We start from the raw sequence: 222,181 nt of genomic DNA, 5'->3' as shown, positions 1-222,181 counted from the left end.
TTGCGCCGGGATCGCCGTGCCGAATTCCGTCTGCGTCCGGTTGCTCAGGGACGTCAGGCTTCCCTTGTCCAGCCCGAGCGAGAACCCGCCCGAGAACACGAAATTGCCTGACACCCGCATCAGGCCCGAAAAGCCCGCGGCGTGCTGGCCATCGTAAGTCGCCCAATGGGTCGAGACTGCGTAGTTGGTGCCGGTCGGAAGCCACGGCGCGACGAGCGAGGCAGCCATCGCCGTTCCGGTCGAAGCGCGGGTCTGCGCACGCGCGAGATCGAACTGGTTCGTCGCGATCTGGTTGGCGTTGGTGCAGGTGTCGGTGCCCGGAATGTAAAAGAAGCCGGCGCCATACAAGGAGCAGATCTTGACGTACTCGACCGGAGCTGCGTGGCTCGGCGCGGCGATCATGGCGATGAGGCCGGCGGTGGCGATTGCAGCGATCGGCCGGGCGGCGCGGCGGTTCGTGAATGTGGTGGACATGCTGTTCTCCGAATTTGAATGCTGTTCGATGTACTGGGGTTAGCGCGGCAGGCTGCCGTCGCCGTTGAAGCGCACGTTGATGCCGGCCTTCACCACCTGGACGAAATGCTTGATCTCGGACGTCGTGTTCAGGCTCACCCAATGGAGCGTTTCCGTCGGCAGGAAGATCGCGTTGTATTCGACCTTGGCGGAGACGTTGCGCAGGAAGGCCACTTCCAGCCCGACCCCGCCGACAGCACCGAACAGTTCGCGGTTGTAGTTGGTGACTTCCGGGGTGAACCGCGACGAGAGCTCCATGCGGGCATAGGCGCCACCGCCCTTTGCGTAGGCGAACCATTGGCCCGACGCGTAACCGGCGCGCCCAGTTACGGTTGCAAGGGCGGTGTAGCCGACCCCGTTGTTGGTGCTCGCCGTGATGATGGGCGAGGTGCTGGTGTTGCCCCGCGTGAACGACCAGGAACCGTCCACCTCCGCGCCGAGCACGTAATTCCCCTGCTGCCAGTTGTAGCCGAGTTGCCCGCCTGCGAGCGGACCGTTGTAGTACGCAGAGAACGGGTTGTTGGCGGGGCTGTTGTTGGGATCGCGAAACTCCGACTTCCCCCATCCCCAGCCGCCATGGACGCCAGCATAGAAGCCGGTCCATGCGACGGCAGGCGAAGGCAGCGGACCGCCGGCGAGAACGGGTGAAGCAATGATCGCGCTGGTCGTTGCAACGGCGACTGCGAAACCACGGCGCCGAGCTACGGAGCGTCTCGAATGTGTATGCATGTTGAGGTCCATTTCCTTCTTCAGATTTAAAGATGTATCTTATGTTATAACTATTTTAGATTGTATTCGAGATTGCAGCATTTGGGTCGAGCTCCTGCTGGTTTTCGGACGAACGAAGCCGGCGATCACGCACCAGCGGATCGACGGGAAGACCTATTGGAGGTTGGAAGAGCCCGAGCGCGGCCTAGGGAAAATGCGCTCCGCGGCTGGTCAATGAGCGAACTAAAGGCGAGCTATTCGCAAGGGTGCGCGTCCATAGTCCCCTTCTCTTGTCATGATTGCAGCCCCCCGCTTCTAATTGAGGCCGATCTTAGGCGAGGCGCGTCGAATAGCTAGTATCGTGAAGGCAACAGTTGATGTTTGTTGCTGCTGGTTGTCCTGCCCGCTTCTCAATCGCGGCACGACGCAAGATTGCCTGTGAATGACCGTTAACATGGCAACGCGCCGGGTCGGCCCTGACGCAAGTTGCGGCTGACCGGCTGGTGAAGATGCGGGGCCGTCCCGAGCAATCTTGGCGCGATTCGGGGCCAACCTGCCCCGAACGCCGACTTGATCTACCTACAGGAGATCCAGATGCTCTACCCAATGTCGCCCGAGGTCGTCGAGCTCAAGTGCAAGCTCGAGAGTTTCATGGACCGGCACATCTATCCGAACGAGGAGCGGTTCTATCGAGAGGCCGAAGAGCTCGGGCCCTGGAAGGTCTATCCGGTCGTCGAGGAGCTGAAGCCGCGCGCTCGCGCCGAAGGTCTCTGGAATCTGTTCCTGCCGGAGTCGAGCCACGGCGCCGGCCTCACCAATCTCGAATATGCCCCGCTCTGCGAAGTCATGGGCCGCTCGCATCTGGCGCCCGAAGTGTTCAACTGCTCGGCGCCCGATACCGGCAACATGGAGGTGCTGGAGCGCTACGGCACGGAGGAGGACAAGGAGCGCTGGCTGAAGCCGCTGCTCGCCGGCGAGATCCGCTCATGCTTCGCCATGACCGAGCCCGCCGTCGCCTCGTCCGATGCGACCAACATCGAGAGCTCGATCGTGCGCGACGGCGACCATTACCTCATCAACGGCCGCAAATGGTACACGACGAATGCGACGGATCCGCGCTGCAAGATCTGCATCTTCATGGGCAAGACCGATCCGGACAATCCCGACCGCCACAAGCAGCAATCCATGATCCTGGTGCCGATGGATACACCCGGCATCGAGATCAAACGGCCCCTGCCCGTATTCGGCTTCTACGGCGTGCCCGACCGCGCCTCCGAAGTCGTCTTCACCAATGTGCGGGTGCCGAAGGAGAACATGCTGCTCGGCGAAGGCCGCGGCTTCGAGATCGCGCAGGGCCGTCTCGGCCCCGGCCGCATCCACCACTGCATGCGGCTGATCGGTTTATCCGAACGCACCCTGGAAAAGATGTGCCGCCGCGTCCGCAGCCGCATCGCCTTCGGCAAGCCGGTCTCCGAGCAGACCGTGACGCAGGAGCGCATCGCGGAGGCCCGCATCATGATCGAGCAGGCCCGGCTCTTGACGCTCAACGCCGCCTACGCGATGGACACGGTCGGCAACAAGGTCGCGAAAGCCGAGATCGCGATGATCAAGGTCGCGGTGCCCAACATGGCCTGCCAGGTCATCGACTGGGCAATCCAGGCGCATGGCGGCGGCGGCACGTCGAACGATTTTGGACTGACACGGGCGTACGCAACAGCGCGGCTGCTGCGGCTCGCCGATGGCCCAGACGAAGTTCACCGCAACCAGATCGCGCGGTTCGAGCTGAAGAAATATTCGAACGTTTAGAGGATTCGTCGCCGCAGTCCGGCGGGTGCATGCGATCGCAACCAATCCCTTCGCGCCCTCGCTTCAGTTCGCCAGGTAAACGTCCGGATCGGCGCTCGAGCTCGGCTTCTTGAAGGCATTGCGCAAGGCCGCCGACATCGGGACATTGTAGTTGAGGCCGTTCGGCGGTGTCGGGGATTCCAGCCACTTCCTGTAGAGGACCTCGATGTCGGGGCTCGCATAGAGCTCCGCCGTGGCGCGATCGGCCAGCGCCTTGAACGGTCCGTCCTCCCGGCGGAGCATGATCCCGTATGGCTCCGGCTTCGAGAACGTCTCCTCGCTGATCATGAAAAGCTGCGGCTCCTTCGAGCGCGCGATGGCGACCGCAAGCTGCACGTCATCGAGCGCATACGCCTGCGCGCGGTCGGTCTCCAGCAGCAGGAAGGCTTCGGCCTGGTCCTTGGCCGGCATGATGTTGATGCCGAGATTGCGCTCGGTGTTGACCTTGGCGAGCTGCGTCAGGTTGACCGAACCCGCCACCGCCGTGACAGCCTTGCCCTTGAGATCGTCGATGGTGTTGATCTTGGACGCCTTCTTGGCGGCGAAGCGAGTCGCGCTGACGAAGTGCGTGTTGGTGAAGGCCACCTGCTTCTGGCGGTCGGCGTTATTGGTGGTGGCCGAGCAGTGCAGGTCGAGCGTGCCGTTGACCATGAGGGGAATGCGGTTGGACGACGTCACTGCGAGGGTATCGACGGCGATGTCGGGCATGCCGAGTTGCTTCTTCACGGCATCCACGATCCTGAAGCAGATATCCATGGCAAAGCCGACCGGCTTCTGATTGCCGTCGAGATAGCTGAAGGGGACCGAGGCCTCCTGATAGCCCAGCGTGATCTTCCTGGTCTCCTTGACCTTCTGGAGCGTGCCCGAGAGGTCTTCGGCGGACGCTGCCGCCGCAACACAAGTGACGGCCAGGAGAACGGTGGGAAGTCGCATCGGGAGCTCCTTGAGAGGTCATCGACTGGTGTCGAGACGGGGTCGCGGAGGTGATAGCCCAGAGATGCGCCAGCCACCAGACGAGGCTGCGCCTACCAGCTATCGCGGGTGTCGATGTCCCGGTCGAGGACAGGGCGCCTCACTGACAGGTGAGTTGCTGCTCGAACCAGCCGCCCAACCGCTTCGCCAGCGGCGGCCATAGCCGCTGGAAGCCCTCGAGCTTGCCGACATTGGCGCGGTACATGCCGCGAAGCTCCTGCTCGACAGCCGGCAGGTCAACGCCCACACAGACGCCATTTTTCGCAATCGTCTTGCCGGCGACCACGACCTCCTTCACCAGCGAGGCGTTTCCTCGCGCAAACAGCAGCGCCATGGGGTCGACCGGCATGATCCGGTCTCGATCGAGCCGATCAAGGTCGATCACGACGTAGTCGGCGGGATTCCCGGCGGCCAATTCCCCGCTCCCGGGCGCACCGGTGGCGCGGCGTCCGTTGCCGATCGCGAGCGCGAACAGCTCGGCCGGGGTCCACGTCTGCTTGAAGCCGATGCCGCCATGGACCATCTGCACCAGCCGCATCTCGCGCAGGATGTCGTCGTCCTCGTCCAGCGCCAGCCCGTCGACGCCGACAGCGATGGCGCAGCCGCATTTGTGCGCGGCGGCGATCGGAGCGAGGCCCGAGCGCAGATGCATGTTCGAGCCGAAATTGGTGACGATGCGCGCGCCGGAAGCCGCGATCATCTCCAGCTCATCCGGCCTCGCGTGAATGCAGTGCGCCAGTGTCAGCCGCTCCGAGAGGAAGCCGATGTCGCGCAGCCATCGCACCATGCCCGGAAAGTTCTGGTCGGCCCAGGCGCGCTGGTACACGGTCTCCAGCAGATGCATGTGGATGCGGCGGCCGGTTCGCGCCGAGTTCTCCGCCACCGCCTCCAGCAGCGGCTTGGAGCACCATTGCACGCCGGCGGGCCCGAGCTGTACGTCAACCATCGGGCCGGCGATGGCTGCGGCAATCGCGTCGGTCAATTCGATATACGCCTTCGGCGACATCGGCGCGCGAACGAAGAGGTCTTCGACGGTCTTGCGGTCGTCGCGCGACAGACCCGAAAGCACCGGTTCGGCATCGCCATAGACGACCGGATTCTGGTCGCGCACGGCAAGCGCAAAGGCGATGCGAATTCCGACGTCGGATGCCGCCCTCGCGATCGCCTTGGCCTCATCGAGCAAGGGCATCGTTCCGCTCGGACGGGTGTAGTGCACCATCATCGCTGCGCAGCCGGCTTTGGCCGAACGCGCCAATGCGGAAGCCGCGGTCAGGTAGGGATCGACCGGCGTGCCAAGCGCGGTCCGCAGGATCCAGCTTTCCAGGGGCATGCCGACCGCACCGAAGGACGATGCGGTGGCGCGCGCATGGTCATGGGCGTTGACGAAGGCCGGAATCACGAAGGAGCGAGGACCGCCGGCTGGCCCCGCTCCTTCAAGAATGTCGGTGATGATACCGCCGTCGTGCCGTAGCACGACGTGGTCAGCGATGGCCTGGTCAGGGCTACGGAACAGGCTGCTTGCTGAAATCTCCGTGGCCATGACCGTCTCTCCAAGTCAGTTGGCGGTATAGACCAGCTCCCGCTCTGCTCTCGGCGGCAGGAATTCGCGCGAGAACACTTCTGCCGGAGTCGGCGCGCGGGCGAGCTGATAGCCCTCGACAACGATGCCGATGGCGCGCGTCATGCGGTCGTCCTTGATGTCGCCGATGCCGATCTCCTTCATCTCGGGCGAGACGATGAGCTTGTCGAAGGAGTATTGCAGCCGGCGCTTCTCGACAGCGACATCGATCAGATTGTCGTAGTTCAGCGCGGCCTTCATGCCGGCATTCTGGTCCTTGGCGACCGCAATCGCGCCCTTGTTGATGGCGCGCACGAGGCCCGCCACCGCCTTCGGATTCGACGCGATCAGCTTCTTCGAGACCATCACGCCGTTGGAATAGAGATCGAGACCGTAATCACCGAACGAGAACCATTTGAAATCCTTGTCGGGGTCCTGGCGGTTGAGCACCAGGTTGAAGTAGCTGGTGATGTTGAAGACGAGGGCTGCGTCGATGTCGCCCTTGATCAGCATCGGCTCCTGGAGGTTCGGCGCCATGTTGGAGATCTTGATCTTCTCGCCGTCGAGGCCGTTCTTGCGGGTGAACACCGGCAACAGCCGCGTCGTCGGCGTGCCCTGCGCGCCGCCGAGGGTGTGGCCTTCAAAGTCCTTGATGGTATTGATGCCGCTGCTCTTCTTGGCGACGATCGCGAAAGGCGGCTGGTTCCACATCATGTAGACCATGACGGGCGCCTCCTGCGGCTTGGTCGAGGCGTTCTGGATGATGGCGTTGATGTCGCCGAAGCCGGCGTCATAGGCACCCGACATCACGCGCGTGACGGTGGCACCCGACCCCTCGCCCTGGTCGATGACGACGTTGAGGCCTTCCTCTTTGAAGAAGCCGTTGTCCTTGGCGTAGAAGAACGCGGCGTCGCTGCCTTGCGTCTTCCAGCCCAGCGTGAACTTGATCGTGGTCTCCTGGGCCATTGCGGCGCCCGTGGACAGGACCAATCCCAGCAGTGCAGCAGTTGCTTTTCTCAACATCGAGACCTCCTCAAGCTTCGTTGCGTGACGGTGTGAAAATCAGGTGGCAATCACGTCATTCTTGCGCGTGGCCCAGCCGGTGACCCGCCCCTCGATCAGCGAGAACACGACGTAGAGCGCGACGCCGAGAGCTGCGAGCACGAACAGGCTGGCGAACACCAGCGGCACGTTGAAATTGGAGGACGCGGTCATCATGACGTTGCCGAGCCCGCGGTTGGAGGCGACCGTCTCCGACAGCACCGCGCCGACGAATGCGTAGGAGATCGCGACCTTCAGCGAGGCGAAGAAGAACGGCATGGTCCTGGGCAGGCCGACGTTCCAGAGGATGTCGAACTTGCTGGCGCCGAGCGCCTTCAACACGTCTTCGAGCTCGGGCTCGGTGGTCGCAAGGCCCGTCGCGATGTTGACGACGATCGGGAAGAAACAGATCGACAGCGCCGTCAGCACCGCCGGCACCGTGCCGGAGCCGAACCACAGCACGAAGATCGGCACCACCGCCACCTTGGGGATCGAGGAGAAGCCGATCAGCAGCGGATAGCAGGTGTCGTAGGCCGTTTTGGAAACGCCGATGATCGCACCGAGGGCGACGCCGAGCGCGACACCGAGGACGAAGCCGAACATGGTGGTCGCGAGTGTCTGCACGATATGCGGCCACAGCACCGGGAAGCGCTGGTACAAGGTCACGAACACCTGCGAGGGCCGCGGCAGCACCAGGTCGGACATGCCCGTCGCGAGACAGAATAGCTCCCAGGCGACGAAGAACAGCACGATCAGCCCTGCCGACCACGCCTTCTGCCTGATATAAATTGCGGACATCTCAGCCTGTCCCCTGCTCAGCCGCGGTGCGCGCATCCTCGATGAAGGCGCGCAGCTTCTGGTTCAGCGCGACGAAATCCGGCTCGAAGGTCATGGGCACCGTGCGCGGCCGTGCGAACGCGACGCGGCTGTCGTCGAGAATGCGGCCGGGGCGCGCGCTCATCGCGCAGATGCGGCTGGCGAGGAAACCGGCCTCGCGCAGATCGTGCGTGACCAGCAGCACCGTCGGCTTGTGCGTCATCCAGAGGTTTTGGAGGATCGCCCACAGCTCTTCGCGGGTGAACTGGTCGAGAGCGCCGAAGGGCTCATCGAGCAGCAGCATGCGCGGTTCGTGGATCAGCGCGCGGCAGAGATTGGCGCGCTGAAGCATGCCGCCGGAGAGCTGCCAGGGATAGCGGCTGCCGAAGCCCTTGAGGCCGACCTGCTCCAGCAGCGTGTTGGCCTTGTCGCGAAACTCGGTCTTGCGCAGCCTGCGGAAGTTCGAGCGGAACGGCTCGACGATCTTGAGCGGCAACATGATATTCCGCTCGATCGTCATCCACGGCAGCATGGTCGGGTTCTGGAAGGCCATGCCGACCCGCAGCGCGCGCGCTGCGACCTCGCGGCCGCCGACGATGACGACACCGCTGGTCGGCTGCACCAGACCGCTGACGAGACGCAAAATGGTCGATTTGCCACATCCGGACGGACCGACCAGTGCGACAAACTCGCCGTCGGTGATCCGCAAGCTGGTCTTCGACAGAGCGGGCACGGCGCGGTCCCCGCGTCCGAAGGTCACGGAGGCCTCGGACAGCTCGATGGCGGTCGCAGCAGCGCCTTCGGGAACGGGCTGGCCGTCAAATTGGGCGTTGGGTTGCATGCGCATCACAACCAAAGTGCATGCAAGCTGGATGCCAGCAGGCATCACCCGCAAAATCAAGGACCTGGCTGAACGGCCCGTCCGATCGCCGGCCTCGCTTTAGGCAATCCAGGCAGTGAACTGCATGCAATTGGAGCGATGGATTGTGCTGGTGCTGTGCTAAAGAGAGGGTTCGACCCTCCCCGCAAGGATTCGCCGATGGCGGCGCGCCCCACCAGCAAGACTTCTGAATCATCCGACAAGGTCAGCGTGATCTGCCGCGCGCTGCGGCGCGCGATCATCGAGCAGGCGCTCGAACCCGGCGCCAAGCTGCCGGAGGATTCGCTTGGCGAGCGGTTCGGCGTCAGCCGCACCATTGCGCGCCACGCGCTGGGGCAACTCGCGGCCGAAGGCCTCGTCGAGCTCCGCCGCAACCGGATCGCGGTAGTGGCGACGCCGAGCTGGCAGGAGGCGCGCGACGCCTTCGACATTCGCATCCAGCTCGAACGCCTCGTCGTCCGCCAACTCGCGGGCAAGCTGACCAAGAGCCAGATCGCCGAGCTGAACGCCCATGTCGACGCCGAGGACCGCGCGCGCGGCGGCACGGACGCGGCCTCGATCCGGCTCGCCACCGAATTCCACATCCTGCTCGCGCATATGACCAATAGCCCGATCCTGGTGCGCTATGTCAGTGAGGTCGCCTATCGCTGCTGCCTGACGCTGTCGCTCTACAGCCGGCCGCATTCGACGGAATGCGCGATCAACGAGCACCGCGCCCTCATTGCTGCGCTCGCCAAGGGCGACGAGGCCAAGGTGATGGACTTGATGCACCATCACCTCGATTCCGTGGCCAATCGCGCGCTGGTCGCCCCCACTCCGCAGCGCGGCCGCGACCTGCTCGATATTCTCGCGCCCTATGCCGACGAAGTGACGAGCGACCGCGTCGTCAAGCTGCCGAAAGTGGCTCGCCGCGGTTAAGCTTCGATGCCGCGCTGGACGAGGATGCGCTCCGCGCTGTCGTTCCAGACGTCCATCTTCACAATCTGCCCTCCCTTGACGACGAAGCGATCGACGTAGCGGTTGCCCTCGAACGGCGTGCCGTCGATCCACTCGCCGTAGAGCGTGCCGACGCTGTAGACGACGGTCTCGTCGGCGCCCGGACAGACGTCGAACCGGTCCATCTTCTTCTTGACCCAGCGATAGCGCCTGGCGTTGAAGCCGGTCGGCCCGCGCGGATGGTCGAACTCGCGCCCGCCGGTGAACGTGATCACCGTGCCCGGCTTCATATAGGCCGCGGCAGCGTCGGGATCGGGTATCATCGACGCCGTGAGATAGGCCTTGACGATCTCGGCGTCGGTCATCGGGCGTTCGGATTTAACGGGGGCGGACATGGCGGGTTCTCCGGGACGAGGATATCCTACAATTCGCGCATTAAACTGCATGCATCTTTTTTGAACATTTTGATGGCAAACTGCACACAATCTGGAGCTGCCTGCTTCCCGAGCTTCCGCTAGGCTATCACAGCTGAATTCGATGCCATGATCACGCAGACCGCCTTCGACCTGATCTTCCGTAACGCGCTGTTGCGCTCATCCGCCGCACCCGTCGATATCGGCGTGAAAGGCGGCCGCATCGCCGCGATCGAGCCGAAGCTTGCCTGCGAGGCCGTCGAGGTCGATCTCAGTGGACACCTTGCCCTGCCCGGCTTCGTCGATACCCACATCCATCTCGACAAGGCCTGCCTGCTCGGACGCTGCGGACACAACCACACCAGCGTCTCGGAAGCGATCCGCGCCGTCGCCGGGATGAAGAAGGATTTTACGGTCGAGGACGTCCACGCGCGCGGCGCAAAAGTGCTCGAGCGCGCCATCGTGCACGGCACGACCCGCATGCGCACCCATGTCGAGATCGATCCGCGCATCGGATTGCGCGGCTTCGAGGGGGTCAAGGCACTCAAGCGCGACTATGCCTGGGCGATCGACCTCTCGCTCTGCGTCTTTCCGCAGGAGGGCCTGACCAACGATCCCGGAGCTGAGGAGTTGCTGATCCAGGCGCTGCGCGACGGCGGCGAGGCGATCGGCGGCTGTCCCTATATGGACACCGATCCGAACGCCCATCTCGGACGCATCTTCGATCTCGCGCAGGAATTCAACGTCGACGTCGATCTCCATCTCGACTTCGACCTCGATCCCTCCTGGTGGCATCTCGACGAAGTCTGCCGGCAGACCGAGCGGCGTAACTATCAAGGACGCGTCGCGATCGGCCATGCCACCAAACTCTCGGCATTGCCGCCGGAGCGGCTGAAGGCGGCCACCGCTCAACTGGCGAAATCAGGCGTTGCCGTCACCGTGCTGCCCGCGACCGATCTCTATTTGATGGGGCGCGAGGCCACCCACAACGCGCCGCGCGGACTGACGCTCGCGCACAAGCTCGCCGCCGACGGCGTGCTGTGCTCGGTCGCGACCAACAACGTGCTCAATCCTTTCACGCCGTTCGGCGATGCCTCGCTGCTGCGGATGGCGAACTTCTATGCCAATGTCGCGCACGCTTCGGTCAGCGACTTCGACATCTGTCTCGATCTGGTCACCGAACTGCCGGCGCGGCTGATGAATCTTGGCGATTACGGCATCAAGGTCGGTAACCCCGCCGATCTCATCGTCCTCGACACCAAAGACAGCCGTTTTGCCATTGCCGAACTGCCGGACATCGTGATGGGCTTCAAAGGCGGCCGGCAGACGTTTGAGCGGCAACGACCCACGCTGTTCTCACCTCGGAACTGAGCGGCGCCGATCTCCAACGGTAAGATGGTCGGGAGTCACCGCTGACCATCGGGCCGATCCAGTCCAATGATACCTCCGATCCCGAAACTGCGAGTCCGGTAGAATCCCGGTCCGTAGCTGCAACGCATTGCGGCAAGGGTTGGGTAATCTTACTAAGACCCTGCACTGACCATCTGCGTTTAGTGGAGTTGGATATGTTCAGCGCATTCAGCAGCATCGATTATTCCTCCATCCGGGCACGCACGCCCGCCGAAACGGCCCTCAAGCGATTGAATGGCATCGGCGAGGTTCTGTCGGACCTCGATATCTCGGCGATCCACACCCAGAACGACATGACCCGCGCGCTCTGGACGCTTGATACCGCCGACAAGTGCGTCCGCTTGATTCTCACCGAGTTCCGGAGCGAGCGGACAACGGACGTCGTGCGGGAAGCCGACAGCCTGATCGACATGATTGAGGCCGCCCGCGACGAAGTCGCGGCTTATAGAGACAGCGGCAGGGTCTTGAGCTGACGCGCGTCAGCGCTTGATCTTCGCCAGGATCCGATCCGCCTCGGTCCGCCAGTCCGCACTGCGGGCGAACTCCTTGGTGCCCCTCGTTCCGAACAGGCCCTCATCGGCGAGATCGGCGACCCAGGCCTGACGCTCGGCGGTGCCTTGCGCCGACCACGGCGTCAGTCCCGCCTCGCGCACGGTCTCGGCGACCTCGCGTACTTCCTCGGCGCGGCGGCGGCCGTGCTCGATCACGCGCTGGAAGAAATAGGCGCCCTGCTTCTCCCAATCGATGGCCGGAAAGGTTTCGGTGAGCGAGGCCAGCACGGCGTCCTCGACGCCATAGGCGCGCGCAGTGGTGAAGCTTTCGATGACCATGGCCTCCAGGCCCTTGATCATGATGCTGCGGCACATCTTCACGGCCGAGGACACGCCGAGCTTGTCGCTCGTGACCTTGGCCGCAAAACCGATCGCGTTCAGAAGCGGCTCCAGCTCCCTCGCGCCTGGACCGCCGAGCAGCAGCGGCACCTTGGTGCGATACGGCGGCACCGAGGTCATCACGGCACCCTCGACGTAGCGTCCCTCCGCGCCGTCGATCAGTGCGGCGGCGCGCTGCTTGGCGCCTGGAGACGCCGAGTTGAAATCGAGAAACCAGGTCCCTTGATTGATCGCAGCCGCGCAGGCCTCTGCGACCGGAACGGCCTGGCTTGCCGTGACCGCGGAGATGACGAAATCGGATTTCGCGGTCAGCTCGACGTGAGACGCTGCGAGCGTCACGCCAAATTTGGCCGCATGCTCCTTCAACGTAGCGCCATGCTCGCCACCGAGCTTGATATCGAAGGCCGAGACCTTGATGTCCTGCTGGCGCAAATCCTCGGCCAGAATCCTGCCGACCTCGCCATAGCCGACCAGCCCGATCTGCCAGCGCCTCGGATCACCCGCCATCAGTTCAATCCTCGTATCGTCTCGTCGAACAGTTCCTCGACCGCATAGCGGCGCGGGATCAGCGCCTGCTGGAACGCATAGTCGATGATCAGCTCCAGCGGTTTCCTGTTGGCCTCGATCCCGAACGGGACGAGATCGGGCGCGCCCGCCGGGCCCGTCTGCACCTTGTTCCGCTTGAGGAGATCGTAAACGCCTGCAACCACATCCGGACGCGATTTTGCAAGCTGCGCAGTCACGACCACGAGATGATTGACGGGGACGACGCCGCGTCGCTCATACCATTTGGCGGCTTCCGCGGCTGGATCGTGAAACAGCGGTTTCAGCTTGGGATTGTCAGAGGTCTCGCCGAGGACGGCATCGAGCTCGCCGTCGAGCAGCATCTGCAATATCTTCTTGTCCCTTGGCGCGCGCTCGGTGGTGTCGACATATTCAGCGACGTGCGGGTCCTCGAACGTGACCCATTTGATCTTTTCGAGATTGACGCCGTAATCGTTGGCGAGGATGCCTCTGATCCACGCGCCGGTCGTCGTGGTGAACGACCGGATGCCGACGCGCTTGCCTTCCAGGTCCCCCGGCCCGAGCGTTCCCCTTTCCGGGTTGCAGAGCGCGTAAGCGTGCTGGAAGCGGCCGAGCATGGCCGCCGGCAACAGCACCAGCGGCTTGCCGTGCGCTCTTGCCATCAGATAGGTGACGATCGCCATCTCGCAGACGTCGAAGGCCTGTTCGCGCACCATCGGCTTGAATGCGGTGTTGGTCGGCGTGTATTCGATGAAATCGAGGTCGAAGCGGTCTGAGTGTAGCGCGCCGCTCTTCACCGCCAGCACATGGGGGTGACTGCCGAGCACAGCCTTCAGCTTGAGACGTTCCATCTCCCGCTCCGCTTCTTGTCGCTTCACACGTCCTCGGGATTGTCGACATAGACGAGCCCGGCCTTCGCCAGCGTCTCGCGCATGCTGTACATGTCGAGGCCCAGTTCACCCGAGGCGAGGCGCTTGCGCTTGCCGCCTTCATCCGCGTTGCGCTTCTTCGCCTTCTCGGCAACCTCGGCGGCATAGCGCTTCGGCACGACCACGACGCCGTCGTCATCGGCCACGATGATGTCACCGGGATCGACGTTGACGCCAGCGCAGACCACGGGAATGTTGACCGAGCCGAGCGTGGCCTTCACCGTGCCCTTGGCCGAGACGGCGCGCGACCACACCGGAAAGGTCATCTCGTGCAACGCTTTGACGTCGCGGCAGCCGGCATCGATGATCAGCCCCTGCACGCCGCGCGCCTGCAGCGAGGTTGCGAGCAGTTCGCCGAACATGCCGTCGGTATTGTCGGTGGTGCAGCCGACCACGAGGATGTCGCCCTTCCTGCACTGCTCGACCGCGACATGGATCATCCAGTTGTCGCCGGGCTGCGCCAGCACGGTGACGGCGGGGCCGGCAATCGACGCGCCTGCCCATACCGGGCGCAGATATGGCTTCATCAGGCCGGTGCGGCCATAGGCCTCGTGCACGGTCGAGACACCATACTCCGCCATGCCCGCGGGATCGGCGCGCTCAATATTGCGAACGACGACCGGCTTCATGCCAATTCCTCCGCAACGGTCGGGAACAGACGCTGATAGGCCTCGCCGTAAGTCATGGGCACGCCGGTGTTGCGGCTGCCCTGGATGCCGCGGTTGAGCGCGACGCGCTCGTAATAGCCCCAGAGGTGCCTTTGCGCGGCGAGAATCTGGAACGCCTCGTATTTCTCCTTCCAGACCTCGTCGATCTTGAGGAGCAGGTCCGGCTTGTAATTGCATTGCTCCGGCTGGTGCGGCTCGAACAGGAATACCGGCGGAGCCGAATATTTGTACTGCGCGCCTGGCTTGTGGCCCATTGCCTGCGCGACCACGCGGGTCTCCTGCGCGAAATGCGCGGCATTCGGATGGTCGAAATTATAGGGGTCTTCCAGCGCATGCGTCAGCACGAAGCTCGGATTGAGCTCGCGGTAGATGTCGACCATGCGGTCGAAATGCGCGTCGGTGAGCTTCAGCGGATAGTCGCCGCAATCGAAGAACTCGATCTCGGCGCCGAGCAGCTTTGCGGCGCGCTCCGCCTCGTCCTTGCGTCCGGCCTTGACCGATTCCAGCGTCGCGCCCTTTTCCTTCCAGGCGAATTGGCTCTCGCCACGCTCGCCGAAGGACATGCACACGATCTTCATGCGATAGCCCCTCTTCGCATGCAGCGCGATGGCGCCGCCGGCGCGCCAGACGAAATCGCCGGGGTGGGCGGTAATCACGAGACCTGTTTTCATGGGAAGGCTCCCCTCTTTTCGTTGATGAGCAACGTATCGATCACGGATACCGTCATGCCTCGAACTCGAACAGCCGCGCCGGGTTGTCGACGAGAATCTTTTGCTGATATTCCGGCTCCGGCGCGAACAGCGGGATCAGATCGACGAGATCGCCGTCATTGGGCATCGCCTTGACGTTGGGATGCGGCCAATCGGTGCCCCAGATGACGCGGTCGATCACGGTCTCGACGATCTTGCGCGCGAACGGCACGGCGTCGGTGAAGGGCGGACCAGCTGAGGACACCCGCTCGGAGCCGCAGATCTTGACCCAGCACTTCTCGTCGCGCTGCATCAGCTCGATCAAAATCCTGAACGGCAACTGGTCGAGCCCCTCCGACGCTTTCACCCGTCCCATATGGTCGATGGTGTAGCTCAGCGGCAGCTTCGTCAGCATGTCGGCATACTCAGGCAGGTCGATCGCATCGAAATGCAGATCGATGTGCCAGCCGAGCGGCGCGACCATCGCGATGATGCGGTCGAACACGCGCTTGTCGGGCACGCCGCCGAGATGGCGGACGAAATTGAACCGGCAGCCGCGGAAGCCGCCCTCATGCAGCACACGAAGCTCGTGCTCGGTGATGGTGCCGTCGATATTGGCGACGGCGCGGTAGGCGCCGTTGCTTTGCGCGATGGCATCGAGCGCCACCGTGTTGTCGGTGCCGTGCACGCTGGCATTGACGATGACCGCCCGCCCCACGCCCAGCTTCGCATGCAGCGCGCGGAAATCCTCCAGCGGTGCATCCGGCGGCGTATAGGAGCGGTCAGGCGCATAAGGGTATTTCGCGCCCGGACCAAAGATGTGGCAATGCGCGTCGCAGGACAGCTTCGGCAGCTTGAACTTCGGCGTGCGCGTGTTCGGATCGGGCGGCGGAATCGTGGGCGTGTACATCATGGTCATCACTTGAACCGCCGGACGCGACCGTTTCAAGTCTTGCTGCTGACGACGGGCCGCCGCTTCGCCGGTACGGCCTGATCGAGCGCCGGCGCCTGGAACGCGGCAACGGTCGCCTGCACCAGTTGCTCGATCGCGCTGGCGGCATCGCTGCCATCCGCCTCGTCGCGCGACAAGCGCGAGACGCGATCCGGCGTCACCAGCGAATAATAGAGTGCGCCGAGCAGGAAGTGGCTGCGCCAGACGATGTCGGTGCGCGGAATGTGCGGCAGGCTCTCATGGATCGCATCGATGAAAGCGTGGCTGGTGTCGTCAAAAGTCTGCGCGATGATTTTTCGCGCGACCTCGTTGCCTTCCGCCGACATCACGGCGCGAAGCCGCGTGAAGCGCGCCCCGCCGCCGGCGAGGTCGCTGCCGGAGGTGAAGGCCGGCACCACATAGGCCCGCACCACCGCCTCCAGCCGGTCCTGGAGATCGCGCACGCGCCTGGCGGCGGCGAGCAGCTCGGAGCGGCGCAGATTCATCGGTCCGCAATGACGCCGGTAGATTTCCAGCAGCAGGCCGTCCTTGGTCTTGAAATGATAGGTGACGCTGCCGGGATTGGCCCCGGCCGCGTGTGCGATATCGCGCACCGAGACGGCATTGAAGCCGTTGGTGGCGAACAGCTCCTCGGCCGCAACGAGGATCGCCTCGCGCATGTTCGGCTTGCGGACCGTTTCCTTGCTGGCGGGCTTGCGTACCATGTGATTTGTACTATCGTACAAAAGATCAGGTCTCGTCAACAAAAACCAGGGGCGGCGCCCGGGACGGCTTCGAGACCGCCCTATACGTGCAAACGCCTCAAGGAGTGCTGGGAAATGCTGGGCTTGAACAAGACGATCGGCGGATTGATGCTGGGGGCCGGTCTGCTGGCGGGCGACGGCGCGCACGCCGCCGAGACTTATCCAAGCAAGCCGGTTCACATCCTGGTGCCCTACGCCGCCGGCGGCGCGGTCGACGTGCTGGCGCGAACGCTCGCCCAGGCGCTGGCGAAGACCTGGGGCCAGCAGCCGGTGATCGACAACCGTCCCGGCGCCGGCGGGATCGTCGCCTCGCAGGCGCTGACACAGGCCGCGCCCGACGGCTATACGCTGATCCTGGTCGCGAGCGGGCATCCGCTCAACCAGTTCATCTATCCGAGCGTGCCCTACGACACGTTCAAGGACTTCACCGCGATCACCGAAGTCGCCTCCTCGCCGCTCGCGATCGTCGTCGCCAAGGACAGTCCCTACAAGACGCTCGGCGATCTCCTCGCCGCTGCGAAGAAGGAGCCGGACAAGCTCTCCTATGGCATGTCGGGCAACGGCACCTCGGCACATCTCGCCGGCGAATTGTTGAAATATGTGTCCGGCACCAGGATCGTCGCGATCCCCTACAAGGGCGGCGCGCCGGCGCTGACCGCGGTGATCGCCGGCGACATCCCGCTGAGCATCAATCCGCTTGCGGAAGCCATCAGCCAGCTCGAAGGCGGCCCGGTGCGCGCGCTCGCCGTGACCTCGGCCGAGCGCTCCAAGGCGCTGCCGAATGTTCCGACTGTCGCCGAATCCGGCGTCCCCGGCTACGACGTCTCGGTCTGGTGGGGCATTCTTGGACCTGCAAAAATGCCGCCGGAAATCGTGGCGAAGCTCGAGACCGATCTGAAGGCGGCGCTGCAGGATGCCAACGTGCTTGCGACGCTCGGCAAGATCGGCGCAGCGCCGCTCGGCTCGTCCGCAAAGGACTTTGACGCCTATATGCGCGCCGAGGCGAACAAATGGGAGCCGGTTCTGAAGGCCGCAGACATCCGCGCGCAATGAGGCTCGCCACATGTGCACCCCCTTCCGGGCGCCTTGCGCCCACCGCCCTGCTCGCATGTGCGGGTCATCGGGCTTGCGCGGCGCGACCAAGGCGACGCGCGAGTAAACTCCGCTCGCAAGCCAAGGCCCCGAAACCGGGGCCGCCCGATCAGTTATGCGCGCCCGCCCGCATCTTTTCCGGCGCGGCGGGGCGCAGGAAATCGGCGTCGTCGTTGCCCGACGGAATCAGGATCGCACGCTCGCGCGGCAGCGCGTCCGGCATCTCGTCGCGGATGAAGGCGACCAGCTTCTCCCGTATCTCGCAGCGCAGGTCCCAGGATTGCGGCGCATTGCGCGCGCTGACAAGCGCGCGCAGCTCGATGGTGCGCGAATCCGCATCGATCACCTGGAGATTGACCACGGCGCCATCCCACAGTTGGGACTCCTTCACCGCCTCCTCCAGCCAGCGCCGGATGCGCGGCACGTCGGCGCGGTAGTCGACATGGAGGGCGATGACACCGATCAGGGACGCGGTGTCGCGCGTCCAGTTCTGGAACGGCTTTTCGATGAAGTAAGACAGCGGCACCACCATGCGGCGCCAGTCCCACAGCCGGATCACGACATAGGTCGCAGCGATGTCCTCGACCCAGCCCCACTCGTTCTCGATGATCACCGCATCCTCGATGCGGATCGGCTGGGTGATCGCGATCTGCAAGCCCGCGATCAGATTGCTGAGCAGCGGCCGCGCGGCAAGACCGACGATGATACCGGCAGCACCAGCTGAAGCGAACAGGCTGACGCCATATTGCCTGACCGAGTCGAACGTCATCAGCGCGGTCGAGACCGTGATGATCACGATGATGGTGTCGGTGACGCGCTTGAACACGCGCACTTGCGTGACATGCTTGCGCGCGACGAAATTCTCGGTGACGTCGCGAAAATTCTGCAAGTAGCGCGCAGCACTCATGTCCACGATCCGGATCGAGATCCAGCCGATCAGGGCGATGACGGCGACGACGAACAGGCGCATCAACGGCGTCCGGAACACGTCGTCCAGTGGCGCGAGCGGGAGGACCAGCGCAACGGCGGCCAGACACAGCGCCAGCTGAGCCGGGCCGGACGTGCGCTCGATGAACATGCTCAGAAGCGGAAAACGGGTTCCGAAGGTGCGATTAAGCAGCCAAACGGCGAACCAATAGAGGGACAGCGCAAGCATCATCGCCCCTGCGACCAGGACGAGACCGATGAACCACGACGGTATCCATCCGAACATCTTGTCGATGTCGGCCATGAGGGCCTGCCAATTCATCTATGTCCCCGGAGTTGCATTCGCTGCTGCGCCAACGCGTTCCGGCGCGCTTCGCTCCCCACTCTCGTGCAACGCAGCATCCCCCTGGTGCAATCGTCGCTGAATTGCGCTATTTCTGTGCAGTCATGACTCGACGTACCGGCAGCGCCGATCTTCCTCTCCACACCGGGCGGGTTCCACCGTGGCTTGCGAGCCGCATGGCCTCGCTGGGTGCGATCGTCACGCAGGCGATCGTGCACCATTACGGACGCGATGCGTTTATTCAGCGTCTGTCTCATCCGTTCTGGTTCCAGTCGTTTGGCGCGGTGATGGGGATGGACTGGCACTCCTCCGGCATCACCACCTCCGTGATCGGCGCGCTGAAGCGCGGGCTTGGCCCGCTCCAGGACGAGCTTGGCATCTATGTCTGCGGCGGCCGCGGCCAGCATTCGCGCAAGACCCCGGACGAGCTATTGCAGCTCGGCGAGCGCGTCGGCTTCGACGGCGCAAAGCTCACCCGCGCCAGCCGTCTCGTGGCGAAGGTAGACAGCGCGGCCGTGCAAGACGGCTTCGATCTCTATCTCCACGGCTTCTTCGTCACCGCCGATGCGAAATGGACGGTGGTGCAACAGGGCATGAATGGCGACAAGCGCCAGGCCCGCCGCTATCACTGGCATTCCGAGACGCTGAAGAGTTTCGTCGACGCGCCGCATTGCGCGATCGACGGGCCGCAGCAGGGCGAGATCGTCAATCTCACCGACCACCGTGCGGATGTCTCGCGCACCGCGCAGCTCGACCTCCTCAGCCGTCTCGGCCCCGATCGCATCCTCACCGAATTCGAACGGCTCACCGGGGCTGCGCCCGAGCCGACGCAGGCGATGCTGCCGCACCTGATCATGCCGGCGCATCACGACGTGCGGCCGAAGGACGTGTTCGCGCGCCGCCTGCACGGCACGCTCGCGGCCGCGGCGGAACGTGGCCCGGTCGACTTTCCGGAACTGCTGCTGACGCCCGGCGTCGGCGCGCGCACCGTGCGCTCGCTCGCCATGGTTGCCGAAGTCGTGCACGGCGCGCCCTACCGCTTCAGCGATCCCGCGCGCTTCTCGCTCGCCCATGGCGGCAAGGACCGGCATCCCTACCCCGTGCCGATCAAGGTCTATGACGAGACCATTCGCGTCTTGAAGAGTGCGATCCAGAACGCGAAGCTCGGCCGCGAGGAGGAATTGCAGGCAGTCAGGCGCCTCGACGACCAGGCACGGCGCCTGGAGCGCGTCGCGGACGGCCCGTCGGTCGAGACCTATATCGCTACCGAGCGCGCGGCCTCGCCCGATCTCGACGGCCGCTCTGTGTTCGGCTGGGAGCGCGATCTGGTGCCGACAAAAAACCGGACCGGCTGACACCGGTCCGCGAGTTGGTCGGGAGGAACGCCTCTCTCAGGACTCGTCGGTCTCCGGCTTCTGGTCGAGCCGGTTGGCCGCGTGGTCTTGATATTGTTCGGTCTGGATGGACTTACCGTCCATGCCGCGAATGTCCGAATGCTGCTTCTTGTCACGGTTGGACAGGACCATGTTGTCGCCGATCTTGTCCTTGGGGATGTCCGCCATGGCGCCGGTCCCGTCGCCCTTGCCATGCATGCCCGATCTAAAATGCGTCTTGCTGCCGTGCCCAGCTGGCATCGGTTTCTCCTCTTGCAGTGATGTCCCCCTAAAGGCTCAGTGCTTCTGCTCCGCCGGCGTCGGCTTCGGCGGCTTGTGGCCGCTCTGGCCGGGATTGTTGTGCTTGTTGTGATCGCTCTCCTGGTTGAGGCCGCCGCGGCTCACCGGAAATTCGCTCTGGCGCGCCTCCGGCCTGGCACGACGGGCGGACGTGTCCAGCTCGTGACCGGCGGCTTGCTCGAGTTCTCGCGCATCCGGAACATCAGGTTTTCGCTCGAGAATACGCTTTTGCTGTTCATGCGTCTTTCTGCCTTGCATCCTGCGTCTCCCAGGCTTACCGCCGGCCCCTTCGCGGCGCGCCACTGTGCGCGACGTCCTTGTCGATTCCGCCGCCCACATTCACATCGTTCTCGACGTCGCCTTCGATCGTGTTCTCGCCGAGGGCATCCTCGATGTCGTCGGGCGAAGCGTGCGCTATCCTCGCTCCCTTCGACCCGCCGATCAGGGGATTGTCATGCAGGTCCTTCTCCGTTGGCGCATACAGTTTTGGTTGCTTGCTGGTCATTCTCACCTGCCTCCGCCCTTTCCGGCCTCGTCGTGGGTATGATGGGAATCGCGTTCGCCACCGCCCCCGGAGATCCGGCTGTGGCTTCGATGCGGATCGTCGGCGGGCGGCTTCTTCACCTCCAGCGGCGCTTTCGCATTCTCATGCGATGCGCCGGGTCCGCCCTGACGAATGCTGTTCGGTGTCTTGGTGGATGTCGACATCGCTGCCGCCTCCTCAACGGTCTTGCTGGTAGCCTTGATTGGTCGTGTTCTGCTTGGTGTTGCCCTGCTGCCCCTGCTGGTCCGGATTCTGCACGCGCTGCTGGCCGTGCGGGGTCTCGTCTGCACGCGCCTGCTTGCTGTCGCCGGTACCTTTCGGACTCTGGCTGGCATTCGGGACGGGTGGCATCTTACTGGCCATGGAACCTCCTCGTGGATAAGTGACGTCCTCCTGGATAAGTGACGTCGCGAGTCTATCAGTGCCGCTCCCGGTCAGCGGGTGCGGAGATGTCCTTTAGCGCGTCCTGCGCGCACTCATCATCGGCCCTGCTGATATCCGCGAGAGCAACGACGCCGACCAGGCGCTTCTGCCGGTTGAGCACTGGAAGACGCCGGATCTGATGCGTCGCCATCACCTGTGATGCGCCCTCGACGTCGTCGTCCTCGAAGCAATAACAGACACCCTCGGACATCACCTCCCGCACCGACGTGTTCCCCGGCGGCAACGCCTCGGCGACCGCACGTGTGACGATGTCCCTGTCGGTGACCATGGCGACAAGGCGATCATTCTCGCCCACCGGCAGGGCTCCGACATTATCGGCGCGCATCCAGCGAGAGGCCTCCCGGATGGTCATGTTGGGATTTGCGATGTGGACCGATGGTGTCATGATCTCGTGAACTTGCATGGCTGACTCTCCGGTGATCTTTTGAGATGTCGATCAGTTAACGCGGGTGTCGCGACGAAGGTTTCTGTCGGTTTGGTGCGACATTTGCCGCTCATCCAGCTTGCCGGGTTCCGCGCTCCAGATCGCACCCATCTCGGCATCGTGACGGCTGGAACTGATCGTGTACGTGCCACGAACCTGCCAGCTGTGATCCGACCAGCGAGTTCGAGGTGGCCACGTGTTGCGTGCAGCACGGCCGCCGCCACCAGCTTTCGATCACAACAAGGTGCGATCACGCCCCGTTCCAGATCGTGGCGCAAGCGCAGATTAAATTTTCACTCGGAAACAGCGCGGTCTTGCGAGCGCCGGGTTTCGTCAGGCGGCACGCTGCATTGAGATTGTCGATGCGGCATCGTGCAGAACCGGAAGCCGGTCGAGCGCGCGCATGCCCGGCCTGCGGCGCCACCGAATCTGCGAAGGATCGACAGCCAGCCGAAGATTCGGCCAGCGCCGGAACAGCGCCTCCAGCGCACAAGCCGCCTCGATCCGTGCGAGCTGGTGGCCGAGGCAGAAATGGATTCCGGTGCCGAAGGAGATGTGGCGATTGGGCTTGCGTTCGAGATCGAGACTTTCGGGACAGTCGTGCATCGCCGGATCCATATTCGCGGCGGCGAGCATCACCATGACGCGGTCGCCCTTCTTCAGGCGCACGCCCTCGATCTCGACGTCCCGCCGCACATAGCGCGGCTTGGAAAATTGCACTGGTGACACGAAGCGCAGGAACTCCTCCACCGCAAGTCCGACGCGGCTCCAGTCCTGTTCCAGCCAGTCGCGCAGGCTCGGATTCCTGAGCAGCTCGTAGACGGAACCGCTGACGAGATGCGTGGTGGTCTCCGAGCCTGCCGCGAGCAGCAGAAACACCATGGAAACCATTTCGTCCGGCGTGATCTGGCGGCCCTCGCGCTCGACCTGCACCAGCTCGGCAATCAGCCCTTCGCCGCCGTGCACGCGCGCGAGCTGCAACTGCTCCGCGAGATAGGCGCGCATCTTGCGGAACGCGAACAGCAAGCGAAGGAAGCTGACTACATTCGTCAGCGACGACATCTTGTTGGCCCAGGCGATGAATCTCGGACGATCGGCCAGAGGCAGGCCCAGGAGCTCGGAGATCACCGCGAGCGGCAGGATGCGGGCGTAACGCTGGACGAGATCGGCTGGGCTTCCATTCGCAAAAAGCTCATCGGCAAGGCCGTCGGCAATGGCCCGGATGCGCGGCTCCATCGCCACGATCGCGCGGCGGCGAAACGCCTCGTCCACGATGCTGCGCAGCCTCGTGTGATCAGGCTCGTCCATCGTCAGCATGCTGTTGGCGATGGTCGTGACGAGCTTAGGCATCCACCAGCGCAGGCCTGCGGCTTTGCCGTCCTCCTTGCGCAGCGTGAAGGTTCTGCTGTCCTTCAGGACCTGCGCCGTGGCGTCATGGGTCGTCGTGATCCAGACGTCGCCAACCAGAGGAAATCTCGCCGCCACCACGGGGCCGGACATACGTAAGGTCGCGATCGCCTTGGGTGGATCGCGAAAGAAAGCCTCGCTGGTGAAATCGAGGCGCGGTGCCATGGGATCACCGGATTGGTTGGTGGCGCCTCAACCAGATGGTGTGCGCGAGGCAACGTGGAAGGGCTGGAACCCGCGACGAGAAGAGAGCCTATCCGCGCCCCGGTGAGCGCTGGCCGGCCTTGCGTTGCTGCTGCGTGTAGGCGTCCCAATGACTCCAGCTGCCGCTGCTGAGGCTTTGCTGGTCAGTCGCGAGCGGACGTCGGGTGCGTTTGTCATAATCGGCGATGGCACGCTCGGACTGCGCGATCTTACGCTTGAGCTCCCCGATCGCCTTCTGGGTCTGGCCCTCGCGCTTCGACGAAGCGATCTCGCCCATCGTGAAGCGCGCGGTCTCCAGCGCCTTCAACTCGGCGCGGTTCTTCTTCACCTGGACCCGGTGCCAGGCGATGTTGCTGTCGCTATCCGCAACCATGTGGGAACTCCGCTGATTCGCTCCCGCAGTGTATCGTGCGCCGAATCGTCGCCGCAACGGGCGCCTCGCGGCGAAAATGCGGTCTTGTTGAGCAGGAATTCCGGACTTAGCGCTCGGCAAAGGCCTTTTCGACCACGAACTGGGCCGGCTCGCCGTGGTTGCCTTCATTGAGGCCCCGCTCGCCAAGGAGCACGCGGGTGTCCGCCACCAGCGCCGGGCTACCACAGATCATGACGCGGTCATGGGCGGCTTCCAGTGCCGGCAGGCCGATATCGGCGAACAGCTTACCCGAGGTGATGAGGTCGGTAATGCGGCCGCGATTGCGGAAAGGATCGCGCGTCACGGTCGGATAGTAGATCAGCTGATTGCGGATGTACTCGCCGATCAGTTCGTCCTTCGGCAGCGTCTCGGTGATCATCTCGCCATAGGCGAGCTCCTTCACATGCCGGCAGCCATGCAGCAGCACGACCTTCTCGAACCGCTCATAGGTCTCGGGATCCTTGATCACGCTCAGGAACGGGGCGAGGCCCGTGCCGGTGCCGATCAAATAGAGGTTGCGGCCCCCTTCCAGATTGTCGATCACTAGCGTCCCGGTGGCCTTGCGGCTGACAATGATCTCGTCGCCCTGCTTCAGGTGCTGGAGACGGGAGGTCAAGGGGCCGTCCGGCACTTTGATCGAGAAGAATTCGAGCGTGTCCTCGTAGTTGGCGCTGGCGACGCTGTAGGCCCGCAGCAGCGGCTTCTCGCCGACCTTGAGCCCGATCATCGTGAACTCGCCGTTGCGGAAGCGGAAGGTGGGGCTGCGGGTGGTCTTGAAGGAGAACAGCGTATCGGTCCAGTGGTGGACGCTCAAAACGCTTTCCTGATTGAAATTGCTCATCTCACCTTCCCTGTCGCGTCCAACGGTATTCAGGCGGGCAGCTATGCGTCGTTTGTACACGAACATTCGTATACTAATGAATAATCCGGCTTGATCCCGCGGTCAAGGCTGCCCAAGATCGGAAGCGTTGCAGTTAAGGACAAGGACCCATTCCATGGCGCATGACGCACCCCAGGCCGCCGGACCCTCGAAGCTCGTGATCCGGAATATCGGCCTGATCCTGTCCGGCGCGCTGGAAAAGCCGATCCTGGACGGCGACACCATCGTCGCCGAGAACGGCAAGATCACCGCGATCGGCCGCTTCAAGGACCTCGACACCGAAGGCGCGACCACCATCGTCGAGGCCAACGGCACCACGGTGGCGCCCGGCCTGATCGACAGCCACGTCCACCCTGTTGCGGGCGACTGGACGCCGCGGCAGAACCAGATCGGCTGGATCGACAGCAATTTGCACGGCGGTGTCACCACCATGATCTCCGCCGGCGAGGTGCACATGCCCGGCAGGCCGCGCGACGTCGTCGGGCTGAAGGCGATGGCGATCTTTGCGCAGCGCGCATTCTGGAATCTGCGTCCCGGCGGCGTGAAGGTTCACGCCGGCGCGCCGGTGATCGAATGCGAGATGGTCGAGGAAGACTTCAAGGAGCTGGCCGCAGCCGGCGTCAAGCTGCTCGGCGAAGTCGGCCTTGGCGGCGTCAAGGACGGTCCGACCGCGCGAAAGATGGTCGGCTGGGCCCGCAAATACGGCATCCAGAGCACGATCCACACCGGCGGCCCGTCGATCCCCGGCTCCGGCCTGATCGACAAGGACGTGGTGCTGGAGGCCGACACCGACGTGGTCGGCCACATCAATGGCGGCCACACGGCGCTCCCCGACGACCAGATCCGTTGCATCTGCGAGGGCTGCAAGCGCGGCCTCGAGATCGTGCACAACGGCAATGAGCGCTCCGCCCTGTTCACGCTGCGCCTTGCGCGCGAGATGGGCGATCTGCACAGGGTGATCCTCGGCACCGACGCGCCGGCCGGCTCCGGCGTGCAGCCGCTCGGAATCCTGCGCATGGTCTCGATGCTGTCCTCGCTCGGCGACCTTCCAGCCGAGCTCGCCTTTTGCCTCGCCACCGGCAACACGGCGCGGATGCGGCAACTCGACTGCGGGCTGATCGAGGTCGGCCGCTCCGCCGATTTCGTCATCATGGACAAGGCGCAACACTCGCCCGGCAAGACCATCCTCGAAAGCGTCCAGCTCGGCGATCTCCCCGGCATCGGCATGACCATCATCGACGGTATCGTGCGGACGCAGAGGAGCCGGAATACGCCGCCGGCGGGCAAAGTGCCGGAGGTGATGGCGAAGTGACGCAGCCAGAGCGGTTCGCCGCTCCGCATGGCTCCTCGAACGCGTTGAACAAGTCTCAAGTCTGCTGCGTCTAACGCAGGCAGCCCTGGGCGGCGGCACTTCTTTGCTGGACGATCGGGGGAGACATGAAGAATTCGTCGCGAATTGCCGTCGGCGTTGCTGGTGCGATGGCGGGCTATGTCGCGACCTTTCTGTTGTTTTCACTGGCCGATTTCGGCGACCAAGCGGACCCGATCACATCGGGCCTGTTGGCCCTGTTCGTCTACTCACCCATCGGCGCGATCGCCGGCGTGGTGCTTGCCAGCTGGCTGGTGACGCGTTCAGGCAAGGATGCAAGCAATAGCGGTCTCGCGCGCAACAGCCTGAAATCGCTCGGTGTCGTCGTCCTGCTTTGCGTTGCCGCCGTCGCCACTTACATGGGCGTCGCGTACATGACGGCCACGCCCTGGCTCAATCGGAACGGCGCCAATCCCCTGTTCGTATTCGAGGTGCGTTTTCCCGCGGGCATGAAGGTGCCCGCGTCGCCGCAGGGCATTGCCATTGAATTGCAAACCGACCTCAACACCATGCCGGGCGAACTGACCCCGGCGGGCTTCTATCGCGATGGCGACCAACCCGTCATCGCGGGCGAGGTCGAGCTGGCGTTTCGCACCTCGCACCGGCAGCTCGCCGTCACCATCCAGGGCCAGCCGAGCCGGACCTATCCGATTGGACCATCGGCCTGGGCACCGCATACCCTGGAGTTCGGAACATGGCAGCGGCTCAGCGATGGCAGTGAAATCCGCTACCGCGCCAAATGGCCGGGAAAGACGTGAGGGATCAACGCGACCTGGGTATCTCACAGCGTACATAGGTCTGGCGCTTGTCGCGTCCGACCGGGCCGTTATCCATCACGAGCTTGCCGTCCGCAGCGATGGACACCCGGGGATTGGACCTGAACTTCTCACCCTCGCCTTCGCAGGCGAGCTTCATTTTCCAGCCGAGCTTCCCGTCGGCGATGATCTCGCGGGCCCGGCACCGCGTCTCATACCAATAGAGGCGGTTGCCGCCTTCGATGCTCATGCGGTCGGCACTGTCCTGATCGCGGCAATCCTTTTTGGTCGACGCCCAGAAGCCTTCATAGGGCTGCGCCGCCCAGGCAGAAGTGCACTCACCCACCAGCGCCGCGCCAAGGCTCAAAACCATTGCGAACCGTGTCGCACCATTCATGCCGTAAACCTCGATGACGTCTTCACCGAGTTAGTCGCGCTTCACTGCAGGTCGTTCAACAGTGCGATCGGCGTCAAGCTCTTGGCATCGAGCGCGGCGCGGGCTGACGGTGCGCCATAGCGCAAGCCAGCTCCCGTCGATAGCCTTGGTGCTTGTCGGCATTCCGCAGCAGGAGCGTGCGAAACTGCCCGGGCTCAGTACTTGGCAACCACCGGGCTGCCGCCGAACCTGTAGTTCAATCCAACGCGGGCGACATGGTCCCGGACATCGCTGACCAACGTGCTGGCGGTGAAGCCCGGAGCAATGACGGTCTGTGAGATCGAGCCAAGATCCAAGTAGAGATACTCGGCCCTGGCGCTCCAATTGCCCATGAGCGCGGCCTCGATGCCACCACCAATGGTCCAACCGGCTTTCCTGTTGGTGAACTGCGAGGTCTCGTTCAGCGGAGGCGACTGCTGGTTCACTGTGGTTTTGATTTCGCCGAAAGCGGCGCCACCTGTAACGTAGAACAAGGCTGGACCCGCCGCGTATCCAAGTCGGCCACGCACGGTGGCGAATCAGGACAATTCCTGGGTGAAATTCTGATTCAAGAAACCGGCCGTGGGTTGGCACAACCGGCAAATAGTGTCGTGCTGGTCGGTCCCCTGGATGTCGCCTTCGAGACCGATCACGGCGGCTCCCGATTGCCAATTATACCCAATCTGGCCGCCACCGATCACCCCGTCAGGCCCGATGGTGAGGTGGTCCGTGAGGACCCCGGCGAACGCCTGAGTCGTGGCATTGCGCCCGACGCCATACCCCAAATTCCCGCCGAGATAGACACCTGTCCAGTTGTAAGCCGACGCGCTCGCCGCTCCGCCCGACGGGACGTAGCCCGGCACTCCGAAGCGATAGTTCAAGCCTACGCGTCCGACATGATTGCGTACATCACCCGATGCGACCTGTGTGGCCGGTCCGCCAAACGCGACCGGGATAAGCTGGACGTTCGAAACATTGCCGAAGTCCGTGTATAGGTACTCCGCTTTCGCGGTCCAGTTGCCCGCCAACGCAGCTTCGATGCCGCCGCCTGCGACCCAACCGGTTTTCGTGTTGTTGACGATGGCGGTCGGAGCTCCAAAGCAGCAATCGATGATCTGTCTGATCTGGCCGTAGGCGACACCGCCCGTCGCGTAAAACAGCACCGGCCCTGCGGCATAGCCGAGGCGACCGCGCAGCGTCCCAAACCACGGAAGTTCCTGGCCGACCCCACGGCCGATCGTCACCGAGCAGGTGAAGCAGTAGGTATCGCGCTCATAGGTCCATTGCCAGTCGGCCTCAACGCCCAAGACGAGACTATTGACCTGCCAATTATAGCCGCCCTGAACGCCGGCCAGCACGCCTCGGGGCGCGAGTGTCGCACGATCTGTTGGCGGAATCCCAATGAATGGCTCGCTCGAATTGTGGCCGACGCCATATCCGACGTTGCCGCCGACGTAGAATCCGGTCCAATTGTAGAGGGTCGCCGTTACCGGCGCCTTGACGGGCATTCTCGCCAAATCAGCCGCCTCGGCCGCCCCGACCAAAGCCATGGACAGCGCCGCGCCGGTTAGTAGGCCCCTCATTATTCACCGCTCCGTGTTTGCGGAATTATAATCAGGATTTGCGCCAACGCGTGTAACCGCAGAGCAACACCCGAAAGGAGAAACATTGAGTTCTGGAATGCGCCATTTCGGTCACAGAGGCCGCACCGAAGCACCGGCGGCAGTCGAGAGCTGATGCGCGGCTCACCGCAGCTTGTTCAACAGCGCCATCAGCATCTCGCGCTCCCTGGGCTCGAGCGGCGCCAGCGTTTCGCGGGTGATCGCGAGCGCATTCGGCGCGACCTTCTCGGCAAGCTGCTGACCCGCGCGGGTCAGGCTGACCAGTAGCCGGCGACCATCTTCGGGATCCTGGCTGGTCTCGGTCAGGCCGCGTGCCGTCAACCGGTCGATCACGCCCTTGATGGTCGCGACGTCCATCGCCGTCAGCCGCCCGAGCTGGTTCTGCGAGCATGGCCCGGCCTCGGCAAGCTTCGACAGCGCCGCCCATTGCGTCGGCGTGATATTGGTGCCGATCTCACGGGAGAAGATCGCGCTGTGGCGCTGCCAGACCTGGCGCAGGACGAAGCCGACCTGCTCGTCCAGCACGTAAGACGGCTTTACGGGTTTGACGCCCTTCTTCACCGCAACGCTTCTCGCCATCCGCTCCCGCCTCTCACAACGACAGATGCGCGTCGCGGATGTCCGGACGCGCGTCGAGCTCGGCCATGGTGCCGCCGAAGCAGACGCGGCCGCGCTCGATGATGTAGGCGCGATCGGAGATCAACCGCGCGAAATGCAAATTCTGCTCGGAGACGACGATGCTGACGCCCTCCTTCTTCATGGTCAGGATGGCATCGACCATCTGCTCCACGATCTTCGGCGACAGGCCTTCCGAGGGCTCGTCGAGCAGCACCAGTGACGGGTTACCCATCAGCGTGCGCGCGATCGTCAGCATCTGCTGCTCGCCGCCGCTCATGCGGCCGCCGGGGCGGTTTTTCATTTCGCCGAGGTTTGGAAACAGCGTGAACAATTTGTCGCGCGTCCAGTAGGGCGCGTTCGGCCGCTTCGGCTGCCGGCCGACCTCGAGATTCTCCTCCACCGTCAAATCGGTGAAGATGCGCCGCTCCTCCGGCACATAGCCGAGCCCCTCGCGCACGATCTCGTGCGTCGGACGCACCGAGACGTCTTTGCCCTCGAACATGATGCGGCCGGTCCGCTGCGCGACGAGGCCGACGATCGAGCGGAACGTCGTCGACTTGCCAGCGCCGTTGCGCCCCAGCAGCGCCACCACCTCGCCCTCCCCGACTTCGAAGCCGATATCGAACAGGATATGCGCCGGGCCGTAATGGCTGTTGAGATCCTGCACCGTGAGCTTCATGCCGAGGCTCCCTCGCGATGCTGGGCATCGTACAGCAGACCCTCACCGAGATAGACCGCCTGCACCTGTGGATTGGCGCGGACCTCGGCCGGCGATCCCTCGGCAATCAGCGTGCCGCGGTTGAGCACGATGATGCGGTCGGCATGCTCGAACACCACGTCCATGTCATGCTCGGTAAAGAGCACCCCGATCGATTTCTCGCGCGCGATCTGCGCGGTCAGCCGCATCAGGTCGACGCGCTCGCGCGGTGCCATGCCGGCGGTCGGCTCGTCCATCAACAGGAGTTTCGGCTGGTTGGCGAGCGCAACCGCAAGCTCGAGCCGCTTGAGGTCGCCATAGGCGAGCTCGCCGCAGGGACGATCGGCATACCCGCCCATGCCGACCAGCTCGAGCAGCCGGCCGGCCTCCCCGCGGTCGAAGTTCGGCGCTGAGCCCCAGAGATTGAACAACTGCTTGCCATGCGAGATCAGCGCGACTTGGACATTCTCGCGCACGGTCATGGTGGCGAAGGTCGCGGTGATCTGGAAGGTTCGCCCGACCCCGAGCCTCCAGATCTCGCGCGGCTTCTTGCCAATGGTCTCCTCGCCGAGCAAACGGACCTGGCCGGTATCAGGCTTGTTCTGGCCGTTGAGCATGTCGAAACAGGTGCTCTTGCCGGCGCCGTTCGGACCGATCAGCGCCAGGATCTCGCCGGCGCGCAGCGAGAACGAGACACCGCGCACGGCGTGGATGCCGCCATAGGATTTGGTCAGGCCCTCGACCGCGAGAAGTGGGGGTACGATGCTCATTCGGCGGACTCGATCGGCTTGGCAAGCAAGGGAGATCCCGGCGGCGATGCTTTCTTCCGGCGTTGCGCCAGCATCTCCAGCATGCCGACAATGCCCTTGGGGAAGACGACGACGATCAGCACGATGAAGCCGCCGAGCACGAGCTTCGATAGATCGGTCTGGCTGATCAGCCAGATGCTGAGCGCCTTGTACACGATGGCGCCGATCACGGCGCCCGATACTGTCTCGACTCCGCCGAGCAGCACCATGACCAGCGCATCGACCGACAACGAGATGCCGAGATTGTCCGGGAAGACGCTGCCCTTGAGGTAGGCGAACAGCGCGCCGCCGATTCCCGCGGTCGTGCCCGCGATCACGAAGGCCGTCCACTGAATGCGCTTGGCATTGATGCCGATCGCTTCGGTGCGCAGCAGCGAGTCCCGCGTCGCCCGAAGCGCGTAGCCGAACGGCGAGAACACCATGGCCCGCAGCGCAATCGTCACGAGCGTCGCGACGCCGAGTGCCAGCCAATAGAAGTTCGACGGGCTCGCCGCCCATTTTTCCGGCCAGATGCCCAAAATGCCGTTGTCGCCGCCTGTTACGCTCACCCATTGGAACGCGATCGACCAGACGATCTGCGCAAAGGCGAGCGTCAGCATCGCAAAATAGACGCCGGAAAGTTGCACCGCGAAGAAGCCGAATACGGCAGCGCCCATGCAGCCGAGCAGCGGTCCGAGCAACAGGCACACGATCATCGGCAGCCCCGCCATCTTGGCGAGGAAGGCGACGCCGTAAGTGCCAAGCCCGAAATAGGCGGCGTGGCCGAACGACGCGAGCCCGCCGACCGACATCAGGAAATGCAGGCTGACGGCGAAGATCACGAAGATCGCGATTTCCGAGCCCACCGTCAGCGCGTAGTTGCCGGCGAACAACGGCAGCATCGCTGCGATGACCAGTGCCGCCAGCGAGGCGAGTCGCTCGTTCGACGTCAGCGGACGCCACGGATTGACGGTGAGACCCGGCGTCTTGCGCGCGGGCGCCTCGGGCTTGCCGAACAGGCCCCAGGGCCGCACGATCAGCACCACCGCCATCACCAGGAAGACCAGGATGATGGAGATTTTCGGAAAGATCAGGATGCCGAAGGCGTTCAGCTCGGACACCAGCACGGCCGCCACGAAGGCGCCGACGATGCTGCCGAGGCCGCCGATCACGACGACGACGAAGACCTCGACGATGATGCGCAGATCCATCGCATGATGCACGGCATCGCGCGGGATCTGGAGCGCCCCGCCGAGCGCGGCGAGGAAGACGCCGACCGCGAAGACCGATGTGAAGAGCCATTTCTGGTTGACGCCGAGCGCTGCGACCATGTCGCGGTCCTGCGTCGCCGCGCGCACCAGCACGCCCCAGCGCGTGCGCTGGAACAGCAACCAGAGAATGCCGAGCACGACGGGGCTGAGCACGATCAGGAACAGATCGTAGCTCGGGATGTTCTGACCGAAGAAATCGACCGCGCCCCGAAAGCCCGGCGCGCGGCGGCCAACGAGATCATCGGGCCCCCAGATCAGCACCACGAGATCCTCAACCATCAGGGTCAAGCCGAAGGTCGCGAGCAGCTGGAACAGCTCGGGCGCGTGATAGATGCGGCGGAGCAGCACCATCTCGACAATGATTCCGATCACCGCCACCGCCAGCGCCGCAAGCACGATCGCGCCCCAGAAGCCGAACGCGCCCGACAGGCGCTCGGTCAGCGTGAAGGCGATGTAGGCGCCGATCATGTAGAAGGCGCCGTGTGCGAAATTCACGATCCGCGTCACGCCGAAGATGATCGACAGGCCCGACGCCACCAGGAACAGCGACGCTGCGCTGGCGAGACCGGTCAGAAACTGTACGACGTAAAAGGCCATCGGCGGTCCGGGTTGATTAGGTCTCAGTGCGGGGCATCATCCTTCGAGACGGCGCTATGCGCCTCCTCGGGATGAGGTCCGGGACCCTCATGGTGAGGAGCGCGGCAACGCCGCGCGTCTCGAACCACGAGGCCCCGTCTCTCTTCGATCAATCCTTCGGTCGCAGCTTCTCGACTTCCGCATCGCTCGGCAGATAGTCGGCGCCCTTCTTGTAGGACGATTCGACCATCACGCCCTTGCCGTCCTTCAGCGCCGTCTTGCCGACATAGGCCCCGAGCGTCGACTGGTGGTCGATCTTGCGGAAGGTGATCTCGCCGAACGGCGACGGCATGGAGAGCCCCTCCGCCGCAGCGATCAGCTTCTCCGGATCGGTCGAGCCGGCCTTGGCCAGAATCGCGGCGGCCGCCTTGATGGTCTGGTAGCCGACGATCGAGCCGAGGCGCGGATAGTCGTTGTACTTGCCCTGATAGGCCTTCAGGAACGCGTCGTGCTCGGGGGTCTTGATCGCGTACCAGGGATAGCCGGTGACGATCCAGCCCTCGGGCGTTTCCTCCTTGAGCGGGTCGAGATATTCGGGCTCGCCGGTGAGGAACGAGACGACCTCGCGCCCCTTGAACAGGCCGCGGGTGTTGCCTTCACGCACGAGTTTTACGAGATCGGCGCCGAAGGTGACGTTGAGGATCGCTTCGGGATTGGCCGCGGCAACCGCCTGCACCACCGGACCCGCGTCGATCTTGCCCTGCGGCGGCCACTGCTCGTCGACCCACTGGATGTCCGGGCGCTTCTCCGACATCAGCTTCTTGAACACGGCAACCGCCGACTGGCCGTACTCATAGTTCGGCGCGATCGTCGCCCACCGTTTGGCCGGCAGCTTGCTGGCCGCTTCCACCAGCATCGCCGCCTGCATGTAGTTCGAGGGGCGCAGGCGGAAGGTGTACTTGTTGCCCTTCGACCACGTCACGGCATCCGTCAGCGGCTCGGCTGCGAGGAAGAACACTTTCTTCTGGTTGGCGAAGTCGCTGACCGCAAGACCGATGTTCGACAGGAACGTGCCGGTGAGCATGGCGACGCCTTCGCTCGAGACGAGCTCGTTGGCCGCGGTCTGCGCATCCGCCGGCTTGCCGCCGTCGTCCTTGGAGACGACCACGAGCTTCTTGCCGTTGATGCCGCCGGCCGCGTTGATCTCCTCGACCGCGAGCTGCCATCCCTTGCGATAGGGCTCGGTGAACGCCGGCAGCAGCGAGTAGCTGTTGATCTCGCCGATCTTGATCTCCTGCGCCAGGGCCGAATGAGCCATGCCGCTTGCCAGCAGCGCGAACGCCGCGCCGACGAAGTAATTCTTTGCTCGCATCCCAACCTCCACTTTTTGAAAGATTATCTCAGACCGTCTTCGCCCTTGATCTCGGCGACCGTCAACCCGCCGACACGCGGCAGCGGCCGGCCGCTGTCGGTGACGGCGACCGCGACCATGATCTCGTTGGCGCGCGGTGCGTCGTTGATCTGCACCTCCATGCCGTCGAAATGACTGCGCACGAACGCGGCGTCCTTGTGCCCGAGCGGAATGTCGAGCGTCGTGCCGGGGCCGCTGCGCTTCTTCGACGACGGGATCAGCGCCGCGCCCTTGCCCAGGACTTTTCGCACCGGCGCACCCATCTTCGGGTGAAGTATCGCGGCTGCATGCTCCAGCTCGCCGTTCTCGCCGACTGCAGCCGCCTTGCCGTAGCTCTGGGCCTTCGCGCCGTCGATGCCGAGCGCCGCCACCGCGCGTTTCGACAAGAGCTCACCGAGCTCCTCGCCGATTGCGATCAGCGGCGAGAGATCCTCGACGTATTTCCCGGCAAAAGGATTTTCGATCACGGCGATCGCCGCCGCGCGCCGGGTCGGCGGCGAGACCTGGCGGCCCATCTCCATCTGGGTCTCTTCGACGACGGTGACGATCTTGCGGATGATCGCGCTCATGTTGCGCTTCCCTGGTCAGACATGAACCGCATCCTCGAGGACAGCCGGGCGCGGTCGTTGCCGTTCAATATCTTTCGGTCCGATGACAAGCATATCACCACAGAGCTGCAACACGGCACCCTCTATCAGTCCGCGATCGAACAATCGCCGTGCACATTCCGCGCCAGATTCCAGCGCTGTCGCAATCTCAATCTGCGACAATCGGCCAACCTCGCGGGTGACGAGACGCGCACCGAGATCGCTATCAGGCTGAAGCTCGTTAGCGGGTTGCCGGACAATGGCGGGATGTCCGGGCAGATCGACGGCATTGGCGATGATCGTCGCCGCGGCATCGGCTTGCGACGCCGTCGCCGCGAGCACTGTCACGGCATCGGCGATGCCGAGTGAAAAGCTGCGGCCGTGGCGGCCACTGGTCGCGATGCCCCGCACGGGACCGTCTGCATCGACCCGCATCGTTCGCATCACGCCGTCACGATCTGGCCGATCCATCAGGCCGACTGAAAAATGCTCGCCTTCGCCAAGATGAAGCGCGATGTCGCCGCCATTGTTGACATAAGCCTGATCAAGCGGCGCAGCGACCAGCATGGCGCCGAGAATCTCCTCAGCCACGCTGCCGGCCACCGCGGCCATTGGCGTGATGAAGCAATCGGAAACATAGAGCGAGACGGCGGCGTGCATCCGACGCCCCACGACGCCCTTCAGCGCAGTCTGCTTTGCGGCGGCCGTGCGCAGTTCCGGCAATTCCGCGCAGAGTTCGTCGAGCAGCCCGGTGAACCGGCGTGCCGCCGCTTCATAGGCCGCTCGCACCGCATTCGCGGGCCCCTTCGCCTCAACGATCAGGTCAATCGGTCCATCCTGCAAATGCAGCCGCCGGCCATCAGACAGCAATGCGATTTGCGGGAGCCTCGTCATGCCCGCGGTCCCGGAATCGGGTTCTGCCAGGGCAACTGGCGGATGTCCTCGCCGTTCTGCACTTCGGAGAGCGGCCTCACGTAATCCATGTGCCCGCCGAGCGCGGCGTAGTCGGACAGCTTCATCGTGAACTCGATCGGCGCGACCAGCGCTGGCGTCGGAACATAGCCGAATGCGCCGGAAGGCATCTGCGTCACGTCGACCATGTAGGTGATACCGCCGCCCGGCCAGACATAGACCGGCGCGCCGCCGCTGGTGACGCGGGTCAGCGCATCCTTCACCGAGCGCGTCAGCCGCACCGGATTGTCGGTGACACCGGCGCGCAGCGAGCCGCCGGCGCCCGCCATGAACAGCACCGTGCACAGCGCCGGCTCGCAATTCTCCTGGATGCGTTCGACCGAAAATTTCAAGTCGGCAGGCATCTCGGTCTCGACCGGCCTCAGGGCCTGGTCGAGCACGTAATAGGACGAATGCTCGCCGGTCGTGGAGACCATCAGCATCGACAGGCCAGGCTTCGCCTCCTTGGCGTCGAACGGCCCGAGGATCGCCAGTGGATCGGAGATGTTGGTGCCGCCCCATCCGGTGCCGGGATCGGCGACCTGGAAATAGCGGCCGGGCGTCGAGCGGCGCCCCTTCATCTTGATGCCGGTGTCGGCGATGTCGAGCAGCTTGCCGGCCTGGTGCTCCGAGAGCACGCCGGTAATGTGGTCGTCGACCACGACGACCTCATCGACCTTGCCGTGCCACTGTTTTGCGAACATGCCGATCGTCGCCGAGCCGCAGCCGACGCGCATGCGCTCTTCTTTCACGCCGTTGACGATCGGCGACTGGCCAGCCTGCACCACCACGCTCGCGCCGCCGTCGATGGTGAGCTCGACCGCCTTGCAATTGGCGAGATCCATCAGCGTGTCGCAGGTGACGCGGCCCTCCTTCTTGGAGCCGCCGGTCAAATGATGCACGCCGCCGAGCGACAGCATCTGCGAACCGTATTCGCTGGTCGTGACGTGCCCGATCGCCTCGCCCTGCGCCCGAACCGTCGCAGTCTCCGGGCCGAGATAGCGGTCGGTGTCGATCTTCACCTTGATTCCGCAATAGGAGAAGATGCCTTCGGTGACCACCGTCACCATGTCGACGCCGTCAATCTCGGACGACACGATGAAAGGCGCCGGCTTGTAATCGGGATAGGTCGTGCCCGCGCCGATCGCCGTCACGAAGGTCGAGGGCTCGTGGACGATCTTGCCGTCCCAGTCTTCGGTGCGACTGAACGGAACGAGCTTGCCGCCGTGCGAAACGGTGCGCTCCAGGATCACATGCGGATCGACGCGAACGAGCTTGCCGTCATGGTTGGCATAGCGGTCGCAGGCGCCCGCGGCGCCCGGCTTGATGTAGCACATCACCGGACAAGCATCGCAGCGGATCTTGTCGATGGCAGCGCTCGTCGTTTCCATCACCATGCCAGAGCCAGCGGACAACGCGGGTATCATTCGTATACGAACGATGTTTGCGCGCGCTCCCGATTGCTGTCAAGCGGCCGGGCGCCGCAAAAGATGCACCTGCCGCATAAAACCTCATCTGCCTAGCGGCATTGTCCACAAAGAGGGCAGTCGCGCTGCAGTGCGGCATGCACGGCTTGCACGTTTGTGTACAAACGGTATCGTCGCAACGTGGATTTGGCAGCACTTGGATTTGACGCACTTGGCCGCGGGCTTGGGAACAGGGATGACGCAGACACCGATCCGCCTCACCGTGAACGGCAGGATCCACGAGGTCACTGCGGAGCGCGCAACGCCGCTGCTCTATGTGCTGCGCAACGACCTCGCGCTCAACGGCCCGAAATTTGGCTGCGGCCTCGGCGAGTGCGGCACCTGTACTGTCCTGATCGACGGCGCCGCCGCCCGTTCCTGCGTAATTCCCGTGAGTGGCTGCATCGACCGCGACATCGTGACGCTCGAGGGCCTCGGCACGAGCGACAAGCCTGACGTTGTGCAGCAGGCTTTTATCGACGAGCAGGCCGCGCAATGCGGCTACTGCCTCAACGGCATGATCATGACCACCAGGGCGCTGCTCGCGATCAACCCGCGACCGACCGAGCAGGAGGCGCTGGCGGCGCTGCGCTACAATCTCTGCCGCTGCGGCACCCATGTCGAAATCCTGCGCGCGGTCATGCGTGCTTCGGGTCAGCTCACCGAGGCAGCGGATTGATGGCCTCTCCTGCCTCGAACGGAGCTGAGCGGTCATCGGGCTCGCTCGTCGTTGTCCGCACCGTGGACGAGTGCACATCCGAGACCTTCGTGCGCATCACTGCGGATGGGTCCGTCACGGCCTATAACGGCCATGTCGATCTCGGCACCGGCATCCGCACTGCGCTCGGCCAGATCGTCGCCGAAGAGCTGGATGTGTCCTTTGCCCGCATCGTCGTCGTGCTGGGTGATACCGCCGTCGTGCCGAACCAGGGCGCGACGATCGCGAGCGAAACCATCCAGATCACCGCCGTTCCCTTGCGCAAGGCCGCGGCGCAGGCACGACACTTTTTGATCGCATGCGCAGCCGAGCGGCTGGAGTCGCCGGCGAGCGACCTCAGGATCGAGGACGGCCTCGTGCGCGGACGCGACAATCGCAGCGTCAGCTATGGCGAACTGATCGGCGGCGAGACGATCCGTATCGAGCTTGACGAGGACGTCGCGGTCAAGCCCGTCGGCGATTACGCGATTGTCGGCCGGTCGGTGCCGCGCGTCGACCTGCCGGCCAAGGCCACCGGCGAGCTGACCTTCGTGCACGACGTCCGCCTGCCCGGCATGCTGCACGGCCGCGTGGTGCGTCCGCCCTATGCCGGCGTCGATGCCGGGCCGTTCGTCGGCACCAGCCTGCTCGCGGTGGACGAGGCCTCCGTGCGCGACATTCCCGGCCTCGTGGCCGTGGTGCGCATCGGCGATTTCGTCGGGGTGGTCGCTGAGCGCGAGGAGAATGCGATCCGCGCGGCGGAGCAGCTCGCAGTCAGCTGGAAGCCGACGCCTGATCTGACCGACCTCGCCGATGTCGAGACGGCGCTGCGCGCCAATCCATCGACGCCGCGCACGCTGATCGACAAGGGCGACGTCGATGCGGCGATATCAGGCGCGGCCAAGCCGATGCCGCGCACTTACGTCTGGCCGTACCAGATGCACGCCTCGATCGGCCCATCCTGTGCCGTTGCGGACGTCCAGGACGGCAACATCCGCGTTTGGTCGGGTACGCAGAACCCGCACATTCTGCGCGGCGACCTCGCGCTCCTCATCGCGCGTCCCGAGAGCGAGATCGAGGTGATCCGGCTGGAGGCCGCCGGCTGCTACGGCCGCAACTGTGCCGACGACGTCAGCGCGGACGCGCTGCTGCTGTCGCGCGCGGTCGGCCGGCCCGTGCGCGTGCAGTTGACGCGCGAGCAGGAGCACGCCTGGGAGCCCAAAGGAGCCGCGCAGCTTATCGACGTCAATGGCGGCCTGAATGCCGACGGCAGCGTTGCCGGTTACGATCTCGCCACGCGCTATCCCTCGAACGCCGCCCCGACGCTGGCGCTGCTGCTGACGGGGCGGATATCGCCAAAGCCCGACGTCCTCCAGATGGGCGACCGCACCGCGATCCCGCCTTACGACTACGACAACATGCGCGTCGTCGCGCACGATATGGCGCCGATCGTGCGCGCGTCCTGGTTTCGCGGGGTCTCGGCGCTGCCGAACACCTTTGCGCATGAATCCTATATCGACGAGGCCGCGACCGAGGCCGGCGTCGACCCGATCGAATACCGCCTGCGTTACCTGAAGGACCAGCGCGCGGTCGATCTCGTCAACGCGGTCGCCGAGCGCGCCGGCTGGACGCCGCGGCCGGTGCGCGAAGAGAAGGACGGCGAAATCGTGCACGGGCGCGGCTTTGCCTACGCGCTCTATGTCCACAGCAAGTTTCCCGGCTATGGCGCGGCCTGGTCGGCGTGGATCGCGGACGTCGCCGTGAACAAGGCCACCGGCGACGTCAGCGTCACGCGCGTCGTCGCGGGACAGGACTCCGGGTTGATGATCAATCCGGACGGCGTGCGCCACCAGATCCACGGCAACGTCATCCAGTCCACCAGCCGCGCGCTGATGGAGGAGGTCTCGTTCGAACGCGGCGCGGTGGCGGCGCGGGAATGGGGCGCCTATCCGATCATCCCCTTCCCCGATATCCCCAAGATCGACGTGCTGATGCTGCCGCGGCAGGACCAGCCGCCGCTCGGCGTCGGCGAGTCCGCCTCGGTCCCGAGCGCAGCGGCGATTGCCAATGCGATCTTCGACGCAACGGGCGTACGCTTTCGCGAGCCGCCGTTCACGCCCGAGCGCATTCTGAAAGGCCTAAACGGCGATGCATCGCCGGTGCCGCAGGCTCTGCCCGCGCCCGCTGCGCCGCAGCCCTCTCGCATCTGGCAAAATCCGTTCGTCAGGCGCGCCGGCATCTTCGCGACGATTGCGGCGATCTGCACCGCTGCTATCGGCGTCGGCGCGGCTTTGCTGCCGGGACGTGCGATTGCACCGATCGCGCGGCCCGATGCGTCGGTTTATTCCGCCGCGACGATCGCACGCGGCCAGCAGCTTGCCGCGCTCGGCAATTGCGCGGAGTGCCACACCACCATCGGCGGCACGGTGAACGCCGGCGGCCGCCCGCTGGAGACGCCGTTCGGCACGATCTATTCGACCAACATCACGCCCGACGTCGAGACCGGCATCGGCGCCTGGTCCTATCCCGCCTTCGAGCGCGCGATGCGGGACGGGCTGCATCGCGACGGACGCCAGCTCTATCCCGCCTTCCCCTACACGCATTTTTCGAAGATCAGCGACGCCGACCTTCAGGCGCTCTATGCCTACCTGATGGCACAGCCCGCGGTCCGCGCCACGGTGCCGGCGAACACGCTAGCGTTCCCGTTCAACCTCCGCCCGCTGCTGGCGGGCTGGAATGCGCTGTTTCACCAGACGCGAGAGTTCAAACCCGATCCCGCCAAATCCGAGGCTTGGAATCGCGGTGCCTATCTGGTCGAGAGCCTTGGCCATTGCAGCGGCTGTCATTCGCCGCGCAACGCACTCGGTGCCGAGCAGCGCGAGGCCTATCTCGCCGGTGGCGTTGCCGAGGGCTGGGAAGCGCCGCCGCTGACTTCGCTCTCGCACGCGCCGATCCCGTGGAGCGAGGACGAGCTTTTCGCATATTTGAGCACCGGCCATTCGCGCTATCACGGTGTGGCGGCAGGTCCCATGGCGCCCATCGCCAGGGATCTCAAAGCCGTTCCCGACCAGGACATCCGCGCGATGGCCGTCTATCTCAACTCGTTCAACGACACCGCGATCGACCGACAAACACTGGACGCACTCGCCACAAGGCTCGAGCGCGCAACGCAAGTCACCGTCACCTCGTCTACCGGTGCGCGGCTCTATCAGGGCGCCTGCGCCGTCTGCCACGAGGTCGGCGGCCTGCCGCTGTTCGGCACCCGGCCCTCGCTGGCCCTCAACAGCAACCTGCACAGCGCGACATCGGACAATCTCGTGCAGGTGATCCTGCACGGCATCACCGATCCGGTCTCCAGCGACCTCGGCTACATGCCGGCGTTCAGGCACGGCATGAGCGACGCGCAGATCGAGGAGCTCGTCACCTTCTTGCGCCAGCAGTTCGCGCCCGACAAGCCGGCATGGACCGGCGTGCGCGAGACGATCGCGCGTGTGCGAGGTTCCGCACACTAAGTCAGGCGTGCGTCTTCACTTCCACCGGCGGCGTGCCGTGGGTATGGAACGACTCGATGGTCTTCAGGCCCCACGCCTGGCCCTTCTTGCGCTCCTCCTCGGTCCACACGATCGGCTTCCAGTCGGGCGCGAGGATGAGGCGCGCGCCGGCGTTGGCGACTTCGACACGGTTGCCGCCGGGCTCGTAGACATAGAGGAAGAAGGTCTGCTGGATCGCGTGCTTGTGCGGACCGGTTTCGATGTGCACGCCATTCTCCAAAAAGATGTCGGCGGCGCGAAGAATCTCCTCGCGGCTGTCGAGCGCGTAGGTGACGTGGTGGAAGCGGCCGGGTGTGCCGGAGTGGTCGAGCGAGTAGGCAAAATCGTAGCTCTTGTTCGACATCGTCAGCCACATCGCGGCCTCGCGGCCGTCGTTGAGGACGATCTGCTCGGTCAGCCGGCAGCCGAGATAGTGCTCGAAGAACTCGCGGTTGGCCTTGATGTCGACGGCAAGGCAGTTGAGATGATCGAGCCGGCGGACATTGACGCCTCGCGCCGGAAAACGCTGCGCCTGGTTCTTCAGCGCGGGCTTCAGCTCCGGCGGCGCCTGGTACCATTCGGTCTCGTAATAGAGCTCGACGATGTGGCCGTCGGGGTCGCGGCAGCGGAAGGTCGGCCCCTGCCCCATGTCGCCGTCGATCCAGCCGATGTCGAAGCCGGAGCCTTTGAGCGCGGCGACGCGGCGCTCCAGCGCCTGCTGGCTGCGCGCGCGCAGCGCCATGTGCTCCATCCCTGACGTCTTCGACGCCGTCAGCTTGAGCGAGTAGCGCTCGTAATCGTCCCAGCCGCGCAAATAGACCGATTCGCCCTTCTGCCCGCTGACGGTCATGCCCATGACGTCGACGAAGAATTTCAGGCTCTCATCGGGCTTCGGCGTCAGCAGTTCCATGTGGCCGAGATGAGCGAGATCGAGGATCGGTTCGGGCTGCATGGTTCCTCCAAGGCATGGCTGCAATCCAAATCACCGGATCGCGCAATTGGCACGGCGGGCAGCGGCAATGCGTCCGCAAAATATCCAGCCCGCCACCGACGGCCGCCGTTCATTTGTACTAATGTACAAATAGTTAGGCCAGGTCAACAAACCAAAACGACCCTGTTCCGCTGCCCGCGCCTCGGTTGGCGTCTACTTTGCCCGCCCGGAAGCGCGGGCCAGCTGCCCGGATGGTAAATCCTTCATTAAGGGCACTTTCGGCCGATTGACCAGAAACGCAGCTTTTCCCCGCCATTTCCGCCTGCAAGTATGCACCGGGAACAAATTTTACCGGCGGAATTCTCGCGGATTTAACGAAGCACCCGCGCCCGCCGTTTAACCGTTTGTGCAGCGACGGCCGGGCATAGTCTGCAAGCAAATCTCCTCGTTCTTGCCAGGTTCATCCATCGTGACATCCTTTGGACGCGTGATTTCGGTTCGCGGATCGCTCGCCCGGGTCGGCCTTCTGGCGGAAAGCCGGATGCCGGTCTCGGAGGTTCGGGCGACCGTCGGCCGCTTCGTCAGCATCCGCTGCGCCAGCTCAGTCATCGTCGCGATGATCACCGAAGTGTCCTGCGAAAACCTGTCGAGCGCCGACAATTACATCGCCATCGCGTCTGTCGACCTGCTCGGCGAAATCCACAACGCCGCCGACAAGGCCAAATTCCAGCGCGGCGTCACCAACTATCCGACCATCGGCGATTCCGTCGACCTGATCACGAGCCAGGAGCTGCGCACGATCTACGCGCCGACCGGGTCGGACCAGATCAATGTCGGCTTCCTCCAGCAGGATCGTTCCGTCGTCGCCTATGTCGACATCGAGGAGATGCTGTCCAAGCATTTCGCGGTGCTAGGATCGACCGGCGTCGGCAAATCGACCGGCGTGTCGCTGCTGCTCAACGAGATTCTCAAGGCACGGCCGAACCTTCGCATCTTCCTGCTCGACGTGCACAACGAATATGGCCGCTGCTTCGGCGACCGCGCGCTGGTGCTCAATCCGCGAAACCTCAAGCTGCCGTTCTGGCTGTTCAACTTCGAGGAAATCGTCGACGTGCTGTTCGGCGGCCGCGCCGGCGTGCCGGAGGAGCTCGACGTCCTCGCCGAGGTGATCCCGCTCGCCAAGGGCGTCTACACCCAGTATCAGAACGCCGATCGCATCGGCCTCAAGCGCATCGATCCCAAACAGATCGGCTACACCATCGACACGCCGGTGCCCTATCGCCTGGTCGACCTGATGTCGCTGATCGACGAGCGCATGGGCAAGCTGGAAAACCGCTCCTCGCGCATCATCTATCACAAGCTGATCTCGCGCATTGAGGCCGTGCGCAACGATCCGCGCTACGCTTTCATGTTCGACAACGCCAATGTCGGCGGCGACACCATGGCCGAGGTGATCAGCCATCTATTCCGACTGCCGGCGAACGGCAAGCCGATGACGGTGATGCAGCTCGCCGGCTTCCCGGCCGAGGTCATCGATTCCGTCGTCTCGGTGCTGTGCCGCATGGCCTTCGATTTCGGCCTGTGGAGCGATGGCGTCTCGCCGATGCTGTTCGTCTGCGAGGAGGCGCACCGCTATGCCTCCGCAGACCGCAATGTCGGCTTCGGCCCGACCCGCAAGGCGGTGTCGCGCATCGCCAAGGAGGGCCGCAAATACGGCGTCTATCTCGGCCTCATCACCCAGCGCCCGGCCGAGCTCGACGCCACCATCATCTCCCAGTGCAACACGCTGTTCACGATGCGTCTTGCCAACGAGCGCGACCAGGCGCTGCTGCGGGCCGCGGTGTCGGATGCCGCTGCGAACCTTTTGTCCTTCGTGCCGTCGCTCGGCACCCGCGAGGTGCTGGCGTTCGGGGAAGGCGTCGCGCTGCCGACGCGCTTGCGCTTCAAGGAAGTGCCGCCGCATCAATTGCCGCGCGGCGAAGCCACCATCAGCAGCGTCCCGTCCGTCACCTCCGGCCATGACATGCATTTCGTCGGAGCCGTGCTCGAGCGCTGGCGCGGCGCCACCTCGCAGCGCGACGTGCCGAACGATCCGGTGTTCTCGGCCCCGCCCGCAAAGACGGTGTCCAGCCTCGAAGCCCCGATGCTGCAACCCTCGATGGGACTGGATCCGGACCGCTTCTCTCTGCTGAAGAAGCCGCTGCGGTAAAAATGCTCTCGTGTCCCGGACGCGCCGCAGCGTGCAACGCTGCTGCGCAGAGCCGGGACCCACGCCACACGCACCACACTCTCGGAAACATGGACCCCGGCTCTGCAGCGCACCGCTGAAGAAGCGCTGCGTTGCGTCCGGGGCACCAGAGCCGCACGTTGAGCCTGCCGCCCGCATCGACTATGGTTGCCGGCCCCAAGCCGGAACCATGCTCATGACAAAAACCGCAGCACAACGCTTTCCCGCCCCCGCAATCGACACGCTCCCTGAGGACATGCGCACGCGCCTGCTCGCCGTGCAGGAGAAGAGCGGCTTCGTGCCGAACGTCTTCCTGACGCTGGCCTACCGGCCCGACGAATTCCGTGCGTTCTTCGCCTATCACGACGCGCTGATGGAGAAGGACGGCGGCCTCACCAAGGCCGAGCGCGAGATGATCGTGGTGGCGACCTCGGCGGCCAACCAGTGCCAGTATTGCGTGATCGCGCACGGCGCGATCCTGCGCATCCGCGCCAAGAACCCGCTGATCGCCGATCAGGTCGCGGTGAACTACCGCAAGGCCGACATCACGCCGCGGCAGAAGGCGATGCTCGATTTCGCGATGAAGGTCTCGGCCGATGCACAGCGTATCTGCGAGGATGATTTCACGGCGCTCGCGCCGCACGGCTTCAGCGACGACGAGGTCTGGGACATCGCCGCGATCTCCGCCTTCTTCGCGCTGTCGAACCGGCTGGCGAACTTCACGGGCATGCGCCCGAACGAGGAGTTCTACCTGATGGGACGGCTGCCGAAGACGTGACCGACACGCAATGACCTAACGGGACTGGCCCGAAATCCCGCTTCGCCTGGAGCCCGGTCCTCCGTGCTTACGTCTTTCGCCGCAGACTCCAGAAGCTTACCGCACCGACGATGGCGGTGACGAGCAGAACGGCGACGAACGTCTGGATGATGGTAAAATTCAGGGCATCACGCGCGACGAACAAAGCGGTGATGGCGCCCGCAGCGACAAAGACAATGCGAAAGATAGCGTTCACGGTGAGGTCTCCGGTCAGCATGACCCGAGCGGCCTGACGACACGCGCCGTCTCGGCAATCATGCCGGCAGACCTTAGCAATCCGCACCTGCGGGGGTTTGCGACAGATCAAGCCTCTTCGCGCCAACGGGCAGACATCGAGCGCCTCAAAGTGTTGGCGACTGGTGCAGATAACGGTCGTCGAAATCGGCCAGCTCCAAAAATTTCCGTTCGTCGAGCACGGTGACGCGGCCGCGGTGAAGCTCGACGACTCCTTCCTGGCGCAATTGCTTGATGACGCGGTTGGCGTGGACCGCGGTAATGCCCAGCGCGTCGCCGATCTGCTCCTGGGTCAGCGGCATCTCGAAATTGCTGCCGTCGACCCGCCCGATGATCCTGAGTCGTTCACGCAATTCGATCATGACATGGGCGAGCCGCGAGGGTGCGGGACGCTGGCCGACATTGACGATCCATTCGCGAAACATCGCGGCGTCGATCAGCGTGTCCCGCCAGAACACCTCCGCGATATTCGGGCTGCGCCGGTGCAGCTTCTGCAGCGTCTCGTGGCTGATGAAGCCCAGCGTCGACGGCGTCAGCGTCGACAGCTCGTGATCCATCACGCGCAGGAACAGGCTCATCAGATCCGGGATTTCGCCGGGTATGTGGATCGAGAGGATTTGACGCTTGCCGCTCGCAATCGTCTTGGAGCGCACGCAGAAGCCGTCGGCGATAAGGCAGCAATCGGTCGCCCGCTCGCCGTCGCGAACGACGGGCGTTTCGGCGGGAAATTGTCGCGCAGAGATGGGAAGGGCTTCGATCTCCCTGATGTCGTCCTCCGAGATAGTGGAGGAGATGCGCAGGCGACTGACTAGCGCCGCGCGGATCGCGTCGCCGGGCACAGGGAATCTCCGCGTTGTTGGTGAAAAATTCGCGGCGTCGCGGCGCCGCTGCAATGAAAACCCGCGATGGGCTCGTTCGGTTCCAACAAAAGTTAAGGACGCGACTTGCCCACGCGTGATTGTCTATGCGCTGGAAAGGGCAACTCATGATCAAGAAGCGCAATCGTAGGCGACCGGCCCTGACGCTCCAGGAGCGTCTGGACAAGTTCACGCGGGAGGCCCGCGCCGCCGCCGAGAAGACGCCGGCCGGCGCCGAGCGCCACGCGCTGTTGCAGAAGGTCCGCGACGGCAAGGCCGCCGCGGAGATGGAGCGCCTGCTGTCCTCACCGGGCCCGCAACATCCGAAGTGACCTGCCCCGCGAAGCGCTAGGCCGCTAGCGCTTCGCCATCAATTCCAGGGCTGGAGCAAAACGTTCGGAAAACGTCAGCGTCTTCGCGTGGTGAACCGCGGCAAATGAGGCCGATATCCCTGCTACGGCGACCGCGAGCAAGGCAATTACGAAAACCAGACGGCGCATTCATGCCTCCTGTGTGAGCTCGACCAATCCATATAAATGGGACGGCTCTGTTTCAGGACCGCTTCATGGATGCGGAAAATGATGTCGCTCAAGCAGCCGTGATAAGATCCGGCTCGTGGCCCGCGGGGCATCTGGACGCAAGCGCCTGCGCCTAGTCGTCCGACGCCGGCCCGCACCAGCCGGGCAGATAGATCGCATCCTTGCTCTTGGCTGCCACCAGCGCCTTCTCCAGCGCTTCGTCGAAATCGGCGTCCACCGGCTTGCGCGACAGTTTTCGGCGCAGAAAATCGGCCCACAGGAATTCCGAGAACGGCGTGGTATCCTTGGCAAAGCCCCCGATGCGGCGCAGTTCGCCGGCAAGGCTGCGGAAGGGATCGTCTTTGAGATCGACCACCGATTTCGGCAAATCGCGGAACGGCCGCCGCTCGCCCTTGGCGTCGTAAGGATAGACCCAGCGCTTGTTGTCCATCACGCCCCAAAAGGCCTCGCGCTCGACCATCCTGAGATTGCCGACCACTGTCACCAGCACCTCCTTGACGCCCTCGTCATGCAGCGCGCGGCCGAGATGATGATGGTCGATCACGTAATAGCGCTGGTCGGGTCCGTAGACGACCGGGATCATGTGGCTGCCGAGCAGCTCGGACTGCTTCTTCTTGCCGTGCTCGCGCCATCGTTGGCGCTTCTCCTTGACCTCGCGCATGCCGACCGTCATCTGCGTCGGCCGCAGCGACAGGATCGGCACCGGATGCACTCTCGGCTCGCGCGCGTTGGTCGTGGTCATGGTCGAAGGCCTCTCACGTGGATGCAGCCGGTGGTCCGGTTCCCTCGATTATGCCACGGCCCCTGTGGCGGCAAAATGCGTTCTACGCGCTCCAATGACGGTTGTCGCGACGCAACCCATGAGAGATAGTGCTAAAGCGCAATGCACGTGCGCGTTGAGAAGATTTCCTGCACCGCGTTTACGACCTATGCTATCTAAAATCGCTGCTTCGGAGTGATCCCCGCACCATGAAGACCCAGCGGCCCATCAGCTCGGATGACGAGCACCGGGTGCTCCAGTTCAGGCCGCGCAACTCGCCTTCGCCGGCGGCGCCACGGGGCAGCGGCAGCGTGAAGCCGCTGCGCGTCGCACCCGAGCCGCTCGACTTGTCGCGCTACGAGCAGCCCCGCGCTGAACCGGACCATTTCCGCCACCGCATGCTCGCCAATATCGCCGCGCTCGCCTTCACCATCGCGCTGACCGCGGTCGGGATCTGGCTCGCGGTGAGCATCGCCGACCTGCGCCGGACCCAGGATTGCGTGCTGATGGGCCGCCGGGACTGCGCCAGGATCGCGACGCCGCAGATTTAGTCGAGACCTGCCACCGGCCAGCCGGCGGAAGCCCTGCCGACGGCATCCCCGGCGCCGTCCCTTGCTGTCCCCTTGGCCCGCCCGGCTCCATTGAACTCGGGGCGGCGCTCCGATATACGGGCTTTCAACCCGGCCAGAGGGGGTTTGAGGGCGTCATCAGGGGCGCGATTGCCCACCCACCACGCCGCTCTGGAACATCTGACAATATCCGCAATATATCAAAGGCTTAGTGATGTCCTCCACATTCGATCAGGTCGCTACGATCATCGCTGAAACCTGCGACATCCCGCGCGACACGATCACGCCGGATAGCCACGCCATCGATGACCTCGGCATCGACAGCCTCGATTTCCTGGACATCGCGTTCGCGATCGACAAGCAGTTCGGCATCAAACTGCCGCTGGAAAAGTGGACCCAGGAGGTCAACGACGGCAAGGCAACCACGGAACAGTATTTCGTGCTGAAGAATCTGTGCGCCCGCATCGACGAACTGGTTGCGGCCAAGGGCGCGAGCGCCTAAGCGCGCAGTCATGCAACTCGAATATTTCCACATGATCGATCGCGTCGTCGACCTCAACGTCGACGCGAAGACGATCGTCGTCGAGGCTCAGGTCCCGAAGGAGAGCACCATCTTCGAGGGGCACTTCCCGGGCTATCCCCTGATGCCCGGCGTACTCCTGATCGAATCGATGGCGCAGGCCTCCGGCTGGCTTCAGCTCGGCGTGCTCAAGTTCGAGCGCATGCCGATCCTGGCTGCCGTCAAGGAGGCCAAGATCCGCGGGTCGGTTCTGCCCGGCGACCTCATGACCATCGAGGCGACCCTGTCGCATCAAGGCTCCGGCTACGCTGTGACTGACGCCAAGATCAAGGTCGGCGGCAAGCTGCGCGCGAATTCAACGCTCACCTTCACGCAGATCCCGTTCCCCAATGCGGATATGCGCGGCTTCATGGACGCGGTCGCAAAACGCGTCGGCTTTCCGCAACAGGCCGTATCGCCATGACTGAGACTGCTTCGAAGCCCGGCCAGACGGAAGTCTGGATCACCGGCATTGGCCTTGCCACCTCGCTCGGCGAAGGCCTGGACGCCAACTGGGCCGCGCTTCAGGAGAAGCGCATCAATGTCGACGAGAAGGGCTTTGCGCCCTACATCGTGCATCCCCTGATGCCCGTTACGTTCGACAGCCAGATCCCGAAGAAGGGCGACCAGCGCCAGATGGAAGCCTGGCAGCGCATCGGCACCTACGCCGCGGGCCTTGCGCTCGATTCCGCCGGGATCAAGGGCAACAAGGACATCCTGTCGAAGATCGACATGGTGGTCGCGGCCGGCGGCGGCGAGCGCGACCTCAATGTCGACACCGGCGTGCTCACGGCCGAGGCCAAGGGCGCCAATGCGCCCGGCTTCCTCAACGAACGGCTGATGAGCGACCTTCGGCCGACGCTGTTTCTGGCCCAGCTCTCCAATCTCCTCGCCGGCAACATCGCCATCGTGCACGGTCTTGGCGGCACCTCGCGCACCTTCATGGGCGAAGAGGTCGCGGGCGCCGATGCGGCGCGCATAGCATTGTCGCGCATCGCCTCGGGCGAGAGCGACATTGCGCTGATCGGAGGCTCGCATAATGGCGAGCGCAAGGATCTAATGGTCCTTTACGAATTCGGCGACTTCAATCTGAAGAACAAGTTCGCCCCGGTCTGGGCGCGCAAGGACCATGCCGGCTTCGCGCTCGGCTCGGCCGGTGCGTTCCTGGTGCTGGAGTCGAAGGCGCATGCGGAAGCGCGCGGCGCAAAGCCGTTCGCAAAACTGTCGAGTGTCGTCGCCGACCTCGCCCGGCGCAAGCAGCCCGGCGACATGGCCGCGACGCTGGAGAAGCTGTGGGCCAAGCTGCCGAAGCGCGAAGGCAGGGGCGCGATCATCACGGGTGCGACCGGCGCGGAGCCCGCGACCTCCGAGGAGCGCGGCTTCCTGAAGGGCCATGCCGACCTCCCGGTGCGCTCGACCGGCACGATGTTCGGCCACACCATGGAAACCCAATTCCCGCTCGGCATTGCGCTCGCTGCGCTCTCGATCTCACGCGCCGCGCTGTTCCCGCCGAACGATTCCACCGGGACCGAGATTGAAATGCAGGGGGCGCCCACCCAGATTGTAGTGGTGGGAGCCGGACACTGGCGCGGCGAAGGCATGGCGCTGGTCGAGGCCGTGAGCTGAAGCGCGTCGCGCTTTAACTGGATGATGCTTTAGCTTGGTCGGGGGATCGACATGACTGCACCACGCGACAAACTCGGACGTCCCGTCGTCGTCGTCACCGGCATGGGCATCATGACCTCGCTCGGCGCGGGCAAGGCCGACAATTGGGCGAAGCTCGTCGCCGGCGAATCCGGTATCCGCACCATCACGCGCTTTCCGGTCGATGGCCTGAAGACGACGATGGCCGGCACGGTGGATTTCGTCAGCGTCGATCCGTTCTCGTCCACCGGCCTGTCCGAGCGGATGGCTGAGATCGTGACCGAGGAAGCGCTCGAGCAGGCCGGCATCGGCGCCAAGGCTGATTTCCCGGGTCCCCTTTTCCTTGCGGTTGCGCCGGTCGAGGTGGAATGGCCGCAACGCCGCGAGCTCGGCCGCGCGGTCGGCGCGCCCGACTTCACCTATGACGATCTCTTGCGTATCTCCGGCGGCGGCAAGTACAGCGCCTATCATCACCGCTTCATGTTCGGCTCTGTCGCAGCCTACCTTGCCGAGACCTTCGGCACCAAGGGCTCGCCGATCTCGCTGTCGACGGCCTGCGCCTCGGGCGCGACTTCGATCCAGCTCGGCGTGGAGGCGATCCGCCGTGGCGAGACCGATGCGGCGCTATGCGTTGCGACTGACGGCACCGTGAATCCGGAAGCGCTGGTGCGCTTCTCGCTACTGTCGGCACTGTCGACCCAGAACGATCCGCCGCAGGCGGCCTCCCGCCCCTTCTCCAAGAACCGCGACGGCTTCGTCATGGCCGAAGGCGCCGGCGCCCTGGTGCTGGAGAGCTATGAGGCGGCGACCGCCCGCGGCGCAAGAATCCTCGGCGTGATCGCCGGCTGCGGCGAGCTCACCGATTCCTTCCATCGCACCCGCTCCTCGCCCGACGGCAAGCCGATCATCGGCTGCATGAACAAGACGCTGGCCGACGCCGGCATGACGCCGGACCAGATCGACCACATCAACGCCCACGGCACCGCGACGCCCGAGAACGACAAGATGGAATTCAACACGACGTCCGCCGTGTTCGGCGAACTCGCGCAGAAGATCCCGGTCACCTCCAACAAGTCGATGGTCGGCCACACCATCTCGGCCGCCGGCGCGGTCGAGGCGATCTTCTCGCTGCTGACGCTCGAGCATCAGCGCATTCCGCCGACCATCAACTACGAGACTCCGGATCCCACGATCCTGTTCGACGTCGTCGGCAACAAGGCGCGCGACGCACGCGTCACCGCGGTGATGTCGAACTCGTTCGGCTTCGGCGGCCAGAACGCCTCGCTGATCCTCACCCGCGAACCGGCCTGACCGGACGCATGGCGCTGCTTCCTGCGAGCATAAAGGCCCGCGCGCGGGAGGCAGCCAAATCGCTCGGCGGAAGCCTGATCGGGGCCGCCACCGTCGGCATGCTGCGCACCACGCGCTATTTCGATCCGATCAAGACCTCGGATTTCTTCGCGCGCGCGACGAAGCTGATCGGCCCGCGCCTGCGCGAGCACCGCATCGGCCGCGCCAACCTTGCCGCGGCTTTTCCGGAGAAGTCGCCGGACGAGATCGAAAACATCCTGATGGGCGTCTGGGACAATCTCGGCCGCGTCGGCGCCGAATTCGCCCATATGGACCAGGTCTGGGACTATGACCGCGACAATCCGGACAACAGCCGGATCGAACTGTCGCCGCGCAGCATCGAGCTGTTCGACCAGATCCGCGACGACGGCAAGCCGGCGCTGATCTTCGCCGCGCATCTTGCCAACTGGGAATTGCCTGCGCTCGCCGCGGTGGCGCATGAGCTGGATACCGCCATCCTCTATCGCCGGCCGAACATCGCCTCAGCCGATCGCATCATCCAGGAGATGCGGCAGGTCAACATGGGCACGCTGATCCCCGCGGGCCGCGACGCGCCGCTGCGGCTCGCGCAGGCGCTGAAGGACGGCAAGCACGTCGCCATGCTGATCGACCAGTATCTGACCGGCGGCGTCGAGGTCACCTTCTTCGGCCGCAAGACCCGCGCCAACCCGATGCTGGCGCGCCTGCTCCGCCAAGTCGAATGCCCGATCCACGGCGTCCGCATCATCCGCCTGCCCGGCGGCCGCTTCCGCGGCGAGCTGACCGAGGAAGTCAAGCCGGTGCGCGACGCCGACGGCAAGATCGACATCCAGGGCACGACGCAGGCGATCACGAGCGTGGTGGAAAGCTGGGTGCGCGAGCATCCGGAGCAGTGGTTGTGGCTGCACCGCAGGTGGCGGTAGGGACGCAACTCTTTCCGTCATGCCGGGGCTTGTCCCGGCCATCCACGCATCGCCACACGGCACGAAAGACGTGGACGCCCGGGACAAGCCCGGGCATGACGATTGAGCAAGATGCGCGTCCGCTTCCTCTCAGCGTCTCACCGCCCCGTCTTCACCTTCGTCCAAAGCCGGTTGATAACCCGCTGGGTCGCCGGCTCACGCGCCGTGATCACGAACAGCTTTGCGAGCGTCGCCTCGTCCGGATAGATGTTCTTGTCGCCCAGTATCTTCGGATCGACCAGCTTCTGGCTGGCGAGGTTGCCGCTCGCGTAGGACAGAAAGTCCGAGTTCTTGGCGGCGACGTCGGGGCGGTAGAGGTAGTTGATCAGCTCGTAGGCTTCCTTGACGTTCTTCGCGTCGGCGGGGATCGCGAGATTGTCGAAGAACATCTGCGCGCCCTCTTTCGGAATCGCATAGCCGATCTCGATACCGTTTTTGGCCTCGGCCGCCCGCGCGCGGGCCTGCATGATGTCGCCGGACCAGCCGACCACGAAGCAGATCTCGCCGGTGGCGAGCGCGCTGAGATATTCGGACGAGTGGAATTTTCGCACCGACGGGCGAACCTTGGCGACGACGTCAGCGGCCTTCTCGAGGTCCGCCTGCCTGGTCGAGTTCGGATCGAGCCCGAGCCAGCTCAGTGCCGCCGGAAAGATGTCGTCGGCGGAGTCGAGCATGTGGACGCCGCAGTCCTTGAATTTTGCGAGGTTCTCCGGCTTGAAGACGATGTCCCAGCTGTCGATCTTGGCGTCAGGTCCCAGGATCTGCTTCACCTTGGCGACGTTGTAGCCGATGCCGGTCGTGCCCCACATGTAATTGGCGGCGTAGACATTGCCGGGATCGTAGATGGCCAGGCGCTGCGTCACCACCGGCCAAGCATGGCTAAGGTTCGGCAACTTCGCCTTGTCGAGCTTCTGAAAGATGTTGGCCTTGATCTGGCGCTGGAGGAAATAAGCCGTGGGCACCACCACGTCGTAACCGGACTTGCCGGCCATCAGGCGGGTCTCCAGCGTCTCGTTGGCGTCGAAGGTGTCGTAGACCACCTTGATGCCGGTTTCCCTGGTGAAGGTTTCAAGGACATCCGGCGCCATGTAGTTGGACCAGTTGTAGAAATTGACGACCCGCTCCTCGGCCCCGGCGGGGGCGGACAGCAACGTCAGCGTCGCGGCCACCACGAGACCAAGGCGAACCCATGAGCGGCTGACGGTCGTCATCTCAAATCTACCCTCTTGCGCCCGCGTACCGCGTCCGACAGCCGCTCCAGCGCGGTGTCGAGGGTCTCGTCCTTCTTGGCAAAGCAGAAGCGGACCACCGAGGTCACCGGATCCTGCTCGTAGAACGCCGAGACCGGGATCGCCGCCACTTTGTAATCCTTCACGATCCGCCAGCAGAACTCGGTGTCGCTCTCGTTGAGCCCGAGCGGCGACAGGTCGACGGTGAGGAAGTAGGTGCCCTGCGACTTCAAGACGGGGAAGCCCAGGCTTTCGAGGCCCTTGGTCAAACGGTCCCTGCTCCGCGCTAGGTCCTTGCGCATCGACAGGAAGTAGTCGTCGGGCTTGCCGAGGCCGTAGGCGACGGCCGCCTGGAGGTTCGGCGCGGTGGTGAAGGTCAGGAACTGATGCACCTTGGCCGCAACACGCAAGAGCGGCGGCGCGGCGCAGACGAAGCCGATCTTCCAGCCCGTCAGCGAGAAGATCTTGCCGGCCGAGCCGACCTTGATGGTGCGCTCGCGCATGCCGGGGATGGTGATCAGCGGGATGTGCTTGTGCTCGTCGAAGGTAACGTGCTCCCAGACCTCGTCGCAGATCGCGATGACGTCGAACTCCTGGCAGTAGCGCGCGAGCAACTCGAGGTCCTCGCGCGGATAGACCACCGCCGAGGGATTCAAGGGATTGTTGAACAGCACCGCCTTGGTCTTTGAATTAAAGACGCTTTTCAGCATGTCCTCGTTCAGCCGCCAGTGCGGCGGCTCGAGACGGACGAGGCGCGGGATGCCGCCGGCCTGGCGGATGATCGGCAGGTAGGAATCATAGACCGGCTGGAAACAGACCACCTCGTCGCCGGGCTGGACCACCGCGAGGATAGCCGAGGTCAGGGCCTCGGTGCCGCCGGAGGTCACCATCACCTCGCTCATCGGATCGAGCTTGAGGCCGTGCCAATGGCCGTAATGAGTCGCGATCGCCTGGCGCAGCTCCGGCAGGCCCATCATCGACGGATATTGGTTGTAGCCGTTCAGGGAGGCATCGGCCGCGGCGCGGCGGATGTCCTCGGGGCCGGGATCGTCAGGAAAGCCCTGGCCGAGATTGATGGCGGCATTGTCGCGCGCGGCCTGCGACATCGCCTCGAAGATGGTGACGGGAAGGTCGGCGAAGACCTTGTTCAGGGACGAGCTCTTGGACATCGGCCGGATCAGCCGCCGACCTTGCTGGGAAGACCCGCCGCCTTCCATCCCAGCATGCCGCCGGCCAGATGCTTGTCGTAAGGCAGGCCCGCTTCCTGCGCCGCGAGCGAAGCCGTCACCGAGCGCTTGCCCGAGCGGCAGGCGAACACGACCTCCTTGCCGGCGGGATCGGGGATCGCCTTGGGATCGAAGGTCGAGAGCGGCACCACGACGCCGTAAGGATAGGCCTCGGCCTCGGCCTCGTTCGGCTCCCGAACGTCGACGAGCAGATACCGCCCTTCCGCGACACCCTTGGAGACCTCGTCCGGGGTCAGATCCTGCACTTGATTTGCCACATCATCCTCCAACGTCGCGGGCCGCTTCCCGGGGCGATCCCGGCGGGCGGCAACCTCGCCTCTCGGCCAGTGAAAATCAAGCGCTACAAAGGCTTGAGCCGCGCAGCGCAAGCTAAGGCTAAATTGCAGCGACTTGAAGTGCGCTCTGAATCCCGGCCTTAGATCGTCACCTGGGTTCCGACCTCGACCACGCGGCCGCTCGGGATCTGGAAATAGTCGGTGGCGTCGTTGGCGGAGCGGCTGAGCGAGATGAACAGCCGGTCCTGCCAGCGCGGCATGCCGGAATGGGCGGCGGGCTTCAGCGCCCGCCGCGACAGGAAGAACGAGGTCGACATGATGTCGAACTGCCAGCCGAGCTTGCGGGCGATCGCCAGCGCCTTCGGCACGTTGGGCGATTCCATGAAGCCGAACTTCAGCGTCACCTTGGAGAAGGTCGGGGAGATCTGCTCCAGCTTGACGTGCTCGGCCGGATCGATGCGCGGGGTCTGTGCGGTCTCGATGGTGAGAATGACGTTCTTCTCGTGCAGCACCTTGTAGTGTTTCAGACTATGCATCAGCGCGGTCGGCGCGCTGAGCGGGTCCGAGGTCAGGAACACCGCGGTGCCGGGCACCCGCTGCGGCGGCCGCTTCTCCAGCATCGCCACGAGGTCGGCGAGCGGGAATTCGAGCTTGCGCGACTTCTCGAACAGCAGCCGGCTGCCACGCCGCCACGTGTACATCAGGATGATCATGAGCGCGCCGAGCGCCAGCGGCACCCAGCCGCCCTCGAACACCTTGAGGAGATTGGCGGCGAGGAAAGTCAGGTCGAGGAACAGAAACGGCGCGATCAGGGCGGCGGCCGTGAACGGCGACCATTTCCAGATCTTCCAGATCACCACGAAACCCATCATCGCCGTGACCACCATGGTGCCGGTGACGGAGATGCCGTAGGCCGACGCCAGCGCGCTGGACGAGCGGAACAGCAGCACCAGCAGGACCACGGCAACCAGCAGAAGCTGGTTGATACGCGGGATGAAGATCTGGCCCGAATGGGCTTCAGAGGTATGGCGAATTTCAAAGCGGGGCAGCAGACCGAGCTGAATCGCCTGGCGCGTCAGCGAATAGGCGCCGGTGATGACCGCCTGGCTCGCGATGACCGTGGCGGCGGTGGCGAGGACGACCATGCAGCCGCGGAAAAACCCTTGCGGGAAGAGCTGGAAGAACGGGCTGACGATCGCGCCGGGATCGCCGAGGACGAGAGCGCCCTGCCCCAGATAGTTCAGCGCCAGCGACGGCAGCACGATGAACAGCCAGGCGGTCTGGATCGGCCGCTTGCCGAAATGGCCAAGGTCGGCATAGAGCGCCTCGGCGCCGGTGACCGCCAGGAACACCGCACCCAGCGTCACGAAGCCGATGATCCCGTGGTGGAGCATGAACGACACGGCGTAGAGCGGGTTCAGCGCGTACAGCACCTGCGGCTGCTGGATGATCGGATGGATCGCCGCCGCCGCGATCACCGCGAACCAGACGCACATGATCGGGCCGAAAAACGCAGCGACACGGGCGGTGCCGCGCGACTGCACGGCGAACAGGCAGACCAGGATGATCACCGTCAGGGGCACGATGTAGGGCTCGAAGTGCAGCGTGACGTCCTTCATGCCTTCGATGGCCGACAGCACGGAGAGCGCCGGCGTGATCACCGCGTCGCCGTAGAACAGGGCGCCGGAGATGATGCCGAGCAGGACGATTGCGGGAGCTCGGCTGCCGACGGCGCGCTGAGCCAGCGCCATCAGCGCCAGCGTGCCGCCCTCGCCATTGTTGTCGGCGCGGAGCAGGATCACGACGTATTTGAGCGTCACCACGACGATCAGCGCCCACAGGATCAGCGAGAGCACACCAAGCACGGCGGCCGGCGTCGGAAGCCCCTCCGCGCCGGATGCCGCCATCACCGCCTCGCGGAACGCGTAGAGCGGGCTGGTACCGATATCGCCGTAGACAACCCCGATGCTGCCGAGCGTCAGCGCACCGGATCGGGCGGTCCTGTGAGTATCGCCATGCCCATTGGCCGCCGCCGTTTCCGGGGCGGAAATCGCTACGTCACTTGTCATGGGAGAGCCCGATGGCCTCTAAAAATGCTTCACTGCACAACGGCGGAAGAGCGCGCGGCTTATAGGCCTGCGCTGATGGCATAGCCTAGCCCTATTCTGGTCCGCCGCTATGCAAATTTGCATAGCTCTGCCAATTGCGTTCAGATGGTGACCTGCGTGCCGACTTCGACCACCCGTCCGGTGGGAATCTGGAAGTAGTCGGTGGCATCATTGGCGGATCGGCTCAGCGCGATGAAGAGATGGTCCTGCCACAGCGGCATGCCCGACTGGGCCGAGGCCTTCAACGAGCGGCGGGACACGAAGAACGACGTCGACATGATATCGAACTGCCAGCCCTGCTTGCGAGCGATCGCGAGCGCCTTGGGCACGTTCGGCTGCTCCATGTAGCCGAAGCGCAGCCGGACCTTTGAGAACTTGTCGCTGATCTTCTCCATCCGGAATCGCTCCGACAGGTCGACGCGCGGCGTATGCGCGGTCTCGATGGTCAGGACCACGTTGTGCTCGTGCAGCACCTTGTTGTGCTTCAGATTGTGCAACAGCGCGGTGGGTACGAAGGAGGGATCGCTGGTCAGGAACACCGCCGTGCCCTTGACGATGTGTGGCGGCCGCTTCTCCAGGCTGCGGATCAGGTCATCCAGCGGCACCTCGATCCGGCGCGTCTTCTGGATCAGGATTCCCGAGCCCTTCCGCCACGTCCAGATTGTTCCCGCCATGGCGACACCGAACAGCAGCGGCACCCAGGCGCCTTCGAGGAGCTTCAACAAATTGGCGCTGAAGAAGGCCATGTCGACCACGACGAACGGCAAGATCACGACCGCGGCCGTTGCGGCGCGCCAGTTCCATAGTTTCCAGATCACGATGAAGCCCATGATGCCGTCGGCAACCATGGTGGTGGAGACCGCGATGCCGTAGGCCGAGGCAAGATTGCTGGGGGTGCGGAACAACAGTACCAGCAACATCACGCCGATCAGGAGCAGCCGATTGACGCGCGGCAGATAGATCTGACCGGCGTGAGTTTCCGAGGTGAAGCGCACCTCGAAGCGCGGCAGGAGGCCGAGTTGCACAGCCTGATAGACCAGCGAATAGGCGCCGGTGATCACCGCCTGGCTCGCGATCACGGTCGCGGCGGTCGCCAGCCCAACCAGCGGCAGCACGAGGCTCTCCGGCACCATACGGTAGAACGAATGCTCGACCGCGCTGGGATCGGACAGCACCAGTGCGCCCTGTCCGAAATAGTTGATCAGCAGCGCGGGCAGCACGAAGAACATCCAGGCCGACTGGATCGGCTTGCGGCCGAAATGGCCGAGATCGGCATAGAGCGCCTCGCCGCCGGTCACCGCGAGGAATACGGCGCCCAACGTCACCAGGCCGATCGTGCCGTGCGAGAGCAGGAATTGCACCGCGTAATAGGGGTTGATCGCAGCGAGCACCGAGGGATCGTCGGCGATGTGAACGGCGCCCATCACCGCAAGAACGGTAAACCAGACCACCATCACCGGCCCGAAGGCCGAGGCCACCAGCGCCGTCCCCTTGCTCTGCACCGCGAACAGCAACACCAGGATGATGACTGTGAGCGGTACGACATAATGTTCGAAGGCGGGGGTTACGAGCTTCAGGCCTTCGACCGCCGACAACACCGAGATCGCGGGCGTGATCATGGAATCGCCGATGAACATGGAGGCGCCAACCACGCCGAGCGCCATCAGGAACCAGCTCCGCCGCCCGAGTGCGCGCTGGCCCAGTGCCATCAGCGAGAGCGTACCGCCCTCCCCGTTATTGTCGGCGCGCAGCAGCAGCAGGACGTATTTGGCGGTGACGACGACGAAGAGCGCCCAGAGGATCAGCGAGAGCACGCCGAGCACCATGACCCGCGAGACGGGCTCACCATGGGCCGCGCCCCTGACCGCCTCGTGGAATGCGTAGAGCGGCGATGTCCCGATATCGCCGAAGACGACGCCGATGCTCCCAAGCGTGAGGGACCAAAAACCCGAGGTGACCGGCCCTTCCTGGGTCTCGGTCGATGTGATGCTCGCCGTCATGTGAAACTAGAAACGCTTGTTCCCGAGAATTGATCCGGCGCCTTTCGACGTTTCCGGCGCGCCTGTCAATCGGCGCACCACCATAGCAGGCGCCGGGGCCGATGCTGTGACGGCGCAGCAACGGTCGTCGCCGCGCGACGACATGCCTCAGGTAAGATGGTAGAGCAAGTGCCCGATGCCTTCCGTTCCCGTCGGATCGGAACGCTCGCCATCGCTTTACGGCTTCAGGTTCGGCGGCAGCGGCGGATCTTCGCGCATCAGGGTGATGGTCACCCGCCGGTTGGCGGCAAGCGAGGGATCGTCCGGAAACAGCGGCTGGGTGTCCGCCTTGCCGGCGACGGCGAAGATGTGCGAGGCCGGCAGCCCCTCACGCTCGAGGATCTGGCGCACGGCATTGGCGCGGTCGGCCGATAGGTCGAAGCCGCCGTAGTCGCTGCGGGTCGGCACGAATCCGGCAGCGGTATGGCCGGCGATGGAGACGCGGAGCGGCGTGGCCTTGAGCGGAATCGCGAGCTTCTCGATCAGGCGGCGGGTGCGGTCATAGGGCACCCTGGAGCCGTCGGCGAACATCGAGCGGCCGTCCTGGTCGACGATCTCCAGATTGAGGCCCTGCTTGGTCTCCTCGAACATGATGTGCTTGGACATCTCGGTCAGTTCCGGCATGTCCTGCAGCGCCTGGCGCAGCGAGGCCGCCGCAAGCGCGAAGTTGCGATCGACCTTGATCTTCGCGCCGGAGGTCTTGTTGCGGTCCTCCTGGTCCGGGGTCGGCGTGTTGGAGGCGTCCTCGGGCTGGATATGGTCGACGTTCTTCAGGCGCGGACGGGTCGGCAGCCCGTCGGATTCGACGATGCCGGCGTAGCGCGCTTCGCTTTGTACGCCGAAGGCGTCGCGCATCGAGCCGGCGACGATCTTCAGCTTGTTGGCGTCCTGCGTCGAGAACGCGACGAGCATCACGAAGAAGCTCATCATCAGCCCCATGAGATCGGCGAAGGTCACGAACCAGCCGTGACCGCCGCCGTGAGCATCGCCGCGCTTCTTCTTGGCCATCTCTCAAATCCCGGCCGGCGGCCTTAGGCCGGCACCGGCTCGCCCTCGGCGTGACGATGCTTCTCCGGCAGGTAGGCCAGCAGCATTTCGCGCACGAGCGTCGGGCTCTTGGAGTCGCGGATCATCAGGATGCCGTCGATGATCAGCGTGCGGTTGGTCTCCTCGTCGAGCAGCTTGCCGTGCAGCTTGTCGGCGATCGGCAGACAGAACAGGTTGGCGACCAGCGCGCCGTACAGCGTTGCAAGCAGCGCGGTCGCCATGAACGGGCCGAGCTTGGAGGGGTCGGTCATGTTGGCGAACATCTGCACCATGCCGATCAGCGTGCCAATCATGCCGAAGGCCGGGGCGCAGTCGCCGATGGCACGGTAGATCTTGCTGCCCTCGTCGAGGTGCATCAGGAAGTTGTCGCGGTCGCGCTCGAGATTGTCGCGGATGAAGTCGAGATCGTAGCCGTCGGCGACGTAGCGGATGCCCTTGGCCAGGAACGGCTCGTCGGTCTCGACCTTTTCGAGTCCGACCGGGCCCTGCTTGCGGGCGATCTCGGCGATGCGGGCGAGCTCGTCGACGAGGTCGTGGGCCGACAGCCGGCTCATGGTGAAGGCGAACTTGGCGCCGAGGGGGAGGCCATGCAGGAGCGCCGAAAGCGGAAAGCGGATCATGGTGGCGGAGATCGAGCCGCCGAAGATGATGATCATCGCATGTTCGGAGATGAACATGTGGAGATCGCCGCCCATGAAGATCATCAACGTAATGACGATGATGCCCGCAATGAGGCCAACGCTCGTCATGATATCCATGGGAGACTCCAACGCGAACGCAACAACGGCCGTCCTGGCCGGTGGCGCAGTTCAACCCCGAACCGCATCGAAAACCCTAATGGGCCGCGATTAAAGACGCGTAAAGGTTAAGTTGAGCCGGCGCGCCGGATCGGTGCAATACACTGAAGGCGTGGCGGCTTGGCCGCCAGCCGGCAGGAATCTCAACACTTCGCTAACCATAATCGAGCCACGCCCGGGACGACCGCCTACAACAACCGTCCCGTCAGCTCGAGGCTGAGCGCGCGCAGGTGCCGGCGCGCATCGGCATCGTAGGCCTGCGGATTGGCGCGTGCCTCGTTCATGCCGTTGAAGAACCGGCCGCTCTTGTCGGCGACATCGTTGCCCTCGATGAGGTGCAGGATCGCCGCGCCGCCCTGCTCCACCGTCGAGATCGGCGTGATGCCGCCGGCCCGCACCATCGTGGTGTTCATGTAGGTCGCGGGATGCAGCGCGTTGACCGTGACACCGGCGCTTTTCAGTTCGTCCGCAAGGTCGATGGTGAACATGATTTGCGCGAGCTTGCTCTGCGCATAGGCGCGCGAACCGCTGTAGCCCTCCGTGATCATGACGTCGTCGAAATCGATCGGATGCTGGCCCAGCGAAGCGACGTTGACGATGCGCGACGGTGCCGCTGCCTTCAGCAGCGGCAGCAACAGATGGGCAAGCAGGAAGCCCGAGAGATAGTTGACTGCAAACCGCAGCTCGTGGCCGTCCGCACTGACCTGCCGCTGCGGTCCGTCGTTCTGGGAGCCGATGCCGGCGTTGCTGACGAAGACGTCGAGACGCTGGTGATCGCGCATGACGGATTCGGCGAGCGCGCGTGTGCCTGACATCGACGACAGATCGGCCTGATAGAAGGTCGGCGCGACACCGCCGGTCTTCACAATCTCGTCGGTCAGCGCCTTCGCGCGCGCTGCGTCGCGGCCATGGATCAGAACCTTCGCACCTGCTTCGGCCAGTCGGCGCGCGACGTAGCGGCCGACACCGTCGGTGGAACCGGTGATCAAAACCGTCTTGCCATTCATCTTCATCGTGCGTCCTCCGACTGCGGCCCTGGGTCACATCCGCGGTGAGAAATCATGCGTTATTCTACAGCTCTGCGGCAGGCTCCATCGCAGGAGCGACTTGCAATGTTGACGCTGTTCAGTCTTCTCACCGCGCTGCCAGCGGTGCTGGCGCTCCATCTGCTCGAGCCGGAGCTGGTTCTGCCGGTATTCAGCCTCCTGCTTTTTGCCGAGGCCGCCTTTGCCGTGATCGCGGCGCGCCTGATTCACGTTTCCGAAGACGCGGACCACATCACCCTGTGGGATCTTGCCGGCGGCTTCACGCTGATCGGATGCGCCGCCGCAGTCTTCGGCGAGCCGGATCAGGCCGCCCTATTCCTGACGGAGCAAGGCGGCCCGCGGCCGTCGTCGCGGCCGTAGATCGTTCAGTCGTGCGTTAGTGGATTTCCGCCGAGCGCTTCAGCGCGGCCTTCAGCTTCTCCAGCGAGAAGTCGGGGCTGCGGGCGATCTCGAGGATCGGCGTCTCGCGGCGGCCGCAGAGCTCGGCGGCTTCCGGCAGCTTGGCCGCGATGTCGAGCGGAATCACGATGGCGCCGTGCTGGTCGGCATGGATGAGGTCGTCGGATTTCACGGTCATGCCGGCGACGCGCACCTCGCCACCGAAGCTTTCCGCATGCACCCAGGCATGCGACGGGCCGATCGAGCCGGCCAGCGCCTGGAAGCCGGGAGCCCATTGCGGGATGTCGCGGATCGAGCCGTCGGTGATGACGCCGAGGCAGCCGAGCGCCTTGTGCACGTTGCTCTGCACCTCGCCCCAGAACGCGCCGTAGCCGACATCGGGGCCGTCGATGTCCTGGATCACCGAGATGCGCGGGCCAAAGCCGGTGCCGACATATTCGTAATAGTCGATGCGGCGTCTGGACTGCTCCTCCGCCGGAAGCGAGGACTTCAGCACCGAGCGGATCGCGACCGTACGGGCATAGCCGACGATCGGCGGCAGGTCGGGGAACGGGCAGACCAGTTGCTTGGTGGTGTAGCCGATCAGCCGGCGCTCGGGCGCCACAATCTCCATGCCGTTGCAGATCGTCGGGGTGTCATAGCGGCCCAGCGCTTCGAGGACGGAAGCGGGCAGCGGCCCGGTCGCGGTATCAGTCACGGCGTTCTCTCCCAGATTGGCGGCCGCTGTTGGCGCGGTGCCGCCGACACTGGGCGATATAGCCGAGATCGGGTCTCAACCCAACTCGGACGCCCTCATGGCAGATATCCGCTGGAAACGCTCAGTGCAGCCGTCCGGGCCGGTCGTCGTCCTGCGGCGGCTCCGACAGGTTTGCCTGCGTCGGCGCCGAAGGCGGCGAGACGATCTCGCCTCCCGACGGCGCGGAGGCTTCCATCGCGCGCGCCTGGTCGCGATAGGATTTGTAGCCAAGCGGCAGGGCGAGCAGATACAGCACCGTGCCGATCGACAGCACGTGCCAGGGATAGGCGATCAGCAGCGCGATGAAGACGATCACCGCGACGAACGCCGGCAGCACCAGCTCGGGCGGCACGCGCATGCGCTTGGTCTTGCCGGAGAACACCGGCAGGCGCGACACCATCAGGAAGGCGATCAGCAGCGTATAGGCCGCCGTTACCGCCGCGGGCAGCCGGCCGAGTTCGAGGAAGGCGATATAGATCGGCAGCAGCACCGTGATCGCGCCGGCCGGCGCCGGCACGCCGGTGAAGAAATTGGCGGCGAAGGCCGGCTTGTTCGGATCGTCCATGGTGGCGTTGAAACGCGCCAAACGGAGGCCCCCGGAGATCGCGAACACCATGGCGGCGATCCAGCCGGCATTGCCGAGTTCGTGCAATTGCCAGAAATACAGCATCAGGCCGGGCGCGACGCCGAAATTGACGAAGTCGGCCAAGCTGTCGAGCTCCGCGCCGAATTTCGACTGGCCCTTGATCATGCGCGCGATGCGGCCGTCGATGCCGTCGAGCGCGGCTGCGAACACGATGGCGTAGACCGCGAGCGACATCCGCCCCTCGATCGACAGCCGGATCGAGGTCAGGCCGGCGCAGATCGCCAGCAGCGTGATGACGTTGGGCACCAGCATGCGCACCGGGATCGGGCGGAACCGCCGGCGGCGAACGTCAGGGTCTTTAAACTCATAGGGCGTCATGGCTTACCTCAAGCGAGATATAGCAAGCCGCGTTCCGCTCCGCCATTGCGGCGGAAGGCCCTCATGCACCGACCTAATGGTTAATTGGCGCGGTAGGCGCGGCTCGGGTCGTCCCCGGCGAGATCGGCCAAAATCGTCTCGCCGGCGATCGCGGTCTGCCCTTCCGACACCAGCGCCTTCGTGCCCAGCGGCAGGTAGACGTCGAGCCGCGAACCGAAGCGGATCAGGCCGAAGCGCTCGCCGGCGCCGATGGCCTGCCCTTCCTTGACGAAGCAGACGATGCGCTTGGCGACGAGCCCTGCGATCTGGATCACGCCGATCCGCGCCGTCGGCGTCGTGATCACCAGCGAGTTGCGCTCGTTGTCCTCGCTCGCCTTGTCGAGCTCGGCATTGATGAACAGGCCGGGCCGGTAGGCGATGCGGTCCACCCTGCCCGCGATCGGGCTGCGGTTCACATGGCAGTTGAACACGCTCATGAACACCGAGATGCGCGGCAGCGGCCGGTCGCCGAGCCCGAGTTCGGCCGGCGGCAGCGCCATGGTGATCATCGAGACGCGGCCGTCGGCCGGCGATACCACAAGGCCCTCGCGCACCGGCGTCACACGGACGGGGTCGCGGAAGAACAGGGCGCACCACACGGTCAGGATCGTGCCGATCCACCCCAGCGGCGACCACAGCCAGAACAGGATCAGGCTTGCCAGCGCAAAGCCGCCGATGAAGGGATAGCCCTCCTTGTGGATCGGCGGGATCTGACGCTGGATCGAATCGAGAATGGACATCGCTATCTGCCGCTCAGGGTTGTTGGCACGCGGGTCGTCCCCGCGCGGTGGAGTTGTTTAGGCCAGAGTTGGGACCGGAGACAAGGTCACTCCGCGGCCGCGGGCGTCGTCAGGATGTCATCGACCGGCGGCGGCTCCCGGTTGGGCGCCTCTTCGCTGTCGGCCATTTTGGCCAGTTTCTCGCGCGCTTCCTCGGCCTCGCGCTGCCTGTTCCACATGCTGGCATAGAGGCCGCCCTGGGCGAGCAGCTTGGCGTGGGTGCCGCGCTCGGCGATCCGGCCCTGATCCAGCACGATGATCTCGTCGGCACCGACGATGGTCGAGAGCCGGTGAGCAATCACCAGCGAGGTGCGATTCTTCGCCACGCGGTCGAGCGAGCCCTGGATCTCGTGCTCGGTGTGGGTGTCGAGTGCCGAGGTCGCCTCGTCCAGCACCAGGATCGGCGGCGCCTTCAGCACGGTGCGCGCGATGGCGACGCGCTGCTTCTCGCCGCCCGACAGCTTCAGGCCGCGTTCGCCGACCTGGGTCTCGTAGCCCATCGGCGCCATCCGGATGAAATGGTCGATCTGCGCCAGCCGTGCCGCCTCCTCAACCTCGGCGTCGCTGGCGTCCCAGCGGCCGTAGCGGATGTTGTAGCGGATGGTGTCGTTGAACAGCACGGTATCCTGCGGCACCATGCCGATCGAGGCGCGCAAGCTGGCTTGCGTGACCTCACGGATGTCCTGGCCGTCGATCAGGATCCTGCCGCCGGAGATGTCGTAAAGGCGGAACAGAAGGCGCGAGATGGTCGACTTGCCGGCGCCAGAGGGGCCGACGATCGCGACCGTCTTGCCGGCCGGCACCTCGAAGCTGATGCCTTTGAGGATCGGGCGCGCCGGCTCATAGGCAAAGCGCACGTCCTCGAAGCGCACTGCGCCGGCGGAGACGGCCAGCGGCTGCGCACCGAGCGCGTCCTTGATCTCGGCCTCGCGCCCCAGCACGCCAAACATCTTCTCGATGTCGATGATCGCCTGCTTGATCTCGCGATAGACCATGCCCATGAAATTCAGCGGCTGGTAGAGCTGGATCATCATGGCGTTGACCAGCACGAAATCGCCGACCGTGTTGGTGCCGTTGCGCACCCCGATCGCGCACATCAGCATGGTCGCGGTCAGCCCCATCGTGAAGATCACGGCCTGGCCGGTGTTGAGCACGGCGAGCGAGGTATAGGCTTGGATACTCGACTCCTCGTAGCGCGCGACCGACCGGTCGTAGCGCTGCGCCTCGCGCGCCTCGGCGCTGAAATATTTGACGGTCTCGTAGTTGAGCAGAGAGTCGATCGCCTTGGTGTTCGCCTCGGTGTCGGAATCGTTCATCTTGCGGCGGATGCCGATCCGCCACTCGGTCGCGATGTAGGTGTAGTACATGTAGACCGCGACCGTGATCAGGGTCGCGACCACGTAGCGCCAGTCGAATTGCCAGAGCAGCACCGCCATCAGCAGCGAGACCTCGACGATGGTCGGGATCAGCTGCAGGATCACCATGCGCACGATGACCTCGATGCCTTCGCGGCCGCGCTCGAGCACGCGCGTCAGGCCGCCGGTCTTGCGCTCGAGGTGAAAGCGCAGCGACATCTCATGCATGTGGACGAAGGTGATGGTGGCAAGCTTGCGCACCGCATGCATGGCGACGCGGGCGAAGATGCCGTCGCGCCATTGCGTCAGCACCGCCATCACGATGCGCATCACGCCGTAGCTCGCGGTAAGCAGCAGCGGCGAGGCGATCACCCAGAGCTGCCAGTTGTCGGCCTGCACCGGCGCGGTGTTGGCGCCGGTCAGCGCATCCGTCGCCCATTTGAAGCTGAACGGCACCGTCAGCGTGATCAGCTTGGCGGCGAGCAGCAGCACCATCGACCAGACCACCCGCATCTTCAGATCGAAGCGGTCGCCCGGCCAGATATATGGCCACAGATGCGCCAGCGTGCCCATCAGCGTGGCCCCGGCCAGCGGCCCCCCTGCGGGAGGATCAGAAACGTCGGCGCCATCGAACGATTGAGGTTGGTCCATCAAGAAGCCTGAAAGCCCGCCGGATGCGGGCAGCGTCACGATTTGCGATTTTCGCCCGTCATATAAAGCCTTCCGCATGCCAGCGCACCCCGCCAGATGGCGAATCTTGATTGTTCGTCGCCATTTACCGGTAGATTTCCGGGTGAGCCGAATCACCGATTGGGCTTGACGCCCTTTCGCTGCAATGCATCATGACACCAATGAGCACCATCAAAACCGTCTGCGTCTATTGCGGCTCCGGCCCCGGAACCAATCCCCGCTTCACCGAAGGCGCCCAAGCGTTCGGCAAGGCCCTCGCCGAGAACAACATCCGCCTCGTCTATGGCGGCGGCTCGCTTGGCCTGATGGGCGCGGTCGCGACCTCCGTGCTCGATCACGGCGGCACCGTCACCGGCATCATCCCCGACTTCCTGCGGCTGCGCGAGAACGCGCTGACGCGCGTGCAGGAGATGATCGTCACCCCCGACATGCACGAGCGCAAGCGGCTGATGTTCGAACGCTCCGACGCCTTCGTCGCACTGCCGGGCGGCGTCGGCACGCTGGAAGAGCTGGTCGAGCAATTGACCTGGAAGCAGCTCGGCCGTCACGCCAAGCCGGTGCTGCTCGCCAACATCGACAATTTCTGGGAGCCGCTGTTCTCGCTGCTGTCGCACATGCGCCAGACCGAATTCATCCGCGCCGGCCTTTCGGTCGACATCATCAAGGCCGATCGAGTCGAGGAAATCCTGCCGAAGCTGAAGTCAGCCGTGGCACAGCTCGCCGACGCGGAAAAGCAGATGTCGCCGGAAGTGGCGCGCAAGCTTTAATCAGCCGGGAACGTCACCGCCTCGATCCGGTTGCCGTCGGGATCGACGACGAAGGCTGCGTAATAACGCACGCGGTCGTGCGGGCGGATACCCGGCTCGCCGTCCGATACGCCGCCGGCCGCAAGGGCCGCGGCGTGAAACGCATCGACCTCGGTCGTCGTCCTCGCCCGCAGGCAGATGTGCACACCGCTCTCCGGCGCCACAGCCGGCATGCCCTCGCGCAGATTGATCCAGAACTCCGGATAGGTCTTGCCGAAGCCGACCGTCCGCGGCCGCGTGACAAGGCGCGTCAGGCCGAGGGCGGTGAGTGTCGCCTCGTAGAATTTTGCCGAGCGGTCGAGATCGCTGACGCCGACGGAGATGTGGTCGATCATGGGTCGCTTTCTCCTCCCGCAGTCATTCCGGGGCACGCAAAGCGTGAACCCGGAATCTCGAGATTCCGGGTTCGGTCCTGTGGACCGCCCCGGAATGACAACGCGAAGCCCTACGCCGGCGCGCCCGACTTCACGAGCTTGTAGATCACCGAATCCATCAGCGCCTGGAACGAGGCGTCGATGATGTTCGGGGACACGCCGACCGTGGTCCAGCGGTCGCCAGTCTCGTCCTCGCTCTCGATCAGGACGCGCGTGACCGCGCCGGTGCCACCGTTGAGGATGCGCACGCGATAGTCGATCAGCGTCAGGCCCTCGATGTATTTCTGGTACTTGCCGAGGTCCTTGCGCAGCGCGACGTCGAGCGCGTTGACCGGGCCGTTGCCTTCGGCGGCCGAGATCAGATGCTCGCCGGCAACGTCGACCTTGACGACCGCGAGCGCCACGGTGACGCGCTCGCCGTGCGAATTATAGCGCTGCTCGACATTGACGTCGAACTGCTCGACCTCGAAATATTGCGGCACCTTGCCGAGCGTGCGGCGCGCCAGCAGGTCGAACGAGGCGTTGGCGGATTCATAGGCGTAGCCCTGCGCCTCGCGCTCCTTCAACTCCTCGACCAGCCGCGTCAGCTTCGGATCGCTTTTCTCATAGGCGATGCCGGCCCGGTCGAGCTCGGCGATGACGTTGGAGCGGCCGGCCTGATCGGACACCAGCACCTTGCGGTGGTTGCCGACCAGCTCCGGCAGGACGTGCTCGTAGGTCTGCGGGTCCTTCAGTACGGCGGAGGCGTGAATGCCGGTCTTGGTGACGAAGGCGCTCTCGCCGACATAGGCCGCATGCCGGTTCGGCACGCGGTTGAGCATGTCGTCGAGCGTGCGCGAGACTTTTACGAGAGTCGCCAGCTTCTCCGCGGTGACGCCGATTTCGAAGCGGTCCGCAAACTGCTTCTTCAATTTCAGCGTCGGGATCAGCGAGCAGAGATTGGCGTTGCCGCAACGCTCGCCGAGGCCGTTCAGCGTGCCCTGGATCTGCCGCGCGCCGGCGCGCACCGCGGCGAGCGAATTCGCCACCGCCTGCTCGGTGTCGTTATGGGCGTGGATGCCGACATGATCACCGGGGATATGCTTGGTCACCTCGGTGACGATGGCCTCGATCTCATCCGGCATGGTGCCGCCATTGGTGTCGCACAGCACCACCCAGCGCGCGCCGGCCTCATAGGCGGCCGTCGCACAGGCGAGCGCGAAGCCCGAATCTTCCTTGTAGCCGTCGAAAAAGTGTTCGCAGTCGAGCATGACCTCGCGGCCGGCGGCCTTGGCAGCCGCAACGCTGTCACGGATGGAGGCGAGGTTCTCCTCCTTCGTCGTCTCCAGCGCGACGCGCACTTGGTAGGCCGAGGACTTCGCCACGAAGCAGATCGCATCGGCTTTCGCTTCAAGCAGCCCGGCCACGCCGGGATCGTTTGAAACCGAGCGCCCTGCCCGCCGCGTCATGCCGAAGGCGGTGAAGCGCGCATGATTAAGCTTCGGCCTGGTCGCGAAAAATTCGGTGTCGGTCGGATTGGCTCCGGGATAGCCGCCCTCGACATAGTCGATGCCGAGATCGTCGAGCATCGCCGCGATGACCTGCTTGTCGGTCAGCGTGAAATCGACGCCGTTGGTCTGCGCGCCATCCCGCAAGGTGGTGTCGAACAGATAGAGACGCTCCTTGCTCATTGCGGTGCTCCGAGCGCCTTCTGCATGGTGGTGTTGGCGAGCCACTCGCCATTGACGGTGACGGTGTTGCGCTGCTTGGCCGTGTAACCGCGCTTGGCGAAAAAGCCCTGCGCGGTGTCGCTGGCATCGACCGTGAGGTCCTTGGCACCGCGGCCGCCCGCGAGCTTTTCCAGCGCATCGATCAGCATCGTGGCGATGCCCTGCCCGGTCATCGCCGGGTGAACGTAGAGCATGCGGATGTGATCGGCGCCGCGCAGCGAGGCGAAGCCGACCGGCGAGCCCTCCAGCGTCGCGATCAGGGTCAGGTCGGCAGCGAGATTTCGGCCGAACTCCTCGTCCTCCGCCGCCGCCATCCAGGCCTCCTGCTGCGCCTCGCTGTAATCGTCGCCGGTCAGTTCCTCGATGCTGGCGGTGAAGATCGCAGCGAGCAACGGCACGTCATCCGCCAGGAACGGCCGCAGGCCGGGCTTTGGCAACGTCTGTCCCATCGTCTTCACCACATCCCATAGAGTTTCAGCGCCAGCGCCACGGCAGCCGCGAGCAGCAGGATCTTCAGCGCGATGTAATAGAGCCAGTGCCGGGGAAAAGGCGTGTCGGGCCGCTTCATCGCACGACCTCCCAGGTGGTCCCGTCCTTGGAGTCCTTGATGGCAACGCCCATCCCGGCGAGCAGATCGCGGATGCGGTCCGACTCTTTGAAGTCCCTGCGGCTGCGGGCCGCCGTCCGCTCCGAGAGCAGGCGCTCGACTTCCTTGGCGTCGACCCCGCTCGCCTGCTGCTTGCGGCCCTCCCACTGCGCCGCGCTCTCGGACAGGAATCCGAGCAGCCGCAAGGAGCCCGCAAGCGCGCTCACATCGCTGTTGCGGAGACCATGCAGCGCCGCGATCGCCAGCGACGTGTTGAGATCGTCGAGCAGCGGCTCGACCACCGATGCAGCCGGCTTGCCGGGCTCGACGTCGGCCGCGACGCGATACCAGTCGTCGAGCGTCTTGGCGCTCTCCTCCAGCGACTTCATGGTCCAGTCGATCGGCGAGCGATAATGCGTCTTCAACATGTTCAGACGCAGCACCTCGCCCGGCCAGTCCGCGAGCAGTTCGTGGATGGTGACGAAGTTGCCGAGGCTCTTCGACATCTTTTCGCTCTCGACCTGGAGGAAGCCGTTGTGCATCCAGTAGTTCGCCATGCGCTCCCGGTGGAAGGCGCAGCAGGTCTGCGCGACCTCGTTCTCGTGATGCGGAAACACGAGATCGATACCGCCGCCATGGATGTCGAAGTGCTCGCCGAGATGTTTCCAGGCCATGGCCGAACATTCGACGTGCCAGCCCGGACGCCCCTGCGCCGCAATGCCGGCCGGTGACGGCCAGGACGGCTCGCCCGGCTTGGACGGTTTCCACAGCACGAAGTCGGTGTTGCCTTTCTTGTAAGGCGCGACGTCGACGCGGGCACCGGCGATCATCTCGTCCAGCGAGCGATTGGACAGCGCGCCGTAACGCGGCAGGCCGGCATTGGCGGCGTTCATCGCCTGCGGTGAGAACAGCACGTGGTCCTCGGCGGCGTAGGCGAAGCCGCCCTTGACCAGTCGTTCGATGATCTCGCGCATCTCGCCGATATGTTCGGTCGCGCGCGGCTCGACGCTCGGCCGAAGCGCGCCGAGCGCATCGACGTCGGCGTGAAACTGCTTGCCTGTCTGCTCGGTGACTTTCCGGATCGCCTCGTTCAGCGGGAGCCCTGGAAAATCCCGCGCGGCGCGGTCGTTGATCTTGTCGTCGACGTCGGTGATGTTGCGGACATATTTCACGTGCGCCTCGCCATAGAGATGGCGCAGCAGCCGAAACAGCACGTCGAACACGATCACCGGCCGCGCATTGCCGATATGGGCAAAGTCGTAGACGGTCGGTCCGCAGACATACATGCGGACGTTGTTGGGATCGAGCGGCACGAAGGTGCGCTTCTCCTTCGTCAGCGTATCGTAAAGGCGCAATTCCATATGGATACCCGTCGGCTGTTGGCCGGGCGTCCAAGGCTCTCAATGGTTTTTGAGAAAAGACGGCTCCAGCCAGCGAATCGCTAGCTCGTAATCTCGCGGCAAATGGCGCAAATGGCGAGGAGACCGTTCATCCGGCGACATATGGGCTATGAGGCCGCCCCGCGTCAAGAGAGCCGCGGAAATGCCGCTATATTTCCGCAAAGCGCAGCCGCGCTGCCTTGATGGTTCATCATCCTTAACCATTTGAGCCCATTCTGGAACTGGCAGTTCCTTCTTTTTTGCCCCCGGTGTTTTCATGCGATCATTGCTTGCGCTCATTTCCTGCGCCGCCATCATTGCGGCATCCAGCGCTCTCGCCGAGACCCGCGTGTTCATCATCCCCAGTCAGGCGGATGGCTATGGCGTCGATCAGTGCCTGGCCAAGGGCGACAAATGCGGCGCGCAGGTCGCACGCAACTACTGCCAGTCACGCGATTTTGCCCAGGCATCAAGCTATCGCCGGGTCGATCCCGACGAAATTACCGGCTCTGTCCCCAAAACCGGCGCAAACTGCTCCCATGGCCATTGCGACGAAGAATATGTCGCAATCACCTGCCAGCGCTGAATTCGCTCGGAACTGGCGGACCTTAGGCCCAATCTTTGGCCCCTGAAACGACGTGACGATGCCGCAGGAAGCGGCTATTGGAGGGCGCGCTTCGGCCCCCAAGTCACCTTGGAAAGTCACGCTGGGCCGTGACCTCGCTAGAATGGCGGATATGCCTGAATTTTTGTCTTTCTCCCGTGCCCGCTCCATCCTTGCCTGCACCGTGCTCCTCGGCACCGTCGTGCTCGCCAACGGCGCTTTCGCACAGGCCGGCCCGCCCGCACCGCCGCCTCAGCCCGGCCAGAACGGACTTGGGCCAAACCCGATGTGCTCGCGACTGGAAGGCCAGCTCGCGGCGCTCGATCGTGGCGGCGGCGGTGACCCCGCGCGCGAGGACCAGATCCGCCGCTACCAGGATTCCCAGGCCAAACAGCAGGCCGAACTCGACCGCGTCACCATGCAGGCCAAGCGCATGGGCTGCGATTCCTCCGGCTTCTTCTCGCTGTTCAACGGCCAATCGGCGCAATGCGGCCCGGTCAACACCCAGATCCAGCAGATGCGCGCCAATCTGGACCAGATCACCGGCAATCTCGAACGCCTGCGCGGCGGTGCCGGCGGCTTCAGCCCGGAGCGCGACAACCAGCGCCGCTCGGTGCTGGCGGCGCTGGCGCAGAACAACTGCGGCCCGCAATATGCCAACGCCGCGCAATCGCAAGGCGGTGGCAACTTCCTGAGCAATCTGTTCGGCGGCAACAACGCGGGCAATCCGCAAGGCGTGCCGCCCTCCGATCTCGGCCCGCAATCCGGCACTTACCGCACCGTATGCGTGCGCACCTGCGACGGCGCCTATTTCCCGGTCTCGTTCGCGACAGTGCCCGCGCGCTTCCCCGACGACGAGAAGACCTGCAAGGCGCTGTGCCCGGCCGCGGAAGCCTCGCTCTACACCTATCGCAATCCCGGCGAGGACATGAACTCCGCGGTCTCCGTCGGCGGCCAGCCCTATACGGCGCTGCCGACCGCGTTCAAATTCCGCAGCGAGTTCAACCCGTCGTGCTCCTGCAAGGCCGCCGGTCAGAGCTGGGCCGACGCGCTGAAATCGGTCGACGACAAGGCTGCCGCCGAACAGCAGGGCGACATCATCGTCACCGAGGAGAGCGCCAGGAAGATGCAGCAGCAGCGGCTCAGCAAGGGCGCGCCTGCAACGACGGCGAAGAAGGGCGCGGCTCCGGCGCCGACGACAGCCACTGCACCGGCTGCGACGCCGCCTGCGGATACCGGCACGCCTGCGACCTCATCCGAGAACAAGCCGATCCGCTCGGTCGGGCCGAGCTTCCTGCCGCAGCAGCAGAAGTAAGGCGCATCCTCCGCCGTCATGCCCCGCGAAGGTGGGGCATCCAGCACTCCGGGGCAGCAGTTGTGTGCAAAAGCACCGCCGCGGCGTACTGGATCATCCGCCTTCGCGATGATGACAGCGCGTTGAATGGAGAAAGTCCGCTTCGCCACACAACGCGCCGCCCTACCCCTCGAACGCGTCGATCGACGCTTTGCTCCCGCGCGACACCAGCGTCTCGTCCGGCGCAGCCAGCGGCTCGCCCTTGTCGCGAAAGCGGTTGGTGATGGGATAGCGGCGGTCGCGGCCGAAGTTCCTGGCCGTCACCTTCACGCCCGGTGCGGCCTGGCGGCGCTTGTATTCGGCGACGTTGAGCAGATGGTCGATGCGGGTGACCGTCTCGCGGTCGAAGCCGGCGGCAATGATCCTGTCCAGCGGCTCCTCGCGTTCGATGAGACGCTGCAGAATAGCATCGAGCACGTCGTAAGGCGGCAACGAATCCTGATCGGTCTGGTTCTCGCGCAGCTCCGCCGTCGGCGGACGCGTGATGATGTCGGGCGGGATCACCTCGCCCGCAGGCCCGAGCGCACCAACCGGCTTCCAGCTATTGCGCAGCGCCGCGAGCCGAAACACCTGCGTCTTGTAGATGTCCTTGATCGGGTTGAAGCCGCCGTTCATGTCGCCATAGAGCGTGGCGTAGCCGACCGACATTTCCGATTTGTTGCCGGTCGTCACCACCATCAACCCGGTCTTGTTGGAGATCGCCATCAGCAGCGTGCCGCGGGTGCGGGCCTGGAGGTTTTCCTCGGTGATATCGGGCGGCAGATTCCTGAAGATGCCTTCGAGGATCGTCTCGAAGCCGGTCACGGCTTCCGCGATCGGCAGCACCTCGTAGCGGATGCCGAGATGGCCGGCGAGTTCGCCGGCGTCCGCGATCGAACTCGCTGCGGTGTAGCGGTAAGGCAGCATCACGCCATGCACCTGATCAGCGCCGAGCGCATCGACCGCAATCGCCGCGCACAGCGCGGAATCGATGCCGCCGGAGATGCCGAGCAGCACGCCGGGAAAGGCGTTCTTGGCGACGTAGTCGCGCAAGGCCAGCACGCAGGCGGCGTAGTCGGCCTTGTCGTCCTCGGGCTGCGCGGCGGTCGGCCCCGTGCAACGCCAATCGTCGCCATTCCTGCTGAAGCGCAGCGTGGTGATACTCTCCTCGAATGCCGGCAACTGCGCCGCGAGCGAGAGATCGCCGTTGAGCGCGAAGGAGGCGCCGTCGAACACCAGCTCATCCTGGCCGCCGACCTGGTTGAGATAGACCAGCGGCAGCCCGCTCTCGGTGACGCGGGCGACCGCGACCGACAGGCGCACGTCGTTCTTGCCGCGGGCATAGGGCGAGCCGTTCGGCACCAGGATGATCTCGGCGCCGGTCTCGGCCAGCGTTTCGACCACGTTCTCGTAGTCCTCGGACTCCTCCAGCCAGATGTCCTCGCAGATCGGCACGCCGATGCGCAACCCGCGCACGGTCACTGGCCCCGCGGCGGGGCCGCGCGAAAACAGCCGCTTCTCGTCGAACACGCCGTAATTCGGCAGATTGCATTTGAAGCGCAACGCGGCGATGCGGCCGCCCTCGAGCAGCGCGCAGGCATTGTAGAGCTTGCCCGCCTCGACCCAGGGCGTGCCGACCAGCATGGCCGGGCCGCCATCGGCGGTCTCGCGCGCAAGACTCTCGATCGCCGCGCGGCAAGCGGCCTGGAACGCGGGCTTCTGCACTAGGTCCTCCGGCGGGTAGCCGGCGATGAACAATTCCGGAAACAGCACGAGATCGGCGCCCTCGGCGACAGCCTGCGCGCGCGCAGCCCGCGCCTTGGCCGCATTGCCGTCGATGTCGCCAATGGTCGGATTGAGCTGCGCGAGCGTGACCGCGAATGCGTTGAGACGTTCGGTCATGCCTGTGTCCGATGCTGTCGCTAGACGAAACCCAGCCGTTCGACGATCGCAAGAATCCAGAAGGCGCCCGCCATCAGCAGCGCGACGCCCACCGCGGCCGAGCCCATGTCCTTGACCCGCCCGATCTGCTTGTCGTGATCCATGGTCAGCCGGTCGGCAAGCTTCTCGATCGCGGTGTTGAGCAATTCGACCACCAGCACGAAGGCGACGGCACACACCAGCTCGACTGCGCGCGTCGCGGTCGAGCCGATCAGCCAGGCGAGCGGCAGCGACAAGAGCAGCGCGAAAATCTCCTCGCGAACGGCCTGCTCCGAACGGAACGCAAACGCCAGTCCGTTGCGGGAATTGATCGTGGCCTTCCAAATTCGCAGCAAGGTCTTAGAGCCCCGCTGCGACCGGCATCGGCCTGCTCTTGCCGGCGCGCTCCTGCTTGAGCAGCTCCGCGATCAGGAAAGCCATGTCGATGGACTGCTCGGCGTTGAGGCGGGGGTCGCAGACCGTATGATAGCGGTCGTTGAGATCCTCGTCGGTGATCGCGCGGGCGCCGCCGAGACACTCGGTCACGTCCTGGCCGGTCATCTCCAGATGCACGCCGCCGGCATGGGTGCCTTCCGCGGCATGGATCGTGAAGAACGACTTCACCTCCGACAGGACGCGGTCGAACGGGCGCGTCTTGTAGCCTGACGTGGAGGTGATCGTGTTGCCGTGCATGGGATCGCACGACCAGACCACGACCCTGCCCTCGCGCTTCACGGCCCGGATCAGTCCCGGCAGATGGTCGGCGATCTTGTCGGAGCCGAAGCGGTTGATCAGCGTCAGCCGGCCGGGCTCGTTGTCGGGATTGAGCACGTCGATCAGCTTCAGCAGCTCGTCGGGCTTGAGCGACGGGCCGCACTTCAGGCCGATCGGGTTCCTGATGCCGCGGAAATATTCGACATGGCCGTGATCGAGCTGGCGGGTGCGGTCGCCGATCCAGATCATGTGGCCCGAAGTCGCGTACCAGTCGCCGGTGGTGGAATCGACCCGCGTCATGGCCTGCTCGTAGCCGAGCAGCAGCGCCTCGTGGCTGGTGTAGAAATCGGTGGCACGCAGCTCCGGATGGCTCTCGAGGTCGAGGCCGCAGGCCTGCATGAAGTTGAGCGCGTCGGAGATGCGGTCAGCCAGCTCCTTGTAGCGGCGGGATTGCGGCGAATCCTTGAGGAAGCCGAGCATCCACTGATGCACGCTGCCGAGATTGGCAAAGCCGCCGGTCGCGAAGGCGCGGAGCAGGTTCAATGTCGCGGCGGACTGGCGATAGGCCATCAGCTGGCGCTGCGGATCCGGCACGCGCGCTTCCTTGGTGAAGGCGATGTCGTTGACGATGTCGCCGCGATAGCTCGGCAGCTCGACGCCGTTCAGCTTCTCGGTCGACGACGACCGTGGTTTTGCAAATTGGCCGGCAATGCGCCCGACCTTCACCACCGGCACCGCGCCGGCATAGGTCAGCACCACCGCCATCTGGAGCAGAACGCGGAAGAAATCGCGGATGTTATTGGCGCCGTGCTCGGCAAAGCTCTCGGCGCAGTCGCCGCCCTGGAGCAGGAAGGCCTCGCCGGCCGCAACGCGCGCCAGCGCCTTCTTCAGATTGCGTGCCTCGCCCGCGAACACCAGGGGCGGAAATGTCGCAAGCTGCGCCTCGACGTCGGCCAAAGCCTTGGCGTCGGGATAATCGGGCACCTGTAGCACCGGCTTGCTGCGCCAGGACTCGGGCGTCCACCGCTCGGACATCGCAATCTCTCCGTGAAGCAAAAAGCACAACCTGATCTGTAGGTTGCGAGGGCCGCCTTATACACAGCCCGGTCCTCCGCCGCCAGTTGTAAATCCATTTCGCACTGCAAACCCTTGCGGGGAAAGCCGAATTCGCATTTGCTGTGGCTGGCGAGGAAACTGGCAGGACATTGGGCTGCCCATGGATGCGGCGCGCGACGACGTTTTCATCGACGAGATCAGCTTCCCGGCGACCGACGGGTATGCGCTCACCGGCAATTTGTTCCTGCCGCGCGGGACCAAACGCCATGCCGTGCTGATCAACTCCGCCACCGCCGTCCCGCGCAAAATCTATAAGGGCTTTGCTTCCTACCTCGCCCATCGCGGCTGCGCGGTCATGACCTACGACTACCGCGGCATCGGCGACTCCCGGCTGCCCGCGATGGTCGGCTACAACCGGCCGAAATCGCTGGTCGGCTTCAAGGCCTCGATGTCGGACTGGGCCGCGCAAGATGTCACCGCCGCGGTGCGCTGGATGCGCGAGCGTTACAATACCCTCCCCCTTGCCTATGTCGGACACTCCTTCGGCGGCCAGGCGCTCGGGCTGATCGCGAACAACAGCGAAATTTCGCGGGCCGCCTTGGTGGCCTCGCAGGCCGCGACCTGGCGGCTGATGACGTCGCCGGAAAAATACCGCGTCTATGCTTTCATGAATTTTGTCGGTGTCCCGCTCGCCCACGCGCTCGGCTACGCCCCGGGTTGGGCCGGCATCGGCGAGGATTTGCCCAAAGGCGTCTTCCTGCAATGGGCGGAATGGGTCTCCAGCCCGCGCTATCTGTTCGATTCAAAGCTGCCGGCACTCGAGAATTTTGCGAACTTCAAGGGCGAGCTGCGCGCGCTGTGCTTCTCCGACGACCCCTGGGCGACGCGCCCCGCGGTCGAGCTGCTCGCTGAAGGATTCACCGCGATCAGGCCGGAGGTGCTGACGGTGAAGCCGTCCGAAATCGGCGCCAAGGCAATCGGTCATTTCGGCTTCTTCCGCGCCGAGCACCGCGACACGCTGTGGCGCGGCGTCGCGGAATGGATCCAGGGCGAGTGAAGTCGCTTAGCGGATGATCGTCGTCAGAGACGAGTAACGCTTGTTCGGCTTCGGCTCGCCCGGTGCGAACTGCGCAAACGCTTCGCTGACGCGCTTCGCCGGCGGCGTATCGCCTGCGAATCGAAATTCCTTCGGCCGCGGCGCGTAGAGGCTGGCGCTGTAATAGGCGTCGTCGAAACGCGCCTCGCCGACGCCGAACAATGCGTCGCAGACGAACAGGAGCGCGTAGACTCCCGCAACCGCCGCAACGATCTCCCTGAGAACTGACATGGTGATGCCCCAACCTTTTGCAGGCAGGATGCAGGCTTGTTCCAAAGCCGAGGTTTAAGGCTGCAGCCTTCTTGTCGGCAGGGTTTGCCGCCCCTGAGCGGATTGCAGACAATTTTATCGATCGCAAAAAGAGAGCCCGCCTGACCAGGCGATCAGGCGGGCTCCAGGGTTGGCCGCTCGGGAGGTATCAGACGGCCAAATTCATCCACACCGCCTTCGGCTCGGTGAAATTGTCGACCGCGGCGGTGCCGTGCTCGCGGCCGAGGCCGGAGTCCCGCTCGCCGCCCCAGGGCAGCCGCACGTCGGTGTAGCCATAGGTGTTCATCCAGACCGTGCCCGCGCGCGCCCGCTTGGCGAAGCGCTGCAGCTTGCCGTTATCGCGGCTCCAGACGCCGGCGGCCAGGCTATAGGCTGTGCCGTTGGCGATCCTGAGCGCGTCGGCCTCGTCCTTGAACTTGATGACGCTGACGACGGGACCGAATATCTCCTCCTGCGAGATCCGCATCTCGTGCGCGACATTTGCGAACACTGCCGGGCTGATGAAATAGCCGCGGTCGCCGACCTTCTCACCGCCGGTGACGAGGCTCGCGCCTTCCTTCTGGCCGATGTCGACATAGTCGAGGATCGACTTCATCTGCTTCTCCGAGATGACCGGCCCGAGCACGGTCTTGCGATCGAGCGGATCGCCGATTCTCAGTGACTTCGCTCGCGCCGCCAGCCGCTCGACGACCTCGTCATAAGCCTTCTCCTGCACCAGCACGCGGGAGCCGGCCGAGCAGACCTGGCCGGCGTTGAAGAAGATTCCGGAAGCCGCCGCCTTGCTCGCTGCTTCAAGATCGGCGTCGTCGAAAATGACATTGGCCGACTTGCCGCCAAGTTCGAGCGAGACGCGCTTGAAGTTGCCGGCAGCGCCCTTCATGATTCCGCGGCCGACGCCGGGCGAGCCGGTGAAGGTGACCTTGTCGACGTCGGGATGATTGACCAGCGCGTCACCGACGACACGGCCCGGCCCCGTCACGACGTTGAAGACGCCCGCCGGTAGGCCCGCTTCAAGCGCGAGTTCGGCGATGCGCAGTGCCGAGAGCGAAGTCAGCTCGGCCGGCTTCATCACCACCGTGCAGCCGCAGGCCAGCGCCGGCGCCAGCTTCCACATCCCGATCATCAGCGGGAAATTCCAGGGCACGATCGCCGCGCCCACGCCGACCGGCTCGCGCATGGTGTAGGTCAACGCGTCATCGCGCACCGGCACGACGTCACCGCTGATCTTGTCAGCCCAGCCGGCGTAGTAGATCAGCGTGTCGATGGCGGCCGGAAAATCCTGGCGCAGCGTCGCGGAGATCGGCTTGCCCGCATCGATGGACTCGATTTCGGCGATCTCATCGGCGTGCGCCTTGAGCAGCTCCGCCCAGCGCAGCAGGATCAGGCCGCGCTCGGAGGCGCGCATTGTGCGCCATGGGCCTTCGAAGGCCCGGCGCGCGGCCGCGACCGCATGCTCGACATCGGCCTCGTTACCCTCGGCGACGACAGCGATGACCTGCCCGGTGGCGGGATTGAGGGATTTGAAGCTGCGGCCGGAACTCGCGGGGACGCGGCGGCCGTCGATGAGCAGATGCTGCGGCCGGCTCATGAATTCGGTGGCCGGCGAATGCGCAAAGTCATATGCAACAGACATCATATTTCCTCCTGTTCTGGTATGCCAGACTAGATGCTGTTTTAAGGGAGTAAATATGATATGGCCTGCAATTGGATGCCCCACAAATGAAGCGTAGTTCATAAGGAAGTCCAAATGCTTCAGATCGAGATCGAGGCCGTGTGGCGGTTTCGCCGCGAGGGCAATCCGCGCAGCGCCGTCATCATGCTCGGCGTCCTCAACGAAATCCGAAGGACCGGGAAGATCACCAGCGCGGCCAGCGACGCGCACCTCTCCTATCGCCATGTCTGGAATCTGATCGAGCAGTGGTCGGAGTTCTTCGGCACGCCGCTGGTCGAGACCCAGCGCGGCAAGGGCTCGAAGCTCACGCCGTTCGGCGAGCGGCTGGTATGGGCCGGCGAGCGCATGCAGGCGCGGCTGGGGCCGCAGCTCGAGAATCTGGCGCAGGAGCTCGCGAGCGAGATCAAGCCGTTCCTCGAGCAGCGCCCCGCGGTGATCCGCGTGCATGCGAGCCACGGTTTTGCGGTCGCCAAACTACGCGAATTTCTCGACCGCGAGCCCGGCATCGGCGTCGATTTGCGCTATGTCAGCAACCAGCATTCGCTGGTCTCGCTGGCGCAAGGGGCGTGCGATCTCTCCGGCCTGCATCTGCCGCATGGCGCATTGCGAGCGCAAGGCATCAAGGCGGCGCGCGAATGGCTCGATCCGCGCGAGGATCGCATCATCAGCTTCGTCACGCGCGAGATGGGGCTGATGGTCGCGCGCGGCAATCCGCTGCGCATTTCCTCTCTGAGCGGCCTCACCAATCCAAGGGTCCGCTTCGTCAACCGCGATCATGATTCCGGCACGCGTCTCTTGTTCGACCAGTTGCTCGCCGCAAACGGTATCGACGAAAGCAGGATCAACGGCGCGCAGCAGATCGAGTTCACCCACGCCGCGGTCGCGGCCTATGTCGCAAGCGGCATGGCCGATGCGAGTTTCGGCGTCGAAGCCGCGGCCCGGCATTTCGGCCTCGATTTCATCAGGCTCCTGACCGAAGATTACTTCTTCGTCTGCAAGCGCGCGTTTCTTGATACCAAGCCGATGCAGCGCATTCTCGAAATCATCCGCAGCGCCGACTTTCGCGCCGCTATCGCCACCCTGCCCGGCTACGTGCCGTCGGATACGGGCGCGGTAACCGGCGTGAAGGCATTTCTGGAGATGCATGCCGTGCGATGAAGCCTCATGATGCCCTTGTGTCGTGCGCGCCGCTCATATCACCGGCTCGTCCTTCAGTGCCGAGATCACCTGCTCGCCCTGCGCGGTCAACCGGTACGTCACCAAGGGACGGCTCGATGGCGGTTTTCGCGCGGTCTCGACGATGTAGCCCCGGACCATCAAGGCTTCGAAACTGCCGTAATAGCCGAACATGCTGATCTGGCTCTGCTTGAGCAGCTTGAACTCGCGCAACAGACGGATCTCGTTGCCTGACAGAAGCGACCTGCGCACGCGCTGAACGAACCGCGCACGCTGCTCAAACCAGGCCTGGTCGGGCAATTCGTGCGAGACCGGCGCCGGGTCGCGTTCGCAGGGGCGCGCCTCGACGACGGCATCAATGGCGAGCTGCGGCAGGCCTGGCATGCCGCTGACGACCGCGTCCTTTGCGCCGTCGAGCAGCGCGAGCGGCCAGCGCCGCTTGTTGTCCACCATCACCGGCGGCGGCACGACACTGTCGCGCACCAGTTGCTCGAACCGGCCGGCGGTCACGCCGACATAGGCGGCTGCGCGGCGCCGATCGACCAGACGCGTGTCCCGCGCGATCTCGGGCTCGCAAACAATGTTCTCGTCCACCCCGGAATCCCCTGGCGCCTCGTTGCGCAAGACATGGCGGTCCCGGCGGGACCGGCCAAGCCGGCGGCGAACCTAGGTGCGGCGAGCGTGCTCGAAAAGCAGAGAATTTCGCACATGTTGATGCCGTTTCGGCAACGGCTATAGTCGGCCCGGGGGTCCCATGCGATTTCACTCACCGGCCATCCAGTACTTCCACGCCGTCCGCCGCACCGGCTCGATCCGGGCCGCCGCACGTGTTTTGAACGTTGCCTCGTCGGCCGTCAGCCGTCAGATTCTCAAGCTTGAACAAGAGGTTGGATCGCCTTTATTCGAGCGCAATGCGCGCGGCCTGACGTTGACCACGGTCGGCGAGATGCTGGCCCGGCATGTCATGAACGTGCTCCAGGACCTCGACCGCTTCCGCTCGGACGTTGCGTCCCTGTCCGGCGCCTGGCACGGCACCGTCAGCATCGCCTGCATCGAGTCGCTCACGGAATCGGTGCTGCCGGACCTGATCGCCGCGCATCGCGGCCGGGCCCGGCGCGTCAGCTTCTCCGCCGAGGTGAAGGGATCGTCGGACGTGCTGGAGGCCCTCAGCCGCGGCGAGGCCGACATCGGCATCGCCATGGCGCTCCGCCATCCACCGGATCTGCGCCAGGTCGCATTGAAACGGTTTCGCCTCGGCGCGGTGGTCGCGCGCGAGCATCCGCTGGCGCGCCGCAAGACGGTCACGCTGGCGCAATGCCTCGCCTTCCCCGTCATCCACGCGCTTCCGGAGCTGTCGATCTATCATTTGCTCCAGCCGCTGATCGCGCAGCTGCCGGCGACACCGGAGCCGGCGATCCAGGCCAACTCGATCGACCTGATGCGCGAGCTCGCCGCGCGCGGCGTCGGCGTCGCGTTCCAGACCCAGCTCGGCATCAGCAGGCTGTCGCGCGACGGCCAGCTCGTCTTCCTGCCGCTCGACAATGCCGGCAGCCCGGTCTGGTCCGACCTCGGCATCTATATCCGCGCCGAGCGCACCCTGCCCGCTTACACCGAGTCCTTTCTTCAAGAGCTGGTGCGTGAGCTCGGTGAGCGCGAGCGGCAAGAGAACGCGGCGTATCCGCAGATCGCGTGAGGAATCCCGGCAGCAGTATCCCGACGCCAGTTTCGTCCGGACATCGGCGCCTGAGAGAGCAGATTGCCGCTCAGCCGTGGCCGTTTTTCTTGCGATGCCCACTCTCGCTGAGATGGTCGACCCAGGCGATGCCGATCGCGGAGATGATGAAGGTCAGATGGATCAGCACCTGCCACATCACGCCGCTCTCGGTGAAATTGCTGCGCGTCGTGCCGAGATTGCCGGCCTCGATGAAGGTCCGCAGCAGCGAGATCGAGGAGATGCCGATGATCGCCATCGCCAGCTTGATCTTGAGGACGCTGGCATTGACGTGGCTGAGCCATTCCGGCTCGTCCGGATGGCCGCTCAGGTTCAGGCGCGAGACGAAGGTCTCGTAACCGCCGACGATCACCATCACCAGCAGGTTCGAGATCATGACGACGTCGATCAGCCCGAGCACGACCAGCATGATCTGCTGCTCGCTGGCGTCGAACGAGTGCACGACCAGGTGCCAGAGCTCCTTCAGGAACAGCAGCACATACACGCCCTGCGCGATGATCAGGCCGACATAGAGCGGCACTTGCAGCCAGCGCGAGCCGAAGATGAGCTGGGCAAACGGGCCGATTTGCGGCTCCCGCGCCGAGAGCGCCGAAGGTGCTTTGGGTTCAGAGGTCATTGATCACTCCGGATTGGGGGCGGACTTTCCGCCTCAGAGACTCGCGATGACAGGCGCGAGTTCCAGCGAGCCGCGATAGATCATTTCAAAGGCGACGTAAACGATGATGGCGAGACCGATATAGGCGATCCAGCGCTGCCTCTGGAGCACGCGGCCGAGCAGATCAGCCGCAACGCCCATCATCGCGACCGACAGCAACAGCCCGAACGCAAGAATGTAAGGATGCTCGCGCGCGGCGCCCGCGACCGCGAGCACGTTGTCCAGCGACATCGAGACGTCGGCCGCGACGATCTGCACCGCCGCCTGACCGAAGGTCTTCCGCTGTGCCGGCGCAGCTCCCGGGCCGCCGCCATGGTTGAACGCGAGCTGGCGTGAATGCGCAGACTGCTCGCGCAGCTCGCGCCACATCTTCCAGCAGACCCAGAGCAACAGCACGCCGCCGGCGAGCAGGAGGCCGATCACCTGCAGCAGCTGGGTCGCAATACCGGCAAAGAGGATACGCAGGGCAGTCGCGGCGACGATCCCGACGACAATGGCACGGCGGCGCTGCTCGGCCGGCAGGCCGGCGGCGGCAAGGCCGATGACCACGGCGTTGTCGCCGGCGAGCACGAGGTCGATCAGGATAACCTGGAGCAGCGCAGTGAGCGCGTCGGCAGTGATGAGTTCAGTCATGATTGATCATTTTTTCGATGCGGACGGATCGAGCCAATGCGGCTTCTTTCGCTCGACCCAATCCAGGACCTTGGAGCGCGAGGCGCGCAGTGCGGGCACGTCCTCGGCGAGCAATGCGAGGCCGAGCGGCAGCATCCAGACGCCGAGCACCGGCAGGAAGGAGAACACGCCGCCGACCACGAGCAGCAGGCCGGAGGGGATTCTCACCCAGCGGCTGGACGGCTTGAGCAGGTAGGTGACGGCATCGCCCATGCGCGGCGGCAGACGATGGACGAGCTTGTCAAGACGCGGATCACCGCCGGCCAACTGGCCGGTGGTGCCCTCGGCTGCTGTCGTACGCTCGTCCGATGCTGCGCTCATGATCGCTCCTGTGCAGCGGCGCGCTGCTCAACGCCTGCACGGGCCGATGCGACCGGCTTTGCGCGTGGCAGCACCAGCGTGAGCAGGCGCAACAGCTTGATTGCCTGCACCTCGTGGGGATGCACGTCCTCGTCGGCGGCCGCGACGCGCTCCGAGAGTTCCATCAGATGGGCCGACAGCGGCATGTTGGAAACCGGACGAAGCGTGTCGATCACCACATTGGCAAAGTCCGGCTCTTCGAGTCGTTCCGCCAGCACGTCGAATATCGCGAACAGCCGCTCGTCGCTGATGTGCGGCGCCAATCCGCGATCCCGGATGAAGCGGATCACCTCGTCGCGCTCGACCGGCGACACGCACCGGTCGGCGACCGCGACCAGCGCACCGGCAATGACCAGCGCCGCCGCGGCCTGCTCGTTCAGACTGGACGGCTCGGTGATCTCGATTTCGATCGGATTGGAAGTGGTGGCGTCAGACATCATAGCTCCTCAAGCTTGCGAAATGACCGCGCGGAGCTGCGATGGGGACGACTGGTCGGAGAGAACTCGAGAGGGCCCGACGATCGGCCGATCCATCGCATTCGCGCGGGACAGGTGATCCGACATCACGAGGTTTGCCGACATTCGTCGGTGTCCTCGCCAGAGGGGCCCGGATTCTTGTTCCTCCGAGAAATAAAGACAGGCCCGCCGGAATCAAGGCGGCGCGCGTGCGACCAGCCGCCGCACGGAGTTCCGTGTTGCTCCCATGTCCCGGACGCACTGCGCTGCATCCGAGGTGCGCAACGACTGTTCGGGCCGAACTCGCATCAACCTCGTCATTGCCGGCCGGATTGGGACATCACGGCGCCCGGGTTCGGGGCACTCTGGGATCAGGGCCGCGAGGAGCATTTTTATCCCTACGGCAAGCCTACATCGCAACTCTCGGCGAACGGGATTAGAACCACGTTCGGGCACCGTCCGTTCGGACGAATGCCGGCCTGGATTGTGGATGATCGAGATGACGACGAAGACCGGCCGCATGGGCGCGCGCGAGATCTACGAGGCGCTGAGGGATCAGATCATGTCGCTGGTGTACGGGACGGACGGGCTGCTGCCGTCCTCGCGCGCGCTTGCCGGTGAGATGGGCGTGGCGCGGTCGACCGTCACCGTCGCCTACGAGCAGCTCGCCGCCGAAGGGTTCATCGAGACCCGCCACGGTGCCCGGCCGCGTGTGGCTCGCGCCGTCGTTGCGCAGGGCCGCACGCGCGCAATATCCCGCACGCCGGCGCACAAGATGCGGCTGTCGGCATTCGGCGAGCGCCTGCGGCAGGACCCGCCGCGCTGGACCGAGCCGCCGCGCGGCCTCATCGCGAATTTCCGCTATGGCGAGCTCTCGCCCTCGGACTTCCCGGTGCTGGTCTGGAAGAAAGCTGTGACCGCGGCGATGGCGCGCAAGCCCGAGCGGCTGGCCTATGACGATCCCTGCGGCGCGCTGCGGCTGCGCACCGCACTTCAGGGCTATCTGTGGCGATCGCGCAGCGTCCGCTGCGAGCTCGACCAGATCGTCGTGGTGAACGGCTCGCAGCAGGGTCTCGATATCTGCGCACGGTTGCTGCTCGATGCCGGCGACCGCTTCGTGATGGAGGATCCCGGCTACCAGATGGCGCACCATGCCTTTGCGGTGACGGGCGCAATCGCGGTGCCGATCCCGGTCGACGCGGAGGGCCTTCAGACCGAACGCCTCGACGGCATCGAGGCCCGACTCGCCTATGTGACGCCGTCGCATCAATATCCACTCGGCGGCGTCATGCCGGTCGGACGCCGGCACCAATTGCTCGCCTGGGCGCGCAAGACGGATGCCTATGTGATCGAGGACGACTACGATAGCGAGTATCGCTACGACACAAAACCGATCCCCCCGCTGCATGCGCTGGAGGGAAGCGACAACGTGATCTATCTCGGTACCGTCTCCAAGACGCTCTCGCCGACCTTGCGGATCGGCTATCTGGTCGTGCCCGCAGGCCTGCGATCCCTGTTCGCCGCCGCCAAGCAGATCATGGACCGGCACACGCCCCTCGTCGAACAGGACGCGCTGGCCGCGATGCTCGAAAGCGGCGCCTATGACAGACACGTCAGGCGCGTGCGCCGGCGCAACGCCGAGCGCCAGCAGGCGCTGCTCGGCGCGCTGCGCCGCCGGTTCGGCGATCGTATCAGGATCGAGGGCACGGCCGCTGGCCTGCACGTGGTGGCGTGGTTCGATGGTCTGCCGCAAAAACGTGAGGATGCGTTGATCCGGGCGGCCCGCGCAAAGGGCGTTGGCATCTATGCCGTCTCCGCTCTGTTCGACGGCCGCTCGACCGGCCGCGCTCGATCGCGCAAGACGATCGGCCTCGTCATGGGCTATTCGGCCCTGGAACCGGCCCAGATCGAACGCGGCTGCAAGCTTCTCGCGCAGGCGGCCGGCGAACTGGACTAGTAAAATCACCAGAAACTGGCAGTTTCTAACAGGCCAGATTCCGGCTATCTCCGACCCTGACACGGAGAGATGCCATGTACATTCCACCCGCCTTCAGAGACGACGACATCGAGAGCATCCGGGCGACCATTCGCGGTGCCCGCCTCGCCAGCCTGGTGACAGCCACATCCGAGGGCCCGGTCGCCACGCCGCTGCCGCTCTTCCTCGACGAGAACGAAGGCGAACATGGCGTACTGTACGGGCATATGGCGAAGGCCAACCCGCAATGGACGTTGCCGCCGATCGGCGACGCTCTCGCGATCTTCAGCGGTCCCGACGCCTATGTGACGCCGTCCTGGTACGAGGCCAAGCAGGAGACCGGCAAGGTCGTGCCGACTTGGAACTACGTCGCTGTGCATGCCTATGGGCCGGTCGAGTTCTTCCACGAGCCCGAGCGCCTGCTCGAGGCGGTGACACGCCTCACCAACAGGCACGAAGGCGCGCGCGCAAAACCCTGGGCCGTCGGTGACGCGCCGGCAGATTTCATCGCCGCGCAGCTGCGCGGAATCGTGGGCTTACGGATTCCCGTCGTCCGGTTCGAGGGCAAGCGCAAGATGAACCAGAACCGCCCAGAGGCGGACCGCGTCCGCGTCGCCGCTGGGCTCGCAGCGAGCGATGCCCCCAGCGATCGCGAGGTTGCGCCCCTGATTCCGGTTCCGGTCTAGTCTCCGTTCTCCTTGCGTTGGCGCTGGGCATATTCAGCCCCCCAACCAAGGCCGAGCGTCACGGAGATGAGCGAGCCGAAGAGAACGCCGAGCTTCGCGGCATCCAGCAGCTTGTCATCGGCGAAGGCGAGCATGGCGATGAAGATTGACATGGTGAAGCCGATGCCGGCCAGAAGGCCGATGAGACAGACGCCGGCCCATGACACGCCGGGCGCCAGCCGGCACCAGCCGGTCCGCACCGCGAGCCACGTCGCCCCGAACACGCCGATCGGCTTGCCCGCGCACAGCGCAAGGGCAATCCCGAGCGTCACGAGCTGAGCGTCCCCCGCGAGTCCCATGCTCGTGAAGCTCACGCCCGCATTCGCCAATGCGAAGATCGGCATGATCCCGTAGGCGACCCAGGGGTGCAGCGCCGTCTCGACGCGGATGACGGGCGGCACGATCTCCGGACGGTCCGATCGCACCGGTGTGATCAAGCCAAGCACGACGCCCGCAAGTGTCGGATGCACCCCGGCCATGAGGAAGCCCGCCCAGACGATGAACGCCGGCACGATATAAGCATACGCGGAGCCAAGTCCGACCCGCTGTAAGCCGAGCGCCATCACAACGCCGAACGATGCGACGATGAAGCCGTTGAAATCGAGCCCGCTGGTGTAGAACAGCGCGATGATGAGCACCGCAATGACGTCGTCGATGATCGCAAGCGCCAGAAGAAAGACCCTGACATTGGCGGGAATTGATTTTCCGAGCAGCGCCAGCACGCCGACGGCAAACGCGATGTCGGTTGCGGTCGGTATCGCCCAGCCATCGCTGCGACCCGCGACGGCGTTGAAGCCGAGATAAATCAGCGCGGGGACGGCGACACCTCCGAAGGCGGCCAGCACCGGCAGAATGGCCTGATCGATCTTGCTGAGCGCCCCCTCGTGGATTTCGCGGCGGATCTCCATGCCGACGACGAGAAAGAACACCGTCATCAGCCCGTCATTGATCCAGAAATGCAGCGGCCGGACGAAAGCGAACTCGCCGAGGCGAAGCGGAATCGTCAGGTTCCAGACCTCGTGATAGGAATGGGCAAAGGGTGAGTTCGCCCACAGCAATGCGACTGCCGCGGCCGTGAGCAGCACGATGCCGCTGATGGCCTCGACATGCAGAAAATGCTGAAGTGTCGTGAGCGCACGCTCGACGAGACCCTGGGGTTTGGAAAGCTCTTTGCCGGGCAGCTGATCGTTCATGGGCGCACGCTCTCAGCGTGGCGGCCCGACCATCGCTTGACCTGTCGCTGCCACATGCAGCGAGCACCCGGGCTCGTTCTACAGGGCCCGGGATTTAACGCAAGTCACTGCGCGTCTGCGTTGGGAACCACCGTCCCATCAGGTGTGTTGATGCATCTCAGCACGCATCCTTTGCCTGACAGGAACCCGCATGTGCCGCTGGATCGCATACCGGGGCGAGACCACCTCGTTCGAACCCTACGTCACTGAGCCCGAGCATTCGCTGATCGCGCAAAGCATCCGCTCGCTTCAATCCACGGCAGGTTCGAACGGCGACGGCTTCGGGCTCGGCTGGTATGGCGAGCATCCGGAGCCCGGCCTCTATCGAGAGACGCGCCCGGCCTGGTCAGATGAGAACCTGCGCTACCTCTGCCGACATCTGCGCTCGCATCTGTTCTTCGCCCATGTCCGCGCGGCCACCGGCACGGCCGTGACGCGGCAGAATTGTCATCCCTTCGCCTGCGGCCAATGGATGTTCATGCACAACGGCTTTGTCGGGAGCTGGAATCGGCTGCGCCGCAAGGTCGAGGCGCTGATCCCCGATGCTTATTATCCCTCGCGGCTGGGGACGACCGATTCCGAAGCCGTGTTCCTCGCCATGATGGGCGCCGGCCTCGAGGGCGATCCGCTTGGCGCAACGCGCGCCGTGCTGCAATCGCTCGTCGGCCTCGTCAACGAAGGCGGGCTCCGCGAGCGACTGCGCTTCACCAGCGCAATCGCGAATGGCCGTGATCTCTATGCCTTCCGCGTTGCGGTCAACGACGCCGCCAACACGCTCTATTATCGCGAAGCCGGCGGCGAGATCGTCGTCGTGTCCGAGCCGTTCGACAAGGAAACGGACTGGATTGAGGTGCCGCCGAACCACGCCCTGATCGCGCGCGCATCCGATAGCGTCAAGATTGTTCCCTTCGACCTTGCGATTTCCGGTAGCGACGAGGCGGAACCCGCCCCTCTCAGGCGGATTATTGCCCGCAGGTAATACGCACTGCCGGGTGGCCCAATGAGCGTTGCTTCAGACGTTTTGAAACTGCTGCGCCTCGATTCCTCAGGCGACAAGCAGCACCTCGTCATTCGCTCTGCCGGCGGACGCGGTAGGGCGGCCGAGTATTCCTTCGGCATCGAAGAAGAATATTTTCTGGCCGATCGCCGAACCTTCGAGGTTGCGATCGAAACGCCCAACGCACTGTTCGAATCCGCGAACTGGTCCACCGGCGGGCAGGCCATGCGGGAGATGCTGCAAGCTCAGCTCGAGGTCGCAACCAACGTTCACATCGACGTCACGGATGCGCGCGAGGAGCTGCGCTTCCTGCGCCGCGAGGTTGCCAACGTCGCCGCGCAATATGGCTTTACCATCATGGCCTGCGGCACCCACCCGACCGCGGTCTGGCGCATGTCGCAGCCGAGCCCGAAGCCGCGCTACGAAGAGATGATCGAGGATCTGCGCAGCATCGGCCACCGCAACATGATGTGCGGCATGCATGTGCACGTGCAACTGCCCGATCCCGAGAAGCGAATGGCGGTGATGCGGGCGATGCTGCCGCATCTGCCGCTGCTGATCGCGCTGTCAGCCTCCTCCCCGTTCTGGAATTCGCACAAGACGGGACTGAAGGGCTACCGGCTGGCCGCCTATTCCGAGCTGCCGCGCACCGGCCTGCCCGAATTGTTCGAGAGCAGGCAGGACTACGACGAATATCTCGGCGCGCTGCAACGCTCCGGCGTGATCCCCGATGAAAGCCACATCTGGTGGGCGATGCGCCCGTCCCTGAAGCATCCGACGCTGGAGCTCCGCGCGCCCGACACCTGCACCTTCGTCGACGACGCCGTCGCAATCGCCTCGCTCTACCGCTGCCTGACACGGCACTTCCATCAGCGGCCTCATCTGTCGAGGAACGTCACGGTGGTCGAACGCGCGATCGCGGTCGAGAACAAATGGCGGGCCCAGCGCTACGGCACCGATTGCATCTTTGCCTCGAAGGATGGCCCGGTCACGATCTCCGAGCTGCTCTCGCGGGTGATCGGCGAGATCGCCGAGGACGCGGCCGCACTGAATTGCGCCGCCGAGGTTGAGCACTGCCGCACGATCGTGGAGCGTGGCAGCTCGGCCGAGTTCCAGCTTCGCGCCTACCGTGAAAACGGCGACGACATCGCAGCCGTGTCACGTTGGATTGCTACATCTACGATCTCGGGAACGAGCGCGCCTGTGGGGCGTAGTGCTCAAGCGCCGTCATAGCGCTGGCGCAAGCTTCGGCGGCGAAACTGCCGCCCTCGCATTTAATGATCGTGGAGAACCGCATGAATCGCATCACCTCCTGCACCGGCTGCGGCCATGCTCTTGTCCCGATGCTGACGACCAAAGATCGCGCAGAGCCGAGCTGCCTCTGGTGCGAAGGCATCGATGCGCGCGCATTGGACATGGCGAAGTGGGCCGACAGCCCGTCCGGCAAGCCCGAGCGGATCGCCCGTCCATCGTTCGAATGAGCGGCCTCAGACGCGCGGGCCACCGGCGCCTGCCCATCCGCGCGACCTCTCGATTGCATGCCCTTTGCAGGACCTGCCGACAAATTAGACAAGATACCTCGCCGCACCAAACCAACCGGTCTTGCGAACGGGGCTAGGCCGGCCCGTGAGCGGACTGTCTAACCTCGCGTGTAGGCTCGGCTTTTCTCGCGCGGCGCGAGGCCCGAGAGCCCAGGCGCCGCGCTGCCCGCCGACTGGCCCAAAATTCGCAAGACAGCATCAGGCCTGATTCCCTGCCCTGGACGAAAAGGAGCAGCAAGTTGCGTGCGCCCAGCTCCGGGATAAAGGCGTCAGATCGGAGAATGCCATGAACGTGCATGCTGCGGGCGATCTCAAATACGCTGGCCTGACCCGCCCCAACGGCGCGCCCCTTCGCCTCAACGATCAGGATTTTGTCGCCATCGATCGCGACCGGAATGCGAAGTATGAGGCGACCTACCGGCCGCAAGCCCTCTACAACCGCGCGAACGAAGGCTTTCACGTCAACAACGAGACCTTCCTCCTGCACGAAGTCGCGACCAATCTGCCGATCTATCTCCCCGACACCGGTCCCACCGATTTCCATCTTCATCTGCCGCCGGGCGGCTTTCAGCTCGTGCTGGTCACCTCGGGCGCCTTCACCTTCGACTACGACGGGCGCTTCTACAATGTCGGCCCCGGCGCAGTGATGCTGCAAAGCGCGATCGTGCACCGCCAGCTGTTCTACACCTGGTCCGGATTGTCGACCGAAGAGAATTTGAAGACGCCACAGACGGTGGCGCCGGATCCGATCTCGATGGGCTATTCCGGCAAATTCCTCGAAGCCTTCATCACCGATCCGACGACATTTCCAAACCCGACCATTGTCGGACCGGATCAGATCAACGAAGACGAGACGCCACGGGTGGCATGGAGCCACCCTCTGCATGATCGCCCTGCGGACGCAGGCTTCTGGCTTCAGGACCCCTTGGCGCTGGACGCGCTGTTCAAGCCGCTCGCCGACAGTCCGGTCAAATCATCCTTGCCGGTCTATGTCCGCGACATCGGCATCGAGGTCCCGAGCGGCCATCTCGTCACCGGCCACATCATCGCAACCGACCCGCGCGGCCAGTCGCTGCTGCCGAAGAGCACGTCGATCGCCGCGGACGCGACCTGTTTTGCCAAGGGCGAGGTCGTGATCTATCGCGTCATCCGCGGCACGGCCGAATTCAAGAAGAAGACCGGCGAGACCTTTGAACTGGCATCTGGCGATGTCGTGACGGCGGGCAAGAACGCGATCAGCCTCATTGGCGTCGGCGAAAACACCCAGGTCCTGCGGCTCGGCCTTCTCAAGCGCATGAACGAGCTTTGCAGCTGGTCGCCGACACAGCGCGACGAGATCGACGGTCTCGCCGGTCAGATCATCACGCAGAGGGACGTTCGTCCCCTGCGCACCGAAGGCAAGCCGGTCGGATATCTGTACGGCTAGGCGCTACTCCGCGGCCTGACGCACGTGGCGCGCCGTCGGCGTGCGCATGGTGACGAGCTCTTCGGCCGCAGTCGGATGCAGCGCGATCGTGGAGTCGAAGTCGGCCTTGGTCGCCTTCATCTTCACCGCGATCGCGACCGCCTGGGTAATCTCGGCGGCAGCATCGCCGACGATGTGGCAGCCAAGCACGCGATCGGTCGCACCATCGACGACGAGCTTCATCAGCACGCGGGTGTCGCGGCCCGACATCGTCGCCTTGATCGGGCGGAACGTCGTCTTGTAGATGTCGACATGGCTGAATTGCGCACGCGCCTCGATCTCGGTGAGGCCGACGGTGCCCACCTCCGGCTGCGAGAACACGGCGGTCGGGATGTTGGCGTGGTCGACCTGCACCTCGCGCTTGCCGAACACCGTGTCGGCGAAGGCATGCCCCTCGCGGATGGCCACCGGCGTCAGGTTGAAGCGATGCGTGACGTCGCCGATCGCATAGATGCTGTCGACCGAGCTCTTCGAGAAATGGTCCACCGCGATGCCACCATTGTTCGGGTTGATGGCAACGCCGGCCTTCTCCAGGCCGAGATTGGCGACAGCCGGATGGCGGCCGATGGCGAACATCACCTGGTCGGAGGCGACGCTCGAGCCGTTCGACAGATGCGTGCTGAACTCCTCGCCGTGACGATCGACCTTGGCCACCGTGCAGCCGGTGAGGATGGTGATGCCCTGCTTCTCCATCTCGGCGCGGACGTGCGTGCGGACATCCTCGTCAAAACCGCGCAAGATATTGTCGCCGCGATAGATCACGGTGACGTCGGAGCCGAAGCCGGCAAAGATGCCGGCGAACTCCAGCGCGATGTAGCCGCCGCCCTGGATCACGATCCGCTTCGGCAGCGCCTTCAGGTGGAACGCTTCGTTGGAGGAGATCACGTGCTCGATGCCGGGAATCATGGCGCCGTGGTTGGGCGCGCCGCCGGTGGCGATCAGGATGTACTTCGCCGTAATCGTCCTGTCGTTCTCGAGCAGTCGGACGGTGTGCTTGTCCTCGATCACCGCGCGGCTCTTGACGATCTGCGCGCCTGATTTCTCGACATTCGCGGTGTAGGCCGCCTCCAGCCGCGCGATCTCCTTGTCCTTGTTGGCGATCAGCGTCGGCCAGTCGAAGCTGGCGGGCGGAACGGTCCAGCCGAAGCCGGCGGCGTCCTCGAGCTCGTGACGGACATGCGAGCCGATCACGAACAGCTTCTTCGGCACGCAGCCGCGGATCACGCAGGTGCCGCCCATGCGGTACTCTTCGGCGATCATGACGCGGGCGCCGTAGCCGGCCGCGATGCGGGCGGCGCGCACGCCGCCCGAACCGCCACCAATGACAAAGAGGTCGACGTCGAATTCAGCCATTGTCCACTCCGACCTCTCCTAGAGCGTGATCCGGATTCCGATCAGATAGGTACTGTCAGATTTCCTTGCCACGCTTGCGCATCTCGGCGCGGAAGGCACCCATCACGGTTTCGGAGAAGTTCTGGGCCCAGGAGTTCATGAAGGCCATGCTGAGGCCAATGGCGCGAGGCTCGGCGTCGATCAGCTTCTTGCCCAGCGGCGACCTGTAGAAGGTGACGAGGTCCTTCAGCTCCTGCTCGGTGAACTCGCTGGCATAGATTTGCGCCATGCCATCGCCGATCTCGTTCTGGCGCCCGTTGAGCTGCTGGGCAACGACCCCGGCGACCTCGTTGAGATCCTTCTGGTAATTGAGGTTCTGCTGGATCAGCGCGATCTTGGTCTTCTCGACCAGGCCGGGCACGGCACCTTGATACATCGCCGTCGCGTTTTTGATCTGCAGAATCTCCTTGGCCGCCGCGACCGCTGCCGGCGTCGCCTTCGGCTGGGCCGGTGCTGCGGCAGCCTTGGGGACCGGCGCCGGCTGCTGCGCGAGCGCCGAGACGGCCGAGAGAGCCAATCCCGCAGCGAGAGTCGCGGCCGGCAACAATTTCAAAACGGTCTTCATTCCTAGTCTCCTTTCGGCTTGCGCCGTTCAATCACGCGAATTCCCTCGCCGCCCGCCAGAACGGCCGAGCTGGCCAAGCCGATAAACAACCCATGCTCGACCACGCCGGGGATCGCGCTCAACGCCTCGGCGAGGCCGGACGGATCCACAATACGTCCGAGTTGGGCATCGACGATCCAGTGGCCGCCATCGGTGACGAAAACGTGGCCGTCCTTGGCCTTGCGGACCGCCATTTGCCCGGAAACGCTGCATTCGGCAAATGCCTTCTCGATCGCGCGGCGCGTCGCGCCGAGCCCGAACGGGATCACCTCGACCGGCAACGGAAACTTGCCGAGCGTCGGCACCCATTTGGTGTCGTCGGCAATCACGATCATGCGATCCGATGCCGCCGCCACGATCTTCTCGCGCAGCAGCGCGCCGCCACCGCCCTTGATCAGATTGAGCTCGGGATCGATCTCGTCGGCGCCATCGATGGTGATGTCGAGATGCTCGATCTCGTCGAGCGTGGTCAGCGGCACACCGCAGCGCGTCGCGTCCGCGCGCGTCGCCTCGGAGGTCGGCACGCCGATCACCTTGAGCCCGGCGGCGACGCGTTCGCCGAGCAGCTCGACGAAATGTTTTGCGGTCGAGCCGGTGCCGAGCCCGAGCTGCATGCCGTCACGCACCTCTTCGAGGGCCCGCGCCGCAGCCTGCCGCTTCAACTGGTCCATGTTCACGATGCGCCTGCCCCTGAATGACGACTGTGCCGCCGGTATAGCCGCTTGCGGCGGCCTGTGTAGCCTCGTTTTTCCTGCCGGAACAGGCCTATAAGCTGATCTTATGGCGCCTCCCCTTGCGCCGATACGGCCGGGCCGGTAGCGCTTGCGACATGACCTCCCCTCACACCCTCGTCTTCGATCTCGACGGCACGCTTGTGGATACGGCGCCCGACCTGATCACCGCGCTGAATTACGTGCTCGACCGCGAAGGGTTGCCGCCCGTGCCGATGGCCTCGGCCCGCAACATGATCGGCGCCGGCGCCCGCAAGCTGATCGAGCGGGGGCTGGAGGCCGAGGGCCGGACCGTCACTCCGGCAGACATGAACCGGATGACGGCGGATTTCATCGCCTATTATGCCGACCATATCGCGGTCGAATCCCGCCCTTTCGAGGGGCTCGAGGCCGCGCTCGACCAGTTTGCGGCCCAAGGCCATCGCCTCGCGGTCTGCACCAACAAGCTGGAATGGCTGTCGAAACGGCTGCTGGACCAGCTCGACCTCAGCAGGCGTTTCGCCGCGATCTGTGGCGCCGATACTTTTGGGGTCCAGAAGCCGGATCCGACCATTTTTCGCGAGACCGTGGCGCGCGCCGGCGGAGAGGTCAAAGCCAGCATCATGGTCGGCGACGCCGGAACCGACGTCGGGGTGGCCCGCCGCGCCGGGGTGCCCGTGATCGGGGTCAGCTTCGGCTATACGGACGTGCCGATCGCCGAGCTGAAGCCGGACCGGCTGGTCCATCACATGCGCGATCTGCCCGCCGCAGTCCACAGCCTGATGACGGATGAGCGCCGAGTAAGCCATTGACATGGCTGCGTTAGTTCACGGAACCTTGCGTTGACCATTTATTAACTATGCGCCGCCCGCCGGTTGCCCGCCTGGAACGACGCCCCTAAGGTCGGGCGGGGGCGTGGCGGTTCGTCGCAGTGGTGCCGGCCGAGGCCGCGCCCGCCGCAGGTTCGCCGTTCCCCAATCCGAATGCGGGGAAGCGCTGACTTAGGTCGACCACCCGATTGTCCTGGCCGCGTCTGATGCTTAGATTGCTTCCAAGGCACCGCTGAAGCAAAGGTGCGCTCGTCACCGCAAGTGGCACGGCATCTGGCAAGGCTTATTTGGCAAGGCTTTTGGTATGAACGGACCTTCCGCAGGCCCCCGCGCGGCGCTGTCGAGCGCGATGACCGATCCGTTCGGCCGGACCATCTCGTATTTGCGCGTCTCCGTCACCGATCGCTGCGATTTGCGCTGCTTCTACTGCATGTCGGAAGACATGACGTTCCTGCCCAAGGCCGACCTGTTGACGCTGGAGGAGCTCGACCGGCTCTGCTCGGCATTCATCGCCAAGGGCGTGAAGAAGCTGCGGCTGACCGGCGGCGAGCCGCTGGTGCGCCGCAACGTGATGACGCTGGTGCGTTCGCTGTCGCGGCATCTGACGAGCGGCGCGCTGAACGAGCTGACGCTGACCACCAACGGCACCCAGCTGGCGAAACATGCCCGTGAACTCGCCGATTGCGGCGTCCGCCGCATCAACGTCTCGCTCGACACGCTCGATCCCAAGAAGTTTCGTGAGATCACCCGCTGGGGCGAGATCGACAAGGTGCTGGAAGGCATCGAAGCCGCGCGCGCCGCAGGGCTTGCGGTGAAGATCAACGCGGTTGCGCTCAAGACCCTCAACGAGGACGAGCTTCCCGAGTTGATGCGCTGGGCCCACGGCAAGGGCATGGGCCTGACGCTGATCGAGGTCATGCCGATGGGCGAGATTGGCTCGGGCCGCATCGACCAGTACCTGCCGCTGTCGCTGGTGCGCGCGCGCCTCGCCCAGCAATTCACGTTGACGGATCTGGCCGAGAGCACCGGCGGCCCGGCACGCTATGTCAGCGTCGCCGAGACCGGCGGCAAGCTCGGCTTCATCACGCCGATGACCCATAATTTCTGCGAATCCTGCAACCGGGTGCGCATCACCTGCACGGGCACGCTGCACACCTGCCTCGGCCACGAGGATGCCTCCGATTTGCGCAAACCTCTGCGTGCATCTGATAACGACATGCTGCTTGCGGATGCGATCGACCGCGCCATCGGGCTGAAGCCCAAGGGCCACGATTTCATCATCGACCGTCGCCACGACCGTCCCAGCGTCTCCAGGCACATGAGCGTCACCGGCGGCTAGGATCGCCGGGCCCCGGTGCGGGCTTATTCCCCTTAACTATCAACAAACTTCCGATTGACTGGCGGCACGCTCGCTGGTTTGGTGCGGCTGCCTCATGCCTGCGCGGCGAGACAAGCCAATGCGCCCGAGTCGGCGCAGACAAGACGGCCGGGGCACAATCGGGGGAGGACCTATCGTTGCAAGCGCTCCTAAAGCTGAGCCGTGGAATCGACGCGTTCACGCGTTGGACGGGCAAGCGTCTGGCGTGGCTGATCCTTGTTGCCGTCGTCATCTCGGCGATGAATGCGATCATCCGCAAGACCTTCGACACGTCCTCCAACTCGTGGCTCGAGCTGCAATGGGTGCTTTTCAGCATCGTGTTCCTGCTGTGCTCGTCCTGGACGCTGCTCGACAACGAACACATCCGGATTGACATCGTGAACAATGCGCTGCCGAAGCGGGTGCGCAACATCATCGACGTGATCGGTCACGTGTTCTTCCTCATTCCGCTGACCATCGTCATGATCGTCACCGGAGTTCCGTTCTTCCTGCGCTCGATGCAGATCAACGAGCAGTCCGGCAACGCCGGCGGCCTGCCGCAATGGCCCGCAAAATCCCTGATCATGATCGGCTTCGCCCTCCTGCTCGTTCAAGCCATCTCCGAGCTGATCAAGCGAATTGCGATCATGCGCGGAATGATTCCGGACCCTCATGAATCGCAGGTGTCCGCGCTGGAGGCCGAGGTCGAGCACCTCGTCGAAGCGATCGAAAAGAAATAGCCGTTGGCGACGCTTTAGAGGGAAGCAATGACCGCGTTCATCATCGCCAATATGGCGCCCATCATGTTTGCGACGCTGGTGGTCGCGCTGCTGCTCGGTTATCCGGCGGCATTCTCGCTCGGTGCCGTCGGCCTGTTCTTCGCCATCATCGGCGTCCAGCTCGGCCAATTTCATCCGGACTTTCTCCAGGCCCTGCCGGAGCGCGTCTACGGGGTCATGAACAACGACACGCTGCTCGCCATTCCCTTCTTCACCTTCATGGGGCTGGTGCTCGAGCGCTCCGGCATGGCCGAGGATCTGCTCGACACCATCGGCCAGCTGTTCGGCACCGTCCGCGGTGGCCTCGCCTATGCCGTGATCTTCGTCGGCGCGCTGCTTGCGGCGACCACCGGCGTGGTCGCGGCATCGGTGATCTCGATGGGCCTGATCTCGCTGCCGATCATGCTGCGCTACGGCTATGACCGCCGCGTCGCGAGCGGTGTCATCGCCGCCTCCGGCACGCTTGCGCAGATCATTCCACCCTCGCTGGTCCTGATCGTGATGGCCGATCAGCTCGGCAAGTCGGTCGGCGACATGTACGAGGGCGCGTTCATTCCGGGCCTCGTGCTCGCAGCCCTTTATGCAGGTTACGCGTTCCTCGTGACCCTGATCTTCCCGAAAGCTGCTCCGGGCCTGCCGAAGGAAGCCATCGGCTTCCGCGAAGAGAGCGGCAGCCGGGGCCTGACCTCGCTCGGCGTCCTGTTCCTGGCGAGCTGTGTCTTCGGCTGGGTCATGATGCGGAATTCGGAAATCCACGGCGCCGACTTCGTCGTGCTCAGCATGTTCTTCGGCATTCTCTTCGCGTTCTTCGTCGCCGTCGCGAACTGGATCATCGACAAGCTGACGGGCTTCCGTTTCCTCTCGAAGATGGCGCAGCAGACCACTTTCGTCATGGTGCCACCGCTGTTCCTGATCTTCCTGGTGCTGGGCACGATCTTCATCGGCATCGCGACGCCGACCGAGGGCGGCGCGATGGGCGCGGCCGGCGCCCTCCTTCTCGGCGCGGCGAAGCGGCGGCTGACCTGGGACCTGATCCGCCAGGCCACCGAATCGACGGCAAAGCTCTCGGCCTTCGTCGTTTTCATCCTGGTTGGCGCACGCGTGTTCTCGCTGACCTTCTACGGCGTCAGCGGCCATGTCTGGGTCGAGCACCTGCTGACCTCCCTGCCCGGCGGCCAGATCGGCTTCCTGCTCTTCGTCAACGCCTTCGTGTTCGTGCTGGCGTTCTTCCTCGACTTCTTCGAGCTCGCCTTCATCGTGATCCCGCTGCTCGGGCCGGCGGCCGAGCATCTCGGTATCGACCTGATCTGGTTCGGCGTCATCCTCGGCGTCAACATGCAGACCTCGTTCATGCACCCGCCGTTCGGGTTTGCGCTGTTCTATTTGCGCTCGGTGGCGCCGAAGGAGCGCTATACCGACCGCGTTACCGGCAAACGCATGGAGCCGGTCACGACGGGACAGATCTATTGGGGTGCGGTGCCGTTCGTGGTCATCCAGGTCATCATGGTCGTGCTCGTGATCACGTTCCCGTCGATGGTGATGCACTACAAGGGCGTGCAGTCCACCGTCGATCCCAACAGCATCAAGATCGAGATTCCGCAGATCGATCTGCCGCCGCTCGACTTCGGCCAGCCGAAGCAATAGCGCCCGCATCAACCCGGCGACAAAAAGAACCCGGAGCTCGCGCTCCGGGTTTTTTGTTTGGGGCTTCTGTTTGAAGAAAAACCGCTCAGCTCTGCGAGTTGCGCGCCATGAAGTTGTCGTAGCCGATTTCGGCGACCTGGAACCACTGATAGCCGTTGTTCGAGAAGGCCGTCAGCGATTCGTACACCTTCTTGAAGTCGGCATTGGTGGACGAAACTTCGGTGTGCAGCTCCTTCGCCGCCTTGAAGCAGGCCTGCATGATCTCCGGCGAGAACGGATGCAGCTTTGCGCCACCGGCAAGCAATCTGCGCAGGGCCTGAGGATTGGCCTGGTCGTACTTTGCCATCATCCAGTTGTTGGCATAGTGCCCGGCCTGCTCCAGAACGCTCTGGTAGTATTTCGGCAGCGCGTTCCACTTGTCGAGATTGACGAAGGCGAGAAGCATGGGTCCGCCTTCCCACCACCCCGGGAAATAATAGTGCGGCGCGACCTTGTAGAAGCCGAGCTTCTCGTCGTCATAGGGACCGACCCATTCGGCGGCGTCGATGGTGCCCTTTTCCAGCGCGGGATAGATGTCGCCGCCGGCGATCTGCTGCGGCACCGCGCCGAGCTTCTGAAGCACCCGGCCGGCAAAGCCGCCGACACGGAATTTGAGACCGTTGAAGTCCTGAGGCGTCTTCACCTCCTTGCGGAACCAGCCGCCCATCTGGCAGCCGGTATTGCCGGCGAGCAGCGAGGTGACGTTGTACTTCTTGTAGAACTCGTTGAGGACGTCCCTGCCGCCGCCCAGCATGTACCAGGCCTGGTTGATGCGCATGTTCGGTCCGAACGGCACGGCCGAGCCGAAGGTGAAGGTCGGGTCCTTGCCGAAATAGTAATACGACGCGGTATGACCGATCTCGCAGGTGCCATTCTGCACCGCATCGAGCACTTGCAGGCCGGGGACGATTTCACCGCCTGCGAAGGTCTGGATCTGGAATTTGTTGTCGGTGGCTTCCGCGACCATCTTGGCCATCATCTCGGCGCCGCCGTAGAGCGTGTCGAGCGATTTCGGCCAGCTCGTCGGCATGCGCCATTTGATCTCGGGAAGCGACTGAGCGATCGCGGGAGCGGCGAGTGCCGCGGCTCCCGCCGCGCCAAGTCCAGTGACTTTGATGAAGTCTCTTCTCTTCATGATTTCCTACCCTGATGGACTGTGGTTGTGAGCCTTCTTGCCGAGGCTTGCTCGCAGCATGGAACATTGCGTCGTCAATTTCCATCCGGATCAGGGGGCGGCAGACGAAATGGCGGGCCTAGCCACCATTTCAATCCTACGACTTTAGACTTAGACGGCAGCACAAATCGTGTCCGCCAGCCTGAACCGCAGCGTGAACTCGGCGCCGCCACCGGGAAGGTTCTCCACCGCCACCGTCGCGGCGTGGTCATCCGCCACGCCGCGCACGATCGACAGCCCGAGGCCCGCGCCGTCGCTGCGTTGGCGGTCGGCGCGCCAGAAGCGCTGGAAGATCAGCTCGCGCTCGGCCTCCGCGATCCCCGGGCCGCAATCGCGCACCCGCACCACACCGTCGTCGCCGACCTCGACATCGACGGACGTATCCTTTGCGGTGAACTTGATCGCGTTTTCGGCGAGGTTGAAGATCGCGCGCTGGAGCATCACGGCGTTGCCGTGGATCATCACGGGCGCGTCGGTGCCCTTCAGCGCGATATCCTTGTGCTGCGCGATCGCAAACGGCGCGATCGAGCCGACCACTTCGGCGCAGACGGCACGCAAGTCCGCGGTCTCGCCGGGATCGATCACCAGCGTGTCGAGCTCGGCGATCTCCAGCAGCTGGACCACGATTCGGCTCATGGCCTCGATATCGGCATGCAGCGCCTGCCTCGCTGCCGCGTCGCCCAGCGTCTCGATCCGCGTGCGCAGGATCGCGAGCGGCGTGCGCAATTGGTGCGCGGCATCGGCGGTGAACTGCCGCTGCACCCGGAAGCCGTCCTCGAGGCGGTCGAGCGCCTGGTTGATCGCGGTGACGAGCGGCATGATCTCGCGCGGGATCTGCTCGGTCGGCAGACGGATATCGGTCCGCGCCGGGCCGATATTGCTGGCCTCCTCGGACGCCTTCCACAGCGGCGCGATGGCGCGGCGGAAGATGATGATGTCGGTGGCGAGCAGGATCAGCAGGATGGGAATGGTGATCCAGCCCACCCGCCGGAAGAAGTTCGAGACGATGTCGTCGATGATGACATCGCGGTGCGCGAGGTCCTCGGCAACGCGAACGCGTATCACCTTGCCGTCGATGATCCGGGTGACGCCGGCGCCGGAGATCGTCTCGGACAGCGGCGGCGCCTGGACCGCCGCGCCCGTCTTGCGGCGGGACGAGAACAGCAAACGGCCGTCGGCATCGCGGATATCGTACAAATACCGGCCATAGGCCTCCGAGTAGAGCCCCCGCAGGCTGTCTGGCAGATTGAACGTCAACAGGCCGTCCGGCGCCGCGACGATGCGCTCGGCCAGCACTTCGGCCTGGGCGCGCATGGCATCGCGGTGCAGCTGGTCGATCTCGGAGTTGAGCAGCCAAAACAGCACCAGCGGCAGGAAGATCGCGACCACCGCGACCGCGACGATGTGCAGGAACACGATCCGCCAGATCAGCGACTTGAAGGTCGGCGACCCGCCATAGGACGCGGCGGCAGCCACGCTATTTCTCCTCAGCCATGAGATAGCCGACGCCGCGGATGGTGTGGATCACGACCTTGGCGCCGTGTTCGGCGAGTTGCTTGCGCAGCCGCGAGACATAGACCTCGATCGCGTTGGAGGCGACCTCGCCTTCGAGGCCGAAGATATGATCCTCGACGTTCTTCTTCGGCACCACCCGGCCCTGCCGGCGCAGCAATATCTCCAGCACCGAGGTCTCGCGCGCGGAGATGATCCGCGGCTGGTCGTCGACGAAGATCTGGCGGCTCTCGGTGTCGTAGACGAGATTGGCGAGACTGAGCGAACGGCCGAGCAGCTGGCCCGGCCGGCGCAGGATGGCCTCCAGCCGCGCCACCAGCTCCTCCATCGCGAACGGCTTTGCGAGATAATCATCGGCGCCGCTGCGCAGGCCGCTGACGCGGTCCTGCAGGCCGCCGCGCGCAGTCAGCACCAGGACCGGGAGCGGCTCCATCTGACGGCGCAGCTCGCGCAGCACCGACAGCCCATCGCCGTCGGGCAGGCCGAGGTCGAGGATCATCGCGGCATAGCTGACGCTGCTCACGGCCTCGCGCGCCTCGGCGGAGCTGCCGACGATGTCGCTCTCATAGCCGGCCGCCGATAGCCCGGCGGCAACGAGCCTCGACAGCTCGGCATTGTCCTCGACGATCAGAAGACGCATCACATGTCCGCGGATATCCCGGTCCAACCGCACGGCTTGCGCCGCAGCTTCGCTCTTTTCCAGCATTCCGCCCGCCCGAGCCAGCGAAAAAGCACCCTGCAGGCGGCCCGCCCCGGAGCTGTCAGGCTCGTGTAAGCCAATCGGACGGTGCTGATCCGGGCGGCCCTCTCCTTGCGCCATTGCGAGGGCCGGCATAGCTTTTTGACCGGCAGGAACACATCGGCAGACGGCTGGTTGGTCTCGCAAGCGCCGGAGCGCGTCACCATGCAAGGCGCTCCAAGAGACAAACGAGGTCAAAATGAAACAGAAATCTCAGTCGCCTGCGCTGAAGGAGGCGAACAGTCTGTTCAAGCAGATCGTCGAGAAAACCGCGACCGACTACGAGAAGACGCAACAGGCTTTCCATACCAATCGGGAACGGCTGAAGGCCGAGCGGCTGGCCCGGGAGGCCGAGCAGCGGCGTCAATCGCACCGGACCCCGTAGGGATCGACATCCGGGTTCGCGACGCCGGCGGCCTTATCCTGAAAGCAGCATTCGTCTGCGAAAGAGTTGGCGCGACCCATTGAGCATAGCCCGAAATGCTCATGCCGACCGGCAGGACCGGCTACAGCATCGAAAGCACGATAATCCCGTCTTCGAGATCCCCCGAGACAAGGCGCGCCCGCGCCATACGCTCGAACTCCGTTCGATGCTTCTGCAAATAGCTGAAGGCCTGCTTCTGTGTGCTGAATGTCGTTGAGAGCCGGCACATCTGTCGACTTGCGCCGAACGCAAGAAAAAAGGTGATGGTTCCGTCGTCCGATTTAGCTCTAGGCACGACCTGCGCTCTCCGGCATGTGACGGGCCCTCAATTTCGTTGACGACTTACGGACGGCTATTGCGGCGGCTTGCTCGAGCGTTTCTTGGGCGCCGGCGGCGGCGACGTTCTTCGCAGCTCTGCGTCAGCCGCTTCCTTTGCTTCGCGCACTTCTCGAAGCCGCGTCATGTTCGCGCGTATCGCGACGGCCTGCCTTTCGACATCCGCCAATGCGCGCACTCCCTCTTCGGCAGCCAGGCGCTTGCGATCGGAACGCGCAATGCCTTCAGGTGACAGCTGTGCCGGTTTCTTGGCGCTCATTCCTCACACCGCTCCCCAATGGAGGAAACCCGCTCAATCCTGTGATCGAGCGGGCACAACGCCGTCTCAGTACATCCGTGAAACGGCGGACGCGATATCAGGCCAGCGAGAGGTTCTCAGCGCTGACCTTGCCTCGCACCTTGTCTGTCTTGGCCTCGAAATTGACCTTCTGGCCTTCCGCAAGACCCGCAAGACCGGCGCGCTCGACGGCGCTGATGTGAACGAACACATCGTTGCCGCCGTCGTCCGGCTGAATGAAGCCGAAGCCCTTCTGGCCATTAAACCACTTAACTGTACCTGTCGTCATCTTCTTCTCCAAAGGGCGCACCAGCGCATGTCGCGTGACAACCACGCGATAACCGTCCACTTCGTCGATGTCTTTGGAAAAGGAGCCCGCGGGCGCATTCAACAAGGCACAGCGGCTGATCGAACGCCTTCAATATATATCAACTTCAGGTTTTTGCAAGGCGGAAAGCCGGTTGTTCCAGGCGAGGCCGCCAGGATGGGCCGATCGAGAGGGCTCGAACGAGCCTGGCGTCGAGCAAGCAGGGCTTCCTCGCAAGCAGGGCTTTATCGATTGACAGCGCTGCGCGACGGTGGTCACGTTGACAGCATCAGGTTGCAGCGCCGTGACGAGATCGGCTTTGTCCAGAGCCGGCGATGCCTGTCACCGCCCCTATCCTCGAAATCGTAATGAACTCCTGCGCAATCGGCTGCCGGCAGGACGTGTCGCAATTCGCAGCCGCATCGAGGAGGATTCATTTGCAGGTACTTGTCCGAGACAACAATGTCGAGCAGGCACTGCGCGTTCTCAAGAAGAAGATGCAACGCGAGGGCGTGTTCCGGGAAATGAAGCAGCGACGTTCCTATGAGAAGCCGTCGGAAAAAAAGACCCGCGAAAAATCCGAAGCTGTTCGCCGGGCACGCAAGCTCGCCCGGAAGAAGTTGATCCGGGAAGGACTGCTGCCCGCGCCGCCGAAAAAGAAGCCTTTCGAGCGCAAGCCGCCCCTGCCGGAAGTCAAGGCACGGACGGACTGAGGCAGACATCGGGCGCAGCGGAGCGCCACGTCGCGTCCACGGGGCTACGCTCTGAAATCGATCCCTCGCAGCACAATCCCCGGCGGCGTGCCTTCGAATTCGGTCGCCCGATATTTGCTCGCCGCGCGTGCCTCGATGCGATCACGCAGGCGGGTGAACTGGGCTTCTCGTTGCTCAGGCTTCACCTGCGGGCCGCGCTCGAGATCATCCATCGCCGATGTCGAGATCGCGCAAGAAATCTCCTTTGCGCCATCGTGCATCGAAAACCGGACGATCATCCGGTCGTATTCGTGGCTGATAAAGTGGCCGCTGGTCAGGGTCATGACGTAGTCCTTTGCGCGGCTGCCTCGTAACGCGAGCGGCCGTGATCGCCTCAGCCCTCGCCGTTGAGCCGGGCAAAATCGTCAAACAGTGCCGCGACCAGCGCGCGGTGGCGCGTGTCCTCGGCGGGCAGGCTCGCGGCATAGAGGTTGAGCAGATGGCGCGCCTTCACCGCGGCCTCCGGCCAGGACGCGGAAGGCACCGTCATCATGCGGGTTTCGAGCTCGGCCTCGCGCTCGCGCAGCTCCCTGACATGGGCCTCGACCTCGGCCAATGCGCGGCGCAGGTCGGTCGCCTTTTGCGCTGCCATGCCGCGACGCTTGTCGAGATCGACCGGATGGTCAGACATTGGCGGCGCTCGCGTCGACCCGTTGGGCATCCGCAAGGTCGACCGAGCCGATCGACAATAGTTCAATGGAGCCGCGCAGGCCGCCTTCCGCCGGAACGGTCATCATCGTGGCGAGGCGGCGCCCGGCCGGGAAGGAAAGTCCCTCGATCATCTCCTCGTCGGTGACGACGTCATAGGCTCCGTCGGGCAAAATGCGCTCGATGCCGCGGATCCGGAACGGATGCCTGAAGGTGACGATTTCTCGCCGCGAGCGGGTGGTCATGCGCAGTGCCTTTCGCAAGTGAGGCCCCAACCGACGCCAGCTGCAACGAGCATGCGCTCATCGCACGGCAATAGCCAGCACTATCGTCGCTTGGCCACGAGCTCTCCATGGCGGTTAACCAAGGTCGGCGGTAAGACGTTCGCTGCGGAAACTGGAAACAACTCCCATGATTTTCTGGACAGCGCATCTACGTGATCGTCCGCCATCGCGCCAACATTGGGCGGCTATTGGCGGGGACGGAGCCGCGTCTTGGCCGGACCGGCCCGGAGACGAAGGCGGAAGCGCAGGTATAGGGACATTATTCCGGAGCTTCGAAATCGCCTCTGGACGCTTGTGGCTGTTCGGATCTCTGAAAGCGGCAAGTCGCTCGCCCTGACACAGCAAGCTGCTCCTGAAAAGCGGCCCTGAGTTCGGCCAATTGGTCGCTCGTCGCTCCCGACTCAGCGTCCGCTCGTTGTGCCGGCAAATCCAGGTAAGCGATCGGCCGATCGAACTGGCTCGCCGTGAAGTCATATCTCCGCCCCTCGATCCGATTGTAGAAATGATCGCCGGCCGGCAGAGGCGTCTTCAGCAAGTCGCCGCCAAAGACTTCGTGGACGAGCAATGAAGTGACGTTGCATTGACCTGCCGCCGGATTGTTCGCCGTCCATTTGCTGGCCGTCGACAACGACCATGCCTTGCGCAGCACGCCTTGAACTTCATCGGGATCGAATCTCATCGTCACCTCCAAAGATCCGCCTCGATGCGGGAATTTCGGATTATGCGATGATTGCTTCTTGCCACTGTTTTGCCCGACGAGTCAAACGGGGCTTCGCAGCTCGTCTCGCGGGATCGGCAACGAGGGCGGCAGCGAAGCCCATCGCCCGGCGCAAAATGCCGTTGTAGCGCCTGATGCGTAAGGATTGCCGCTTCCCGCCGATTTGCCTCTGCGTGCCAGACAGTTAGCGGCATCCAAATGGCATCGCCCCCTCGCCGTCCGTCTACTGTGCATGGGGTTGTTTTTTCATTTTTTGTTGGACACCTGCCGGCGCCAAAGAAAAAGCCCGGCCTCGTGAACGAGGCCGGGCCTGTCGTCTTGCGACGGCTTCGAATAATCAGCCGCGGGTGCGCGAGCGGATCATGAAGCTGTCGTAGGTGTACTCGGCGACCTGCCACCACAGATATTCGTCGGAGCGGTAGGCCTGCATGGCGTCGATCGACTTCTTGAAGTCGGGGTTCTTGGCCGAGATCTCGGCCCACAGCTCGTTGGTCGCCTTGAGGCAGGCTTCCAGCACCTCGTTGGTGAACGGACGAAGCTGGGTGCCGCCGGCAACCAGGCGCTTCAGCGCCGTCGGGTTCACCATGTCGTAGCGTGCGGCCATCCAGGTGTTGGTGTTGACGGTCGCGTTGGTGAGGATCGCCTGGTAGCTCTTCGGCAGCTCGTTCCACTTGTCGATGTTGGCGAAGGCGTGGACGGTCGGACCGCCCTCCCAGAAACCGGGATAATAGTAATACTTGGCGACCTTGGCGAAGCCGAGCTTCTCGTCATCGTACGGGCCCACCCATTCGGCGGCGTCGATGGTGCCCTTTTCCAGCGACGGGTAGATATCGCCGCCGGCGAGCTGCTGCGGCACGACGCCGACCTTCTGGAGCACCTGACCGGCGATGCCGCCGATACGCATCTTCAGGCCGGAGAGATCGGCGACGGTCTTGATCTCCTTGCGGAACCAGCCGCCCATCTGAGTGCCGGTGTTGCCGCAGGGAAAGCCGATCACGTTCGACTTCTTGAAGAACTCGTTGGCGAGCTCGTTGCCGCCGCCCTGGTACAGCCACGAATTCTGCTGGCGCGCGTTGAGCCCGAAGGGCACCGAGGCGAAGATCGCAAAGGTCGGATCCTTGCCGACATAATAGTACGACACGGTATGGCACATCTCGACGGTGCCCTTTTGCGTCGCATCGAGCGCCTGGAGACCGGGGACGATTTCACCCGCCTGGAAGACCTGAATCTGGAATTTGTTGTCGGTCATTTCGGCGACGTACTTCGCCATCTGCTCGGCGCCGCCATAGATCGTATCGAGCGACTTCGGAAAGCTCGAGGTCAGGCGCCACTTGATCTCGGGCGAGGACTGCGCGATCGCCGGCGAGGCCACCGCGGCGGTCGCCGCCGCGCCTGCTGCCGACACTTTCAGGAAATCACGACGCTTCATTTTCAGGTCTCTCCTTGCTGGGGCGTTTCCCCTAACTTCCTTTTTGCCGCCGCTCATTCCGGCGACGCGTTTGGGCGCGTCGAACCAAAGGGGCTTGACTGCCGTGGGCCTTTAACACGGAAGGCTGGCTTTCGAAACGCGACATTGGCATGACGGGGCTCGACGAAAGTCGCATGTCCCCCGGGTATCGGCCGGGAGGGATTAGTCCTGCCCCTGCCCGGCTCAGGCCGCAGCGATGACGCCCTTGAGCTGGTCCCGGACCTGTCCCGCAATGGCGCGATAGATGGCCGCATGAGGCCCATCCGGCTCGCTGTCGACAACCGGGCTACCGGCATCCGAAGAAGCGCGAATCGCCATGTGCAGGGGGATCTCTCCCAGGAACGGGACAGCGAGCTTCTCGGCCTCGTGGCGCGCGCCGCCATGGCCGAAAATATCCGATTTCGTGCCGCAATGGGGGCACTGGAAATAGCTCATGTTCTCGACGATACCGAGCACGGGCACGTTGACCTTCTTGAACATCGCAAGCCCGCGCCGCGCGTCGATCAGGGACAGGTCCTGCGGGGTCGAGACGATCACGGCGCCCTTCAGCGGAACGTTCTGCGCCAGCGTGAGCTGGGCATCGCCGGTGCCGGGCGGCATATCGACGACAAGCACGTCGAGCTGGCCCCATTCGACGTCGCGCAGCATCTGCGTCACCGCCGACATCACCATGGGACCGCGCCAGATCATCGCGGTCTCCTCCTCCACCAGGAAGCCGATCGACATGATGGCAAGGCCAAAGCGCCGCAGCGGAATCATCTTGCGCTCAGGGTTCAGCTCCGGCTTGTCGCGCAGGCCCGTCAGCCGCGGCACCGAGGGGCCGTAGATATCGGCATCGAGCAGCCCGACCTTGAGGCCGAGGTCGCGCAGGCCCAGCGCCAGATTGAGCGCTGTGGTCGACTTGCCGACGCCGCCCTTGCCCGAGGCCACCGCGATCACGGCCGCAACGCCCGGAATTTCCGACTGCCGCGCCATCGGCGACCCTCCGCCCTGCGGTGGCTTGTGGGCGTGGACCGGCTGCACGCCCGGCGTGCCGCGGCTCGGCTGCGGGGGCGGCGGAGGTGCTGCGCCCGCCTTGCGCTCGGCGGTCAGCGCCACCATCACGGTGGTGACGCCCGGAATGGCGCGCACGGCGGCTTCCGCTTCGGCCCGGACCTGCTCCCAGGCCCTCGCCTCGGCGGCATCGACATTGATCGAGAAGAACACCTTGCCGTCGGAGGCGCTGATCGCGCTCAGCACATTGGCATTGGTGAGCGCGACCCCGCGGGGCGACTTGATCCTGGCGAGGCTGTCGAGAACCTGTTGCTGCGTCACGCTCAAAGCGCATCTCCTGACTTCAAGATGTGCCCCATTAGAGCGGAAACGCCCAAAAGGCTACTGCCTGCCGATATCGTCAGCCATCTCGGCGGGCGCCGCCCCCTGCTCCCAGGCCGCCTCGTAGTTAAGCTCGATCATGACCCCGTTGGGGTCGTGGACGAAGATCTGCCAGAGGTCGCCGCCGGGCACCTGGCGGGACTCGAATTTCATCCCCTTCGACGCCAGCCGCTGCTTCATGCCATCAAATCCGCGGCTGACGAAGGCGACGTGGTGGACAACGCCGGAATCCGGCTTTTGTGGCTCCGTGGTCGGAGAAATATCGACGAGGTGCACGACCGGCTTGCCCTCGCTGTACATCCAGGCCCCCGGGAAGGCGAAATTCGGCCGGGCGCCGTTTTCCAATCCCAGCACGTCCTCGTAGAAGCGGACCGTCGCGGCCAGATTCCGGGTCCGGATGTTGAAATGATCGAGCACGCCAACGCTCACGCCGCCCATGCTTTCGCTCCCTTATTTTGAAGTCCTTAAGTCCCGCTATCCTAGCACAGGGGGCCGACAAACGAAGCCGTTGCCCTCCGCCCTCAAGGGTTTATGGTGCGCCCGATCCGCTCCAAGGCGGAACCTCAGGACCCCGGCCGGCGCCCTCCGCCCGGCTGCAACCGTAAAACTCAAGCTACGGACAAGGTACCACACATGGCTAAAGTCGCTTTCCTCGGTCTCGGCGTGATGGGCTTCCCCATGGCCGGACACCTCGTGAAAAAAGGGGGCCATGAGGTCACCGTCTATAACCGCACCGCCGCCAAGGCGAAGGAATGGGCGGACAAGTTCGGTGGCAAGACTGCGGCGACCCCGAAGGCTGCCGCCGAGGGCCAGGATTTCGTGATGTGCTGCGTCGGCAACGACAACGATCTGCGCGCGGTCACGATCGGCCCCGACGGCGCATTTGCCGGCATGAAGAAGGGCGCAACCTTCGTCGACCACACCACCGCCTCCGCCGAGGTCGCGCGCGAGCTCGATGCCGCCGCCATCAAGGCCGGCTTCAAGTTCATCGACGCCCCGGTCTCCGGCGGCCAGGCCGGCGCCGAGAACGGCGTGCTCACGGTGATGTGTGGCGGCGCGCAGGACGCCTATGCCGGCGCCGAGCCGATCATCAACGGCGCCTATGCGCGGATGTGCAAACTGCTCGGGCCCGCCGGCTCCGGCCAGCTGACCAAGATGGTCAACCAGATCTGCATCGCCGGCCTCGTGCAGGGCCTCTCCGAGGGTATCCACTTCGCCAAGAAGAGTGGCCTCGACGTCGCGGCCGTGATCGAAACCATCTCCAAGGGCGCGGCCCAGTCCTGGCAGATGGAGAACCGCTACAAGACCATGAACGAGGACAAGTACGATTTCGGCTTTGCGGTCGAATGGATGCGCAAGGACCTTTCGATCTCGCTGGCCGAAGCCCGCCGCAACGGCGCCAATTTGCCGGTGACCGCGCTGGTCGACCAGTTCTACGCCGAGGTCGAGAAGATGGGCGGCAAACGCTGGGATACGTCGAGCCTGCTCGCGCGCCTGAATCGCTGACAATTGACGGATTGACACCACCTTGCTGATCGCGATCGCTGCCATTTTCGTTCTCGCCTATGCGGCGATCGCGCTCGAGCATCCGCTCGGGATCAACAAGAGTGCCACGGCGCTGATCGGCGCCGGGCTGCTCTGGGCGATCTACGCGGCCGCCAACGGCGACCACGCGGTGGTTGGCCGGCAGATCGACGAATCCGTCGCCTCCACCGCGCAGATCGTGTTCTTCCTGATCGGGGCGATGACCATCGTCGAGGTCATCGACGCCCACGACGGTTTCGAGGTCATTACCTCCCGGATCGGCACGACGAGCCAAGTCAAGCTCATGTGGCTGATCGGCTTCGTCACCTTCTTCCTGAGCGCGATCCTGGACAATCTGACCACCACGATCGTGATGGTCTCGCTGATCCAGCGCCTGATCGCCAAGCGCGACGACCGCCTGTTGTTTGCCTCCCTCATCGTCATCGCCGCCAATAGCGGCGGCGCCTGGACCGTGATCGGCGACGTCACCACGACCATGCTGTGGATCGGCGGGCAGATCACGGCGCTGAAGATCATGGGCGCGGTGTTCCTGCCCTCGCTGGTCAGTCTGCTCGTGCCGCTCGTCTTCATCAGCTTTCTGGTGAAAGGCAAGACCATCGCGCCGCCCCCCAAGGACGACGGCTTGCAGGCCGTCGGCGCGTTCGAGCGCAACCTGATGTTCTATCTCGGGCTCGGCACGCTGGTCGCAGTGCCCGCCTTCAAGGCAGCCACGCACCTGCCGCCCTTCATGGGCGTGCTGCTCGGACTCGGCATCGTCTGGCTGGTCGGCGAAGTCGTTCACCGCAACAAGGACGAGCATGTCCGCCGTCCGCTGACGCTGGCGCACGCGTTGACGCAGATCGACATGGGCTCGATCGTGTTCTTCCTCGGTATCCTGCTCGCGGTCGCCTGCCTCGAACACACGGGCCTCCTGACGATGCTGGCGCGATGGCTGGAGGCGACGATCGGCCGCCAGGACGTCATCGTCGTCGTGCTCGGCCTGCTCAGCGCCGTCATCGACAACGTGCCGCTGGTGGCCGCGACCATGGGCATGTACGACCTCGGCCACTACCCGCCCGACAGCTTCCTCTGGGAGTTCATCGCCTATTGCGCCGGCACCGGCGGCTCGATCCTGATCATCGGCTCCGCCGCCGGCGTCGCCGCCATGGGGCTCGAGCGGATCGAGTTCCTGTGGTACGCCCGCCGCATCGCCGTCCCCGCGCTCGCGGGCTATCTGGCCGGCGCAGCCGTCTATGTCGCGCAGTACGCGGCGCTGCATTGAACCGCGCCAGGCGAGCTGAAAATTAATGCGCGGTTAACGTAATTCTTTAGCTCCTTAAGTCAGCTCTTAAGGATTTCTTGCCAGAGATAGAGAATGCAGAAGGCCCGCCTCGCGCGGGCAGGAATTGTTGTTGTTCGATGAGTAACCCCGCTGAAAAGCCAGAGGTCGTGCAGCTTCCGGCCGAGCCGGCAAGCGCTCCATCGGCGAGCAGCCGACGGGCTGCGGCGCAGCGGGTGCGCGAGGCGCGTGACAAGTTAACGTCGACCAGTGGAACCCGCCCCGCCTTCGACGCCGAGATGCTGCGCCAATATGCACAGACGCGGCTGTCGGCCTCCTATGTCGTGATGCTCCTGGTGGTCGCCACCGGCGTGCTGTTCGGGCTGTGGATGCAGCCAATTCCGGCCGCGGCCTGGACCGCCGGCATGCTCTGCATTCACGCTGCGATGATCCGCAGCTGCCACCGCTTTTTGGCTGAGCCCGCCTCACCCTCGGCAACGCGCACCTGGCGGACGCATTTCGTCGTGCTCGACCTGCTCTACGGCCTGTGCTGGATGGCGATCCTGATCCATCCCGTGCTCGACCTGGTCACGGAAACGCTGATGATGTTCCTGATGCTGCTGGTGATCGCAGTATCGAGCATGCTGGCCGCCAATCTGCCGATCGCAGCCCTCGCCGCCACCGCGCCGGTCGCGGTCGCGATGGCGCTGAGCTTTGCGATAACGGGCGCGCTGGACAATTACATCCTGGCGGCGCTCGCGCTTGCGGCCGAAGGCTATTTCGTGCTGTTGGCGCATCGCCTTCACTCCTCGACCTTCGCAACGCTCGAGGCGCGCGCCGAGAAGGACGCGCTGATCGGCGAGCTGGAACAGGCCAAGGCGATCTCGGACGAGGCGCGGCACCGCGCCGAATCCGCCAACGTCGCAAAATCGCGCTTTCTCGCGCAGATGAGCCACGAGCTGCGCACGCCGCTGAATGCGATCCTCGGCTTCTCCGAGGTGATGAAGAGCGAAATTTTTGGCGCGCATGCGGTGCCGGTCTACAAGGAATATTCCGCCGACATCCATAATTCCGGCGTGCATCTGCTCAACCTCATCAACGAGATCCTCGATCTGTCACGGATCGAGGCCGGCCGTTACGAGTTGAACGAGGAGGCGGTATCGCTGGTCGGCATCGTCGCCGACTGCCATCATCTGATGAAGCTGCGCGCCTCGAGCCGCGGCATCACCATCCACGAGGTGTTCGAGCAGGCGATGCCGCGACTCTGGGCCGACGAGCGCGCGATCCGCCAGGTCGTGCTCAACCTGCTCTCCAACTCGATCAAGTTCACCCCGCAAGGGGGCGAGATCTGGCTCAAGGCCGGATGGACCGCATCGGGCGGACAATATCTCTCGGTGAAGGATTCCGGCTCCGGCATCCCCGAGGACGAGATCCCGGTCGTGCTCGCCTCGTTCGGTCAGGGCTCCAACTCGATCAAGTCGGCCGAACAGGGCGCCGGGCTCGGTCTGCCGATCGCGAAGAACCTGATCGATCTGCATGGCGGCACGTTCACGCTGAAATCGAAGCTGCGGATTGGCACCGAGGTGATCGTCACGTTCCCGCCGGAGCGCGTGATGAGCGCGCTGGCGCCGATATCGGACGATTCTCCGCCGCTCCAGCCGGAGAGTTCCGCGGTGCCCGACGAGAAACGCCGGCCGCGCCGCAAGCCGATCATGAGCGCAGGTACGGGCTCTTAACGAGATGCTTGCAGAAATGCCTGACGTCCCCTCACTATGTCCGAATGAGCAAAGACACGCCGTGCGTCGCCGTCTGCATGATGGATCCCAGAACCAAGCTGTGCTTCGGCTGCGGCCGCACCTTGCCGGAGATCGCGCGCTGGCACGCCATGGAAAGCGCGGAACGGCACGCGGTGATGGCGCTGCTGCCGGCGCGCATGGCGGAGGCCGGGCTTGCGCCGGTCGCGGGATCGACCAAACCCGCCTGACGAGCCTGCGCGCCTGCGGAGGCACGCAATGATCCGCTTCCTGCTCGTCCTCCTCATGCTCGCCGGCGCCGTCGTCGCCTATGGCGATCCCGACCAGATCGCGCGCGCGAGCAACAAGGTCTCGCACATGTTCCGCGGGCCGGCTGCAACGCCCGCCCCCGCCGTGCAGATCCAGCGCGGCCAAGGCGGCGAATTCGCGCTGCGTGCCAAGATCAACGGCGTCGCTGCACCGATGGTGATCGATACCGGCGCAACCTCGGTGGTGCTGACCTGGGAAACCGCGAAAGCCATCGGACTACCGCTCGAGATGCTCGAATACGACGTCGATCTGGAGACCGCGGGCGGCCACACCAAGGCAGCCCGCCTCACGCTCGACCGTCTCTCCGTCGGCCACCTGGTCGAGAAGTCGGTGCCGGCCCTCGTCGTGCAGCGGGGGCAGATGAAAACCAATCTGCTCGGCATGAGCTTCCTCGACCGCCTGGAGAGCTGGGGGGTGCGCGCCGACAAGCTGATGCTCACGGGCTACCCGGAACTCCAGAGCAGCCACCGCCGCTCGCGCACGGCGATGGATTAAGCGCAAAGATGAGGCGGATCGACGAAGAGCCGGATTTACGATCCGGCTCTGTCGCGTGATTGCGGCTAGGCCGCAAATTCTACCTGCGTGCGCGCTCCGACCCGCGCGATCGCATCGCGCAGCACGTCCAGACCGGCGCCAGGCTTTACCCCCTGCTCAGCAAGATGACGGCGAAAGGCGCGCGCACCGGGCACGGCGTGGAATGCGCCGACGAAATGCCGCGTGATCGCGTGCAGCCGCGTTCCCCGTGCAAGTTGCTGCTCGATATAGGGCATCATCACCTCAAACGCGTCCTGCATGGTCACATGCGGTGTCGCCGCGCCGAAGATGTCAGAATCGACGGAGAGCAGCCGCCACGGTTCCTGATAGGCGGCGCGGCCGAGCATCACGCCATCGACGTGTTCGAGATGTGCCTTGGCCTCGTCGATTCCCCGGACGCCGCCGTTGATGATAACGGGCACGTCAGGCATCGCGCGCTTGAGCCGATAGACGCGGCCATAATCGAGCGGCGGGATGTCACGATTCTCCTTCGGCGACAGGCCGTTGAGCCAAGCCTTTCGAGCGTGCACGATCAGCGCATCGCAGCCGGATGCGACCACTGCACGCGCGATGGCATCGAGCGCGACTTCCGGATCCTGATCATCGATGCCGATGCGGCATTTCACCGTGACCGGAACGGCGACGGCGCGCTTCATCGCCTCGACACACCTTGCCACGAGTTCCGGCTCCGCCATGAGGCAGGCGCCGAAACGGCCGTCCTTCACGCGGTCGGACGGGCAGCCGACATTGAGATTGATCTCGTCGTAGCCGAACGCCTCGCCGATCCGCGCGGCCTGCGCGAGCTCGCGCGGCTCCGACCCGCCAAGTTGAAGCGCGACCGGGTGCTCGACCGCATCGAACCCAAGCAACCGCTCCCGGTCGCCACGAATGATGGCGCCGGTGGTCAACATCTCCGTATAGAGCACCGCCCGCCTTGTCAGGTGACGATGGAACACTCGGCAATGCCGGTCGGTCCAGTCCATCATGGGTGCCACGGAAAAGCGATAGTCTTGATATTCCAAAAACTTATCCTTCTTTAACGGCGGGCTGGAACAGCAATAAATGGGCCAGCAATCGAGGTTACACCGTTTGTAACCCAGACGGATTTCCACTGAAACATTCGGACTGCCTATTTGGGTGTTCCCAGTGAACGCCGCGAAGAAAACGCGGGAACGCGCTTCGCGTCAACCGAAATGGCAACTCCGACTTGAAGAGGGAGAGCAATGCCGGTCAAGTCCCATCCGGCGAGAACAATACTTGGTCAAGTTTCGGCGCAGATAATGCGACGGCTCAATAGCGTATGAACGACCGACGGAAAAGACATCGTCTGGAGCCGCTGGGACGTCCGCCGCTTGACTGACTCGAACATGCCAATCCCCGCCCTTACGGGCTTCCAACAGGCGTGAGGACGAGTAAGATGCTGTCCCGCGGTGCCCCGGAGGCGGCATGAGCCAGCGCAAGTTCATGGGACTTGTCGGCGGTGCGACAGCATCAGGGCTGGGCATTGCGCAAGCGGGCCAGCGATCGGCCACCGCGACCGCCGAGCCCGCTCACGATGATGAGCAAGAATTCCCATTGATCATCGCGAATATGCCCGCAACCCCTCGCCAAAAGGCCTGGGTAGTGGGTGTAGCCGTCTTGCTCATTGTCCTTGCAGCGATCATCGCGCCGTTCGCCCGGATCCAATTGGGCCAGATCAATGGCTTCGTACCAGTATTGCAGACCGCATTGGCTCTGGCCGAGCTCATCACGGCAGCCCTGCTGTTTGCTCAATTTGCGATCCAACCTCAGGGGGCACTTCTCGCACTCGCAAGTGGATACGTCTTCAGCGGATCGTTCGCATTTTTGCAAACGCTCGCCTTTCCGAACGGATACGCTCCCGCAGGTGTCATTGGGGATGGACTGGATAGCCCCGCTTGGCTTTACGTGCTTTGGCACACAGCTTTTCCCGCGGCTATCCTGGTCTACGGGTTCACGAAGGATCGTTCCACCGGCGGCAGACGAGGCAGACCTGCAATAGCCGCGATCGCAATTGCTATCGGCTGCATCGCCGCCACCGTGGCAGGACTGACGTGGATGGTGACCGCGAAAGCTGAATTTCTCCCTAGCTTCTACGAGAACGACGTCAGGCATCAGACGCCTCTCGGTAATCAGGTCAACCTGATACTTTTGCTGTGGAATGTGACTGCTCTCACCGTCTTGTTTGTGCGCATGCGTACCATTCTTGACCTCTGGCTGATGGTGACCTTGCTCGCCTACTTGCCAAATTTCCTTGTGGCGATCATCGGCAGCTCGGTTCGATTCACCATCGGTTGGTACGCAGCACGCGGTTTCGTTCTGATCGGCAGTTGCATGTTGCTGACCGTATTGCTTATCGAAACGATGTTTCTCTATTCGCGCCTTGCCAGCGTCATTGCTCTGCAGCGACGCGAACGAGCGAACCGGCTTCTCAGCATCGACGCGGTCACTGGTGCGATCGCCCATGAGCTGAGATCGCCATTAGGGGCCATCTCGCTCAATGCTGCGACAGGCCTCAGTCATCTGCGAGCTGCCTCTCCTGAACTGGAGGACCTCGAGAACATCCTCTTTGACATCGAAGCCGACGGTAACCGGGCCGCTGACATCATATCGAGCATTCGCGAGATGACAATCAAAACGGCGCACGGCGGCGCTTTGACAAGCGTCGAGGATGTCGCAGAGCTTGCGCTGAGACTGCTGAAGCACGATCTCCTGGCCAATGGAGTATCAGTAGCTACGGAGTTTGAAGGCAACATTCCTCCAGTCGCCCTGGACAGCACGGAGCTTCAGCAGATTGTCTTGAACCTCTGCAAGAACGCGATTGACGCAATGAGCTCGGTCCCCGCCGATCAACGAAAGCTCCGTATGAAAACCGGCCTTGATGGTGGCACGATGGTCCATTTGTCCGTCGAGGACTCAGGCACCGGCATCACACCGAGCCATCAAGAGCGCATCTTCGACCCGTTCTTCACGACCAAACAAGGCGGTATGGGATTGGGACTGGCCATCTCCTCCAACTTGGCCGCAAGGTGTGGAGGAAAGCTGAGACTGGTCAAATCGGACGCCGATGGCTCGATTTTTGAGCTGGGAATGCCGACCTCCGCTCCCTCTTCGGTCCAATAGCGGATTGAAAGCATCGGGGTCGTTTTCGCCTTCGCTCCAATCTAAAAATCCTCTACCGCAGCCCTAGTAGCGACCGCCCAAAGCCACCGCCTTTGGCCTCTTTGCGGCAAACGTATCCGCCATGAAGACCAGAGCCGTAGCGCTTTTGCTTCCGAGAATAGTACCGGCCCACGCGGAAATCGAGCCAGACCACTTCGTCCTCGGGGCAATGACGTTGTGCCTGCCCCTCGTAGCGAAACGGCGTCAGCGGTCCCGCATGGGAGGTCGGGATTTCGCCGAAGGGGGCCAACGCAAGCACAAGACCAGCGCGTCCAAGAAGCCTCGATGCTGACCGGAGTGCAGACAGATATACGCTCACCTCAGCGAGATCACGATCGTGCTGAGGTTGGCAGCAAACTCCACACCAGCCTTTGGACCCTGCAGCACCATCGTAACTCCTTTGTCGTTTCGCAGCTGAGCACCATTGATGCCGCCGATCAAGGCAGCCCCGCCCCCGACAGAGCTGTACGTACCGGCAAAATCGCTGACCTCTCGAATGCCTGAAGCCCAGCCCTCGAGCCGCCCAATTGTCGCGCCGGCGGTCAAGCCCAGGCTCAATCCGGTAACGCGGAACGGATAATGGTGACCGCGATAAGTCAGCACGCCGGTCCCAGCGCCACCACCGACGAGCAGCCCCGCTTTGATGACGTTGACACGGACCTGCGCGGAGGCCTGCGCAAACGAGGGAGGCACCGGGACAAGCAATGCGAGCAGCACAAGGAGTGCCAAGCGCCAATGGAGCCAGCGCAACATCTCCGTACGTCGCTCACGGTTTGGGAACATCGACCTTCTTCCAGGTCTGGTCCGGATCGAATGCGGTGATACGGGAGGCGAGAGCCTCGGTCCGAGGTCCGAGATCCTTCTGGTAGACGATGCCCGCATGGTTGACCAGGAAGGTCATGACGCCGGAATTGCCGTACTCGACGGGCCAGGCGATCAGCGCAAAGCCTCCGATCATCCTTCCCTTGACAACATAGTTGAGCGCGCCTCCCGGCGCGTTTGACCCCTGCCCTCTCAGGATGCGAAAATAGTAGCCGTGATAGGGCGCCGGGCCCTCCTCGGCCTTGTAGCCTTCAGCTGAAGCCTGTCCCACCAGTGCGCCGAGCGGGCTCTGGTCATTGTCGTCGCGCCAGAACAGCCCGTCCTTCTTGCCCGCACTGCTGACGATGCGCTGTGCGTACACGCCGGCCCCCTCGCCGCGATCCTTGTCGGCATATTCGTTCTCGGCATCGACAAAGGCGAGACTGGTCTGGATCGCGTCGAGCTCATTGCGGCCGATGCGGCGATACAGCACTTCGATGCGGCCTTCGGCGGTATCGAATTCCCAGCCGGTCTTGGTGTTGACGAGCGGGATCGGGAACGGAAAGTCGTCCGGCCCCAGCATCAGCGTCGCCTTCTTGTTACCCTCCGTCTTGATCGAATGCCTGGCCTCATACATCGAGGTGAAGCGTCGGCGAATGTCGACGTCGGCGACCTCATCACCGGACGAAACGATGTCCTCGGCGGCGCTGCCGAGCACTTTCAGGATTGCCCGGTCCGGTCCGCTCTTGACGGCCGAGGCGAGCGCGGCCGCTGCATCCTCCGGTGTCGGATAGGATTGCTGCGCTCGGGATGGCGAACCCATGATCGCCAGCGCCATGATGGCCGGCAGAGCGGCACGATGAAGCGACGTGAAGCTCATCATGGCATCACCTCCGCAGGAATCGTCGCGCCGCCGGCGAGCCAATCGCGATACGTACCGAATTTTAGACCGAGCTTCTCGTAATAGACCCGGAGATAACCATCGGCTCCGCGGGTAACGGCTTCCGGCTTCACATCTTCGACTTCCTGCGCAATGACCCCGACATAGGCCTGGTCGCTGCCGATATAGCTGAAGCGATAATAGCTGAGGCCGCTGGCGAGATGGCCGAGCAAAACGACGTCGTGCTTTAACGCGATGTCGGAACGCCGTCCGCCGCCACCACCGCCGCGGCCACCACCGCCACCGTGGAAGCCTCCGCCGCCGCCTCGGCCGGCGAAGCTCGCACCGCCGCCGCCGCGCGGCCCCATACTCGCCATGCTCGCGCGACCACGGGCCGACGCAGCAGCTGCGGAACGGCCCGACGACACGTTCAGCGCGCCGCCGCCACGTGAGCCGCCACTGCCGCGGTTTGCGGCCTTGGCGCCGCCCGATTTGGCGCCAGCGTTCTTTGCGCCGGCATTCTTGGCACTACCGCCCTTGGCCGCGCGATCGCCGCCACCTTTCGCGCGATCGCCTCCCGCCTTGGCACGATCCCCCGCTGCGCCCTGTCGGTCACCACCTCGATCACCTGCGCGGTTCCCGGCACGGTCTCCTGCGCGATCTGTCGCGCGGTCGCCGGAACGATCGCCCGCACCTGGCCGATCCTGTCCCGGCTTCAGCACCTGCTGTCCGTCGCGGCCACGGAAATCCATCCGATCCGCGGCACCAGCCTTGAGATTGCTGTTGCCGAAGCGCTGCTGAACATTCGCATTGTTGTACCGCACCCCTTGGCGGTGCGATGGATTGTGCTGCCAGCCACCACCGATACTCGTGGTCCGATGATTGATATAGACGTTGCGGTTGCCCCAATTGCAGCCGCCGCCCCAATAATTGCCCCAGCGGCCGATGGCCCAGGCGGTACCAAAGGCAAGACCCGCTGCGACGACGCCGGCGCCGATATAGGAGGGATAGCCGAAGTAATATGGCGGATATTCGGTATAGGGCCACGCGCCGTAAACCGTCGCAGGCTCGTAATACGGAACGTACATCGTATCGGCCACCGCAGGTTCGATCACGATCACCTGCCTGCTTTCCTCGGTCTTGACGCTCACCTTCTGCTGCGTGGTGGTGATCAGCTTCTTGTTGTCATAGGCCTTGGTCCGCAGCCGCTGGACCGCATCCATCACGTCCGGCTGCTGCGCCAGCACGGCGTCGCCGAGCGCCTTGGTCCAGTCGAGCTTGTCGCTCATCATGGTCAACACTTCGGCGGTCGAGGCCAGCGCCTTGATGCTGTCATCCCAAGGCTGCTTCTCGACTTCCGTCTTCAGGGCATCGCCCCTCAGAGTCTTGCGCTCCTTCAGCCAACGATCGGCTTGCACCACTTCCAACGGATAGGTGGATGCCGCCAGCACGTTGGCAAGCAGTTCATCTGGATAGAGCGCGATCGGTGCGACCAGAGCTTCAAGCTGCTCGGGCTTGAGCAACTCAGCAGCCGCTGGGGGCAGGCCGGCCGTTTGGACTTGGCTACCTGTGGCCGCCGGAGCATCTGCGGTTTGGGCTACTGCGGCGACTGGCATCGCCAGGAGCAGCGCCATCGCGATCAGAGTGTTCCCGCAACGAAGCATCACGTCCTCCCTTGAGCTCCCGTTGAAACAAGCATCTTGGACGATCAGTGTCTTCTATTGATCAAGATCAAAGAAGATGGAGCTCTCCCAGAGGTCTCGGCTATTCACTCCGCGGCCGGACGTTCGATCCGATCGATATCCGGCCGCACCGCTTGGGCGCTGCTGCCCAGCCGCGCAGAAAGTAAGATCCGGCGATCGTGGATCAGGCTTTGAAGGCGGTGCGCGGCGACATTCAGTGTGGAGACGTCGAGTGCATTTTCGTCTCTTGCGGCCGTCCTGGCGCGCTGAGTCTGGAGAACCCGATCGATCTCGGCCTCGATCTCGGACAGTTCGGCTGCTGCCTCGGTTCTGCGTATCCGTGCACCCAACGCATACAGCAAGTCCAGGCCTCGTTCGTCCTTCAAGGGATCAGAGACCCGAAGGAATTTCCAGGCCGCCGCCAGCACCGAGATGAGGCCGCCGAAAATCATGGGTGCGAGGAAGATGATATTTCCCCATTCGTCCAGAAAGCTTTGCTGCGTGCCGTTGTAAAACGCCGCAGCGCCGGGATGGACCGGAAGGAAGGCGTCCGCGTCCGTGCTCGGTGCGGTCATTTGCGAAAGGATCGGCAGTTCTCCCAGCAGATCCCTGCGTGCCTTCATCAGGGCCTCCGCGAGGCTGCCGGCCACCTCTGCGCTAAGCTGCTTTTGCGCGACCACGTAGAAGGAGACCCGCAATGTGGTCAGATCCTCGCTCGGAACGGGAGGCGAGCCACGCAACGTCCCCTTCGGGACGTCGAAACTTTCGTAGGCGCGCTGCTTTTCGGCGATGGCGCCGGCTGCATCGATGGGAAGGAGCACCGGGGCAGCCTTCGGGGACTGCAGAAAGAGACCACGCAACAGGGCTAGGTATCTTTCGGCAAGCGGAACGACGATCAGTATCGCTCGAACTTCCTTGGCATCGAGTGCGCGCCGGGCATCCGCCGGCTGGAGATTGCGGAATGTCACGTTGGCACGCCCCAGGCCGTATTCGTCACTGAGGATGCTCACGATGTTGCGATTGATATCGCCGCCGATCACGCCGACGTTGACGCGCTTCAGCCCCGCGATGTCGGTCAGGGCCGAGCCCGGCGATGCAACCAGCATGACGACGGCATGGGCGAGGACCACAATGGCCTGCGCCTGCGAAAGATCGCCGACGTCGCCGCGGACGACAGCAAGGTCGATCTTCTCGGCCGCAAACTGCTCGGCAGCATCAACCGCGTTGGTGGTTTCCACCAGCTTGAGCCGGACGGAGGCGTTCACCACGGCGAGCCGGCTCGCCAATGCCGCTACGAGACGCGTGGCTTCGCCATCCAGCGACCCGACCGCGATGGTCAGCGTCATCGGGCGAGAGTACCAGCGGTAGCCGAACAGGCCCGCGCCAAGAACCAGCGCGACAGCGCTGGCGACAACAACGGAACGAAACCAGATCGGCATTTTTGCAGGGGCCATGCGGCGCTCGCAGTGAATGGGACGTCTGGTCGCCGGACGGCCTGATGGACGCCCCGCCCGGCTCAGCTGCAGGTATTGTCGAGGCGGCGTTGCGGTCTAGTGCCCGCTGAGCACCAGCGTCTTGATCGGCAGCAACAGCGCCTGAATTCGCAACAGCATGGCGTGCACGAGCCCGACGCCATCGACGACATGCAGAGCGATTGCCCGACCCGTGCCCGTCTCCTTCGCGGAGATCTCCTCATGATTGCTGGTGTAGGCATTGACGATGCAACTGCTGCCCGGCGTCACGCCTTCGAGGCCGCCCTTGTACAGCGGCTCCAGGAACGCCAGGATCGTGCCGGGCCGGCCGACGTTCTGCGCTTCTATCAGTTGCTCGCCGCTACGGAACTGCCCGGCCGCGATGTAGTCCTGGACGTTAGTGACCACCATGGGAATAATCACCCACGGCCTTGAGATGCAGGTTGCTTCCGCCACCATGCCGACCTTCATCACCTGAGCCTCGATCTGTCCGAAGCCGGCCTGCAACGCGCGCCGCCCCGCCCCGTCCGGAACCAGCACACCGGCCGGTCGCATCAGCTGATTGACGACGTCACCGGTGCGGACCAGGAATTGCTCCACACGGCCGTCGACACCTGCGCGAACAAAGGTTTTGTCCAGATCGACCTGCGCTTCGGCCAATGCCGCCTGGGCGCTCGCCTTTTCGGCTGGCAATAGCGTCGAAAGCCGCAACGTCGCCGACGTCTTGGACGCGGTGGCCGCGTCCACACCAGCCTGCCGCTGGTTGACCACGACCTGTAGTTTCTCGATATCGCGTTGCGGGACGATACCGGGATTGCGGCGCTGCAGCTCGGTCTTGACGTCCAGCTCGTCCTTGGCCTGCTGAAGGCTGGCCTTGGCTTCCTGGATCTGCGCTTCGGCCTTGACCACGTCGTTTTCGGCGCTTGTCATCGCGGCGTCGACCTCGGCGATCTTGCGCGTGGCCGTCTCCAGAGCTGCCTTCTGCTTCGAACTGTCCAACCTGAACAGCACGTCGCCTTTCTTCACCGCCTCGCTGTAGCCGACATTGACTTCCGCGACGCGGCCGGAGCCTTCGGGCAGGATCGGGACCGTGCGAAAATAGAGCGTGGCCGAGGTCGTTGACGGGTGAAAGTAGAAGATCATGGTGATCAGCGACACCGTGAGCATCAAACAGCCGGTGATGCCCCATCGCAACTCGTACCAGATGGAAAAGAAGGTGATTTCCTTGCCGAACCTTTTGCCCTGGGCATAGCGGCGATAGAGGTAGTCCGGCAGGATGGTCAGGAGGGAGCAGAACATGAGCTCAAACATGACTGTGCTCCTTCGCTTTCGCCTCGCCGGGCTTCCCGGGCGGCGGCGGGTTGGGTTTGACAACCATCGTCGCTGGCCCGGGTCTTTCGGGTGGCTGCGGACCGGGTTCGCTAACCTCGCTATGCTCTCCCGGCGTTGCGTCTGCGATCTTCTCGACGGAACCGGCGATGCTGCGCAGCGGCGTGCCGAAATCCGGAAGGTCGAGCAAGGCCAACAATAGTCCCGCCACCCAAAAGATGTGCATGTGGGTGAACAGGGAGATCAGGCCGAGCACGGCCACGAACTCGAATTGCAGCTTTTGTGACTTGTGAGCCATCCGCTCGGGCAGGCTGTGCAGCTTCCAGTAGAGCGTGCCAACCCAGAATACGGTGCCGATCAGGAAGATTCCCATCACGACCATCAGCACGTCCGTCCCGCTTCCCGGCGCGAGATAGAACGGCAGATGATGGGGGGCTATCGAATGAATTTGCTCGCTCAACGGTAGCTCTCCACCGACAGGAATGAGGCCAGCTTGCGTTCCAGACAAAGAACGTGGCCGCGCATGCGGTAAATTGCTTGATATGAATCAAAGGACCGGACGACGCCAAACCTAGCCTGGGCCCGACCCTCCCCCAAACAGTAGGCCAGGAGCTTGTCAGCCATGTCCGGCATCGATGACCTCATCCCCAACGCTGCGCAAATCCGCAAGGAAGCGGCCCTCAAAGAGGCCGAGAAAGCCGACGAATATGTACGTATCGCGGCCGCGGCCGAAGCCGAGAAACGCGCCTTGATCGAGCGACTGAGCAAGCCGTCCGGCAAGACCGAGGACGAGAAGATCAAGCTCGCCTCGACCATCATTCAGCGCGCGGTTCGCAACGGGCTGACCGAAGTGCAGGTCTATCGTTTCCCGAATACGATGTGCACGGACAAGGGCCGCGCCATCAACCAGATGGAGGCGGGCTGGGATAAAACGCTGACCGGAATTCCAAAGGAGATCTTCGAGCTCTGGACCGAATACCTCAAGCCGCGCGGCTACCGCATCGGCTATCAGGTCATCGACTTCCCAGGCGGCATGCCGGGTGACATCGGGGTCACCATTTCCTGGGGAGACTGATCACCGCTTGGCCGAATTGACCAAATGGAAGGCGGAGTATGGCAAAGCACGAGACCGCAGCCCGAATGAAGCGCAAGGACTACGAGAAGGAGCTCGAGAAGCTCCAGATCGAGCTTTGCCATCTCCAGGATTATGTGAAGGAAAACAGGCTTCGGGTCATCGTCCTGTTCGAAGGCCGCGATGCCGCCGGCAAGGGCGGCACCATCAAGGCGATCACAGAAAAGGTCAGCCCGCGTGTATTCCGGGTGGTGGCGCTGCCGGCGCCATCGGATCGCGAAAAGACGCAGCTTTTTTTCCAGCGCTACATGAAGCAATTTCCGGCCGGCGGCGAGATCGTGATCTTCGACCGCAGCTGGTACAACCGCGCCGGCGTCGAATACGTCATGGGCTTCTGCTCGCCCGCCGAGCACGATCGCTTCCTCGCGCTATGCCCGCAGATGGAAAAGTACGCCATCGATGGCGGCATCATCCTGATCAAGATCTGGCTCGAGGTCGGGATGGACGAGCAGGAGCGCCGCTTCAACGCCCGCATCGACGATCCGGTGCGGCAATGGAAGCTCAGCCCAATGGACCTCGAATCCTTCAAGCGGTGGTATGATTATTCGCGCGCGCGCGATCTGATGCTCAAGAAGACGAGCACGAAGGATGCCCCTTGGTACATCATTCGCTCCGACGACAAGCGGCGGGCGCGGCTGAACTGTATCGCGCACATTCTGGAGGCTATCCCCCACAAGCGGATCCAGAAGGACAAGGTGAGACTGCCGAAGCGTTCCGACAAGGGGCGCTACAATGACCAGGCCCCCTTGCGAGGAATGAACTTCGTCGCTGAACGATATTGACGAAATGATCGGACCGCACTGCCGGTGCGGTCCGATCGTTGGGCTCAGGGCCGATACCGACAGCCTTTGATCGAGTCCGTCGGCAGCTCATTCTCAGTATGGATACTGGTTGGGGCAGACCTGGTTGCCGTACGTGTCCTGATAACAGCCGTTGTTATTGTAGTTGTTGTAGTATCCATAAGCTCCTGCGGCGGCCGCACCGACTGCAGCAGCACCGTAAGCCGCGCCTCGATAGCCATACCGCGGATAGCCTCCGGGATAGCCGGCGATCGGGCGACCTGGACGACCCGCGACAGGATAACCTGGGCGACCCGGACGACCGGCGATCGGATGGCTTGGCCGCGGGCCTCCAGCGTAATGGCGTCCGCCTCCGCCATGGATCCGTCCGGCGTGAACGGCGCCGCCATGAAAACCTCCGGCGCGCATGCCCCCTCCACCTCCGCGATAGCCCCCACCGCCGCCGCGGCGGGCATAAGCATCATCAGGAATGAGCGTGGCCGTGAGAAGAACGAAGGCCGCAACAAGAGCTAGAAGACAACGAAGCATGACATATCCTCCCTCGATATGGGTGCCGTGATCCGCTTTTCGACGATGCCTCGCGAAACGCGGTTGGCACCCGACCTGACGCTGATTTTGCGGCCGCTTCCCAGGCATACGTGCATGAGAGAAGCCGCCGCCATTCAACCGCCGCGACCGCCGAAGCGGCCCGACGGACCCTCTACCGCTTCAAACTTATCGTCACGCCCCCCACAGCAGCCGAAAGCTCCGCTCCGACTTTCGGGCCGCTGAGCTGCAGAATCACGCCGTTGCCGTTTTGCAGCTGAACGGCACCTGCGCCGGCGGCGATGGCACCGCCCGCACCGCCCACAGCGTAGGAGCCTTCGATTGACTCCGGCCCCCTCAGATTGAGAGCGCGGCCCACTAGCTTGGTGGTGGAGGCTCCGATCGTGAAGCCGACGCTCATCCCGGAGACGGTGAAGGGGTATTTGTGGCCTCGGAGCAGTAGAACGCCTTCGCCGCCACCAACGCCGATGACAAACCCGCCCTTGGTGAAGACAACGGCCACCTGACCGGTCTCTGCCCGCGATGGCGTGCTGAAGCCGGCGGTGCCTGCCAGCGAGGCGGCCAGGGCGGCATAGACGGCGACTTTTCTCATGACTTTTATTTCCTCAGGTTATGATGCCGAGCTATTGGGCCAGGATCATCGCGAAGTAGCCGAACACGGTGAGCAGGATGCCCGACACGGCGTAGCCGACCGGGAATCCGATCCAGGGCACGGAGCTCTGGATTTCCACCGCGGCTTCGCGGCACGGCCCCGAGTGCGACCGCGCCCCGGCAACGCCGCCCATCAGCACGGCTGGATTGATCTTGAAGACGTGGAAGCCGATCGCCCAGACAATGAACGGTGGAATCGTGCAGGCGATGAAGCCAGCGACGAAAATCTTCAGCGCGACCGCACCTGTGAGCTGCGCCAGCAGTCCGGCGCCGGCATTGATGCCGACGATGGCGACGAAGACCACGAGACCGAGATCCTCCAGCACGTTGCGCGCCGCGTTCGGCGTATTGCCGAAGAACCGCAGCCGGGAGACCAGCGACGAGACGATCACGCCGGACAGCAACAATCCGCCGGCATTGCCGAGGCCGATCTTGGCGCCGAAGGCTGGAAATTCGATCATCCCGATCAGGAAGCCGAGGATCATACCGACGGCCAGCGTCAGCAGATCGGTGGAAGTGTTGGTCCTTGCAATGCGTCCCCACATCTCGCCAAGTTCGTTGACAGCCGACTTGATGCCGACCACCGAGACGATGTCCATCCGCTGCAACTCGGTCTTGAGACCGGCCGGAATCTGCACGCCGCCGCGTTCCACCTTGGTGACCTGCAGCTGGCCGGCAATGGCTGTGTCGCGGAACGACTCAAAGGTTCGTCCAGCCATCGCCTTGTTGGTGACGAGGATGTCCGCCTGATCCATGGGAATGCCGAGCGCCTTGGCATCAGCAACCTCCGGGCCGATCAGGCCCATCTTGTCGGTGAGATGCTCGGTCGAGCCGCCGAGCGCAACCACATCGCCTTTTCGCAGGATGAATTCAGGATCGGCTCCCTGCGGTTCTCCGCCGCGCGCCACGTTGACGATACGGTATTCGGGATTCATCGTGCGGAATTTGGCAATGCTCATGCCGATTTGGGCTGGATTTTCGAGCCGGTAGGCACGCAGGCCGAACTGCCGATAACCGGTCAGGCCGCCGCCCTCGAGATCCTTGACGCCAAACTCCTGCTCGTACTGCTTGGCTGCCGCCTTTGCGTCGACGCCCCACCAGCGCGGCAGGTATTTGCAGATCAGGATGATGCCGACGGTGCCCCAGATGTAGGTGATGCCGTAAGACAGTGCGATCATCCCCGACGCATCCTCGGGCTTCATGCCTTCGGGCAGCTTGACGACGCCGGAGGTGATGGCCTGCTCGGCCGAACCGATCGCGGCCGACATGGTCTGCGACCCCGCCAGCATGCCGCCGGCGGCGCCGGTTGGGAGGTCGAAGAGCTTTGCCAAAACAACAACAAGCGTGAGACCGAGGATACTCGACACCACCGCGAGGAACACAAATTTGATGCCGTCGCCCCTGAGGCTGTTGATGAAGGAAGGCCCGACGCGCAGGCCGACGCCATACATGAAGAGGTAGTAGAACAGACTTTTGGCGAACGTGTTCAGCTCGAGCTTCACGCCGTATACCGACGCCCAGACCGACAAGCCCGCTCCAACCACGATGGCGCCGGCGACCATACCGAGACCATATCCCTTGATGCTGGCTCGCCCGATCCAGACGGCAAGGCCAACGACGAAGAACAGCAGCAGATATGGATTCTGCTGCAAGAACGTGAAGAAGCCCTGCATGTCCGTCCCCTTTATTATGATGCGGCCTTGAGCTTCGGCGCGGCGCCGGGCTTGGGCCGACCGATCTTTGCCAGGGCTTCGGCTCGTACGAGCTTCAGCCCCTCCTTGGCGTCGTAGCCGTGGATTTCCTTCACATCGAGCTTGCGCATGAAGTCGATGGTCTCCTGGGTGATGACCTGGCCCGGTACCATGATCGGGAAGCCGGGAGGATACGGGATCACGAAACTCGCCGAGACGAGGTCGGGACCGGCCTTGAGGCGACGGTCGATCTCGGGGTCGCCGAGCCGGATATATTCGCATCCCGCCGCGTCATAAGCCGAGTAAAAGCCGCTACGGATGTCGCCCTCGTTGGTCTTGGTGCCGGCGTCGCCACGGAAACTGTCGTGGAAGTGCGAAAAGTTCGGCAGGTCGGGCACATCAGTCATCAGGCTCTTGACCCGCGCCTCGAAGGTCTTTTTCGCATTCGCGCCGCCCTGAACCAGACCGCGGTCGACCTCGCCCGCGATCTCCGCCAGCACCCTCACCAGATGGGCGACATCGCTGCGGGTGTTGTTGATATTCGACTGGAACAACACCGAGTTGCGCGATGTCTTGTTGATCTGAATGTTGTAGTCATTGGCGAGGATGCCCTTGAACTGCGTGCCGTCATAGCCAGCGGTGCCGCACACCAAGGTCATGCGCGTCGGATCGAGGCAGAACTCGTCGTCGTCCAGGCTCTTCAGGACGCTCGCCCAGTTCATGCCAGTTGCGAGATAGTCGGTGAAGCCGCTCTGACGGTATTGCGCCGGCACCATCGCGTCCGCGCCGAGAATGCGGAAGTATTTGGAGATCAGCGGATTGTTGTTGACTGCCTGGCGGATTGCGAATGCGATTTCGATCGCATTGGCCACCAGACCATAGCCCTCCAACTCCATCTGACGCCGCGAGACGTCGAGGCTGGCGATGAGCTGCTGGTTCGGGCTGGTCGACGCGTGCGTAAACACCGCCTCCTTGAACTGCTGCTCGACGGTGTGGAACTCCACGTCCTTGACGGACAGCATCGAGCCCTGCCGGATCGCCGACATCGACTTGTGGGTCGAGTTGGTCTGGTAGACCCGCAAGCGGATCTGCCGCGGATCTGGTATCAGCCTGGTCTTAAGCAGCATCTCGTTCGACGGATTTTTTCCGAGCTCGGCCTGCTGCTTCTCGTGAGCCGCGGCCGACTTCGGGTCGTGCATCCAGGCCTCGATCTCATTCGCGGCACCCATCGCGGTCCGCCGCCGCAAGAACGGAGAGAAGCGCGCGAAGCCGAACCAGGCTTCGTCCCACAGGAAGATCAGATCCGGCTTGATCGCGAGACACTCCTCCATCACCCGACGGGTGTTGTAGATGTGGCCGTCGAAGGTGCAGTTGGTCAGGTCGAGCATCTTGACGCGGTCCAGCCGGCCATCGGCCTTCGCATTCAACAGGGCCTGCTTGATGGTCTTCAGCGGCACCGCGCCGTACATCGAATACGCGGTCATCGGGAACGCTTCGACGTAGATCGGCTGGGCGCCGGCCAGTACCATCCCGTAGTGGTGCGATTTGTGACAGTTGCGATCGACGATCGCGATGTCGCCCGGCCCGAGCAGCGCCTGCACCGCCATCTTGTTGGAGGTCGACGTGCCGTTGGTCACGAAGAACACGCGGTCCGCACCGAGCGCGCGCGCCGCCTTGTCCTGCGCTTTCTTGATGGTGCCGGTCGGCTCCAGCAGGCTGTCGAGGCCGCCAGTGGTCGCGCTGCTCTCGGCCAGGAACAGGTTCAAGCCGTAGAATTCACCCATGTCGCGGATCCAGTCCGACCTAAATACAGACTTGCCGCGAGCGATCGGCAGCGCATGGAACGTTCCGATCGGGCGTTGTGCGTATTTCTTGAGATTGTCGAAGAAAGGTGTGTCGAAGCGATCCTGGATGCCTTCAAGGATCGAGAGATGGAGCTCGAGGAGCTCTTCGATGGAGTAGAATATCCGCCGAACCACGTTGGCCTCGGGGTCTCCAGCCATTTGCTCGACGTCGCGATTCGACATCAGATAGATATCAAGCTCGGGCCGCACGCGTTTGATGATATGCGCGAGCCGGAGAGCGGACGCGTCCGACTCGTCTTTGATGCCCGCGCTGGCGGTCATGGTTCTCAATATCGGCGCGTCGTGACGCGAACGCAACCCGAACCCTTCGTTGATGACGACGGCCGCGATGTTGGGGTTGAGCATCGTCGCGCAGAAGGCGTCTTCGAGGCCGCCGGCGATCACCGGCTCATAGACGAAGGAATCCACCGGACGTCGCAGCTTGCGCCATTCGGCGGCGAGCGCAGGCCATTTGTCGGAGGAGACGCCGGTGACGATCAGCGTTTCGAAATAGGGCCGGCGGGCTGTATGCGAGCCGAAGGTCGAGGACACAAGCTCGGGCGCATCGCCACTGCCGTCGTCCTTGGGATCCCAATCGCCGGCGTGCTGGCGGAAGGACCGCGTCATCAGGGCCTGCGTGATGCGCGTCGCAAGGCCAAGCGAACCCGCTGCATCTCCGGCCGAAGCTGCTTCCCGCAAAGCGGTCATCAATTCCAACCCGGGATAGCCGTGAAACTCTTCAATGACGGAGAGATCGGCCAGCGACGCGTCATATTTTGCACGATCGCCGCCACGCGCCCATGCCTTGGCGGCCTCGACCAGATCGCGCCAATCATCCGCCCGTCCGCCGGGGCCGGAAATGAACTGATCGATGCGCTTTTCTGCAGCCTTGGCGTCCTTGGGCATGTTTCTCTCCGGATCTTTGCGAGGTCGCGGCCGGATCGTGATGCCCGCTCACCTCGGTCCATTGATCCAAGTCAAAGGTCGAGCATCTCGAAGAGTCATGAATCCTTCGGGCCGTGACATCGTCCAAAGCGCTGCCGCGTGGCCGATTGAGGACGATGATGAGATCGCATCAGAGCCGATCGGCCAATATGTCGGCCGGATCCGCCGGTTTGGAGTCAGAAGATTGCCCGGTTATACTTTCCCCGAGTACGCTGTCGACCGAACGAAGCCATGCTGCGCTGTCGGTCTTGTCCGCCAGGCCTTCAGCCCGCAGCAGATCGCGCAATTGTGCGTGCGCGCCGACGATGCGGAACGCGATATTTCGGGAGGCGAGTTCGTCATGAAGATCGTGCAACATGCGCGCACCGGCCAGATCGATGTAGGGTGATGCCGATAGATCGCAGACCACCAGCTTGACGCCGACCGACAGCGGCACGGCCTCCAACACTGTTTCAAGGATCGTTTCGGCATTGATGTAGAGCAACGAAGCTTCCGGTCGAAAGGCGATGATCCCGACCAATGGCTCGACGCCTTCATGTCTCGCATTGTCGGAGTAACGGCCGGTACCAGGGAGCCGGCCGAGGAACGCGACATTCGGACGTGAGGCCCGCGCCAGCAGCAGAACGATCGAGGCGATGGCTGCCAGCAGGACTCCTTGCAGGATCCCCAGAAGCAACACGGATACGAGCGCAATCGCCGCGGCATAGAAGTCGATGCGGCTGACCTGCCACATCCGCAGCAGTGCATGGATGTCGACCAGCCTGTAGACAGCGGCAAAGACGATCGCTGCAAGTACTGCCTTGGGAAGATTCGTCAACAGCCCCGTGAAAAACAGCAGGCACAGCGCAAGCGTCACCGAGCAGATCACCAGAGCCAACGGTGTACGTGCCCCGGCATTGTCGTTGACCGCGGATTGCGACAACCCGCCTGCCACGGGATAGCCGTGCCCGAAAGCCGTGACGAGATTCGCCGCGCCGAGGCCCAAAAACTCCTGCCGGACATCGAGCGCATAGCCATGCTTGGCGGCAAAGCTGCGAGCGGCGGACACGCCTTCGATATAGGCGAGCAACACGCATCCCGCAGCCAACGGGAAGAGCTCGTCGGGCTCCAAGAGGCCAAAGCTAGGCAATCCGAACGCCGGCAATCCTTCGGGAATTTTGCCGGTCACCGGCACGCCAAGCGACGGAAGTCCAAGCAGTGTGGCCAAGACGATCGATAGCGCCATGATCGTAAGCCCGACCGGCTTTCCCGGCAGCCGCCGCTCTCCCGCCAGCAGGAAGGCAAGCGCGACCACACCGAGCGCCAGAACCAGCCAATTGACGCCGCCGAGCTGGCCGGCAAGCTTGATGGCGCGATCGAAAAAATTGTGACCACCCCCGGCGACGCCGAACAGGCTCGGCAACTGGCTCATCATGATGGTGAGTCCCGCGCCGGCCTTGAAACCGACCAGGATACTGTCGCTCACCAAGCGGACGAGGACACTGAGCTTGAACAACCAGGCGATCAGACAAAGCAGCGCCACCGCGCATGCGGTAAGGCTCGCGATCTCCGCGTATTTGGCCGGGTCTCCGCCGGCCAGCGCCCCGACTGTGGCCGCAATCATCAACGAGATCGCGGAGGTCGGACCGACCGCGAGCTGACGCGACGACCCGAGCAGCGCGTAGCCAAGGCCGCCGAGCATGTAACCGTAGACGCCGATCTGGGGCGGCAGGCCCGCCAGCGCCGCATAGGCCAGCGACACAGGGATGGCGTAAGCCGCGAGGGTGATTCCGGCGATCGCGTCCGAACGCAACCAGGCGCTGTGATACTGCGCCAGCCAGGTCGCGGGCGGAAACAGGGAGGTCCAGCGTGATCTCCGCTCGGATGAGGTCATGGGCTGGCCTCGTCGCCTGGACTTTCGCAACGCAACAGCACAACCAGGAGCGCGACCACAGGAACAGCCAGCGCGAGATTCGGGATCTGCTTGGTCGCAAACGCGCCGAAGGCGGCGCCGAGGCCGAACGTAACGCATAGGATAGCGAAAATAACCGGCGGTCGTAGCGCTCCGTCGCCAGAAGCTACGGCAAACACGCCTTCAATCGCCTGCCGCATGTTGCCCGTGATCATGACGGAGCTGTAAAGCACGCCCTCAACCCTGGTGAAGACGGCGCTCTGTACGGCGGCGACGAACGAGATCCCAAGCGTTCCGGCAAGATCCGGCAGGCGGTTGTGCAGGATGGCGATAGTGATCAGCAGCAGGATTTCAACCAGCGTGCTGATCGCGCTGGCGCGCTCTCCGGTTGCCCGGCGCAGCCACGCCGCGGCCATGATGCCGACCGCGAACGCAAGGATCGGCGGGATGAAGTGAAGCGCCTTCGCCCAGTTGCCGATTGAGCCATAGACCCACAGCAGCACGAGATTTGCGGTCTGGGCGTTAGCCATCACGCCGTGGATGATCCACGTATAGGCGTCGAGATAGCCGCCCGTGAAGGCCAGCAGCAGCGCGACTGGCACCGTTTCGTCGCGGCGTATCGACAAAACAACGGTGGTATCCATCGTGCTTATGTCCGAACGTCGGGATTAGAACTCTTGCAGCTCAACAGGGAGCGGCTGGCCGACCGCGAGAATTGATCTGGATCAAGCATCGCCGGCTGTCGCCAACCAGATTTGGCGCAAATGGCTGGAGGGCTTGCGCCATGAGCACGGTCAGATGGATCATCTCCGCCGCTCCCGAAATCTTCCTGCTGCTGTCGGTCGCGCTCGGCACGATTCTTGGCCGCGTTCGGATTCACGGCTTTTCGATCGGCACAACGGCGTGCACGCTCATCGTCGCCGTCCTGATCGGGCAGCTCGGCACCTTCACGTTTCCGTCCCTGCTGAGAGTCATCCTCTTCAGCCTGTTCGTGTTCACGATCGGCTATCGGTCGGGGCCAGAGTTCTTCGCGTCGCTGAGCATCCGGACGTTGGCGCAGGTTGCGCTCGCGCTCGTGCTTGGCGGCACCGGCCTCGTCATCGTTCTCATATTTGCCAATGTATTCGCGCTTGGTCCCGGCACCGCCTCGGGGCTTGCTGCAGGCGCCCTGACGCAATCCTCGGTCATCGGCACCGCGTCCGGCGCGCTGGCTCAACTGGGGCTCGCCAAGGACATGCTGGAGCAGCAGGAGGCGAACATCGCCGCCGGATACGCGGTGACGTACGTCCTTGGTTACATCCTCACGCTTCTGTTCGTACCCTTTGTCGCGCCGAAATTGATGCGGATCGATCTGAAGGCGGAGGCTGCGAAGCTCGAAGCGGAGCTGTCGGGAGGAACTCCGCCGCAGACCGAAAATCTGCATTATCGAAAGTTCCAGGCGCGCGCGTACCGGGTGTCGGCCGCGGCCGGACGGACCGTCGGCGCCGTCGAAGACGAGATCGGCAGCCGCAGCGTGATCGAGCGGATCGTGCGCCAGGGAGCGGACGTCGAGCCGCATCGCGACACCATCCTTCAAGCGAGCGACGACATCGTCGTCGCGGGGCGTACGGCCGCGATTGTCGCTGCGAAGTCGATCATTGGCACCGAAATCGACGCAGATGAGATCCTCAAGGCCCTTCCCGGCAACGTGATCGACGTCCTCGTCGACAACCGCAAGCTCCATGGCCGCTCTGTCAAGGATGTGGCCGACCGCGTCGGCGACGCTGCGCGAGGCGTCTTCCTGCGCCAATTGACGCGGATGGGACGTGAGGTCCCCTTGAGCGCGGACACCCGCATCTATGTCGGCGACGTCATGACGCTGGTCGGCAGCACCCGCAACATCGAGCGCGCCGCCTCGCATGTCGGGCAGATTCTGCGCTCCGAAGATCGCACCGACATTGCATTCCTTGCCGCAGGCATCGCCGCGGGTCTGCTCGCCGGTCTCGCGAGCGTCAAGGTCGGGTCGGTGCCCCTGACATTGGGAGGTGGCGGCGGCGCCCTGATTGCTGGGCTCTTCTGCGGCTGGCTGCGCTCGCGGCGGCCCACGCTGGGCGCAATGCCGCCTGCAGCGCAGCAGACGCTGAGCGATCTCGGCCTTGGCGGCTTCATCGCGGCGATCGGGCTCGGCAACGGCCACGCGGCCTGGGTTGCGATTCAGTCGCACGGCATGCTGCTGGTCGGCATGGGCCTGGTTGTCACGCTGGTGCCACTGGTCGTGACGACCCTGTTTGCCCATCGCGTGCTCCGCATGAACCCAGTCATCATTTGCGGAGCGCTGGCCGGCGCCATGACAGTCGACGCCGCCGTGACCGGCGCTTGCGAAGTTGCAGAAAGCCAAACGCCGGTGCTCGGGGTCGCCGTGCCCTACGCCGTCGGCAACGTCATCCTGACCGTGCTTGGCCCGATCATTGTGGCCAGCACTTTCGTCGCTTGAAGGAGGGTTGCGTGAAGCTCCGCTATACTTCTACGGCAACGTACCTGGCGGCGGCATTGAGCATTCTCGCCTGCTCTCTTGGTCCCGGACGCGCCGTTGACGACGTCCGCATCCAAGAGGAGGTCTGGGCCCTGCCGCTGCCGATGCCGATGTTCGCCTATGTGGTTCGGCCCATCGGCGACGGCCCCTTCCCGCTGGCGATCATGAACCATGGCGTATCGCTCAAGCCCGTCGATCGCAGCTTCTTCCCGCTGGTGGAGTTCCGTGATGCCGCGAAGTGGTTTGCCAAACGCGGCTACCTCGTGGTGGCGCCCGTTGGCACGGGCTATGGGGCAGCCGCCATCGACATTCCCGAGCACGGTCTCTACGGACCTTTTTTCTCCAAGGTCGGAAACTGCACCAATCCCAACTTCCACGACGCCGGGCGTGCGGTGGCGCAGGTCGATCTCTGGATCATCGACTACATGGTGGCCGAGAAGCGCGTTCTGCCGAAGGACGTGATCGTCGTCGGACAGTCCGCCGGCGGCTGGGCTTCCATTGCCCTTTCGAGCGTGAACCCGCCGCGGGTCAAGGCAATCATCACCTTCGCAGCGGGACGCGGGGGCCGGGTCGACGGCAAACCCAACAACAATTGCGCGCCGGACAAGCTGGTCGAGGTAACCGCCGATTTCGGCCGGACCTCGCGGGTGCCGATGCTGTGGTTCTATATCGAAAACGACACGTTCTTCGGCCCGGCCCTATCCAAGCGCATGCACGACGCCTTCACCGCTGCCGGCGGCAGGGCCGAATATCATCTGATGCCACCCTTCGGTAACGAAGGGCACTTCTTCATCGGCTCGCCGGACACGATCTCGGTGTGGTCACCACTCGTCGAAAACTTCCTCGACGCGCAGAAATAGCCGCAGAGGCCGGCGCCCGGAGACATAACCATGAACAACGCCCCCTCAACACCATGGCCCAGGCGCGCGCGTGCCTGCCTGTTGATTTTGTTCGCAGCGACCATTGTCGGACCAGCTTCGTCCCAGCACGCTGCAGCGCAAAAGCAGGCGCGCGAGGTAAAACCCGCCGAAATCGCGCCCCGCGGACAGCGCGAAGTCAAGGACATCACCTATGCCGACTGGCGGAAGCTTTGCGTCAAACCGGGAGGCGCGCCGATGCTCTGCCGGACCTCGATCACCGGCAAGTTTGCGACCGGCCAGATGGCGGTACGCTTGGACCTGATCGAGCGCGACGGTGACCGCACTGCCCGACTGCAACTGTTTGTCCCGGTCGGCATGTATCTGCAACACCCTGCGAAGTTGACGGTCGATCAGGGAAATTCCCAGTCGTTACCCTACACCTGGTGCCTGACCAATACCTGCATCGCCGCTGACGCTGCGGATCCCAAGTTCATCAAGGACATGGAAGCCGGTAAGACTCTGGTGCTCGAGGTCACCGATTCCAGCCTTCTGTCTCTGACAACATCGTTGCCACTGGCGCAGTTCGCTTCGGTTCACAACGGTGCGCCCGCACAAACCCTGGAGCAGGACATCGAGGAGTGAGCACGCGAGTCAGAATCAGACGTCCTTGCCGCAAGCGCGTTCAATGGAGTCGATGAGAGCGCTTGCTGCGAAGGGCTTGGCCAAGTAGGCGGCACACCCGGATTGCATCGCGGCCGCCTGGTTGGCCCGGCAGTCGTTACCGGTAATATAGATGACCGGGACAGTAGTGCCCTCGCTCGCCAGCCTGCGGCGGAGGGAGATGCCCGATTCCCCGTCCAGATTGATATCCAGAACGATGCAGCACGCCTCTTCGAAGCAGCCATAGCGAAGCAACGCACCGGCGGACTCGAAAGCAACCGCGTCAAAGCCATGCTTTCGAAGCAACCGTTCCATGCTTCGACGCATTGATGGGTCATCGTCCACGACGTAAATCGACTTACGTGCAAACAATGGGACCCGGCTTTCTCATTGGAAACTTGGCACTCGCGTCGCAACGACGCTGCGCGACAAAGGTTCCTGCGCTAATCCGACGGCTAACGACCACCGGCATGTAGACGGGCCCGGCCGAATTATGTCAACAATATTTCATATTGTCCCATCGTACAGGTCCTGATCGCGCCCCTGACGATAGCGTGCGAAAACCGGCCGCCGGTTCACTCCTCTCCCGACTCCAGGAGGCCGAGCCGCTCGGCAGCGGAAACCAGTTCGGCAAACGATGGCACCTGCATCTTTGTCATCACCTGATGGCGGTGTGCCTTCACCGTGCGTTCGGTCGTTCCAAGCTCATAGGCGATCTGCTTGTTGATCTTACCGCGCACGATCAGATCGAACACCTGTCGCTCGCGCCGCGACAGAGACATTAAGCGAGAACGAATCAAATCGAGCCTGCCCTGCTGACCGCGCACCGCTTCCTGTTGAGCCATTGCGCGTTCGATCGCGCCAATCAACTGTTCCGATGAGACTGGCTTAGTGAGAAAATCCTCCGCGCCGGCCTTGATCGCCCGGACAGTCGTCGCGGTATCGGCATGCCCGGTGAGGAAGACGATGGGCAGCGGCGAATGGCGCTGGACGAGGGAGGCTTGCAATTCGGGGCCGCTCAGGCCGGGGATCTGCACGTCAAGCAGGATACATCCCGGATGTTCAGTCGCCGGTGGATCATCCAGTAGCTGTTGCGCCGACGCGTAGGTCACAACTTCATATCCGGCCAGTTTGAGCCGACGCTGGATCGCCATCCGAAAGGATGCGTCGTCGTCCACGACATAAACGAAGCCAGACAATGTTTCCCCCTCGACGAATTCTTGGAACGCAGAAAGACCAAGTGCTCGCACGAGCCTGACGAAGCAACTCAAGGGGAGCTGCCGAACCGCGCCGTCGATGCCCGAGTAAAGCAGCCCATTTAGAATGGCACAATCCCGAACGGACCTGCGCTGTCGGCATATTGCCGCACGATCTGACAGACACTCTGACTGGATTCTCATCCGGCGCATCACGCGCCGCTCCTGTACCTTGGTACAATGCACCTACAGACAATGGTTGGAAACCCCGCTTTTGGCATAAACAACCCCCGCGGGAAGTGGATTTTCGGCGGCTCTTATTCCCGATAAAAAAATATAGCGTCCCATCAGTTCGGGAGTTGGCCATGTTCGTTCGCAGTGCTGCCGACGCCCCCTCGCGGCTCCATTCACTCCGCGAGCTCGGGTTAAACACCGACTCAAATCCGATCATCAGTTTAAACGAATTTACCTATAAGAAAGGCTCCGAAGTCTACGGCGAAAAGGAGCCCGCTGAGTACGTCTACCAAGTCAAGAGGGGCGCCGTGCGCAGCTACAAGCTGCTGTCGGACGGGCGGCGCCAGATCGGCGCCTTTCATCTGGCGGGCGATATTTTCGGGCTGGAGAATGGCAGCGCGCACAGATTCACGACTGAAGCGATCGTCGACACTACGGTTCGCCTGGTCAGGCGACAAAGTCTGGAGCTGGTTGCGCAGGACGACGCTATGGTGGCCCGCAACCTGCTGAGCATGACCACCAGCAATCTTCAGCATGCGGAAGACCACATGCTGCTGCTCGGCCGCAAGACGTCGCTGGAGCGGGTCGCTGCCTTCCTGATCGAGATGGACAAGCGCCTGACCGCCGCCGGCATCATGGCGCTGCCGATGTCGCGGCGGGATATCGCGGATTATCTCGGGTTGACTCTGGAGACTGTATCCCGTGCGCTATCGCGGTTGCATGAGCTCGGTATCCTCGGCTTCATCGGAAACACACAGCGCCAAATCGTGTTGCTGGACAGGCGGCAGCTCGCTAGCCTCGATCTCCAGAACTAGACCCAGGTGCCGCAATCGCGGCGAGATGTTCAACCGTCTTGCGCAGAACCTCGAAAAGAACCGCGGTCGACCAGCCGAACATCAAGATGCCGTTCATCGCTGTCATTGGCCCCGTCAGCCGCCACCCCTGCACCGGGGTGATGTCGCCATAGCCGAGCGTGGTGTAGTTCACGAAAGTGAAATATAGCAGATCGCTGCCCGGAGGCGCCGCGCCGACTGTCGCATAGGCCAGCGCCCAAATGAGAACCTCGACGGTGTGCGCGACCATCAAAATGACGGCGGTGGTGACCATCACGGCCATCAGGTGCGACCGGGGCCGCGCCGTGTGCTTCAATCCGGCGGTACGAGCGATGTCGATGGCCGCAACGGTCACCAGCGCGTGAATCATGATGTTGATCACACTGATAAAGGTACCGAGCAAGAATTGAAGCGCCATCGCGAACTCCTACCGCCGACGCGTCCATGCCGCTGGTTTGGTCGGCCAGCCCTGCCATCGGTCAGGCATATGATGCACGTGCTTGGTTCAGGTCAGGACGAGCGCGGCGCCAAGGTCCATGTTTTTCTCGCCAAGAACCCTTCTGCCGGGATACTACGATCAACATACCCGGCTCGGTGCTCTCGAGCTACCGCTCATCAGCAACGCCAGCGTGTGCCTGGCAATCATAAGCTCCTCGTCGGAGGGTACGACGTAGACCGGAATGCGGCTCGCGGCGGACGATATTAGCTGCGATTTCCGCGCATTCTCCACCACATCGAGCCGGACACCGAGCCATGCGAGCTGCTCCACGACGCGCGAACGGATCGAAGCGGAATTCACGCCGACCTCGGCTGTGAAGACAAATGCATCTAGGCCCTGTAACGCGGCCGCGAGCATGCCGGCGTTAAGGCCTATCCGGTAAACGAAATAGTCGATTGCGAACTTCGCGCTGGGATCCTGACTTGCCTCAAGCTGACGCACGTCACCGCTGACGCCGCCGGATAAGCCCTTCAATCCACAATCTTCGTGGAGAAACTCCTGTACCATCTGCGCCGACATTCCCTTCTCCGAGATGAGATAAAGCACCACGCCCGGGTCGATCTGCCCTGGTCGCGCTCCCATCGGCAGTCCGTCCAACGCGCTAAAACCCATAGTGCTCTCCACGCTGCGTCCTCCACTCAACGCGCACATTGAAGCCCCGCTCCCAAGACGTGCGACGATCACCCGTCCCAGTGCGATTTTCGGGGCAATCATCGGCAAGGTCTTCGCAATGTATTCGTAGGACAAACCATGAAACCCGTAACGGCGCACTCCCTCGACATAGAGCGGAGGAGGAATCGCATAATGGTCGGCGACCGCAGCATGGGTTCGGTGAAATGCAGTGTCGAAGCAGGCGACCTGCGGCACGGACGGAAAATCGACAAGGATCGAGCGGATTGGCGCCAGATTGTGGGGCAGATGAAGCGGCGCCAACGCGGTCAGCCGTTCCAGGCGAGCGAGGACGCCGTGATCGATCAGGACCGAACGGTCATGCTCCGTACCGCCGTGAACGACGTGGTGGCCGACAGCAATGGGGCTGATATGGAGCTCATCCCGCAACCAGCCGCCTGCAATGTTCAGTGCGGCCGAAATATCCGGCACTGCTTCGACCGGATAGGCGCGATTGGCAAGCGGATCGCCGGCGGCTCTGCTCGCTTGCAGTCGCGGGCACCGCCCGATGCCGTCGATCCGCCCCTGGAGCTGCTGACGTAGTCTTCCTTCTCCTTCGACCGAATAGATCTGAAACCTGAGGTGGGAGGAGCCGGCATTGATGACAAGGATGGTGTCCATGACGCTCACGTCGCAATCGTTGGAGCATGCCGCAGCCCTGCATCAACACCGGCGGTAACAGCAACAGCACCAGGCGGGCCAGACATTTTCCACCACCACGTTCCAACCTCGTTGTCGTATCGCTTTGCTTGAAGGCTTCTGTCGATTTGACGGGTCTCAACGCTCGATCGCCAGTTTTGCCGGCACAGCACGTTCGGTTCGGATCCAGGCCACCATCAGCTCCCAGACCACAGATAGAATGATAGGTCCGATGAAGAGGCCGATTATCCCGTGGAAGAGGGTTCCTCCGATCACCCCGATCAAGATGACGAGCGCCGGCGTGGTCAGGCCGCGCCCCATGACAAGCGGTTTCAGGATATTGTCGAGCACCGACACGATCACGAGAAACACCGTCAGCAGCAGTGCAATCGGAAATTCCTTGTCGGTCCAGATCCAGATGATGACCGGCAGGATGACGATGGTCCCGCCGATCTGCACGATCGACAGCAACAGCACCAGGAAGGCCAGGAGGCCCGCGCTGGCAATGCCGGCGAGCTTGAAACCTATACCCGCCAGCAAGGCTTGGATGATAGCGACGCCGATCACGCCTTGAGCCACCGCGCGGATCGTAGCCCCCGCCAGGTCCACGAAATGCTCGCTCTGATCCGGCACGATGCGCGACAGAAAGCTGCGCCCCGCAGCCACGAGCTGAGGTCCATACGGAAAAAGCACGCCGGCCACGGCCACCGACAGCAGAAACTTGACCGTTCCAACGCCGGCATTGCCGGCAAATCCGAGCAAGGTCGCCGCGAATGGTTTCAGGTAGGGCACCACTGTGCGCAAGAGCGACCGGATATTGGTCGTCGCCTGATCCCAGAGATCGAAGAACTGAGGACCAATGACCGGCCAATCCTTGAGAGACTGCGGCGGCGAAGGCACATGCAGTTCGCCAGCGGTAACTTGGGCGGCAAGATCGGTGATCCCGTCGACCGCGCCCATACCCAGCCAGGTCGCGGGCCCGATCACGACCGCGAGGTTGACAAGAGTGAGGATCGTCGCCGCAAGCTTCGGTCGCCCACCGAGAATGTTGGAGAGGCGCCGAAATACCGGATTCAGCGCAGCCGCAAGCACAACGCTCCAGGCCAATATGGGCACGAATGGACGCACCAGGAGTAGCGCCCAGACCAGCAACAGCGCCAGCAATCCGAGCCGAATTAGAAGCTGGATGATCTCGTCACCGGAGAGTATCTGGCGGAGTGTTTTCACGGACGCGCCTTCAGTCATGCAGGCATGCTGTGGCGGAATTGACCCCCGCTCCCGCTTCGCGAGCTTGATCCAGATCAAGCGGCGGGGCTCTCCTAGGGCTGAGGTACGGACAGGTCGGCTCACGCGCGGCCCGAAACACGTTACCGGTAGAGACTTGCTATCCGGTGCCGGCCGCGGACGTCACGTTGAGATAGCGCATCGCCGCGGGATCTGCGCGGCGACGTTGCTCCAGTAGAATTGCGGATATTTGTAAGCGATATCGCGAGGATGAAATTCGCATAGTCGTTAGTCGTGGTGATTCGCAGCAACGCTGGTCGCGCGAGCGCGATGCCTCCGTTGATCTGGATCAACTCGCAGGCAAAGCGCTGAGATCGACTGCGGTTTAGAACAGAGGAGGCCCAAATGAAGTCACCCATCGGACTAGCAGCTGCATTGATGACGACCGGTCTCGTCTTCGCGAATCCCGAAAGCGCCAACGCCGTTATATACTGCCAATACGTGGACTACCCCGCGCATTGCGTCGCGAGACCGGGCGTCGCCCTGGGCGTGCGTCCGGTCGCGCGCGCTGCTGCACGGGAAGCGGTGCGGCCCGGCACTCCGACGAATCGCGGCGGTCCGGTCGATCGCGTCGGCAGGCGCTGACGCGCTTGGTGGCAACGTCGCAGAAATGAGGGCCGGCGTTGCTGCCGGCCCCCTGAAGAACCAGACCCGGAAGGTCAGTACCTTGCGACGACCGGATTGGCGCCCCAGCCAAATCGGTAATTGAAGCGCACGGTGACCATATCCACGTCCTGGGTGATCCGGTTGTTCACAAAAGCGGCAAGTCGCGGATCGGCGACCGTGAACGAATTATTCCGGTGCCCCATGAACAGATGGTCGTATTCGAGGCCCACCGACCAATTCGGGGTGAACCCATACTCGAATCCGACGCCAATGACGCCACCCCAACGGGTTGCACTTTGCGCGGCGAGTTCGGCGCCGGACGCGGTATCAAGTACACTCAAGCGGTTGTCTGTCACCGCCGCGCCGCCTTTTACATAAAGCAGTGATGCGTTCCAGGCGTAGCCGATCTGGCCGGTGAAGAGGCCGATGGCACTCGTTCTAGTGCGCGTGGAGAGCGTCGGATCGAACAGGCTAACGCGCTGGTTACTGAGATCCGCCCAATCGCCCTGAGCCTCAAGACCAAACACCCACTGGCTGGCTTGCCAGCGATAACCGAGTTGGCCACCGATAACGCCACCGGACCGATCGCGGCAACCGGAAGCGACGGCGACGCCAGCCGCGTCAAGGAAATCCACGCAGTTGTGGTTCTGGGCCCAGCCACCGTTGCCGCCAATATAGAAGCCGGTCCAATTGTAGACCGGAACGATCGGTGCCGGCGGCGGCGCCTTCACGGCCATATCGGCAGCCATCGCAGGACCCACGGCGCCCAATGCCACCACGGTTGTCAGCAGAAGCCTTTTCATCGTGCCCTCTCTTGCCGGCCGCCTCTGAATGGGCGAAACGCCGGGTTTGTTGCAATGCAATGATCCCCCAACTTCCGGCTGAACTCTACGGGTGGGGGCAAAATCTCCACGTGCCAAAATGGCAACACTCAAGACATTTCGAATCCGATGCTGGTTTGCCTCACCCGCAGCGTCCAATGATACGGCCGCTATCCGAAATGACGGAACGTCGCCGTCCACTCGATCGGCATCTCGACGTCGGCCGAGAATCGTTTTGGTGCGCGCCTATCTCTCTGGGTCGCGCTTGGCGTCGTCGCTGGCAACGTTGTCGCCTGTGCCCTGTTCGATCCAGGATGGAATGTCGCTCGACGGAATCAGCCGCCGCGGCAAAAAGGGATTGAGCGTGCCTGCGAACACGATCAATCCCTCATTGAATTTCTCTCGTGCGAAAGCCCGCGCCTCGGCTTCGCTCTCGAATGTGCGCGTCTCCCGGGGACTTCGCCGCTTCGGCAAGGTCCCGCGCTTGTGCACCTCGAACGTGACGTACCAGGTTTGCGGCATCCGCCAGCTTCCGGATTGCGATCAAGCGGACATTTGTCGGCAAACAATGACCGGTGAGATCATGTTGCGTCCTAGTTGCGCCGCGGGTCGCGCGCTCCCCGTCCTTCCTGGCGTCGTTCCATGCCGACCGTCTGCGCGGGCGCTTGTTTTCCGAACCGCAATGTGCCGGAGGTCGCCACGCCAAGAGCGGCCCATCCCAGCAACGAAAGCGTTTCGCCACGCGCGCATCGTTCAGACCTTGGCTTTTCACTCACGTCACCACTCCTGATCTTGAGGCGTCTCAGTAGGCGATGCCGCGACTTACATTCGTTGATCATCATCAAACGGTCAGCGTCGTTGCCATAGTCGGGCAGACGACGGGTCGGAGTGAGCCTGCTCACCAGACCTGGTAGCCGAACCAATCATACTGCGGCGGTCTTGCCACGAGCCGGATACGTCTTTCGATGTGCCTCCTTACAATCTTGCTTTGACGCTGCGGCTTCGCTTCAGGCTTTGTCGATTGACGTGATTGCAGTCGTTCTGCCTCGTGCGGTCGAAGCTGAGCAAACGCCTCGTGCGCCCGCGTCCGTAAGGGGTCGGCGCCGGGCGGAGCACCAGGCTCGGTCTGAGCGATGTCCATCGGCACGATCGTGGGATGGCTGGTGTCGAGAACGACGCGCTCCGGCAATTTCCAATCGGAATAGATCCGGATGGTGACCGAGCGACCAGGTCCGCCGTGTATGGCAGGTCGATCCGGCACAAAGGCATCCACAACGAAGAGGATCGCGAGCAACGTGGCGCCGACATAGAACAGATATCGTGAGATGGGCATTGTCGGCATCCTCGCCGCCGCAGATTTTCGTCTGGCAAGCAACGGACCACGGCGGCAGAATTGGCGAAGCAATGCAACCTGCATGGTCGTGGTTGCCTAAATTGAACCGCCGTCGCTTCCGCCGCGGCGCGTCCCTGGTAAAGCCCTTGCTGAGGCACGGGCGGCGTTTCATTGGTAAGCGCACCCTCATTGAAGCAGGCTAATGTTCTCCGCGTCCGAACGCGGTTTCGCTTGAGCCAGATCAACGAATTGAAATTATCGCAACACGGCCTCGCGTACTGTCGCACGGCCCGGTCAGTGTCAGTGACATGCCCCTTGGTACAATGACCAGAAGGCCAATTGAAGAGATGTGGCACGCAACGCAGAATTCTCACCGCGTACATCGAGCTTCTGGCAGGGAGGGCCGATGATGAGTCAATTCGAGCTGAGTTCGCGCGCAGCGCTTTGCCGGCAGCTTGCAAGCCAAGATCCGCACAACCGCGCGGTCTGGATCGCCGAGGCGAGAAGCTGGTCAAACCTCGCAGACAAGACGCTCCAAGATGAGCACTTATGGCAAAGCGGGATCGTTGCCCGATTCGTCTTCGCATTCAGACATGGCCGTGCAGTTGCCCATGCAAGCGGCGGCTGCGCCTCCTCTACGTCCGAGCAGCGTCTTCGAGATTCGCTTGTCTAATCCGACGAACCGCGAGAATACCAGATCTGTCTCGCGTGTGGCTCAACGGTCGACAGTCTGCCCTGGTACGACGTGCGCGCATATTGCTTCGCTGTAAGCCTACACTCTCGCGACCGGCCGCTGTGCGGGAGAATAGCATGACTTATGTTCTAATTGTCGTCAGTTGGCTCGGCGTTGCTAATGGGGCCGTTGTGTCGACCCGAGAATTTTCGAGCGCAGAGCGTTGCGAAGCGGCCCGGACGGCTCTGATGGAATACGCGAAGGCGCGCAGCACTGACGAGACGCTGAGGCCCCTCTGCACGCAGAAGTAACAACAGCCAAAACAGCTGACGCATGCAATGAACGAAGGTGTCATGTCGCTTCGCCAGCGTCGCTGTCAGCGGTACGATTTCTACGGTTCTTTGATCCTGATCAATGGTCCGTGCACCAGACCATGGAGCGATTCAAATTCACCCTCACAGGACGGAGAATATCATGAAGCTTGGCATGCTCACACAGTTATCACTCGCAGGTGCAGTGATCGCTCTCGGAGTGTCCGGCTCAGTCGGCTGGTCGGCCGACGAAGGCCTTTCGCTCTCGCTGAGCCGGGCAGAAGCGCGGGTCGGGCGCCCCTTGACGCCAGTGTCAGTCGCCGGCGTCGCGCGCCGCACCACCAGACGCGCGGTCGTAGGCGGTGCCGTCGTCGGCGCGGCCGCAGTCGGCACGGCATGTGTCCGCGTTCTAGTCAACGGCCGCTACGTCTGCCGCTGATGGCGATCGGTTCTAGCTCTGAACACCGCATCCTGCGGGATGGGGCTCTTGCAGGATGTGCTGTTCAGGTTTCAGGGGCGCTATCGATAGGGGCCAGCGTGCGACAGAGCAGAGATCAGGAGCTCCAGCGTCTCCGGCATCGCAAGCACTTCGCGTTGTCCCGCTCCAGGCGGGCGGGATCGGCGGGACATCTCGACGCCTTCGATCTCTGGCCGAGCCGAAGGCATGAAGCTCGAGGCGGCGCATCCATCGGAGATGGTGACTGCACCTAAGCCGCCCAATTCATTGATCATGGTTTCCGGATCTGTTGCAGCCACACCGAATGCTGCCATTCGCGCCGGCAGTCCACCGCGATCACAGCTGCTTATGACTACGCGAACCCGCTCGACTTGCTCGTGGGAGACTGAGGACATCAGACGAAACGGATAATGATCTTACCGCTTCGCCTTTGTCGATATAGCGCGCGGACAACGATCGTGCTGACGGCCGCGCTTGTGGCGCTGGTCGCATCGGATACTCAAAACTAAATGTGAGCGAGCGCGCCCCGGTCTCGCAGCCCTTCACTCCGATCGGAGCGACATCTCTAAGCAGGGGGACCGGGATTTCCTGGCGTCTTAGGCCAGCCATGCCGCCCTGGGCCCGCGGCTGGCTAAAGCGCAACTCCCCCACACGGCGAGGAGGACTCATTGAAGAAAGGCGCGCGTTGTCCGATCCCCCAACCGGACACTGTGGGCCGATCTCGGAAGTTGGCCCTAGTCCGACTGGGACCGATATGCTTTGATGGGGCGGGGCGTGTGGCGCGTGGTGGCCTCATGCACATGGTCATTCGCAAGTACACCAAGGTTCGTTCGGTAGCGGACGCCGCTCGCCGCGCCAAGAGCGGCGTCGGCCAGATCCTAAGGCAATCGCGCGGATTCAGATCTTACTATGTGCTGGATGCGGGCGACGGTGTTGGTATCGCCGTGATGATATTTGACGACCGCGAAAGCGCTAATGCAGCAAACGCCAAGGTACTTGCGTTTGTTCAAGCGAGTCTACATGACCTCGATCTTGGAGTTCCCGAAATCACCACCGGCGAGGTTTTGGTGAACATAGAGCCAAATGAGTTCTCGGGCATAAAGTAGCTGAAAACGCCGCCATTTGCCTGGCGGTTACCACCCTTTGCTCATGTCGTCGACTTGATGTCTCCGTCTCGTTTGTAGCGATCGCGCCCTGGACGCGCCGTCTGCCAGCAATATGCGACTAGCGTGGTTTTCGAGGAGTAGCAGCAACATGAAGCAACATACCTTCGAAGCATTTCCCACCACAGCGATCTACTGGACACCGCTTGTGCTTATGGGAGCCGCGATGCCGCCAAGAGATCCCGATGAAGACGAGGAGGACGAAGACGACGAAGAGGAAGATGACGCTGACGAACCGCCGGTCGTGCGCGAGCCGGACGAAGACTAGACTGGCGTGTTCGGCAGTCGACGCTATAATATCTTTCATGGTCTGGGATGTGAAAGACATAGCGCTCCTTAACAGGCTCTGGTCCGCGGGACAGAGCGCGGCGCAGATAGCGCGTCGTCTCGGGTGCAGTCGTAACGCGGTCTGCGGCATGCTGGCCCGTCTGGGCCTGAAGCGCGGCCACAAGCCGCCTACAGCAACGCCCAAGATAAGGCCGCCCCCGAAGCTGAGGCCGACCTCGTCGGCAGCTTGCGCCCGTCCAGTCGCACGGAAGGTGTCGCGGAACACAGTGCAGAGGCAGCGGCCCAAGGAATTCAGCAAGCAGCAGCTCTACTCCATGCTGGCAGAGGCGGTCAGAAACACCGGCTAAGAGCTCACCACGAACATCGCTGCGGTCCCGTATGTGCCTGGCCCAGTTCGACGGGTTCGGCTGTCGTATGCCTTCCGAAGGCTTCATCTGGTTCGGTCAAAAGCAGCGATAGTTGCCAGGCGGAACTTGCTTCTGGTTTGCCGCCGAAAGCCGACATGTCACCGATTCAAGAGATCTTCGGCTAAGGGGCCCGAAGTGGAAACCGTAATGCCATCGCGACGACGTCGTCGAAACGGTTCTGTTCTTCCTTCAACCCGGCGCTCCCACACGCATCGCACTTGATCTGGCCCGCCCACGGCGGATTACCTTCAGCGACGCGGTCGTGCGGCCCTTTCGGTCCACGCCGGACTTCCGTCCGGAAGTTTCGTTGTCGAAGGAGACTGAACGAATGCGGTAGATATATACAACTGGACGCGGTGCGGTGTGAGGTCTTGGCTTTGGTTTGCTCGGACCTCCGCATCACGGACTGACGCGTCCGCCTCTAACTCCTGCCCTACTGGGCTTGATCATAGGCCTGCAGGATCCGGACAAAATCAGCCATGCTGGATCGATCTCGGCTTTCAACCATAGCCGCAACCTGAGTATTGGACGCGCGTTGGCTTCCCTGCCAGAACCGCATCAGGAGATCGGCGATGTTTTTCATGGCGGACTCTCTGCACCAACGATGGCGGTAAGCATCAGTTGAGCGGCGAAGCGCCGCTAGATCGGGAAAAGGGCCGGCGGGCGCTACGCCGCCGGTCTCGTCCCGCAACTGCCGGCTCGCAGGGCCGGTTCCGTTGCTTTTCACTCTGGATGTATCGGTAACACTGGCCCTTGGTCGGCGCCATCGCGCGCAGGTATGAAGTGACCATACCTAGGTAGACTTGGGCTAGTGAATAGGAACAGGAGCCATCCCGACCGGCACCGTTCGACCTGGGGGCCGCCGCCGACCAGGCCGTTGCTGCTTGCGGCCGAGACGCCCGGGAAGCGGTCAAGGCGCTCATTGTCGCGAACGGCTTCCTCGAGGCGCTGGCCCAGGAGTTACGGACCTCGGTTTCCGCCGGCTACTCGCGCGGCCGGTTCGTCGTCCCGCGCGACCGCCTCCCACGAATTGACCGAGCACCCCCCTCGACACCGCCGTCGAACAAGGCGTCCTCGATGAAGCTGCAGATCGGAGCTTCATCCTCCACGACCAGAATACGAACGGCATTGCTCACCTCGGCGACCGATGCGGTCGTCTCGCGTGACGGCGAGTGCGTCGGCCCGCGAATGTCGTGCGCCTCAGATCACCGGCACACCGTAGTAAGCATTCACGGAGCGCGTGGTCGCGGGGTCGCTCCAATTCCAGCTGCTCTCGTCGGCGTATTTCGGGGCGCCGCGGAGCTGGTCCTGGGTGATGCCGGTAACGTAGCCGCCGAGGTTGGTGTCGTATTTCAGCGCCTGCCATGGCAACGGATAGTGATCGTCGCCAATGCCGAGCAGCCCCCCGAAGCTGAGCACCGCGTACGACACGTTGCCGCTGACCTTGTCGATCATGACACGCTCGATGTAGCCCACCTTTTCCCCGTCGGTCCCGTACACGATCGTCCCCTCGACCTTGTCGCTTCCGATTAAGCTGAACGTTTCGCGATCTTCTATGGCCATGTTGACCTCCCGGATGATGTCTTCCGGAGTCAACCGGACGACGATGGCTCCGTTCCTGGCTGAAGCCCTGGTGACGTTGTTCTCGCCATCGTCAGCGACGGGGGCGCCCCGGACGACTCGGCCACGCTGCCCGTAGGGCGGCAGAAGGTCCAAGGTTCCTGCGGGCAGCGGGATGGCGGAGGGATGCGGCCCTGCTCGCCCGACTACGCCGCGGTGATAAAGGCCGAGGCGCTTTCGCGAAGGCCCGGGCATTCTCAGCGCGGTGGCCTTTCTATCCTTCCGCCATGATCGGCGGCGCAAACGATCGAGGACTGCCCGACCTTCGTTCAGCCGTCGGAACCCGAAAAAGGCTCGGAGGATGTGAGGCGGCTCACATCACCTGGACGAATTAGAGCTTACTCCGTCTGGGTCGATGCACCACCGGACGGAGATGTCGAATGAAACGCCTTATGCTTTCGCTCGTCACGGCCCTGCTCGTCATCAGCGCAGTCAGCAGCGTGCTCAGACCGCATGCACTTCTTCGCTCTGCACAGAGCGGCATGCCAAACATTCAAGAGCTGCAGACAGGCCAAGCGAGCACGCTGGCCGAGCAAGAGATCGAGGACCGGTCCGTCCTGTTTGCCAGAGGACGGATGCAATAGAGCACACCTGACCGGCCTTCTTCAGCCGCTCCCCTTCATTCCGCCGCAGCGGTCACTGGTTGCGGCTTTTGATCGTTCGGTCCGGTTCGCCCACTCTGTTCGTCGAGCCAGAGACTATGATGTTCGCGTGCCCAGTTGACATCGACCTCACCCGAACCCATGGCCTCGAAAGCCCCCTCCATCCCGATCGTGCCGATGTAGACATGCGCAATCATGGCGGCCACGAATAGCACGCCCACAACGGAGTGGATGATCTGGGCCATCTGCATGCCTTCAATGCCGCTGATATAGAACGGGAACATCAGTTCGTATCCCGTCGCCGCAACGAGGCCGCCTCCAATCACGACGATCCAGTAAATCATCTTCTGGCCGGCATTGAAGCGATAGGCCGGCGGATGATCATGGCCGACAATGCCCCCTCCCCGCTTGATCCAGGCAACGTCCACCTTGTTCGGGAGATTTCCCGCGATCCACATCAGGAAGATCAGAACGACGCCGACGGTGAACGGGAAACTCAGATAGTTGTGGGCATACTTTGCCCATTGTGACCACTCGGAGAAGGCTTCAAAACCCATAAGCGGCAATAACAACGGCCGCCCGAAGGTGATGTTCAGACCCGAGATGGCGAGGATGATGAAGCAGGTGGCTGTCATCCAATGCACGAAGCGCTCAAACAGGGTGAAGCGCACGATGGTGCGTCCCGATCGCCCGCTTTCAAGCCGCACCATGCCACGGGTGAGATAGAAGATCAGGAGCACAGCCAGCATGCCGATAATCGCGACGCCACCGATCCAGCGCAGCGTGACATTGCGAAACTCCCGCCATTCGCGTCCCTGTGGCTGCTCGAGCACGCCCGACCTCTGATCCGGAATGCTGACGCGGCCCTGGATTCGGTTCAGCTCCTGCAGCAATTGCTGCTCCTTGACGGAGCTTGCGGTCGGGTTGACCTGCTGCGCACTCGCCGGAGCCGCCATGATCACCAGAAGCAGCGCGCATGCGCCGAATGCCAGGCGAATGAGTCTTCCAAATGACGCCATCTGCACCTCCAGGTAGCGCGTCCTTGACTGCCGTCCGCGTCAGGACTCGATCGTCTCGCGATACGCGGTCTTCCAGCCCCACGCGCCGGAGCCGTAGCCGCGCTTCATCACGCGTTCCTTGTAGATCTGGGCGATAATCTCCCCGTCGCCGGCGAGCAACGACTTGGTCGAGCACATTTCGGCACACAGCGGCAGCTTGCCCTCTGCCAGCCGGTTCGCGCCATACTTCTCGTATTCCTCCTTGCTGCCGTCGGCCTCCGGGCCGCCGGCGCAGTAGGTGCATTTGTCCATCTTGCCGCGCGAACCGAAGTTCCCGACCTTGGGGTATTGCGGCGCGCCGAACGGACAGGCGTAGAAGCAATAGCCACAACCGATGCACAGGTCCTTGGAGTGCAGCACCACGCCATCAGCAGTGGTGTAGAAGCAGTTCACGGGGCACACGGCCGCGCAGGGCGCGTCGGTGCAGTGCATGCAGGCCATCGAGATCGAACGCTCGCCTGGCTTGCCATCATTGATGGTGACCACGCGGCGCCGGTTGATACCCCAGGGCACCTCATGCTCGTTCTTGCAGGCGGTGACGCAGGCATTGCATTCGATGCAACGGTCGGCGTCGCAGAGGAATTTCATACGGGCCATCGTCGTTGCTCCTTATGCCGCCGCGATTTGGCAAAGAGTGACCTTCGGTTCCTGCATGCCCGTCGCGGGATCATATCCGTAGGTCGTGATGGTGTTCGCGCTTTCGCCGAGCACGATCGGATCTGTCCCCTTCGGGTAGGTACTGCGAAGATCTTTGCCTCCCAGCCAGCCGCCGAAATGGAAGGGCATCCAGGCGACGCCCTTGCCGACACGCTCGGTGACGAGCGCCTTCATCCTCGCCCTCGAATTGTTCTCGGCGCCCGAGACCCAGACCCAGCCGCCGTCCTTGACGCCGCGATCAGCGGCATCGGCCGGGTTGATCTCGATGAACATGTCCTGCTGCAGTTCGGCAAGCCACGGATTGGTACGCGTCTCCTCCCCGCCGCCCTCATACTCGACCAGACGGCCCGACGAGAGGATGAGCGGGAACTGCTTGGCAATCCCCTTCTCCACCGCAGCCTTCTGCACCGAGAATCCGATGTTGGGCATGCGAAACTGCTTGGCATCGGGCAAAGTCGGATATTTTGCGACGAGGTCGACACGTGGCGTGTAGATCGGCTCGCGATGGACCGGAATCGGATCAGGCAGGCCGAAGGCGTTCATGCGTGCCTTGCCATTGCCGTAAGGCACACAGCCGTGTTTGAGCGCGACCCGCTGGATGCCCCCTGAGAGATCGAGCGACCATGACACCGAATCCGGATTGGTCGGATTAACCTTCATGATCGTAGCCATCTCCGCTTCGGTGAGATCTGTATCCCAGCCAAGCTTCTTCAGGCTCGCCAGAGTGAATTCGGGATAGCCGTCCTGGATTTCGGAATCCTTGGAGTAGGATCTGTCGGCCAGCAAGCTAACCTTGCGCGTAGATCCGTCTGGCAGTTTCTCCTCGCGCTCGATGCCGAAGCGCGGCCGGAACGTGCCGCCGCCATCCATCACCGCGAGATTGGTGTTGTAGAGCAGCGGCGTGCCGGGATGCCGGACCTCCGGCGAGCCCCAGCATGGCCACGGCAGGCCGTAATAATCGCCGCCGACCTCGGGATCATCCTTGGGGGCGCGCATCGTCAGCATGTCGAACTTCGCCTGGTACTTCATGTGCGCCTTAAGCCGCTCAGGTGATTGCCCGCAATAGCCGGTTGACCAGCTGCCGCGGTTCATTTCGCGCAGCACATCTTCTGCTTCGGGCAGATTGTTCTCGACCTTGATTTTCTTGAACATCTGGTCGGCGAAGCCGAGCTTCCTGGCCATCAGATAGATGACCTCGAGATCGTCCTTGGATTCGAAGATCGGTTTGACGATCTGCTCGCTCCATTGCAGCGAGCGGTTCGAAGCGACGCGCGATCCCTTGCATTCGAATTGCGTGGCCACCGGAAGAATGTAGACGCCATCCTTGCGGCCGGCCTCGACCGCCAGCGACGCCCAGGTCGTGGGATGCGGGTCGGCAATGACAAGCAGGTCCAGCGCCTTCAGGCCGTTGAGAGACTCCGGAATGCGCGTGATGCTGTTGCTGGCGTGCCCCTGAACGAACACTGCCCGTACGTTGTCCTTCTGAGCGACCTGGTCTTTCGGCAGCGTCACCGCCTCGAACCAGCGGGTCAGCGGAATGCCGGGAGTCTCCATGATCTGTTTGGAATCGAAGCGCGACTTCAAGAACTCGTAATCAACGTCCCAGACCCGCGACCAGTGCTTCCATGCGCCTTCAGCGAGACCGTAGTAGAACGGCAACGTCACAATATCGAGCCCGACATCGGTCGCGCCCTGCACATTGTCGTGGCCGCGGAAGATGTTGGCACCCATGCCGGGCCCGCCCACATTGCCGGTCAAGAGCAGCAGGATGCAGCTCGCCCTCACATTGGCGGTGCCGACGGTCTTCTGGGTCTGGCCCATCGCCCAGATCAACGTCGACGGCTTCTCAGTGGCGAACATCTTGGCGACCCGCTTGAGCTGTTCGCCGGGAATGCCCGCGACGCGCTCGACCTCTTCCGGATTCCATTGCTCCACTTCCTTGCGGAGATCGTCGAACCCGTAGACGCGCTGCCTGATGAACTCCTTGTCCTCCCAGCCGTTCTGGAGGATGTGCCACATGATACCGTAGAGCACAGGAATGTCGGTGCCCGGACGCATCCGCACATATTCCGTGGCGTGCGCAGCGGTGCGCGTCATGCGCGGGTCGATGACGATGAAGTTGGCCTTTTGCAGCTCCTTGCCCTCGAGCAGATGCTGCAACGAAACCGGATGCGCCTCGGCCGGATTGCCGCCCATGATCATCTGGGTCTTGGCATTGCGGATATCGTTGTAGCTATTGGTCATCGCGCCATAGCCCCAGGTGTTGGCGACGCCGGTGACGGTGGTCGAATGGCAGATGCGTGCCTGATGGTCGGTGTTGTTGGTACCCCAGAACGCTCCGAGCTTGCGGAACAGATAAGCGCCTTCATTGGTCATCTTGGCCGAGCCGAGCCAATATACGGAATCGGGCCCCGATTTTTCGCGAACCTCGAGGATCTTGTCGCCGATCTCGTTGATCGCAGTTTCCCAGGAGACGCGCGTCCATTGCCCGTTCACGAGCTTCATCGGATAGCGCAGACGCCGTTCGCTGTGCACGAGCTCACGCACGGAGGCGCCCTTCGCGCAATGAGATCCGCGGTTGATGGGGGACTCCCAGCTCGGCTCCTGGCCGATCCAGACCCCGTTCAACACCTCCGCGGTTACGGTGCATCCGACCGAACAATGCGTACAGATGCTTTTCTTGACGCTGGCCCCGGCAGTCAGCGGACCTGCCATGGCCGCTTCCGTCTTGCGCACGCCGGAAACCGGCATGGTCCCGAGTGCCGCGAGCGCGCCACCCGCAAGACCTGACCGGCGCAGGAAGGTGCGGCGATCGAGACCGCTGGCCTGCCTTGATAGGGTGTTCGCGACCGAGCCGCCGCGGTCCGATCCGGAATGGTCTTGTGTTCGCTTGATAAGCACGGGCAGCCTCCCTTAGGTGGGATAGCGATTGACGCGGTAATAGGCCTTCACGTGATCGGATTCCTTGTAGCGCGCCTTGCGCTTCTCATCGTTATTCTCGCTATCGGCCTGCGCAGAGCCGACGAGTGGCGTCGCCAGCGTGGCGCCAGCGCCTACCGCGCCGATGCCAACCTTGCGGAGGAAGTCGCGCCGTCCGACGATCACTTTCTTTTCATCGCTCATCGCATCTCTCCCGGACCAGCCTGCGCATGGTCACTTCGCGAACGAAAATCCTTGCCTCTCGATCTCGATGAACAGACGGCCGAACGTGCCGACCGCGCGGTAGAACCTTGCGCTTGCCGCCTGCTCCATGTCGGCAAACAGACGCCCTATCCAGGACGAAACGTGTTTCTCGAACAGCGCACGCTGCGCAGCGAACGGCGCTTCCAAGCGGCCATCAGCCATTCCGGCCATGATCTCGCAGAGAATGGCGGCATGATCCTCAGGTTCGGAATTGCCCTCGGCGCGCGCGATGCCGAGCGCCGCGAGATCGGTCCGCAAACGTGACAGTGGCCGCTCGTTGAGGAAGCCGGTCAAATAGTACGAGGCGTAGGGCAGCAACTCGCCGCGGCCGAGACCGACAAAAAGGTCGAAGTATTCGCGTTCGACCTGAGCTGCGGTCGTGCGCGAAGCGGCTTCCGCCAAGCCGGCGTGAGCCTGACCGAGTGGCGTGCCGTCTCCGCTCAAACCCGTAAGCCGATCAAGCAAGCTCTTCGACGGCGCAGCCGCGAGCAAGGTGGCGAGAAGGACATATTCGTGCGCTCGCGCGACGTCGATCGGATCGATGCTGTCTTGCGACACCGTGCATTCGTGATGGTGATCGGGATCCGGATCAAGCCGCAGTTCGGTCCGAGGAACACCTGTTGCAGCTTCCGCCGCAATTACACGCGGAGCGGGAATCTCGCTCCAGGTCGAAACCGAGGGCTGGCTGATGCGGATTTTGCCCGCAAGCTCGGGCACGCCGCCTGCGGCGTCAATGGCACGATCAAGCCCGGCGTCACGCACATGGACCTCCGTTGCCTGAGACCCTCGAGTGACCAATTTTACTTGCGCAACAAAGCGCTAGCAAAGCCTAGACCTGGTTCCGCAGACGGTCAATCACCGCTCTATGGGTTGAGGCTATAGCCTTTGGTAGCAACACTATTGGGGCAGTGCGCCGCCATGAATGCGGCGTCGCACTGTATCAGGTTCCGAGATCGGTTGCGATGCAAGGGGAACTGCGATCTCTGTGGGGACAGCGTCATCGGGCTGCCGTTTAAGCACAGCGGAGTGCACAATATCCCCATTCGGAACGTCCGAGGACTCCTGCAATTGCGTCGGCGTGTCAGGCTGAGTCTCTGCGGCGTCACGCAGACCCCCTACGATTCGGTCGACCCAGGCTGCTAGGTCCGCCTGCGAGCAATCGAGCGGTCCAAAGCCCGGCATGGCATTCGGATCGTTGAAGTCCCAGGCGTTCTCGGCGAGCCCCACGAAATCGCGGATCGCTGGATCGGCCGTCCAGGCGCGGCGAAGAGCCGCTTGCATCAATTCCGGCGGAATACCTTTGCGCAGGAACGCGGTGATATCGGTCCCCGCCGCAATCGCATCGATCGACGGCAAGCTGCCGAGATCCACGTCCGGTTCGGCCTCGGCCGCGGGAGATGGCACCGCAGCTTCACCGGCCGGCCCGGCCGTTTCCGCCGACGGAGCATTCGATTTTGACTCGCGCTTGCGGCGCGACCAACGTGCGAGAAACTCTTCCTCGGTCATTCTTGCCCGCCTTCGTGGTGCCGACGCCCCAAAGCCTCGGGATCGGCGCGCCGTCGCTCGCGTTTGACGAACTCTCTCTCGACGTGGTGTTCGGCAATGAAGCTTTCAATCACCCCGCGCACTACCTCAGGCATCGGTACGGCTTCAACCAGATTGTCAGCGGCCTCGGTAAACCCCTCTCCTTCCGCGGGATCAGCGGTCGCGGCAGTGATCGCATACGGCCAAGGCCCCTCGGACGGACTCAAGACCACCCAGAGGCTCGGCGTGCCGGAGGCAACATTGTCGCGGTAACGCGCGGTTTCCGACACGTACAGATCAACCGTTGCGCTGCCGGCATAGAACCAGGTCGTGCCGCCTTGTTCGCGCAGGATTGTCCAGGGCTCCACGGCCGCTTTGTCAGGCAACACGGCGGCGCTCCGCCAGATGAAATCACCCCAGGGCGAATCCGCCTTGCGCCGTTCGACGACGATACCGACGGGAATACGCCGGAGTGGCAGGGCAACACTCATGAGATGGGCTCCAGGCGCCTGATCGGGAGTCCCCTCAACAGGTTCTGCGGTTTCATGCGGAGCTTCTGATCGGCTGTCATCGCCAGGATCAGATAGACCGGTTCGCCCCGCAAGGTCTCCATAACGAGCTGAGGGTCCGCAAAGGTCAGGCGAAACAGCGAAAGAACTCGCCCTGCGCTGGGCTCGTCGAGCTCCTCGTTGTGCCAAAGCCGATCGCCTATCTTGGTGGCGTCAGCGTCCAACCCAATATACCAGGCCAGCTTCATCTCGCGTACTTCCATCAGCGGTTCAATGGCAACATCGATCCCGAGCAGATGGGAGACCCAGCGCGTCATCGCCTGTGCCAGCGCGCGATGGCCTCGCCCGCCCGCGGTAAGATTGAGGGCCATATCGAACTGGTCGCTGCGTTTCCAATAGCTCTCGGCATTTTCCTCGGTCAACACATCAAGCTGGGCGTCAGTCTTGGTGCCCAGCATCGAGATCAGCGACAAGATAGGCGTCGGGCTGCGAACGCCGACAACCTCTTCATCGCCAAGCAGCAAGGCCTGTTCATGCGGAAGGATTCGCTGCGGCCGGAAGAACAGCTCGGCGGCGCGCAGCACGAACACATCGTCGTCGCCGTCGAGCGCATTGCGCAAGATCACGTGCACGAGCTGATTGATGAACAGCGGCGGCAGGTCGTTTGACGACGAACGCAGGACCGCGAGATACGCAGCTTCGAGCGTCGGGTGCCGCAACATGAGATCGCGAAATGCCACCACGAAGCGCCAATTCTCCCGCGCGTCCTCATCGGCGATCGCAGCGAGCTCTTCGGCTGCGACCGCTCGGCGCGGATCAGCAAGCATCTCACGATGCAGTCTTCGTTCGACCGGGCACGCGTCCTCCGGCGGCATCAGCTCGGGACGGGCAAAGTAAGCCTTCAAGAATTCGTCGGTAACACGAAGCCCGCCGCCCTCGTCGCGATCGAGCAGATGATGGCCGCATGCGATCCAGAAATCACTCATCGGAGGAGCGGCTCCTGGCCCCCATCAGAATAGTTAAGATCGCTGTCGGCTTTGACATCATCCTCGATTTCCATGAACGAGAACGCCTTGCCATGCCGCTGCCCTTCCCGCAGTTGCAGCTTGCGGAAGCTCTCGTGGACGTCGCCATCGCCCGCCGAGCGGTGGACCGCAATGAGCGAGCTGACCGGGTGCGAGCAGAGCGACTGCGCAAAGGTGACTTCCTCTTCCGCAGCGGTCCTCGCAACTGCCATATCCGGTGCGCCGAACTGATCAAAAAGTTGCCTGGCAAGGAGTTCGATCAGCACCTGGCAATCGTCCTCAGTCGCCGGAACGACCTGAGCCAGCGTCGACCATCCCCAGGATTGCACGCCCAGAAAGCCGCTGCGGAAGGCGACGCGCGCCTTCCCGCTCAGCTTCGCCGGATCCTGATCGCAGAAGCGGAAGGCGCCGGAGACGGCCCATTCGCCTGGCGCTGCCGGGACGTCGAACACGAAGGTGTCGGAGGGATCCAGGGCGATGGTGCGTAGAAGTTTGATAGTCTTTTTCACCGCCTCGGCCCTCCAAGCGTCGGATCAAGCCAGGACGGCGAGGCCAGAGCGTCCACGAGGTTTGCCCGCTCGGTCGCATCACGCCCCGTGCGGCGCGTGAACAGATCGCCGCGATCATCGATGCGTCGAAGCGTTTGCGGCTCGCGAGGGATACGGCTGAGATATTCGCGCGCAACGCTGTCAAATCCATCGACCTGCCAACTGTCGATCGCCCGCATCAGGTGCCGCGCAAAGCTCTCTGTCATCTGCACTGCGCCGGCCTCGCCGAACCCTTCCTCATCGAGGGCGGCGGCAAGCGGGCGAACACCGGGATCACGATCGTTCATCATGACCGTCCGGATCATGGCCCCGAATACGAGCCAGCCCGGCGGTTCATCCTCGTCCGCGGATGCGGGCCAGCCAAGCCGTCCCCCTCCGACGAGTCCACCGTCAATCCTCACCGCATCGGGCCAACCGATCGCAACCTCCTTGGCCGGCGGCGCATAGGCGCGCAGGGCGTCGGTCAGGGCGACCATGCCGGCGTAAAAGGCGCGGCGTGCGGTGGTCAGCGGCTCGGTCGGCTCCAGCACCACCGCGAACTCGGCGAGGTCGAACCGCCCTACATAGACCAGCGTGCCGGCACCGCTTTCGGGTGCAATGCAGCATGCATGGGCGAACGCGTCTCCGCTCTCGCGCAACCGGACCAAGGCAAAGGGCGGCGGCAATTGGATCTGTTCCGCCGTGGAAGCGAGGCTGGTTGGGATCGACCGCAGGCCTTCCTCCACTTTCACCTTTTTCCCGATTGACAATATCTATACGAAGCGAAGGATCGGCGCGAGCCCGTCATTCGTCGCCTTCTCGGAGGGATGAACCTGGAGCAGCCAGCGAAGACCATTCTGATTTGCTCGTGTGAAGACACGATGCGGCTTGACATGGCCGCGATCAAGCGCGGATGCGGCAATGGCGACATTAGGAGTTTTCGTCACCTGTGCGGCGCCGAGCTCGACCACTTTAGCGCATGCGCAATGGCAGAGGGCGCTCTGACCGTTGCCTGCACGTATCGGCAATCCTTGTTTGCGGAGGAGGCCGGTGAGCATTCCGCGCCCATCGCTTTCGTGAACATTCGCGAGACGGCAGGCTGGTCGACCGAAGGCGCGCAGGCGGGCCCCAAAATGGCAGCGCTGCTCGCAGCCAGCGCCGTGCAGGCGCCCGATTATCCGCTTGTCACGCTTGCCAGCGAAGGAGTCATCCTGATCTATGGCAGGGACGAGACGGCGATCGAGGCCGGGCAGCTGCTTTCGGATCACCTCGATGTGACGGTGATGCTGAGGGAGCCGGGCGAGATCATCTCGCCTGTGGCAACGCCCTTCCCAATCATTAAGGGAACAATCCGCAACGCCAGAGGACATTTTGGCGCTTTCGAGCTCACCATCGACGACTACGCTCGCCCGCAGCCCTCCTCGCGCGATCACTACGTCTTTGAAGCTCCACGCAACGGCGCCACCTCGCGTTGCGACATCGTCCTTGACCTATCGGGAGAGAGACCGCTGTTTCAGACGCACGATCTGCGCGACGGTTACCTGCGGGCCGATCCCAAGGACCCGGGCGCCATGCTCCGCGCCGTCCTGAGCGCGCGTGATCTGGTCGGGCGTTTCGATAAGCCTAAATATGTCGAGTTCACGCCCGATCTTTGCGCCCATTCGCGCTCGAACCTGACCGGCTGCCATCGCTGTCTTGATCTATGCCCGACGAATGCGATCACGCCAGCCGGCAATCATGTGGCCATCGACGCCGAGATTTGCGCCGGCTGCGGCCAATGTGCCGCCGCCTGCCCGACGGGCGCCGCGTCCTACGCGTTGCCGCCCGCGGACAGTCAGCTTCAGACCATCCGGGCCATGCTGCTCGCCTATCGTCAGGCGGGTGGATCGAACCCCGTCCTGTTGCTGCACGACCGCCAACACGGCACACCGTTGATAGACGCGCTGGCGCGGCACGGGAATGGCCTGCCTGCCCAGGTCATTCCTCTAGCCGTCAATGAGGTGACCCAGGTCGGGCTTGAGGCTGTCATCGGCGCATTTGCCTATGGAGCGACCGCGTTCCGGTTTTTGCTACGCGGCAAGCCGCGGCATGACGTGACTGGACTGACCCAAACGATCAACATGGCGGAGACCATCCTTGCGGGCCTCGGATTTGGAGAGCGCCGGGTTACCGCGATCGAAACTGACGATCCGGATTCAATGCTGGAGCAACTGAGAGACATCGAGCGGGTTGCTGCGGTGAAGATGCCTGCGACGTTCAAGACCGTCGGCAAGCGGCGCGACCTGCTTCGCTTCGCGTTGAGCGAACTGCATCGGCTCGCGCCGAAGCCGGTCGACGTCATTGCCTTGCCTCAAGGCGCTCCGATTGGCGCAGTGAGCGTCGATACCGGTGGATGCACGCTGTGCCTGTCCTGCGTTTCCGTCTGCCCCACGGGCGCGCTCCGCGACGATCCCGACCGTCCAGTGCTCAAATTCGTCGAAGATGCCTGCGTGCAATGCGGTCTCTGCCAGAGCACCTGTCCCGAGAAGGTCATCACGCTGAAGCCCCAGATCGATTTCCGCGCAGGCCGCGCGCCCGCGATTGTGATCAAAGAGGAAGAGCCTGCCCTTTGCATCCGCTGCGGCACGGCATTCGGCGTGAAGAGCACGATTGATCGCATCGCGGTCAAGCTCGAGGGCCGGCATTGGATGTATCCGGCGGGCGACAAGCGCCTCGACGCCATCAGGATGTGCGCGGATTGCCGCGTGATCGTGATGAGCGAACAGCGGTTCGATCCGTTTGAGGGCGTGCCGGAACGCGCGCCGCCCCGAACCACCGAGGATTACTTGCGCCGGCCGGACGGCAAGACGTAGGCGCGATCTCCCTCGTCCAGGTTAGGGGCCTCGCCTATGGCGAGGTCGCCCGGGCCAGGAAGTCGGTCAACGCGCGGCGGTCTTCGGCCAATCCGATGCGCTGCTCCGGCATCTTCGTTCCCGGCGTGTAGGCGTTGGGCCCGACTTCAAACAGCCTTGCGACGGTTTCGGGGCTCCAGACGATATCCATCGTCTTGAGCGCCTCGGAAAACCGATAGCCCGGGAGCGAGGCGATTTTCCGTCCGAACAATCCGGCAAGCGTTGGCCCTGCACGTTGCGGCTCCTTGGCCGACAGCGTGTGGCAGGCAACGCAAGCGCGAAAGACATCGGCGCCATGATCGCCCGCATAGGCGGCCAACGGATCCGCTGATGTCCCGAACAGGTTCGAACCGACCGGCTCACCGCTATGCACATTCCAGCGCCGGATCTTTCCGTCCGCACCTCCGGTCACGAGCGTTGCTGCATCATGCAGAAACACGACCGACCAGACCGGGAAACCGGGCCCCACGAGCGCCCGCAATACTCTCCGCGACTTGCGCTGCACAATGGCAACGGTGCCGTCGATGCCTGCGGCGGCGATCAGCATCCCATCATCGGAAAGCGCCAAGGCGACGATCGGTGCCGAGCCAGCGGCCACCTCCCCCGCCGGCTCTCCGTCCGTCGTCAGCATACGCAGCTTGCCGTCGGCCCCTGCCGCAACGATCTCGCCATCGGGCGCGATGGCGACGACATTCAATGGCACCGGCAGTTCTACCGTTTCAGGCCGGCCCTCGGGCAAGCGCCAGATGCACAACGCACGATCATAGCCGACGCTCACGAGCGACCTGCCGTCTGGAGCGAAGGCCACACCGTTCACATTCTGCGTGTGACCTTCGAACACCCGGGAGGCGCCATCAGCCAAGGACCAGAGGCGCACGCTATGGTCCCAAGAGGCCGAGACGAGGCTCGATCCGTCCGACGCCACGGCGATTGCCACGACGGAACCGGTATGCCCCTCCAGGACTTGATCAGGCTGTTGCCGGCCGGCTGTCCATACCGCCAGCCGGGCGTCGGCCCCCGTGGTGACCATGCGGCCGTCCTGCAGGAAAGCAACGGCGTTAACGGCATCCGCATGATACCGCAGCACCTCGCCCGCCGCGTCGGTCTTAAGCGACCAGCGGATGATGGACGTGTCGAAGCTGCCCGACAACAGGCTGTCGCCATCAGCCGAAACGGCGAGCGCACGGACTGGGCCGCCGTGACCCGCAAGCTGCGCGTGCGCCGCTGACGCAGCAACAATCTCCAGGAGGGTTGCGGCAACCCGGGCGCACGAAGCCCATTGCATCAATCACTGCCAGCCATGGTCACTCCATGCCGTCAAGAATGCCCGAAATAAGTGTCCGCGGCACCGCGCTCATTTCTCTGGTGCCACGACTTTCTTGGACGAGCCCTCGGGCGCAGCCTGCATCCCGGGCGGGCTCTGGCCCTGCGGACTTTCGGCGGGCGCACCGCCCGAACCCGTGTTCAGCGGGCCGGTCCAGCCCTGTGGCTGCGGCTGGCCCTTCTCTTCGGGAACGGTCTGTGGCGCAGGCGCGCCTGTCTGACGGGATTGGGCGAGCGCACCATCGAAGGCCACGACCGCTGCCAGGCATAGTATGGATGTCAGTGCCTTCACGGCGAGATCCTCCTTTTGGGGCGCAAGCTTCAACGAGGAAGGATCGATATCCGTTCCTCGAAGCGCACTGCGTCAGTTCGCCCATCGTCGGCAATCTTCCCTTGAATCGCGGCAGCGCGAGTCCTAGTTTTACTTTTTGCTCGTCATGTCAAGGAAGAGGGCATGCTGGGGCAATCGAGGCCATTGCTGCGGATGATCTCATGGCTTCGCGCCATGCGCGTGTTCTTGATCGCTCCAGAGCCCGCTTCCAGAGAAGCCTCGCCTCTGCTCGCTTTCACGGTTGTTGTGCTCATGCTGCTCCTCGCCATATTGGAAGTGGACTTGCACAGCGCCTACCTTCAATCACTGGGGTTGATGAGCGATGCATTTTCGATCGACCCGGTTTTCAAGAGCCCCTAGACCCGGCAGCAACTGCGGCCGAGATTGAGATCGTTCGCCACAGTAGCTCGCAGGAAGCGGCATCGTAGGATAGTGCAGCTTGTAAGTGATGGAGTTTAAACATGAAGGCTTTTCTGCTCGGGTGCGCTGCAGCCATTGTGATCGCAATTGCAGCAATGGCACTCTTGGATCGGGTGCAGGAGCCCGTCGCCCAGGCGTTTGCTACAACCGGTGTGCGCTTGTAAGATCGCCCGCCGCAACAGGCGCCGCGGCGGCCGCTTGATGCTGGGCTGCTATCTCCACTAGATGGGGCGCGACTTGGATCAGTTGTTTGAGCATTGACCGCGCCAAAGGCGGAATGCGATCAGGCAAATCAAGGGTAGCCCTTCTCCCCCTGAGCAACCTCGACGTCCAGCAACATGGGAAAGCTCTTCGGAGCGGTAGCTTGCGGCGTGTCACTCTATCGGCGAGCCTTTGATAACGAGCAATCAACCTCGTCGCTTTTATCGCACCCGGTGCGGCCTAGCTCGGACCTGTCAATGTTGTTGACGGTAGTCCCCCGGATTGCTGTTGCGCCGAACGCGCTCTGGAATGCGGCGTTCAGCGCATCCACTCGACGTCAGGACAATTGTCGCCCGCATTCGTATCTACATCAGAATTGGAGATGATCATGCGCAGCATAGCACTGGTGATCGCATTCATGATTTCGTTGACCGCCCTAGCATCGGCTCAGAAGGCCGAAATTGAAGCGATCAACGCGAAATGGATTGAAATGTTCAACAAGGGCGACTTCTCTGGAATTGGGTCACTCTACAGCACGGATGCGACCGCATTCCCGCCCGGCTCTGCGATGGTGCAGGGCCGAGCAGCCATCGAGACGATGTGGAAAGGCATGGCGGAGCAAGTTGGCGATCCGAAACTTACCACTGTTGACGTTAAGCCGCTTGGCCCTACCGCGGCGCGCGAGATCGGCACCTTCGTGCTGAAGACCAAGGGACCGACACCACAGGAAGTGACTGGAAAATATGTCGTGGTTTGGGAAAAGGTCGGAAGTGATTGGCAGCTCGCCACCGACATCTGGAACGAGGGCAAGTAGCATCGTTCGGCCTTGAGGCGGACCGGGAATCCGCGAGCCGGCGAGGCCTGGCCGCCCGATCACTGCCACCATCATGTTGCGCCAGACGCGGTGTCTAGCATGATCGGTGACGTCGACGTGATCGGCACGCCGATATCGGCCGCGGCGACCGAGCGCGCCGGCCTCGGTGAAATTCATGAGATCCGGGCCGTCGTCACGCCGCCACCTTCAGCACCACCGCGGCGGCATAACGCCATCATCGCTTCGACCGTCTCGCCCCTGCATCAATCCATATCTGCTCCCCCGTCACTCGCACCGGATAGAGCCGCAACGGCGGACTCGGCCATCCCGCAGTGATCGCCCCGTCGCGCAAATCGAACGATGCCGCATGGCGCGGGCACAGCAGCCGCCCCGCCGTCACCCGCCCAAGTCCGAGATCCGCCTGTTCGTGCGGACATGCGCGCTCGCACGCGACGACATCGCCCTCGTTCCAGATCACGAGCATGTCGAGGCCTGTAACGCGGACGATCGTCTCTGCCTTCAATCGGCTGAGATCGCAGACCGCAATCCAGCCCTGTTCCGGGCGGACTGAGGGATCATCCACCGAGATAGGCTTTTCGCACATGTTCGTTCTCGATCAGCTCGGCGCCGGCGCCGGACAGGACGATGCGGCCGTTCTCAAGGAGATAAGCGTGGTCGCACATCTCGAGCGCGGCGAACGCATTCTGCTCGACCAGCAGCACCGTGGTGCCGGCATCGCGGATGCCGCGGATGATCGCAAAAGTCCGCTCGACGATGTTGGGGGCAAGCCCGAGCGACGGCTCGTCGAACATGATCAGCCGCGGCCGCGACATCAGCGCACGTCCGATCGCAAGCATCTGCTGCTCACCGCCGGACAGCGTGCCCGCCGCCTGCCGGCGCCGCTCGGCGAGCCGCGGAAATTCCGTGTAGATGCGTTCGCGATCGGCCACGATCTCGCCCGAACCGCGACGGAGGTAAGCCCCCATGTCGAGATTTTCCTCGACGCTCATATGCGGAAACACCCGCCGGCCTTCCGGACAATGCGCAATGCCGCTGGCCAGCACGCGCGGCGGCTTGGCGCCGGTGATGTCGGTGCCCTCAAACCACATCTGGCCCGAGCGCGGCGGCACTAGGCCCGAGATGGCGCGCAGCGTCGTGCTCTTGCCGGCGCCGTTGGCGCCGATCAGAGCGACAAGCTGCCCGGCCTTCACGTCCAGCGAGATGCCGCGCAGCGCGGTGACGCCGCCATAGCCGCAGACTATGTCGCGGATCTCAAGCACGTGCCGCTCCATGTCCGAGATAGGCTTCGATCACGGCGGGATCGTTGCGGATCACACCAGGCGTCCCTTCCGCGATGATGCGGCCGTAGTTGAGCACCACGATGCGGTCCGAGACTGCCATCACCATCGGCATGTCGTGCTCGACCAGCAGGATGGTGACGCCGCGGTCACGGATGCCACGGATCAGCTCGACAAACCGGTGCGTCTCCGAGGCATTCATGCCCGAGACCGGCTCGTCGAGCAGCAGCATTGAGGGCTCCGCCGCAACCGCCAGCGCGACACCGACGAGACGCTGCTCACCATAGGAGAGCGAGCCGGCCGCATCGTGGGCACGACGTTCGAGACCGACCCATTCGATCAGCTCGCTCGCACGCTGGCGCAGCTTGCGCTCCGAGGCACGCGCGCTGGGCAGCCCGAGGATGGCATCAAACAGTCCGACCCGGCCCTGACGATGCAGGCCGATCAAGAGATTGTCGTAGACCGTGTCGTTCGGAAACACGCTGGTGCGCTGGAACGTCCGGATCAGGCCGAGATCCGCGATCTCATGCGGCTTCAACCCGTTGAGCGCGGTGTCACGATAGATGACGCGACCCGCGCTCGGTTCCAGAAAGCCAGTCATGACGTTGAAGGCGGTGGTCTTGCCGGCACCGTTCGGCCCGATCAGGCTGACGATCTCGCCCTCCCCGACGGTAAAACTCATGTCGGAGATCGCGACCAGCCCGCCGAAGCGGACGGCGATCCGCTCGATCGTCATGGCAACGCTGCGCGCCGTCATCACGCCCGCTCCTTAACGCCGGTCTCGGTGAGGGCCACCGGAGCCAGTGCCGGCGTCACGCTCCGTCTCCTGCGAAATCGCTGTGCGAGCGAGGGCACGATACCGCGCGGCAGCACGAACAGGATGGCGATGAGCACGCCGCCATAGGCGATCCACTGCGCTTCCGGGGCCATGACCGGCCGCAGCGCGACCGGGAGCAGCCCGAAGATCAGGCCGCCGACGACGGGACCGGCCAGTGAGCCCTTGCCGCCGCTGATCACCATGATCACCATGGTGACGGTGTTGATGAAGGCAAACACTTCGGGATCGATGATCCGGATGTAATGCGCATAGAGACTGCCGGCCGCCCCGGCAATCGCAGCCGAGATCACCGCCGCCAGCGTCAGCGTCCTGGTCACGTCGATGCCGACGGAGACCGCCAGCGTCTCGTTTTCCATCAGCCCGCGCATCGCGCGGCCGAAATGCGAATGAACGAGGCGTGCGATTAGGAGATAGGCGATGAGGGCTACGACCAGCACGAGATAGTAGTTTTGCAACTTCGTGCGCAGCGTCAGCTCGCCGAGGCCGGGCAATGGCAGCGCGATGGAGGGAATGTTGGTCAGCGCCAGTGGCCCTTGCGTCAGCTCGACCCAGTTCAACGCAACCAGCCTCACAACCTCGGCGAAGGAGATCGTCACGATGACGAAGTACGCGCCGCGAACCCGGAACGAGAGCAGCCCGACGAAATAGCCGCACAATCCGGCAGCCAGGATCGCGAGTACGAATCCCACGATGGGCGGCCAGGGCTCGTGGGCGACGCGCAAGCCGCCGGGCAGGCCGACATCAAAGCCGAGCGATGTCAACGCGCTGACATAAGCGCCGATGCCGAAGAAGGCGATGTGACCGAGACTGAGCTGGCCGGTGAAGCCGAGCAGCAGATTGAGGCTCATCGCGCCAATGACGAAGATTCCGGTGGTGATCAGCGCGTTCAGGAGATAGGGATCGCGCAGCCAGAGCGGCACCGAGGCAAGGGCCGCGACGGCGAGAATGGTGAGGACGACCCTCATCCGACGCGCTCCGCGCGCGCGAACAGGCCGGTTGGCTTGAAGATCAGGACAGCGATGATGATTACGAAACCCATGGCATCGCGATAGCCGGAGGAGACGTAGCCCGCGCCGAGCTCCTCGGCGAGCGCCAGGATGAAGCCGCCGATCACGGCGCCGGTGATATTGCCGAGACCGCCGAGGATGACGATGGCGAAGGCCTTGACCGCGGCAAGATCGCCCATTTGCGGGAAGATCACGTAAACCGGCCCGAGCAGAGCCCCTGCGGCCGCCGCAAGGCTGGACCCGATCGCGAAGGTCGAAGTGTAGATCATGTCGACATTGACGCCCATCAGCGATGCCGTGTCGTGGTCCTGGAACGTCGCCCGCATCGCACGGCCGAGGCTCGTCCTGTTGATCAGGAGGTACGTCACCAGAATCAACAATGCCGCTGCGGCGAGCACGAACAGGCGCAGCCAGGACACCGACACCGGTCCGAGCACCAGGGGCGCTTCCGGAAAGGGCGTCGCCACCGATTTCGCGACGCCACCCCAGATCCACAGCGTACCAGACTGCATCGCGATCCAGGCGCCGATCATCACCAGCATGGTGGTGTCGATGTCGGAGCCCCGCAGCGGCCGCAACAATGTCAGCTCGATGGCCGCCCCCAACAGCCATCCGGCCAGCACGGCCACGGGAAGCGCGATAAAGAAGTTCAGCCCGAGCTGCTGCACCACCATGAACATGACGTAGGCGCCGAAGGTGTACAGCACACCGTGCGTGAAATTGACGACGTTCATGATGCCGAAGATCAATGTGAGCCCGATGCCGAGCAGCGCATAGGTGCCGCCGAGCACGAGCATGTTGATCAGATGCTGGAGAAACTCGCTCAAGGGCTATTCCCGAATGATCTGCGCGTGAGCGAGGGCCACGGCCCTCGCCCGGGACTTCAGCGACGTCAGAGCGTCTTCATCTCGACCTTGCCGTCGTTGATCTCAATGAGATAGACGTTCGGCTGGCTCTGCCCGCTCTCCTTGCCTTCCGGGCCGGACTTGCGGAACACGATGTCGCCGTTGAGTCCCTTCACCTTGATGTCCCAGAACGCGGCCTTGATCGCCGCCGGCTCGGCCTTGCCGGCCTTCTCGATCGCCGCTGCCACGGTGCGGATGCCGTCATAGCCGCGGAAGCTCTCGGTGCAGCCGGCGAACTCGAAGCCGCGCTTCTTCCATTCCGAGATGAAGTAGTTGGTCGCCTCCGGGTTCGGCGTTTTGTCGGGGAACCACGGCAGGAAGGTCGTCAGGTGCATGGTGCCGTTGGCGGCAGCCCCGGCCTGGGCGATGATCTGGTCCGGATTCTGCGAGCCGCCCGTGGTAATGATGCGCTTCTTCAGTCCCAGCGCGGCAGCCTGCTTGAAGATCAGCGTCAGCTGATCGACCGCGGTCGTGACGATGACCGTCTCGGAATCCGAGCTCTTGATCTTGGAGAGCTGGGCGCTCATGTCCTGCGCGCCCTGGTCCATGGTCTCGACCAGGCCGACGCTGATGCCCTTGTCCTTCATCATCTTGCTGAAGTCCTCGGCGGTGCCGCGCCCCCAATCGTTGTTGATGACGAGGAAGTCGACCTTCTTCAGAGCGAGCTTGTCGACGATGCTCTTGAACGCCGCCGCCTCGACCGCCGAGGGCGGCGAGATGCGAAAAATGAAGGGATTGCCTGATGTCGTGATCTTGCCCGAGGACGAGGTCTCCACCACCATCGCCGTCTCATATTCCATCAGCTTCGGCATCACGGCGAGCGTCAGGCTCGAGCCCCAGGCGCCCATCAGCACCGGCACCTTGTCACTGGTGATGAGTTTTTCGGCGACGGCGGCGGCTTCGGTCGGGTTGCTCTTGTTGTCTTCGATCACCAATTCGATCTTCTTGCCGAGGATACCGCCCTTGGCGTTGATCTCGTCGGCGGCGATCTTGGCGCCATTGACGACGTAGGTGCCGGACGCCGCGAACGCGCCGGTGAGCGGCTCGTTGACGCCGATCTTGATGGTCTGCGCCCCTGCTGCGCCACCGAACAAGGCCGTCGCCAGCGCGATTGCCGGAATAAATCCGAGTGCTCGTGTCATGTTGTCTCTCCAAATCCCACGCTGTTGATCTTCATGGCAGTCCAGGCTTCGTCACTCCGCGGTGCGCGAACACACCGATCCGTCATCCCGGTTCGCCCCGACGGCCAAGGAAGCGCGCGATCCGGGCACGCAAAATGTCAGAGACGATCGACCAGCCACTGAGCTCCGGAGCGGCCTCTCGCGGCGTCCCACCCGACATGTGGCGATCGAGATTGCCTGCAAACTCCGCAACCAGCCGTCTGGCGAGATCTCGCACCAGGCCGGGACGACCGATCTGGGCCAGCATTCCCGTGAGCGTGTAGCCGATCGACAGCTCCACGGCGGTCGCCGTGCCGTCTTCGATCGGCACGAGGCGATAGCGAATCTCGCCCTGCGTCGCCGAATGGCTGCGCCGGTCCGCGCCGACTCCGACGATGCGGCCGGAGAGCGTCGCGGGATCGGGCTCGACGCGCGCCGCCCCCTCGAATGCCGCCGCGATCGGCCCGAGCCTGACGCGGATCGAACCTTCGACGCGCTCGGGCCTTGGCGGTGCCGTCAGCGCGACGCCGGGAAGGCAGGCCGCGATGGCAGCGATATCGTCGAACATCGCGAACACCTTTGCCGGCGCGTGCGGCAGCACGAAGTGCTGGTCGAGGACGGTCGCGGGCGTGAAGTCCGGAATTCGGCCCGGTGCCGCACTCTCCGATGGCGGCGCTGACGCCTGCCGTGCGGGCCGCGGCTCGCTTGGGCTGGACGTCGCTCGCCCCGATCCGGCCGGACCGAGGCTGGTTCGACCACCACCGGCTTGCGGCGCGATGTTGCGCGCGCGCCTTGCCTCGATCACGGACTGCACCGCCCGCACGATTCCGACATAGCCGGTGCAGCGGCAGAGATTGCCGCTGAGACCGACACGAATGCGCCGCTCGTCGGCATCCGGCAGGCGCAGCACCAAATCGCGCGCCGAGACCAGCATGCCGGGCGTGCAGTAGCCGCATTGCAAGGCATGCTCCCGCGTGAAGGCGGCGCGAAGCTGGACCGTAACCTCGTCCTCGTCGAGACCTTCGATCGTGGTGACATCGGCGCCCTCGCAAGCCACCGCGTAGGTGATGCAGGAGCGCGCCGGCATGCCGTCGAGCAGCACGGTGCACGCGCCGCAGACGCCGTGCTCGCAACCGAGATGCGTGCCGGTCAGATCGAGCTTGTCGCGGACGAAATCGGCAAGGCTGGTGCGCGGCTCGGCCCGCGCCTCCACCGCACGCCGGTTGACGTTGAGGGCGATCGTGTTCATGCGACCGCCTCCTGGACGGCACGCTTCAACACGCTGACGTGGATATGGCGCTCCGCTGCGTCGTCGATGCCGGCCTTCGCCAGAAGCGCGTCGGCGACATGGGCGTCGAAGCGCTGCTTGTAGTCGGCCGCGATACGCCCGCCGAACAGCTCGGCCGCATCGGTCAGGACGATCGGAGCCGTGTCGATCGCACCGATCACGATGCGGGCGGTGGCGACCGCCGGATCGACCAGCACCGCGCCGATCGCATGGGCGAACTCGCCGCTCTTGCGGCAGCTCTTGGCATAGCCCCACTGCGCCGAGACCGATCGCGCCGGCACATGGACCGCCTCGACGATCTCGCCGGCGTGCAGTGCTGACTCGAGGGCACCGACGACGAACGCCTCGACGGCCATCGTCCGTGTCCCGGCAAGACCACGCAGCGTGACCCGCGCGCCCAGAGCCGCAAGTGCCGAAATCCAGTCCGCGGCGGGATCGGCATGGCTGAGCGAGCCGCCGATCGTGCCGCGGTTGCGCACCGCCCGATAGGCGATGTTGGCCGCGATCGCGCGCATGGCGCCGCGGGTCACGTCGGCCGTGCGTCCGTCCTCGATGTCGGCATGCGTGACCAGCGCGCCGAGCACCAGCTCGCCGCCGGAGAGCTCGGCCCGCTTGAGCTCGGCAAGGCCGGAGATATCGACCAGCAGCTCCGGCTGTACCAGCCGCAGATTGAGCATCGGTCCGAGCGACTGGCCGCCGGCGATGATCTTCGCCGAACCGCCGGCCGCAGCGAGCAGCGACAGCGCCGCATTCAGGTCTCGAGGGCGTTCGTAGCCGAAGGGCGCGGGCTTCATGCCGCACTCCTTTCGGCCGCGCGGGCGGCCAGCACCGCCTCGACGATTCGATGGGGCGTGATCGGCGATCGCATCAGCTCGACACCGAGCGGCCGCAGTGCATCGTTGACGGCGTTGGCAATCGCTGCAGGCGGCGCAATCGCACCGCCCTCGCCGATGCCCTTCACGCCGAACTGCGTATAGGGCGACGGCGTCTCCATGTGATCGAGACGCGCCGCCGGAACTTCGGTCGCACCGGGGAGCAGATAGTCGGCCAGCGTCGTCGCCAGCGGCTGACCCGACGTATCGAACGGCATCTCCTCGTAGAGCGCGGTGCCGATGCCTTGCGCCAGTCCGCCGTAGATCTGGCCGTCGACGACCATCGGGTTGACCAGCACGCCGCCGTCCTCGACGATCACGTAGTCGCGGATCTCGACGTCGCCGAGATCAGGGTCGACCGCGACGACGGCCGCATGCGCGGCATAGCTGAAGGTGCCGCTGTCGCGCACCGGCTTATAACCTTGCGTCACGTCCAGCCCGCCGGGATCGACATCGGCCGGCAGGTCCTGCGGGCGGCGATACCAGGTGTGGGCGATCGCCTTCAGGCTGACGCTGCCATTGACACCGCGCACCTCGCCATTCTGCAACACGACGGAGGCCGGGTCGTGCTGCAACAATTTGGCGCCGATCCGCCGCGCACGTTCGCCGAGCTCACGGCAGGCGGTCGCCACCGCACCGCCAGCCATCACCATCGAGCGCGAGCCCCAGGTGCCGGTCGAATAGGGCGTCATCGCGGTGTCGCCGAGGATGATGCGGATCTTTGCGACGTCGATGCCGAGCATCTCGTGCGCGACCTGAGCGAGCGTGGTCTCCATGCCCTGCCCGTGCGAATGCACGCCGACGCGCAATTCAAGGCCGCCATCGGGCGTCAGACGCGCAGAGGCCTGCTCATGGCCCGGTACCATCGGGATGCCCCAGCCGGCATAGACCGAGGTGCCGTGCGCGGCCTGCTCGCAGTAGATGGAAACGCCGACGCCGATCCGGCGGCCGTCGGCCTCGCCTTCGCGTTGGCGCGCGCGAATGGCCTCAACGTCGATCGCGGCCAGCGCGCGCCGCATCGCCTCGGGATAATCGCCGCTGTCAAAGTGCTTCCTGGTGATGTTGTCGAACGGCATCTGTTCCGGCTGCACCAGATTGCGCAGCCGCACCTCGCCCGGCTCCAGCCCGGCCTCCGCCGCAACAAGGTCGAGCATCAATTCCAGCGCGAAGCAGACGCCGGTGCGCGCCACGCCGCGATAGGGCAGAATCGGACATTTGTTGGTGGCAACCGAGAAGGTGCGGCAGCGATAGGCCGGCATCTTGTACGGACCGGGCAGAATGCTTGCGACCTGCGCCGCTTCGAGGCAGGCCGAGAACGGATAGGACGAGTACGCGCCAGAATCCACCGTCGCCTCGCAGTCGATGCCGCGCAACGTTCCGTCGCTGTCAGCATAGACCGTGATCCTGTAATGGTGCTCGCGGCAATTGGAGCTGGCGACGAGGTGCTCGCGGCGATCCTCGGTCCAGCGCACCGGATGGCCGCAATGCATCGTCAGCCAGGACAGGCAGACCTCCTCGGGCAGCAGAATCCCCTTGTGACCGAAGCCGCCGCCGACGTCGGGCGAGATGACGCGGATCTGGCCCTCCTCCATGCCGAGGCATTCGGCAAGCCCGCTGCGCGTGATGTGCGGCATCTGGGCCGCCGAATGCAGCGTGAGCTGATCGAGCCGGCGATCGAAGGTCGCGACCACGCCGCGGCCTTCCAGCGGCGACATGCATTGCCGCGCGGTCGATATATCGCGCGTCACCTTGATGGGCGCATCCAGCGCGGCGGAAATGTCGACCTCGTAATTCGTCTCGAGGAAAATGTTGTCGCCCCAATGCTCGTGCACCAGCGCCGAGCCCGGCTCGCGCGCCTTCAGCATGTCGTAGATCGCGGGCAGCTCCTCCAGATCGAGCGTCACGGAGGCCGCGATGTCCTCCGCTTCGGCTCGCGTCGGCGCCAGGCACATCGCGACCAGCTCGCCGACCTGACGCACCTTGCCGGTCGCCAGCACAGGCTGCTCCGAAATCTTGAAGCCAGAGAGTGCCGACACCGCGCGAATCGGATTGACGCCAACGAGGTCCGCCGCGGTGAACACACTGCCGCGGTGGCGCTCAGGCACCTGGATGGCGCGGATCCGCGCATGCGCCAGCGGGCTGCGCACGAAGGCGACATCCTGAAGGCCCGCGAGCCTGATGTCGGCGACGAACTGGCCGCGGCCGCGCATCAGGCGGTCATCCTCCTTCCGCGGCAGCCGTGCGCCCACACCCTGCCCGGACTTGCCAGAAGGAAATTCTCGCTCGTTGCGCAACTCCGTGCCCTTCTCCTTCACCGCGCGGCCTTACGCCGCGACGGCCTGCGGCAGGATCGGCGCGACCGCGTCAAAGCGCGTGCCGGCACGCAGGCAGAATGCCGGCTGGAGCAGGCGGTCGGCGATCACCTCGTTCTTCTCGTTGTCCTTGAGGATGAAGCGTCCGTTCTTCTCGGCAAGCACGGAGATGTCGGCGTCCATGCCGACCTTGAGCGCGCCGATCTCGCCGCTGCGGCCGAGCATTTTGGCTGGATTGGAGGTGACCATCGGCACCACCTGTTCCAGCGTCAGGCCGAGCGCCATCATCGAGCTCATCGCCTGCACCAAGCTGAATTTGGCCTGGCCTGCGAACGGATGGTTCTCCTCGTCCTCGTGCTCGTCGGGTGTTCCGGCCGGCGCCGGCACATGGGTGTTGTAGCCGTGGATGTCGGCGCCCAGCGTGGTCGGAATAATGCCCGCGGCGATCGCCTTCCTCGCGAGCCGGTACGAGAAATGGCTGCCATGACCGACATCGACCTTGAGACCGCGGTCGAGCGCGGCCTGGATCACCGGGTGCACCTCGCCCTCGCGGTTGACGAAGCCGCCGGGATGCCGCGTGAACGGATGGGCGAGAATGTCGCCTTCACGCAGCAGCGGGATCACGCGGGTGAGGATGGTGTCGGCATCTTCGCCATTGGCGCCGCTCTCGGCCAGTCCCCAGAGCTGGCCGAAATGTACATAGACCGGCAGTTCGGCGCGCTTGCCGATCTCCGCCGCCATCTCGATGACGCGGATGCCCCAGCGCGCGAAACCGCCGATCTCGGCATGGGCCTTGATGCCGCGCACGAGGTCGAGATTGGCCGACGCCGACTTGACGGTCGCATCAACGTCGACACCGTCCGGGCTATAGAGCTGCGGATAGAAATGCCCTTCAAGCCCGCCGACGAGATAGGCCGACAGGAAGGCATAGACGCGCGTACGGGACGGCTCGGCGACGAAGTGACGAAAGCCGGGCAGCGTCATGCAGGATGGGCCGCCCTGGTCGATCACCGTCGTCACGCCGGACTGCACGCCGACCATGTCGGCATTCATGCCGAAGCGGCCGGAGACATATTGATAGACATGCGCATGGGTGTCGATCAGTCCCGGCAGCACCAGCTTGCCGCCGACATCGACCACCTCTTTGGCACTGGTCGGCAGGATGTCCGGCGCGACTGCCGCGATCTTGCCGTTACGGATGGCGATGTCCCTGATGCCGTCCACGCCGGAGGCCGGACAGATCACGCGACCGCCGCGCAGCAGAAGGTCGAAGCTGGCAGTGACGGAGCTGGCAGTAACGGACATGGCGCTCTCCTCTATCCCGCGCAGGCGGTTGCCCGCTCGCGAATTACGAAGCATGCTTCGTATTTTACAAAGGCAAACTTCGTGCCATGATCCGATTGTGGTCAGCGCACTCGAATCGAGCTAAGCGCGACGACGTTCAGGGTTGGGAGAGCGTGCATTGCGGCAAGTAAAGAAACGTCGCAGCGGAGGCAAGCACCGCCCCTGGCCCTTGTCCCAACGCCCCGGCTATCTGATCCGGCGTCTGCACCAGATTCACGTCGCGCTGTTTCAGGACGCGTGCGGCGCGTTCGAGGTCACGCCATTGCAATACAGCCTGCTCTCCGCGCTGGCGGCGCGCGAAACCGCCGATCAGACGACTTTGGCGGCCGATATCGCCCTCGATCGGACCACAACGACCGGCGCACTGAAGCGGCTCGCCGCACGAAATCTGGTGGAGCGCGCGGTCAACAAGGACGATCGGCGGGCGCGGTTGTGCCGATTGACGCCGGCGGGCGCCGCCTTGCTGGTCAAGATCGAGGGTGCTGCACGGAGAGCGCACCGCGCGACGCTGGGCGATCTGAGTGAGAGGGAACACGCGCTGTTCATCGAGATGATGCAGCGCATCGTCGCCGGCAACCCCACGCACGACAGCGCCCCTGCCCTATTTGATTAGCTGCGGCTGCTGCACTTTTGAGTTGGGCTGCCCAATTTATCATCGTGCCGCTGCGCGCCAGCGCTGCGCCCTGAAGCTCCGCGCTCGCCGCCGAACTGCAGGCACATGTCTCGACAAATGCCGATGCGAACCGACGCGTGATGTCGGCTCGCGCTTGAAAACTCAGTGGCAATCCGGCGCAACGCAGGTTGCATCCAATCCGCACGAGCCCTCCCCCAAAGCCACCCCGCGCGCAATGGCACGAATTATGCTGCGAGCAATACGAAGCGTGCTTCGTATTGGGGGATGTCATGACGGATTCCGAACTTCGCGCTGATATTCACAGCATCGAGCCAATTCCCGATGCGGACCGGGACTCGACGGGGCCGCAGCAGATGTGGATCTGGGCCGGCGCCAACATCGCGCCGGTCAACTGGGCGCTCGGCGCCCTCGGCATCATCCTGAAGCTCGGTCTGATGGAGACGATCGCGGTCATCGTGCTCGGCAACATCGTCGGCTGCGCGATTTTCGCGACCTTCACGGTGATGGGGCACAAGACCGGCGTCAACCAGATGGTGCTGAGCCGCTCCGCATTCGGCGTCCGCGGCGCCTACCTGCCCAGCATCCTGATGTTCCTGATGACGCTGGGCTGGATCGGCGTGAACACCTACTTCCCGGTCAAGGTTTCGGTCGGCATCCTCAGTCAGTTCGGCGTTGCCGACACCTGGCTGATCGAGATCGTCATCATCACGCTGGTGATGGCGGTGCAGGTCCTGATCGGGGTCTATGGATTCTACGCGATCCGCACCTTCGAGAAATACACGGTGCCGCCGACCATCGCCATCATGGTGCTGATGAGCATTTTGGCGTGGACCCGTCCTGGCGTCGTCAACTGGGGACTGACGACCTCGCTGCCGCCGGGCGCACATCTTGCGATGCTGACGCTGCTGACGACGGCGATCGGCGTCGGCTGGGGTATTTCCTGGGTCACCTGGGCCTCCGACTATTCGCGCTTCGTGCCGAAGAGCGTGCCTTCGAAGTCCGTGTTCTGGTACAGCTACATCGGCATGTTCGTGCCGACGGTCTGGCTCGGCATTCTCGGCGCAACCATCGCCTCGACGACGCTCGATACCGATCCCGCCAAGATGGTGAGCGCGGTGTTCGGCGGTCCGGTCAGCATCCTGGTGCTGCTGATGGTGCTGCACGGCCCGATCGCCACCAACATCCTCAACGTCTACTCGGCGACACTGGCCGCGCTCAGCGCAGGACTGAAGTTCTCGCGCTTCTGGCTCACCGTCATCGTCGGCATCGCCGGTTATCTGGTCACGCTGTATTTCATCTTCGCGCCGTCCTTTGCCAAGGCGTTCGACAATTGGATGATCAGCCTGTTGTTGTGGATGAGTCCCTGGGCCGGTGTGGTGCTCGCGGATTTCTTCATCAAGCGAAAGGGCAACATCGACGTTCCCGAGCTCTATCGGTCACCGGAGACCAGCGTCTATGGCGACATCAACTGGGCCGGCATGATTGCCTTCTTCGCGGGTCTGGTGGCCGGATGGTCGGTGGAAGACGGTCTGGTCGGCGCGCTCCAGGGACCGATCTCGACCAATCTGCTCGGCGGCGCCGACCTGAGCTGGTTGTTCGGCATCGGAGTCTCGGGGCTGGTCTATCTTGCGCTGAGCAAGCTCGTCACCTCGCCTTCCTCGATCGTCCCGAGCAGCGCAGGCAGGTAGCCGCGGGTCATGGACCATGTTCCTCGCTCGCGTCGGAATCGCCCAGACTCTGCGCCCTTGTCACGGCATCGACAGCTGCGGCAAGGCGATCCAGCTGTTCCGGCGTTGGGCGCTCCAAGGCATCTATTAATCCAACTCCGCTGATACCTGTTATCAGCATACCTTCGACCAGCGAGGCCACTCCTTCGGCTGCGCGGTCGATGGCAAGTCCGCCAGCGCGGATGTTGGATATGCAATTCCTTCTTGAATCGGGCGTGCCCGGCCGCGGCGAGCAGGTCACATACACTCCGACGCTGTCGGCCGCCGAAAGCCGGGCCGCTCCCCAACGATCATGATGGAGATCCGCGCGCCCACGACCTCCGCGATGGGATCGCCGAGCGCGACCCGCGCCTGCGATGCCAGAACAAGGGGAGCCATGGAGAGCTGCCGTACCAAAAACTGCGCGACGATGGCCGGCGCCAGCGGCACGGCGTTTTGTTTCGATCGCGCTGGCAGACAATCCGTCCGCAACGACGATCAGGATGCATAGTCCGAGCCGACGCCGCCGAGGCGCGCTACCGGCCTTCGGACGGGAGCCAAAAAGGTCCGAAGTCCTCGGAGCCACGCAGTGAGAGGCCTCGCGGAATGTCGCCTCCCCTCTGCGTCCAGCGCGCTTCTAGGACAGGCAACAGCATCGACATCATTTTGAGCAATGATTGGAGACGTCGCGATAGGCAAACTCTGTTGAGCGAGCCATGGCCAAAGAGATCGAGGCCACTCAACTGCGGGCCATTTGTGCCCGGAGGCCAATAGGCTTCCCTCGCCGGTCTAGATGCTGCGATAGCGCTCGATTGAGAGAAGATCGGGTGCTATCCCGAGCCCGGGGTCTTCGCCCAGTTGCACGGCGCCTTCCTTGACATTGAGCATCGGGCCACAAAACAGATCGCGCAACGGGTTGTCATTGATATCAACCTCCACCCACCCATTACCACCGATACCGGCCAGAAGATGCGCCGAGGCAAGCAGCCCGATTCCGCCGCCGAGATAATGTGGGCAGAACGTCTTGCCTGACTGCCGAATGTCGCGCGCAAGGCCAGCGCATTCGCTCAGCCCGCCCCATTTGGCGATATCGGGCTGAACCACGCCGAGCACGTCCTCAGCGAGGACTTTCCTGAATCCCTCGACGCTCGAAATGTTCTCGCCCGCGGCAATCGGCATCTTCGCGCTCGCGCGCAGACTGCGCCATTCCTCGCGCGGCCGGTCGGCGCGGATCGGCTCCTCCAGCCAGCGCAGATCGAACGCGGCCAGCCGCGGCAGCATGTCCAGTGCCTGCGCGACCGACCAGCCTTGATTGGCATCGGCGGCGAGCATGCCGGCGCCGACGATGCCGCGCAGCGCGGCGAGATTGGCAACATCGGTCTCGGCGCCGAAGCCGACCTTGAGCTTCAGCGCGCGATGGCCCCGCTTGAGCGCGGCTTCGGCCGTCTGCGCGGCGCCGCCGGGATTGATGCCGCTGGCATAGACCTTGATCGTGCGCGACTGCCCGCCAAGCAGCCGCCACAACGGCAACTTCCGACGTCGCGCGAAAAGATCCCACAGCGCAAGATCGATGCCCGAGATCGCCTGCGCAAACGGACCGGGCTCGCCGCATTGAAGCGCCAGCACCTCGGTGCCCTTGGTCAGCGCCTCGAAGGCCTCAGCGGGACTGTCGAACTTGCGCCCGACGAGGCCGGGCGCGAGCACCTCATTGACGAGCCGAGTGCGATGCTCCGCACCTGGCGCTGGAAAGTTGGACCAGGCTTCACCCCATCCCGCGACGCCGTCTTCGTCGACAGCGCGAACGAAGACGGCCGGACGGTCGAGCATCTTGCCGAACGACGTCACCACCGGCGTCGCCAACGGATAGCGGTAGCAGAACGCCTCAATCGAACGGATGGTGAAGCTGTCGGTCATGTTGCAGATCCTGCCATGGACCACGCGGCGCCGCCACCATCTCAGTAAGCGCGCGCGCAGTCATCTTCCTGCTTGATATCAGTGAACGCAGGAAAGCGCGCCTTCCACGGCATTCCCTTAACCGTGGTCAGCCCGTTGAGCCGTTCCAGCACACCGAGGCCGTCCTTGCGACGACCACATCGACACCACGGTCCAAAATGGTCGCGATGAATTAGCTTCGGTAGCCGTCAGTGCCCAATCAGTCGTACTGAGCGGTATGCGAGCTGCCTCGCCTCACCGCACTTTCCGCAACCGCCGTTCCTGTCGCGGGCGAAGCTTCGCCTGATTTCGTGAGCGCCAACGTCTCCGTCAGCTCACCGCGCGCCATGATCACCTCCCGGCGATGCACCGAACGAAGTCGCCAGCCCTGATAATCGGCGTCGAGCTTCAGACGCAGCGTAGCCTTGCTGTTCTCGTCGAAAAAGATCCCGATACTCTGATTACCGCCGATCACGGTTCCGACCAACACCAGCCGCAACTCCGGCTGCACGGGGCTTGGCGGCGGCGACGGTGCTGCGTTCGCTGCAGACGCCAAAACTACGGGTGGCGGCGGCCGCCGCGAGGCCGAAAAGATCGGTCGATCGCCCGTCTCCGATAGTGTTGAGAGCGGAACCGCCCAGAGCGGATTGCCTCGCATCGCCTCCCGTTTCACGGGAGACGGCGATGGCACCGCCGGACTGACTGCCGGTGCCGACGTTGCCGGAATCTCCAGAAGTGGGCGGTCGGGCGCCAGCACGACGAAAGTTGGTGCGTCGACACTCGAGAAATCCGCCGGCAGCGCAAAAGTCGGGGCGGAAACGGCGAGCATGGGCGCGAGCCATGCCGAGATCCGCCATATCGCCCGATGTGCTCTCAGGTCCCTCATCATCAGCCAATTGCCAGCAGCGCAACATTCTCAGTTATGAAAAGCTGACGGCCTGCGCACGCAAGACAAGTAGCGCTTGTCAGGCGTCAGATCGCCGAGGGAAGCAGCCTTATCGGTCACCCATGTGACACCTGTGCGAAGCGGCGACCGCGTTGACGATGTTTCAACGGACTATTCCGCCTGCAACAGCGCGCAGATGAATCTTGCCATCTGAGCCCTCGGCAATGCGGCGCGGTGATTGCATCGGCGCGGTGATTGCATCTATTCGCCATTCACAATGGCCACCGGGAGGCTAGTATGATATTGTTTCGCGATCGTCATACTTGACTGCCATAGTGCGGCTTTGTTGTTGAACTGCAGTGGCTGTCGTGCGGAGACTTCGTGGTGCGTAGGGTCTTGTTGCGGGTGTTTTCCGCTGCCTTATCGTCCGCCCTTTGCACGTTCCCGGCCCCGGCCCACGAGAGCAGAGCGGCCGCGCCCGCCGAGCTTCCGCCGATCACCATTGCAGCGGCGGACAATCAGCCCTCCAAACGGCACCCCCGCAGAAGACCGCCGAAAGACCGTGGCCTGCACGATCAGGTTGCCGCTCGCGTGGTCAGCCCGACCGAGGGCGCCGGTGCGGCCGGCGCGGCGCCCGCCGGGTCATCCGCCTCGCAACCCACCGCCGCAAGCACAACTCGCATCAGCGGCGCGGAGGTGAACGCGATTCCGTTCTCGCGGCCCGGCGAGGCGCTGGAAGTGGTGCCGGGCCTGATCGTCACGCAGCACTCCGGCGAGGGCAAGGCCAACCAGTACTTTCTGCGCGGCTTCAATCTCGATCACGGCACGGATCTTGCGATCAGCATCGACGGCATGCCCGTCAACATGCCGACCCATGGGCATGGGCAAGGCTACGCGGACATCAATTTGCTGATCCCCGAGTTGATCAAGTCGGTCAGCGTCCGCAAGGGACCGTATTTCGCCGACCAGGGTGACTTCGCATCCGCCGGTGCCGTGGCGATCGACTATGTCAACAAGCTGCCGCACAACATCGCGGAGATGACCTTCGGCAGTTTCGGCTATCGCCGCGCATTGGCGGCGGGATCGACCCGCGTTGGCGATGGCACGCTGCTGACGGCGATCGAGGCGGCCAAATATGACGGACCGTGGGGCGTGCCGGACGATGTCCGCAAGCTGAACGGCGTCGTGCGCTACAGCCAAGGCACCGCGACCGACGGCCTGACGCTGACAGCGATGGCCTATTCCAACGGTTGGGACTCGACCGACCAGGTGCCGCAACGCGCGATCGACCATGGCCTGGTCAACCGTCTCGGCACGCTCGATCCGACCGATGGCGGCACCTCCAGCCGTTTCAGCCTGTCGAGCAATTGGGCGCAGTCGAGCGGCTACGGACAGACCAATGTGAGTGCCTATGTCCTGCGCTCCGACCTGCGGCTGTTCAACAATTTCACCTACTTTCTCGACAGCCCCATCAATGGCGACCAGTTCAGCCAGCTCGACGGGCGTACTCTCGGCGGCTTCGATGCCCGGCACACGTTCGACTGGCGCTTCGCCGGCCTCGCATCGCAGACCCGCGTCGGCGTGCAGAGCCGCTATGACGATATCCACGTCGGCCTGTTCAAGACCGGGCAGCGCACATGGCTCTCGACCGTGCGCGACGACCGCGTGCAGGAGGGCAATGTCGGTCTCTGGACCGACACGACCACGCGCTGGACCGACTGGCTGCGCACCACGGTCGGCATTCGCGAGGATTTCTTCGCCGGACACGTCTTCGGCGATACGCCGGAGAATTCGGGCAACGCACAGGCTTCGATGGCGAGCCCGAAGGCCGGTCTGGTGCTCGGTCCCTGGTACAAGACCGAGTTCTACGGCAATGCCGGCTACGGCCTGCACAGCAACGATATCCGCGGCGCGACGATTACCGTCGATCCGAGCGACAAGGTGACCCCGCTCGACCGCGTACCACTTCTCGTGCGTTCTCGCGGCGCCGAACTCGGCATTCGCACGAGGCTGATCAACGATCTCACCAGCTCGCTGGCGGTGTTCGTGCTCGACTTCGACTCGGAGCTGTTGTTCGTCGGGGATGCCGGCACCACAGAGCCGAGCCGGCCGAGCCGCCGCGTCGGCATTGAGTGGACGAACCAGTACAAGCCGTTGCCGTGGATGACGGTCGATCTCGATGTGGCCCAGACCCACGCCCGCTTCACCGATTTCGATCCCGCGGGGGCCCGCATCCCCGGCGCGCCGGCGTGGGTGGCTAGCAGTGCGATCACACTCGGCGGCGACACCGGCTGGTTCGGCGCGCTAAAGGCCCGTTATTTTGGCCCGCGTCCCCTGATCGAGGATGACAGCGTCCGTTCGCGGTCGTCGCTGATCTTCAATGCACGCGCCGGCTACAGGTTCGACAATGGCCTGCGGGTGCAACTCGACGTGCTCAATCTCTTCAACTCCCAGACCAACCAGATCGAATATTACTATCTGTCGCGCCTGCCGGGAGAGCCGATCGGCGGTGTCGCTGATCGTCACGTTCATCCGGCCGAGCCACTCGCGGTGCGGCTAACGGTGGCGGCAAGATTCTGATCGCGCCGGACTTGCGCATCGAGATCCACTCCGATCGGCGCGAAAACAACTGGCCCCGATCAAACGTCACAAATCCTGAAAAAATCTGACATGAAGCGGATGCTTCTGTCTGCCGAGAACGCGCCCAGCCCAACCCGAACGGCGAGGCACGCTCGCGGCAGGAGTGAGGGAATGCAACCTAAGCCGGACAGCACCGTGATCGCTTCGGGAGACCGGTTCGCGCACGCGGTGCAGGACGAACCCGCATCGGCCCGCGGCCGTCAGGCTGCGAGCCACCGTTGGGCGCTGATCCCGGTCGTGACGGCGTCGGGGTTTGCGGGCCTGGGCTACGAGATCGTGTGGACGCGCCAGTTGAGCCTTGCGCTGGGCACCGAGATGATGGCGGTGCTCGGCGTCATTGCCGGGTTCTTCGGCGGCCTGGCTCTGGGTGCGTTCGCACTTGACGGGCTGATCCGCCGTTCGAAATCGCCTTGGGCCGTCTATGCGATCCTGGAAGCCGTCATTGCCGCCTGGGGTCTGATCAGCGTCTGGCTTCTTCCCGCCGCCGGCCGCGCGTTGTCTCCGCTGCTCGGCACCGAACCGTCCCCTGCCCTGCTCTGGGCCGGCAGTCTGGCGCTGCCAACTCTCGTGCTGCTTCCGGCGACGGTGGCCATGGGCGGAACCCTGGCCGCCCTGGAACGGATGACGCGGCAAGCGCGCGGCAACGCGCGCGTCACGGCCGGTGTATACGGGGCAAATACCGCTGGGGCTCTGGTGGGCACGCTCGCCTCCACATTCCTCCTGATCCCGGCGCTGGGATTTTCGGGAACGCTGCTCTGTCTCGCGGGGGTCAATGTATTCTGCGCCCTGGGCGCGCTTGCGCTCGGATCGGCGATGGACAAAGCCGGTGCCGGGGACCAGCGACTGCGACAAATACGAGACCTGCGGCTCACGATCACCTTGTTTGCCACCGGACTGTTCGGAATCGCATTCGAGGTCCTCGTGGTCCGGCTCGCCGCGCAGGTGATGGAAGACACTGTCTACACGTTCGCCGGATTACTGGCTGCGTATCTGCTCGGCACCGCGGCGGGGGGCTTGCTCTGGCAGCAGACCGGGCGAGATGCGAATGATGGAAATCTCCGCGGCCTGCTCGCCGCAACGGCGTTCGCCTGCATCACGACGGCCGCGCTTGCGCCCTATGCCGGCCGCCTGGTCGAGATCGCATCGCGTGCGGATGTCTTCGGGGAACTGGCCGTGGCGATATCGCTGTTCCTGGTCCCCGCGACCGCGATGGGGGCATTGTTCGGCCTGCTGGCGCAGCGGGTGAGCGATCGGCGCGGCTCCGTCGGATCGGCGGTCGGCATCAACAGTCTCGGCGCCTGCATCGCGCCGCTGGTGGCGGCACAATTCCTGATTCCGGCTTTTGGCGCATGGACGGCGCTGCTTCCCGTTGCGCTGGGCTATCTGCTGCTGCTGCCGCCGAGCCGATCGGCGTTGCTGTGGTCCACCGCACCGGCGATCTCTGCGCTCGTCCTGTGGCTTAATCCCGCGCCATCATTGACGCGCGTGCCGCCAGGCGGCGCGCTGCTCGCTGTCAGCGAAGGGCCGATGGCGACGGCCAGCGTGGTCGACGACGCCGCGGGCACGCGCTACCTCGAAGTCAACGGCCACTTCCGCATGGGCGGGACGAGTTCGACGCGATCTGACTACCGTCAGGCGATGCTGCCGCTGTTGCTTCACGAGGCTCCGCATCGGGCTTTGTTCCTCGGCATCGGTACGGGCGCCACGATGGTGGGCGGCACGCAGATGCCCGGCGTCAGCGTGCGCGGCGTCGAACTCTCCCGGGAGGTGGTGGACCTGCTGCCGTGGTTCGTCAATCCGCCGCCGGCTTCGGCGCCGCGCGTGACCATCGCGGACGCCCGCCGTTACGTCGCTGCGGATACTGGCTGGCACGACGTGATCGTCGCCGACCTGTTTCATCCCGCGCTCGACGGCAGTGGCGCGCTCTATACGGTGGAGCATTTCGCGGCTGTGAAACGCAGGCTGGCGCCGGGAGGGATTTTCTGCCAATGGCTGCCGCTGTACCAGCTCGATCTGCCCTCCCTGCGCGCCATCATCCGTGGCTTTCTCGACGTCTATCCCGACGGCTCGGCCTGGCTCAATCACTACAGCGTCCGCACGCCGATGCTCGCGCTCATCGGAACCCGGGATGGCGGCCATCTCGATACCGATGCGCTCGCTGCCCGGCTGCGCGATCCGGCGACCGCGCCGGTCATACGACCGCAGGGATTCGAGGCACCGATCGATCTGCTCGGCCAATACCTCGGAGGCCCGCGCAGCCTTTCCGCATTCGCAGGTCAAGGACCGCGCAACACGGATGATTATCCGTTTGTGACCTTCGATGCCCGGCGAAATGTCCGTGCGCTCAGTGCAACAACCTGGTCGCTTCTGCTTGCCGTCACGAAAGACATTCGACCGGATCCGAATGAACTCCTGACCGGCGGAACCGAGCACGATGCGTTGCGCGGGCGCCTCGACGCCTACTGGCGCGCGCGCAACCGCTTTCTCGAAGCCGGCGCGTCTCTGCCCGGCGATCCGCGCGGCGCCGCCTTGATCGAAGCGGCTTCGCCCGGCCTCATCGATGCGCTTCGACTGAGCTCGGAATTCGATCCGGCCTACGGACCGCTGATGGGCATGGCGAAATCCTTGACCGTTTCAGACCGGGCTGCGGCCGCGCGCCTGCTGCGCCGGATCGATCAGGCTGCGCCGTCGCGCCGGGAGGCACGGGAGCTTCTGCTACGCGAGTTCGGAGAGCGATAGATAGCGATCGGTCCGTCGCGCTCAGGGCGCAAAGTTGACGCGGTAGCCCCAGCAGTCGAGATGATCGGGAATGGCGTTGAAGGCGATGGTGATCCTCTGCTCGCCCTGATTCCTCGGCACCTCGTGGTAAAGGTAGCTTGGAAAGAGCACGAGATCGCCGGGCTCGGCCTCCGGCAGGACGTACTTGCCCGCATTGAAGGGCCCGATGGCGGCGCTTCGCGTGTGGTGGCGGAAGGAAAAGTCAAAGCCGCCGGGCGGCCGCACGAAGACCGTCTTGCAGGCCGGATGCGAGGGCGTCAGATAAAGAATTCCCGAGACGAAACTGTTGGCATGGGAATGCAGTGTCTGGTTGCCGCCGGTCTCGAGCATGTTGGTCCACATCTCCTTGACGGTCCAGCGCAGCTTTTCGCCGAACAGGAGGACGCCGAAATCAACCAGCTTCGGGACGGCAAGTTCGGCGATGTGCCGGAACAGCTCGTTATCACGGGGATCGGCAACCTCCGTGTGGAACAGTTGGCCCGAGCGCAGATTGCCTTCGACGCGGGTGTCCCGGATCGCGGCCACGGCGGCTTCGTTCAGCGAGGGCGGAAGCAGCCCGGGCGAGCGCAGCAGGGGTATCGGGAAAAGCGGCTCGATCTGATCCATGTCGCAACGTCTACCTGTTGTTGAAACGCGCGCCAACAATGCGCGGGCAAAGATGACGTTGCGATGACAGCGCGAGGGAGCTCGGCTCGAGGCCCAACTAGTCGTCGGGGCCGAGCACCTTCAGCTTCTCGCCTGGCCGCAGCTCGTGGCGCCGTTCGCGCACCTCGTCGGAAGCACGCGCAGCCATCTCCAGACATTCGTCGAACTCTCCGTTGCCGGCTTCAACCAGGGCCTGGTGCAAGTGTCTCTCGGCAAAGTAGCGGGAGAGATGGTCGGGCGGCAAATCGGCCGCCAATGTGCGCGCCGCCGCGACCGCGGCGTTGCACTCTTCCTGTGTGGGTTCATCCGCGGCGGGCACGGCGGCACCAGGTGCGGCCACACCGCAGCCGAAGCTAGCGAAGAGACCCAGCGCGCAGATGGTGATGCGAAACAGGTACATCGAGGGCGTGTTGGCGGGATCAATCATTTCCAAACGGGCACGGCGGGACACATCGCACGATGCGTCCCGCCGGATGGCCTCACGTTACGTCAATGATGGTCGTGATGATGGCCCTCGTGGCCGTGATCGTGATCGTGATCGTTGTCAGCCCTCTGTCCGAGCCGTCGCGCCAGTTCGGCGTTGGTCTCGACCAGGAGCCTCGGCGAGCCTTCCGGCCTGACGAAGATCGGGTTGGCGTAGAACCAGACGTTCGAATAGGCCTGAACGTCGTGGGTGACCTTCTTGGCGCCATTCACCGTCTCCAGATGCGCCGGGCACGCCGGATCGGTACAACTGACCTGGGCGTTGTTGGCATCGAGCAGCGGATTTCCGGCGGTATCGGAGACGTTGGGAGTCCCATTCGGAATGTTTGTTCCGCGCGCACGGATGTAGAACGGCTTGGTGCCCGCGGTAAACGTCGTCGTGAACCGCAAGCGCACGCCGTCACGGTCTCCCCTATGCTCACGCTTCATCTGCGTCGCGGGGATCTGCCGAGCGATGGTGGCGGAGGGATTGTACACGATCGCCGCGCCCGCCGTGCCCGCGGCATTCGCCACCGCGTAGTTGGGGCCGTCAGGCGCAACGACGCCGGTGATCTGGCCGGTGATCAGATCGACGTGGTCGAGCGACGGCTTGTTCAGCGGCTGCTTGATTCCCACCGGCAACAGCAGCGGGTTGTCGAAGCTGTAGGGGCTGTTGTTCTCGTTCGGAACGGTCAACTCCATCTCGACCGTGATCTTTTCACCGGGCCTCACGACCAACGTCTCGCCCATGGTCTTCCAGTCGTCGCCGCGCGCCTTGGCGCGGAACACCATATCGGGACCGATCAGGTCCGCGTTGACCGAGTATGAGTTGCCCGAACGCATGCCGTCGATGACGTGCTGCGATGAGAACCGCCCGGCATTCGGAACATACAACTTGGTGTACTCGCCGGGAATGAAGTCGGCCGTCGTGAAGGAGTCACGCGCACCACCTGCACCGCGGCTGTGCCAATCGGAGCTTACATACACGAAGAAGTTGCGGCCTTCGCCAAGCAGACCGTCCCACAGGCCGCCGACCTTCGCGGTATAGATGCCGCTCATGCCGTAAGTGCCCCCACCGACGGCGTTTGTGCCGTAAGAACCGGAGCCGCCATTGACACCGCCCTCGGCAAAGTGACCGGGCGATTCGATGCCGAACGCGACCGTCGGCCCCGCATTGTTGAAGTCGCGGAAGTGCTCGATGTTGTAGCCCTTGTTGGCGGTCGTGCTGAACGGCCCCTGGCGTTCGGTATGGGTGGGGATGACATAGGATTGCAGCGGATAGTTGGTCTGCAACCATTTGATGCCCGAGAGCGCTTTCTGGTGGCCCGCCGTGCCGGTGTTGTTGACGTTGTCTTTGCCCGGCCAGAGCTGATTGCCGCCGGCATCGATGACGGGGCCGATTGCATCGGTGTCGGCGCGATCGAAGCGGTATTCGAACTCCGCCATCTTGTCCGCGTTGCCGGGCCCCTTCCTCGGGTGCATCGGGTGCTGCCCGGTGATCACGGCGACGTCGACATGCTCATGGCCGGGCGCGATCCATTCGAGACCTTCGATCAGCACCTTGTCGTACGTGGCGGTGCGATTGACGATGATCGGATACTCGACCTCGCGGATCGACTGCCAGCGCCACATCGTGGCGCCGGTGCCGCTGCCGTTCGGGGTACCCTTCAGGCTGGAGATCGTGATCCCGTCGATGGTCTGGCCGAGCGTCTGGCTCCAGGTCGTCGTCGTTTGTCCTGGAAGTTTGGCGCTGGTGTCGCTGAAGCGGCAGTCGCGATTGCCGGAACCGCCGTGGTTGCCGAGCGTGAACCAGTCGAGGTCGAAATTGTTGCCGCCGGCGGACGCGGTACCGCGCCCGACCGCGCGATCGATCGTGTAGCCGGCGGCGACCGAACCATCCGTGCAGGTGTTGTGATTGTGCATGTCACCGGCGACATAAGGATTGCCGCGGCGCTCGCCGCGATTGAACTCCTCGGCTGCAGCGCTCTGAGTCAGCGCCAGGGATGCCGATGCGGCAGTCAACAGGATCGTCTTGCCAGATGGAAACATCTATCGCCCCTCATTCAGGTCAAATGTCGCAGTACGCAGCGGAGCCCCCGGGAATAGGACTATCCGGCCCAATCGTGAGGGGACTCCCTGCAGCTCCGACAATGGACCAGAGTTACGATACAGCTTCGTGAAGGATTTATTTTTGGCCCTCGCAAGTCCCGTTGTCCGTTGGGCAGCTTGCCGCTTGCGTTGTTCAAGTGCATTTTTTCCGCGTCGCCTCAGCGATTGCAGATGACAGATGACGTGCTCTGCCGCATAAAGCGCGGCGGCGCGTGCATCGAGAATTTGTGACAACCATATGTCAATGTCGGCAACACCAGTTGAAGTGCAGTCCCTTCCGACATCGCGCACTGGAGGTTCGGATCCGGACGCCGGTGTCGGCCGTGGCGCAACGGAACCTTCGCGTTCCTTTGTCTCGATGCTTGCGCGGCTTGCTCGCGAGCCCTTGCTGCACTTCACCTTCCTCGGAGCGATCATCTTCGGCATCGACGCCTTGCTGCATCCGCCCGCCAAGGACGAAAAGGTCATCACGGTCACCAAGGCGATGCGCCAGTCCTTCATCGACAATTTCGACGAGGACAAGGAACGCGCCCCGTCCAGCGACCAGCTCCAGAAGATGATCGACAGCTGGGTCGCGAGCGAGATCCTCTACCGCGAAGGCAAGACGCTCGGCGTGGACCGCGGCGACGAGACGATCCGCGATCGGATTGCCTACAAGATGCAATTGCTGATCTTCGACCAGATCCGTGTCCCGCGGCCCTCGGACGAGCAGCTGCAAGCGTGGTTTGCGGAAAATCACGTCCGCTTCGACGAGCCGGAGCGCGTTTCTTTCTATATAACCCCGCCGACGGACCAGGCCACGGCACAGCGCCAACTCGAGGACATCGTCCAGCAGCACGAGTCCGAGGAGCTGCAGAATCTCACCCGCGCCATCCTCGCGCGGCCGGTCGCGAGTCTCGCGGCGTCGTTCGGCGAAGATTTCCGCGACCGACTGCTGACGATGCCGGAAGGGGAATGGAGACTGCTGCAATCCAAGGACGGCTGGCATGTTGCCCGGCTGGATTCCCGTCGGCCGGGAAACCTTGCCAGCCTCGACAAGGTTCGGGATGAGGCCGCCAGGATCTGGCACACGGAGGAGACCCGCAAATTGGCCTGGGAAGCGGTCAAGCGGCTCAAGGCATCCTATCAAGTGCGGTACGAGCCGTGAGGGCGACCCAGTATCTGCGGTTGGCGCTGCTGACCTTGGTGCTCGCCGCGCTCATCCGGCCTTCGGCGCTCAGTGCGCATGAAGCGGCGATGGGCGTGCTGGAATTCCGCGAGGTCCGTCCCGGCGCATTTGTCGGCCGCTGGAGCATCGAGCCCTCGATCGGTGCTGCGCGGGTGGATCTGCGGGTACCCTCCCACTGCTTTCTCCGCCTGCCCGAGATGAACTGCGGCCAGAAGGGGCTGGTCGGTCCGATCACCATCTCCAATCTCGGCTCCAACATGTCGATCGTCCTGATCAAGCTGATCCCGATCGAGGGCGAGCCGCGCAGCTACACGATCTCGACCGCCAATCCCGTCGTCTCGGTCCTTGGTACCGGCGCCCCGACGCTCGAGGCCTGGATCGAACTGGCAAAGACCTATGTGAACTACGGAATCGACCACATTCTGCTCGGCGCCGACCATTTGCTGTTCGTGCTGGGCCTGATCTGGATCGTCGGCGGCGGCTGGCGTCTGGTGAAGACGATCACGGCCTTCACGATCGGACACAGCGCCTCGCTAGCCGCAGCAGCTTTCGGCCTGATTGGCGTGCCGGAACGGCCACTCAACGCCTGCATCGCATTGAGCATCGCGTTCGTCGCGGTGGAGATCGTCAAGCAGCAGCGCGGCGAGATCGGACTCACCGCCCGCTATCCCTGGATCGTGGCGTGCAGCTTCGGGCTGGTTCACGGCATCGGCTTCGCGAGTGCGCTGGCGGGACTTGGGCTCGAACGCCGGCTCCTTCCCGCAGCTCTGCTGTTCTTCAACGTCGGCGTGGAGATCGGGCAGCTTGCCTTCGTGCTGCTCGTGCTCGCATTGATCTGGGCGCACCGACGGCTTGATGCCGTCGTGCCGCGCTGGGGCGAGGCCGTTCCGGCCTATCTCATCGGGGCGGTGTCGATGTTCTGGTTCTTCGGCCGTCTGGCGCGCGTGTTCGCCGCGATCTAAGCGAGAGTCGCACACAATGTCGTTGCACATTCCCCGAGTTCTCACGACCGCGATCGTTTCGTTCGCGCTGACGCAGCCGGCTCTCGCGCACGAGCAGGCTGGCGTGGCGGGCGGCCTAGTCAGCGGCCTGCTCCATCCGGTCACCGGCATAGACCATTTGATCGCAATGGTGGCCGTCGGGATCTGGGGCGCGCAGCTTGGAGCCCCAGCAATCTGGATTCTGCCGATCACCTTTCCGCTGGTCATGGCGGTCGGCGGAGTTCTAGGCGTGCTGCATGTTCCGCTTCCGGTGCCGGAGGTGATGATTGCCGTCTCGGCCGTGATCCTGGGACTCGCCGTTGCGGCCCGGCTGCGCCTGCCCTTTCCTGCTGCCGCCTCCGTCGTCGCGGTCTTCGCGATCTTTCACGGTCATGCGCATGGAGCCGAGCTTCCGCGCGCGGCGAACGCCCTGGCCTACGGCGTCGGCTTCGTCACCGCCACCGGCCTCCTGCACCTGTTCGGCATCGCGATCGGCGCGTTGACGCGCTGGCCCGCCGGTGAGCGCATCATTCAGGGACTTGGGGCCGGTATCGCAGGAATCGGCTGTTACTTCCTCGCGCAAGGCCTCGGAGCCGTCGCATGAGACTTAAATCCGTACGGGGTTTGATGGCGGTAGCGGCACTGCTGACGGGCACGAACGCGGCCGAGGCGCATATCGTCGCGGCCCGCCTCGGCGATTTCTATATGGGGGCATCGCATCCCCTCACCGATCTTCAGGATGTCGTGCTCTGGATCGCGACCGGCGTGCTGGCAGGTACGCTCGGAGCCTCCAAAGGGCGCTGGCTCATCCCGGTATTTCCGCTTGGACTGCTGGTCGGCTTGGCTCTTGGGCCCGTATTCGGCGCGGTTTCCGCTCAGCTCGCGAACGCGACAATGATGCTGGCGATAGGCATGCTGCTCGCGGCGGCCGTGCAAGTTCCCACGATAGTTCTCTGCGCAATAGCCTTCGCAGTCGCTGTAACACGAGGCGCCGCAAACGGCGCCGAGCTTGGGCCCGAAACCGATCGGCTGCTGTTTGGGGCGGGATTGGGCTGTGTGGGCTACGGAGCCATCACGCTGACAATGGCTCTGACCGCCGCATTCAGGCGAACGACAGGCAGCGTGACGTCCTGGCGAGCGATCGCCGTTCGTGCTCTTGGAGGTTGGATCGCGGCCATCGGCCTGATGATGGCAAGCCTCGTACTGGCCTCGTAAGAGGCGGCGAAGGATCCCGCCCTGGACGCTGCGACGCCATCTGTTCCGCCGCCGTGCACGACCGTAGGCGATATCTCCTCGCCGTGCGATCACCGAGACATCCGATCAGCCGCATCGAACTTGATGATAAAACCTGCGGCTTTCCTCAGCAAGCGCCAGATCACTGCGGGCGGCGACCGCACTTTGCGAAACCGTCCGTCCAGACCTGGACGGTACCGCCATGCGGCGTCATCCCTGCCCGGCGGTCCGCAAGGCCAGCTCGAGCACATGAAGCTCGGCCGACGTCACCGGCGGCTGCGGCGGCCGCACCGCGTCGCACGACAGCCTCCCGAGCAGCTTCAGGCAGGCCTTGAGCCGCGCCGTTGCCCGTCCTCCGGGCGCATCGCGGTAGATCGCGGCGGCGAGTGGATAGAGCTTGGCGTGCATGGCGCGCGCCCGCTCCCAATCGCCGGCTTCCGCCGCATTCCAGAGACTGACCACGAGCTCCGGCACCAAGCAGGCGAGGCTGACCTGGCTACCGGCCGAGCCGACCAGGTAGCTCGTCATGAGGTGTTCGTCTCCGGACCCAAGCACAACGAATTCCGGACGCAGTTTCCGGATCAGTCTGAGATTCTGTTCGTAGGCTGCGACCTCCCAGCTGCCCTCCTTCAGCGCGACGAAGCGACGGTCGGCAACGAGCTGTTCCAGCAGCGGGGGTGGATAGGCCATGGCACCGGCGCCGACCGGCGCCGCATAGAGCATCAAAGGTGATGTCGTCGCATCGCGGACGCGACGGTGATGCTCGATGACGCAGTCGTCAGCGTGAGCCAGCGCCCAGCTGTTGGGAGGAAATACCAGCAGCCCATCCGCGCCCGCCTGCTCCAGCACGGCTGCTTCGCGCGCGGCCTCGAGACTCGATTCGTGATTGACGCCGGAGACGATCAGGCAGCGCTTCGGGGCGTGCTTGCGCGCCAGCTCCACCACGCGCCGCTTCTCGTCGAGCGACAGCACAAAATTCTCACCGGCGTGGCCGTTGACGAGGAGGCCGTTGATGCCGGGTACTGAGCTGACCGAGGCGAGATGCGCGGCCAGCGTCGGCTCATCGACCTCGAAACCCCGCGTCATCGGCACGATCGTGGCGGCCTGGATGCCGCGCAGGCGATCGCCGAATGATTGCGCTATCTCGCCGAACACCGCCAACACGCCGCCTAGTGAATGATCTGGTCGAGGAACGTCCGCGCCCGCTCGGACTTCGGATGTTTGAAGAACTCCTCCGGCGCGGCCTGCTCGACGACCTTGCCCTCGTTCATGAACACGATGCGATCGGCGACCTCGCGCGCAAAGCCCATCTCGTGGGTCACGCACAGCATGGTCATGCCCTCTTCTGCGAGCTTCTTCATGGTCTCAAGCACCTCCTTGACCATCTCGGGGTCGAGCGCCGAGGTCGGCTCGTCGAACAGCATGATCTTCGGCCGCATGCACAGCGCGCGGGCGATGGCAACGCGCTGCTGCTGGCCACCCGAGAGCTGCCCGGGAAATTTTTCAGCCTGGTCCGGGATTCGGACCTTGGTGAGGAAATGCATGGCCAGATCCTTCGCCTCCGCCTCCGGCATGCCGCTCACGGTCATCGGCGCAAGGATGCAGTTCTCCAGCACCGTCATGTGCGGAAACAGATTAAAACTCTGGAATACCATGCCGGTGTCGCGCCGGACCGCATCGATGTTCTTGCGCTGGTGGTCGAGCTCGGTGCCGTTGACGTAGATCAGGCCCTCGTCGTGCTTCTCGATGTGGTTGATGCAGCGAATGAGCGTCGACTTGCCCGAGCCGGAGGGACCGCAGACCACGATCTTCTCGCCCTTGGCGACCTTGAGGTCGACCTCGTTCAGCGCGGTGAAATCGCCATAGTGCTTGTAGACGGCCTCCATGCGAACCGCAGGCACCTCGCGCAATTGCGGTTGCGCTGTTCCGCCTTCGGCTCCACTGGCCGTATTCGTCGACATCTCGCTCATGCGCGGGCCTCCACGCTCGCTTGCGCAACCGGCGCCCTCGCCGCGACCCGCCGGGATTTCGCAGCGCTCGACCGACCAAAATGCTTCTCCAGCCGCCGCTGGACCGCATCCCAGACCGAGGTGAGGATCAAATAGTACGCCGTCGCCGCCGCATAGACCTCGAGGATTTGGAAATGCTCCTGCATCAGCATGTCGCTGCGGCGCATGAGCTCCTCGACCGAGATGACGGAGGCAAGCGAGGTTGCCTTCAACAGCGAGTTGATGGAGTTGCCGAGCGGTGGGATCATAAGCCGGAACGCCTGCGGCAGGGTCACGCGGCGGAACGTTGTCCAGGGCGACAGGCTGAGCGCCCAGGCCGCTTCGCGCTGACCCGCCGACACCGCCATGAATCCGCTGCGCACGATCTCGGCGAGATAGGCGGCTTCGTTGAGGATCAGGCCAACCAGCGCGCAGGTGATCACGCTGAACTTGATCCCTAGCTGCGGCAAGCCGCTATAGATCACCACGAGCTGGATCAAGAGCGGCGTACCGCGGAAGAACCAGATGTAGAAACGCGAGAAGCCAGACAGCACGGGATTGGACGACATGCGCATCAACGCGATGCCCATGCCGAGGATCAATCCGCCGATGACGGCGGCCACTGTCAAGCCGATGGTGACGAGCACACCCTTCATCAGGAAGTAGTTGAAGAAGTAGTTGACGGCGGCCGTCGGACTGAAATGGCTCATCGGCTCGTCTCCGTATCTCAGGCCGGACCGGGGCCGGCGATCGCCAGCGGCTGATCGGCCGGCATGCTGGTGAGACCGAACTTGTCGAACAGCGCCTGGTAGCTGCCGTCGGCACGCATCGTGTTCAGCGCCTTGACGACGGCATCGGTCACCATCTTGTTGCGAAAGCCGAGCGTGGTCCGCGCCGTGCCGAGCCCGCTCAGGACTTCTTTCACGCGACCACGGCCGACGAGATCGCGCGCCACGCTGTCGACGAGCAGCGCGTTGTCGACCTGACCGGCGAGGAGCGCGCTGACGACGTTGGTGGCGGTGGGGAACGTGCGCATCTCGACCGCTGCGCTTCCCTTCGCCACGCTCGCATCGCTGAGCTTCTTGAGCCAGTTCATCTGGTAGCTGCTGACCTCGACGGCGGATGCTTTTCCGATCAGATCCTTTTCGGTAGCAATTTTTGTGCCGCTATCGGGTGCAACCACGACCGAAATGGCCTGAATGGCGTAAGGCACCATGTACATCAGCTTGGAACGCTCCTCGGTCCAGAACATGCCGGTGTCGATGCCGTCGATGCGGCCTGCGTTCATGGCCGGGATCATCGCCGGAAAATCCATCCGGACGAGTTCGACCGGAAGACACAACCGCTTGCCGAGCTCGGCCGCGAGTTCCACGTTGAGGCCCTGCAACTGGCCGTCCTTGTCGACGAATTGCTGCGGCGGATTGGTGGGATTGATGGAGAGCTGCAATTTTCCGGGCGCGATCAGATCGCTGTCGGAAATCGCGGGCGTGCATGCGGCATGCGCTGCATTGGATACGAAGACGAGTGCGACAGCGGCACTCAAGCGAAGCAGTGTCGAGAACATTCTATACCTCCGGTAAGACGCCAATGACCGATGCAGTTCCTCGCCCGGCTTTCCCCCTCAACGTTTCTTGGATGCCGCCAACCGATCTTTTCGACACGGCAGGCTGCATCATCATCGATCCCTCAAGCCGGTCCCGACATCGGCTTGAGCTGGATGCGCATGAAATTCTTCACCAGGGATTCGAATGGACCGAATCCCTTCACTTTCAAAAACTCAGGCGTTTCGAATGCCCACCGTCCCGCGACCTCGTACATGGCCGCGTATTTCGGCCCGTCGCCAACCGAGACGAAACGCTTCGCGGACAGCCAGCCGGGACAGGTCAGCAGATCCGGAAAATGTTTCTGCTCGTACCAGGCGTTGAACGCTGGCTCGTGCTCGGGGTCGATGTCGACCCGCACGATATGGATGAAGGCTTCGTCCGCCACGGGCTCGCTCCTCATCCCAGTCGAATGTCGCCGGCCGCCCGCGCGGCACCCACGGTCGTCGCGATGGCGTCGCACAGCGCAGGCAGGACCGGCAGCAATGGCGGCCGCGGATCGGCGTTGCCGATCAGGCCGAGTGCCTTCAGTCCGACCTTCATCCGCGTGTGCATGTCCATGATCGGCGCAGGGCCGTAGATCGCGCGGACGATCGGATAGAGCCGCTCGTTGACGGCACGCATCGCGCTGAGATCGTCGGCGAGCGAAGCCTGCCATAGTTCGGCAAACAGGTCCGGCGCAAGGCTGACGAGACCGGACAGAATGCCGTCGCCGCCGAGGGCCAGCTGCGGCAGGAACCAGTTGAAATTCGACGGCAGCATCACGACGGACGGATCAGCCTGCTTCACCGCACGACGGTTCTCGTCATAGGCAAGGATAGTGTCACTGCCCTCCTTGATCGCGATGACGCTATCAAGCGCTGCAATCTTCGCCAGCGCTTCCGGTGAGTAGCCAAAGCCGGACGCCAACGGATACTGGAAGATCGACACCGGAATCCCGATCGCGGAGCTGACCGCCTGCACGAAGGCTACGGGCGCGCGCGAGGTCGCCGATGCACCGCCACCAAGCGGTGCCGGCGGAAACAGCACCGCGCAGTCGGCACCGGCGGCCTCGGCCAGCTGCGCCTGATGGATCGCTTCCGCAGTCGAGTGCGCGATGATGCCGGCCAGCAGCGGCTTGCCGCCGATATGCCGGCGCGTCCGCTCGATCACCGCCTGGCGCTCGTCATCCGAGAGCGAACCGCCCTCGCCGGCATGTCCGTTGACGAACACCGCTGCAATTCCGTCAGGACGCGCGCAGTAATCGAGCACGCGGGCATAGCCGTCCCAGTCGATCGATATGTCACTCTTGAAGGGCAGCACGGTCGCGACCGTGACGCCGCGCAGATCCGGCCTTGTCATCGGCTTGCTCATGACGGTTTCCGCCGTGGGAATTTCAAGCTCGCCCGCGCCTTCAGCACCTCGAGGCCGCCCTCATTGCGAGCACTCGCCTCCCAGATGATCGTGCGGGTCTCGTCGTGCTGCTCAGCGATCCAGACGTCGAAGGTGAGCGTGTCGCCATAGAACACCGGGCCGGTGAACCAGAACCGGTCCTCGACAGAGACGCCGATGGTGCCGACCAGCTTGCTGGTGAGGACGCTGGTGCAGAGACCTGCGACCATGATCCCCGGCGCCAGCCTTCGGCCGAAGCGCGTCGCGCCGGCATAGATCTCGTCGACATGGACCGGGCCAAAATCGCCGGTGGCGGCGATGTAGAGCGCGCCATCCGCCTCGGTGATGGTCTTGCTGAGGCTGACCCTGTCGTTCACCTTCAGATCGTCGAAGGACTTTGGTTCGTACATGGCTCAGGCCTTGGCGAAGGGGACGAGCGTCGCGGTGCCGTCCACCACGGTTACACCTGAGGGCGACAGCGTGCAGGTGATCCGGCAGGTTGCCTCGTCGCCTGCGACCGAGACGATCTCGGCCTTCGCCTCGACGGACTCGCCGACGATCACGGGCGCGGCAAAGTTCAGCGCGATGCTGCCGATCCGCCGCGTCGGTCCGCCGAGCTGACTGAGGCAGGTGGTGGCGAGGCCGCCGACCGCAAGCTCGAAGGCGACCATGTTGGCCGCGCCCGCCTTCTTGGCGCGGACGGCATCGACATAGAGACCGCCGAGATTGCCGCTGATGCCGGTGAACATCGCCTGCTCGGCGACCGTCATGGTCTTGCGGAAGGCGAAAGCCGCGCCGGGATTGAGAGGTGTGTGAGACATCGGCCGTTCCCTAGAGCTGCAAGCCGTTCTTGATGGTGCTGCGCGCGACCAGCATGCGGTGGATCTCGGAGGTACCGTCGTAGATGCGGGTGACGCGCGCATCGCGATACATGCGCTCCAGCGGCAGATCCTTGCTGAAACCCATGCCACCGAACACCTGGATGGCGCGGTCGACGACACGGCCTTGCATCTCGGAGGCCGCCACCTTGATCATCGAGACCTTGTCGCGCGCGTCCCGGCCCTGATCGATGTCCCAGGCGGCGTTCATCACCATCATCTTGACGCCGAAAATTTCTGTGGCGGAGTCAGCGATCAGCTTCTGTACCATCTGGAAGTCGCCGATGGCCTGACCGAACTGGCGCCGCTCGCCGGCGTGCTTGCGCATCATCTCGAGCGCGCGCTGCGCCATGCCGACGGCGCGCGCACCGATATGGGCCAGGCGAATCTGGAGCACGCTCTGCATGATCAGCTTGAAGCCGCCCCCGACCTCCCCGAGCACGGCCGCTTTCGGAATACGGCAGTCCTCGAAGGTTAGCTCGGCATGGCCATAGCCGCGATGGCCCATCATCGGCTGGGTCCGTGCGACCTTGAAGCCCGCCGTGCCGCGATCGACCAGGAACAGCGTGATACCGCCGCGCGCCCGCTTGCCCTTGTCGGTGAGCGCCATCAGGATCACGTAATCGGCGATGTCGCCGTCGCTGATGAAATGCTTGGTGCCGTTGAGCACCCATTCGTCGCCGTCGAGGTGCGCTGTCGTGCTGATCGAAGCGGCATCGGAGCCGGCGCCCGGCTCGGTGATCGCCATGGCGCAGATCTTGTCGCCCTTCACCGTCGGCCGCAGATAGCGCTCGACCTGGTCGCCCTTGCAGGCCATCAGCATCGGATAGACTTGCCCGAACACGCGGCGGATCAGCGCGTCGGAGGTCTTGCCGAACTCTTCCTCGACAAGGCAATGCTCGACGCAGGACAGTCCGCCGCCGCCGACATCCGCCGGCATGTTCATCGCGTAGAGGCCGCACTTCTGCGCCTTGGCCTTGGTGATCGCCAGCGCATCTGCCGGCACTGTCGCGGTTCGCTCGACCTCATCTTCCAGGGGTTGCACCTCTGTCTCGACGAAGCGGCGGACGGTATCGACCAGCAGGCGGGTCTCCTCAGGCAGCGAAAAATCGATCATCGCGCCACTCCCACGGCCTTGCCGGCGATCATCGCGTCAATGTCGGTCGCGCCGTAGCCGACCTCGCCGAGCACCTCGCGCGTCTGCGCGCCCAGCCGCTGCGGCACCAACCGAACCTCCGGCGTCTGGCCGTCATAGCGCGCGGGATGTGCGACCATGCGGATGGGTGCGCCCCCTGCACTCTTGGCGCTCTTGAACACACCGAGATGATTGAGCTGCGGATCGGTCTCGAGATCGCGATAATCCTGCACCGGCGCGTGCCAGATCCGTGCGGCTTCGAGTACGGGCAGCCATTCAGCCGTCGGCTTTTGCTTCAGCCGCACTGCGACGATGCCGGTGATTTCCTCGCGCTTCGAAAAGCTGTCGGCATCGCCGAACGGCTTCAGCTCGTCGCTGCCGAGCGCCACCGCGAGCGCCTTGGGCGATGCCATGGAGATCGCCAGATGGCCATCGGTGGTCGCGTGAATGCCGTAGGGCCCCGGGCTGAACCACGCAGCAATGCCGGCCGGAGCGCGCGATGTCGGCGACGGCGCACCGTTGAGCCAGGCGGTCAGCGGTTCAACCTGGAGATCGAGCGCGGCCTGATAGAGGTTGACCTCGACGAGCTGGCCCTTGCCGGTCCTGGTCCGCGCGAACAGTGCCGCCAGAATGCTCATGGCGTAGAGCGAGGCGGCATGCTGATCGACGATCACCGCTCCGACCGCCGTCGGCTCGCCATCGGCGCGTCCCGTCCGCATCGCAAGACCCGACATCGCCTGGAGCAGGAGATCCTGGCCCGGCCGATCCTTGTATGGACCCTCAGATCCGAACCCGGTCGCGACCGCGTAGATCAGGCCGGGGTTGATCGCTTTCAGCGTATCGTAGCCGAGCCCCAACTTGGCCATGGTGCCTGGCCGAAAGTTCTCCATCACGACATCGGCGGTCGCGACCAGCTTCTTCACCGCGGCGATGCCGTCGGGATGCTTGAGATCGACGGCAAGGCTGCGCTTGTTACGGCCCGTCGCCAGATGATTGACGCTGTCGCCTGCGACGAAGTGATTGGCGACCGCCCAGTTGCGTTGAAACGCGCCCTCGATCGGCTCGACCGCGATGACGTCGGCACCGAGATCGGCGAGCGTCTGGGCGGCGAGCGGCCCCGCGAGGTAATGATTGAAGCTGAGGATCTTGACGCCGTCGAGCAGGTTCATCTGGTCACACCCAATTTAAGCAACCGCAACTGGCGCGCCGCGCCACGCCAGATCGAACGTCTTGACCAGGGCGCGGGCAGCGGCGTCCTGCGCAGGCGGTAGCGGCAGCCGCGGCGGACGCGGATGGCCGACCGCAAATCCCATATGGCCGAGCAGCGCCTTGCTGCCGGCGACATAGGCTTGGCCTCCGACGAATTCGATCACCGGCAGACATTTGAGATAGAGCTCGCGCGCCTGCGTGATGGCCCCCTCGTCGGCGACGAGATTGAAGATGCGCGCCATCTCGGACGGAACGACGTTGGAGGCGACCGCCACCCATCCCTGCGCGCCTTCGACGAAGGATTCGAAGCCGAGGATACCGCCGAATACCGTCATCCTGTCGCCGCAGAGGCGGATGATGTCACGCACCCGCGTCACCTCCAGCGTCGACTCCTTGATATAGAGACAGTTGTCGATCTCGGCGATGCGCGCCACCAGCGGCGGCTTGAGATCGACATTGGCGGTCGCCGGATTGTTGTAGACCATGATCGGCAGCGCGATCGCATCGGCCACGGTCTTGTAGTGATGGACGAGCTCGTCATCTGTCGGCGTCGAATAGAACGGCGGAATGATCATGACGCCGTCGGCGCCCAGTTTTTCGGCACGGCGGCTGAGGCGTACCACCTCGCGGGTGTCCTCAGCGCCGGTGCCGATCAGCACGGGCACGCGCCCGGCAGCCTGGCTGATCACGACGTCGGCCACCAACGCCTTCTCGTCATCATCCAGCGACAGGAATTCGCCGGTCGAGCCGAGCGGAATCAGCCCATGAATACCTTCGGCAACCTGCCAATCGACGAAGGCGCGCAACGCCGCGACATCGACGTCGCCTGCCGGCGTGAACGGGGTGACCATGACGGTGTAGGTGCCGCGAAAAATCTTCATTTGGAAACTGCCGGGCGATCAGGTGAGCACGCGAGACGGTGGCCATCTACGGAATATCCGCATGATCGATGCAAACGATTGCATAACTGGCTCTGCATTGGGCAACACCATCCAATCTTTGAGCTTGATCCGTGCAGAATTAGCTCTTAGCTTTTTGCAATCGTTTGCAGTGTATCGGCAGGTTTGATGAGCGTCACGCTCAAAGATGTGGCACAGGCGGCCCGCGTTTCGGTCAGCACCGCTTCGCGAGCGTTGACGGGAACCGGGCTGACGAGCGAGCGCACGCAGCAGCGCCTGACGCGCATCGCGCGCCAGCTCGGCTATCGGCCCAACCCGATTGCGCGCGGCCTGAAAACCGGCCAGTCGCGGCTCGTCGCGCTTCTCGTGCACAACCTCACCAACGCCTCGTTCCAAGTGATGGCCGAGGTGGTGCAGGCGCGCCTGAAGGCGCTGAACTATCAGATGCTTCTGTGCATCGGCGGCGACGATCCACAACAGGAGAGCGACACCCTCACCACGCTGGTCGACCATCGCATCGACGGACTGATCGTGGTGCCCACCGGCAAGAACGGCCCGCAGCTCAAGGCGCTGGCGAAGGACGTCCCGATCGTCTGCCTGGTGCGGCGCGATGATGCCACCGACCTCGAGACCGTGCTCGCCGACGATCCTCAAGGCGCCTATCTCGGCACGCGCCATTTGATCGAGCTCGGGCACAAGCGCATCGGGCTGATCGTCGGCCGCCAGGATACTACATCCGGCCGCGAGCGCCTGTCCGGCTATGTCCGCGCGCTGCGGGAGGCCGGCATCTCCACCGACGACACATTGATTCATGCTGGCCATTTCGTGCCCGAAACAGGGGCGACCGGCTGTCGCAAGCTGCTTGACCTCCCTCGCCCGCCAAGCGCCATCTTCGTCGCCAATCACGAGGCGACGCTCGGCGTGCTCCGCGTCACCGCGGAACGGAACATCGCCATTCCCGAGGACCTCTCGCTGCTCTGTTATGAGGACATGCCCTGGTTCGAATGGCATCGGCCTGCCATCAGCATCGTCGACAATGGCGCGCGCGATCTCGCCAATCTCGCGGTCGACCGGCTGCTGCAGCGCATGGACGCGAAAGGCAACGGCAACAACGGCGTTCGCGAATATCGCGTCGGCGCCCGGCTGATCAAGCGCGATTCCTGCCGCCAGATCGACGCTCCGACCGCCGGCAGATCAGCGAAGCCAAAGTCGTCCTCCCCCAAATCATCCGCGGCCAAATCGTCTGCCGCGAAGTCCGCGAAGGTCTGATCGATGCCCTATGTCGAAGTGCTCGCCCCGCCAGCCCCAATCCAGCGCAAGGCCGCGTTGGCGAGGTCTGTGACCGACGGCTTGATGTCGGCATTCGGCGTGACCGCCGATACGGTTACCCTCTATTTCCTGCCCATTGCGCCGGGCGACTACGCCCATGCCGGCACGTTCGGCGCGCAGGAGACCGGCCAGCGCATCCTGCTCAAGGTGCATGCGTTCCGCCGCAGCGAGGCCGAGCGGCGCGCTGCCGCCATCGCTCTGACCCGCAGCGTATGCAGCGCCTATGGCGTGCCCGGCGACGACGTGGCGGTCTATTTCCTCGACCGCGACCGCAGCGAGGTCTCCCACGATTCCAAGCTCGCCAGCGACTGACGGGAGCCGCACGCCATGGATCGCTTTTACACCCAGGACCAGAAGGCTCTCCGCGAAACCGCCCGCCGCTTCGGCGAGGCGGAGATCCTGCCGCGCGCCGCCGCGATCGACCGCGAGGACCGCTTCGACCGCACCCTCTACAAGGGCATGGCCGATCTCGGCCTGTTCGGCATCTGCCTGCGCGAAGGCGCGGGCGGCGCCGGCCTCGATGCCGTGGCCGCCTGCATCGCGATGGAGGAGCTGGCGCGCTGCTCCGGCGCGGTCGCCAACGCCTTTGCCATTCCCGTCGAGGCCGTGCTGTTCTTTGACCATCACGGCACCGACGCGCACAAGGCACTGATCCCGCAAATCCTGAGCGGCGACATCATTCCCGCCACCGCCGTGTCCGAGCCCGACCACGGTTCCGACGTCGCGGGCATCCGCACCCATGCCGTGCGCGAAGGCAACGGCTGGCGGCTCAACGGCACCAAGGCCTGGGTGACGCTCGGCGGCGTCGCCGATCGCATCATGGTGTTTGCGCGGACCGGCGCGGATGCGGGCCATCGCGCCATCTCCTGCCTGCTGGTCGACGGCGCTCTGCCCGGCATCGCCCGTGGCAAGAACGAGGAGCTGCTCGGCATGCACGGCCTCGACGACTGCCAGGTCACGTTCTCTGACGTGCGCCTCCCCGCCGACAGCGTGATGGGGCCGGAGAACCAGGCCTTCAAGATGGCGATGAGCAATTTCAACTTCAGCCGGCTGATGATGTCCTCGATGGCGCTCGGCATGGCGCAGGCCGCGTTCGAGGACGCCACCAAGTACGCCCTCGACCGCAAGCAGTTCGGCCAGGCCATCATCGGCTTCCAGGCGGTGCAGTTCATGCTCGCGGACATGTCGACCGACATCGCGGCTGCGCGCCTTCTGATCCATCACGCCGCGCGGCTGCACGATGCCGGCGAGCCGATCGCCAAGGAGGCCGCGCAGGCCAAGCTGTTCACGACCGACATGGCGATGAAGCACGTCTCCAACGCGCTCCAGATCCACGGCGGCAACGGCTATTCGCGCGAATACCGCATCGAACGCATCTTCCGCGACGTCCGCCTTGCCCAGATCTACGAAGGCACCAACCAGATCCAGCGGCTCATCATCGCCCGCCAGGTCGAGAAGGAGGCCGCATGATGCGGGGCATGCCGTCATGCTGAGCATCATCACCGCGGCAGAGGCCGCCGGCCTTGTCCGCGACGCCGACACGCTGATCGTCGGCGGCAATGGCGGCACAGGCGCTGCCGAAGCGATTCTCGACGCGCTGGAGCAGCGCTTCATCAATGGCCTGGGCCCGCATGCTCTCACGCTGATCAACATCACCGGTGTCGGTGCCGTGACCGAGAAAGGCCTCTGCCATCTCGCCCATGAGGGCCTGATCGCGCGCGTGATCGGCGGCAATTTCGGGCTTCAAGTGCCGTTCATGCGCCTCGTGCGCGACGAACTGATCGACGCCTACAATTTCCCGCAGGGCGTGATGAGCCAGCTCTGCCGCGCCATGGCGGCGAAACATCCCGGCGTGCTCACCCATGTCGGCCTCAACACCTACATGGATCCGCGCCAGGACGGCGGCCGCATGAACAAGCGCACCACTGCGCCGCTGGTCGATCTGCTCGAGCTGCACGGCCAGTCCTGGCTGCTCTACCGCGTCCCCGCCGCGCCCGACATCGCCATCATCCGCGGCACGTCCGCCGACGAGGACGGCTATATCAGCATGGAGCACGAGGGCACGACGCGCGAGGATCTCTCGATCGCACAGGCCGTGCACAATGCCGGCGGCACCGTGATCTGCCAGGTCAAGCGGATCGTGAAGCGCGGCTCGATCCATCCGCAGATGGTGAAGATCCCTGGCTTCCTGATCGACCACGTCGTGCTCGAGCCCGGGCAGATGCAGACCTACGGCACCGTCTACGATCCGGCGCGTTGCGGCGAGAGCCGCGTGCCGGTCGCGATGATCACGCCCGACCCGCTCACCGAACGGCGGGTGATCGCCCGCCGCGCCGCCTTCGAGCTGCGCCCGCGCGACGTCGTCAACCTCGGCGTCGGTATCTCCGCGATGATTCCCAATGTCGCGGCCGAGGAAGGCATTTCCGACCTGATCACGCTGACGGTCGAATCCGGCGTGGTCGGCGGCGTGCCCGGCCACGCCCGCGAGTTCGGCACCGCGATCAATCCGCGCGTCATCCTCGACCAGGCCTACCAATTCGACTTCTACGACGGCGGTGGTCTCTCCTGCGCCTTCCTCTCCTTCGCGGAGGTGGACGAGGCCGGCAATGTCAACGTCACCCGTTTCGGCGATCGCCGTGACGGTTCCGGTGGCTTCATCGACATCACCCAGAACGCCAAGCGGTTGATCTTCAGCGGCACCATGACCGGCGGCAAGTTCGACATCGGCGTCGAGAACGGCCTCCTCGCGATCCGGCGTGACGGCGCCTTCCGCAAATTCGTCCCGCAAGTCGGCCAGATCAGCTTCAGTGCATCGCTCGCCGCACAGCGCGGCCAGCACGTCAGCTACGTCACCGAGCGCGCCGTGTTCGAGCTCGAGCACGGCAGCCTGACGCTGACCGAGATCGCGCCGGGGGTTCGGCTGGAAGAGGACATCCTGGCCCATATGGGCTTCAAGCCGCGCATCAGCCCGCAACTGAAGGATATGGACCCGCGCATCTTCCGCTCCGGGCCGATGGGCATTGCGCAAAGTTTCAAGGCGCTGCCGGCGCGGCCGCGCAAGGTCGCCTGAGGAAACACGGATGGGCACCGCATCGACCAATCTCCGCTATGAGGACATCGCGATCGGCGCGGAGTTCGAGACCGCCGTGCACACCGTGACCGAAGCGGACATCGCGGCCTTTGCCGACGTCACGCGCGACCACCATCCGCTTCATGTCGACGCCGCCTATGCAAGGTCGCTCGGCTTTCCGGCCGTAATCGGCCACGGGCTCCTTGGCCTGTCGCTGATGGAAGGCCTGAAGTCGGAGTTGAAGCTGTACGAGGAGACGTCGGTGGCTTCGCTCGGCTGGGACGCAGTCCAATTCAAGGGCCCAATCGTCGCCGGCGACGCCTTGCGCGTGCGCTTTCGCTTCGTCGAGAAGCGGCCGACCAAAACTCCCGAACGCGGCATCGTCATCGAGACGCTCGATCTCCTCAACCAGCGCGACGAGGTGGTGACCGCGGCCCGGCACATCTCGCTGATCCTGACCCGGCAAGCCGCGCGCGACGCGGGGCTGCCAAGTGACCATGACCAAGACGTCGGACCGGAGACGGCTCAACTGCCACCCACGATTTGACAGGAGTACTTTGATGCGATTTCCCAAGACCTTCTCCGCCCTCGCCGTCCTGATCGGCCTGTCGCAGACGGCCGGCGCCCAGACCTGTACGCCCAAGGTGCCGGCATCGAGCCTGATCGAAGCGCCGAAATGGCAGATGTCGATCAACCCGACGCTGCCGCCACAGCAATTCGTCGACGACAAGGGCGAGTTGCAGGGACTCAATGTCGAGCTCGCCCGCGAGATCGCCAAGCGCATCTGCGTCGAGGCGGTGTTCCTGCGCATGGACTTCCCGCCGATGATCCCGGCGCTGCGCTCCGGCCGCTTTGACGCCATCAACACCGGCCTGTTCTGGACCGAAGAACGTTCCAAGATGCTGTACCTCGTGCCTTACGCACAGCAGGCGATCAGCATCTACACCGATCCCTCCTCCAGCCTGAAGCTGGAGAAGTTCGAGGACCTCGCCGGCCGGGTGGTAGGCGTGGAATCGGCGACCTACACCGAGCGCAAGGCGCGCGAATTCAGCACCGCGATGGAAGCCAAGGGCCTCAAGCCGGTCGAGCTGCGCACCTTCGCCACTGTCACCGCGACCTCGGCGGCGCTACGTGCCGGCCAGCTCGAAGCAGCGCTCAATATCAATGAGACTGCCAACTCGCTCGAGCAGAAGGGCATCGCAAAGATCTGGGTCCGCGACATCGCCGGCACCGACATCACGTTCGCCTTCCGCGACAAGCTGCTCGCCCAGGCTGCCGCCGACGCCCTGACCGCGATCCGCGCCGACGGCACCTATGACAGGCTGTTCGACAAGTTCGGCATGACCAAGCTCAAGGCGACCAGTTTCGCCATTCGCGGCGATGGGCCGTCGAACTGAGGTCGCATCTTTTCGGATAGTGACGACCGCCGCGCGCGATTTTCCGCGCGGCGAAGTCTATTGCACCGCAGAACGATTTGCGTCGCACCATTCAAAATGAGACTGCCCGTTAAGCCTCGCGTGGCTCCGACGCGTGCGCTGCATCCGAGTTCAGATAGCCTCCATCCCAAGAACTGCTCGCCTTGCCAAAACGCCGCACCCCGCGGCGGACGCGCGAGGGTGCGGTGAAAAACAGCGACACGCCCCAGGGAGGAGAGCAATGTTGAAAGGCAGTCTAGGACTGATCGCGTTGAGCAGCCTGTTACTTTCCGGCACCGCCTTCGCGCAGGAGAAGATCAAGGTCGGCGTCACGGCGACGCTCGAGGGCACCTACACCGTGCTCGGCGAGGACGGCATTCGCGGCTTCCAGACCGCACTCAACGTACTCGGCAAGAAGATCGGCGACAAGGAGCTTGAATTCGTCATCGCCTCCACGGACGCGACGCCGGACTCGGCGGTGCGCGCCGTGCGAAAGCTGATCGAGCAGGACAAGGTGCAGATCCTGCTGTCGCCGCTGTCCGGCGACGAGGGCATCGCGGTCAAGAATTTTGCCAAGACCCATCCGGAGCTGACCTTCATCAACGCCGCCTCGGGCGCGCAGGAAACGACCTATGTCGATCCGGCCCCGAACTTCTTCCGCTACAACATGGACGGAGCGCAATGGCAGGTCGGCCTCGGCAAATACGCCTATGAGGAAAAGAAGTATCGCAAGATCGCGACCGTCGGCGAGGACTATTCCTTCATCTACACCCAGGTGTTCGGCCTCGTGCTCGAGTTCTGCGGCGCCGGCGGACAGGTCACCAACCGGCAATGGGTGCCGCTCGGCACCAAGGACTTTGCTTCCGTGATCGCTGCCCTGCCCGACGATGTCGATGCTATCTATCTCGGCCTCGGCGGCGCCGACGCCGTCAACTTCCTCAACCAGTACCAGCAGGCCGGCGGCAAGGCGCATCTGATGGGCGGTTCGATCATGATCGACCAGACCATCCTGTCGTCGAAGGGCAACGCCAAGAGCGCATTGGTCGGCACGCTGGCCGCGAGCGGCCAGGCCGACACCTGGGAGAACCCAAGCTGGCAGAAGTTCGTCAAGGACTATCAGGACGCCTTCCCGCCGAACAAGCGCTTCCCGAGCCCGTCGCTGCTCGCGACCAATTATTACGACTCGACCATGGCGCTGATCCTGGCGCTGCGTCAGGTCAATGGCGATCTCTCCAACAACCAGGCCAAGTACAAGGAGGCGCTCGCCAAGATCGAACTCGACGCGCCCAACGGCAAGATCAAGCTCGACTCCAACCGCCAGGCGATCGGCACCAACTTCGTCACCGAGGTCGTCGACGACGGCAAGGGCGCGCTGTTCTCGAAAGTCGTGAAGGTCATTCCGAACGTGAACCAGACGCTGGGCTATGACCCCGCCGTGTTCGCCAAGATCGGTTTGCCAAGCCGTACAGTGCCGGAATGTAAGAAGTACTGACGTAGTCTGTTCGCGAGAGATGACTAACTGACCGGAGAGAGATTTGCCAAGGACCGTGACACGTGCGCCCTTGCATTCTCTCCCCGGTTGTTGAACGCTATCAAAAAAGACAAGAGCTTCTGGGAGGGAAGGCATGAGCCGGGCGCTCGCCGTCTTCCACGGCCGCTTCGGCCGCGCGACGGTCTATCAGTTGAACCGCCCCTTCAACATCCACGCACATCGCGAAGGTCATTTGATCTTCCATGTCGGGGGGCGCTCCGCATGCATCGATGTCAACGACGGACGTTACGAGCTCACCGAAGCTTCCGTGGTCGCGGTCAATCCATGGGAGCCGCATAATTTCCTGCCGTCCGACCTCGAGGGTGGCGCCGTCTTCTTCGTGCTCTATGTCAATGCGGAGTGGTTCGCGCCCGATGCACCCGGCGCCGACCGCCTGCGCTTCGGCCGGACCCAGTTCACGCGGTCAGCTGCGCTGGACAAGCAGATCAGGCACGCCGCCGCCCTAGTGTGCGGCGCACCCTCGCTCAACAGCCTCGATGGCGAGCTGAGACGGCTGATCGACGTCTGCTACGACGAAAGCTGGCAGCAGGCCGAGATCGCACGCGATCCGCGGGCCAACGGCTCCGTCACCGATTTTCGTGTGCGCAAGTGCATCAAGATGATGTCGGAGAGTCCCGGCGCCGAGATCGAGCTCGACACCATCGCCCGCGAATCCGGCCTGTCGCGGCCGCATTTCTACCGGCTGTTCCGGACCCAGACCGGCGTCACCCCGCACCTCTATCTCAACACGCTGATGATGGAGCAGGCGCTGGAGGCGCTGGTGGCGAGCGAGGCGCCGATCGCCGATATCGGCTTCGATCTCGGCTTCTCCTCGCAGAGCGGTTTCACCCGCTTCTTCGCCGCCAATGTCGGCATGGCGCCGACCGATTATCGCCGCGCGGCCAAGGTTTTGCGCGCCTGACCGCGCGCGAAAAGATACTCACGATCAAATGCGCCCCCGTCCACCCCGTTAGGATGTGCGGAACGCGGTCCCGACAAGAGGATCGCGCTCGATAGGGAGCGTACGTTCATGGCAAGGCTTGCCTCGCAGGGCTTGCGGCCGGCAACGGTCTGCGTGCGACATTGCCCCGCGACAGGGGCGAGGTGACGCCATGACCCGCTTTGTCGAGCGCCATCCTGCCTGGGCGTTGATCGTCATCATCGCGATCGCGGTGGCGCTGTGGCTGATCTTCGCGGTGTGGCCGCCCGGGCTTGAAGAGGCGATCGGCCGCAAGCGGGTCTTCCTCAACGCGCTCTTCAACGGCATTACGCTCGGCGGTCTCTATTTCCTCGTCGCCAGCGGCTTTACGCTGATCTTCGGCCTGATGCGCAACGTCAACCTCGCGCACGGCTCGCTCTATCTGTTCGGCGGCTATGTCGGCTACGCCATCAGCGCCTCGACCGGCTCCTGGATCCTCTCCTTCATCGTCGCCTTCATCCTGACGGCGCTGGTCGGCGTCCTGCTTCAGGTCCTCGTCTTCCGCCGCATGGAGGGTCAGGATCTGCGTCAGACCATGGTGACGATCGGGCTCTCGATCGTGTTCGCCGATCTGATGCTGTGGGCCTGCGGCGGCGACTTCTACCAGATCCAGACGCCGAACTGGCTGATCGGCCCGATCGAACTGCCGCTGCTCACTGCCGTGAAATCCTCGGGCGAGCCGGTATATCTGCGCTATCCGCTGGTGCGGCTGGTGATCTTCCTGGCGTCCGTGATCATCGGCGTCGCGATGTGGCTCGCACTCAACCGCACCCGGATCGGCATGATCATCCGCGCCGGTGTCGACGACCGCGACATCCTCGCCGCCACAGGCGTGCGCATCCAGATCGTCTTCGTGCTGGTCTTCGCGCTCGGCGCGGGGCTTGCCGGCATCGCGGGGGTGGTCGGCGGCACCTTCCAGTCGCTCTCCCCCGGCGAGGACATCCGCTTCCTGCTCGCGTCCCTCGTGGTCGTGATCGTCGGCGGCATGGGCTCGATCCCCGGTGCGGCGCTCGGCGCCCTGATCATCGGCCTCGCCGAGCAGCTCGGCTCAGTCTACATCCCGACCTACGCCATCGTCGTGACCTTCCTGATCATGGTGCTGGTGCTGGCGCTTCGGCCGCAGGGCCTGCTTGCGAGGCGCTGACATGTCCGTCACCCACGACGCCCGTGTTCAGGTTCACAGGCCCGCCGCAACGGTGCAGCGGCCGGCTGCGCGCGGCTGGTCCGACATCAACAATCCCGCGGCCTGGATCGTGGCGGCTATCCTCTTGATCATGCCGCTGATCGCCAACGGCTTCTTCCTGATCGAGATCTTTGCGACGACGCTGATCCTCGGCACCATCGCGCTCAGCCTGATGTTCCTGGCCGGCTACGGCGGCATGGTCAGCCTGATGCAGCTCACTATCGCGGGCTTTTGCGCTTACATGGTCGCGGTGTTCGGCGTCAGCGGCAACGCCAATATCAGCCTGGGCTGGCCATGGTGGCTGGCGGTGCCGATGGCGCTGACGCTCGCAACCATCTTCGGCACGCTCGGCGGCGCGCTCGCGGTGCGCACCGAGGGCATCTACACCATCATGATCACGCTGGCGATCGGCGCGGCATTCTACTACTTCACCAACCAGAACTGGGCGATCTTCAACGGCCACACCGGCATCAACACCGTCTCGACGCCGCATTTCTGGGGCATCAACTGGCGCTCGGATATCCCGTTCTACTATATCGTGCTCGCGGTCGCCGCGCTGTGCCACTTCGCGGTCGACTATATCGCGCGGGCCCCGTTCGGCATGGCTCTGCAAGGCGTGCGCGACAACCCGCGCCGCATGGCCGCGCTCGGCTTCAACGTCAATGCGCACCGAGTCGCGGCCTATGCGGTGGCCTCCTTCATCGCGGGTCTTGCCGGCGTGCTGCAAGTCTGGAACTACCGCCAGATCTCGCCGGGCTCGGTCAGCGTCGGCGCCTGCATCGATATCCTCATCATCGCCGTGGTCGGCGGCATCACCCGGCCGGTCGGCCCCTATATCGGCGCGCTGGTCTTCGTCCTCCTGCGTACCTTCGCGCTCGACTTCCTGATCAAGATCGGGCTCGACGGCAATCGCTTCCGCCTGCTGATCGGGCTCGGCTTCCTCGTCATCGTATTCTGGTCGTCGGACGGCGTCATCGGCCTTTGGCAGCGCTGGCGCCAAAGCCATCGTTCCCGGACGGATCGCCCGGACGGAGGGCGCGGCCATGGATAGCGTCGCGCAGCGCCTCTCCGTTGTCGGTGCCGGTGCCGCGCTGGAGCTGCGCGGCGTGACGCGGCTGTTCGGCGCGCTGGCGGCGCTGACCGACGTCACCATCACCGTGCGTCCCGGCGAACGCCGCGCGGTGCTCGGCTCCAACGGCGCCGGCAAGACAACGCTGTTCAACTGCATCACCGGCGATTTCCCGCCCTCCTCCGGCACGATCCGCTTCTTCGGCGAGGACGTCACGCATTTCCCGCCCTATGAGCGCATCCGGCGCGGGCTGCGTCGCACCTATCAGATCTCCGCGCTGTTTCCCGGCCTCACGGTGCAGGACAATGTCTACCTCGCCTGCCGCGGTGTCTCACGCGGACGATTCTCGTTCCTGCGTCCCGGGCAGAACGATGCGCTGATGCACGCTGCCGACAGCCTGGTGCAGGCCGTGCATCTCACCACCGTGAAGGACCAGCGCGTCGCCGAGCTCGCGCACGGCCAGCAGCGCCAGCTCGAGATCGCGCTGGCGCTTGCCGGCGCGCCGCGCTTCGTGCTGTTCGACGAGCCCGCCGCCGGGCTCTCGCCGACCGAGCGCGCCGAACTGGTCGAGATCCTGACCTCGCTGCCGGCGCACATCGGCTACATCATCATCGAGCACGACATGGACGTGGCGCTACGCGTCGTCGAGAGCGTGACGATGATGCACAACGGCCGCATCTTCAAGGAAGGCCTTCCGGAAGAGATCCAGTCCGATCCCGAGGTGCAGGAGCTTTATCTCGGGGGCGGCCATGAGTGATGCCCGCCGTTCCCCCGCTGCGCTCGAAGTCCGGGGCCTCGACGTCTATTACGGTCATTCGCACGCGCTGCAAGGCGTGGACCTCTCGCTCGATGCCGGCGTGTTCTCCGTGGTCGGCCGCAACGGCATGGGCAAGACCACGCTGTGCAAAGCCATCATGGGTCTGGTGCCCGTGAGTGGCGGCTCGATCCGCGTCCGCGGTAAAGACATCACGCGGCAGCCGCCGGCGCATATCGCACGGCTCGGCGTCGGCTATGTGCCGCAGGGCCGCCGGCTCTGGCGCTCACTCAGCGTCGACGAGCATCTGCGCCTCGCCGGCGGCCTGCGGTCCGGCGCCTGGACCGTCGAACGCATCTACGACACCTTTCCACGGCTCGCCGAACGCAAGGACCATGGCGGCGGCCAGCTCTCCGGTGGCGAGCAGCAGATGCTGGCGATCTCGCGTGCGCTGATCACCAATCCGCATCTTCTGATCATGGACGAGCCGACCGAAGGGCTTGCGCCCGTCATCGTCGCGCAGGTCGAGGAGATGCTGCTCCAGCTGGGTGAGGACGGCGACATGTCCGTGCTCGTGATCGAGCAGAACATCGGCGTCGCAACGGCCATCTCGCGCAATGTCGCGATCATGGTCAATGGCCGCATCAATCGTATCATCGACTCTGCGCGCCTTGCCGCCGACCGCGAGCTGCAGCAGCGCCTGCTCGGCGTCGGCTTGCATGCCGAGCTTACCCCTGATCTCGACGTGCCAGCGGCTGACGCCGAGACGAAAGCGGCGCCACAGCCTACCCGACCGAACGGCCCGATCCGGATCTACATCTCCAACCCGACCCCGCCGACGCGCTGGTCCCAGCCCGCGCCGATTGCACGGATCGAAGCGGTAGCACGCACACTCTCGACGCAGGTCGCGCGCCTCGACGAGACCGCGCGGCGCAAGCGCGAGCCCGTGACGTCCCAGTCGTCGGGGCCGCCGGTCGTGCTGGTCGTCGGCACACTCGATACGAAAGGCACCGAACTCCGTTTCATTCGCGACATTATCGCCGAAAGCGGCCTCCGCACGCGGCTGGTCGATGTCTCCACCAGCGGCAAGCATGCGACATGCGACGTCTCCGCGCAGGAGATCGCGCTGAACCACGGCCGCGGTGGGTCGGCCGTGTTCGGCTCCGACCGTGGCGCTGCGGTAACGGCAATGGCGGATGCGTTCGCCAATTGGATCAAGCGGCAGGGCAATATCGCCGGCGTGATCTCGGCGGGCGGCTCGGGCGCAGCATCGCTGGTCTCGCCGGGAATGCGCACCCTCCCCGTCGGCATACCGAAACTGATCATCTCGTCGGTCGCCTCGGGCGACGTCGGCTCCTATGTCGGCCCCGCCGACATCACCATGATGCATTCGGTCACCGACGTGCAGGGCCTGAACTCGATCTCGCGCGCCGTACTGTCGAACGGAGCCAACGCGATCTCCGGCATGGTCAAGGCACGGCTCGACCAGCGCGAGTCCAGGGAACGCGCCGCCAGCGCCGGCCTGCCGTCGGTCGGCATCACCATGTTCGGCGTCACGACACCCGCGGTGCAGAAGGTCGCGGCCGATCTGCGCGATGAGTTCGAGTGCCTCGTGTTCCACGCCACCGGCGTCGGCGGCCATTCGATGGAAAAGCTGGTCGATTCCGGCCAGATCGCCGGCGTGATCGATCTCACCACCACCGAAATCTGCGATCTCCTGATGGGCGGCGTATTTCCGGCGACCGAGGACCGCCTCAGTGCGATCATCCGCACGCGCGTGCCCTATGTCGGCTCGGTCGGTGCGCTCGACATGGTCAATTTCGGCGCGCCGGAGACCATTCCCGAGCGCTACCGCAGCCGCAAATTCCACGTCCATAATCCGCAGGTGACGTTGATGCGGACCACAGTGGAAGAGAACGAGCGGATGGGCCGCTGGATCGGCGAGCGCCTCAACCAGATGGACGGCCCGCTGCGCTTCTTCCTGCCCGAGGGCGGTGTCTCCGCACTCGATGCGCGCGGCCAGCCGTTCTGGGATAGCGAGGCCGATGCCGCCCTGTTCCGCGCACTGGAGCGCACGGTGCGGCAGACCGCCAACCGCCAGCTCATTCGCGTCAAGCAGAACATCAACGATCCCGAGTTCGCCTCGACCATCGTGAGCGCTTTCCGAACCTTGTTCGGACGCGCCGGGGCGCGCCGGAGACTGGCGAGGTGACCGATGGCCCGGTTTGAACGCGCTATCCTTCTGGAGCGGTTTCGCGACATGGCGAAGCGCGGCGAGCCAATCGTCGGCGGCGGCGCCGGCACCGGCCTGTCGGCCAAGTGCGAGGAAGCCGGCGGGGTCGACCTCATCGTGATCTACAACTCCGGACGCTACCGCATGGCTGGCCGCGGTTCGCTCGCCGGGCTAATGGCTTACGGCGACGCCAACGCCATCGTGCTGGAGATGGCCGGCGAGGTACTGCCCGTCGTCAGCAAGACGCCGGTGCTTGCCGGGGTCAACGGCACCGATCCGTTCCGCGATATGGACGTGTTCCTGGACCAGCTCAAGACGCTCGGCTTCGCCGGCGTGCAGAACTTTCCGACCGTCGGCCTGATCGACGGCGTCTTCCGCGCCAATCTCGAAGAAACCGGCATGTCCTACGCGCTGGAGATCGACATGATCGCCAAGGCGCGCGAGAAGGACCTGCTGACGACGCCCTACGTCTTCAGCGAGAAGGAAGCCGCCGCGATGGCGATCGCCGGGGCCGACATCATCGTCTGCCATCTCGGGCTTACCACCGGCGGCACGATCGGCGCGCAGACCGCACCAAAGCTGAAGGACTGCCCGGCGCGCATCGACACCTGGGCGTCAGCCGCGCTCAGCGTCAATCCGGACATTCTGGTGCTCGCCCATGGCGGCCCGATCGCCGATCCCGCGGATGCCGATTTCATCATGAAGAATACCCGCCATTGCCATGGCTTCTACGGCGCCTCTTCGATGGAGCGGTTGCCGGTGGAGCGGGCGCTGACGGAACAGGTACGTCAATTCAAGGCGATCGGCGTGCGGTAACGCCTGCAAGATTGAGGGAGGGAAACATGTCAGGGATCCTGGTCGGCGAGCTCATCCTCTGGCTGATCGTCGCGATCGTCGTGATCGTGGTTGGCGTCTACATCGTCAACTGGCTCTACCACCGCTCTTCCAAGGAGGTGTCATTCGTCCGCACCGGCCTCCTCGGCGAACGCGTGGTGATCAACGGCGGCGCCTTCGTGCTGCCGTTCATTCACGATTACACACCGGTCAACATGAACGTGCAGCCGATGGGAATCGTGCGTTCGCGGCAGGACGCGGTGATCACCCGCGACCGCATGCGCGTCGACATCGAGGCCGACTTCTATGTCCGGGTCCAGGCCACGCGCGAAGCCGTTTCTATCGCCGCCGCCACCCTCGGCCGCCGCACCATGGAGCCGGAAAAGCTCCATGCGCTGCTGGCCGGCAAATTCATTTCCGCGATCCGCTCGGTCGCCTCCGAAATGACCCTGGAGGAGATGCACGAGCGGCGCGGCGACTATGTCACGCGCGTCAAGACCAATGCGGCCGAAGCCCTCGCCCAGAACGGCCTCGAGCTGGAATCGGTCGCCATCACCGATCTCGACCAGACCGACCTCGAATTCTTCAACCCCTCGAACCGCTTCGACGCCGAAGGCCTGACGCGGCTGATGGAGGACATCGAGGCGAGGCGCAAGCTACGCAACGACATCGAGCAGGATTCGATGATCAAGATCCGCACCCGCAATCTCGAGGCGGAACGGCAGGCCCTCGATATCGAGCGCGAAAGCGAAACCGCGCGGCTGGAGCAGGAGCGCGACATCGAGATGCGCCGCGCACTCCAGCGCACCGAAGTCGCCCGCGAACGCGCGCTGCGTGAGACCGAAGCCGAGCAGGCGCAGATTTCCGCGCGCGAAACCATCGAGCGCGCCCGCATCGCCAATGACCAGGCCATTGCCGAGGCCCGCATCGCCTCCGAGCGCGAGACCCGCCAGAAGGAGATCGAACGCACCCGCACCATCGAGGAGAAGGAACTGCTGGCGCGCGAGGAGATCGAGAAGACCCGTATCGCCAACCAGCGTTCGATCGATACGACACGGATCGCCTCCGAACGCGAGGTACGCCAGCGCGAGATCGAGCGGATGCGCACGGTCGAGGAAGCCGAGATCGCGGCCCGCGAGGCGATCGAGAAGGCCCGTATCCAGCAGGACCGCGTCGTCACCGACGCCCGTATCGCCAACGAGGAGGAGACGCGGCGCCGCGAGATCGAGCGCACCCGCGCGGTCGACGAGGCCGAGATTGCCGCACGCGAAGCGACCGAAAAGGCCCGCATCGCCCAGACGTTGATCGTCAATGTCGATCGCATCGCCTCCGATGAGCGTACCCGCGCGCTGGAGATCCAGCAGGTTCGTACCATCCAGGAGGCCGAGATCGAGGCGCAGCGCGCCGTCGAGGCCGCCCGCATCGCCCGCGAGCGGACGCTCGCCGCCGAGCGCATCGCCGCCGAACAGAACACGCGGCAACTCGAGATCGAGCGCAACCAGACGCTGGAGGTCGCCGGCATCACCGCGCGCGAGACCACCGAGGCCTCGCGCATCGCCCAGGAAGAGCGCGTCCGCTCGCTGGAGATCGCTCGCAACCGCGCCGTCGAGGAAGCCGACATCGCCTCCCGCGAGGCGATCGAGGCCGCCCGCATCGCCCAGGAGAAGGCCGTTGCGGCCGAGCGCATCCAAGCCGAGCGCGACACCCGCTCGCTCGAAATCGAGCGCACCGGCGTGCTCGAAGCCGCCGAGCTGAAGCGGCGCGACGCTATCGAGCGTCAGCGCATTACCGTCGATCTCGCGCTCGAGGCCGAGCGGATCAATTCGTCCAAGAAGCGCGAGGTTCTCAACATCGAACAGAAGAAGGCGATCGAGATCGCCGACGAGGACCGCGTCATCGCGCTCTCTGCCAAGAAATCCGAACGGATCGACGCCGACCGCCAGGTCCGGCAGGCCGAGATCGTCGCTCGCAAGGAGGTGGAAACCACCGACGTCTCGCGCGAGCAGGCGCTGGAAGCCGCCCGTCTGGAGCGCCGGCGCGCGATCGAGCAGCTCGAGGTCGCCCGCGGCCAGTCGCTCCAGGAGGCCGAGATTGCCGCGCGCGAGGAGGTCGAGCGTGCCCGCATCTCCTCCGACCGCGGCCTCGACGAGGCCCGGATCGGCCGCGAGCGCGAGCTACGCAAGCTCGAAGTCAATCGCGAGAAGGAGGTCGAGACCGTGCTAATGGAGAAGGCGATCGCGATCCACACCAAATCGTTGGAGGAATCCGCGGCCAAAGCCTCGGCTGAGGAAGCGCGGATGCGCGCCACCGAAGCCACCGAACGCGTCATCACCGCGCGCGAGAACGAGATCGCCAAGCGCCGCAAGGGCGTGGAAATCCTCATCGCCGAGAAGCAGGCCGAGGAGACCCGGATTGCCGCCGATGCCGAGCGTGTCCGCGCCACCGTCGAGGCCGAAGCGCAGCGGATGCTCAACGAGGCAGAGAACGTGCT

General features: G+C 63.9%; 229 protein-coding genes and 2 pseudogenes (2 of these 231 cut by a window edge). 85 read left to right on the top strand and 146 right to left on the bottom strand.

What is annotated here, in order from left to right:
- Both QSV46_RS02450 and QSV46_RS02445 read right to left on the bottom strand, forming a co-directional pair.
- Window positions 1-474, bottom strand: the 5' portion of a protein-coding gene (locus QSV46_RS02450; RefSeq protein ID WP_314945831.1) for a porin. 54 nt of this gene lie to the left of the window's left edge; 474 of the gene's 528 nt are visible here — the first part of the coding sequence; its start codon is at window positions 472-474; its stop codon lies off the left edge, out of view.
- Between the two features lie 39 nt (window positions 475-513).
- Window positions 514-1,242 (bottom strand): outer membrane protein, encoded by a 729-nt coding sequence (locus QSV46_RS02445; protein WP_314945828.1) that lies wholly within the window; start codon window positions 1,240-1,242, stop codon window positions 514-516.
- Window positions 1,243-1,815: 573 nt separating this feature from the next.
- Between QSV46_RS02445 and QSV46_RS02440 the strand changes: the two genes are divergently transcribed.
- Window positions 1,816-3,027 carry an acyl-CoA dehydrogenase family protein gene (locus QSV46_RS02440; protein WP_314945826.1) on the top strand — a complete coding sequence of 404 codons (1,212 nt, stop codon included), beginning with the start codon at window positions 1,816-1,818 and terminating at the stop codon, window positions 3,025-3,027.
- A gap of 63 nt (window positions 3,028-3,090) precedes the next feature.
- On the opposite strand, the gene QSV46_RS02435 is transcribed toward QSV46_RS02440, so the two are convergent.
- From QSV46_RS02435 to QSV46_RS02415, 5 genes are all read right to left on the bottom strand, one after another.
- A complete protein-coding gene (locus QSV46_RS02435) occupies window positions 3,091-3,999 on the bottom strand; it encodes an amino acid ABC transporter substrate-binding protein (RefSeq protein ID WP_314945824.1) in 909 nt (302 codons plus the stop codon).
- 139 nt (window positions 4,000-4,138) lie between these two features.
- Window positions 4,139-5,578, bottom strand: coding sequence for an amidohydrolase family protein (locus tag QSV46_RS02430; RefSeq protein ID WP_314945821.1), 1,440 nt, complete (start codon window positions 5,576-5,578; stop codon window positions 4,139-4,141).
- Between the two features lie 15 nt (window positions 5,579-5,593).
- On the bottom strand, window positions 5,594-6,619 hold the full coding sequence (locus tag QSV46_RS02425; RefSeq protein ID WP_314945818.1) for an ABC transporter substrate-binding protein: 1,026 nt from the start codon (window positions 6,617-6,619) through the stop codon (window positions 5,594-5,596).
- Between the two features lie 39 nt (window positions 6,620-6,658).
- A complete protein-coding gene (locus QSV46_RS02420; protein WP_314945815.1) occupies window positions 6,659-7,435 on the bottom strand; it encodes an ABC transporter permease in 777 nt (258 codons plus the stop codon).
- Between the two features lies 1 nt (window position 7,436).
- On the bottom strand, window positions 7,437-8,294 hold the full coding sequence (locus QSV46_RS02415) for an ABC transporter ATP-binding protein (RefSeq protein WP_314945812.1): 858 nt from the start codon (window positions 8,292-8,294) through the stop codon (window positions 7,437-7,439).
- Window positions 8,295-8,492: 198 nt separating this feature from the next.
- On the opposite strand from QSV46_RS02415, the gene QSV46_RS02410 reads away from it, so the two are divergent.
- Window positions 8,493-9,251: a GntR family transcriptional regulator gene (locus tag QSV46_RS02410; protein WP_314945810.1), complete on the top strand. Its 759-nt coding sequence runs from the start codon at window positions 8,493-8,495 to the stop codon at window positions 9,249-9,251.
- Here QSV46_RS02410 and QSV46_RS02405 read toward each other — a convergent pair.
- Window positions 9,248-9,664, bottom strand: a complete 417-nt coding sequence (locus QSV46_RS02405; RefSeq protein ID WP_314945808.1) for a nuclear transport factor 2 family protein — start codon at window positions 9,662-9,664, stop codon at window positions 9,248-9,250. The genes QSV46_RS02410 and QSV46_RS02405 overlap by 4 nt on opposite strands.
- Window positions 9,665-9,811: 147 nt before the next feature.
- Between QSV46_RS02405 and QSV46_RS02400 the strand changes: the two genes are divergently transcribed.
- Window positions 9,812-11,053 (top strand): amidohydrolase family protein, encoded by a 1,242-nt coding sequence (locus QSV46_RS02400; protein ID WP_314945805.1) that lies wholly within the window; start codon window positions 9,812-9,814, stop codon window positions 11,051-11,053.
- A gap of 194 nt (window positions 11,054-11,247) precedes the next feature.
- Entirely contained in the window at window positions 11,248-11,565 is a 318-nt protein-coding gene (locus tag QSV46_RS02395; RefSeq protein ID WP_314945803.1) for a hypothetical protein, read from the top strand.
- Between the two features lie 6 nt (window positions 11,566-11,571).
- Here QSV46_RS02395 and QSV46_RS02390 read toward each other — a convergent pair whose 3' ends face one another.
- The 6 genes from QSV46_RS02390 to QSV46_RS02365 are packed head-to-tail and all read right to left on the bottom strand — an operon-like array spanning window position 11,572 to window position 16,449.
- A complete protein-coding gene (locus QSV46_RS02390; RefSeq protein WP_314945800.1) occupies window positions 11,572-12,489 on the bottom strand; it encodes an NAD(P)-dependent oxidoreductase in 918 nt (305 codons plus the stop codon).
- Window positions 12,489-13,358, bottom strand: a complete 870-nt coding sequence (locus QSV46_RS02385; protein ID WP_314945797.1) for a hypothetical protein — start codon at window positions 13,356-13,358, stop codon at window positions 12,489-12,491. The genes QSV46_RS02390 and QSV46_RS02385 overlap by 1 nt, the downstream gene beginning before the upstream one ends.
- Window positions 13,359-13,381: 23 nt before the next feature.
- Entirely contained in the window at window positions 13,382-14,065 is a 684-nt protein-coding gene (locus QSV46_RS02380) for a 4-carboxy-4-hydroxy-2-oxoadipate aldolase/oxaloacetate decarboxylase (protein ID WP_314945795.1), read from the bottom strand.
- Window positions 14,062-14,775 carry a PIG-L deacetylase family protein gene (locus QSV46_RS02375; RefSeq protein WP_314945793.1) on the bottom strand — a complete coding sequence of 238 codons (714 nt, stop codon included), beginning with the start codon at window positions 14,773-14,775 and terminating at the stop codon, window positions 14,062-14,064. The genes QSV46_RS02380 and QSV46_RS02375 overlap by 4 nt, the downstream gene beginning before the upstream one ends.
- 52 nt (window positions 14,776-14,827) lie before the next feature.
- Window positions 14,828-15,712 carry an amidohydrolase family protein gene (locus tag QSV46_RS02370; protein ID WP_314946474.1) on the bottom strand — a complete coding sequence of 295 codons (885 nt, stop codon included), beginning with the start codon at window positions 15,710-15,712 and terminating at the stop codon, window positions 14,828-14,830.
- A gap of 26 nt (window positions 15,713-15,738) precedes the next feature.
- Window positions 15,739-16,449, bottom strand: coding sequence for a TetR/AcrR family transcriptional regulator (locus QSV46_RS02365; protein WP_314945792.1), 711 nt, complete (start codon window positions 16,447-16,449; stop codon window positions 15,739-15,741).
- Between the two features lie 114 nt (window positions 16,450-16,563).
- Between QSV46_RS02365 and QSV46_RS02360 the strand changes: the two genes are divergently transcribed.
- Window positions 16,564-17,541 (top strand): tripartite tricarboxylate transporter substrate binding protein, encoded by a 978-nt coding sequence (locus QSV46_RS02360; protein ID WP_314945791.1) that lies wholly within the window; start codon window positions 16,564-16,566, stop codon window positions 17,539-17,541.
- A gap of 148 nt (window positions 17,542-17,689) precedes the next feature.
- On the opposite strand, the gene QSV46_RS02355 is transcribed toward QSV46_RS02360, so the two are convergent.
- Window positions 17,690-18,829, bottom strand: a complete 1,140-nt coding sequence (locus tag QSV46_RS02355; RefSeq protein WP_314945790.1) for a mechanosensitive ion channel family protein — start codon at window positions 18,827-18,829, stop codon at window positions 17,690-17,692.
- Between the two features lie 125 nt (window positions 18,830-18,954).
- Here QSV46_RS02355 and QSV46_RS02350 point away from each other — a divergent pair, with 125 nt between their 5' ends.
- Window positions 18,955-20,205 (top strand): DUF763 domain-containing protein, encoded by a 1,251-nt coding sequence (locus QSV46_RS02350; protein ID WP_314945787.1) that lies wholly within the window; start codon window positions 18,955-18,957, stop codon window positions 20,203-20,205.
- Between the two features lie 36 nt (window positions 20,206-20,241).
- Here the strand turns inward: QSV46_RS02350 and QSV46_RS02345 are convergent, their stop codons facing one another.
- The 9 genes from QSV46_RS02345 to QSV46_RS02305 form a co-directional block, all read right to left on the bottom strand.
- The gene (locus tag QSV46_RS02345; RefSeq protein WP_314945786.1) at window positions 20,242-20,484 is read right to left on the bottom strand and encodes a hypothetical protein; all 243 of its coding nucleotides are present in this window, start codon (window positions 20,482-20,484) and stop codon (window positions 20,242-20,244) included.
- 36 nt (window positions 20,485-20,520) lie between these two features.
- Entirely contained in the window at window positions 20,521-20,781 is a 261-nt protein-coding gene (locus QSV46_RS02340; RefSeq protein WP_314945784.1) for a hypothetical protein, read from the bottom strand.
- A gap of 16 nt (window positions 20,782-20,797) precedes the next feature.
- The gene (locus QSV46_RS02335) at window positions 20,798-21,028 is read right to left on the bottom strand and encodes a hypothetical protein (protein WP_314945782.1); all 231 of its coding nucleotides are present in this window, start codon (window positions 21,026-21,028) and stop codon (window positions 20,798-20,800) included.
- A gap of 2 nt (window positions 21,029-21,030) precedes the next feature.
- On the bottom strand, window positions 21,031-21,231 hold the full coding sequence (locus tag QSV46_RS02330) for a hypothetical protein (RefSeq protein WP_314945780.1): 201 nt from the start codon (window positions 21,229-21,231) through the stop codon (window positions 21,031-21,033).
- Window positions 21,232-21,244: 13 nt separating this feature from the next.
- Window positions 21,245-21,430, bottom strand: a complete 186-nt coding sequence (locus tag QSV46_RS02325) for a hypothetical protein (RefSeq protein WP_314945778.1) — start codon at window positions 21,428-21,430, stop codon at window positions 21,245-21,247.
- Window positions 21,431-21,485: 55 nt separating this feature from the next.
- On the bottom strand, window positions 21,486-21,914 hold the full coding sequence (locus QSV46_RS02320; RefSeq protein WP_314945776.1) for a CBS domain-containing protein: 429 nt from the start codon (window positions 21,912-21,914) through the stop codon (window positions 21,486-21,488).
- Window positions 21,915-22,268: 354 nt separating this feature from the next.
- Window positions 22,269-23,507: a cytochrome P450 gene (locus QSV46_RS02315; protein ID WP_314945773.1), complete on the bottom strand. Its 1,239-nt coding sequence runs from the start codon at window positions 23,505-23,507 to the stop codon at window positions 22,269-22,271.
- 88 nt (window positions 23,508-23,595) lie between these two features.
- The gene (locus QSV46_RS02310; protein WP_314945770.1) at window positions 23,596-23,919 is read right to left on the bottom strand and encodes a hypothetical protein; all 324 of its coding nucleotides are present in this window, start codon (window positions 23,917-23,919) and stop codon (window positions 23,596-23,598) included.
- Window positions 23,920-24,025: 106 nt separating this feature from the next.
- Entirely contained in the window at window positions 24,026-24,799 is a 774-nt protein-coding gene (locus tag QSV46_RS02305) for a ferredoxin--NADP reductase (protein ID WP_314945767.1), read from the bottom strand.
- Window positions 24,800-24,953: 154 nt separating this feature from the next.
- On the opposite strand from QSV46_RS02305, the gene QSV46_RS02300 reads away from it, so the two are divergent.
- Window positions 24,954-26,150 carry an amidohydrolase family protein gene (locus QSV46_RS02300; protein WP_314945765.1) on the top strand — a complete coding sequence of 399 codons (1,197 nt, stop codon included), beginning with the start codon at window positions 24,954-24,956 and terminating at the stop codon, window positions 26,148-26,150.
- Between the two features lie 125 nt (window positions 26,151-26,275).
- Complete coding sequence (locus QSV46_RS02295; RefSeq protein ID WP_314945762.1) at window positions 26,276-26,965, top strand: hypothetical protein; 690 nt, start codon at window positions 26,276-26,278, stop codon at window positions 26,963-26,965.
- Window positions 26,966-26,969: 4 nt separating this feature from the next.
- Here QSV46_RS02295 and QSV46_RS02290 read toward each other — a convergent pair whose 3' ends face one another.
- The 11 genes from QSV46_RS02290 to QSV46_RS02240 form a co-directional block, all read right to left on the bottom strand.
- Window positions 26,970-27,359 carry a hypothetical protein gene (locus QSV46_RS02290; protein ID WP_314945758.1) on the bottom strand — a complete coding sequence of 130 codons (390 nt, stop codon included), beginning with the start codon at window positions 27,357-27,359 and terminating at the stop codon, window positions 26,970-26,972.
- Window positions 27,360-27,553: 194 nt separating this feature from the next.
- Entirely contained in the window at window positions 27,554-27,907 is a 354-nt protein-coding gene (locus QSV46_RS02285) for an outer membrane protein (protein WP_314945756.1), read from the bottom strand.
- A 9-nt stretch (window positions 27,908-27,916) separates the two neighbouring features.
- Window positions 27,917-28,927, bottom strand: coding sequence for an outer membrane protein (locus QSV46_RS02280; protein WP_314945754.1), 1,011 nt, complete (start codon window positions 28,925-28,927; stop codon window positions 27,917-27,919).
- Window positions 28,928-29,122: 195 nt separating this feature from the next.
- Window positions 29,123-29,578: a MarR family transcriptional regulator gene (locus QSV46_RS02275; protein ID WP_314945752.1), complete on the bottom strand. Its 456-nt coding sequence runs from the start codon at window positions 29,576-29,578 to the stop codon at window positions 29,123-29,125.
- A gap of 13 nt (window positions 29,579-29,591) precedes the next feature.
- On the bottom strand, window positions 29,592-30,296 hold the full coding sequence (locus QSV46_RS02270) for an ABC transporter ATP-binding protein (protein ID WP_314945751.1): 705 nt from the start codon (window positions 30,294-30,296) through the stop codon (window positions 29,592-29,594).
- Window positions 30,293-31,084 carry an ABC transporter ATP-binding protein gene (locus QSV46_RS02265; RefSeq protein ID WP_314945749.1) on the bottom strand — a complete coding sequence of 264 codons (792 nt, stop codon included), beginning with the start codon at window positions 31,082-31,084 and terminating at the stop codon, window positions 30,293-30,295. Before QSV46_RS02265 ends, QSV46_RS02270 begins: the two co-directional genes overlap by 4 nt.
- Window positions 31,081-32,970 carry an ABC transporter permease gene (locus QSV46_RS02260; RefSeq protein ID WP_314945746.1) on the bottom strand — a complete coding sequence of 630 codons (1,890 nt, stop codon included), beginning with the start codon at window positions 32,968-32,970 and terminating at the stop codon, window positions 31,081-31,083. The genes QSV46_RS02265 and QSV46_RS02260 overlap by 4 nt, the downstream gene beginning before the upstream one ends.
- Window positions 32,971-33,118: 148 nt before the next feature.
- On the bottom strand, window positions 33,119-34,321 hold the full coding sequence (locus QSV46_RS02255; RefSeq protein ID WP_314945743.1) for an ABC transporter substrate-binding protein: 1,203 nt from the start codon (window positions 34,319-34,321) through the stop codon (window positions 33,119-33,121).
- Window positions 34,322-34,344: 23 nt separating this feature from the next.
- Window positions 34,345-34,929: an amino acid synthesis family protein gene (locus QSV46_RS02250; protein WP_024338309.1), complete on the bottom strand. Its 585-nt coding sequence runs from the start codon at window positions 34,927-34,929 to the stop codon at window positions 34,345-34,347.
- Between the two features lie 15 nt (window positions 34,930-34,944).
- Window positions 34,945-35,841 (bottom strand): UPF0280 family protein, encoded by an 897-nt coding sequence (locus QSV46_RS02245; protein WP_314945740.1) that lies wholly within the window; start codon window positions 35,839-35,841, stop codon window positions 34,945-34,947.
- Window positions 35,838-37,295: a 6-hydroxynicotinate reductase gene (locus tag QSV46_RS02240; protein ID WP_314946473.1), complete on the bottom strand. Its 1,458-nt coding sequence runs from the start codon at window positions 37,293-37,295 to the stop codon at window positions 35,838-35,840. Before QSV46_RS02240 ends, QSV46_RS02245 begins: the two co-directional genes overlap by 4 nt.
- Before the next feature lie 265 nt (window positions 37,296-37,560).
- On the opposite strand from QSV46_RS02240, the gene QSV46_RS02235 reads away from it, so the two are divergent.
- Complete coding sequence (locus tag QSV46_RS02235) at window positions 37,561-38,043, top strand: (2Fe-2S)-binding protein (protein WP_314945737.1); 483 nt, start codon at window positions 37,561-37,563, stop codon at window positions 38,041-38,043.
- Window positions 38,043-41,573 (top strand): molybdopterin cofactor-binding domain-containing protein, encoded by a 3,531-nt coding sequence (locus QSV46_RS02230; protein WP_314945734.1) that lies wholly within the window; start codon window positions 38,043-38,045, stop codon window positions 41,571-41,573. Before QSV46_RS02235 ends, QSV46_RS02230 begins: the two co-directional genes overlap by 1 nt.
- 1 nt (window position 41,574) lies before the next feature.
- Here the strand turns inward: QSV46_RS02230 and QSV46_RS02225 are convergent, their stop codons facing one another.
- Window positions 41,575-42,543: a catechol 2,3-dioxygenase gene (locus QSV46_RS02225; RefSeq protein ID WP_314945733.1), complete on the bottom strand. Its 969-nt coding sequence runs from the start codon at window positions 42,541-42,543 to the stop codon at window positions 41,575-41,577.
- Between the two features lie 448 nt (window positions 42,544-42,991).
- Between QSV46_RS02225 and QSV46_RS02220 the strand changes: the two genes are divergently transcribed.
- Both QSV46_RS02220 and QSV46_RS02215 read left to right on the top strand, forming a co-directional pair.
- Window positions 42,992-44,731: an ATP-binding protein gene (locus tag QSV46_RS02220; RefSeq protein WP_314945730.1), complete on the top strand. Its 1,740-nt coding sequence runs from the start codon at window positions 42,992-42,994 to the stop codon at window positions 44,729-44,731.
- Window positions 44,732-44,945: 214 nt separating this feature from the next.
- On the top strand, window positions 44,946-45,527 hold the full coding sequence (locus QSV46_RS02215; RefSeq protein WP_314945727.1) for a peroxidase-related enzyme: 582 nt from the start codon (window positions 44,946-44,948) through the stop codon (window positions 45,525-45,527).
- A 67-nt stretch (window positions 45,528-45,594) separates the two neighbouring features.
- Here QSV46_RS02215 and QSV46_RS02210 read toward each other — a convergent pair whose 3' ends face one another.
- Window positions 45,595-45,783, bottom strand: coding sequence for a hypothetical protein (locus QSV46_RS02210; RefSeq protein ID WP_314946498.1), 189 nt, complete (start codon window positions 45,781-45,783; stop codon window positions 45,595-45,597).
- A gap of 124 nt (window positions 45,784-45,907) precedes the next feature.
- Entirely contained in the window at window positions 45,908-46,639 is a 732-nt protein-coding gene (locus QSV46_RS02205) for a Crp/Fnr family transcriptional regulator (protein WP_314945724.1), read from the bottom strand.
- A 146-nt stretch (window positions 46,640-46,785) separates the two neighbouring features.
- Here QSV46_RS02205 and QSV46_RS02200 point away from each other — a divergent pair, with 146 nt between their 5' ends.
- Window positions 46,786-46,989, top strand: coding sequence for a hypothetical protein (locus tag QSV46_RS02200; protein ID WP_314945721.1), 204 nt, complete (start codon window positions 46,786-46,788; stop codon window positions 46,987-46,989).
- A gap of 24 nt (window positions 46,990-47,013) precedes the next feature.
- Here QSV46_RS02200 and QSV46_RS02195 read toward each other — a convergent pair whose 3' ends face one another.
- Window positions 47,014-47,157 carry a hypothetical protein gene (locus QSV46_RS02195; protein ID WP_314945718.1) on the bottom strand — a complete coding sequence of 48 codons (144 nt, stop codon included), beginning with the start codon at window positions 47,155-47,157 and terminating at the stop codon, window positions 47,014-47,016.
- Between the two features lie 151 nt (window positions 47,158-47,308).
- Window positions 47,309-47,938 carry a ParB-like protein gene (locus QSV46_RS02190; protein ID WP_314945715.1) on the bottom strand — a complete coding sequence of 210 codons (630 nt, stop codon included), beginning with the start codon at window positions 47,936-47,938 and terminating at the stop codon, window positions 47,309-47,311.
- A gap of 227 nt (window positions 47,939-48,165) precedes the next feature.
- On the opposite strand from QSV46_RS02190, the gene QSV46_RS02185 reads away from it, so the two are divergent.
- The 6 genes from QSV46_RS02185 to QSV46_RS02160 all read left to right on the top strand — a co-directional run bounded on the left by QSV46_RS02185 (window position 48,166) and on the right by QSV46_RS02160 (window position 52,980).
- Window positions 48,166-48,507 (top strand): hypothetical protein, encoded by a 342-nt coding sequence (locus tag QSV46_RS02185; protein WP_314945712.1) that lies wholly within the window; start codon window positions 48,166-48,168, stop codon window positions 48,505-48,507.
- A 232-nt stretch (window positions 48,508-48,739) separates the two neighbouring features.
- On the top strand, window positions 48,740-49,027 hold the full coding sequence (locus QSV46_RS02180; protein WP_007592476.1) for an acyl carrier protein: 288 nt from the start codon (window positions 48,740-48,742) through the stop codon (window positions 49,025-49,027).
- 10 nt (window positions 49,028-49,037) lie between these two features.
- Window positions 49,038-49,508, top strand: a complete 471-nt coding sequence (locus QSV46_RS02175; RefSeq protein WP_314945566.1) for a 3-hydroxyacyl-ACP dehydratase FabZ family protein — start codon at window positions 49,038-49,040, stop codon at window positions 49,506-49,508.
- Window positions 49,505-50,710: a beta-ketoacyl-ACP synthase gene (locus QSV46_RS02170; RefSeq protein WP_314945564.1), complete on the top strand. Its 1,206-nt coding sequence runs from the start codon at window positions 49,505-49,507 to the stop codon at window positions 50,708-50,710. The genes QSV46_RS02175 and QSV46_RS02170 overlap by 4 nt, the downstream gene beginning before the upstream one ends.
- Window positions 50,711-50,761: 51 nt before the next feature.
- Entirely contained in the window at window positions 50,762-52,039 is a 1,278-nt protein-coding gene (locus tag QSV46_RS02165) for a beta-ketoacyl-ACP synthase (RefSeq protein ID WP_314945561.1), read from the top strand.
- A gap of 8 nt (window positions 52,040-52,047) precedes the next feature.
- Window positions 52,048-52,980, top strand: coding sequence for a lipid A biosynthesis lauroyl acyltransferase (locus QSV46_RS02160; RefSeq protein ID WP_314945558.1), 933 nt, complete (start codon window positions 52,048-52,050; stop codon window positions 52,978-52,980).
- A 137-nt stretch (window positions 52,981-53,117) separates the two neighbouring features.
- On the opposite strand, the gene QSV46_RS02155 is transcribed toward QSV46_RS02160, so the two are convergent.
- The 8 genes from QSV46_RS02155 to QSV46_RS02120 all read right to left on the bottom strand — a co-directional run bounded on the left by QSV46_RS02155 (window position 53,118) and on the right by QSV46_RS02120 (window position 62,774).
- Entirely contained in the window at window positions 53,118-54,230 is a 1,113-nt protein-coding gene (locus tag QSV46_RS02155) for a polyamine ABC transporter substrate-binding protein (RefSeq protein WP_314945557.1), read from the bottom strand.
- Window positions 54,227-55,417: an aminotransferase gene (locus tag QSV46_RS02150; RefSeq protein WP_314945555.1), complete on the bottom strand. Its 1,191-nt coding sequence runs from the start codon at window positions 55,415-55,417 to the stop codon at window positions 54,227-54,229. The genes QSV46_RS02155 and QSV46_RS02150 overlap by 4 nt, the downstream gene beginning before the upstream one ends.
- 8 nt (window positions 55,418-55,425) lie before the next feature.
- Window positions 55,426-55,752 carry a rhodanese-like domain-containing protein gene (locus tag QSV46_RS02145; RefSeq protein WP_314945554.1) on the bottom strand — a complete coding sequence of 109 codons (327 nt, stop codon included), beginning with the start codon at window positions 55,750-55,752 and terminating at the stop codon, window positions 55,426-55,428.
- A 158-nt stretch (window positions 55,753-55,910) separates the two neighbouring features.
- A complete protein-coding gene (locus tag QSV46_RS02140) occupies window positions 55,911-57,839 on the bottom strand; it encodes a potassium transporter Kup (RefSeq protein WP_314945552.1) in 1,929 nt (642 codons plus the stop codon).
- 140 nt (window positions 57,840-57,979) lie between these two features.
- Entirely contained in the window at window positions 57,980-59,878 is a 1,899-nt protein-coding gene (locus tag QSV46_RS02135; RefSeq protein ID WP_314945550.1) for a potassium transporter Kup, read from the bottom strand.
- Window positions 59,879-60,094: 216 nt separating this feature from the next.
- On the bottom strand, window positions 60,095-60,925 hold the full coding sequence (locus tag QSV46_RS02130) for a flagellar motor protein MotB (RefSeq protein WP_314945548.1): 831 nt from the start codon (window positions 60,923-60,925) through the stop codon (window positions 60,095-60,097).
- Window positions 60,926-60,948: 23 nt separating this feature from the next.
- Window positions 60,949-61,722 carry a motility protein A gene (locus QSV46_RS02125; RefSeq protein ID WP_314945546.1) on the bottom strand — a complete coding sequence of 258 codons (774 nt, stop codon included), beginning with the start codon at window positions 61,720-61,722 and terminating at the stop codon, window positions 60,949-60,951.
- 227 nt (window positions 61,723-61,949) lie between these two features.
- On the bottom strand, window positions 61,950-62,774 hold the full coding sequence (locus QSV46_RS02120) for an SDR family NAD(P)-dependent oxidoreductase (RefSeq protein ID WP_314945544.1): 825 nt from the start codon (window positions 62,772-62,774) through the stop codon (window positions 61,950-61,952).
- Between the two features lie 99 nt (window positions 62,775-62,873).
- On the opposite strand from QSV46_RS02120, the gene QSV46_RS02115 reads away from it, so the two are divergent.
- Window positions 62,874-63,167, top strand: coding sequence for a hypothetical protein (locus QSV46_RS02115; protein ID WP_314945542.1), 294 nt, complete (start codon window positions 62,874-62,876; stop codon window positions 63,165-63,167).
- Between the two features lie 16 nt (window positions 63,168-63,183).
- Here QSV46_RS02115 and QSV46_RS02110 read toward each other — a convergent pair whose 3' ends face one another.
- From QSV46_RS02110 to QSV46_RS02095, 4 genes are all read right to left on the bottom strand, one after another.
- A complete protein-coding gene (locus QSV46_RS02110) occupies window positions 63,184-63,903 on the bottom strand; it encodes an RraA family protein (RefSeq protein ID WP_314945541.1) in 720 nt (239 codons plus the stop codon).
- Window positions 63,904-64,024: 121 nt separating this feature from the next.
- A complete protein-coding gene (locus QSV46_RS02105) occupies window positions 64,025-64,906 on the bottom strand; it encodes a phosphatidylcholine/phosphatidylserine synthase (protein ID WP_314945538.1) in 882 nt (293 codons plus the stop codon).
- An 80-nt stretch (window positions 64,907-64,986) separates the two neighbouring features.
- A complete protein-coding gene (locus QSV46_RS02100) occupies window positions 64,987-65,691 on the bottom strand; it encodes a phosphatidylserine decarboxylase (RefSeq protein WP_256806929.1) in 705 nt (234 codons plus the stop codon).
- Between the two features lie 80 nt (window positions 65,692-65,771).
- Complete coding sequence (locus QSV46_RS02095) at window positions 65,772-67,730, bottom strand: ABC transporter ATP-binding protein/permease (RefSeq protein ID WP_314946467.1); 1,959 nt, start codon at window positions 67,728-67,730, stop codon at window positions 65,772-65,774.
- Window positions 67,731-67,930: 200 nt separating this feature from the next.
- Between QSV46_RS02095 and QSV46_RS02090 the strand changes: the two genes are divergently transcribed.
- Window positions 67,931-68,536 (top strand): TIGR00730 family Rossman fold protein, encoded by a 606-nt coding sequence (locus tag QSV46_RS02090; protein WP_314945536.1) that lies wholly within the window; start codon window positions 67,931-67,933, stop codon window positions 68,534-68,536.
- On the opposite strand, the gene QSV46_RS02085 is transcribed toward QSV46_RS02090, so the two are convergent.
- The 5 genes from QSV46_RS02085 to QSV46_RS02065 form a co-directional block, all read right to left on the bottom strand.
- Entirely contained in the window at window positions 68,533-68,910 is a 378-nt protein-coding gene (locus QSV46_RS02085; RefSeq protein ID WP_314945534.1) for a VOC family protein, read from the bottom strand. The genes QSV46_RS02090 and QSV46_RS02085 overlap by 4 nt on opposite strands.
- 110 nt (window positions 68,911-69,020) lie before the next feature.
- Window positions 69,021-70,619, bottom strand: a complete 1,599-nt coding sequence (gene cimA / locus QSV46_RS02080) for a citramalate synthase (RefSeq protein ID WP_314945533.1) — start codon at window positions 70,617-70,619, stop codon at window positions 69,021-69,023.
- A complete protein-coding gene (locus QSV46_RS02075) occupies window positions 70,616-71,107 on the bottom strand; it encodes a GNAT family N-acetyltransferase (protein WP_314945532.1) in 492 nt (163 codons plus the stop codon). The genes cimA and QSV46_RS02075 overlap by 4 nt, the downstream gene beginning before the upstream one ends.
- Before the next feature lie 115 nt (window positions 71,108-71,222).
- Window positions 71,223-72,605, bottom strand: a complete 1,383-nt coding sequence (gene cysS, locus QSV46_RS02070; RefSeq protein WP_314945531.1) for a cysteine--tRNA ligase — start codon at window positions 72,603-72,605, stop codon at window positions 71,223-71,225.
- A 39-nt stretch (window positions 72,606-72,644) separates the two neighbouring features.
- Entirely contained in the window at window positions 72,645-72,941 is a 297-nt protein-coding gene (locus QSV46_RS02065) for a hypothetical protein (RefSeq protein ID WP_314946497.1), read from the bottom strand.
- On the opposite strand from QSV46_RS02065, the gene QSV46_RS02060 reads away from it, so the two are divergent.
- Window positions 72,901-73,209 (top strand): hypothetical protein, encoded by a 309-nt coding sequence (locus QSV46_RS02060; RefSeq protein WP_314945528.1) that lies wholly within the window; start codon window positions 72,901-72,903, stop codon window positions 73,207-73,209. The two genes, QSV46_RS02065 and QSV46_RS02060, sit on opposite strands and share 41 nt — an antisense overlap.
- Window positions 73,210-73,351: 142 nt before the next feature.
- Window positions 73,352-74,542, top strand: a complete 1,191-nt coding sequence (locus tag QSV46_RS02055) for a DUF2865 domain-containing protein (RefSeq protein WP_314945525.1) — start codon at window positions 73,352-73,354, stop codon at window positions 74,540-74,542.
- A gap of 162 nt (window positions 74,543-74,704) precedes the next feature.
- Here QSV46_RS02055 and QSV46_RS02050 read toward each other — a convergent pair whose 3' ends face one another.
- From QSV46_RS02050 to QSV46_RS02040, 3 genes are read right to left on the bottom strand one after another with little or no spacing between them, the layout of a single operon-like run.
- Window positions 74,705-76,462, bottom strand: a complete 1,758-nt coding sequence (locus QSV46_RS02050; RefSeq protein ID WP_314945522.1) for an NAD+ synthase — start codon at window positions 76,460-76,462, stop codon at window positions 74,705-74,707.
- A 20-nt stretch (window positions 76,463-76,482) separates the two neighbouring features.
- Entirely contained in the window at window positions 76,483-76,836 is a 354-nt protein-coding gene (locus QSV46_RS02045) for a diacylglycerol kinase (RefSeq protein ID WP_314945520.1), read from the bottom strand.
- Window positions 76,837-76,840: 4 nt separating this feature from the next.
- Window positions 76,841-78,229, bottom strand: a complete 1,389-nt coding sequence (locus tag QSV46_RS02040; protein WP_314945518.1) for a class II 3-deoxy-7-phosphoheptulonate synthase — start codon at window positions 78,227-78,229, stop codon at window positions 76,841-76,843.
- Between the two features lie 181 nt (window positions 78,230-78,410).
- Here QSV46_RS02040 and QSV46_RS02035 point away from each other — a divergent pair, with 181 nt between their 5' ends.
- Window positions 78,411-79,307 carry an alpha/beta fold hydrolase gene (locus QSV46_RS02035; RefSeq protein WP_314945516.1) on the top strand — a complete coding sequence of 299 codons (897 nt, stop codon included), beginning with the start codon at window positions 78,411-78,413 and terminating at the stop codon, window positions 79,305-79,307.
- Between the two features lie 6 nt (window positions 79,308-79,313).
- On the opposite strand, the gene QSV46_RS02030 is transcribed toward QSV46_RS02035, so the two are convergent.
- Together QSV46_RS02030 and QSV46_RS02025 are read right to left on the bottom strand one after the other, a co-directional pair.
- Complete coding sequence (locus tag QSV46_RS02030) at window positions 79,314-79,577, bottom strand: hypothetical protein (protein ID WP_314945514.1); 264 nt, start codon at window positions 79,575-79,577, stop codon at window positions 79,314-79,316.
- Window positions 79,578-79,764: 187 nt separating this feature from the next.
- Complete coding sequence (locus QSV46_RS02025) at window positions 79,765-81,249, bottom strand: aldehyde dehydrogenase family protein (RefSeq protein WP_314946465.1); 1,485 nt, start codon at window positions 81,247-81,249, stop codon at window positions 79,765-79,767.
- Between the two features lie 114 nt (window positions 81,250-81,363).
- Here QSV46_RS02025 and QSV46_RS02020 point away from each other — a divergent pair, with 114 nt between their 5' ends.
- A complete protein-coding gene (locus QSV46_RS02020) occupies window positions 81,364-82,446 on the top strand; it encodes a substrate-binding domain-containing protein (protein ID WP_314945512.1) in 1,083 nt (360 codons plus the stop codon).
- A gap of 33 nt (window positions 82,447-82,479) precedes the next feature.
- On the opposite strand, the gene QSV46_RS02015 is transcribed toward QSV46_RS02020, so the two are convergent.
- On the bottom strand, window positions 82,480-83,058 hold the full coding sequence (locus QSV46_RS02015) for a hypothetical protein (protein WP_314945510.1): 579 nt from the start codon (window positions 83,056-83,058) through the stop codon (window positions 82,480-82,482).
- A 160-nt stretch (window positions 83,059-83,218) separates the two neighbouring features.
- Here QSV46_RS02015 and QSV46_RS02010 point away from each other — a divergent pair, with 160 nt between their 5' ends.
- Window positions 83,219-84,157 carry a LysR family transcriptional regulator gene (locus QSV46_RS02010; protein WP_314945509.1) on the top strand — a complete coding sequence of 313 codons (939 nt, stop codon included), beginning with the start codon at window positions 83,219-83,221 and terminating at the stop codon, window positions 84,155-84,157.
- A 70-nt stretch (window positions 84,158-84,227) separates the two neighbouring features.
- On the opposite strand, the gene QSV46_RS02005 is transcribed toward QSV46_RS02010, so the two are convergent.
- From QSV46_RS02005 to QSV46_RS01990, 4 genes are read right to left on the bottom strand one after another with little or no spacing between them, the layout of a single operon-like run.
- Window positions 84,228-84,812, bottom strand: a complete 585-nt coding sequence (locus QSV46_RS02005) for a TIGR00645 family protein (RefSeq protein WP_314945506.1) — start codon at window positions 84,810-84,812, stop codon at window positions 84,228-84,230.
- Window positions 84,813-84,845: 33 nt separating this feature from the next.
- Complete coding sequence (locus QSV46_RS02000; RefSeq protein WP_314945503.1) at window positions 84,846-85,484, bottom strand: TerC family protein; 639 nt, start codon at window positions 85,482-85,484, stop codon at window positions 84,846-84,848.
- A gap of 6 nt (window positions 85,485-85,490) precedes the next feature.
- Window positions 85,491-85,844 (bottom strand): hypothetical protein, encoded by a 354-nt coding sequence (locus QSV46_RS01995; RefSeq protein ID WP_314945501.1) that lies wholly within the window; start codon window positions 85,842-85,844, stop codon window positions 85,491-85,493.
- The gene (locus QSV46_RS01990) at window positions 85,841-86,320 is read right to left on the bottom strand and encodes a TerB family tellurite resistance protein (protein ID WP_314945498.1); all 480 of its coding nucleotides are present in this window, start codon (window positions 86,318-86,320) and stop codon (window positions 85,841-85,843) included. Before QSV46_RS01990 ends, QSV46_RS01995 begins: the two co-directional genes overlap by 4 nt.
- 508 nt (window positions 86,321-86,828) lie before the next feature.
- Here QSV46_RS01990 and QSV46_RS01985 point away from each other — a divergent pair.
- Together QSV46_RS01985 and QSV46_RS01980 are read left to right on the top strand one after the other, a co-directional pair.
- Window positions 86,829-88,295 carry a PLP-dependent aminotransferase family protein gene (locus tag QSV46_RS01985; RefSeq protein ID WP_314945495.1) on the top strand — a complete coding sequence of 489 codons (1,467 nt, stop codon included), beginning with the start codon at window positions 86,829-86,831 and terminating at the stop codon, window positions 88,293-88,295.
- Window positions 88,296-88,369: 74 nt separating this feature from the next.
- Window positions 88,370-88,999, top strand: a complete 630-nt coding sequence (locus QSV46_RS01980) for an FMN-binding negative transcriptional regulator (RefSeq protein ID WP_314945493.1) — start codon at window positions 88,370-88,372, stop codon at window positions 88,997-88,999.
- On the opposite strand, the gene nhaA is transcribed toward QSV46_RS01980, so the two are convergent.
- The gene (gene nhaA / locus QSV46_RS01975) at window positions 88,996-90,231 is read right to left on the bottom strand and encodes a Na+/H+ antiporter NhaA (protein ID WP_314945490.1); all 1,236 of its coding nucleotides are present in this window, start codon (window positions 90,229-90,231) and stop codon (window positions 88,996-88,998) included. The genes QSV46_RS01980 and nhaA overlap by 4 nt on opposite strands.
- 190 nt (window positions 90,232-90,421) lie before the next feature.
- On the opposite strand from nhaA, the gene QSV46_RS01970 reads away from it, so the two are divergent.
- The 4 genes from QSV46_RS01970 to QSV46_RS01955 all read left to right on the top strand — a co-directional run bounded on the left by QSV46_RS01970 (window position 90,422) and on the right by QSV46_RS01955 (window position 94,234).
- A complete protein-coding gene (locus tag QSV46_RS01970; protein ID WP_314945489.1) occupies window positions 90,422-91,249 on the top strand; it encodes a class II glutamine amidotransferase in 828 nt (275 codons plus the stop codon).
- A gap of 21 nt (window positions 91,250-91,270) precedes the next feature.
- On the top strand, window positions 91,271-92,500 hold the full coding sequence (locus QSV46_RS01965) for a carboxylate-amine ligase (protein WP_314945486.1): 1,230 nt from the start codon (window positions 91,271-91,273) through the stop codon (window positions 92,498-92,500).
- 62 nt (window positions 92,501-92,562) lie between these two features.
- Window positions 92,563-92,748, top strand: a complete 186-nt coding sequence (locus QSV46_RS01960) for a hypothetical protein (RefSeq protein ID WP_314945485.1) — start codon at window positions 92,563-92,565, stop codon at window positions 92,746-92,748.
- A 346-nt stretch (window positions 92,749-93,094) separates the two neighbouring features.
- Window positions 93,095-94,234, top strand: coding sequence for a hypothetical protein (locus QSV46_RS01955; protein WP_314945484.1), 1,140 nt, complete (start codon window positions 93,095-93,097; stop codon window positions 94,232-94,234).
- Window positions 94,235-94,237: 3 nt separating this feature from the next.
- Here QSV46_RS01955 and gor read toward each other — a convergent pair whose 3' ends face one another.
- From gor to rpiA, 3 genes are read right to left on the bottom strand one after another with little or no spacing between them, the layout of a single operon-like run.
- Window positions 94,238-95,626 (bottom strand): glutathione-disulfide reductase, encoded by a 1,389-nt coding sequence (gene gor, locus QSV46_RS01950; protein WP_314945482.1) that lies wholly within the window; start codon window positions 95,624-95,626, stop codon window positions 94,238-94,240.
- Between the two features lie 55 nt (window positions 95,627-95,681).
- Window positions 95,682-96,230 (bottom strand): DUF2059 domain-containing protein, encoded by a 549-nt coding sequence (locus QSV46_RS01945; protein ID WP_314945479.1) that lies wholly within the window; start codon window positions 96,228-96,230, stop codon window positions 95,682-95,684.
- A 2-nt stretch (window positions 96,231-96,232) separates the two neighbouring features.
- Window positions 96,233-96,946, bottom strand: a complete 714-nt coding sequence (gene rpiA, locus QSV46_RS01940) for a ribose-5-phosphate isomerase RpiA (protein WP_314945476.1) — start codon at window positions 96,944-96,946, stop codon at window positions 96,233-96,235.
- Window positions 96,947-97,098: 152 nt separating this feature from the next.
- Between rpiA and QSV46_RS01935 the strand changes: the two genes are divergently transcribed.
- From QSV46_RS01935 to QSV46_RS01920, 4 genes are all read left to right on the top strand, one after another.
- A complete protein-coding gene (locus QSV46_RS01935) occupies window positions 97,099-97,791 on the top strand; it encodes an HAD family hydrolase (RefSeq protein WP_314945473.1) in 693 nt (230 codons plus the stop codon).
- A gap of 322 nt (window positions 97,792-98,113) precedes the next feature.
- On the top strand, window positions 98,114-99,148 hold the full coding sequence (moaA, locus tag QSV46_RS01930; protein ID WP_314945471.1) for a GTP 3',8-cyclase MoaA: 1,035 nt from the start codon (window positions 98,114-98,116) through the stop codon (window positions 99,146-99,148).
- A 176-nt stretch (window positions 99,149-99,324) separates the two neighbouring features.
- Window positions 99,325-99,906 (top strand): TRAP transporter small permease subunit, encoded by a 582-nt coding sequence (locus QSV46_RS01925; RefSeq protein ID WP_314945469.1) that lies wholly within the window; start codon window positions 99,325-99,327, stop codon window positions 99,904-99,906.
- A gap of 27 nt (window positions 99,907-99,933) precedes the next feature.
- Complete coding sequence (locus tag QSV46_RS01920) at window positions 99,934-101,589, top strand: TRAP transporter large permease subunit (RefSeq protein ID WP_314945467.1); 1,656 nt, start codon at window positions 99,934-99,936, stop codon at window positions 101,587-101,589.
- Between the two features lie 85 nt (window positions 101,590-101,674).
- Here QSV46_RS01920 and QSV46_RS01915 read toward each other — a convergent pair whose 3' ends face one another.
- From QSV46_RS01915 to QSV46_RS01905, 3 genes are all read right to left on the bottom strand, one after another.
- The gene (locus QSV46_RS01915; protein WP_314945465.1) at window positions 101,675-102,763 is read right to left on the bottom strand and encodes a TRAP transporter substrate-binding protein; all 1,089 of its coding nucleotides are present in this window, start codon (window positions 102,761-102,763) and stop codon (window positions 101,675-101,677) included.
- Between the two features lie 150 nt (window positions 102,764-102,913).
- Window positions 102,914-104,278: a sensor histidine kinase gene (locus QSV46_RS01910; RefSeq protein WP_314945463.1), complete on the bottom strand. Its 1,365-nt coding sequence runs from the start codon at window positions 104,276-104,278 to the stop codon at window positions 102,914-102,916.
- A gap of 1 nt (window position 104,279) precedes the next feature.
- Window positions 104,280-104,954 (bottom strand): response regulator transcription factor, encoded by a 675-nt coding sequence (locus QSV46_RS01905; protein ID WP_314946464.1) that lies wholly within the window; start codon window positions 104,952-104,954, stop codon window positions 104,280-104,282.
- A 298-nt stretch (window positions 104,955-105,252) separates the two neighbouring features.
- On the opposite strand from QSV46_RS01905, the gene QSV46_RS01900 reads away from it, so the two are divergent.
- Window positions 105,253-105,438: a hypothetical protein gene (locus QSV46_RS01900; RefSeq protein ID WP_314945461.1), complete on the top strand. Its 186-nt coding sequence runs from the start codon at window positions 105,253-105,255 to the stop codon at window positions 105,436-105,438.
- A 121-nt stretch (window positions 105,439-105,559) separates the two neighbouring features.
- Here the strand turns inward: QSV46_RS01900 and QSV46_RS01895 are convergent, their stop codons facing one another.
- The 3 genes from QSV46_RS01895 to QSV46_RS01885 all read right to left on the bottom strand — a co-directional run bounded on the left by QSV46_RS01895 (window position 105,560) and on the right by QSV46_RS01885 (window position 106,379).
- Window positions 105,560-105,772, bottom strand: coding sequence for a hypothetical protein (locus QSV46_RS01895; RefSeq protein WP_314945458.1), 213 nt, complete (start codon window positions 105,770-105,772; stop codon window positions 105,560-105,562).
- Window positions 105,773-105,829: 57 nt separating this feature from the next.
- Window positions 105,830-106,072: a transcriptional regulator gene (locus tag QSV46_RS01890; RefSeq protein ID WP_314945457.1), complete on the bottom strand. Its 243-nt coding sequence runs from the start codon at window positions 106,070-106,072 to the stop codon at window positions 105,830-105,832.
- A 97-nt stretch (window positions 106,073-106,169) separates the two neighbouring features.
- Entirely contained in the window at window positions 106,170-106,379 is a 210-nt protein-coding gene (locus QSV46_RS01885; RefSeq protein ID WP_314946462.1) for a cold-shock protein, read from the bottom strand.
- Between the two features lie 455 nt (window positions 106,380-106,834).
- On the opposite strand from QSV46_RS01885, the gene rpsU reads away from it, so the two are divergent.
- Window positions 106,835-107,110, top strand: a complete 276-nt coding sequence (gene rpsU, locus QSV46_RS01880) for a 30S ribosomal protein S21 (RefSeq protein WP_314946460.1) — start codon at window positions 106,835-106,837, stop codon at window positions 107,108-107,110.
- Between the two features lie 44 nt (window positions 107,111-107,154).
- Here rpsU and QSV46_RS01875 read toward each other — a convergent pair whose 3' ends face one another.
- From QSV46_RS01875 to QSV46_RS01865, 3 genes are read right to left on the bottom strand one after another with little or no spacing between them, the layout of a single operon-like run.
- The gene (locus QSV46_RS01875; protein WP_314945455.1) at window positions 107,155-107,433 is read right to left on the bottom strand and encodes a DUF1488 domain-containing protein; all 279 of its coding nucleotides are present in this window, start codon (window positions 107,431-107,433) and stop codon (window positions 107,155-107,157) included.
- Between the two features lie 50 nt (window positions 107,434-107,483).
- A complete protein-coding gene (locus tag QSV46_RS01870) occupies window positions 107,484-107,780 on the bottom strand; it encodes a hypothetical protein (protein WP_314945454.1) in 297 nt (98 codons plus the stop codon).
- On the bottom strand, window positions 107,773-108,042 hold the full coding sequence (locus QSV46_RS01865; RefSeq protein ID WP_314945453.1) for a hypothetical protein: 270 nt from the start codon (window positions 108,040-108,042) through the stop codon (window positions 107,773-107,775). Before QSV46_RS01865 ends, QSV46_RS01870 begins: the two co-directional genes overlap by 8 nt.
- A gap of 185 nt (window positions 108,043-108,227) precedes the next feature.
- Between QSV46_RS01865 and QSV46_RS01860 the strand changes: the two are divergent.
- Window positions 108,228-108,335 (top strand): annotated as a pseudogene (locus QSV46_RS01860) (acyl-phosphate--glycerol-3-phosphate O-acyltransferase); the annotation flags it as partial.
- A gap of 5 nt (window positions 108,336-108,340) precedes the next feature.
- Here QSV46_RS01860 and QSV46_RS01855 read toward each other — a convergent pair.
- The 4 genes from QSV46_RS01855 to QSV46_RS01840 all read right to left on the bottom strand — a co-directional run bounded on the left by QSV46_RS01855 (window position 108,341) and on the right by QSV46_RS01840 (window position 112,079).
- Window positions 108,341-108,760 (bottom strand): hypothetical protein, encoded by a 420-nt coding sequence (locus QSV46_RS01855; RefSeq protein ID WP_314945452.1) that lies wholly within the window; start codon window positions 108,758-108,760, stop codon window positions 108,341-108,343.
- Between the two features lie 376 nt (window positions 108,761-109,136).
- Window positions 109,137-110,228, bottom strand: coding sequence for a TRAP transporter substrate-binding protein (locus QSV46_RS01850; protein WP_314945450.1), 1,092 nt, complete (start codon window positions 110,226-110,228; stop codon window positions 109,137-109,139).
- A 222-nt stretch (window positions 110,229-110,450) separates the two neighbouring features.
- The gene (locus tag QSV46_RS01845; RefSeq protein ID WP_314945448.1) at window positions 110,451-111,587 is read right to left on the bottom strand and encodes an Mrp/NBP35 family ATP-binding protein; all 1,137 of its coding nucleotides are present in this window, start codon (window positions 111,585-111,587) and stop codon (window positions 110,451-110,453) included.
- Between the two features lie 54 nt (window positions 111,588-111,641).
- Window positions 111,642-112,079, bottom strand: a complete 438-nt coding sequence (locus tag QSV46_RS01840) for a VOC family protein (RefSeq protein WP_314945447.1) — start codon at window positions 112,077-112,079, stop codon at window positions 111,642-111,644.
- A gap of 195 nt (window positions 112,080-112,274) precedes the next feature.
- On the opposite strand from QSV46_RS01840, the gene QSV46_RS01835 reads away from it, so the two are divergent.
- From QSV46_RS01835 to QSV46_RS01815, 5 genes are all read left to right on the top strand, one after another.
- Entirely contained in the window at window positions 112,275-113,147 is an 873-nt protein-coding gene (locus QSV46_RS01835; RefSeq protein ID WP_314945445.1) for an NAD(P)-dependent oxidoreductase, read from the top strand.
- 22 nt (window positions 113,148-113,169) lie between these two features.
- Window positions 113,170-114,447: a sodium:proton antiporter NhaD gene (gene nhaD / locus QSV46_RS01830; protein ID WP_314945442.1), complete on the top strand. Its 1,278-nt coding sequence runs from the start codon at window positions 113,170-113,172 to the stop codon at window positions 114,445-114,447.
- A gap of 137 nt (window positions 114,448-114,584) precedes the next feature.
- Entirely contained in the window at window positions 114,585-116,180 is a 1,596-nt protein-coding gene (locus QSV46_RS01825) for a HAMP domain-containing sensor histidine kinase (protein WP_314945440.1), read from the top strand.
- A gap of 44 nt (window positions 116,181-116,224) precedes the next feature.
- Window positions 116,225-116,428: a DUF1289 domain-containing protein gene (locus QSV46_RS01820; RefSeq protein WP_314945438.1), complete on the top strand. Its 204-nt coding sequence runs from the start codon at window positions 116,225-116,227 to the stop codon at window positions 116,426-116,428.
- 28 nt (window positions 116,429-116,456) lie between these two features.
- Complete coding sequence (locus QSV46_RS01815; protein ID WP_314945435.1) at window positions 116,457-117,002, top strand: TIGR02281 family clan AA aspartic protease; 546 nt, start codon at window positions 116,457-116,459, stop codon at window positions 117,000-117,002.
- A 65-nt stretch (window positions 117,003-117,067) separates the two neighbouring features.
- Here the strand turns inward: QSV46_RS01815 and dusA are convergent, their stop codons facing one another.
- The gene (dusA, locus tag QSV46_RS01810) at window positions 117,068-118,063 is read right to left on the bottom strand and encodes a tRNA dihydrouridine(20/20a) synthase DusA (protein ID WP_314945432.1); all 996 of its coding nucleotides are present in this window, start codon (window positions 118,061-118,063) and stop codon (window positions 117,068-117,070) included.
- A 424-nt stretch (window positions 118,064-118,487) separates the two neighbouring features.
- Here dusA and QSV46_RS01805 point away from each other — a divergent pair, with 424 nt between their 5' ends.
- Window positions 118,488-120,182, top strand: a complete 1,695-nt coding sequence (locus QSV46_RS01805; RefSeq protein ID WP_314945430.1) for an MASE4 domain-containing protein — start codon at window positions 118,488-118,490, stop codon at window positions 120,180-120,182.
- 354 nt (window positions 120,183-120,536) lie between these two features.
- On the opposite strand, the gene QSV46_RS01800 is transcribed toward QSV46_RS01805, so the two are convergent.
- The 6 genes from QSV46_RS01800 to QSV46_RS01775 all read right to left on the bottom strand — a co-directional run bounded on the left by QSV46_RS01800 (window position 120,537) and on the right by QSV46_RS01775 (window position 126,845).
- On the bottom strand, window positions 120,537-120,974 hold the full coding sequence (locus QSV46_RS01800; protein ID WP_314945428.1) for a hypothetical protein: 438 nt from the start codon (window positions 120,972-120,974) through the stop codon (window positions 120,537-120,539).
- A gap of 13 nt (window positions 120,975-120,987) precedes the next feature.
- Entirely contained in the window at window positions 120,988-121,905 is a 918-nt protein-coding gene (locus QSV46_RS01795; protein WP_314945425.1) for a DUF2950 domain-containing protein, read from the bottom strand.
- Window positions 121,902-123,566 (bottom strand): DUF3300 domain-containing protein, encoded by a 1,665-nt coding sequence (locus tag QSV46_RS01790; protein ID WP_314945423.1) that lies wholly within the window; start codon window positions 123,564-123,566, stop codon window positions 121,902-121,904. The genes QSV46_RS01795 and QSV46_RS01790 overlap by 4 nt, the downstream gene beginning before the upstream one ends.
- Window positions 123,567-123,670: 104 nt before the next feature.
- A complete protein-coding gene (locus QSV46_RS01785) occupies window positions 123,671-125,038 on the bottom strand; it encodes a TAXI family TRAP transporter solute-binding subunit (RefSeq protein ID WP_314945421.1) in 1,368 nt (455 codons plus the stop codon).
- A gap of 96 nt (window positions 125,039-125,134) precedes the next feature.
- Window positions 125,135-126,367, bottom strand: coding sequence for an HlyD family secretion protein (locus tag QSV46_RS01780; RefSeq protein ID WP_314945419.1), 1,233 nt, complete (start codon window positions 126,365-126,367; stop codon window positions 125,135-125,137).
- Window positions 126,360-126,845, bottom strand: coding sequence for a hypothetical protein (locus tag QSV46_RS01775; RefSeq protein WP_314945417.1), 486 nt, complete (start codon window positions 126,843-126,845; stop codon window positions 126,360-126,362). The genes QSV46_RS01780 and QSV46_RS01775 overlap by 8 nt, the downstream gene beginning before the upstream one ends.
- Window positions 126,846-127,007: 162 nt before the next feature.
- Here QSV46_RS01775 and QSV46_RS01770 point away from each other — a divergent pair, with 162 nt between their 5' ends.
- Both QSV46_RS01770 and ppk2 read left to right on the top strand, forming a co-directional pair.
- Window positions 127,008-127,460: a hypothetical protein gene (locus QSV46_RS01770; RefSeq protein WP_314945414.1), complete on the top strand. Its 453-nt coding sequence runs from the start codon at window positions 127,008-127,010 to the stop codon at window positions 127,458-127,460.
- A 38-nt stretch (window positions 127,461-127,498) separates the two neighbouring features.
- Window positions 127,499-128,299 carry a polyphosphate kinase 2 gene (gene ppk2 / locus QSV46_RS01765; protein WP_314945411.1) on the top strand — a complete coding sequence of 267 codons (801 nt, stop codon included), beginning with the start codon at window positions 127,499-127,501 and terminating at the stop codon, window positions 128,297-128,299.
- 93 nt (window positions 128,300-128,392) lie between these two features.
- Here ppk2 and QSV46_RS01760 read toward each other — a convergent pair whose 3' ends face one another.
- Window positions 128,393-128,725, bottom strand: coding sequence for a hypothetical protein (locus QSV46_RS01760; protein WP_409997136.1), 333 nt, complete (start codon window positions 128,723-128,725; stop codon window positions 128,393-128,395).
- On the opposite strand from QSV46_RS01760, the gene QSV46_RS41350 reads away from it, so the two are divergent.
- On the top strand, window positions 128,675-128,830 hold the full coding sequence (locus QSV46_RS41350; RefSeq protein WP_409997138.1) for a hypothetical protein: 156 nt from the start codon (window positions 128,675-128,677) through the stop codon (window positions 128,828-128,830). The two genes, QSV46_RS01760 and QSV46_RS41350, sit on opposite strands and share 51 nt — an antisense overlap.
- Before the next feature lie 187 nt (window positions 128,831-129,017).
- Here QSV46_RS41350 and QSV46_RS01755 read toward each other — a convergent pair whose 3' ends face one another.
- The 5 genes from QSV46_RS01755 to QSV46_RS01735 all read right to left on the bottom strand — a co-directional run bounded on the left by QSV46_RS01755 (window position 129,018) and on the right by QSV46_RS01735 (window position 136,529).
- Window positions 129,018-129,455, bottom strand: coding sequence for a hypothetical protein (locus QSV46_RS01755; RefSeq protein WP_314945407.1), 438 nt, complete (start codon window positions 129,453-129,455; stop codon window positions 129,018-129,020).
- Between the two features lie 31 nt (window positions 129,456-129,486).
- Complete coding sequence (locus tag QSV46_RS01750; RefSeq protein ID WP_314945405.1) at window positions 129,487-131,187, bottom strand: transporter; 1,701 nt, start codon at window positions 131,185-131,187, stop codon at window positions 129,487-129,489.
- 14 nt (window positions 131,188-131,201) lie between these two features.
- Window positions 131,202-133,955, bottom strand: coding sequence for a decarboxylase (locus QSV46_RS01745; protein ID WP_314945402.1), 2,754 nt, complete (start codon window positions 133,953-133,955; stop codon window positions 131,202-131,204).
- Between the two features lie 169 nt (window positions 133,956-134,124).
- Entirely contained in the window at window positions 134,125-135,867 is a 1,743-nt protein-coding gene (locus tag QSV46_RS01740; RefSeq protein WP_314946458.1) for a SulP family inorganic anion transporter, read from the bottom strand.
- Window positions 135,864-136,529 (bottom strand): YoaK family protein, encoded by a 666-nt coding sequence (locus QSV46_RS01735; protein WP_314945400.1) that lies wholly within the window; start codon window positions 136,527-136,529, stop codon window positions 135,864-135,866. The genes QSV46_RS01740 and QSV46_RS01735 overlap by 4 nt, the downstream gene beginning before the upstream one ends.
- Window positions 136,530-136,669: 140 nt before the next feature.
- Here QSV46_RS01735 and QSV46_RS01730 point away from each other — a divergent pair, with 140 nt between their 5' ends.
- The 3 genes from QSV46_RS01730 to QSV46_RS01720 are packed head-to-tail and all read left to right on the top strand — an operon-like array spanning window position 136,670 to window position 139,899.
- Complete coding sequence (locus QSV46_RS01730; RefSeq protein ID WP_314945398.1) at window positions 136,670-138,358, top strand: transporter; 1,689 nt, start codon at window positions 136,670-136,672, stop codon at window positions 138,356-138,358.
- Window positions 138,359-138,369: 11 nt separating this feature from the next.
- Window positions 138,370-139,257: an alpha/beta hydrolase family protein gene (locus QSV46_RS01725; RefSeq protein WP_409997133.1), complete on the top strand. Its 888-nt coding sequence runs from the start codon at window positions 138,370-138,372 to the stop codon at window positions 139,255-139,257.
- A 30-nt stretch (window positions 139,258-139,287) separates the two neighbouring features.
- Window positions 139,288-139,899, top strand: coding sequence for an invasion associated locus B family protein (locus QSV46_RS01720; RefSeq protein WP_314945395.1), 612 nt, complete (start codon window positions 139,288-139,290; stop codon window positions 139,897-139,899).
- A 15-nt stretch (window positions 139,900-139,914) separates the two neighbouring features.
- Here QSV46_RS01720 and QSV46_RS01715 read toward each other — a convergent pair whose 3' ends face one another.
- Entirely contained in the window at window positions 139,915-140,289 is a 375-nt protein-coding gene (locus tag QSV46_RS01715) for a response regulator transcription factor (protein ID WP_314945393.1), read from the bottom strand.
- 203 nt (window positions 140,290-140,492) lie between these two features.
- A complete protein-coding gene (locus QSV46_RS01710; RefSeq protein WP_314946454.1) occupies window positions 140,493-141,116 on the bottom strand; it encodes a response regulator transcription factor in 624 nt (207 codons plus the stop codon).
- A 362-nt stretch (window positions 141,117-141,478) separates the two neighbouring features.
- Here QSV46_RS01710 and QSV46_RS01705 point away from each other — a divergent pair, with 362 nt between their 5' ends.
- A complete protein-coding gene (locus QSV46_RS01705; protein ID WP_314945390.1) occupies window positions 141,479-142,162 on the top strand; it encodes a helix-turn-helix domain-containing protein in 684 nt (227 codons plus the stop codon).
- Here QSV46_RS01705 and QSV46_RS01700 read toward each other — a convergent pair.
- The 3 genes from QSV46_RS01700 to QSV46_RS01690 all read right to left on the bottom strand — a co-directional run bounded on the left by QSV46_RS01700 (window position 142,140) and on the right by QSV46_RS01690 (window position 145,232).
- Window positions 142,140-142,598, bottom strand: coding sequence for a potassium channel family protein (locus QSV46_RS01700; protein ID WP_314945388.1), 459 nt, complete (start codon window positions 142,596-142,598; stop codon window positions 142,140-142,142). The genes QSV46_RS01705 and QSV46_RS01700 overlap by 23 nt on opposite strands.
- 159 nt (window positions 142,599-142,757) lie before the next feature.
- Window positions 142,758-143,969, bottom strand: a complete 1,212-nt coding sequence (locus QSV46_RS01695; protein WP_314945386.1) for an acetate/propionate family kinase — start codon at window positions 143,967-143,969, stop codon at window positions 142,758-142,760.
- A gap of 156 nt (window positions 143,970-144,125) precedes the next feature.
- Window positions 144,126-145,232, bottom strand: a complete 1,107-nt coding sequence (locus QSV46_RS01690; RefSeq protein WP_314946452.1) for an AI-2E family transporter — start codon at window positions 145,230-145,232, stop codon at window positions 144,126-144,128.
- A gap of 384 nt (window positions 145,233-145,616) precedes the next feature.
- Here QSV46_RS01690 and QSV46_RS01685 point away from each other — a divergent pair, with 384 nt between their 5' ends.
- Window positions 145,617-145,856: a hypothetical protein gene (locus QSV46_RS01685; RefSeq protein WP_409997132.1), complete on the top strand. Its 240-nt coding sequence runs from the start codon at window positions 145,617-145,619 to the stop codon at window positions 145,854-145,856.
- A 74-nt stretch (window positions 145,857-145,930) separates the two neighbouring features.
- Here the strand turns inward: QSV46_RS01685 and QSV46_RS01680 are convergent, their stop codons facing one another.
- The 3 genes from QSV46_RS01680 to QSV46_RS01670 all read right to left on the bottom strand — a co-directional run bounded on the left by QSV46_RS01680 (window position 145,931) and on the right by QSV46_RS01670 (window position 148,115).
- Window positions 145,931-146,680, bottom strand: coding sequence for an outer membrane protein (locus QSV46_RS01680; RefSeq protein WP_314945384.1), 750 nt, complete (start codon window positions 146,678-146,680; stop codon window positions 145,931-145,933).
- A 264-nt stretch (window positions 146,681-146,944) separates the two neighbouring features.
- Window positions 146,945-147,220 carry a hypothetical protein gene (locus tag QSV46_RS01675; RefSeq protein WP_314945383.1) on the bottom strand — a complete coding sequence of 92 codons (276 nt, stop codon included), beginning with the start codon at window positions 147,218-147,220 and terminating at the stop codon, window positions 146,945-146,947.
- Between the two features lie 376 nt (window positions 147,221-147,596).
- Entirely contained in the window at window positions 147,597-148,115 is a 519-nt protein-coding gene (locus tag QSV46_RS01670; RefSeq protein ID WP_314945381.1) for a hypothetical protein, read from the bottom strand.
- A gap of 1,063 nt (window positions 148,116-149,178) precedes the next feature.
- Between QSV46_RS01670 and QSV46_RS01665 the strand changes: the two genes are divergently transcribed.
- From QSV46_RS01665 to QSV46_RS01650, 4 genes are all read left to right on the top strand, one after another.
- Complete coding sequence (locus tag QSV46_RS01665) at window positions 149,179-149,454, top strand: hypothetical protein (RefSeq protein ID WP_314945379.1); 276 nt, start codon at window positions 149,179-149,181, stop codon at window positions 149,452-149,454.
- An 812-nt stretch (window positions 149,455-150,266) separates the two neighbouring features.
- Entirely contained in the window at window positions 150,267-150,578 is a 312-nt protein-coding gene (locus tag QSV46_RS01660; protein WP_314945378.1) for a hypothetical protein, read from the top strand.
- Between the two features lie 148 nt (window positions 150,579-150,726).
- On the top strand, window positions 150,727-150,903 hold the full coding sequence (locus tag QSV46_RS01655) for a hypothetical protein (protein ID WP_314945375.1): 177 nt from the start codon (window positions 150,727-150,729) through the stop codon (window positions 150,901-150,903).
- Window positions 150,821-151,270 carry a GcrA family cell cycle regulator gene (locus tag QSV46_RS01650; protein WP_314945374.1) on the top strand — a complete coding sequence of 150 codons (450 nt, stop codon included), beginning with the start codon at window positions 150,821-150,823 and terminating at the stop codon, window positions 151,268-151,270. The genes QSV46_RS01655 and QSV46_RS01650 overlap by 83 nt, the downstream gene beginning before the upstream one ends.
- A 493-nt stretch (window positions 151,271-151,763) precedes the next feature.
- Here the strand turns inward: QSV46_RS01650 and QSV46_RS01645 are convergent, their stop codons facing one another.
- A complete protein-coding gene (locus tag QSV46_RS01645) occupies window positions 151,764-151,913 on the bottom strand; it encodes a hypothetical protein (RefSeq protein WP_314945372.1) in 150 nt (49 codons plus the stop codon).
- Window positions 151,914-152,530: 617 nt separating this feature from the next.
- Entirely contained in the window at window positions 152,531-152,893 is a 363-nt protein-coding gene (locus QSV46_RS01640) for a PRC-barrel domain-containing protein (RefSeq protein ID WP_314945371.1), read from the bottom strand.
- A gap of 437 nt (window positions 152,894-153,330) precedes the next feature.
- Between QSV46_RS01640 and QSV46_RS01635 the strand changes: the two genes are divergently transcribed.
- Window positions 153,331-153,534, top strand: coding sequence for a hypothetical protein (locus tag QSV46_RS01635; protein WP_314945370.1), 204 nt, complete (start codon window positions 153,331-153,333; stop codon window positions 153,532-153,534).
- 35 nt (window positions 153,535-153,569) lie between these two features.
- On the opposite strand, the gene QSV46_RS01630 is transcribed toward QSV46_RS01635, so the two are convergent.
- The 10 genes from QSV46_RS01630 to QSV46_RS01585 all read right to left on the bottom strand — a co-directional run bounded on the left by QSV46_RS01630 (window position 153,570) and on the right by QSV46_RS01585 (window position 162,781).
- Window positions 153,570-154,571, bottom strand: coding sequence for a formate dehydrogenase subunit gamma (locus tag QSV46_RS01630; protein WP_314945369.1), 1,002 nt, complete (start codon window positions 154,569-154,571; stop codon window positions 153,570-153,572).
- A 39-nt stretch (window positions 154,572-154,610) separates the two neighbouring features.
- Window positions 154,611-155,207 (bottom strand): formate dehydrogenase FDH3 subunit beta, encoded by a 597-nt coding sequence (fdh3B, locus tag QSV46_RS01625; protein ID WP_007592757.1) that lies wholly within the window; start codon window positions 155,205-155,207, stop codon window positions 154,611-154,613.
- A 12-nt stretch (window positions 155,208-155,219) separates the two neighbouring features.
- Window positions 155,220-158,168 (bottom strand): formate dehydrogenase subunit alpha, encoded by a 2,949-nt coding sequence (locus QSV46_RS01620; RefSeq protein ID WP_314945355.1) that lies wholly within the window; start codon window positions 158,166-158,168, stop codon window positions 155,220-155,222.
- A 12-nt stretch (window positions 158,169-158,180) separates the two neighbouring features.
- Window positions 158,181-158,390: a twin-arginine translocation signal domain-containing protein gene (locus QSV46_RS01615; RefSeq protein ID WP_314945352.1), complete on the bottom strand. Its 210-nt coding sequence runs from the start codon at window positions 158,388-158,390 to the stop codon at window positions 158,181-158,183.
- A gap of 30 nt (window positions 158,391-158,420) precedes the next feature.
- Window positions 158,421-159,212, bottom strand: a complete 792-nt coding sequence (locus QSV46_RS01610; RefSeq protein ID WP_314945350.1) for a molecular chaperone TorD family protein — start codon at window positions 159,210-159,212, stop codon at window positions 158,421-158,423.
- A 135-nt stretch (window positions 159,213-159,347) separates the two neighbouring features.
- Window positions 159,348-159,956 carry a DUF3306 domain-containing protein gene (locus QSV46_RS01605; protein ID WP_314945349.1) on the bottom strand — a complete coding sequence of 203 codons (609 nt, stop codon included), beginning with the start codon at window positions 159,954-159,956 and terminating at the stop codon, window positions 159,348-159,350.
- Window positions 159,953-160,465, bottom strand: coding sequence for a DUF3305 domain-containing protein (locus tag QSV46_RS01600; RefSeq protein WP_314945348.1), 513 nt, complete (start codon window positions 160,463-160,465; stop codon window positions 159,953-159,955). The genes QSV46_RS01605 and QSV46_RS01600 overlap by 4 nt, the downstream gene beginning before the upstream one ends.
- A complete protein-coding gene (locus tag QSV46_RS01595) occupies window positions 160,462-161,469 on the bottom strand; it encodes a DUF6352 family protein (protein ID WP_314945347.1) in 1,008 nt (335 codons plus the stop codon). The genes QSV46_RS01600 and QSV46_RS01595 overlap by 4 nt, the downstream gene beginning before the upstream one ends.
- Window positions 161,466-162,005 (bottom strand): DUF6505 family protein, encoded by a 540-nt coding sequence (locus QSV46_RS01590; RefSeq protein ID WP_314946449.1) that lies wholly within the window; start codon window positions 162,003-162,005, stop codon window positions 161,466-161,468. The genes QSV46_RS01595 and QSV46_RS01590 overlap by 4 nt, the downstream gene beginning before the upstream one ends.
- An 8-nt stretch (window positions 162,006-162,013) precedes the next feature.
- Window positions 162,014-162,781 (bottom strand): biotin/lipoate--protein ligase family protein, encoded by a 768-nt coding sequence (locus QSV46_RS01585; RefSeq protein ID WP_314946447.1) that lies wholly within the window; start codon window positions 162,779-162,781, stop codon window positions 162,014-162,016.
- Between the two features lie 135 nt (window positions 162,782-162,916).
- Here QSV46_RS01585 and QSV46_RS01580 point away from each other — a divergent pair, with 135 nt between their 5' ends.
- Complete coding sequence (locus tag QSV46_RS01580) at window positions 162,917-164,887, top strand: 4Fe-4S binding protein (RefSeq protein WP_314946446.1); 1,971 nt, start codon at window positions 162,917-162,919, stop codon at window positions 164,885-164,887.
- 34 nt (window positions 164,888-164,921) lie between these two features.
- Here the strand turns inward: QSV46_RS01580 and QSV46_RS01575 are convergent, their stop codons facing one another.
- Window positions 164,922-166,211 carry a c-type cytochrome gene (locus QSV46_RS01575; protein WP_314945345.1) on the bottom strand — a complete coding sequence of 430 codons (1,290 nt, stop codon included), beginning with the start codon at window positions 166,209-166,211 and terminating at the stop codon, window positions 164,922-164,924.
- Window positions 166,212-166,280: 69 nt separating this feature from the next.
- Complete coding sequence (locus QSV46_RS01570) at window positions 166,281-166,574, bottom strand: hypothetical protein (RefSeq protein WP_314945343.1); 294 nt, start codon at window positions 166,572-166,574, stop codon at window positions 166,281-166,283.
- 129 nt (window positions 166,575-166,703) lie between these two features.
- Between QSV46_RS01570 and QSV46_RS01565 the strand changes: the two genes are divergently transcribed.
- From QSV46_RS01565 to QSV46_RS01550, 4 genes are all read left to right on the top strand, one after another.
- Window positions 166,704-166,940, top strand: a complete 237-nt coding sequence (locus tag QSV46_RS01565) for a hypothetical protein (RefSeq protein WP_314945341.1) — start codon at window positions 166,704-166,706, stop codon at window positions 166,938-166,940.
- Window positions 166,941-167,041: 101 nt separating this feature from the next.
- Window positions 167,042-167,164, top strand: a complete 123-nt coding sequence (locus QSV46_RS01560; protein ID WP_314945339.1) for a hypothetical protein — start codon at window positions 167,042-167,044, stop codon at window positions 167,162-167,164.
- A gap of 425 nt (window positions 167,165-167,589) precedes the next feature.
- A complete protein-coding gene (locus tag QSV46_RS01555) occupies window positions 167,590-168,015 on the top strand; it encodes a YybH family protein (RefSeq protein ID WP_314945337.1) in 426 nt (141 codons plus the stop codon).
- A 99-nt stretch (window positions 168,016-168,114) separates the two neighbouring features.
- On the top strand, window positions 168,115-168,351 hold the full coding sequence (locus QSV46_RS01550; RefSeq protein WP_314946495.1) for a hypothetical protein: 237 nt from the start codon (window positions 168,115-168,117) through the stop codon (window positions 168,349-168,351).
- Here the strand turns inward: QSV46_RS01550 and QSV46_RS01545 are convergent.
- The 10 genes from QSV46_RS01545 to QSV46_RS01500 all read right to left on the bottom strand — a co-directional run bounded on the left by QSV46_RS01545 (window position 168,251) and on the right by QSV46_RS01500 (window position 179,000).
- A complete protein-coding gene (locus QSV46_RS01545; RefSeq protein WP_314945334.1) occupies window positions 168,251-168,619 on the bottom strand; it encodes a Rieske (2Fe-2S) protein in 369 nt (122 codons plus the stop codon). The genes QSV46_RS01550 and QSV46_RS01545 overlap by 101 nt on opposite strands.
- Window positions 168,591-169,295: an ABC transporter ATP-binding protein gene (locus QSV46_RS01540; protein ID WP_314945332.1), complete on the bottom strand. Its 705-nt coding sequence runs from the start codon at window positions 169,293-169,295 to the stop codon at window positions 168,591-168,593. Before QSV46_RS01540 ends, QSV46_RS01545 begins: the two co-directional genes overlap by 29 nt.
- A complete protein-coding gene (locus QSV46_RS01535) occupies window positions 169,288-170,070 on the bottom strand; it encodes an ABC transporter ATP-binding protein (RefSeq protein ID WP_314945329.1) in 783 nt (260 codons plus the stop codon). Before QSV46_RS01535 ends, QSV46_RS01540 begins: the two co-directional genes overlap by 8 nt.
- Window positions 170,070-171,116 (bottom strand): branched-chain amino acid ABC transporter permease, encoded by a 1,047-nt coding sequence (locus tag QSV46_RS01530; RefSeq protein WP_314945326.1) that lies wholly within the window; start codon window positions 171,114-171,116, stop codon window positions 170,070-170,072. The genes QSV46_RS01535 and QSV46_RS01530 overlap by 1 nt, the downstream gene beginning before the upstream one ends.
- The gene (locus QSV46_RS01525; protein WP_314945324.1) at window positions 171,113-171,985 is read right to left on the bottom strand and encodes a branched-chain amino acid ABC transporter permease; all 873 of its coding nucleotides are present in this window, start codon (window positions 171,983-171,985) and stop codon (window positions 171,113-171,115) included. The genes QSV46_RS01530 and QSV46_RS01525 overlap by 4 nt, the downstream gene beginning before the upstream one ends.
- A 65-nt stretch (window positions 171,986-172,050) precedes the next feature.
- Window positions 172,051-173,205 (bottom strand): ABC transporter substrate-binding protein, encoded by a 1,155-nt coding sequence (locus tag QSV46_RS01520; protein WP_314945322.1) that lies wholly within the window; start codon window positions 173,203-173,205, stop codon window positions 172,051-172,053.
- An 82-nt stretch (window positions 173,206-173,287) separates the two neighbouring features.
- A complete protein-coding gene (locus QSV46_RS01515) occupies window positions 173,288-174,472 on the bottom strand; it encodes a xanthine dehydrogenase family Fe-S subunit (protein ID WP_314945319.1) in 1,185 nt (394 codons plus the stop codon).
- Window positions 174,469-175,305, bottom strand: coding sequence for an FAD binding domain-containing protein (locus QSV46_RS01510; protein ID WP_314945316.1), 837 nt, complete (start codon window positions 175,303-175,305; stop codon window positions 174,469-174,471). Before QSV46_RS01510 ends, QSV46_RS01515 begins: the two co-directional genes overlap by 4 nt.
- On the bottom strand, window positions 175,302-177,593 hold the full coding sequence (locus QSV46_RS01505; protein WP_314945314.1) for a xanthine dehydrogenase family protein molybdopterin-binding subunit: 2,292 nt from the start codon (window positions 177,591-177,593) through the stop codon (window positions 175,302-175,304). The genes QSV46_RS01510 and QSV46_RS01505 overlap by 4 nt, the downstream gene beginning before the upstream one ends.
- A gap of 114 nt (window positions 177,594-177,707) precedes the next feature.
- On the bottom strand, window positions 177,708-179,000 hold the full coding sequence (locus QSV46_RS01500; RefSeq protein ID WP_314945311.1) for an amidohydrolase/deacetylase family metallohydrolase: 1,293 nt from the start codon (window positions 178,998-179,000) through the stop codon (window positions 177,708-177,710).
- A 157-nt stretch (window positions 179,001-179,157) separates the two neighbouring features.
- Here QSV46_RS01500 and QSV46_RS01495 point away from each other — a divergent pair, with 157 nt between their 5' ends.
- Entirely contained in the window at window positions 179,158-179,652 is a 495-nt protein-coding gene (locus QSV46_RS01495) for a MarR family winged helix-turn-helix transcriptional regulator (protein ID WP_314945309.1), read from the top strand.
- A gap of 290 nt (window positions 179,653-179,942) precedes the next feature.
- Window positions 179,943-181,361, top strand: a complete 1,419-nt coding sequence (locus tag QSV46_RS01490) for a cytosine permease (RefSeq protein ID WP_314945306.1) — start codon at window positions 179,943-179,945, stop codon at window positions 181,359-181,361.
- Window positions 181,362-181,368: 7 nt separating this feature from the next.
- Here QSV46_RS01490 and QSV46_RS41345 read toward each other — a convergent pair.
- The 3 genes and pseudogenes from QSV46_RS41345 to QSV46_RS01475 all read right to left on the bottom strand — a co-directional run bounded on the left by QSV46_RS41345 (window position 181,369) and on the right by QSV46_RS01475 (window position 184,140).
- Window positions 181,369-181,829: pseudogene (locus tag QSV46_RS41345) on the bottom strand (ethanolamine ammonia-lyase light chain EutC).
- A gap of 339 nt (window positions 181,830-182,168) precedes the next feature.
- Window positions 182,169-183,293, bottom strand: a complete 1,125-nt coding sequence (locus tag QSV46_RS01480; RefSeq protein ID WP_314945301.1) for a mandelate racemase/muconate lactonizing enzyme family protein — start codon at window positions 183,291-183,293, stop codon at window positions 182,169-182,171.
- A gap of 238 nt (window positions 183,294-183,531) precedes the next feature.
- Window positions 183,532-184,140, bottom strand: coding sequence for a hypothetical protein (locus QSV46_RS01475; RefSeq protein WP_314945299.1), 609 nt, complete (start codon window positions 184,138-184,140; stop codon window positions 183,532-183,534).
- A 648-nt stretch (window positions 184,141-184,788) separates the two neighbouring features.
- Here QSV46_RS01475 and QSV46_RS01470 point away from each other — a divergent pair.
- Window positions 184,789-186,777, top strand: coding sequence for a TonB-dependent receptor (locus QSV46_RS01470; protein ID WP_314945296.1), 1,989 nt, complete (start codon window positions 184,789-184,791; stop codon window positions 186,775-186,777).
- Window positions 186,778-186,948: 171 nt separating this feature from the next.
- Window positions 186,949-189,576: a spermidine synthase gene (locus tag QSV46_RS01465; protein WP_314945294.1), complete on the top strand. Its 2,628-nt coding sequence runs from the start codon at window positions 186,949-186,951 to the stop codon at window positions 189,574-189,576.
- Between the two features lie 21 nt (window positions 189,577-189,597).
- Here QSV46_RS01465 and QSV46_RS01460 read toward each other — a convergent pair whose 3' ends face one another.
- The 3 genes from QSV46_RS01460 to QSV46_RS01450 all read right to left on the bottom strand — a co-directional run bounded on the left by QSV46_RS01460 (window position 189,598) and on the right by QSV46_RS01450 (window position 192,771).
- A complete protein-coding gene (locus QSV46_RS01460; RefSeq protein WP_314945292.1) occupies window positions 189,598-190,221 on the bottom strand; it encodes a putative 2OG-Fe(II) oxygenase in 624 nt (207 codons plus the stop codon).
- A gap of 97 nt (window positions 190,222-190,318) precedes the next feature.
- Window positions 190,319-190,687 carry a hypothetical protein gene (locus QSV46_RS01455; RefSeq protein ID WP_314945290.1) on the bottom strand — a complete coding sequence of 123 codons (369 nt, stop codon included), beginning with the start codon at window positions 190,685-190,687 and terminating at the stop codon, window positions 190,319-190,321.
- A gap of 62 nt (window positions 190,688-190,749) precedes the next feature.
- Window positions 190,750-192,771 carry a hypothetical protein gene (locus tag QSV46_RS01450; RefSeq protein ID WP_314945288.1) on the bottom strand — a complete coding sequence of 674 codons (2,022 nt, stop codon included), beginning with the start codon at window positions 192,769-192,771 and terminating at the stop codon, window positions 190,750-190,752.
- Between the two features lie 445 nt (window positions 192,772-193,216).
- Between QSV46_RS01450 and QSV46_RS01445 the strand changes: the two genes are divergently transcribed.
- Genes QSV46_RS01445 through QSV46_RS01430 form a run of 4 tightly spaced genes read left to right on the top strand, consistent with a single transcriptional unit; the run spans window position 193,217 to window position 196,194 of the window.
- Entirely contained in the window at window positions 193,217-193,978 is a 762-nt protein-coding gene (locus QSV46_RS01445) for a peptidylprolyl isomerase (protein ID WP_314945286.1), read from the top strand.
- Complete coding sequence (locus QSV46_RS01440) at window positions 193,975-194,961, top strand: HupE/UreJ family protein (RefSeq protein ID WP_314945284.1); 987 nt, start codon at window positions 193,975-193,977, stop codon at window positions 194,959-194,961. The genes QSV46_RS01445 and QSV46_RS01440 overlap by 4 nt, the downstream gene beginning before the upstream one ends.
- 16 nt (window positions 194,962-194,977) lie before the next feature.
- Window positions 194,978-195,583, top strand: coding sequence for a HupE/UreJ family protein (locus tag QSV46_RS01435; protein ID WP_314945282.1), 606 nt, complete (start codon window positions 194,978-194,980; stop codon window positions 195,581-195,583).
- Window positions 195,580-196,194, top strand: coding sequence for a HupE/UreJ family protein (locus QSV46_RS01430; protein WP_314945280.1), 615 nt, complete (start codon window positions 195,580-195,582; stop codon window positions 196,192-196,194). The genes QSV46_RS01435 and QSV46_RS01430 overlap by 4 nt, the downstream gene beginning before the upstream one ends.
- A 228-nt stretch (window positions 196,195-196,422) precedes the next feature.
- Here QSV46_RS01430 and QSV46_RS01425 read toward each other — a convergent pair whose 3' ends face one another.
- From QSV46_RS01425 to dapA, 11 genes are all read right to left on the bottom strand, one after another.
- Window positions 196,423-197,367: a dihydrodipicolinate synthase family protein gene (locus QSV46_RS01425; RefSeq protein WP_314945277.1), complete on the bottom strand. Its 945-nt coding sequence runs from the start codon at window positions 197,365-197,367 to the stop codon at window positions 196,423-196,425.
- A 14-nt stretch (window positions 197,368-197,381) separates the two neighbouring features.
- A complete protein-coding gene (locus tag QSV46_RS01420; RefSeq protein WP_314945273.1) occupies window positions 197,382-198,182 on the bottom strand; it encodes an amino acid ABC transporter ATP-binding protein in 801 nt (266 codons plus the stop codon).
- Entirely contained in the window at window positions 198,179-198,910 is a 732-nt protein-coding gene (locus QSV46_RS01415) for an amino acid ABC transporter permease (protein ID WP_314945269.1), read from the bottom strand. The genes QSV46_RS01420 and QSV46_RS01415 overlap by 4 nt, the downstream gene beginning before the upstream one ends.
- Window positions 198,911-198,927: 17 nt before the next feature.
- The gene (locus QSV46_RS01410; protein ID WP_314945267.1) at window positions 198,928-199,764 is read right to left on the bottom strand and encodes an ABC transporter substrate-binding protein; all 837 of its coding nucleotides are present in this window, start codon (window positions 199,762-199,764) and stop codon (window positions 198,928-198,930) included.
- A gap of 122 nt (window positions 199,765-199,886) precedes the next feature.
- Window positions 199,887-200,189, bottom strand: a complete 303-nt coding sequence (locus QSV46_RS01405; RefSeq protein ID WP_314945265.1) for a DUF4286 family protein — start codon at window positions 200,187-200,189, stop codon at window positions 199,887-199,889.
- A gap of 11 nt (window positions 200,190-200,200) precedes the next feature.
- Entirely contained in the window at window positions 200,201-201,154 is a 954-nt protein-coding gene (locus QSV46_RS01400; protein ID WP_314945264.1) for a dihydrodipicolinate synthase family protein, read from the bottom strand.
- A complete protein-coding gene (locus QSV46_RS01395) occupies window positions 201,151-201,582 on the bottom strand; it encodes a MaoC/PaaZ C-terminal domain-containing protein (RefSeq protein WP_314945262.1) in 432 nt (143 codons plus the stop codon). The genes QSV46_RS01400 and QSV46_RS01395 overlap by 4 nt, the downstream gene beginning before the upstream one ends.
- 3 nt (window positions 201,583-201,585) lie before the next feature.
- Entirely contained in the window at window positions 201,586-201,993 is a 408-nt protein-coding gene (locus QSV46_RS01390; RefSeq protein ID WP_314945260.1) for a MaoC/PaaZ C-terminal domain-containing protein, read from the bottom strand.
- Between the two features lie 10 nt (window positions 201,994-202,003).
- On the bottom strand, window positions 202,004-203,167 hold the full coding sequence (locus QSV46_RS01385; RefSeq protein ID WP_314945258.1) for an acyl-CoA dehydrogenase family protein: 1,164 nt from the start codon (window positions 203,165-203,167) through the stop codon (window positions 202,004-202,006).
- Entirely contained in the window at window positions 203,164-204,354 is a 1,191-nt protein-coding gene (locus QSV46_RS01380; RefSeq protein ID WP_314945257.1) for a CoA transferase, read from the bottom strand. The genes QSV46_RS01385 and QSV46_RS01380 overlap by 4 nt, the downstream gene beginning before the upstream one ends.
- A 15-nt stretch (window positions 204,355-204,369) precedes the next feature.
- The gene (dapA, locus tag QSV46_RS01375) at window positions 204,370-205,275 is read right to left on the bottom strand and encodes a 4-hydroxy-tetrahydrodipicolinate synthase (RefSeq protein ID WP_314945255.1); all 906 of its coding nucleotides are present in this window, start codon (window positions 205,273-205,275) and stop codon (window positions 204,370-204,372) included.
- Between the two features lie 186 nt (window positions 205,276-205,461).
- Between dapA and QSV46_RS01370 the strand changes: the two genes are divergently transcribed.
- From QSV46_RS01370 to QSV46_RS01305, 14 genes are all read left to right on the top strand, one after another.
- A complete protein-coding gene (locus QSV46_RS01370) occupies window positions 205,462-206,562 on the top strand; it encodes a LacI family DNA-binding transcriptional regulator (protein ID WP_314945254.1) in 1,101 nt (366 codons plus the stop codon).
- A 3-nt stretch (window positions 206,563-206,565) separates the two neighbouring features.
- Window positions 206,566-206,934, top strand: coding sequence for a hypothetical protein (locus QSV46_RS01365; RefSeq protein WP_314945253.1), 369 nt, complete (start codon window positions 206,566-206,568; stop codon window positions 206,932-206,934).
- A gap of 15 nt (window positions 206,935-206,949) precedes the next feature.
- Window positions 206,950-208,092: an acyl-CoA dehydrogenase family protein gene (locus QSV46_RS01360; protein ID WP_314945252.1), complete on the top strand. Its 1,143-nt coding sequence runs from the start codon at window positions 206,950-206,952 to the stop codon at window positions 208,090-208,092.
- A gap of 16 nt (window positions 208,093-208,108) precedes the next feature.
- Complete coding sequence (locus QSV46_RS01355; RefSeq protein WP_314945251.1) at window positions 208,109-209,692, top strand: acyl CoA:acetate/3-ketoacid CoA transferase; 1,584 nt, start codon at window positions 208,109-208,111, stop codon at window positions 209,690-209,692.
- A 10-nt stretch (window positions 209,693-209,702) separates the two neighbouring features.
- On the top strand, window positions 209,703-210,239 hold the full coding sequence (locus QSV46_RS01350; RefSeq protein WP_314945248.1) for a MaoC family dehydratase: 537 nt from the start codon (window positions 209,703-209,705) through the stop codon (window positions 210,237-210,239).
- A gap of 13 nt (window positions 210,240-210,252) precedes the next feature.
- Complete coding sequence (locus tag QSV46_RS01345) at window positions 210,253-211,089, top strand: transporter substrate-binding domain-containing protein (RefSeq protein WP_314945246.1); 837 nt, start codon at window positions 210,253-210,255, stop codon at window positions 211,087-211,089.
- A 259-nt stretch (window positions 211,090-211,348) separates the two neighbouring features.
- Window positions 211,349-212,599, top strand: coding sequence for an ABC transporter substrate-binding protein (locus QSV46_RS01340; RefSeq protein ID WP_314945243.1), 1,251 nt, complete (start codon window positions 211,349-211,351; stop codon window positions 212,597-212,599).
- Between the two features lie 133 nt (window positions 212,600-212,732).
- Window positions 212,733-213,560, top strand: coding sequence for an AraC family transcriptional regulator (locus tag QSV46_RS01335; protein ID WP_314945241.1), 828 nt, complete (start codon window positions 212,733-212,735; stop codon window positions 213,558-213,560).
- Between the two features lie 190 nt (window positions 213,561-213,750).
- Window positions 213,751-214,761 carry a branched-chain amino acid ABC transporter permease gene (locus QSV46_RS01330; protein WP_314945240.1) on the top strand — a complete coding sequence of 337 codons (1,011 nt, stop codon included), beginning with the start codon at window positions 213,751-213,753 and terminating at the stop codon, window positions 214,759-214,761.
- Window position 214,762: 1 nt separating this feature from the next.
- On the top strand, window positions 214,763-215,851 hold the full coding sequence (locus QSV46_RS01325; RefSeq protein ID WP_314945238.1) for a branched-chain amino acid ABC transporter permease: 1,089 nt from the start codon (window positions 214,763-214,765) through the stop codon (window positions 215,849-215,851).
- Window positions 215,844-216,626, top strand: a complete 783-nt coding sequence (locus tag QSV46_RS01320) for an ABC transporter ATP-binding protein (protein ID WP_314945237.1) — start codon at window positions 215,844-215,846, stop codon at window positions 216,624-216,626. Before QSV46_RS01325 ends, QSV46_RS01320 begins: the two co-directional genes overlap by 8 nt.
- The gene (locus QSV46_RS01315; RefSeq protein WP_314945235.1) at window positions 216,619-218,835 is read left to right on the top strand and encodes an ABC transporter permease; all 2,217 of its coding nucleotides are present in this window, start codon (window positions 216,619-216,621) and stop codon (window positions 218,833-218,835) included. Before QSV46_RS01320 ends, QSV46_RS01315 begins: the two co-directional genes overlap by 8 nt.
- Window positions 218,836-218,838: 3 nt before the next feature.
- Window positions 218,839-219,672 (top strand): phosphoenolpyruvate hydrolase family protein, encoded by an 834-nt coding sequence (locus QSV46_RS01310; protein ID WP_314945232.1) that lies wholly within the window; start codon window positions 218,839-218,841, stop codon window positions 219,670-219,672.
- A gap of 26 nt (window positions 219,673-219,698) precedes the next feature.
- Window positions 219,699-222,181, top strand: partial view of a flotillin family protein gene (locus QSV46_RS01305; protein WP_314945229.1) — the 5' portion only. 424 nt of this gene lie beyond the right edge of the window; 2,483 of the gene's 2,907 nt are visible here — the first part of the coding sequence; its start codon is at window positions 219,699-219,701; the stop codon falls past the right edge of the window.

This window comes from Bradyrhizobium cosmicum, from assembly GCF_032290525.1.
GTDB classification, from domain to species: Bacteria; Pseudomonadota; Alphaproteobacteria; order Rhizobiales; family Xanthobacteraceae; genus Bradyrhizobium; species Bradyrhizobium cosmicum_A.
This window is presented reverse-complemented; position numbering and strand designations above follow the sequence as displayed.

What these genes read in the sequence shown, in the direction of transcription:
- QSV46_RS02445 (WP_314945828.1), bottom strand. Translation starts at nt 1,242, where the DNA reads ATGCATACACATTCGAGACGCTCCGTAGCTCGGCGCCGTGGTTTCGCA.
- QSV46_RS02440 (WP_314945826.1), top strand. Translation starts at nt 1,816, where the DNA reads ATGCTCTACCCAATGTCGCCCGAGGTCGTCGAGCTCAAGTGCAAGCTC.
- QSV46_RS02435 (WP_314945824.1), bottom strand. Translation starts at nt 3,999, where the DNA reads ATGCGACTTCCCACCGTTCTCCTGGCCGTCACTTGTGTTGCGGCGGCA.
- QSV46_RS02430 (WP_314945821.1), bottom strand. Translation starts at nt 5,578, where the DNA reads ATGGCCACGGAGATTTCAGCAAGCAGCCTGTTCCGTAGCCCTGACCAG.
- QSV46_RS02425 (WP_314945818.1), bottom strand. Translation starts at nt 6,619, where the DNA reads ATGTTGAGAAAAGCAACTGCTGCACTGCTGGGATTGGTCCTGTCCACG.
- QSV46_RS02420 (WP_314945815.1), bottom strand. Translation starts at nt 7,435, where the DNA reads ATGTCCGCAATTTATATCAGGCAGAAGGCGTGGTCGGCAGGGCTGATC.
- QSV46_RS02415 (WP_314945812.1), bottom strand. Translation starts at nt 8,294, where the DNA reads ATGCAACCCAACGCCCAATTTGACGGCCAGCCCGTTCCCGAAGGCGCT.
- QSV46_RS02410 (WP_314945810.1), top strand. Translation starts at nt 8,493, where the DNA reads ATGGCGGCGCGCCCCACCAGCAAGACTTCTGAATCATCCGACAAGGTC.
- QSV46_RS02405 (WP_314945808.1), bottom strand. Translation starts at nt 9,664, where the DNA reads ATGTCCGCCCCCGTTAAATCCGAACGCCCGATGACCGACGCCGAGATC.
- QSV46_RS02400 (WP_314945805.1), top strand. Translation starts at nt 9,812, where the DNA reads ATGATCACGCAGACCGCCTTCGACCTGATCTTCCGTAACGCGCTGTTG.
- QSV46_RS02395 (WP_314945803.1), top strand. Translation starts at nt 11,248, where the DNA reads ATGTTCAGCGCATTCAGCAGCATCGATTATTCCTCCATCCGGGCACGC.
- QSV46_RS02390 (WP_314945800.1), bottom strand. Translation starts at nt 12,489, where the DNA reads ATGGCGGGTGATCCGAGGCGCTGGCAGATCGGGCTGGTCGGCTATGGC.
- QSV46_RS02385 (WP_314945797.1), bottom strand. Translation starts at nt 13,358, where the DNA reads ATGGAACGTCTCAAGCTGAAGGCTGTGCTCGGCAGTCACCCCCATGTG.
- QSV46_RS02380 (WP_314945795.1), bottom strand. Translation starts at nt 14,065, where the DNA reads ATGAAGCCGGTCGTCGTTCGCAATATTGAGCGCGCCGATCCCGCGGGC.
- QSV46_RS02375 (WP_314945793.1), bottom strand. Translation starts at nt 14,775, where the DNA reads ATGAAAACAGGTCTCGTGATTACCGCCCACCCCGGCGATTTCGTCTGG.
- QSV46_RS02370 (WP_314946474.1), bottom strand. Translation starts at nt 15,712, where the DNA reads ATGACCATGATGTACACGCCCACGATTCCGCCGCCCGATCCGAACACG.
- QSV46_RS02365 (WP_314945792.1), bottom strand. Translation starts at nt 16,449, where the DNA reads ATGGTACGCAAGCCCGCCAGCAAGGAAACGGTCCGCAAGCCGAACATG.
- QSV46_RS02360 (WP_314945791.1), top strand. Translation starts at nt 16,564, where the DNA reads ATGCTGGGCTTGAACAAGACGATCGGCGGATTGATGCTGGGGGCCGGT.
- QSV46_RS02355 (WP_314945790.1), bottom strand. Translation starts at nt 18,829, where the DNA reads ATGAATTGGCAGGCCCTCATGGCCGACATCGACAAGATGTTCGGATGG.
- QSV46_RS02350 (WP_314945787.1), top strand. Translation starts at nt 18,955, where the DNA reads ATGACTCGACGTACCGGCAGCGCCGATCTTCCTCTCCACACCGGGCGG.
- QSV46_RS02345 (WP_314945786.1), bottom strand. Translation starts at nt 20,484, where the DNA reads ATGCCAGCTGGGCACGGCAGCAAGACGCATTTTAGATCGGGCATGCAT.
- QSV46_RS02340 (WP_314945784.1), bottom strand. Translation starts at nt 20,781, where the DNA reads ATGCAAGGCAGAAAGACGCATGAACAGCAAAAGCGTATTCTCGAGCGA.
- QSV46_RS02335 (WP_314945782.1), bottom strand. Translation starts at nt 21,028, where the DNA reads ATGACCAGCAAGCAACCAAAACTGTATGCGCCAACGGAGAAGGACCTG.
- QSV46_RS02330 (WP_314945780.1), bottom strand. Translation starts at nt 21,231, where the DNA reads ATGTCGACATCCACCAAGACACCGAACAGCATTCGTCAGGGCGGACCC.
- QSV46_RS02325 (WP_314945778.1), bottom strand. Translation starts at nt 21,430, where the DNA reads ATGGCCAGTAAGATGCCACCCGTCCCGAATGCCAGCCAGAGTCCGAAA.
- QSV46_RS02320 (WP_314945776.1), bottom strand. Translation starts at nt 21,914, where the DNA reads ATGCAAGTTCACGAGATCATGACACCATCGGTCCACATCGCAAATCCC.
- QSV46_RS02315 (WP_314945773.1), bottom strand. Translation starts at nt 23,507, where the DNA reads ATGGCACCGCGCCTCGATTTCACCAGCGAGGCTTTCTTTCGCGATCCA.
- QSV46_RS02310 (WP_314945770.1), bottom strand. Translation starts at nt 23,919, where the DNA reads ATGGTTGCGGATAGCGACAGCAACATCGCCTGGCACCGGGTCCAGGTG.
- QSV46_RS02305 (WP_314945767.1), bottom strand. Translation starts at nt 24,799, where the DNA reads ATGAGCAATTTCAATCAGGAAAGCGTTTTGAGCGTCCACCACTGGACC.
- QSV46_RS02300 (WP_314945765.1), top strand. Translation starts at nt 24,954, where the DNA reads ATGGCGCATGACGCACCCCAGGCCGCCGGACCCTCGAAGCTCGTGATC.
- QSV46_RS02295 (WP_314945762.1), top strand. Translation starts at nt 26,276, where the DNA reads ATGAAGAATTCGTCGCGAATTGCCGTCGGCGTTGCTGGTGCGATGGCG.
- QSV46_RS02290 (WP_314945758.1), bottom strand. Translation starts at nt 27,359, where the DNA reads ATGAATGGTGCGACACGGTTCGCAATGGTTTTGAGCCTTGGCGCGGCG.
- QSV46_RS02280 (WP_314945754.1), bottom strand. Translation starts at nt 28,927, where the DNA reads ATGGCTTTGGTCGGGGCGGCCGAGGCGGCTGATTTGGCGAGAATGCCC.
- QSV46_RS02275 (WP_314945752.1), bottom strand. Translation starts at nt 29,578, where the DNA reads ATGGCGAGAAGCGTTGCGGTGAAGAAGGGCGTCAAACCCGTAAAGCCG.
- QSV46_RS02270 (WP_314945751.1), bottom strand. Translation starts at nt 30,296, where the DNA reads ATGAAGCTCACGGTGCAGGATCTCAACAGCCATTACGGCCCGGCGCAT.
- QSV46_RS02265 (WP_314945749.1), bottom strand. Translation starts at nt 31,084, where the DNA reads ATGAGCATCGTACCCCCACTTCTCGCGGTCGAGGGCCTGACCAAATCC.
- QSV46_RS02260 (WP_314945746.1), bottom strand. Translation starts at nt 32,970, where the DNA reads ATGGCCTTTTACGTCGTACAGTTTCTGACCGGTCTCGCCAGCGCAGCG.
- QSV46_RS02255 (WP_314945743.1), bottom strand. Translation starts at nt 34,321, where the DNA reads ATGCGAGCAAAGAATTACTTCGTCGGCGCGGCGTTCGCGCTGCTGGCA.
- QSV46_RS02250 (WP_024338309.1), bottom strand. Translation starts at nt 34,929, where the DNA reads ATGAGCGCGATCATCCGCAAGATCGTCACCGTCGTCGAAGAGACCCAG.
- QSV46_RS02245 (WP_314945740.1), bottom strand. Translation starts at nt 35,841, where the DNA reads ATGACGAGGCTCCCGCAAATCGCATTGCTGTCTGATGGCCGGCGGCTG.
- QSV46_RS02240 (WP_314946473.1), bottom strand. Translation starts at nt 37,295, where the DNA reads ATGGTGATGGAAACGACGAGCGCTGCCATCGACAAGATCCGCTGCGAT.
- QSV46_RS02235 (WP_314945737.1), top strand. Translation starts at nt 37,561, where the DNA reads ATGACGCAGACACCGATCCGCCTCACCGTGAACGGCAGGATCCACGAG.
- QSV46_RS02230 (WP_314945734.1), top strand. Translation starts at nt 38,043, where the DNA reads ATGGCCTCTCCTGCCTCGAACGGAGCTGAGCGGTCATCGGGCTCGCTC.
- QSV46_RS02225 (WP_314945733.1), bottom strand. Translation starts at nt 42,543, where the DNA reads ATGCAGCCCGAACCGATCCTCGATCTCGCTCATCTCGGCCACATGGAA.
- QSV46_RS02215 (WP_314945727.1), top strand. Translation starts at nt 44,946, where the DNA reads ATGACAAAAACCGCAGCACAACGCTTTCCCGCCCCCGCAATCGACACG.
- QSV46_RS02210 (WP_314946498.1), bottom strand. Translation starts at nt 45,783, where the DNA reads ATGCTGACCGGAGACCTCACCGTGAACGCTATCTTTCGCATTGTCTTT.
- QSV46_RS02200 (WP_314945721.1), top strand. Translation starts at nt 46,786, where the DNA reads ATGATCAAGAAGCGCAATCGTAGGCGACCGGCCCTGACGCTCCAGGAG.
- QSV46_RS02195 (WP_314945718.1), bottom strand. Translation starts at nt 47,157, where the DNA reads ATGCGCCGTCTGGTTTTCGTAATTGCCTTGCTCGCGGTCGCCGTAGCA.
- QSV46_RS02190 (WP_314945715.1), bottom strand. Translation starts at nt 47,938, where the DNA reads ATGACCACGACCAACGCGCGCGAGCCGAGAGTGCATCCGGTGCCGATC.
- QSV46_RS02185 (WP_314945712.1), top strand. Translation starts at nt 48,166, where the DNA reads ATGAAGACCCAGCGGCCCATCAGCTCGGATGACGAGCACCGGGTGCTC.
- QSV46_RS02180 (WP_007592476.1), top strand. Translation starts at nt 48,740, where the DNA reads ATGTCCTCCACATTCGATCAGGTCGCTACGATCATCGCTGAAACCTGC.
- QSV46_RS02175 (WP_314945566.1), top strand. Translation starts at nt 49,038, where the DNA reads ATGCAACTCGAATATTTCCACATGATCGATCGCGTCGTCGACCTCAAC.
- QSV46_RS02170 (WP_314945564.1), top strand. Translation starts at nt 49,505, where the DNA reads ATGACTGAGACTGCTTCGAAGCCCGGCCAGACGGAAGTCTGGATCACC.
- QSV46_RS02165 (WP_314945561.1), top strand. Translation starts at nt 50,762, where the DNA reads ATGACTGCACCACGCGACAAACTCGGACGTCCCGTCGTCGTCGTCACC.
- QSV46_RS02160 (WP_314945558.1), top strand. Translation starts at nt 52,048, where the DNA reads ATGGCGCTGCTTCCTGCGAGCATAAAGGCCCGCGCGCGGGAGGCAGCC.
- QSV46_RS02155 (WP_314945557.1), bottom strand. Translation starts at nt 54,230, where the DNA reads ATGACGACCGTCAGCCGCTCATGGGTTCGCCTTGGTCTCGTGGTGGCC.
- QSV46_RS02150 (WP_314945555.1), bottom strand. Translation starts at nt 55,417, where the DNA reads ATGTCCAAGAGCTCGTCCCTGAACAAGGTCTTCGCCGACCTTCCCGTC.
- QSV46_RS02140 (WP_314945552.1), bottom strand. Translation starts at nt 57,839, where the DNA reads ATGACAAGTGACGTAGCGATTTCCGCCCCGGAAACGGCGGCGGCCAAT.
- QSV46_RS02135 (WP_314945550.1), bottom strand. Translation starts at nt 59,878, where the DNA reads ATGACGGCGAGCATCACATCGACCGAGACCCAGGAAGGGCCGGTCACC.
- QSV46_RS02130 (WP_314945548.1), bottom strand. Translation starts at nt 60,925, where the DNA reads ATGGCCAAGAAGAAGCGCGGCGATGCTCACGGCGGCGGTCACGGCTGG.
- QSV46_RS02125 (WP_314945546.1), bottom strand. Translation starts at nt 61,722, where the DNA reads ATGGATATCATGACGAGCGTTGGCCTCATTGCGGGCATCATCGTCATT.
- QSV46_RS02120 (WP_314945544.1), bottom strand. Translation starts at nt 62,774, where the DNA reads ATGAAGATGAATGGCAAGACGGTTTTGATCACCGGTTCCACCGACGGT.
- QSV46_RS02115 (WP_314945542.1), top strand. Translation starts at nt 62,874, where the DNA reads ATGTTGACGCTGTTCAGTCTTCTCACCGCGCTGCCAGCGGTGCTGGCG.
- QSV46_RS02105 (WP_314945538.1), bottom strand. Translation starts at nt 64,906, where the DNA reads ATGACGCCCTATGAGTTTAAAGACCCTGACGTTCGCCGCCGGCGGTTC.
- QSV46_RS02095 (WP_314946467.1), bottom strand. Translation starts at nt 67,730, where the DNA reads ATGGACCAACCTCAATCGTTCGATGGCGCCGACGTTTCTGATCCTCCC.
- QSV46_RS02090 (WP_314945536.1), top strand. Translation starts at nt 67,931, where the DNA reads ATGAGCACCATCAAAACCGTCTGCGTCTATTGCGGCTCCGGCCCCGGA.
- QSV46_RS02085 (WP_314945534.1), bottom strand. Translation starts at nt 68,910, where the DNA reads ATGATCGACCACATCTCCGTCGGCGTCAGCGATCTCGACCGCTCGGCA.
- cimA (WP_314945533.1), bottom strand. Translation starts at nt 70,619, where the DNA reads ATGAGCAAGGAGCGTCTCTATCTGTTCGACACCACCTTGCGGGATGGC.
- QSV46_RS02075 (WP_314945532.1), bottom strand. Translation starts at nt 71,107, where the DNA reads ATGGGACAGACGTTGCCAAAGCCCGGCCTGCGGCCGTTCCTGGCGGAT.
- cysS (WP_314945531.1), bottom strand. Translation starts at nt 72,605, where the DNA reads ATGGAATTGCGCCTTTACGATACGCTGACGAAGGAGAAGCGCACCTTC.
- QSV46_RS02060 (WP_314945528.1), top strand. Translation starts at nt 72,901, where the DNA reads ATGCGATCATTGCTTGCGCTCATTTCCTGCGCCGCCATCATTGCGGCA.
- QSV46_RS02065 (WP_314946497.1), bottom strand. Translation starts at nt 72,941, where the DNA reads ATGATGGCGGCGCAGGAAATGAGCGCAAGCAATGATCGCATGAAAACA.
- QSV46_RS02055 (WP_314945525.1), top strand. Translation starts at nt 73,352, where the DNA reads ATGGCGGATATGCCTGAATTTTTGTCTTTCTCCCGTGCCCGCTCCATC.
- QSV46_RS02050 (WP_314945522.1), bottom strand. Translation starts at nt 76,462, where the DNA reads ATGACCGAACGTCTCAACGCATTCGCGGTCACGCTCGCGCAGCTCAAT.
- QSV46_RS02040 (WP_314945518.1), bottom strand. Translation starts at nt 78,229, where the DNA reads ATGTCCGAGCGGTGGACGCCCGAGTCCTGGCGCAGCAAGCCGGTGCTA.
- QSV46_RS02035 (WP_314945516.1), top strand. Translation starts at nt 78,411, where the DNA reads ATGGATGCGGCGCGCGACGACGTTTTCATCGACGAGATCAGCTTCCCG.
- QSV46_RS02030 (WP_314945514.1), bottom strand. Translation starts at nt 79,577, where the DNA reads ATGTCAGTTCTCAGGGAGATCGTTGCGGCGGTTGCGGGAGTCTACGCG.
- QSV46_RS02025 (WP_314946465.1), bottom strand. Translation starts at nt 81,249, where the DNA reads ATGTCTGTTGCATATGACTTTGCGCATTCGCCGGCCACCGAATTCATG.
- QSV46_RS02020 (WP_314945512.1), top strand. Translation starts at nt 81,364, where the DNA reads ATGCTTCAGATCGAGATCGAGGCCGTGTGGCGGTTTCGCCGCGAGGGC.
- QSV46_RS02010 (WP_314945509.1), top strand. Translation starts at nt 83,219, where the DNA reads ATGCGATTTCACTCACCGGCCATCCAGTACTTCCACGCCGTCCGCCGC.
- QSV46_RS02005 (WP_314945506.1), bottom strand. Translation starts at nt 84,812, where the DNA reads ATGACCTCTGAACCCAAAGCACCTTCGGCGCTCTCGGCGCGGGAGCCG.
- QSV46_RS02000 (WP_314945503.1), bottom strand. Translation starts at nt 85,484, where the DNA reads ATGACTGAACTCATCACTGCCGACGCGCTCACTGCGCTGCTCCAGGTT.
- QSV46_RS01995 (WP_314945501.1), bottom strand. Translation starts at nt 85,844, where the DNA reads ATGAGCGCAGCATCGGACGAGCGTACGACAGCAGCCGAGGGCACCACC.
- QSV46_RS01990 (WP_314945498.1), bottom strand. Translation starts at nt 86,320, where the DNA reads ATGTCTGACGCCACCACTTCCAATCCGATCGAAATCGAGATCACCGAG.
- QSV46_RS01985 (WP_314945495.1), top strand. Translation starts at nt 86,829, where the DNA reads ATGATCGAGATGACGACGAAGACCGGCCGCATGGGCGCGCGCGAGATC.
- QSV46_RS01980 (WP_314945493.1), top strand. Translation starts at nt 88,370, where the DNA reads ATGTACATTCCACCCGCCTTCAGAGACGACGACATCGAGAGCATCCGG.
- nhaA (WP_314945490.1), bottom strand. Translation starts at nt 90,231, where the DNA reads ATGAACGATCAGCTGCCCGGCAAAGAGCTTTCCAAACCCCAGGGTCTC.
- QSV46_RS01970 (WP_314945489.1), top strand. Translation starts at nt 90,422, where the DNA reads ATGTGCCGCTGGATCGCATACCGGGGCGAGACCACCTCGTTCGAACCC.
- QSV46_RS01965 (WP_314945486.1), top strand. Translation starts at nt 91,271, where the DNA reads ATGAGCGTTGCTTCAGACGTTTTGAAACTGCTGCGCCTCGATTCCTCA.
- QSV46_RS01960 (WP_314945485.1), top strand. Translation starts at nt 92,563, where the DNA reads ATGAATCGCATCACCTCCTGCACCGGCTGCGGCCATGCTCTTGTCCCG.
- QSV46_RS01955 (WP_314945484.1), top strand. Translation starts at nt 93,095, where the DNA reads ATGAACGTGCATGCTGCGGGCGATCTCAAATACGCTGGCCTGACCCGC.
- gor (WP_314945482.1), bottom strand. Translation starts at nt 95,626, where the DNA reads ATGGCTGAATTCGACGTCGACCTCTTTGTCATTGGTGGCGGTTCGGGC.
- QSV46_RS01945 (WP_314945479.1), bottom strand. Translation starts at nt 96,230, where the DNA reads ATGAAGACCGTTTTGAAATTGTTGCCGGCCGCGACTCTCGCTGCGGGA.
- QSV46_RS01935 (WP_314945473.1), top strand. Translation starts at nt 97,099, where the DNA reads ATGACCTCCCCTCACACCCTCGTCTTCGATCTCGACGGCACGCTTGTG.
- moaA (WP_314945471.1), top strand. Translation starts at nt 98,114, where the DNA reads ATGAACGGACCTTCCGCAGGCCCCCGCGCGGCGCTGTCGAGCGCGATG.
- QSV46_RS01920 (WP_314945467.1), top strand. Translation starts at nt 99,934, where the DNA reads ATGACCGCGTTCATCATCGCCAATATGGCGCCCATCATGTTTGCGACG.
- QSV46_RS01915 (WP_314945465.1), bottom strand. Translation starts at nt 102,763, where the DNA reads ATGAAGAGAAGAGACTTCATCAAAGTCACTGGACTTGGCGCGGCGGGA.
- QSV46_RS01905 (WP_314946464.1), bottom strand. Translation starts at nt 104,954, where the DNA reads ATGCGTCTTCTGATCGTCGAGGACAATGCCGAGCTGTCGAGGCTCGTT.
- QSV46_RS01900 (WP_314945461.1), top strand. Translation starts at nt 105,253, where the DNA reads ATGAAACAGAAATCTCAGTCGCCTGCGCTGAAGGAGGCGAACAGTCTG.
- QSV46_RS01890 (WP_314945457.1), bottom strand. Translation starts at nt 106,072, where the DNA reads ATGAGCGCCAAGAAACCGGCACAGCTGTCACCTGAAGGCATTGCGCGT.
- QSV46_RS01885 (WP_314946462.1), bottom strand. Translation starts at nt 106,379, where the DNA reads ATGACGACAGGTACAGTTAAGTGGTTTAATGGCCAGAAGGGCTTCGGC.
- QSV46_RS01875 (WP_314945455.1), bottom strand. Translation starts at nt 107,433, where the DNA reads ATGACCCTGACCAGCGGCCACTTTATCAGCCACGAATACGACCGGATG.
- QSV46_RS01870 (WP_314945454.1), bottom strand. Translation starts at nt 107,780, where the DNA reads ATGTCTGACCATCCGGTCGATCTCGACAAGCGTCGCGGCATGGCAGCG.
- QSV46_RS01865 (WP_314945453.1), bottom strand. Translation starts at nt 108,042, where the DNA reads ATGACCACCCGCTCGCGGCGAGAAATCGTCACCTTCAGGCATCCGTTC.
- QSV46_RS01855 (WP_314945452.1), bottom strand. Translation starts at nt 108,760, where the DNA reads ATGAGATTCGATCCCGATGAAGTTCAAGGCGTGCTGCGCAAGGCATGG.
- QSV46_RS01850 (WP_314945450.1), bottom strand. Translation starts at nt 110,228, where the DNA reads ATGAAGCGTCGTGATTTCCTGAAAGTGTCGGCAGCAGGCGCGGCGGCG.
- QSV46_RS01840 (WP_314945447.1), bottom strand. Translation starts at nt 112,079, where the DNA reads ATGGGCGGCGTGAGCGTTGGCGTGCTCGATCATTTCAACATCCGGACC.
- QSV46_RS01835 (WP_314945445.1), top strand. Translation starts at nt 112,275, where the DNA reads ATGGCTAAAGTCGCTTTCCTCGGTCTCGGCGTGATGGGCTTCCCCATG.
- QSV46_RS01825 (WP_314945440.1), top strand. Translation starts at nt 114,585, where the DNA reads ATGAGTAACCCCGCTGAAAAGCCAGAGGTCGTGCAGCTTCCGGCCGAG.
- QSV46_RS01820 (WP_314945438.1), top strand. Translation starts at nt 116,225, where the DNA reads ATGAGCAAAGACACGCCGTGCGTCGCCGTCTGCATGATGGATCCCAGA.
- QSV46_RS01815 (WP_314945435.1), top strand. Translation starts at nt 116,457, where the DNA reads ATGATCCGCTTCCTGCTCGTCCTCCTCATGCTCGCCGGCGCCGTCGTC.
- QSV46_RS01805 (WP_314945430.1), top strand. Translation starts at nt 118,488, where the DNA reads ATGAGCCAGCGCAAGTTCATGGGACTTGTCGGCGGTGCGACAGCATCA.
- QSV46_RS01800 (WP_314945428.1), bottom strand. Translation starts at nt 120,974, where the DNA reads ATGTTGCGCTGGCTCCATTGGCGCTTGGCACTCCTTGTGCTGCTCGCA.
- QSV46_RS01795 (WP_314945425.1), bottom strand. Translation starts at nt 121,905, where the DNA reads ATGATGAGCTTCACGTCGCTTCATCGTGCCGCTCTGCCGGCCATCATG.
- QSV46_RS01790 (WP_314945423.1), bottom strand. Translation starts at nt 123,566, where the DNA reads ATGCTTCGTTGCGGGAACACTCTGATCGCGATGGCGCTGCTCCTGGCG.
- QSV46_RS01785 (WP_314945421.1), bottom strand. Translation starts at nt 125,038, where the DNA reads ATGGCCCCTGCAAAAATGCCGATCTGGTTTCGTTCCGTTGTTGTCGCC.
- QSV46_RS01780 (WP_314945419.1), bottom strand. Translation starts at nt 126,367, where the DNA reads ATGTTTGAGCTCATGTTCTGCTCCCTCCTGACCATCCTGCCGGACTAC.
- QSV46_RS01770 (WP_314945414.1), top strand. Translation starts at nt 127,008, where the DNA reads ATGTCCGGCATCGATGACCTCATCCCCAACGCTGCGCAAATCCGCAAG.
- ppk2 (WP_314945411.1), top strand. Translation starts at nt 127,499, where the DNA reads ATGGCAAAGCACGAGACCGCAGCCCGAATGAAGCGCAAGGACTACGAG.
- QSV46_RS41350 (WP_409997138.1), top strand. Translation starts at nt 128,675, where the DNA reads ATGGATCCGTCCGGCGTGAACGGCGCCGCCATGAAAACCTCCGGCGCG.
- QSV46_RS01760 (WP_409997136.1), bottom strand. Translation starts at nt 128,725, where the DNA reads ATGCGCGCCGGAGGTTTTCATGGCGGCGCCGTTCACGCCGGACGGATC.
- QSV46_RS01755 (WP_314945407.1), bottom strand. Translation starts at nt 129,455, where the DNA reads ATGAGAAAAGTCGCCGTCTATGCCGCCCTGGCCGCCTCGCTGGCAGGC.
- QSV46_RS01750 (WP_314945405.1), bottom strand. Translation starts at nt 131,187, where the DNA reads ATGCAGGGCTTCTTCACGTTCTTGCAGCAGAATCCATATCTGCTGCTG.
- QSV46_RS01745 (WP_314945402.1), bottom strand. Translation starts at nt 133,955, where the DNA reads ATGCCCAAGGACGCCAAGGCTGCAGAAAAGCGCATCGATCAGTTCATT.
- QSV46_RS01740 (WP_314946458.1), bottom strand. Translation starts at nt 135,867, where the DNA reads ATGACCTCATCCGAGCGGAGATCACGCTGGACCTCCCTGTTTCCGCCC.
- QSV46_RS01735 (WP_314945400.1), bottom strand. Translation starts at nt 136,529, where the DNA reads ATGGATACCACCGTTGTTTTGTCGATACGCCGCGACGAAACGGTGCCA.
- QSV46_RS01730 (WP_314945398.1), top strand. Translation starts at nt 136,670, where the DNA reads ATGAGCACGGTCAGATGGATCATCTCCGCCGCTCCCGAAATCTTCCTG.
- QSV46_RS01720 (WP_314945395.1), top strand. Translation starts at nt 139,288, where the DNA reads ATGAACAACGCCCCCTCAACACCATGGCCCAGGCGCGCGCGTGCCTGC.
- QSV46_RS01705 (WP_314945390.1), top strand. Translation starts at nt 141,479, where the DNA reads ATGTTCGTTCGCAGTGCTGCCGACGCCCCCTCGCGGCTCCATTCACTC.
- QSV46_RS01700 (WP_314945388.1), bottom strand. Translation starts at nt 142,598, where the DNA reads ATGGCGCTTCAATTCTTGCTCGGTACCTTTATCAGTGTGATCAACATC.
- QSV46_RS01695 (WP_314945386.1), bottom strand. Translation starts at nt 143,969, where the DNA reads ATGGACACCATCCTTGTCATCAATGCCGGCTCCTCCCACCTCAGGTTT.
- QSV46_RS01690 (WP_314946452.1), bottom strand. Translation starts at nt 145,232, where the DNA reads ATGACTGAAGGCGCGTCCGTGAAAACACTCCGCCAGATACTCTCCGGT.
- QSV46_RS01685 (WP_409997132.1), top strand. Translation starts at nt 145,617, where the DNA reads ATGAAGTCACCCATCGGACTAGCAGCTGCATTGATGACGACCGGTCTC.
- QSV46_RS01680 (WP_314945384.1), bottom strand. Translation starts at nt 146,680, where the DNA reads ATGAAAAGGCTTCTGCTGACAACCGTGGTGGCATTGGGCGCCGTGGGT.
- QSV46_RS01675 (WP_314945383.1), bottom strand. Translation starts at nt 147,220, where the DNA reads ATGCCGCAAACCTGGTACGTCACGTTCGAGGTGCACAAGCGCGGGACC.
- QSV46_RS01670 (WP_314945381.1), bottom strand. Translation starts at nt 148,115, where the DNA reads ATGCAGGTTGCATTGCTTCGCCAATTCTGCCGCCGTGGTCCGTTGCTT.
- QSV46_RS01665 (WP_314945379.1), top strand. Translation starts at nt 149,179, where the DNA reads ATGAAGCTTGGCATGCTCACACAGTTATCACTCGCAGGTGCAGTGATC.
- QSV46_RS01660 (WP_314945378.1), top strand. Translation starts at nt 150,267, where the DNA reads ATGCACATGGTCATTCGCAAGTACACCAAGGTTCGTTCGGTAGCGGAC.
- QSV46_RS01655 (WP_314945375.1), top strand. Translation starts at nt 150,727, where the DNA reads ATGAAGCAACATACCTTCGAAGCATTTCCCACCACAGCGATCTACTGG.
- QSV46_RS01650 (WP_314945374.1), top strand. Translation starts at nt 150,821, where the DNA reads ATGAAGACGAGGAGGACGAAGACGACGAAGAGGAAGATGACGCTGACG.
- QSV46_RS01645 (WP_314945372.1), bottom strand. Translation starts at nt 151,913, where the DNA reads ATGAAAAACATCGCCGATCTCCTGATGCGGTTCTGGCAGGGAAGCCAA.
- QSV46_RS01640 (WP_314945371.1), bottom strand. Translation starts at nt 152,893, where the DNA reads ATGGCCATAGAAGATCGCGAAACGTTCAGCTTAATCGGAAGCGACAAG.
- QSV46_RS01635 (WP_314945370.1), top strand. Translation starts at nt 153,331, where the DNA reads ATGAAACGCCTTATGCTTTCGCTCGTCACGGCCCTGCTCGTCATCAGC.
- QSV46_RS01630 (WP_314945369.1), bottom strand. Translation starts at nt 154,571, where the DNA reads ATGGCGTCATTTGGAAGACTCATTCGCCTGGCATTCGGCGCATGCGCG.
- fdh3B (WP_007592757.1), bottom strand. Translation starts at nt 155,207, where the DNA reads ATGGCCCGTATGAAATTCCTCTGCGACGCCGACCGTTGCATCGAATGC.
- QSV46_RS01615 (WP_314945352.1), bottom strand. Translation starts at nt 158,390, where the DNA reads ATGAGCGATGAAAAGAAAGTGATCGTCGGACGGCGCGACTTCCTCCGC.
- QSV46_RS01605 (WP_314945349.1), bottom strand. Translation starts at nt 159,956, where the DNA reads ATGACCGAGGAAGAGTTTCTCGCACGTTGGTCGCGCCGCAAGCGCGAG.
- QSV46_RS01600 (WP_314945348.1), bottom strand. Translation starts at nt 160,465, where the DNA reads ATGAGTGTTGCCCTGCCACTCCGGCGTATTCCCGTCGGTATCGTCGTC.
- QSV46_RS01595 (WP_314945347.1), bottom strand. Translation starts at nt 161,469, where the DNA reads ATGAGTGATTTCTGGATCGCATGCGGCCATCATCTGCTCGATCGCGAC.
- QSV46_RS01580 (WP_314946446.1), top strand. Translation starts at nt 162,917, where the DNA reads ATGCGGCTTGACATGGCCGCGATCAAGCGCGGATGCGGCAATGGCGAC.
- QSV46_RS01575 (WP_314945345.1), bottom strand. Translation starts at nt 166,211, where the DNA reads ATGCAATGGGCTTCGTGCGCCCGGGTTGCCGCAACCCTCCTGGAGATT.
- QSV46_RS01565 (WP_314945341.1), top strand. Translation starts at nt 166,704, where the DNA reads ATGCTGGGGCAATCGAGGCCATTGCTGCGGATGATCTCATGGCTTCGC.
- QSV46_RS01560 (WP_314945339.1), top strand. Translation starts at nt 167,042, where the DNA reads ATGAAGGCTTTTCTGCTCGGGTGCGCTGCAGCCATTGTGATCGCAATT.
- QSV46_RS01555 (WP_314945337.1), top strand. Translation starts at nt 167,590, where the DNA reads ATGCGCAGCATAGCACTGGTGATCGCATTCATGATTTCGTTGACCGCC.
- QSV46_RS01550 (WP_314946495.1), top strand. Translation starts at nt 168,115, where the DNA reads ATGATCGGTGACGTCGACGTGATCGGCACGCCGATATCGGCCGCGGCG.
- QSV46_RS01545 (WP_314945334.1), bottom strand. Translation starts at nt 168,619, where the DNA reads ATGTGCGAAAAGCCTATCTCGGTGGATGATCCCTCAGTCCGCCCGGAA.
- QSV46_RS01535 (WP_314945329.1), bottom strand. Translation starts at nt 170,070, where the DNA reads ATGACGGCGCGCAGCGTTGCCATGACGATCGAGCGGATCGCCGTCCGC.
- QSV46_RS01530 (WP_314945326.1), bottom strand. Translation starts at nt 171,116, where the DNA reads ATGAGGGTCGTCCTCACCATTCTCGCCGTCGCGGCCCTTGCCTCGGTG.
- QSV46_RS01520 (WP_314945322.1), bottom strand. Translation starts at nt 173,205, where the DNA reads ATGACACGAGCACTCGGATTTATTCCGGCAATCGCGCTGGCGACGGCC.
- QSV46_RS01515 (WP_314945319.1), bottom strand. Translation starts at nt 174,472, where the DNA reads ATGAACACGATCGCCCTCAACGTCAACCGGCGTGCGGTGGAGGCGCGG.
- QSV46_RS01510 (WP_314945316.1), bottom strand. Translation starts at nt 175,305, where the DNA reads ATGAAGCCCGCGCCCTTCGGCTACGAACGCCCTCGAGACCTGAATGCG.
- QSV46_RS01505 (WP_314945314.1), bottom strand. Translation starts at nt 177,593, where the DNA reads ATGCGCGGCCGCGGCCAGTTCGTCGCCGACATCAGGCTCGCGGGCCTT.
- QSV46_RS01500 (WP_314945311.1), bottom strand. Translation starts at nt 179,000, where the DNA reads ATGTCCGTTACTGCCAGCTCCGTCACTGCCAGCTTCGACCTTCTGCTG.
- QSV46_RS01490 (WP_314945306.1), top strand. Translation starts at nt 179,943, where the DNA reads ATGACGGATTCCGAACTTCGCGCTGATATTCACAGCATCGAGCCAATT.
- QSV46_RS01480 (WP_314945301.1), bottom strand. Translation starts at nt 183,293, where the DNA reads ATGACCGACAGCTTCACCATCCGTTCGATTGAGGCGTTCTGCTACCGC.
- QSV46_RS01475 (WP_314945299.1), bottom strand. Translation starts at nt 184,140, where the DNA reads ATGCTCGCCGTTTCCGCCCCGACTTTTGCGCTGCCGGCGGATTTCTCG.
- QSV46_RS01465 (WP_314945294.1), top strand. Translation starts at nt 186,949, where the DNA reads ATGCAACCTAAGCCGGACAGCACCGTGATCGCTTCGGGAGACCGGTTC.
- QSV46_RS01460 (WP_314945292.1), bottom strand. Translation starts at nt 190,221, where the DNA reads ATGGATCAGATCGAGCCGCTTTTCCCGATACCCCTGCTGCGCTCGCCC.
- QSV46_RS01455 (WP_314945290.1), bottom strand. Translation starts at nt 190,687, where the DNA reads ATGATTGATCCCGCCAACACGCCCTCGATGTACCTGTTTCGCATCACC.
- QSV46_RS01450 (WP_314945288.1), bottom strand. Translation starts at nt 192,771, where the DNA reads ATGTTTCCATCTGGCAAGACGATCCTGTTGACTGCCGCATCGGCATCC.
- QSV46_RS01435 (WP_314945282.1), top strand. Translation starts at nt 194,978, where the DNA reads ATGTCGTTGCACATTCCCCGAGTTCTCACGACCGCGATCGTTTCGTTC.
- QSV46_RS01430 (WP_314945280.1), top strand. Translation starts at nt 195,580, where the DNA reads ATGAGACTTAAATCCGTACGGGGTTTGATGGCGGTAGCGGCACTGCTG.
- QSV46_RS01420 (WP_314945273.1), bottom strand. Translation starts at nt 198,182, where the DNA reads ATGAGCGAGATGTCGACGAATACGGCCAGTGGAGCCGAAGGCGGAACA.
- QSV46_RS01415 (WP_314945269.1), bottom strand. Translation starts at nt 198,910, where the DNA reads ATGAGCCATTTCAGTCCGACGGCCGCCGTCAACTACTTCTTCAACTAC.
- QSV46_RS01410 (WP_314945267.1), bottom strand. Translation starts at nt 199,764, where the DNA reads ATGTTCTCGACACTGCTTCGCTTGAGTGCCGCTGTCGCACTCGTCTTC.
- QSV46_RS01400 (WP_314945264.1), bottom strand. Translation starts at nt 201,154, where the DNA reads ATGAGCAAGCCGATGACAAGGCCGGATCTGCGCGGCGTCACGGTCGCG.
- QSV46_RS01395 (WP_314945262.1), bottom strand. Translation starts at nt 201,582, where the DNA reads ATGTACGAACCAAAGTCCTTCGACGATCTGAAGGTGAACGACAGGGTC.
- QSV46_RS01390 (WP_314945260.1), bottom strand. Translation starts at nt 201,993, where the DNA reads ATGTCTCACACACCTCTCAATCCCGGCGCGGCTTTCGCCTTCCGCAAG.
- QSV46_RS01385 (WP_314945258.1), bottom strand. Translation starts at nt 203,167, where the DNA reads ATGATCGATTTTTCGCTGCCTGAGGAGACCCGCCTGCTGGTCGATACC.
- QSV46_RS01380 (WP_314945257.1), bottom strand. Translation starts at nt 204,354, where the DNA reads ATGAACCTGCTCGACGGCGTCAAGATCCTCAGCTTCAATCATTACCTC.
- dapA (WP_314945255.1), bottom strand. Translation starts at nt 205,275, where the DNA reads ATGAAGATTTTTCGCGGCACCTACACCGTCATGGTCACCCCGTTCACG.
- QSV46_RS01370 (WP_314945254.1), top strand. Translation starts at nt 205,462, where the DNA reads ATGAGCGTCACGCTCAAAGATGTGGCACAGGCGGCCCGCGTTTCGGTC.
- QSV46_RS01365 (WP_314945253.1), top strand. Translation starts at nt 206,566, where the DNA reads ATGCCCTATGTCGAAGTGCTCGCCCCGCCAGCCCCAATCCAGCGCAAG.
- QSV46_RS01360 (WP_314945252.1), top strand. Translation starts at nt 206,950, where the DNA reads ATGGATCGCTTTTACACCCAGGACCAGAAGGCTCTCCGCGAAACCGCC.
- QSV46_RS01355 (WP_314945251.1), top strand. Translation starts at nt 208,109, where the DNA reads ATGCTGAGCATCATCACCGCGGCAGAGGCCGCCGGCCTTGTCCGCGAC.
- QSV46_RS01350 (WP_314945248.1), top strand. Translation starts at nt 209,703, where the DNA reads ATGGGCACCGCATCGACCAATCTCCGCTATGAGGACATCGCGATCGGC.
- QSV46_RS01345 (WP_314945246.1), top strand. Translation starts at nt 210,253, where the DNA reads ATGCGATTTCCCAAGACCTTCTCCGCCCTCGCCGTCCTGATCGGCCTG.
- QSV46_RS01340 (WP_314945243.1), top strand. Translation starts at nt 211,349, where the DNA reads ATGTTGAAAGGCAGTCTAGGACTGATCGCGTTGAGCAGCCTGTTACTT.
- QSV46_RS01335 (WP_314945241.1), top strand. Translation starts at nt 212,733, where the DNA reads ATGAGCCGGGCGCTCGCCGTCTTCCACGGCCGCTTCGGCCGCGCGACG.
- QSV46_RS01330 (WP_314945240.1), top strand. Translation starts at nt 213,751, where the DNA reads ATGACCCGCTTTGTCGAGCGCCATCCTGCCTGGGCGTTGATCGTCATC.
- QSV46_RS01325 (WP_314945238.1), top strand. Translation starts at nt 214,763, where the DNA reads ATGTCCGTCACCCACGACGCCCGTGTTCAGGTTCACAGGCCCGCCGCA.
- QSV46_RS01320 (WP_314945237.1), top strand. Translation starts at nt 215,844, where the DNA reads ATGGATAGCGTCGCGCAGCGCCTCTCCGTTGTCGGTGCCGGTGCCGCG.
- QSV46_RS01315 (WP_314945235.1), top strand. Translation starts at nt 216,619, where the DNA reads ATGAGTGATGCCCGCCGTTCCCCCGCTGCGCTCGAAGTCCGGGGCCTC.
- QSV46_RS01310 (WP_314945232.1), top strand. Translation starts at nt 218,839, where the DNA reads ATGGCCCGGTTTGAACGCGCTATCCTTCTGGAGCGGTTTCGCGACATG.